The organism is Amycolatopsis sp. FDAARGOS 1241, assembly GCF_016889705.1.
Lineage (GTDB): Bacteria > Actinomycetota > Actinomycetes > Mycobacteriales > Pseudonocardiaceae > Amycolatopsis.
On record NZ_CP069526.1, the window covers coordinates 283,715 to 509,372 of the forward strand.

General features: G+C 70.3%; 219 protein-coding genes, 1 tRNA gene and 8 pseudogenes (2 of these 228 cut by a window edge). 114 read left to right on the forward strand and 114 right to left on the reverse strand.

The window, feature by feature from the left end; translation table 11 throughout:
• Positions 1-141: the 5' end (the start) of a sigma-70 family RNA polymerase sigma factor gene (locus tag I6J71_RS01330; RefSeq protein WP_204093043.1), read on the reverse strand. It extends 450 nt beyond the left edge of the window; the window shows 141 of its 591 coding nt (coding positions 1-141); it begins with the start codon at positions 139-141; the stop codon falls past the left edge of the window.
• Positions 142-508: 367 nt separating this feature from the next.
• Between I6J71_RS01330 and I6J71_RS01335 the strand changes: the two genes are divergently transcribed.
• Complete coding sequence (locus I6J71_RS01335; RefSeq protein WP_204093044.1) at positions 509-2,149, forward strand: protease pro-enzyme activation domain-containing protein; 1,641 nt, start codon at positions 509-511, stop codon at positions 2,147-2,149.
• A gap of 123 nt (positions 2,150-2,272) precedes the next feature.
• The gene (locus I6J71_RS01340) at positions 2,273-2,710 is read left to right on the forward strand and encodes a helix-turn-helix transcriptional regulator (RefSeq protein ID WP_204093045.1); all 438 of its coding nucleotides are present in this window, start codon (positions 2,273-2,275) and stop codon (positions 2,708-2,710) included.
• On the opposite strand, the gene I6J71_RS01345 is transcribed toward I6J71_RS01340, so the two are convergent.
• Positions 2,682-3,478, reverse strand: a protein-coding gene (locus tag I6J71_RS01345) for an IS5 family transposase (protein WP_204096803.1) whose coding sequence is annotated in 2 segments (ribosomal slippage) — positions 2,682-3,148 and positions 3,148-3,478 — 798 coding nt in all. Because the reading frame shifts where the segments join, the coding sequence is not laid out codon by codon here. The two genes, I6J71_RS01340 and I6J71_RS01345, sit on opposite strands and share 29 nt — an antisense overlap.
• Here I6J71_RS01345 and I6J71_RS49625 point away from each other — a divergent pair.
• The 6 genes and pseudogenes from I6J71_RS49625 (at position 3,360) to I6J71_RS47455 (ending at position 7,665) form a co-directional block, all read left to right on the forward strand.
• Complete coding sequence (locus tag I6J71_RS49625; protein ID WP_255570725.1) at positions 3,360-3,986, forward strand: DUF5753 domain-containing protein; 627 nt, start codon at positions 3,360-3,362, stop codon at positions 3,984-3,986. The genes I6J71_RS01345 and I6J71_RS49625 overlap by 119 nt on opposite strands.
• Positions 3,987-3,988: 2 nt before the next feature.
• Positions 3,989-4,153, forward strand: a complete 165-nt coding sequence (locus tag I6J71_RS01355; protein WP_204096804.1) for a DUF397 domain-containing protein — start codon at positions 3,989-3,991, stop codon at positions 4,151-4,153.
• 659 nt (positions 4,154-4,812) lie between these two features.
• Complete coding sequence (gene mdlC, locus I6J71_RS01360) at positions 4,813-6,396, forward strand: benzoylformate decarboxylase (protein ID WP_204093047.1); 1,584 nt, start codon at positions 4,813-4,815, stop codon at positions 6,394-6,396.
• 36 nt (positions 6,397-6,432) lie between these two features.
• Positions 6,433-6,660: pseudogene (locus I6J71_RS47445) on the forward strand (hypothetical protein); the annotation flags it as partial.
• Between the two features lie 227 nt (positions 6,661-6,887).
• Positions 6,888-7,277: an acyl-CoA dehydrogenase family protein gene (locus I6J71_RS47450; RefSeq protein WP_239154356.1), complete on the forward strand. Its 390-nt coding sequence runs from the start codon at positions 6,888-6,890 to the stop codon at positions 7,275-7,277.
• Complete coding sequence (locus I6J71_RS47455; protein ID WP_239154357.1) at positions 7,186-7,665, forward strand: acyl-CoA dehydrogenase family protein; 480 nt, start codon at positions 7,186-7,188, stop codon at positions 7,663-7,665. The genes I6J71_RS47450 and I6J71_RS47455 overlap by 92 nt, the downstream gene beginning before the upstream one ends.
• Before the next feature lie 51 nt (positions 7,666-7,716).
• On the opposite strand, the gene I6J71_RS01370 is transcribed toward I6J71_RS47455, so the two are convergent.
• Genes I6J71_RS01370 through I6J71_RS01385 form a run of 4 tightly spaced genes read right to left on the reverse strand, consistent with a single transcriptional unit; the run spans position 7,717 to position 11,158 of the window.
• Complete coding sequence (locus I6J71_RS01370; protein WP_204093048.1) at positions 7,717-8,580, reverse strand: ABC transporter ATP-binding protein; 864 nt, start codon at positions 8,578-8,580, stop codon at positions 7,717-7,719.
• A 22-nt stretch (positions 8,581-8,602) separates the two neighbouring features.
• Positions 8,603-9,430 carry an ABC transporter permease gene (locus I6J71_RS01375; RefSeq protein WP_204093049.1) on the reverse strand — a complete coding sequence of 276 codons (828 nt, stop codon included), beginning with the start codon at positions 9,428-9,430 and terminating at the stop codon, positions 8,603-8,605.
• Complete coding sequence (locus I6J71_RS01380) at positions 9,427-10,194, reverse strand: ABC transporter permease (RefSeq protein WP_204093050.1); 768 nt, start codon at positions 10,192-10,194, stop codon at positions 9,427-9,429. Before I6J71_RS01380 ends, I6J71_RS01375 begins: the two co-directional genes overlap by 4 nt.
• 1 nt (position 10,195) lies before the next feature.
• Entirely contained in the window at positions 10,196-11,158 is a 963-nt protein-coding gene (locus I6J71_RS01385; RefSeq protein WP_204096805.1) for an ABC transporter substrate-binding protein, read from the reverse strand.
• Between the two features lie 707 nt (positions 11,159-11,865).
• Here I6J71_RS01385 and I6J71_RS01390 point away from each other — a divergent pair.
• From I6J71_RS01390 to I6J71_RS47460, 6 genes are all read left to right on the forward strand, one after another.
• Positions 11,866-14,916 carry a nitrate- and nitrite sensing domain-containing protein gene (locus tag I6J71_RS01390; protein WP_204093051.1) on the forward strand — a complete coding sequence of 1,017 codons (3,051 nt, stop codon included), beginning with the start codon at positions 11,866-11,868 and terminating at the stop codon, positions 14,914-14,916.
• Positions 14,913-15,386, forward strand: coding sequence for a roadblock/LC7 domain-containing protein (locus I6J71_RS01395; RefSeq protein WP_204093052.1), 474 nt, complete (start codon positions 14,913-14,915; stop codon positions 15,384-15,386). Before I6J71_RS01390 ends, I6J71_RS01395 begins: the two co-directional genes overlap by 4 nt.
• 27 nt (positions 15,387-15,413) lie before the next feature.
• Positions 15,414-16,178 carry a DUF742 domain-containing protein gene (locus tag I6J71_RS01400; protein ID WP_204093053.1) on the forward strand — a complete coding sequence of 255 codons (765 nt, stop codon included), beginning with the start codon at positions 15,414-15,416 and terminating at the stop codon, positions 16,176-16,178.
• Entirely contained in the window at positions 16,159-16,767 is a 609-nt protein-coding gene (locus I6J71_RS01405) for an ATP/GTP-binding protein (RefSeq protein WP_204093054.1), read from the forward strand. Before I6J71_RS01400 ends, I6J71_RS01405 begins: the two co-directional genes overlap by 20 nt.
• 392 nt (positions 16,768-17,159) lie before the next feature.
• Complete coding sequence (locus I6J71_RS01410; RefSeq protein ID WP_204093055.1) at positions 17,160-17,579, forward strand: roadblock/LC7 domain-containing protein; 420 nt, start codon at positions 17,160-17,162, stop codon at positions 17,577-17,579.
• A gap of 3 nt (positions 17,580-17,582) precedes the next feature.
• Entirely contained in the window at positions 17,583-19,379 is a 1,797-nt protein-coding gene (locus tag I6J71_RS47460; RefSeq protein ID WP_239154358.1) for a DUF742 domain-containing protein, read from the forward strand.
• Positions 19,380-20,286: 907 nt separating this feature from the next.
• On the opposite strand, the gene I6J71_RS01420 is transcribed toward I6J71_RS47460, so the two are convergent.
• Positions 20,287-22,527 (reverse strand): helicase-associated domain-containing protein, encoded by a 2,241-nt coding sequence (locus tag I6J71_RS01420; protein WP_204093056.1) that lies wholly within the window; start codon positions 22,525-22,527, stop codon positions 20,287-20,289.
• Between the two features lie 92 nt (positions 22,528-22,619).
• Between I6J71_RS01420 and I6J71_RS01425 the strand changes: the two genes are divergently transcribed.
• From I6J71_RS01425 to I6J71_RS01440, 4 genes are all read left to right on the forward strand, one after another.
• Complete coding sequence (locus tag I6J71_RS01425; RefSeq protein WP_204096806.1) at positions 22,620-22,805, forward strand: hypothetical protein; 186 nt, start codon at positions 22,620-22,622, stop codon at positions 22,803-22,805.
• Between the two features lie 111 nt (positions 22,806-22,916).
• Entirely contained in the window at positions 22,917-24,314 is a 1,398-nt protein-coding gene (locus I6J71_RS01430; RefSeq protein WP_204093057.1) for an NAD-dependent malic enzyme, read from the forward strand.
• 81 nt (positions 24,315-24,395) lie between these two features.
• On the forward strand, positions 24,396-24,869 hold the full coding sequence (gene moaC, locus I6J71_RS01435) for a cyclic pyranopterin monophosphate synthase MoaC (protein WP_204093058.1): 474 nt from the start codon (positions 24,396-24,398) through the stop codon (positions 24,867-24,869).
• On the forward strand, positions 24,866-25,852 hold the full coding sequence (locus I6J71_RS01440; protein WP_204093059.1) for a molybdenum cofactor biosynthesis protein MoaE: 987 nt from the start codon (positions 24,866-24,868) through the stop codon (positions 25,850-25,852). Before moaC ends, I6J71_RS01440 begins: the two co-directional genes overlap by 4 nt.
• 259 nt (positions 25,853-26,111) lie before the next feature.
• Here I6J71_RS01440 and I6J71_RS01445 read toward each other — a convergent pair whose 3' ends face one another.
• The 3 genes from I6J71_RS01445 to moaA all read right to left on the reverse strand — a co-directional run bounded on the left by I6J71_RS01445 (position 26,112) and on the right by moaA (position 28,766).
• The gene (locus tag I6J71_RS01445; RefSeq protein WP_204093060.1) at positions 26,112-26,747 is read right to left on the reverse strand and encodes a transglycosylase family protein; all 636 of its coding nucleotides are present in this window, start codon (positions 26,745-26,747) and stop codon (positions 26,112-26,114) included.
• A 668-nt stretch (positions 26,748-27,415) separates the two neighbouring features.
• The gene (locus I6J71_RS01450) at positions 27,416-27,667 is read right to left on the reverse strand and encodes a MoaD/ThiS family protein (RefSeq protein WP_204093061.1); all 252 of its coding nucleotides are present in this window, start codon (positions 27,665-27,667) and stop codon (positions 27,416-27,418) included.
• A 25-nt stretch (positions 27,668-27,692) separates the two neighbouring features.
• Positions 27,693-28,766, reverse strand: a complete 1,074-nt coding sequence (gene moaA / locus I6J71_RS01455) for a GTP 3',8-cyclase MoaA (RefSeq protein ID WP_204093062.1) — start codon at positions 28,764-28,766, stop codon at positions 27,693-27,695.
• Between the two features lie 428 nt (positions 28,767-29,194).
• Between moaA and I6J71_RS01460 the strand changes: the two genes are divergently transcribed.
• The 6 genes from I6J71_RS01460 to I6J71_RS01485 all read left to right on the forward strand — a co-directional run bounded on the left by I6J71_RS01460 (position 29,195) and on the right by I6J71_RS01485 (position 34,033).
• Positions 29,195-29,599: a molybdopterin-binding protein gene (locus I6J71_RS01460; RefSeq protein ID WP_204096807.1), complete on the forward strand. Its 405-nt coding sequence runs from the start codon at positions 29,195-29,197 to the stop codon at positions 29,597-29,599.
• Positions 29,596-30,402, forward strand: a complete 807-nt coding sequence (gene modA, locus I6J71_RS01465) for a molybdate ABC transporter substrate-binding protein (protein ID WP_204093063.1) — start codon at positions 29,596-29,598, stop codon at positions 30,400-30,402. Before I6J71_RS01460 ends, modA begins: the two co-directional genes overlap by 4 nt.
• A 73-nt stretch (positions 30,403-30,475) precedes the next feature.
• Positions 30,476-31,225, forward strand: coding sequence for an ABC transporter permease (locus I6J71_RS01470; RefSeq protein WP_239154359.1), 750 nt, complete (start codon positions 30,476-30,478; stop codon positions 31,223-31,225).
• Entirely contained in the window at positions 31,222-32,298 is a 1,077-nt protein-coding gene (locus tag I6J71_RS01475) for a sulfate/molybdate ABC transporter ATP-binding protein (protein WP_204093065.1), read from the forward strand. The genes I6J71_RS01470 and I6J71_RS01475 overlap by 4 nt, the downstream gene beginning before the upstream one ends.
• A gap of 108 nt (positions 32,299-32,406) precedes the next feature.
• A complete protein-coding gene (locus I6J71_RS01480) occupies positions 32,407-33,201 on the forward strand; it encodes an HAD-IIA family hydrolase (protein WP_204093066.1) in 795 nt (264 codons plus the stop codon).
• 37 nt (positions 33,202-33,238) lie between these two features.
• A complete protein-coding gene (locus I6J71_RS01485) occupies positions 33,239-34,033 on the forward strand; it encodes a metallophosphoesterase family protein (protein ID WP_204093067.1) in 795 nt (264 codons plus the stop codon).
• Here I6J71_RS01485 and I6J71_RS01490 read toward each other — a convergent pair.
• The 6 genes from I6J71_RS01490 to I6J71_RS01515 all read right to left on the reverse strand — a co-directional run bounded on the left by I6J71_RS01490 (position 34,030) and on the right by I6J71_RS01515 (position 38,971).
• Positions 34,030-34,413, reverse strand: coding sequence for a YccF domain-containing protein (locus I6J71_RS01490; protein WP_204093068.1), 384 nt, complete (start codon positions 34,411-34,413; stop codon positions 34,030-34,032). The two genes, I6J71_RS01485 and I6J71_RS01490, sit on opposite strands and share 4 nt — an antisense overlap.
• Entirely contained in the window at positions 34,413-35,165 is a 753-nt protein-coding gene (locus tag I6J71_RS01495) for a PhzF family phenazine biosynthesis protein (protein WP_204093069.1), read from the reverse strand. The genes I6J71_RS01490 and I6J71_RS01495 overlap by 1 nt, the downstream gene beginning before the upstream one ends.
• A gap of 411 nt (positions 35,166-35,576) precedes the next feature.
• Positions 35,577-37,034, reverse strand: a complete 1,458-nt coding sequence (locus I6J71_RS01500) for a hypothetical protein (RefSeq protein ID WP_204093070.1) — start codon at positions 37,032-37,034, stop codon at positions 35,577-35,579.
• On the reverse strand, positions 37,031-37,525 hold the full coding sequence (locus tag I6J71_RS01505) for a hypothetical protein (RefSeq protein WP_204093071.1): 495 nt from the start codon (positions 37,523-37,525) through the stop codon (positions 37,031-37,033). The genes I6J71_RS01500 and I6J71_RS01505 overlap by 4 nt, the downstream gene beginning before the upstream one ends.
• 86 nt (positions 37,526-37,611) lie before the next feature.
• Positions 37,612-38,166, reverse strand: a complete 555-nt coding sequence (locus tag I6J71_RS01510; protein ID WP_204093072.1) for a DUF3558 family protein — start codon at positions 38,164-38,166, stop codon at positions 37,612-37,614.
• A 55-nt stretch (positions 38,167-38,221) separates the two neighbouring features.
• The gene (locus I6J71_RS01515) at positions 38,222-38,971 is read right to left on the reverse strand and encodes an ESX secretion-associated protein EspG (protein WP_239154360.1); all 750 of its coding nucleotides are present in this window, start codon (positions 38,969-38,971) and stop codon (positions 38,222-38,224) included.
• A gap of 122 nt (positions 38,972-39,093) precedes the next feature.
• Between I6J71_RS01515 and I6J71_RS01520 the strand changes: the two genes are divergently transcribed.
• Positions 39,094-40,752 carry an AMP-binding protein gene (locus tag I6J71_RS01520; RefSeq protein ID WP_204093074.1) on the forward strand — a complete coding sequence of 553 codons (1,659 nt, stop codon included), beginning with the start codon at positions 39,094-39,096 and terminating at the stop codon, positions 40,750-40,752.
• 341 nt (positions 40,753-41,093) lie between these two features.
• Here I6J71_RS01520 and I6J71_RS01525 read toward each other — a convergent pair whose 3' ends face one another.
• Entirely contained in the window at positions 41,094-42,062 is a 969-nt protein-coding gene (locus I6J71_RS01525; RefSeq protein ID WP_204093075.1) for a R2-like ligand-binding oxidase, read from the reverse strand.
• A 16-nt stretch (positions 42,063-42,078) separates the two neighbouring features.
• On the reverse strand, positions 42,079-42,705 hold the full coding sequence (locus tag I6J71_RS01530; RefSeq protein ID WP_204093076.1) for a TetR family transcriptional regulator: 627 nt from the start codon (positions 42,703-42,705) through the stop codon (positions 42,079-42,081).
• Between the two features lie 105 nt (positions 42,706-42,810).
• Between I6J71_RS01530 and I6J71_RS01535 the strand changes: the two genes are divergently transcribed.
• A complete protein-coding gene (locus I6J71_RS01535) occupies positions 42,811-43,419 on the forward strand; it encodes an HAD family hydrolase (RefSeq protein ID WP_204093077.1) in 609 nt (202 codons plus the stop codon).
• 3 nt (positions 43,420-43,422) lie between these two features.
• Here I6J71_RS01535 and I6J71_RS01540 read toward each other — a convergent pair whose 3' ends face one another.
• A complete protein-coding gene (locus I6J71_RS01540) occupies positions 43,423-43,665 on the reverse strand; it encodes a hypothetical protein (RefSeq protein WP_204093078.1) in 243 nt (80 codons plus the stop codon).
• A gap of 131 nt (positions 43,666-43,796) precedes the next feature.
• Between I6J71_RS01540 and I6J71_RS01545 the strand changes: the two genes are divergently transcribed.
• Positions 43,797-44,183, forward strand: coding sequence for a cold-shock protein (locus tag I6J71_RS01545; RefSeq protein ID WP_204096808.1), 387 nt, complete (start codon positions 43,797-43,799; stop codon positions 44,181-44,183).
• Between the two features lie 89 nt (positions 44,184-44,272).
• On the opposite strand, the gene I6J71_RS01550 is transcribed toward I6J71_RS01545, so the two are convergent.
• From I6J71_RS01550 to I6J71_RS01560, 3 genes are read right to left on the reverse strand one after another with little or no spacing between them, the layout of a single operon-like run.
• Complete coding sequence (locus tag I6J71_RS01550; protein ID WP_204093079.1) at positions 44,273-44,749, reverse strand: DUF2771 family protein; 477 nt, start codon at positions 44,747-44,749, stop codon at positions 44,273-44,275.
• Positions 44,750-44,758: 9 nt separating this feature from the next.
• Positions 44,759-46,711, reverse strand: a complete 1,953-nt coding sequence (locus I6J71_RS01555) for an MFS transporter (RefSeq protein WP_204093080.1) — start codon at positions 46,709-46,711, stop codon at positions 44,759-44,761.
• Between the two features lie 38 nt (positions 46,712-46,749).
• Positions 46,750-47,541, reverse strand: coding sequence for a glutaminyl-peptide cyclotransferase (locus tag I6J71_RS01560; protein WP_239154361.1), 792 nt, complete (start codon positions 47,539-47,541; stop codon positions 46,750-46,752).
• Between the two features lie 63 nt (positions 47,542-47,604).
• Here I6J71_RS01560 and I6J71_RS50115 point away from each other — a divergent pair, with 63 nt between their 5' ends.
• Together I6J71_RS50115 and I6J71_RS01570 are read left to right on the forward strand one after the other, a co-directional pair.
• On the forward strand, positions 47,605-50,409 hold the full coding sequence (locus tag I6J71_RS50115; RefSeq protein ID WP_304503263.1) for a DUF3027 domain-containing protein: 2,805 nt from the start codon (positions 47,605-47,607) through the stop codon (positions 50,407-50,409).
• An 8-nt stretch (positions 50,410-50,417) separates the two neighbouring features.
• A complete protein-coding gene (locus I6J71_RS01570) occupies positions 50,418-53,228 on the forward strand; it encodes a sacsin N-terminal ATP-binding-like domain-containing protein (RefSeq protein ID WP_204096810.1) in 2,811 nt (936 codons plus the stop codon).
• 23 nt (positions 53,229-53,251) lie between these two features.
• Here the strand turns inward: I6J71_RS01570 and I6J71_RS01575 are convergent, their stop codons facing one another.
• Positions 53,252-53,479, reverse strand: coding sequence for a DUF2530 domain-containing protein (locus tag I6J71_RS01575; RefSeq protein WP_204096811.1), 228 nt, complete (start codon positions 53,477-53,479; stop codon positions 53,252-53,254).
• An 84-nt stretch (positions 53,480-53,563) separates the two neighbouring features.
• Here I6J71_RS01575 and I6J71_RS01580 point away from each other — a divergent pair, with 84 nt between their 5' ends.
• From I6J71_RS01580 to I6J71_RS01590, 3 genes are all read left to right on the forward strand, one after another.
• Positions 53,564-55,033, forward strand: a complete 1,470-nt coding sequence (locus I6J71_RS01580; RefSeq protein WP_204093081.1) for an NCS2 family permease — start codon at positions 53,564-53,566, stop codon at positions 55,031-55,033.
• 164 nt (positions 55,034-55,197) lie between these two features.
• Positions 55,198-55,629 (forward strand): MarR family winged helix-turn-helix transcriptional regulator, encoded by a 432-nt coding sequence (locus tag I6J71_RS01585; RefSeq protein WP_204093082.1) that lies wholly within the window; start codon positions 55,198-55,200, stop codon positions 55,627-55,629.
• Positions 55,630-55,868: 239 nt separating this feature from the next.
• Positions 55,869-57,128, forward strand: coding sequence for an MFS transporter (locus I6J71_RS01590; protein WP_204096812.1), 1,260 nt, complete (start codon positions 55,869-55,871; stop codon positions 57,126-57,128).
• A 251-nt stretch (positions 57,129-57,379) separates the two neighbouring features.
• Here I6J71_RS01590 and I6J71_RS01595 read toward each other — a convergent pair whose 3' ends face one another.
• The 5 genes from I6J71_RS01595 to I6J71_RS01615 all read right to left on the reverse strand — a co-directional run bounded on the left by I6J71_RS01595 (position 57,380) and on the right by I6J71_RS01615 (position 62,029).
• Positions 57,380-58,192, reverse strand: a complete 813-nt coding sequence (locus I6J71_RS01595; RefSeq protein ID WP_204093083.1) for an arylamine N-acetyltransferase — start codon at positions 58,190-58,192, stop codon at positions 57,380-57,382.
• Between the two features lie 99 nt (positions 58,193-58,291).
• Positions 58,292-58,915, reverse strand: a complete 624-nt coding sequence (locus I6J71_RS01600) for a superoxide dismutase (protein WP_204093084.1) — start codon at positions 58,913-58,915, stop codon at positions 58,292-58,294.
• 208 nt (positions 58,916-59,123) lie between these two features.
• Positions 59,124-59,792, reverse strand: a complete 669-nt coding sequence (locus tag I6J71_RS01605; RefSeq protein ID WP_204093085.1) for a heme oxygenase (biliverdin-producing) — start codon at positions 59,790-59,792, stop codon at positions 59,124-59,126.
• Between the two features lie 65 nt (positions 59,793-59,857).
• A complete protein-coding gene (locus I6J71_RS01610) occupies positions 59,858-60,466 on the reverse strand; it encodes a TetR/AcrR family transcriptional regulator (protein ID WP_204093086.1) in 609 nt (202 codons plus the stop codon).
• Positions 60,467-60,529: 63 nt separating this feature from the next.
• Positions 60,530-62,029 (reverse strand): glutamate-cysteine ligase family protein, encoded by a 1,500-nt coding sequence (locus tag I6J71_RS01615; protein WP_204093087.1) that lies wholly within the window; start codon positions 62,027-62,029, stop codon positions 60,530-60,532.
• A 226-nt stretch (positions 62,030-62,255) separates the two neighbouring features.
• On the opposite strand from I6J71_RS01615, the gene I6J71_RS01620 reads away from it, so the two are divergent.
• The 3 genes from I6J71_RS01620 (at position 62,256) to I6J71_RS01630 (ending at position 64,207) form a co-directional block, all read left to right on the forward strand.
• Positions 62,256-63,074, forward strand: a complete 819-nt coding sequence (locus tag I6J71_RS01620) for an RNA methyltransferase (RefSeq protein WP_204093088.1) — start codon at positions 62,256-62,258, stop codon at positions 63,072-63,074.
• A 158-nt stretch (positions 63,075-63,232) separates the two neighbouring features.
• Positions 63,233-63,823, forward strand: a complete 591-nt coding sequence (locus I6J71_RS01625; protein ID WP_204093089.1) for a DUF2537 domain-containing protein — start codon at positions 63,233-63,235, stop codon at positions 63,821-63,823.
• Between the two features lie 18 nt (positions 63,824-63,841).
• Positions 63,842-64,207, forward strand: coding sequence for an MmcQ/YjbR family DNA-binding protein (locus I6J71_RS01630; protein ID WP_204093090.1), 366 nt, complete (start codon positions 63,842-63,844; stop codon positions 64,205-64,207).
• On the opposite strand, the gene sepH is transcribed toward I6J71_RS01630, so the two are convergent.
• From sepH to I6J71_RS01665, 6 genes and pseudogenes are all read right to left on the reverse strand, one after another.
• A complete protein-coding gene (gene sepH / locus I6J71_RS01635; protein WP_204093091.1) occupies positions 64,204-65,058 on the reverse strand; it encodes a septation protein SepH in 855 nt (284 codons plus the stop codon). The genes I6J71_RS01630 and sepH overlap by 4 nt on opposite strands.
• A gap of 256 nt (positions 65,059-65,314) precedes the next feature.
• Positions 65,315-66,442, reverse strand: a complete 1,128-nt coding sequence (gene serC, locus I6J71_RS01640; protein WP_204093092.1) for a phosphoserine transaminase — start codon at positions 66,440-66,442, stop codon at positions 65,315-65,317.
• Positions 66,443-66,556: 114 nt separating this feature from the next.
• On the reverse strand, positions 66,557-67,903 hold the full coding sequence (locus tag I6J71_RS01645) for a serine hydrolase (RefSeq protein WP_204093093.1): 1,347 nt from the start codon (positions 67,901-67,903) through the stop codon (positions 66,557-66,559).
• A 23-nt stretch (positions 67,904-67,926) separates the two neighbouring features.
• Positions 67,927-68,540: pseudogene (locus I6J71_RS01650) on the reverse strand (response regulator).
• A 52-nt stretch (positions 68,541-68,592) separates the two neighbouring features.
• The gene (locus I6J71_RS01655; RefSeq protein WP_204093094.1) at positions 68,593-68,952 is read right to left on the reverse strand and encodes a sensor histidine kinase; all 360 of its coding nucleotides are present in this window, start codon (positions 68,950-68,952) and stop codon (positions 68,593-68,595) included.
• 644 nt (positions 68,953-69,596) lie between these two features.
• Positions 69,597-70,328, reverse strand: coding sequence for an ABC transporter ATP-binding protein (locus tag I6J71_RS01665; RefSeq protein WP_239154362.1), 732 nt, complete (start codon positions 70,326-70,328; stop codon positions 69,597-69,599).
• 215 nt (positions 70,329-70,543) lie between these two features.
• Here I6J71_RS01665 and I6J71_RS01670 point away from each other — a divergent pair, with 215 nt between their 5' ends.
• Together I6J71_RS01670 and I6J71_RS47475 are read left to right on the forward strand one after the other, a co-directional pair.
• Positions 70,544-72,259, forward strand: a complete 1,716-nt coding sequence (locus tag I6J71_RS01670) for an SDR family oxidoreductase (RefSeq protein WP_239154363.1) — start codon at positions 70,544-70,546, stop codon at positions 72,257-72,259.
• Between the two features lie 14 nt (positions 72,260-72,273).
• Positions 72,274-72,715: pseudogene (locus I6J71_RS47475) on the forward strand (TetR/AcrR family transcriptional regulator); the annotation flags it as partial.
• Positions 72,716-72,783: 68 nt separating this feature from the next.
• Here the strand turns inward: I6J71_RS47475 and I6J71_RS01680 are convergent.
• Complete coding sequence (locus I6J71_RS01680) at positions 72,784-73,929, reverse strand: citrate synthase 2 (protein WP_204093096.1); 1,146 nt, start codon at positions 73,927-73,929, stop codon at positions 72,784-72,786.
• 312 nt (positions 73,930-74,241) lie between these two features.
• Here I6J71_RS01680 and I6J71_RS01685 point away from each other — a divergent pair, with 312 nt between their 5' ends.
• From I6J71_RS01685 to I6J71_RS01735, 11 genes are all read left to right on the forward strand, one after another.
• Entirely contained in the window at positions 74,242-74,544 is a 303-nt protein-coding gene (locus tag I6J71_RS01685; protein WP_204093097.1) for an urease subunit gamma, read from the forward strand.
• A 10-nt stretch (positions 74,545-74,554) separates the two neighbouring features.
• Positions 74,555-74,860, forward strand: coding sequence for an urease subunit beta (locus I6J71_RS01690; protein ID WP_204093098.1), 306 nt, complete (start codon positions 74,555-74,557; stop codon positions 74,858-74,860).
• Positions 74,861-74,863: 3 nt separating this feature from the next.
• Positions 74,864-76,585 (forward strand): urease subunit alpha, encoded by a 1,722-nt coding sequence (locus I6J71_RS01695; protein WP_204093099.1) that lies wholly within the window; start codon positions 74,864-74,866, stop codon positions 76,583-76,585.
• 10 nt (positions 76,586-76,595) lie between these two features.
• Complete coding sequence (locus I6J71_RS01700) at positions 76,596-77,282, forward strand: urease accessory protein UreF (RefSeq protein ID WP_204093100.1); 687 nt, start codon at positions 76,596-76,598, stop codon at positions 77,280-77,282.
• A complete protein-coding gene (gene ureG / locus I6J71_RS01705) occupies positions 77,272-77,979 on the forward strand; it encodes an urease accessory protein UreG (protein WP_204093101.1) in 708 nt (235 codons plus the stop codon). The genes I6J71_RS01700 and ureG overlap by 11 nt, the downstream gene beginning before the upstream one ends.
• Positions 77,976-78,677: an urease accessory protein UreD gene (locus I6J71_RS01710; RefSeq protein ID WP_204093102.1), complete on the forward strand. Its 702-nt coding sequence runs from the start codon at positions 77,976-77,978 to the stop codon at positions 78,675-78,677. The genes ureG and I6J71_RS01710 overlap by 4 nt, the downstream gene beginning before the upstream one ends.
• Before the next feature lie 324 nt (positions 78,678-79,001).
• A complete protein-coding gene (locus I6J71_RS01715; RefSeq protein ID WP_204093103.1) occupies positions 79,002-79,619 on the forward strand; it encodes a TetR/AcrR family transcriptional regulator in 618 nt (205 codons plus the stop codon).
• 203 nt (positions 79,620-79,822) lie between these two features.
• Positions 79,823-80,497 (forward strand): pyridoxamine 5'-phosphate oxidase, encoded by a 675-nt coding sequence (pdxH, locus tag I6J71_RS01720; RefSeq protein WP_204093104.1) that lies wholly within the window; start codon positions 79,823-79,825, stop codon positions 80,495-80,497.
• Between the two features lie 459 nt (positions 80,498-80,956).
• A complete protein-coding gene (locus tag I6J71_RS01725; RefSeq protein ID WP_370542189.1) occupies positions 80,957-82,222 on the forward strand; it encodes an MFS transporter in 1,266 nt (421 codons plus the stop codon).
• A 66-nt stretch (positions 82,223-82,288) separates the two neighbouring features.
• Positions 82,289-82,825: a hypothetical protein gene (locus tag I6J71_RS01730; protein WP_204093106.1), complete on the forward strand. Its 537-nt coding sequence runs from the start codon at positions 82,289-82,291 to the stop codon at positions 82,823-82,825.
• Positions 82,826-82,863: 38 nt separating this feature from the next.
• Positions 82,864-84,234, forward strand: coding sequence for an APC family permease (locus I6J71_RS01735; RefSeq protein WP_204093107.1), 1,371 nt, complete (start codon positions 82,864-82,866; stop codon positions 84,232-84,234).
• Here the strand turns inward: I6J71_RS01735 and I6J71_RS01740 are convergent.
• Positions 84,212-85,019 (reverse strand): annotated as a pseudogene (locus I6J71_RS01740) (MBL fold metallo-hydrolase). The gene I6J71_RS01735 and the pseudogene I6J71_RS01740 sit on opposite strands and share 23 nt — an antisense overlap.
• Positions 85,019-85,597, reverse strand: coding sequence for a TetR/AcrR family transcriptional regulator (locus I6J71_RS01745; protein ID WP_204093108.1), 579 nt, complete (start codon positions 85,595-85,597; stop codon positions 85,019-85,021). The pseudogene I6J71_RS01740 and the gene I6J71_RS01745 overlap by 1 nt, the downstream one beginning before the upstream one ends.
• An 88-nt stretch (positions 85,598-85,685) precedes the next feature.
• On the opposite strand from I6J71_RS01745, the gene I6J71_RS01750 reads away from it, so the two are divergent.
• Genes I6J71_RS01750 through I6J71_RS01760 form a run of 3 tightly spaced genes read left to right on the forward strand, consistent with a single transcriptional unit; the run spans position 85,686 to position 88,302 of the window.
• Positions 85,686-86,591: an aldose 1-epimerase family protein gene (locus tag I6J71_RS01750; protein WP_204093109.1), complete on the forward strand. Its 906-nt coding sequence runs from the start codon at positions 85,686-85,688 to the stop codon at positions 86,589-86,591.
• Positions 86,588-87,070, forward strand: coding sequence for a GNAT family N-acetyltransferase (locus I6J71_RS01755; protein WP_204093110.1), 483 nt, complete (start codon positions 86,588-86,590; stop codon positions 87,068-87,070). Before I6J71_RS01750 ends, I6J71_RS01755 begins: the two co-directional genes overlap by 4 nt.
• An 11-nt stretch (positions 87,071-87,081) precedes the next feature.
• A complete protein-coding gene (locus I6J71_RS01760) occupies positions 87,082-88,302 on the forward strand; it encodes an amidohydrolase (RefSeq protein WP_204093111.1) in 1,221 nt (406 codons plus the stop codon).
• Here I6J71_RS01760 and I6J71_RS50250 read toward each other — a convergent pair.
• The 3 genes from I6J71_RS50250 to I6J71_RS01770 form a co-directional block, all read right to left on the reverse strand.
• On the reverse strand, positions 88,193-88,603 hold the full coding sequence (locus tag I6J71_RS50250) for a Uma2 family endonuclease (RefSeq protein WP_370542190.1): 411 nt from the start codon (positions 88,601-88,603) through the stop codon (positions 88,193-88,195). The genes I6J71_RS01760 and I6J71_RS50250 overlap by 110 nt on opposite strands.
• Positions 88,604-88,638: 35 nt before the next feature.
• Positions 88,639-88,887: a hypothetical protein gene (locus tag I6J71_RS50255; RefSeq protein WP_370542069.1), complete on the reverse strand. Its 249-nt coding sequence runs from the start codon at positions 88,885-88,887 to the stop codon at positions 88,639-88,641.
• Between the two features lie 64 nt (positions 88,888-88,951).
• Positions 88,952-90,097, reverse strand: a complete 1,146-nt coding sequence (locus I6J71_RS01770; protein WP_204093112.1) for an acyl-CoA dehydrogenase family protein — start codon at positions 90,095-90,097, stop codon at positions 88,952-88,954.
• A gap of 135 nt (positions 90,098-90,232) precedes the next feature.
• On the opposite strand from I6J71_RS01770, the gene I6J71_RS01775 reads away from it, so the two are divergent.
• From I6J71_RS01775 to I6J71_RS01790, 4 genes are all read left to right on the forward strand, one after another.
• Positions 90,233-90,820 (forward strand): TetR/AcrR family transcriptional regulator, encoded by a 588-nt coding sequence (locus tag I6J71_RS01775; protein WP_204093113.1) that lies wholly within the window; start codon positions 90,233-90,235, stop codon positions 90,818-90,820.
• 41 nt (positions 90,821-90,861) lie between these two features.
• Complete coding sequence (locus tag I6J71_RS01780) at positions 90,862-91,803, forward strand: carbohydrate kinase (RefSeq protein ID WP_204093114.1); 942 nt, start codon at positions 90,862-90,864, stop codon at positions 91,801-91,803.
• Between the two features lie 193 nt (positions 91,804-91,996).
• Positions 91,997-93,313, forward strand: coding sequence for a citrate synthase (locus I6J71_RS01785; protein ID WP_204093115.1), 1,317 nt, complete (start codon positions 91,997-91,999; stop codon positions 93,311-93,313).
• 61 nt (positions 93,314-93,374) lie between these two features.
• Positions 93,375-94,715, forward strand: coding sequence for a deoxyribodipyrimidine photo-lyase (locus tag I6J71_RS01790; RefSeq protein ID WP_204093116.1), 1,341 nt, complete (start codon positions 93,375-93,377; stop codon positions 94,713-94,715).
• Positions 94,716-94,762: 47 nt separating this feature from the next.
• On the opposite strand, the gene I6J71_RS01795 is transcribed toward I6J71_RS01790, so the two are convergent.
• From I6J71_RS01795 to I6J71_RS01815, 5 genes are all read right to left on the reverse strand, one after another.
• Positions 94,763-95,914: a serine hydrolase gene (locus I6J71_RS01795; RefSeq protein ID WP_239154364.1), complete on the reverse strand. Its 1,152-nt coding sequence runs from the start codon at positions 95,912-95,914 to the stop codon at positions 94,763-94,765.
• 67 nt (positions 95,915-95,981) lie between these two features.
• Entirely contained in the window at positions 95,982-97,175 is a 1,194-nt protein-coding gene (locus tag I6J71_RS01800; RefSeq protein WP_204093117.1) for an ABC transporter permease, read from the reverse strand.
• Complete coding sequence (locus tag I6J71_RS01805) at positions 97,172-98,083, reverse strand: ABC transporter ATP-binding protein (protein ID WP_204093118.1); 912 nt, start codon at positions 98,081-98,083, stop codon at positions 97,172-97,174. The genes I6J71_RS01800 and I6J71_RS01805 overlap by 4 nt, the downstream gene beginning before the upstream one ends.
• A gap of 67 nt (positions 98,084-98,150) precedes the next feature.
• Positions 98,151-99,686, reverse strand: a complete 1,536-nt coding sequence (locus tag I6J71_RS01810) for a glycerol-3-phosphate dehydrogenase/oxidase (protein ID WP_204093119.1) — start codon at positions 99,684-99,686, stop codon at positions 98,151-98,153.
• A 19-nt stretch (positions 99,687-99,705) separates the two neighbouring features.
• Entirely contained in the window at positions 99,706-100,350 is a 645-nt protein-coding gene (locus tag I6J71_RS01815; RefSeq protein ID WP_204093120.1) for a TetR/AcrR family transcriptional regulator, read from the reverse strand.
• 16 nt (positions 100,351-100,366) lie between these two features.
• Between I6J71_RS01815 and I6J71_RS01820 the strand changes: the two genes are divergently transcribed.
• From I6J71_RS01820 to I6J71_RS47485, 3 genes and pseudogenes are all read left to right on the forward strand, one after another.
• Positions 100,367-101,974 carry an FAD-binding oxidoreductase gene (locus I6J71_RS01820; RefSeq protein ID WP_204093121.1) on the forward strand — a complete coding sequence of 536 codons (1,608 nt, stop codon included), beginning with the start codon at positions 100,367-100,369 and terminating at the stop codon, positions 101,972-101,974.
• A gap of 17 nt (positions 101,975-101,991) precedes the next feature.
• A pseudogene (locus I6J71_RS49630) lies at positions 101,992-102,216 on the forward strand (methyltransferase domain-containing protein); the annotation flags it as partial.
• Between the two features lie 140 nt (positions 102,217-102,356).
• Positions 102,357-102,695 (forward strand): hypothetical protein, encoded by a 339-nt coding sequence (locus I6J71_RS47485; RefSeq protein ID WP_239155643.1) that lies wholly within the window; start codon positions 102,357-102,359, stop codon positions 102,693-102,695.
• Here the strand turns inward: I6J71_RS47485 and I6J71_RS01830 are convergent.
• The 10 genes and pseudogenes from I6J71_RS01830 to I6J71_RS01890 form a co-directional block, all read right to left on the reverse strand.
• On the reverse strand, positions 102,688-103,242 hold the full coding sequence (locus I6J71_RS01830; protein ID WP_204093122.1) for a gamma-glutamylcyclotransferase: 555 nt from the start codon (positions 103,240-103,242) through the stop codon (positions 102,688-102,690). The genes I6J71_RS47485 and I6J71_RS01830 overlap by 8 nt on opposite strands.
• A gap of 65 nt (positions 103,243-103,307) precedes the next feature.
• A complete protein-coding gene (locus I6J71_RS01835) occupies positions 103,308-104,405 on the reverse strand; it encodes an S-(hydroxymethyl)mycothiol dehydrogenase (RefSeq protein WP_204093123.1) in 1,098 nt (365 codons plus the stop codon).
• A 119-nt stretch (positions 104,406-104,524) separates the two neighbouring features.
• Positions 104,525-105,787, reverse strand: coding sequence for a peptidase C39 family protein (locus I6J71_RS01840; RefSeq protein ID WP_204093124.1), 1,263 nt, complete (start codon positions 105,785-105,787; stop codon positions 104,525-104,527).
• A gap of 176 nt (positions 105,788-105,963) precedes the next feature.
• Complete coding sequence (locus I6J71_RS01845) at positions 105,964-106,365, reverse strand: PaaI family thioesterase (RefSeq protein ID WP_204093125.1); 402 nt, start codon at positions 106,363-106,365, stop codon at positions 105,964-105,966.
• Positions 106,366-106,416: 51 nt separating this feature from the next.
• Positions 106,417-107,907: pseudogene (locus tag I6J71_RS47490) on the reverse strand (TIGR03767 family metallophosphoesterase).
• Between the two features lie 147 nt (positions 107,908-108,054).
• Positions 108,055-108,492 (reverse strand): DUF4190 domain-containing protein, encoded by a 438-nt coding sequence (locus I6J71_RS01870; RefSeq protein WP_204093129.1) that lies wholly within the window; start codon positions 108,490-108,492, stop codon positions 108,055-108,057.
• Positions 108,493-108,584: 92 nt separating this feature from the next.
• Complete coding sequence (locus I6J71_RS01875) at positions 108,585-109,367, reverse strand: carbohydrate ABC transporter permease (RefSeq protein WP_204096815.1); 783 nt, start codon at positions 109,365-109,367, stop codon at positions 108,585-108,587.
• A gap of 29 nt (positions 109,368-109,396) precedes the next feature.
• Positions 109,397-110,308 carry a carbohydrate ABC transporter permease gene (locus I6J71_RS01880; RefSeq protein ID WP_204093130.1) on the reverse strand — a complete coding sequence of 304 codons (912 nt, stop codon included), beginning with the start codon at positions 110,306-110,308 and terminating at the stop codon, positions 109,397-109,399.
• A complete protein-coding gene (locus I6J71_RS01885) occupies positions 110,305-111,609 on the reverse strand; it encodes an ABC transporter substrate-binding protein (protein ID WP_204093131.1) in 1,305 nt (434 codons plus the stop codon). Before I6J71_RS01885 ends, I6J71_RS01880 begins: the two co-directional genes overlap by 4 nt.
• A gap of 101 nt (positions 111,610-111,710) precedes the next feature.
• The gene (locus I6J71_RS01890; RefSeq protein WP_204093132.1) at positions 111,711-113,339 is read right to left on the reverse strand and encodes a long-chain fatty acid--CoA ligase; all 1,629 of its coding nucleotides are present in this window, start codon (positions 113,337-113,339) and stop codon (positions 111,711-111,713) included.
• Positions 113,340-113,802: 463 nt separating this feature from the next.
• Between I6J71_RS01890 and mihF the strand changes: the two genes are divergently transcribed.
• Both mihF and I6J71_RS01900 read left to right on the forward strand, forming a co-directional pair.
• The gene (gene mihF, locus I6J71_RS01895) at positions 113,803-114,114 is read left to right on the forward strand and encodes an integration host factor, actinobacterial type (protein WP_204093133.1); all 312 of its coding nucleotides are present in this window, start codon (positions 113,803-113,805) and stop codon (positions 114,112-114,114) included.
• A gap of 94 nt (positions 114,115-114,208) precedes the next feature.
• Positions 114,209-115,363 (forward strand): isochorismate synthase MenF, encoded by a 1,155-nt coding sequence (locus I6J71_RS01900; RefSeq protein ID WP_204093134.1) that lies wholly within the window; start codon positions 114,209-114,211, stop codon positions 115,361-115,363.
• 10 nt (positions 115,364-115,373) lie between these two features.
• Here I6J71_RS01900 and I6J71_RS01905 read toward each other — a convergent pair whose 3' ends face one another.
• On the reverse strand, positions 115,374-116,063 hold the full coding sequence (locus tag I6J71_RS01905) for a 4'-phosphopantetheinyl transferase superfamily protein (protein ID WP_204093135.1): 690 nt from the start codon (positions 116,061-116,063) through the stop codon (positions 115,374-115,376).
• 137 nt (positions 116,064-116,200) lie between these two features.
• Here I6J71_RS01905 and I6J71_RS01910 point away from each other — a divergent pair, with 137 nt between their 5' ends.
• Positions 116,201-117,370, forward strand: a complete 1,170-nt coding sequence (locus tag I6J71_RS01910) for an acyl-CoA dehydrogenase family protein (RefSeq protein WP_204093136.1) — start codon at positions 116,201-116,203, stop codon at positions 117,368-117,370.
• 87 nt (positions 117,371-117,457) lie between these two features.
• On the opposite strand, the gene I6J71_RS01915 is transcribed toward I6J71_RS01910, so the two are convergent.
• Genes I6J71_RS01915 through I6J71_RS01930 form a run of 4 tightly spaced genes read right to left on the reverse strand, consistent with a single transcriptional unit; the run spans position 117,458 to position 120,753 of the window.
• Entirely contained in the window at positions 117,458-117,778 is a 321-nt protein-coding gene (locus tag I6J71_RS01915; RefSeq protein WP_204093137.1) for a hypothetical protein, read from the reverse strand.
• 46 nt (positions 117,779-117,824) lie between these two features.
• Positions 117,825-118,472: a TetR/AcrR family transcriptional regulator gene (locus tag I6J71_RS01920; RefSeq protein ID WP_370542191.1), complete on the reverse strand. Its 648-nt coding sequence runs from the start codon at positions 118,470-118,472 to the stop codon at positions 117,825-117,827.
• Positions 118,469-120,013, reverse strand: coding sequence for an ATP-dependent acyl-CoA ligase (locus I6J71_RS01925; RefSeq protein WP_204093139.1), 1,545 nt, complete (start codon positions 120,011-120,013; stop codon positions 118,469-118,471). Before I6J71_RS01925 ends, I6J71_RS01920 begins: the two co-directional genes overlap by 4 nt.
• Complete coding sequence (locus I6J71_RS01930; RefSeq protein WP_204093140.1) at positions 120,010-120,753, reverse strand: enoyl-CoA hydratase/isomerase family protein; 744 nt, start codon at positions 120,751-120,753, stop codon at positions 120,010-120,012. Before I6J71_RS01930 ends, I6J71_RS01925 begins: the two co-directional genes overlap by 4 nt.
• A 46-nt stretch (positions 120,754-120,799) precedes the next feature.
• Here I6J71_RS01930 and I6J71_RS01935 point away from each other — a divergent pair, with 46 nt between their 5' ends.
• Entirely contained in the window at positions 120,800-122,392 is a 1,593-nt protein-coding gene (locus I6J71_RS01935; RefSeq protein ID WP_204093141.1) for an amidohydrolase, read from the forward strand.
• Position 122,393: 1 nt separating this feature from the next.
• On the opposite strand, the gene I6J71_RS47495 is transcribed toward I6J71_RS01935, so the two are convergent.
• Positions 122,394-122,723, reverse strand: coding sequence for a TfoX/Sxy family protein (locus I6J71_RS47495; protein ID WP_239154365.1), 330 nt, complete (start codon positions 122,721-122,723; stop codon positions 122,394-122,396).
• A gap of 52 nt (positions 122,724-122,775) precedes the next feature.
• Between I6J71_RS47495 and I6J71_RS01945 the strand changes: the two genes are divergently transcribed.
• The 6 genes from I6J71_RS01945 (at position 122,776) to I6J71_RS01965 (ending at position 127,405) form a co-directional block, all read left to right on the forward strand.
• Positions 122,776-123,216: a GNAT family N-acetyltransferase gene (locus I6J71_RS01945; RefSeq protein WP_204093142.1), complete on the forward strand. Its 441-nt coding sequence runs from the start codon at positions 122,776-122,778 to the stop codon at positions 123,214-123,216.
• A gap of 134 nt (positions 123,217-123,350) precedes the next feature.
• Positions 123,351-124,034: a metal-dependent transcriptional regulator gene (locus I6J71_RS01950; protein ID WP_204093143.1), complete on the forward strand. Its 684-nt coding sequence runs from the start codon at positions 123,351-123,353 to the stop codon at positions 124,032-124,034.
• Between the two features lie 173 nt (positions 124,035-124,207).
• A complete protein-coding gene (locus tag I6J71_RS01955) occupies positions 124,208-125,029 on the forward strand; it encodes an LLM class flavin-dependent oxidoreductase (protein WP_204093144.1) in 822 nt (273 codons plus the stop codon).
• Between the two features lie 73 nt (positions 125,030-125,102).
• Positions 125,103-125,453, forward strand: coding sequence for a transcriptional regulator (locus I6J71_RS47500; RefSeq protein WP_239154366.1), 351 nt, complete (start codon positions 125,103-125,105; stop codon positions 125,451-125,453).
• Between the two features lie 91 nt (positions 125,454-125,544).
• Positions 125,545-126,600 (forward strand): zinc-dependent alcohol dehydrogenase family protein, encoded by a 1,056-nt coding sequence (locus tag I6J71_RS01960; RefSeq protein ID WP_204093145.1) that lies wholly within the window; start codon positions 125,545-125,547, stop codon positions 126,598-126,600.
• 181 nt (positions 126,601-126,781) lie between these two features.
• Positions 126,782-127,405: an alpha-ketoglutarate-dependent dioxygenase AlkB gene (locus tag I6J71_RS01965; RefSeq protein WP_239154367.1), complete on the forward strand. Its 624-nt coding sequence runs from the start codon at positions 126,782-126,784 to the stop codon at positions 127,403-127,405.
• Between the two features lie 117 nt (positions 127,406-127,522).
• On the opposite strand, the gene I6J71_RS01970 is transcribed toward I6J71_RS01965, so the two are convergent.
• From I6J71_RS01970 to I6J71_RS01990, 5 genes are read right to left on the reverse strand one after another with little or no spacing between them, the layout of a single operon-like run.
• Positions 127,523-128,380 carry a biotin-dependent carboxyltransferase family protein gene (locus tag I6J71_RS01970; RefSeq protein ID WP_204093147.1) on the reverse strand — a complete coding sequence of 286 codons (858 nt, stop codon included), beginning with the start codon at positions 128,378-128,380 and terminating at the stop codon, positions 127,523-127,525.
• A complete protein-coding gene (locus I6J71_RS01975; RefSeq protein WP_204093148.1) occupies positions 128,380-128,991 on the reverse strand; it encodes an allophanate hydrolase subunit 1 in 612 nt (203 codons plus the stop codon). Before I6J71_RS01975 ends, I6J71_RS01970 begins: the two co-directional genes overlap by 1 nt.
• Positions 128,988-129,737 (reverse strand): LamB/YcsF family protein, encoded by a 750-nt coding sequence (locus I6J71_RS01980; protein ID WP_204093149.1) that lies wholly within the window; start codon positions 129,735-129,737, stop codon positions 128,988-128,990. The genes I6J71_RS01975 and I6J71_RS01980 overlap by 4 nt, the downstream gene beginning before the upstream one ends.
• A gap of 1 nt (position 129,738) precedes the next feature.
• Entirely contained in the window at positions 129,739-130,533 is a 795-nt protein-coding gene (locus I6J71_RS01985; RefSeq protein WP_204093150.1) for a putative hydro-lyase, read from the reverse strand.
• Positions 130,530-131,807, reverse strand: a complete 1,278-nt coding sequence (locus I6J71_RS01990; RefSeq protein ID WP_204093151.1) for an MFS transporter — start codon at positions 131,805-131,807, stop codon at positions 130,530-130,532. Before I6J71_RS01990 ends, I6J71_RS01985 begins: the two co-directional genes overlap by 4 nt.
• Positions 131,808-131,933: 126 nt before the next feature.
• On the opposite strand from I6J71_RS01990, the gene I6J71_RS01995 reads away from it, so the two are divergent.
• Positions 131,934-132,641 (forward strand): GntR family transcriptional regulator, encoded by a 708-nt coding sequence (locus tag I6J71_RS01995; RefSeq protein ID WP_239154368.1) that lies wholly within the window; start codon positions 131,934-131,936, stop codon positions 132,639-132,641.
• 476 nt (positions 132,642-133,117) lie between these two features.
• Here I6J71_RS01995 and I6J71_RS02000 read toward each other — a convergent pair whose 3' ends face one another.
• The 5 genes from I6J71_RS02000 to I6J71_RS02020 form a co-directional block, all read right to left on the reverse strand.
• Complete coding sequence (locus I6J71_RS02000; protein ID WP_204093152.1) at positions 133,118-134,482, reverse strand: chitinase; 1,365 nt, start codon at positions 134,480-134,482, stop codon at positions 133,118-133,120.
• Positions 134,483-134,497: 15 nt separating this feature from the next.
• Entirely contained in the window at positions 134,498-136,378 is a 1,881-nt protein-coding gene (locus tag I6J71_RS02005; protein ID WP_204093153.1) for a ricin-type beta-trefoil lectin domain protein, read from the reverse strand.
• A complete protein-coding gene (locus I6J71_RS02010) occupies positions 136,375-137,478 on the reverse strand; it encodes a glycoside hydrolase family 75 protein (protein ID WP_239154369.1) in 1,104 nt (367 codons plus the stop codon). Before I6J71_RS02010 ends, I6J71_RS02005 begins: the two co-directional genes overlap by 4 nt.
• 271 nt (positions 137,479-137,749) lie before the next feature.
• Positions 137,750-139,003, reverse strand: a complete 1,254-nt coding sequence (locus I6J71_RS02015; protein ID WP_204093154.1) for a glycoside hydrolase family 16 protein — start codon at positions 139,001-139,003, stop codon at positions 137,750-137,752.
• Positions 139,004-139,723: 720 nt separating this feature from the next.
• Complete coding sequence (locus I6J71_RS02020) at positions 139,724-140,971, reverse strand: ROK family transcriptional regulator (protein WP_204093155.1); 1,248 nt, start codon at positions 140,969-140,971, stop codon at positions 139,724-139,726.
• Between the two features lie 121 nt (positions 140,972-141,092).
• Between I6J71_RS02020 and I6J71_RS02025 the strand changes: the two genes are divergently transcribed.
• The 10 genes from I6J71_RS02025 to I6J71_RS02070 all read left to right on the forward strand — a co-directional run bounded on the left by I6J71_RS02025 (position 141,093) and on the right by I6J71_RS02070 (position 151,952).
• The gene (locus tag I6J71_RS02025) at positions 141,093-142,466 is read left to right on the forward strand and encodes an ROK family protein (protein ID WP_204093156.1); all 1,374 of its coding nucleotides are present in this window, start codon (positions 141,093-141,095) and stop codon (positions 142,464-142,466) included.
• Positions 142,467-142,676: 210 nt separating this feature from the next.
• Positions 142,677-144,344, forward strand: a complete 1,668-nt coding sequence (locus I6J71_RS02030) for an ABC transporter substrate-binding protein (protein ID WP_239154370.1) — start codon at positions 142,677-142,679, stop codon at positions 144,342-144,344.
• Positions 144,345-144,473: 129 nt separating this feature from the next.
• Positions 144,474-145,496 (forward strand): ABC transporter ATP-binding protein, encoded by a 1,023-nt coding sequence (locus I6J71_RS02035; RefSeq protein WP_239154371.1) that lies wholly within the window; start codon positions 144,474-144,476, stop codon positions 145,494-145,496.
• Complete coding sequence (locus I6J71_RS02040) at positions 145,493-146,473, forward strand: ABC transporter permease (RefSeq protein ID WP_204093158.1); 981 nt, start codon at positions 145,493-145,495, stop codon at positions 146,471-146,473. Before I6J71_RS02035 ends, I6J71_RS02040 begins: the two co-directional genes overlap by 4 nt.
• 3 nt (positions 146,474-146,476) lie before the next feature.
• The gene (locus I6J71_RS02045) at positions 146,477-147,475 is read left to right on the forward strand and encodes an ABC transporter permease (protein ID WP_204093159.1); all 999 of its coding nucleotides are present in this window, start codon (positions 146,477-146,479) and stop codon (positions 147,473-147,475) included.
• Positions 147,472-148,488 (forward strand): ABC transporter ATP-binding protein, encoded by a 1,017-nt coding sequence (locus tag I6J71_RS02050; RefSeq protein ID WP_204093160.1) that lies wholly within the window; start codon positions 147,472-147,474, stop codon positions 148,486-148,488. The genes I6J71_RS02045 and I6J71_RS02050 overlap by 4 nt, the downstream gene beginning before the upstream one ends.
• Before the next feature lie 13 nt (positions 148,489-148,501).
• Entirely contained in the window at positions 148,502-149,905 is a 1,404-nt protein-coding gene (locus I6J71_RS02055; protein ID WP_204093161.1) for a GH1 family beta-glucosidase, read from the forward strand.
• Positions 149,906-150,014: 109 nt separating this feature from the next.
• Positions 150,015-150,371, forward strand: coding sequence for a nuclear transport factor 2 family protein (locus I6J71_RS02060; protein ID WP_204093162.1), 357 nt, complete (start codon positions 150,015-150,017; stop codon positions 150,369-150,371).
• A gap of 133 nt (positions 150,372-150,504) precedes the next feature.
• Positions 150,505-151,215 (forward strand): DUF2306 domain-containing protein, encoded by a 711-nt coding sequence (locus I6J71_RS02065; RefSeq protein WP_204093163.1) that lies wholly within the window; start codon positions 150,505-150,507, stop codon positions 151,213-151,215.
• Positions 151,216-151,226: 11 nt separating this feature from the next.
• A complete protein-coding gene (locus I6J71_RS02070; RefSeq protein ID WP_204093164.1) occupies positions 151,227-151,952 on the forward strand; it encodes a decarboxylase in 726 nt (241 codons plus the stop codon).
• Here the strand turns inward: I6J71_RS02070 and I6J71_RS02075 are convergent.
• The 3 genes from I6J71_RS02075 to I6J71_RS02085 form a co-directional block, all read right to left on the reverse strand.
• The gene (locus I6J71_RS02075; protein WP_204093165.1) at positions 151,942-152,676 is read right to left on the reverse strand and encodes a dienelactone hydrolase family protein; all 735 of its coding nucleotides are present in this window, start codon (positions 152,674-152,676) and stop codon (positions 151,942-151,944) included. The genes I6J71_RS02070 and I6J71_RS02075 overlap by 11 nt on opposite strands.
• A gap of 61 nt (positions 152,677-152,737) precedes the next feature.
• A complete protein-coding gene (locus I6J71_RS02080) occupies positions 152,738-153,877 on the reverse strand; it encodes an acyl-CoA dehydrogenase family protein (protein WP_204093166.1) in 1,140 nt (379 codons plus the stop codon).
• On the reverse strand, positions 153,874-156,225 hold the full coding sequence (locus I6J71_RS02085) for a bifunctional salicylyl-CoA 5-hydroxylase/oxidoreductase (protein WP_204093167.1): 2,352 nt from the start codon (positions 156,223-156,225) through the stop codon (positions 153,874-153,876). Before I6J71_RS02085 ends, I6J71_RS02080 begins: the two co-directional genes overlap by 4 nt.
• 68 nt (positions 156,226-156,293) lie before the next feature.
• Here I6J71_RS02085 and I6J71_RS02090 point away from each other — a divergent pair, with 68 nt between their 5' ends.
• Positions 156,294-156,686 carry a RidA family protein gene (locus tag I6J71_RS02090; RefSeq protein ID WP_204093168.1) on the forward strand — a complete coding sequence of 131 codons (393 nt, stop codon included), beginning with the start codon at positions 156,294-156,296 and terminating at the stop codon, positions 156,684-156,686.
• On the opposite strand, the gene I6J71_RS02095 is transcribed toward I6J71_RS02090, so the two are convergent.
• Entirely contained in the window at positions 156,676-157,524 is an 849-nt protein-coding gene (locus I6J71_RS02095) for a PaaX family transcriptional regulator C-terminal domain-containing protein (protein ID WP_204093169.1), read from the reverse strand. The two genes, I6J71_RS02090 and I6J71_RS02095, sit on opposite strands and share 11 nt — an antisense overlap.
• A 164-nt stretch (positions 157,525-157,688) precedes the next feature.
• On the opposite strand from I6J71_RS02095, the gene I6J71_RS02100 reads away from it, so the two are divergent.
• A complete protein-coding gene (locus I6J71_RS02100; RefSeq protein WP_239154372.1) occupies positions 157,689-158,300 on the forward strand; it encodes a GNAT family N-acetyltransferase in 612 nt (203 codons plus the stop codon).
• Positions 158,301-158,394: 94 nt separating this feature from the next.
• Complete coding sequence (locus I6J71_RS02105) at positions 158,395-158,997, forward strand: hypothetical protein (RefSeq protein WP_204093171.1); 603 nt, start codon at positions 158,395-158,397, stop codon at positions 158,995-158,997.
• Here I6J71_RS02105 and I6J71_RS02110 read toward each other — a convergent pair.
• The gene (locus I6J71_RS02110) at positions 158,966-159,439 is read right to left on the reverse strand and encodes a MarR family winged helix-turn-helix transcriptional regulator (RefSeq protein ID WP_204093172.1); all 474 of its coding nucleotides are present in this window, start codon (positions 159,437-159,439) and stop codon (positions 158,966-158,968) included. The genes I6J71_RS02105 and I6J71_RS02110 overlap by 32 nt on opposite strands.
• A 107-nt stretch (positions 159,440-159,546) precedes the next feature.
• On the opposite strand from I6J71_RS02110, the gene I6J71_RS02115 reads away from it, so the two are divergent.
• The gene (locus I6J71_RS02115) at positions 159,547-159,951 is read left to right on the forward strand and encodes a nitroreductase family deazaflavin-dependent oxidoreductase (RefSeq protein ID WP_204093173.1); all 405 of its coding nucleotides are present in this window, start codon (positions 159,547-159,549) and stop codon (positions 159,949-159,951) included.
• On the opposite strand, the gene I6J71_RS02120 is transcribed toward I6J71_RS02115, so the two are convergent.
• On the reverse strand, positions 159,948-161,096 hold the full coding sequence (locus I6J71_RS02120; protein ID WP_204093174.1) for an acyltransferase: 1,149 nt from the start codon (positions 161,094-161,096) through the stop codon (positions 159,948-159,950). The genes I6J71_RS02115 and I6J71_RS02120 overlap by 4 nt on opposite strands.
• Positions 161,097-161,215: 119 nt before the next feature.
• Here I6J71_RS02120 and I6J71_RS02125 point away from each other — a divergent pair, with 119 nt between their 5' ends.
• The gene (locus I6J71_RS02125; protein WP_204093175.1) at positions 161,216-161,434 is read left to right on the forward strand and encodes a hypothetical protein; all 219 of its coding nucleotides are present in this window, start codon (positions 161,216-161,218) and stop codon (positions 161,432-161,434) included.
• Between the two features lie 46 nt (positions 161,435-161,480).
• On the opposite strand, the gene I6J71_RS02130 is transcribed toward I6J71_RS02125, so the two are convergent.
• Positions 161,481-163,502: an alkaline phosphatase family protein gene (locus tag I6J71_RS02130; RefSeq protein WP_204093176.1), complete on the reverse strand. Its 2,022-nt coding sequence runs from the start codon at positions 163,500-163,502 to the stop codon at positions 161,481-161,483.
• 124 nt (positions 163,503-163,626) lie between these two features.
• On the reverse strand, positions 163,627-164,778 hold the full coding sequence (locus I6J71_RS02135; RefSeq protein ID WP_204093177.1) for an FAD-binding oxidoreductase: 1,152 nt from the start codon (positions 164,776-164,778) through the stop codon (positions 163,627-163,629).
• A gap of 70 nt (positions 164,779-164,848) precedes the next feature.
• On the opposite strand from I6J71_RS02135, the gene I6J71_RS02140 reads away from it, so the two are divergent.
• Positions 164,849-165,724 carry a LysR family transcriptional regulator gene (locus tag I6J71_RS02140; protein ID WP_204093178.1) on the forward strand — a complete coding sequence of 292 codons (876 nt, stop codon included), beginning with the start codon at positions 164,849-164,851 and terminating at the stop codon, positions 165,722-165,724.
• Between the two features lie 4 nt (positions 165,725-165,728).
• Here the strand turns inward: I6J71_RS02140 and I6J71_RS02145 are convergent, their stop codons facing one another.
• The 3 genes from I6J71_RS02145 to I6J71_RS02155 all read right to left on the reverse strand — a co-directional run bounded on the left by I6J71_RS02145 (position 165,729) and on the right by I6J71_RS02155 (position 172,039).
• Positions 165,729-170,648, reverse strand: a complete 4,920-nt coding sequence (locus I6J71_RS02145) for an AAA family ATPase (RefSeq protein ID WP_204093179.1) — start codon at positions 170,646-170,648, stop codon at positions 165,729-165,731.
• 127 nt (positions 170,649-170,775) lie between these two features.
• Positions 170,776-171,216 carry a GbsR/MarR family transcriptional regulator gene (locus I6J71_RS02150; RefSeq protein ID WP_204093180.1) on the reverse strand — a complete coding sequence of 147 codons (441 nt, stop codon included), beginning with the start codon at positions 171,214-171,216 and terminating at the stop codon, positions 170,776-170,778.
• Between the two features lie 4 nt (positions 171,217-171,220).
• Entirely contained in the window at positions 171,221-172,039 is an 819-nt protein-coding gene (locus I6J71_RS02155) for a class I SAM-dependent methyltransferase (protein WP_204093181.1), read from the reverse strand.
• Between the two features lie 565 nt (positions 172,040-172,604).
• On the opposite strand from I6J71_RS02155, the gene I6J71_RS02160 reads away from it, so the two are divergent.
• Genes I6J71_RS02160 through I6J71_RS02170 form a run of 3 tightly spaced genes read left to right on the forward strand, consistent with a single transcriptional unit; the run spans position 172,605 to position 175,445 of the window.
• Complete coding sequence (locus tag I6J71_RS02160) at positions 172,605-173,402, forward strand: oxygenase MpaB family protein (RefSeq protein WP_204093182.1); 798 nt, start codon at positions 172,605-172,607, stop codon at positions 173,400-173,402.
• A 40-nt stretch (positions 173,403-173,442) separates the two neighbouring features.
• Entirely contained in the window at positions 173,443-174,402 is a 960-nt protein-coding gene (locus I6J71_RS02165; RefSeq protein ID WP_204093183.1) for a DNA polymerase domain-containing protein, read from the forward strand.
• A complete protein-coding gene (locus I6J71_RS02170) occupies positions 174,402-175,445 on the forward strand; it encodes a DUF2332 domain-containing protein (RefSeq protein ID WP_204093184.1) in 1,044 nt (347 codons plus the stop codon). Before I6J71_RS02165 ends, I6J71_RS02170 begins: the two co-directional genes overlap by 1 nt.
• A 48-nt stretch (positions 175,446-175,493) precedes the next feature.
• On the opposite strand, the gene I6J71_RS02175 is transcribed toward I6J71_RS02170, so the two are convergent.
• The 4 genes from I6J71_RS02175 to I6J71_RS02190 form a co-directional block, all read right to left on the reverse strand.
• On the reverse strand, positions 175,494-175,631 hold the full coding sequence (locus I6J71_RS02175) for a hypothetical protein (protein WP_204093185.1): 138 nt from the start codon (positions 175,629-175,631) through the stop codon (positions 175,494-175,496).
• A gap of 389 nt (positions 175,632-176,020) precedes the next feature.
• Positions 176,021-176,767, reverse strand: a complete 747-nt coding sequence (locus tag I6J71_RS02180) for a class I SAM-dependent methyltransferase (protein ID WP_204093186.1) — start codon at positions 176,765-176,767, stop codon at positions 176,021-176,023.
• Positions 176,768-176,774: 7 nt separating this feature from the next.
• Entirely contained in the window at positions 176,775-177,173 is a 399-nt protein-coding gene (locus I6J71_RS02185) for a 6-carboxytetrahydropterin synthase (RefSeq protein ID WP_204096820.1), read from the reverse strand.
• 25 nt (positions 177,174-177,198) lie between these two features.
• Positions 177,199-178,173 carry a zinc-binding alcohol dehydrogenase gene (locus I6J71_RS02190; RefSeq protein ID WP_204093187.1) on the reverse strand — a complete coding sequence of 325 codons (975 nt, stop codon included), beginning with the start codon at positions 178,171-178,173 and terminating at the stop codon, positions 177,199-177,201.
• A gap of 33 nt (positions 178,174-178,206) precedes the next feature.
• Here I6J71_RS02190 and I6J71_RS02195 point away from each other — a divergent pair, with 33 nt between their 5' ends.
• Together I6J71_RS02195 and I6J71_RS49635 are read left to right on the forward strand one after the other, a co-directional pair.
• The gene (locus tag I6J71_RS02195; RefSeq protein WP_204093188.1) at positions 178,207-179,028 is read left to right on the forward strand and encodes a CDP-alcohol phosphatidyltransferase family protein; all 822 of its coding nucleotides are present in this window, start codon (positions 178,207-178,209) and stop codon (positions 179,026-179,028) included.
• Between the two features lie 98 nt (positions 179,029-179,126).
• The gene (locus I6J71_RS49635; RefSeq protein ID WP_255570730.1) at positions 179,127-179,249 is read left to right on the forward strand and encodes a hypothetical protein; all 123 of its coding nucleotides are present in this window, start codon (positions 179,127-179,129) and stop codon (positions 179,247-179,249) included.
• A 318-nt stretch (positions 179,250-179,567) separates the two neighbouring features.
• Here I6J71_RS49635 and I6J71_RS02200 read toward each other — a convergent pair whose 3' ends face one another.
• Positions 179,568-182,291: a BTAD domain-containing putative transcriptional regulator gene (locus I6J71_RS02200; RefSeq protein ID WP_204093189.1), complete on the reverse strand. Its 2,724-nt coding sequence runs from the start codon at positions 182,289-182,291 to the stop codon at positions 179,568-179,570.
• A 205-nt stretch (positions 182,292-182,496) separates the two neighbouring features.
• On the opposite strand from I6J71_RS02200, the gene I6J71_RS02205 reads away from it, so the two are divergent.
• The 6 genes and pseudogenes from I6J71_RS02205 to I6J71_RS02230 all read left to right on the forward strand — a co-directional run bounded on the left by I6J71_RS02205 (position 182,497) and on the right by I6J71_RS02230 (position 191,254).
• A complete protein-coding gene (locus I6J71_RS02205) occupies positions 182,497-183,420 on the forward strand; it encodes a hypothetical protein (RefSeq protein WP_204093190.1) in 924 nt (307 codons plus the stop codon).
• A gap of 58 nt (positions 183,421-183,478) precedes the next feature.
• Positions 183,479-184,900 carry a neutral zinc metallopeptidase gene (locus I6J71_RS02210; RefSeq protein WP_204093191.1) on the forward strand — a complete coding sequence of 474 codons (1,422 nt, stop codon included), beginning with the start codon at positions 183,479-183,481 and terminating at the stop codon, positions 184,898-184,900.
• Positions 184,897-185,594 (forward strand): annotated as a pseudogene (locus I6J71_RS02215) (SAM-dependent methyltransferase). Before I6J71_RS02210 ends, I6J71_RS02215 begins: the two are co-directional and overlap by 4 nt.
• A gap of 1,039 nt (positions 185,595-186,633) precedes the next feature.
• The gene (locus I6J71_RS02220; protein WP_204093192.1) at positions 186,634-189,180 is read left to right on the forward strand and encodes a DUF262 domain-containing protein; all 2,547 of its coding nucleotides are present in this window, start codon (positions 186,634-186,636) and stop codon (positions 189,178-189,180) included.
• Positions 189,181-189,465: 285 nt separating this feature from the next.
• Positions 189,466-190,197, forward strand: coding sequence for a hypothetical protein (locus tag I6J71_RS02225; RefSeq protein ID WP_239154375.1), 732 nt, complete (start codon positions 189,466-189,468; stop codon positions 190,195-190,197).
• A 984-nt stretch (positions 190,198-191,181) separates the two neighbouring features.
• Positions 191,182-191,254: transfer RNA gene (locus tag I6J71_RS02230), tRNA-Arg, on the forward strand.
• Between the two features lie 139 nt (positions 191,255-191,393).
• Here I6J71_RS02230 and I6J71_RS02235 read toward each other — a convergent pair.
• The 13 genes from I6J71_RS02235 to I6J71_RS02295 all read right to left on the reverse strand — a co-directional run bounded on the left by I6J71_RS02235 (position 191,394) and on the right by I6J71_RS02295 (position 201,325).
• The gene (locus I6J71_RS02235; RefSeq protein ID WP_239154376.1) at positions 191,394-192,803 is read right to left on the reverse strand and encodes a tyrosine-type recombinase/integrase; all 1,410 of its coding nucleotides are present in this window, start codon (positions 192,801-192,803) and stop codon (positions 191,394-191,396) included.
• Positions 192,800-192,988 carry an AlpA family transcriptional regulator gene (locus tag I6J71_RS02240; RefSeq protein WP_204093193.1) on the reverse strand — a complete coding sequence of 63 codons (189 nt, stop codon included), beginning with the start codon at positions 192,986-192,988 and terminating at the stop codon, positions 192,800-192,802. The genes I6J71_RS02235 and I6J71_RS02240 overlap by 4 nt, the downstream gene beginning before the upstream one ends.
• A 184-nt stretch (positions 192,989-193,172) precedes the next feature.
• Positions 193,173-194,564: a DUF3631 domain-containing protein gene (locus I6J71_RS02245; RefSeq protein WP_204093194.1), complete on the reverse strand. Its 1,392-nt coding sequence runs from the start codon at positions 194,562-194,564 to the stop codon at positions 193,173-193,175.
• Positions 194,564-195,430 carry a bifunctional DNA primase/polymerase gene (locus I6J71_RS02250; protein WP_204093195.1) on the reverse strand — a complete coding sequence of 289 codons (867 nt, stop codon included), beginning with the start codon at positions 195,428-195,430 and terminating at the stop codon, positions 194,564-194,566. The genes I6J71_RS02245 and I6J71_RS02250 overlap by 1 nt, the downstream gene beginning before the upstream one ends.
• A 235-nt stretch (positions 195,431-195,665) precedes the next feature.
• The gene (locus I6J71_RS02255; RefSeq protein WP_204093196.1) at positions 195,666-197,939 is read right to left on the reverse strand and encodes a hypothetical protein; all 2,274 of its coding nucleotides are present in this window, start codon (positions 197,937-197,939) and stop codon (positions 195,666-195,668) included.
• Positions 197,939-199,027 (reverse strand): hypothetical protein, encoded by a 1,089-nt coding sequence (locus tag I6J71_RS02260; RefSeq protein ID WP_204093197.1) that lies wholly within the window; start codon positions 199,025-199,027, stop codon positions 197,939-197,941. Before I6J71_RS02260 ends, I6J71_RS02255 begins: the two co-directional genes overlap by 1 nt.
• A complete protein-coding gene (locus I6J71_RS02265; protein WP_204093198.1) occupies positions 199,024-199,335 on the reverse strand; it encodes a hypothetical protein in 312 nt (103 codons plus the stop codon). The genes I6J71_RS02260 and I6J71_RS02265 overlap by 4 nt, the downstream gene beginning before the upstream one ends.
• Complete coding sequence (locus I6J71_RS02270) at positions 199,322-199,570, reverse strand: hypothetical protein (RefSeq protein WP_204093199.1); 249 nt, start codon at positions 199,568-199,570, stop codon at positions 199,322-199,324. Before I6J71_RS02270 ends, I6J71_RS02265 begins: the two co-directional genes overlap by 14 nt.
• Before the next feature lie 91 nt (positions 199,571-199,661).
• Positions 199,662-200,090 (reverse strand): RRQRL motif-containing zinc-binding protein, encoded by a 429-nt coding sequence (locus I6J71_RS02275; protein ID WP_204093200.1) that lies wholly within the window; start codon positions 200,088-200,090, stop codon positions 199,662-199,664.
• Complete coding sequence (locus I6J71_RS02280) at positions 200,087-200,377, reverse strand: hypothetical protein (protein ID WP_239154377.1); 291 nt, start codon at positions 200,375-200,377, stop codon at positions 200,087-200,089. Before I6J71_RS02280 ends, I6J71_RS02275 begins: the two co-directional genes overlap by 4 nt.
• A gap of 107 nt (positions 200,378-200,484) precedes the next feature.
• Positions 200,485-200,670: a hypothetical protein gene (locus I6J71_RS02285; RefSeq protein WP_204093202.1), complete on the reverse strand. Its 186-nt coding sequence runs from the start codon at positions 200,668-200,670 to the stop codon at positions 200,485-200,487.
• The gene (locus I6J71_RS02290; RefSeq protein ID WP_204093203.1) at positions 200,670-201,026 is read right to left on the reverse strand and encodes a hypothetical protein; all 357 of its coding nucleotides are present in this window, start codon (positions 201,024-201,026) and stop codon (positions 200,670-200,672) included. Before I6J71_RS02290 ends, I6J71_RS02285 begins: the two co-directional genes overlap by 1 nt.
• Positions 201,026-201,325 (reverse strand): hypothetical protein, encoded by a 300-nt coding sequence (locus tag I6J71_RS02295; protein ID WP_204093204.1) that lies wholly within the window; start codon positions 201,323-201,325, stop codon positions 201,026-201,028. Before I6J71_RS02295 ends, I6J71_RS02290 begins: the two co-directional genes overlap by 1 nt.
• Positions 201,326-201,747: 422 nt before the next feature.
• Between I6J71_RS02295 and I6J71_RS02300 the strand changes: the two genes are divergently transcribed.
• The gene (locus I6J71_RS02300) at positions 201,748-202,092 is read left to right on the forward strand and encodes a GntR family transcriptional regulator (protein ID WP_204093205.1); all 345 of its coding nucleotides are present in this window, start codon (positions 201,748-201,750) and stop codon (positions 202,090-202,092) included.
• Here I6J71_RS02300 and I6J71_RS02305 read toward each other — a convergent pair.
• Positions 202,073-202,276 (reverse strand): hypothetical protein, encoded by a 204-nt coding sequence (locus tag I6J71_RS02305; RefSeq protein WP_204093206.1) that lies wholly within the window; start codon positions 202,274-202,276, stop codon positions 202,073-202,075. The two genes, I6J71_RS02300 and I6J71_RS02305, sit on opposite strands and share 20 nt — an antisense overlap.
• A gap of 158 nt (positions 202,277-202,434) precedes the next feature.
• Here I6J71_RS02305 and I6J71_RS02310 point away from each other — a divergent pair, with 158 nt between their 5' ends.
• Both I6J71_RS02310 and I6J71_RS02315 read left to right on the forward strand, forming a co-directional pair.
• A complete protein-coding gene (locus I6J71_RS02310) occupies positions 202,435-203,655 on the forward strand; it encodes an XRE family transcriptional regulator (RefSeq protein ID WP_204093207.1) in 1,221 nt (406 codons plus the stop codon).
• A complete protein-coding gene (locus I6J71_RS02315; RefSeq protein WP_204093208.1) occupies positions 203,652-204,209 on the forward strand; it encodes an rRNA adenine N-6-methyltransferase family protein in 558 nt (185 codons plus the stop codon). Before I6J71_RS02310 ends, I6J71_RS02315 begins: the two co-directional genes overlap by 4 nt.
• Before the next feature lie 317 nt (positions 204,210-204,526).
• Here the strand turns inward: I6J71_RS02315 and I6J71_RS02320 are convergent, their stop codons facing one another.
• The 3 genes from I6J71_RS02320 to I6J71_RS02330 form a co-directional block, all read right to left on the reverse strand.
• Positions 204,527-204,742 carry a tyrosine-type recombinase/integrase gene (locus I6J71_RS02320; RefSeq protein WP_204093209.1) on the reverse strand — a complete coding sequence of 72 codons (216 nt, stop codon included), beginning with the start codon at positions 204,740-204,742 and terminating at the stop codon, positions 204,527-204,529.
• Between the two features lie 882 nt (positions 204,743-205,624).
• Positions 205,625-206,335, reverse strand: coding sequence for an ABC transporter ATP-binding protein (locus tag I6J71_RS02325; RefSeq protein WP_204093210.1), 711 nt, complete (start codon positions 206,333-206,335; stop codon positions 205,625-205,627).
• A gap of 3 nt (positions 206,336-206,338) precedes the next feature.
• Positions 206,339-207,142 (reverse strand): ABC transporter permease, encoded by an 804-nt coding sequence (locus tag I6J71_RS02330; RefSeq protein WP_204093211.1) that lies wholly within the window; start codon positions 207,140-207,142, stop codon positions 206,339-206,341.
• 112 nt (positions 207,143-207,254) lie between these two features.
• On the opposite strand from I6J71_RS02330, the gene I6J71_RS02335 reads away from it, so the two are divergent.
• Positions 207,255-207,965 carry a hypothetical protein gene (locus tag I6J71_RS02335; RefSeq protein WP_204093212.1) on the forward strand — a complete coding sequence of 237 codons (711 nt, stop codon included), beginning with the start codon at positions 207,255-207,257 and terminating at the stop codon, positions 207,963-207,965.
• A gap of 29 nt (positions 207,966-207,994) precedes the next feature.
• Here I6J71_RS02335 and I6J71_RS02340 read toward each other — a convergent pair whose 3' ends face one another.
• The 10 genes from I6J71_RS02340 to I6J71_RS47510 form a co-directional block, all read right to left on the reverse strand.
• Positions 207,995-208,429 (reverse strand): hypothetical protein, encoded by a 435-nt coding sequence (locus I6J71_RS02340; RefSeq protein WP_204093213.1) that lies wholly within the window; start codon positions 208,427-208,429, stop codon positions 207,995-207,997.
• Between the two features lie 123 nt (positions 208,430-208,552).
• On the reverse strand, positions 208,553-208,987 hold the full coding sequence (locus I6J71_RS02345) for a response regulator transcription factor (protein WP_204093214.1): 435 nt from the start codon (positions 208,985-208,987) through the stop codon (positions 208,553-208,555).
• A 175-nt stretch (positions 208,988-209,162) separates the two neighbouring features.
• Positions 209,163-210,236: an IS630 family transposase gene (locus I6J71_RS02350; RefSeq protein WP_204089022.1), complete on the reverse strand. Its 1,074-nt coding sequence runs from the start codon at positions 210,234-210,236 to the stop codon at positions 209,163-209,165.
• Positions 210,237-210,452: 216 nt separating this feature from the next.
• On the reverse strand, positions 210,453-210,827 hold the full coding sequence (locus tag I6J71_RS02355) for a DUF2511 domain-containing protein (RefSeq protein ID WP_204093215.1): 375 nt from the start codon (positions 210,825-210,827) through the stop codon (positions 210,453-210,455).
• 7 nt (positions 210,828-210,834) lie between these two features.
• Positions 210,835-211,704 carry an ABC transporter ATP-binding protein gene (locus I6J71_RS02360; protein WP_204093216.1) on the reverse strand — a complete coding sequence of 290 codons (870 nt, stop codon included), beginning with the start codon at positions 211,702-211,704 and terminating at the stop codon, positions 210,835-210,837.
• The gene (locus tag I6J71_RS02365) at positions 211,701-212,525 is read right to left on the reverse strand and encodes a hypothetical protein (protein WP_204093217.1); all 825 of its coding nucleotides are present in this window, start codon (positions 212,523-212,525) and stop codon (positions 211,701-211,703) included. Before I6J71_RS02365 ends, I6J71_RS02360 begins: the two co-directional genes overlap by 4 nt.
• Positions 212,522-213,118 (reverse strand): hypothetical protein, encoded by a 597-nt coding sequence (locus I6J71_RS02370; protein WP_204093218.1) that lies wholly within the window; start codon positions 213,116-213,118, stop codon positions 212,522-212,524. Before I6J71_RS02370 ends, I6J71_RS02365 begins: the two co-directional genes overlap by 4 nt.
• A 32-nt stretch (positions 213,119-213,150) precedes the next feature.
• A complete protein-coding gene (locus I6J71_RS02375) occupies positions 213,151-213,384 on the reverse strand; it encodes a hypothetical protein (protein WP_204093219.1) in 234 nt (77 codons plus the stop codon).
• 21 nt (positions 213,385-213,405) lie between these two features.
• On the reverse strand, positions 213,406-214,491 hold the full coding sequence (locus tag I6J71_RS02380) for a hypothetical protein (RefSeq protein ID WP_204093220.1): 1,086 nt from the start codon (positions 214,489-214,491) through the stop codon (positions 213,406-213,408).
• The gene (locus I6J71_RS47510; RefSeq protein ID WP_239154378.1) at positions 214,488-214,682 is read right to left on the reverse strand and encodes an RNA polymerase sigma factor; all 195 of its coding nucleotides are present in this window, start codon (positions 214,680-214,682) and stop codon (positions 214,488-214,490) included. Before I6J71_RS47510 ends, I6J71_RS02380 begins: the two co-directional genes overlap by 4 nt.
• Here I6J71_RS47510 and I6J71_RS47515 point away from each other — a divergent pair.
• The 14 genes and pseudogenes from I6J71_RS47515 to galT all read left to right on the forward strand — a co-directional run.
• A complete protein-coding gene (locus tag I6J71_RS47515; protein ID WP_239154379.1) occupies positions 214,653-215,096 on the forward strand; it encodes a lantibiotic dehydratase C-terminal domain-containing protein in 444 nt (147 codons plus the stop codon). The genes I6J71_RS47510 and I6J71_RS47515 overlap by 30 nt on opposite strands.
• Positions 215,093-216,391, forward strand: a complete 1,299-nt coding sequence (locus I6J71_RS02390) for a lanthionine synthetase C family protein (protein ID WP_204093222.1) — start codon at positions 215,093-215,095, stop codon at positions 216,389-216,391. Before I6J71_RS47515 ends, I6J71_RS02390 begins: the two co-directional genes overlap by 4 nt.
• 10 nt (positions 216,392-216,401) lie before the next feature.
• A complete protein-coding gene (locus tag I6J71_RS02395) occupies positions 216,402-216,641 on the forward strand; it encodes a hypothetical protein (RefSeq protein WP_204093223.1) in 240 nt (79 codons plus the stop codon).
• Positions 216,569-216,949 (forward strand): flavoprotein, encoded by a 381-nt coding sequence (locus I6J71_RS02400; RefSeq protein WP_204093224.1) that lies wholly within the window; start codon positions 216,569-216,571, stop codon positions 216,947-216,949. The genes I6J71_RS02395 and I6J71_RS02400 overlap by 73 nt, the downstream gene beginning before the upstream one ends.
• Positions 216,946-217,843 (forward strand): annotated as a pseudogene (locus I6J71_RS02410) (ABC transporter ATP-binding protein). Before I6J71_RS02400 ends, I6J71_RS02410 begins: the two are co-directional and overlap by 4 nt.
• Before the next feature lie 11 nt (positions 217,844-217,854).
• A complete protein-coding gene (locus tag I6J71_RS02415; protein ID WP_204093226.1) occupies positions 217,855-218,664 on the forward strand; it encodes an ABC transporter permease in 810 nt (269 codons plus the stop codon).
• Positions 218,661-219,827 (forward strand): hypothetical protein, encoded by a 1,167-nt coding sequence (locus I6J71_RS02420; protein WP_204093227.1) that lies wholly within the window; start codon positions 218,661-218,663, stop codon positions 219,825-219,827. Before I6J71_RS02415 ends, I6J71_RS02420 begins: the two co-directional genes overlap by 4 nt.
• Positions 219,828-219,927: 100 nt before the next feature.
• Positions 219,928-220,392 carry a DUF4190 domain-containing protein gene (locus I6J71_RS02425; RefSeq protein WP_204093228.1) on the forward strand — a complete coding sequence of 155 codons (465 nt, stop codon included), beginning with the start codon at positions 219,928-219,930 and terminating at the stop codon, positions 220,390-220,392.
• A gap of 359 nt (positions 220,393-220,751) precedes the next feature.
• Complete coding sequence (locus I6J71_RS02430) at positions 220,752-221,405, forward strand: response regulator transcription factor (protein WP_204093229.1); 654 nt, start codon at positions 220,752-220,754, stop codon at positions 221,403-221,405.
• 16 nt (positions 221,406-221,421) lie between these two features.
• Positions 221,422-222,039 carry a trimeric intracellular cation channel family protein gene (locus I6J71_RS02435; RefSeq protein ID WP_204093230.1) on the forward strand — a complete coding sequence of 206 codons (618 nt, stop codon included), beginning with the start codon at positions 221,422-221,424 and terminating at the stop codon, positions 222,037-222,039.
• 52 nt (positions 222,040-222,091) lie between these two features.
• Positions 222,092-222,784 carry a response regulator transcription factor gene (locus I6J71_RS02440; protein WP_204093231.1) on the forward strand — a complete coding sequence of 231 codons (693 nt, stop codon included), beginning with the start codon at positions 222,092-222,094 and terminating at the stop codon, positions 222,782-222,784.
• Positions 222,781-224,208 carry a sensor histidine kinase gene (locus I6J71_RS02445; protein WP_204093232.1) on the forward strand — a complete coding sequence of 476 codons (1,428 nt, stop codon included), beginning with the start codon at positions 222,781-222,783 and terminating at the stop codon, positions 224,206-224,208. Before I6J71_RS02440 ends, I6J71_RS02445 begins: the two co-directional genes overlap by 4 nt.
• A gap of 80 nt (positions 224,209-224,288) precedes the next feature.
• Entirely contained in the window at positions 224,289-225,092 is an 804-nt protein-coding gene (locus tag I6J71_RS02450; protein ID WP_204093233.1) for a DeoR/GlpR family DNA-binding transcription regulator, read from the forward strand.
• A protein-coding gene (gene galT, locus I6J71_RS02455; protein ID WP_204093234.1) for a galactose-1-phosphate uridylyltransferase crosses the window boundary here: on the forward strand, positions 225,089-225,658 show its 5' portion. 513 nt of this gene lie beyond the right edge of the window; 570 of the gene's 1,083 nt are visible here — the first part of the coding sequence; it begins with the start codon at positions 225,089-225,091; its stop codon lies beyond the right edge, outside the window. Before I6J71_RS02450 ends, galT begins: the two co-directional genes overlap by 4 nt.

The window sequence follows — 225,658 nt, forward strand, 5'->3', positions numbered from 1 at the left end:
GAGCCGGCCACGGCAGTAGCGCAGCACCAGCGGGCGCAGGAACTCCAGCAGCTCGGCGACAGCGGCTCGGTCGCCGTCGACGGCCGCCTCGACTACCCGCCTCTCCGGGCGAGGTGCGGGCGCGCGGTCGTCGGTCGTCATGTGCTTCTTCCCCCTCGTGCGGGCCACCGCGCCTGAGCGCCTCGGTGGCGGGGCCGCTCGACCGCCGGGGTCTGGGGGAAGCGTCGCGGGCCAAGCGAAAGCCTGCTACGAAGATACCGGATTGTCCATGGCGAATCGGCAGCAAGCAGGGCGAACCCGGCAAATCCCGCATTTACGAAGCGGTGCCGCAATTCGGGTCAGCTCTCCCGAAAACACGAGGAATAGTTCTGGTGAAAGACAAACGAACCCCAGCCAAAAGTAGGTTCCTCGGTGTCGGGGTGGTTCTTATGCTCATCCGCAGGCCGGGACAACACCTGTCAGTGATGGGTGTTTCGGTCAGGTCCCCCACCGTTTGAGAGGAATTGCCATGCGCTTGCGCAAGCTCGTCGCCGCAGCGGTCCCGCTGCCGGCGTTGCTGTGCCTTTCCCTGGCCGGCGTGGCCCACGCCGATCCCTTGATCACCTTGAGCGCCAACGCCGCCCCCCTGACCTCGAGCGCTCGTACCGGCGACGTCGAGGCAGGTAAGCAGATCACCGCCGCCTTCTCGCTCAAGCTTCACAACCAGCAGGCCCTCCAGCAGTTCCTCGCCGACGTCCAGAACCCGGCCTCGCCGCAGTACCACCGGTTCCTCACTCCGGCGCAATTCAATAGTGCATTCGGCCCAACGCAGGCTGATGTGGCCAAGGCCGTTTCATTCCTGAAACAAAACGGCGCCCGTGGAATCGAGGTTTCCGGTAACCGGCAGGCCATCACGTTCACCGGTTCGGCGGGTCAGCTGGAATCGACATTCCACACGCGCCTCGGCAATTACACCGACACGAGCACCGGACGGAAGTTCTTCGCGAACGACGCGGCGCCCGCGCTGCCCGCTTCGGTTTCCTCGGTGGTGCAGTCGGTGGTCGGTCTCGACAACCACGCAGTGAAGGAGCATTCGGCCACCAAGGCCGCTCCGCGCGTGGTGAAGGCCGTGACGCCGAGCATTCTGCGCACCGCGTACTCGACCAGCGGCCTCTCGGCCACCGGCTCGGGCGTGAACGTCGGCTTCGTCGAGTTCGACGGGTACCGCAAGTCCGACATCACCAGCTACGACACCAAGTACGGTCTTGCCGGCGGCAGCGTCACGACGGTTCCGGTGAGCGGTGCCAACTACGACTCGAATCCGGGTGACGGCGAGGTCGAGGTCGACCTGGACATCGAGGTCGTGCACGCCCTCGCCCCGGCGGTGAGCTCGTACGTGTACGAGGCCCCGAACTCCAACGCCGGCGAGCTGGCGATGTACCAGAAGATCGCGTCGGACGACCGTGTCGACGTGGTTTCGATCTCGTGGGGCTCGTGCGAGGCGGCCGAGGGTTCGTCGGCGGCCAACAGCGTGAACAACGCGATCGCCACCGGCACCGCGGAGGGCATCTCCTATTTCGCGGCCGCGGGCGACGACGGCACCACTGACTGCGCCCGCCAGACCGGCAGCCTGTCGAAGGCCGTCGACTTCCCGGCGTCGAGCCCGAACGTCAGCGGTGTCGGCGGCACCCAGCTGACGGTCACCTCGTCCAACACCTACAGCAGTGAGAAGGCCTGGAACGACGGCGCCTCGGCCGGTGCCGGCGGTGGCGGCATCTCGACGCTGTTCAACGCGCCTTCCTGGCAGTCGCACCAGAGCACGACGAAGCGCAAGGTCCCGGACGTCGCGGGTGACGCCGCCTCGGGCTCCGCGTACACCATCGTCTCCGGCGGCCAGACCGGCAACGTCTGGGGCACGTCCGGCGCGGCCCCGCTGTGGGCCTCCTTCACCGCCCTGCAGAACCAGCTCCACGGCGGCTCGCTCGGCAACCTGAACCCGACCTTCTACGGCATCGGCAACGGATCGTCGTACTCCACGGGCTTCCACGACGTCACCACGGGCAACAACACGTTCAACGGCACCACCGGCTTCTCCGCCGGCACGGGCTACGACCAGGTCACCGGCTGGGGCTCCTTCAAGGGCACCGGGCTGTCGGGTCTGATCGGCTGAGCCTTTTCGTTGCAGTGGGGCCCTTTCCTGCGGGAGAGGGCCCCACTGCCGTGTTTGCGCGCGGCGACGCCTGGGCCGAACCTGATGCTCCGAGTGCCGCGTGATCGGTGACACAATGCGCTCATGCCGACACTGATCGCGACGCCCCGGGCTCGCGCATTGGGCTTCTCGCTCAGAGCCGCCCGCGAGGAGCGCCGGATGGCGCTGCGCGAACTGGCTCGCATGGCCCGCATCTCGCCGGGCCACCTGCACAACTGGGAAACCGGCCTGCGAGTGCCGAAGGAGTCCGAAGTGGGCCTCCTCGCGGGGTGCCTGCGGATGACCGTCGAGGAGCGAGACCGGCTGGGGGAGCTGGCTCGGAACGCTCGCGAGCCGAACTGGCTGGAAAGCGTGGTTCCCGGCGCACCTAACGAAGCGGCGGTGTACGCGGAGTGCGAGCGAACCGCGAGCGCGATGTTCAACTGGCAACCGCTGCTGATTCCGGGATTGCTCCAGACCGGCGATTACGTGCGCGCGAGCCTTAGAGCTTGTCTCATTTGGCGAGTTTCTTGTGGCAGGTGATGGTGGCGGCGAGGGTGAGGAAGGCGAGGTAGTGGCCGGCTTTGCGTTCGTAGCGGATGGTCAGTCGCCGGTAGCCGGTCAGCCAGGCGATGGACCGTTCGATCACCCACCGGTGTTTGCCGAGTTTCTCGGCGGATTCGATGCCCTTGCGGGCGATGCGCGGGACGATCCCGCGCTGGCGCAGCCAGGCGCGCAGGGCGGGGATGTCGTAGGCCTTGTCGGAGTGGAGTTTGGCCGGTTTCCGGCGCCGCGGTCCGCGGCGCGATCGGATCGGCGGCAGCGCGTTGACCAGAGGTCTGAGCGCGTGGCTGTCGTGAGTGTTGGCCGCGGAGATCGCGACGGTCAGGGGCAGCCCGGCCCCGTCGGACAGTACGTGGATCTTCGAGCCCGGTTTGCCGCGGTCGACCGGGCTCGGACCGGTCAGACCGCCCCCCTTTTGGCCCTGACGGATGCTCCGTCGAGGACCGCGCGAGACCAGTCGATCAAACCCCGGCCGCCCAGTTCGTCCAGCACTGCCTGATGCAACTGCCGCCACAGCCCGGCCTCGGTCCATTCGGTGAACGTCCGGTGCGCCGTGGGCACCGATACCCCGAACGAGGGCGGCAGGTGCCGCCACGCACAACCACTGGTCAACACGAACACGATCGCCGTGAACACCGCCCGCGGATCAGTCCGCGCACGACCACCACCCTGCGGACGCTCCTTTGCCGGCGGGACCAGCGGTTCCACCAACGCCCACAAGTCATCGGGCACCAGCCGTTGCGACAGCGAGTCGATCACGGTACAAGATCATTGCAGCCCAGCGGGAAAGATCCAAACGAGACACGCTCTTAGCGGGCGAAGCGGGTGGTCGAAGGACGATGTCGAGGTCGCGGTGCTGATCCGGATGGCCCGCCGCGACGTTCTTTCCCGACTGGCGGAGTTCACCGCGATGATCGGCGAGGAAGCACTGCGACAGAACATCGGTGGTGCGGCGACCATGGGTGCCCAGCTGCACCACCTGCTCACGGTCGCGAGACGCCGAAACATCGCGATTCAGGTTGTGCCGCGTGGGGTCGGATTCCACCCCGGCTTGTACGGGTGCTTCGTTGTCCTCGACTACGAGAATCTCCCTTCGATCGTGCACGTGGAGGAATTTCGAGGCGGCGCCTACTTGTACGATGAGCCTGATGTGGCCGCGTACCGTGAGGCCGCGAAGGAGCTGGCGGAACTGGCCCTGGACGAGCAGGAGAGCATCGAGTTCATCCAGGGGGTGCTCGCCGAACTGGAGGCTTGAAGATGCTTGGCAGCGCTTGGCGCAAGTCCAGCTATTCCGATACGGGCAATTGCCTTGAGGCTGCGCTGCGCAAGACGGTGCGAGTCCGCGACACCAAGAATCGCCGCGGCGGCGAACTGACCGTCGCGCCTGCCGCCTGGTCCGCTCTCCTCCGAAAACTCGGCTGAGCGCCGCCCATCCCCGGCAGACAAGCCCCCGCCCTCCCGAGGGGGGCGTCCCCACGTCCATTCTATCGGCCACCACCGACAAAACCGGGTCGGAAGCCGGGTGAGGGCTGAGCTGTCCACAACTCGCCTGCTCTGTGGACAAACCCGCTCGGTGCCCGAAAAGCGGTGCAGGGAGCGAAGACGCTCCGGTTGTGGCCGGACGGCGAGGCAGCGCGGGCGGTGGCAGAAAATCTGCCGAGGCGTTGCGAGCGGTCCCCCGGCCGACCCCCACTCGGGCCAGACTCGTGCCGGTCAGAGCGATTCCGGCCGGTCGCGCCTCGCCGAAGACTGACCACGGCCAGACCCGTTCCGGCCAGGCCGATTCCCCGGTCGACGCACCTTGGCGAAGATGCCGCCTTGGCGAAGATGCCGTCTCGGCGAACACACCGCCTCGGCGAACACACCGCCTCCGCGAAGACCCCGCCTCAGCGAACACACCGCCTCAGCGAAGACCTACCTCCGCGAACACCCCGGCCGGGCGAAGACCCCACCTCGGCGAACACCCACCGGCCCAGCCCACCCCAAACCAACCACCCGACCGTTCCCACCTGCGAACACGCACCCAACGTTCACTCGGGTGGGTGACACGAGGAGCCCCACCGCGAGATAGCCTCCGGATCATGCGCACGATTCGCGACGCCACCCGGGAGCTGCTCCGCAACCTGGGTCTGACCACGGTGTTCGGCAACCCCGGCACCACGGAGATCGCCTTCCTGACCGAGTGGCCGGACGACTTCACGTACGTCCTGGGGCTGCAGGAGTCGGCCGTGGTGGCGATGGCGGACGGGTACGCGCAGGCGACACGCAAGCCCGTGCTGGTGAACCTGCACTCGGCCGGCGGGGTGGGCCATTCGCTGGGCCACGTGTTCACCGCGTTCCGCGACCGGGCGCCGTTGATCGTGCTGGCGGGGCAGCAGACGCGGTCGCTGCTGCCGGACGAGCCGTTCCTCGGGGCCGTGGAGGCGGCGAACTTCCCGAAGCCGTACGTGAAGTGGAGCATCGAGCCGGCCCGGGCGCAGGATGTGCCGGCCGCCATCGCGCACGCGTACTACGTCGCGACGCAGGCGCCGCAAGGGCCGGTGTTCGTGTCGGTGCCCGTGGACGACTGGGACGCCGAAGCGACCATGCCGTTGCCCACCGGCACCAGGACGCCGGGCTTCGCGCCCGATCCCGAGGCGCTGCGAGAGCTCGCCGACGCCCTGGACAGCGCCGGCAACCCCGCGCTCGTCGTCGGGGCCAGCGTGGACGCCGACGGCGCGGTGCCGGACGTCGTGGACCTCGCCGAGAAACTCGGCGCCGGGGTGTGGGCCGCGCCGATGTCGTCGCGCTGCTCGTTCCCCGAGGACCACGAGCTGTTCCTCGGTTTCCTGCAGCCCGAACGCAAAGCGGTGGCCGAGGCCCTGCGCGAGCACGACGTCGTGGTGGTGCTGGGCGCACCCGCGTTCACCTACCACGTCTACCGCGGCGAGCCGGGAGAACCGTTGCCGCCGCTGTACCTCGTGAGCGACGACGAGCAGATCCTCGCCCGCGCGGGCACCGGCACCGGCATCCGGTCCACACCGAAGCTCGCGATCCGCGCCCTCATTGAACGCGTCACCGCGAAGACGCGCGAAACCAAGCCCAGGCCCGAAAAGCCCGCCAGGCCCGCGGAAACCACGCCGATCTCGCCCGACTTCGCCTATGCGACCGTCGCGGAACTGTTGCCGGACAACGCGATCGTCGTCGAGGAGACACCGAGCCACCGCAACTGCCTCCACGACCACCTGCCGATCACCTCGACCGACACCGGGTTCCTCACCGTCGCGAGCGGCACGCTCGGTTACGGCCTTCCCGCGGCCGTCGGCGCGGCGCTGGGCCGGCCCGACCGCAAGGTCGTCGCCGTGCTGGGCGACGGCTCCAGCATGTACTGCGTGCAGGCGCTGTGGACGGCCGCGCGCGAGAACGCGCCCGTCACGTTCGTGGTACTGGACAACGCGCAGTACGCCGCGGTCCGCATCCTCGGTGAGACGGCCGGCGGCACGAAGGTCCCCGGCACCGATCTCGGCGGCATCGACTTCGCGCAGCTGGCGCAGAGCATGGGCGTGCCGGCGCGGACCGTAGAACAGGGCGCCGACCTCCGTGACGCACTGGCGAACGCGCTCGCGGAGAACGGACCCCGGCTCGTGCACGTGAAGGTCGACCCGAACCCGCAAACACTGTACTGATCTTCGCGATTGACCCGACCGGGTGACGCTGTTTTGATGGCCGGGTGCGGCCTGTGCTCACTCCCCGTCAGCAGGAACTCGTCGACCGGGCCCGGAAGCTCGCCGACGTGTTCGCCGAGCGCGCCGCCGGGGTACGACCGCGAGAACACGTTCCCCCATGAGAACTACGACGACCTGCGGGCAGCCGGGTTCCTGCGGCTGTCGGTGCCGGAGGAGCTGAACGGGTTCGGCGTCGGGTTGCCGGAAATCCTGCCCGTGCTGGAGCGGCTGGCGATGGGCGACGGCGCCACCGCGCTAGCGTTCACGACGCACCTCTCGCCGCTGGGGCAGTGGGCGAGTGTCTGGCGCCGCGCGCAGTCACCCCGCCTGGCCGAACTGCTCACGAAAGCGGCCGAGGGCAAGCTGATCTGGGCGTCGGTGACCAGCGAAACCGGTCTGCGCAACGACATGACGGACGCCAACGCCCAAGCGGTCCGTGTCGGCGGCGGTTCGTGCTCACCGGGCGCAAGAACTTCGCCACCAACACGTCCGTCGCCACACACTGTTCCACCACCGCGCGCTACGAAGACGCCGACGGCGGCCCGCGGCTCCTGCTGTGCCAGATCGCGCTCGACCAGCCGGGTGTCCGGATCCACCAGACCTGGGACACCATGGGCATGCGCGGCACGCAGAGCAACGACGTCGAGCTCACCGAGGTGTTCGTCGAAGACTCGGCCGTGATGCACTCGCTGCCGGTGAAGCACCTCGACGCGCGCGTGCTGGAAACCGTGTGGGCGTGGGCGTGGGGCGATGCCGGCGTTCTCGGCCGTCCACACGGGAGTCGCGGCCGGTGCGCTGGACTGGACCGTTCGGTCGCTGCGGAAGCGGGGCAAGACGGGTGACCCGGTGCTGCAGGACGTGATCGGCGAGTGTCGGATCCTCCTCGAGAGCTCACGCGCGCTCATCCACCGCCAGGCCGAGGATGTCATGTCGCGGCGCCTCTTCACCGGTGACGTGCAGGACGAGGTGGCCCGCTGCTCCGTCGTGAAGTACGTGGCGGCCAACAACGCCGTGCAGGTGATGCAGCGCCTCGTCGACGTGCTGGGCGGCATGTCGTACACGAAGAAGCTGCCGTTCGAGCGCATGTGGCGCGACGTGCAGGCGAGCACGTTCATGCCGATGGGCAACCTGGCCACGCGCAGGCTGGTCGGCGCCCACGTCCTGGGTGTGCGGACGCTGCCGGAGATCGGCCCCGGCGAAACCGGCCCGGATTCCCGCGCCAAGGCCTGACCCGGGAAACGGGGCGCTCGCGGCCGGGCGCCCCGTTGTCGTTGCAGAGTCTCAGTGCTGCGCCTTGGCTTCTTCCTTCTCGGCCGCGACAGCCGCGGCAGCTTCATCAGCAGCCGCCACCTCGGCTTCATCGGCCACCGCCGCCGACGCCGGCCCGTGCAGCAGCCGCGCCACCTCGGCGCGCATCGTCACGAACTCCGAAGACTCGCGCGTGGTGATCTGGTCGCGCTCCTTCGGCAGGCCCACCGGCAGGTCCGCGACGATCGACGCCGGTGACTTCGACAGCACGAGCACCCGGTCGCCCAGGTACACGCTCTCGTCGATGTCGTGCGTCACCAGCAGGACGGTGGTGCCCTGTTCTGTCTGCACGCGCCGCAGCAGGTCCTCCAGCTCGAAACGCGTCTGCGCGTCGACGGAGGCGAACGGCTCGTCCATCAGCAGCAGCGCCGGCCGCGAAGCCAGCGCCCGCGCGATGGACACGCGCTGCTGCATGCCGCCCGAGAGCTGCCACGGGAACTTCGAGCCGACGCCCGCCAGGCCCACGGCCTCCAGCGCCTCGGCAGCTCGCCGTCGCCGCGCCGCCTTGTCGAGTTTGGTCCAGCGCAAGGGGAACTCGACGTTCTTCGCCACCGTCAGCCACGGAAACAGCGAACGGCTGTAGTCCTGGAACACCACGGCGAGGTCGTCCGGCACACCGGTGACCAGGTCGCCGTGGAGGCTCACGGTGCCGGCCGTCGGCGGCACGAGGCCGGCGATCGCCCGCAGCAGCGTCGACTTGCCGCACCCGGACGGGCCGACGATGCACGCCAGCTGGCCGGCCTCGACCGTGAACGACAGGTCGTTCACGGCGATGTGCGCGCCGTCGCCGCTGCCGTAGCGGTGGCTCAGGTCCGAGACCTCGAGCATGGTCGACATTCTGACAACCTTCCGGAGAGATCTAGTGACGGCCGGGCTGCCACGTGAGCACCCGGCGCTCCACGGCGAGCAGGGCCGCGTTGAACCCGTAACCCAGGATGCCCAGCAGCACGATCCACGCCCACATCTGGTCGAAGTCGTACTGGCGCTGGGCGTTGATCAGCGCGTAGCCGATGCCGTTGAGCGCGCCCACGAGCTCCGAGATCGCCATGAGGATCAGGGAGATCGACAGCGACAGCCGCAGGCCGGCGAAGATCTTCGGCAGCGCCGCCGGGAGCACGACGAGCCCGATCCAGTAGCGCCGCGGCGTGCGGAACGCTCGCGCGGTGTCCACCTTGACCTTGTCCACCGAGCGCACACCGTCCACCGTGTTCAGCACGATCGGCCAGATCGAGCCGAAGATGATGGTGGCGACCTGCATGCCCGGTCCGATGTGGAACAGCACGATGAACACCGGCACCAGCGCGGGCGGCGGGATCGCCCGGAAGAACGCGAACAGCGGGCCCACGTAGTCCATCCCGGTCTTCGAGCGGCCCAGCGCCGTCCCGAGCGCGACACCCAGCACGACCGAGAGGAGCCAGCCGCCGAGCACGCGCTCGAGGCTCGGGAAGACGTGCTGGAACACGGCGTCGCCGAGGAAGACGTGCGAGGCCGGTCCGGAGAACCACAACTTCGCCGCGGCCGCGACGATCTTCGTGGGCGGCGGGAAGAAAACGCTCTCCGTGAACTGCGTGACGACCTGCCAGATCACCACGAGCACCACGAACAGCAGCCACTTGCGCGCGAACCCGCTCAGGCCGCTGCGCACGCGGCCGCGGGTGGCCGCGGCGGGTTTGCCGACGACGGTCACGCGAGGTCCCCTTCGTCGTTGCTGCTCCAGCGGAAGAGCCGGCGCCCCAGCCGTTCGAGCCCTTCGTTGGCGAGGTACCCGAGGATCCCGGCGACGACCGTGCCCGCGAGCACCAGGTCCATCCGGCCGGAGCCCGAGGACGCTTCGAGCACGAACTGGCCGATGCCGAGCTTCGCGCCGGCGAGGAACTCCGTGCTGATCACGAGGATCAGCGAGATCGCCGCGGACATGCGGATGCCGGTGAACACGAACGGCGCCGCGTGCGGCAGCGCCACCGAGGTGAGCAACCGTGACTTCGGCGTGCCGTACGACCGCGCGGTCTCGATGAGCACGGGGTCGATCTCGGCCATCGCGTAGATGGTGTTGAACAGGATCGGCCACACCGCCGCGTAAACGGCGAGCAGGATCTTCGACTCGGGCCCTCCGCCGACCACGAGGAGGATCAGCGGAATCCAGGCCACCGACGGGATCGGCCGCAGGAACTCGACGATCGCCTTGGTGGCATCGCGCAGCCAGCGGACACTGCCGAGCAGCAGGCCCGCCGGCACCGCGATCGCGATCGAGATGCCCATGGCGATGAACCACGCCAGCACCGACGCGATCACGTCCCGCACGAACTCCGTGTCGCCGAGCAGTTCGCCGATCCGAGCGAACACCACCGTCGGCGGCGGCACGTCGTTCTGGTCGATCAGACCGGCCCGCACGACGACCTCCCAGATCAGGAGGAAGCCGAGCAGGCCGGCCAGGTTGCGAACGATCCGCACGTCAGGAGGCGCTCGGCTGGGACACGATCATCTGGGCGACGTCGATCTTGGCCGGGATCGACCCGAACTGCTGCAGCAGGTCCGGCACGCGCTGGATGCGGCGCGCGTCCAGAGTGGACTGGAAGGTGAGCAGCGCGGTGAGCGAGGCGGTGGCCTCGTCGACCTTCGAGAACTTCACCATCAGCGGTTCGATCTTGGAGCGGTCCGCCGACTCCTTGGTGGCGCGCAGCATGGCGCGCTGGAAGGCGGCGACGGTCTTCGGGCTCGACGACGTGAACTTGCCGAGCGCGCCGTACCCCGCGGTCGGGAAGTCCTGCGTGGCGCCGGTTGCCGTGTCGATGATCGGGACGGTCCCGTTGGTCTTCGCCGAGCTCGTGATGAACGGTTCGGTGAGGAAGCCCGCGTCGACGTCGCCGCGCTTCACGGCCGCGCCGATGCTCGGGAAGGGCAGGGACACCCACTGCACCTTGGAGTAGTCCACACCGTTGTCGCGCATCACGGACTTGGTCAGGGTGTCGGACACGGTGTTGGGAGCGGAGATGGCGATCTTCTTGCCCGCCAGGTCGCGCACGGTCTTGACCGGTCCGTTGGGCATGGCCACGATCTCGGTGCTCTTCGGGCCGGCCGAGGAGGCGTCGGACACGAACTTGATGTCCGCGTTGCCCTTGCTCTTCGCGATGAAGAACGGTGTGTAGCTCGAGTAGGCGATGTCGACCTCGCCGGACAGCAGCTTCGTGACCGACGCGTCGCCGCTCGCGGCGTCGACGGACTCGACTTCCAGGCCCTCGTCCTTGAAGTAGCCGTTCTGCACGGCGAGGTGGAACGGCGCGACGTCGATCGTCGGCATGACCGAGACCTTGATCTTGGACTTCTCCAGCCCTGAACCGCCGCTCGTGCTGCCCGAATCGTCCGAACCGCCCAGCAGGCCGCAGCTGCTCGCGGTCAGTGCGACGCCGCTCGCCATGGCGAGGGAGAGGAAGCCACGGCGCCCGAGTCTGGCCTGGCTGCTCCCGGCTGATTCAAACAAGTCCACTCCTTGGAAAATGAGGTCACGTGGGTGTTGACCGTGCGGGGATGGTGGGTGTGGCTCATTGTCCGGAGTCACGCGGCCACTGTAGAGAAGCGACGCATCCATCACAATGGGTGGTCATCAACGGTTCAGCAGTGTCTTGAATCACTCGATCAGGTGATCCAGTTCCTCTGGACAGCGGTCATCCAGCACGTCGAGACCGTGTCCGGTTGGTCTTGATCCGCTAGCCGGGTGCTCTGGTAGGGCCGTCGGGAGGGTTACAAATCGGCGTGTCGTTCGCTACCCTCTGCTCCGGCAGTGTGAGGTGTGGACCACCGATGTAGTGAGAGTCAGCCTCGTCGAGAGGCACTCTGCGCAGGCCGGCTCCCGTCGGCGGACTGGTGGCTTCGGCCTATTGGACCAGCTGATCGACCAGTGCGGGGATCGAACGCCATGCAAGTACTGAACCGATTCCGCGTCAACCGCGGCGCGAAACCGCACCTGGAAGTGGATCTTTTCACCCGAAAGGGTGTAATGGGCCGGGTCAACCGGACCGTTGGGGTGCCGGGTGGGCTGCCGGGAGCGTGCGGCTAGTGGTCGCGGGCACGGCAGGCTTCAATTCACAGGGTCCCACGGGGCCGGAAGACGATGGTGGTGCGGCGGTGCCGAACGAAGACACCGCGGGGGTGGGAGGGGCCCCTGCGCGCGGAGGCGGGGTGAACCCGTCACGAAGGGGTTCGGTCTTCGCGCTGAACAACTGGCGGCTTCGGTCGAAGCTCGCCCTCGTTCTGATCATCCCGACGCTGACCGCGCTCGTGCTCGGTGCGCTGCGCGTGGTGGACGACGCCCGCGAGGCCGTGCAGTTCGGCCACACCGCGGACCAGGTCGCCTTCGCGGTAAAGGTGACCACGGTCATCCACGACCTGCAGGGCGAGCGGACGCTCGCGGTCGCGCGGCTCTCCTCCGGCGACTCCTCGCGCCAGACCGGGCTCGACGCCCAGATCGCGAAAGTCGACCGCGACGTCGACGACCTGCGCAACGCGCTCGTGAACCTCAACCCCGACGACCAGGCGACCAGCGACCGGTACGCCCGCGGCATCCAGCGCCTCGACGCGCTGCGCCCGCTGCGCGCGGCCACCAGCTCCTCGTCCTACTCCGACGTCGCGGTGCTCGACACGTACTCGTCGATCCTGGACTCGCTCATCCAGCTCGGCCGCGAAGTGACCACCGCGGTCACCGACCGCGACTTGCTGAGGCTGGGCAACAGCACGCAATCCATCAGTGAGGCCAAGGAGTTCACGCTCCGCGGCGACACCGCGCTCGAGATCGCGGCGTTCCGCAACGGCTTCCCGGGCGACCTGCTGGACCAGACCCGCTCCGCCGAGGCGAGCGGTGACGCGTCGATCGCCTCGTTCCTCGCGAACGCCACCGACGACCAGGTGCAGCTTTACTCCGACACCGTGTCGGGCCCGGAGGTTGACGACCGGCGCCGGATCCAGAAGCAGGCCTTCTCGTTCGCGCAGCAGGGCGAATCGCTGAACCTCGATCCGACTCGGCTCGCGCAGGACAGCACCGTCGCGTCGGACAAGATGCGCGCGGTGGAGTCGAACCTGCTCACGCAGCTGCGCACGCAGGCCGACGACCTGGCCAGCTCGGCCGTCCGCTCCGCGTGGGTCGGCGGGGTGATCGTCCTCGCGGCCCTGATCGCGGCGCTGGTCCTGATGCTCGTGGTCGCCCGCCTCATGCTACGCCCGCTGCGCGTGCTGCGGACAACGGCGCTCGACGTGGCCTACACGCGGCTGCCGGAAACGGTTCAGTCCATTCTGGACGATCCGGATCCGGTCAACGCCTCGAAGAAGGCCGTGGACCCGGTTCCGGTCGTCTCGCGTGACGAGATCGGTGAAGTGGCGCGCTCGTTCGACGTGGTCCACGAACAGGCCGTCAAGATGGCCGCCGAACAGGCTCTCCTGCGCGAGAACGTCAACGGCATCTTCGTGAACCTCTCCCGGCGCTCGCAGCGGCTGGTGGAACGCCAGCTCGGCGTGATCGACCGCCTCGAGGCCGACGAGCAGGACCCGGACCACTTGGCGAGCCTGTTCGAGCTCGACCACCTCGCGACGCGGCTGCGGCGCAACGGCGAGTCGCTGCTGGTGCTCTCGGGTGCCGGCCTCGCGAAGTCCGTGCCCAAGCCCGTGCCCGCGGCCGACGTGATCGGCGCCGCGGTGTCCGAGATCGAGCAGTACGCCCGCATCGAGGTCGGCATCGTGCCGGAGGTCGCCGTGCAGGGCCTCGCGATCCACGACCTCGTGCACGTGCTCGCCGAGCTGCTCGACAACGCGACCTACTTCTCCGAGCCGGAGACGAAGGTCACAGTGCGGGCCGTGGTGACTCGCAAGAAGGCGCTCGCCATCCAGATCACCGACCACGGTGTGGGCATGGCCGAGGACCGGCTCGCCGAGATCAACCAGCGCCTGGCCGACCCACCGGACCTCGACGTCTCGGTGACGCGGCGGATGGGTCTGTACGTGGTCGCGCGACTGGCCCAGCGCCACGGCATCGAGGTGCGGCTGCGCGAGAACGAGGACATCGAAGGTGGCGTGATCGCCCGCGTGGTCGTGCCGGCCGAGCTGCTCACGCAGCTGCGCCCGAACACCGTCGCGCCGCGGCAGACGCCGCCGCTGAACCGCAACGAGATCTCGCACCCGAGCCTGCCGCCCCTCAACCGGCAGATCGAGTCGACGCCACCGCCTCCCGCGCAGTCGGCGCCGCCGGCGCCCCCGCCCGTGCCGGCGCAGTCGAACGGCGGCCTCGTACCGCTCGACCAGCCGATCAGCCTTGACGACCTCGTGGCCGGGAACCGCGCGGCCGGGCCGTTCCTCAGCCCCGAAGCGGCGCTGCCGGAAGCCCCGGCGTGGCCGACGGCCGAAGACCTGGCCCCGCTCACCCAGCAGTCCAACGGGGACGGTGCGAGCCTGGCGGAGACCGAGTTCCCGCCGCTGGTGCTCCCGAAGCGCGAACCGAAGTACGTCGCGCCGGAGGAGCCGAAGCGGGAGGAACCGGCCGTGGACGACGGCGCGTCGGCCCTCGAGGACGACGTGCCCACCCGGCGCCTGCCGATCTACCAGTCGGTGCTGTCGCGGTGGTTCAGCGAAGGCAGTGAAGACGGCGAGTCCGGACCGAGCGCAGCGCTCGACGAGTTCGCCGTCCCGGCGCCCTCCGAGAGTGCCGCCGAGCCGAACGCAGCGACCGAACCGGCGGCACCGGAGGCCGGCAGCCCGGACGAGAGCCGTGAGGAGGAGCCGAGCGAAGCCACGCCGCTCTACCCCGGTTCCGAGGACGGCTGGAGCAGCGCCTCCGACGAGGGCTGGCAGGCCGCGCAGTCGCTGCTCGAGAACAGGGCCGAGGAGATGACGCCGGCGGGCCTGCCCAAGCGGGTGCCCAACGCCTACCTCGTGCCGGGCTCGATCGGCAGCCGGCCGGCAGCGGGGGAGCAGCAGAATTCGTTCACGGACGCGACTGCCGGTCTGCCCGGAACGGGTGCTATCACCCGCTCGGCTGCCGCGGCCCGCAACCGGATGGCAAGCTTCCAGCGTGGGTACACCTCCGGACGGCACGCTCTGCAGGAGCGGCCGGCCGATGCCCGGCTCGACGAGGATGGCGTCCGGGTCACCGGAGCCGGGTATGTGAGCGACAGCAGTGAGGAGCGACAGTGACACGGGCGGGTGCAGTGCAGCCGGGGGGCGGCTCGGCGCCGAACGGCAGGGCTTCGGCCGGCGCGGCGGGCAGCTTCGCGTGGCTGATCACGGACTTCGTCCACCGCGTGCCCGGGGCGGCGCACGCGGTGGTCGTTTCGGCCGACGGGCTGCTGCTCGCGGCTTCGCGGGGGCTGCCGAAGGACCGAGCCGACCAGCTGGCGGCCGTCGCGTCCGGGCTGACCAGCCTGGCGCGCGGTGCGGCGAAGGTGTTCGAAGGCGGCCCGGTCGCGCAGACCGTGGTCGAGATGGCCAACGGCTTCCTCTTCCTGATGTCGGTCTCCGACGGCTCGTGCCTCGCGGTGCTGGGCGCGCCGGACAGCGACATCGGGCTCGTGGTGTATGAGATGACGCTGCTGGTCGAACGCGTCGGCCAGCAGCTGACACCGGAGATGCGTGCGCAACTGCAGGGCGCTGCGATCCGCCGCTAGGCGGATCGGGAACTTCAGGAGCAAACCGTGGACGACGGGCGCTTGAGGGGCGATGGCCGCCTCGGTGACGACAACACCGGTGGCTGGGCCGAGCGGGACGAGGGCCGGGAGGACTGGAAGTCCTTCCGGGACCGGGTGGACCGCGAGTGGCGTGCCCGGCGCGCCACGGGATCCGACGCGGACCCGGTGCGGGAGCCTCCGAACTGGCTGACGGACTCCAACGCCGGGCAGCAGCCGATCACCGGCGAGTACCGCGACCGCCTCCTGGGCGGTCCGGGCGCCGAGCTGTTCGGCGGGTCGAGCGGCCCGCTGTACGACTCCGCCGAGTTCGCGGCGTTCTCCGCCGCGCGCGACGGCTCGCCGGGCCCGTCGTCGAACGAGCTCTCGGCCGCGCTGCCGCTGCAGGCCGCGGGCGAGTTCGTGGACGAACCGCCGGTCGCCGAGGTCGAGACGTCCGGGCTCGTGCGGCCTTACTTCCGCACGCGCGGGCGGACGAAGCCGACCTACGACCTCGCGATCGAGGCATTGGTCTCGACCAGCGAACAAGGGCGCGTGCTCGACCGCGTGCGCGTGCCCGAGCACCGGTCCATCTGCGATCTGTGCATCGACACCCGGTCGGTGGCCGAGGTGGCGGCGCTGCTGCGCCTGCCGCTCGGCGTCGTGCGGGTGCTCATTGGTGACGTGGCGGGTCTCGGACTGGTGCTGGTGCACACGACCACCAGCACGACCTCGGGCGACCGCCCCAGTATCGAGTTCATGGAAAGGGTGCTCAGTGGGCTTCGGAGAATTTGACTCCGACGCGAACACACCGCAGGTGACGGGTCCGACCTCGTCGGCCAAGATCGTGGTCGCGGGTGGGTTCGGTTCGGGCAAGACGACACTGGTCGGAGCGATCTCGGAGATCGACCCGCTGACCACCGAGGCCATGATGACCGAGGCGAGTGTCGGCACCGACGACACTTCCGCCACGCCGAACAAGATGACCACCACGGTGGCCATGGACTTCGGCCGCATCTCGCTGGACTCGGACCTCGTGCTGTACGTGTTCGGCACGCCGGGTCAGCACCGGTTCTGGTTCATGTGGGACGACTTGGCCGTCGGCGCGATCGGCGCCGTGGTGCTGGTGGACACGCGGCGGCTCGCCGACGCGTTCCCCTCCATCGACTTCTTCGAGAACCGGAAGCTGCCGTACGTGGTCGCGATCAACTGTTTCGACCGCTTGCTGCATCACCAGATCGAGGACGTGCGGCACGCGTTGACGATCTCCCCGTCGGTGCCGATCATGGCGTGCGACGCTCGCGAACGGGACTCGGCCAAGCAGGTGCTGATCTCGGTCGTGCAGCACGCGATCGCCCACGACACGGCACTGCGGGCAGGCTAGAACCCGAGTACCCGGGGCCGGGTGCGGCCGTTGGAGTGAACTCCACGTGCTTCACCCGCTTCGGGGAGTGGTGCCTTCGACCGGAGTAGGGCTGCGGTGGTGCTCTTCGGTACGGTCGGGGCCGGCAACGCCCGAACGGGCAGCCGGAACGCCGGTGACCTGCGCGGACATCCCACTGCGTACCGTTGCCGACGCCACCACCGAGTGATCCACGCATGCGTGGTCCTCGGTGGGTCCGCGCGGTGTGCGTTCGCGTGCGCACGCACAGTGCGCGGTGCTCGACGGACGCGGGCTCGACAGTGTCGGGCGGGTGAATACGCTGGAACGGCGTCTTCACGGCCGCCCGGTGATCATGGCGGAGCTCGGCGGTGTTCGACCGGTTTGGAGGAGCAGTGACCGTTTCCGGCCAGGAGAGCCAGTTCGGCTGGCTGATCACGGACTTCGTGCGCCGGGTGCCCGGTGCCGCCCACGCCGTGCTGGTGTCGGCCGACGGCCTGCTGCTCGCACCGTCCGAGGGGCTGCCGGGGGACCGCGCGGAGCAGCTGTCGGCCGTCGCGTCGGGCCTCGTGAGCCTCACGCAGGGCGCGGCCCGCTGCTTCGAGGCCGGTGGTGTGAACCAGACCGTGGTCGAGATGGAGCTCGGGTACCTGTTCCTGATGTCGGTGTCGGACGGGTCTTCGCTGGCCGTGCTGGCCGCGCCCACGTGTGACATCGGGACCGTCGCGTATGAGATGACGCTGCTCGTGGAGCGCGTCGGCCAGCAGCTCACGCCCGAGCTGCGCGCCCGGCTCCAGGGCGGGGTGCGTGGGTAGTAGATGAAGATCTCCGGTTTCGGCGAGCAGGACACGAGTGCCTGGGACGCGCTGCACAAGGGCACCGATCGCGAGAACTTCGATTCGCCCAGCCACTACGAGCTGAGCACGCTGAAGACGATGCTGCCGCACCGGCGGCCGTCGCCGCCGCCTCCGCCGGCACCTGAGCCGGACATGCGGGAATGGTCTGGTTCTGCTGCCGCTGCTCCCGGGGCTGCTCCCGCCGAGTACGACGAAGACGACGGCTACGAGTGGGTCGAGGACGGCGAGTCCGGCTACTGGGAGGAAACGGGCTCCTCGTCGGGCTATTACGACACGGAGTCCTACCTCACGCACGACGACCGCCAGGTCCCGGAGGACTCCGCGTACGGCCGCCGCCACCTCACCGCGGTGGACGATTCGCAACCCGAGTACTACCGCGATCCGGCGACGGAGCCTTCGGGTTACCCGGCGGCCACGGGGTACCGGCACGCTGCTGACTCGGGTGAGGTATACGGGTCGGGCTATTACGCGACGCCGCCGGCCGAGGCGGCTGATGCGTCGGGTTATTACGGTGCGAGGTCGACCGGTGCGTCGGCTCATCACGAGGCGCGATCTGCTGAATCTGTTGACGCGTCCGGGTATTACGCGATGCCGGCTGCTAAATCGGTGGATGCGTCGGGCTACTACGCTGCGCGGCCAGGTGAATCGGCTGATGAGTCTGGTTATTACGCGACGCGGTCGGCGGGATCGGGCCAAGCGTCTGGTTATGACGTAGCACCGTCTGCCGAATCGGCTGGTGTATCTGGGTATTACGCGACGTCGTCTGCGGAGCCGGGGTATTACTCGGCGCGGTCTGCGGACACGGCTATTGCGTCTGGTTTCCACGCGGTCTCTTCTGGGGAATCGGCTGGTGCGTCGGGTTTTGGTGCTGCGCGGTCCGCCGAGCCGGTTGGTGGGTTTGGTTCGCATGTTGCGTCGGCTGATGAGCCGGGGTATTACTCGGCACGGTCTGCAGAACCGGCGGCTGCGTCCGGATACGCCGCCGCCTCCGATGCCGACCCAGGTGACGAATACGCCTCGAGCTACCGCGCCGCGCCGCCGGCGGCCTCGGGTGAGGCGTACGCGTCCGGCTACTACGCCACGCCGTCCGCCGAGTCCTACAAACCCGCCGAGCCGACCGGCCGGCACGCCGTTGTGGAGCGGACCACCGAACCGAACCGCCGGAGCGAACCGAGCCGTCGCCACGCGGCCGTCGACACCGCCGACCGTGAATCCGGCTACCACCCCACGCCCGCGGACGTCGGTTACCTGCCCCCGGCCGACGGCCAGCACCGGCTCGCCGAGCCGCGCGAGCGCACCACGCCGCGTCCGTCGGGTCGACGCCGCGCGCCGGAAACCGTTGCGGCGCAAGAGGAAACGTACGCCGAGCCGACGTCGTGGCCCGAGCCGCCGCGCGCGGCGCCGCCGCCTGCGAAACCGGCGAAGTCGCGGGTGCGCCCGTACGCCCGTACCCGCGGCCGCACGCGCTCGGACCACAACCTCGCCCTCGAAGCCCTGGTCTCCACCAGCGACGACGGCCGCCGCTACCGGGGCGTGCGCTCCATCGAGCACCGGCGGATCTGCGACCTCTGCCTGGACACCCGGTCGGTCGCCGAGATCGCCGCGCACCTGCACCTGCCGCTGGGCGTGGTGAAGGTCCTGGTCGGCGACATGGCCGATATCGGCCTCGTCCTGATCCACCAGACCGACCTCGTCCTGGGCGACCGCTCGTCGCGCGAGTTCATGGAACGGGTGCTGCAGGGTCTGCGCAACCTCTGAGCCGGCAGCGGGTGCTGTCGGAGCCCGGCGTGCGCTGTGGGCTGTCGACCACGAGTGTCGCGAGTGCGGCGGTGCTTCTTCTCGTCCGTGTCCAGCGGGGTTTCGTCGATGAGGGTGTCTTGGACGAGGCGGGCCAGTCGAGGTCCGCGCGCAGCACGCCGGCTTCCTGCGCGCGCCGGAACAGCCGCACGCACGCCTCGCGTACCTTCTCGTGGACCCGCACGACCTCGCGGCTTGCCGACGGCGCCCGGCTCATCATGAACACCGTCCGCACCGGCCTCGCCCGGCTCCTGGACCACGACGGCGTAACGGTTTCCCACATCGCCCACCCACCTCGACGTCGCCTGCGCACCTGGACATCAAGGTGGACACGGAGACTCTCGCGGCTCCGGACCGCCTCTTCCCGGCCTCGGGCCGACCACCACGAACCCCGCTCCGGATACCTCCGGCTGACTGGTGCTCTCAGCTTTCCCATGCCGCCACGCTGCCACACCCGGTCGGCAACCCGCGGCCACTTCGGCCGGTAGTCCACAGGCTGCCCGAGTTGTGGACAACTGCCGCCTGATCTGCTGTATTTGCCGGGACCGTCGGCGGCGGCCGGTAGAATGGGCATGGGACGCCCCCCTCGGGAGGGTGGGGGTTGTCTGCCCGGCCCGGGGCTGCCGGCAGCACTCAGCCCGCCCGATTAGGTCGCAGATGTGTTGTGGTGCAACGGAAATCGCCAGTGATCGGCCGTCGTCTGGGCTGGTCGGTGAGGTGCCGGTTCCGCTCGACCGCCTGGCGCTCCATTTCCGGTGCGACGCGTAATGATCTGCCACAGAAGCTGCGAAAAATCCCGACTCTCAAGCGCGGCCCAACCACGTCGGCGGACGGCGACCAGTCTCAACCGCTGTCCCCCCGGGAAACCTCAGTCCTCGACCAAAGCCGCCGACGTGATGCGGTGCAGTGGGTACCGCTCGTGGTCCGTGCCGACCAGGACGCCGCCGCCGACGCGGATGGGGCGGACGACGCGCTGGCTGGCCGTGCCGCGGGAGTCGACGAAGCCGATCCAGACCTCGCGGTGCTCGAGGGTCGCGCGGGAGAGCAGTTCGAGCGTCGCAGTGGTGTCGGCGCCGCCGCCGGAGGGGGCGCGGACGGCGGCGCCGCGGCGGCGCGCGGAGGCCGAGTCGCCGGCGCGGAGGTTGGAGACGATGCGGGCCGCTTGCTCGTCGGTCAGCACGGCCTGCTCGCCGGGGCGCGCGCGAGCGGCGCGGACCCGCGCGGGCAACCGGCGGCCGGACGGGCGGAGGTCGACGACGCGGCCGTCGGGGCCCTCCGCCGCGGGCGCGAAACCCGCGCCGCGCAAGGCTTCCAGGACTTCGCCCAGGGAATACGAGCTGATGAGGACCGTCGGCGCGATCAGGCGCAGGTCGAACTCCGCGGCGATCGGCGAGGCCAGCACCTCGGCCAGCAAAGCTTCGTCGTCGCACCGCAGGAAGGAGCCGGCCGCGCCGCCGCGGAGGCGGCCGTGGCGGCGGGCGACGTCGTCGATCAGGTAGGTCAGGCCCTGCGGCACGGGCGTCGCCGACTTGTCGCGGAACAGGGCGTGCAGCTCGTCCGCCGTGCGGCCCGTGTCGAGGGCGCGGCGCACGGTCTCCTCGGTGATGCGGTATACGGTCGCGTGCCCGGCCGACTCGATGCCGGCCACCGCGGCCATCTCCGCCGCCAGCTCAGGCGTGAGCGGTCCCGGCGCGACCACCGTCAGGTCGGCCTGCACCAGCACGTGGTCGACGGGCGCCGGCAGCGCGTCGTGCATCGCCTCGACCGCGGCCGGCCGGTCGTCGTCCAGCAGTGCCCGCGTCGCGGACGTCAGCGCACCCAGCCCGACGAGCCCCAGCGCCGACGCTTCGGCCATCGCCCAGCGCACGGTCTCGTCGCGCAGCCGCCCGCCCCGCCGCGGCGCGCGCCACGCGAGCACGGCCACCAGCTCGTCCACGCTCTTCACGCCCGACCCGGGCGGCAGCTCCGCCAGAGCCGCGAGCACCCGCCGCCGGCCAACCGGCGCCAGCGGCCGCCGCAGGTCCTCCGACAGCGGTGCGATCGGCTTGTCCTTCGCGTCGCGCCCGCCCGCCAGCCCGGGCAGCCGCGGCAGCTCCAGCCAGGCCTGCGCGAGCGTCATCCACCGCTGCACGGTCGGCGACGCGAGCCAGGTGTCCGTGAGCGTCGTCGGCACCCACTCCGGCGTCGTCGACTCGCTGTCGGCCACCAGTCCCGCGCCCACGGCCAGCTCCGCGACCAGCGTGGCGCGCGCTTCGTCGACCTCCAGGTCCTTCGCCAGCTTCCGCAGCTCCCGCACGCCCAGGCCGCCGGCCTTGAGCACGGGCGGCGGGGAGGCCGACCACGACCGCAGCAGCGCTTCGGTCTGCCGCAACAGCTCCATGGCCTCGCCGGCCGCCGTGGTGTCCACAGTGTCCGTCTCATGTGGATGGACGGGCAGGGCGGGTTCGTCGAGCGTCGCGGGGTCGAACGCGCGGCCGCCGCGCAGCAGCAGGCCCAGCTCGAGCGGCAACTCCACCGTCTGGTCGTCGCGCCGCAGCAGCAGGCCGCGCGCGAGCAGCTTCTGCACGGGGGTGGCGGCGTCGGACAGCGCGACGTCGAAGCTCGCGTCTCGCGTGCGCCCGATCGGCGGCCCCGCGGCCAGCGCCGTGAGCACCTTCCGCTCGTCTTCGGTCACCTCGGCCACTCGCTCGGCCACGTCGATGGCGGCCAGCGCGGGCGACGGCGCCCCCAACCCCGCCGGGTACGGTCCGAGCGCGTCGCGCGCCGCCGGCGGCACGCGCAGCTCGTCGTCGGCGCCCCAGACGAGGGCCCGCGCGCGCAGCCGGGCCAGCTGGTCCGTGATCTCCGTGCCGACGAGCTCCGTCACGGTCGCCAGTGGCGCCGGCGCGGTGTCGGCTCCGGCGACGAGCAGCGCGTCGAGCACGGCCAGGGTGAACGTGTCCAGGTCCTCGCAGGCGCGCGCGACGGAACCGGGGGTGCCGGCGCGGGTGGCCAGCACGGTGGTGTCGGAGGGCGGTGGGGTCGACAGGTCGCGACGCGTGCGCAGCAGCTCGGTGAGTGCGTCGTCGGACTCCGCACGCAGCCAGTCCGCCAGAGAGGTCGCGGGCATAGAAGCCCAGGATACCGGGCGGGTGCGCGGGCTCGGGGGGTGTTGGGGCAGACTGTGTGCGAAGCCGGTGCGATTTGCCGATGGAGGACGTTGTGGCCAAGGGTGAGAACGGCAGGAAGAAGGGCGTCGACCCGACCTGGCCGGGCGAGGACGGCGAGCACCCCGTGACGGAGCTCTCGTCCGACCGCCAGGGCGCGCTGTCGCCGTTCGGCGAGCTGACTTTCCCGCTCGACACGGTGCCGTACGTGCATCCGGAGACGGAAATCAACTGGAAGTAGGGGGCCGCCGGAGTTACCGGCGAGTCACCCGGTTGGGGTCGGGTGTCCGGCGTCACGGGGCTAGTGTCGTGAGTGTCCTAGCCACAGGTTTCCCAGCGGGGAGTTAGTGCCATGCCGGTTCCCGGTCCCGGGTATTCGATCACCGTCCGGGTCGAGGCCCCGGCTTCGTCCACCGCCGCCGGTGACCTCACCACCGCCGTCGGCCGCGTCGGCGGGGTGCTGACGGCGTTCGACGTCGTCGAGTCGCACGCCGAGATGATCGTGGTCGACATCAGCGCCAACGCGCTGTCGGAGAACCACGCCCAGGACATCACCCAGGCCCTCGACTCCCTGCCCGGGGTGAAGGTCCGGAAGGTTTCGGACCGGACGTTCCTGATCCACCTCGGCGGCAAGATCGAGGTCAGCCCCAAGGTTGCGCTCCGCAACCGTGACGACTTGTCCCGCGCGTACACGCCGGGTGTCGCCCGCGTGTGCCAGGCGATCGCGGCCAACCCCGAGGACGCCCGCCGCCTGACCATCAAGCGCAACACCGTGGCCGTGGTCACGGACGGGTCGGCCGTGCTGGGCCTGGGCAACATCGGCCCGGCGGCCGCGCTTCCCGTCATGGAGGGAAAGGCGGCGCTGTTCAAGAAGTTCGCGGGCGTCGACGCGTGGCCGGTGTGCCTGGACACCCAGGACACGGAAGAGATCATCAAGATCGTCAAGGCGATCGCGCCGGTGTACGCGGGCATCAACCTCGAGGACATCGCGGCGCCGCGCTGCTTCGAGATCGAGGCGCGCCTGCGAGAGCAGCTCGACATCCCGGTGTTCCACGACGACCAGCACGGCACGGCGATCGTGGTCGTCGGCGCCCTGCGCAACGCTTTGCGCGTGGTCGGCAAGAACATCGAGGACTGCAAGATCGTGGTCAGCGGGGTCGGCGCGGCCGGCTCGGCCATCATCCGGCTCCTGCTGCGCAAACAGCCGCGCGACATCGTGGCGGCCGACATCGACGGCATCGTCCACCCGGACCGCGGCAACCTCGACGAGAACCTGAGCTGGATCGCCGCGCACACCAACCAGGACAAGCAGTCGGGCACGCTGCACGAGGCGCTCGTGGGCGCGGACGTGTTCATCGGGGTGTCCGCCCCGAATCTGTTCGGCGCCGACCAGGTCGCGACGATGGCGAAGGACGCCGTGGTGTTCGCGCTGGCCAACCCGGACCCGGAGATCGACCCGCTCGAGGCGCAGAAGCACGCCGCCGTGGTCGCCACGGGCCGCAGCGACTTCCCGAACCAGATCAACAACGTGCTGGCGTTCCCGGGCGTCTTCCGCGGTCTGCTCGACGCCGCCGCGCACGACATCGACGACACGATGCTGCTGGCCGCCGCCGACGCGATCGCCGACGTGGTGGACCACAGCCGGCTCAACGCGTCGTTCATCGTGCCGAGCGTGTTCGACAGCGCGGTCGCGCCGGCCGTCGCGGACGCCGTCCGCGCCGCGGTGCGCAAGGAAGCCGCGATCGGCTGAGATTTCTTCGCGACGGGGCCCCGCTGCTGTTCGCGGGGCCCTTTGCGTGCTCTCCGGTGGCGGCGTGGGTAGCCTCCAGGGGTGAGTGAACTCAGCCACGTCGATGCCACCGGTGCCGCGCGGATGGTCGACGTCTCCGGCAAGACGGCGACCGCGCGCACGGCTCTCGCGGGCGGCACCGTGCACACCACCGCCGAGGTGGTGGGTTTGTTGTCCGCCAACGGGTTGCCGAAGGGCGACGCGCTGGCGACAGCCCGGATCGCCGGGATCATGGGCGCGAAGAAGGTGCCGGACCTGATCCCGCTGTGCCACCAGATCGCGCTGTCCGGCGTGAAGGTGGAGTTCGAACTCGACGACGCGGCCGTGCACATCACCGCGACGGCGAAGACCACCGACGTCACCGGCGTCGAGATGGAGGCCCTCACGGCCGTCGCCATCGCCGGCTTGACCGTGCACGACATGATCAAGGCCGTCGATCCGGCCGCGACGCTCGACAACGTCCGCCTGATCCGCAAGGACGGCGGCAAGACCGGCACGTGGGAGCGGCAGTCATGAACAAAGCACGGGTGATCGTGGCGTCCAACCGCGCCGCGAAGGGCGTGTACGAGGACAAAACCGGGCCAGTGCTGGTTTCCTGGCTGTCCTCGCACGGGTATGACGTGCCGGCGCCGGTGGTCGTCGAGGACGGTGCGCCGGTCGGCATGGCGCTGCGCGCGGCGGTTTCCGACGGCGTCGCAGTGGTCTTGACCACTGGCGGGACCGGGATTTCCCCCACGGACCGGACCCCCGACGTCACTCGCGAAGTCCTGGACTACGAGCTGCCGGGCGTGGCGGACGCCATCCGGGCGGCCGGGCTGCCGCACGTGCCGACGGCGGTGCTGTCGCGCGGGGTAGCCGGTGTGGCGGGGCGCACGTTGATCGTGAACCTGCCCGGGTCCACGGGCGGGGTGAAGGACGGGCTGCGCGTGCTGGAGGACATCCTGGCGCACGCGGTGGACCAGCTCGCCGGTGGTGACCACCCGCGGCCTCCGACCACAGAGGACGCTGCCTCGGTGGCGGACGCGCTCGCCGCTGCCCAGCCCGCGGAGTCCGTCGCCGTGGCCGCGGCCCCGGCGGTGCGGATCCTGCGCGCCGACGTCAGCGACCAGCCGCTGTCGGTCGACGACCACGCCCGCCTGGTCGAAGACGACGCCGCCGGCGCCGTGGTGACCTTCGGCGGGGTCGTGCGCGACCACGACGGCGGCAAAGGCGTCCGCGACCTCACGTACGAGGGCCACCCCACGGCCGGGGACATGCTCGCCCAGGTGGTCGACGACCTGGCCGGCCGGTGGACGGGGGTGCGCGCCGTGGCGGTCAGCCACCGCGTCGGCCCGCTCGCCATCGGTGACGTGGCCCTGGCCTGCGCCGTGGCGGCCGAGCACCGCGGGCAGGCTTTCGCCGCGTGCGCAGAGCTGGTCGACGAGGTGAAGGCCCGGCTGCCGATCTGGAAGCACCAGCACTTCACGGACGGCTCGGACGAGTGGGTCAACTCGCCCTGAAGACGAACCACGGCTCTGAAACGGGCTGAGCGCGCCCGGACCGGCCGAACCGGCATGGAATCGGGCGAAGCGGACGAACGGTGCGCTCAGTGCGCCTGAGTCGCGAGAATCGCCGTCGGCGTCCGCACCACCGGCTCAGCGCCGGGTTCCGAACCCCGACCTCGAAGGGCCCCACCGCCGGGGGAATGTCGCGGTGGGGCCCTTCGTCGGGGTTTACCAGCCCGATGGAGCGGTCAGAGCCTCCCGGAGGAGGCCCGGATCACTTGGTGGCGATCTTCTGGCCGACCAGGATCAGGTTCGCGTTCGGGATGTAGCCCTTGTTCAGGTCCTGCAGCTTCTGGTAGCCGCCCTGGACGTTGAACTTGCCGGCGATCTTGGACAGCGTGTCGCCGGCCACGACGGTGTAGTCACCGTTCGGGTTGGACTTCGAGACGCCGGTCGCCGGGGTCGAAGCGACCTTCTTCGCGGCGCTCGTGCTCTTCTTCGGGGTGACCTTCTTGGTCGACTTCGAGGTCGACTTGGTCGACTTGTGCGAAGCGGTCGAGCCGCCCGCGCCCTTGGCGTAGCAGTTCGGCCACGCGCCGCCGCCCTGGCCGGCCAGGACGCGCTCGGCGACGGCGATCTGCTGCTCGCGCGAAGCGTTCGCCGCGCTGCCAGTGCCGCCGTAGGCCTTCCAGGTGCTCTGCGTGAACTGCAGGCCGCCGTAGTAGCCGTTGCCGGTGTTGGTGCTCCAGTTACCGCTGCTCTCGCACTGCGCGACAGCGTCCCAGTTCGTCGCCGACGCGGGGGTCGCGGCGATCGCAATGGGTGCGCCGACCGCGATACCCGCAACTGCGACGCGGGCGATGGTTCGGGTGGCAGCGGACATCTTGCGGTGCTTGCCTCGGTAAGACATCTGAATACATCTCGGTTTCCTGCGCCTACGAGCCCGAAGGCTGAGGGCCGGGTTGGGGGGCCCGTCCGCCCGTTGCCGGGCGGCAGACGCGGACAGCGCACGATGCGCGGTCTTCGTCCCCTCGTCCCTGTCCGGAAATGCTTTCGCTCGGGGTATGGGTCCGGGGATCCGCTGGACAGGGCTAGGCGCTACGGATTCCCGGTCTTGCTCGGTCGGTCGGGGCCAACCGAAAAGCGACGGTACGTAACGAGAGCCGTGATCGGAAATTATTCGGCATGTGACCTACATCACAGTAACAGCAGGCAACCTCCCACGATCGGCATGTTTCCGCAGGTCAGAGGACCGTTATCTGCGCGTTTTCTGGCCGAGATATTTCACGGATCGTGAGGCTTGGGTCACGTCGATAAGGTGTCAACGGTCCATTCGTGCGTCGAATGAGTGGCGCACCTTAAACCACTCAGTGCGAAGTCCGCCAGTGCAGGGGGAGTGGTTCCGGGAAAGCCTGGAATACGCCGTGAGCGAACTACTTCGGAGAGTAGGGATTAGCGAAAATGGCCGCTCACGGCGTCTGGAGCGCTGTTTGCTATGGTCCGGACCAAATGGCGCGGGACGCCCGTTGCGGCGCCCAGTGAGGCGCTGAGCGCCGTCGGACGCGGTTCAGGCGCAGGTCACCCGCCGGCGAACGGCGGAAGAACGTCGAGTTGTGCACCGTCACTGAGCGTACGATTCTGATCACGGACGGCGATCTCGTTCAGCAGGAAGCTCGCCGCGTCGAGGATGCGCGACAGCTGACCCGGATGCAGTTCGCGCACCACGCGGACGGCGTCCGCCACCGTGGCGCCCTCGGACAGCTTCAGCTTCTCCTCCTCGACGCCCGCCGCAGCGCGCGCCGAGGCGAAGTAGCGGACCAGCACGGTCATCGGTTCGAGGGACTGGGGTGCCATGTCATCCGCCGATCGCACTCATGGGCCGGATCGGCTGCGCGAACCCGGCTTCGTTGATCTCGTGGCCCGCGAGCTTGCCCCACATCGTGGCCCGCCACGCGTCCGCCACCTCTTCATCGCGCGCGCCGCCGCGCACGAGGGCACGCAGGTCCGTCTCGTCCTGGGAGAACAGACAGGAGCGCACAGCGCCGTCGGCCGTGAGCCGGGTGCGCTCGCACGCGGCGCAGAACGGCCTGGTCACCGACGCGATCACCCCGACGTCGCCGGGGCCGCCGTCCACCAGCCACCGTTCGGCCGGCGCGCCGCCGCGGGCGGCCGGGAACGGGGACAGGGTGAACTCCTCGCCCAGCATCGCGAGGATCTCTTCCGCGGTGATCATGTCGCGGCGGCTCCAGCCGTGCTGCGCGTCGAGTGGCATCTGCTCGATGAACCGCAGGTGGTAGCCCTCGGCGAGGCAGAACCGCAGCAGCGGGACGGCCTCGTGGTCGTTGAGCCCCCGCATCAGCACGGAGTTGACCTTCACCGGCGCCAGGCCGGCGTCGCGCGCGGCCGCCAGCCCCGCGAGCACGTGGGACAGCCGGTCGCGCCGGGCGATCTTCTCGAACAGCTCGCGGTCGACGGTGTCGAGCGAGACGTTGATCCGGTCCAGCCCGGCCGCCGCGAGGGCGGGTGCGCGCTTGGCGAGCCCGATCCCGTTGGTGGTCATGGAAACCCGCGGTCGCGGCTCGAGTGCCGTGATGCGCGCCACGATGCCCTCGAGGCCCGGGCGCAGCAGCGGCTCGCCGCCGGTCAGGCGGATGTCCGTGACACCGAGTTGCTCGACGGCAATGCGCATCAGCCGCACCAGCTCGTCGTCGGTGAGCACCTGCTCGCCCGGCATCCAGTCGAGGCCCTCGGCGGGCATGCAGTACGTGCAGCGCAGGTTGCACCGGTCCGTGAGGGAAACCCGCAGGTCGGTGGCCACGCGGCCGAAGCTGTCGAGGAGTCCGGGGTGGTCTGGCCGGGGGCTTGCGGGTGCGCCTGAAGAACCTCGTGCACCGGCGACACGAGGAAACCCGAGATGTACTGCCGTCATTACGCACAGCTTAACTCGCGAACGCCCGAATGCCGACTCCTGGGAATCCACGGACGAGCCGTTGAGACCGGCTTCGAAGCGCGGACCGTGACCGCATCGTCACCGCCCGCCGAGGCGTGCGGCGGGACCGTTCGCGCACTGGCGCGCCCGCGACTGCCCAGAAGCGACGCCGGCCGCGCCCGACCTCGCCCGATGTGCGGCGGAATACCAGGTTGCACGGGGTTTTGCGGCTGTCGCCGGACTGTCCACTCCGGCTGTGACGCGGGTCATCACCTCGGGCGATGACCGGTGTCCGGAGGTCTCCGCCCGGACGGTTCTCACGAACGCGGGACAAACCCGGGCGTTATCAGAACGCAATACCCGAAGCGTTACGCAACAATTCGCGGTTCGCATGGCTTTTCCTCAACTGCGGCGATAATGTTCCGGCCATGCCGCAATTTCGGTTGTCCGAGGCCGCCCGGCTCCTCGGCGTCAGCGACGACACCGTCCGGCGCTGGGTCCGGGCCGGTCAATTGACCGCGACCGACGACGCCGCCGGCCGGAAGGTCGTCGACGGTGCACAGCTCGCGGGGTTCGCCCGCGCACAGGCCGCCGGCCCCGACGACCCGTCGGCAGTCGGCCGCTCCGCCCGCAACCGCTTCGTGGGGCTCGTCACCGAAGTCACCGCCGATAAGGTGATGGCCCAGGTCGAGCTGCAGTGCGGGGCGCACCGAGTGGTGTCACTGATGAGTTCGGAAGCCGTCCGCGAGCTCGGGTTACGCCCGGGTGTGCTGGCGGTGGCCGTTGTCAAGGCGACCACCGTAGTGGTGGAGACCCCGGAAGGAACCAGATGAAGAAACTCGCCATCGCCAGCGCCGTCGCGGCGGTAGCGGTTTTCGCCGGTGCGTGCGGCTCCGGCGACCAAGCCAGCACCAACTCGGGCTCCGGCAGCGCGTCGGCCCCGGCGCCCGCCAGTGCCACGGGCACGCTCACCGTGTTCGCGGCCGCTTCCCTGACCGAGTCGTTCAACGAGCTCGGCAAGCAGTTCGAGGCCGCGCACCCGGGTGTCACCGTGAAGTTCGACTACGAGGGCTCCTCAGCGCTCGTGCAGAAGCTCGACAACGGCGCCAAGGCCGACGTGTTCGCCTCGGCGGACCAGGCCAACATGGACAAGGCCGTGCAGGGCGGGGTGATCGACGGGCAGCCGACGGTCTTCGCCACCAACAAGCTGACGATCGCGGTCGCCAAGGGCAACCCGAAGGGCATCAAGGCGTTCTCCGACCTCACGAAGAGCGGCTTGTCCGTGGTCGTCTGCGCCCAGCAGGTGCCGTGCGGCTTGGCGACGAAGAATGTCGAGCAGAACACGGGCGTCACGCTGAAGCCCGCGAGCGAAGAGACCGACGTCAAGCAGGTGCTGGCGAAGGTGCAGTCGGGTGACGCCGACGCCGGGCTGGTGTACGTCACCGACGCGACGTCGGCGGCGGACAAGGTCGACAAGGTCGACTTCCCGGAGTCGAGCGGCGCGATCAACAGCTACCCGATCGCCGTGGTGAAGGACGCCCCGCAGCCGGCGCTGGCGAAGGAGTTCACCGACTTCGTCAACGGCCCGCAGGGCAAGACCGAGCTGACCAAGATCGGGTTTGGCCCGGCTCAGTAGGGGACAGCGGAGTGCGGCGGTAACCGACCAGCCGCCGCACTCGCGCGTCCCTGGTGTTCTCTGGTTCCCCGCCGTGGTGGCGCTCGCGCTCGTGGTGCTGCCCGTCGTCGGGCTGCTCGTGCGCTCGGACATCACCCGGTTCCCCTCGCTGCTCGTCTCGGCCTCGTCGCTGGCCGCGCTGAAGCTGTCGCTGATCACGGCACTGCTCTCGACGGCCGCGTGCGTGGTCCTCGGCGTGCCGCTGGCCATCGTCCTGGCCCGCTCCCGGCTGCCCGGCGTGCGGCTGCTGCGCTCGATCGTGCTGCTGCCGCTCGTGCTCCCGCCCGTGGTCGGTGGCCTCGCGCTGCTGTACCTGCTGGGCCGCAAGGGTTTTCTCGGCATCCTGATCAGCGCGCTGACCGGCCAGCAGATCCCGTTCACCACCACGGCGGTCGTGATCGCGCAGACCTTCGTCGCCATGCCGTTCCTGGTGGTGAGCCTCGAAGGCGCGCTGCGCGGCTCGGGGGACCGCTACGAGCAGGTCGCTTCGACGCTCGGCGCGCGCCCGTGGACGGTGTTCCGCCGCGTGACCGTGCCGCTGCTGCTGCCTGCGCTCGGGTCGGGGGTCGTCCTGAGCTTCGCCCGGGCACTGGGCGAGTTCGGCGCGACGATCACGTTCGCCGGTAGCCTCGAAGACGTCACGCGCACGCTGCCGCTGGAGGTCTACACGCAGGCCGAGGTGGACGTCGACAGCGCAGTGGCGCTCGCCTTGCTGCTCATCGTGGTGGCGATCGTGGTCATCGCGGTGGCGCGGCCCCGGTCGTTCGAAGGTGGTCTGCGGTGACGCTCTCGGCCCGGATCGCGCTCACGCGCGGCACGTTCTCCCTCGACGTCGAGTTCACCGTGCCCGAGGGCACCGTCCTCGCGCTGCTCGGGCCGAACGGCTCCGGCAAGTCCACCGTGCTCGGCAGCCTCGCCGGCCTCGTCCCGGTGACCTCGGCCGACATCACGCTCGCCGGCCGGACGCTGGCGGGCGAGCGGGTGGACCTCGCGCCGCACGAGCGCGGCATCGGGCTGCTCTCGCAGGATGCGCTGCTGTTCCCGCACCTGTCCGCTTTGGACAACGTCGGCTTCGCGCCGCGCGCGGCCGGGGCGAGCCGGGCGAAATCGCGTGAAGTGGCCCAGACGTGGCTGGCCGAAGTGGACGCTTCGGCGTTCGCGCGCCGACGGCCCGGTCAGCTCTCGGGTGGCCAGCAGCAGCGCGTGGCGATCGCGCGGGCACTCGCGTCCGCGCCGTCGTTATTGCTGCTCGACGAGCCGTTCGCCGCGCTGGACGTGGACGCGGCGCCCGCGATCCGTGGCCTGCTGCGGCGCGTGCTGCGCGGCGGCCCGACGACCGTGCTGGTCACCCACGACCCGCTCGACGCGCTGGCGCTGGCCGACCACGTGGCCGTGATGTCCGGCGGGCGCATCGTCGAACGCGGGCCGACGCGCGACGTGCTGGCGGCGCCGCGCACGGCGTTCACGGCTCGGATCGCCGGCCTCAACCTGGTGGCCGGCGTCGCCGAGGCGGACGGGCTGCGCACGAAGTCCGGCGACCTCGTGTCGGGGCTGCTGTCGGAGGACGCCGTGGTGGGCGAAGCCGCGGTCGCGGTGTTCGAGCCCAGCGCGGTGGCCGTGTACCCGCACGACGGCGAGCACCGCGGCAGCCCGCGCAACACCGTCGAGGCGACGGTGGCGGCGCTCGAGCCGCACGGGCCCGTGATCCGGCTGCGCGTGACCGACGGCGGCTGGGGCGATGGTCTCAGCGCTGACCTGACGCCGGCGGCGGTCGCCGATCTGGAACTCGAACCGGGGTCGCCGGTGACGCTGTCGGTGAAGGCCGCGACCGTGGCCGTGCATCCGGCGCAGTCGTGACGGAGGCGTTGCGCCGCAAGGAGAATCCCAGGATTCGGGCAGTTTTGCCGGCTCCCCGTGATACCGTTCGGACTCGATCAAGAACCTGCGTGGAAGAGGACGGCGACGGTGACCGAAGGCCGCTGGAACTACCTGAGCGACATGGACGGTGTCCTTGTTCGCGAGGAGCACCTCGTACCGCGCGCGGACGAGTTCCTCGCCGAACTACGCGACAACGGCATCGGTTTCCTGGTGCTCACGAACAACTCGATCTACACCCCGCGTGACCTGCGGGCCCGGCTGCTGCGCACCGGGCTCGACATCCCCGAGGAGTCGATCTGGACCTCGGCGCTGGCGACCGCGCAGTTCCTCGACTCGCAGCGCCCGGGCGGCACGGCGTTCGTGATCGGCGAGGCGGGCCTGACCACCGCGTTGCACGAGGTCGGTTACGTGCTGACCGAACGCGACCCGGATTACGTGGTACTGGGCGAGACGCGCACATACAGCTTCAGCTCCATCACCAACGCGATCCGGCTGATCGAGCGCGGCGCGAAGTTCATCGCCACCAACCCGGACGCGACCGGGCCGAGCAACGAGGGCTCGCTGCCGGCGACCGGGTCGGTCGCGGCGCTGATCGAACGCGCGACCGGGCGTTCGCCGTACTACGTGGGCAAGCCAAACCCGCTGATGATGCGCTCGGCGCTGCGCCGGCTGGGGGCGCACTCGGAGTCGACGCTGATGATCGGCGACCGCATGGACACCGACGTGCACGCGGGCCTCGAAGCGGGGCTGCAGTCGGTCCTCGTCCTGTCGGGGATTTCCACTCCGGAGTCGGCCGAACGCTATCCGTACCGGCCGACGATGGTGATCGACTCCGTCGCGGACCTGATCGGGCGAACCCTGGACCCGTTCGGAGAAGGCTGACCGGTACGGGCGGCGGAGCAGGGCCTATCGTCGAACGATGAGCGTGTATGTGGTGGGCGACGTCCACGGGCACCGAGACGCCCTGGCCGACGCCCTGCGCGCCGAGGGGCTGGTCGACGGCGACGACAAGTGGAGCGGCGCCGAAGACCAGGTGTGGTTCCTCGGCGACTTCGTGGACCGCGGCCCCGACGGGGTGGGCGTGATCGACTTCGTGCGTTCGCTGCAGGAGCAGGCGCCGGAGGCCGGCGGATCCGTGCAGATGCTGCTGGGGAACCACGAGATCCTGCTCCTGGGGATGTACCACTTCGGCGACCGCCAGGTGCCGTCGGACTTCGGGCCACGCAGCTTCGCGCGCAGCTGGGAGATCAACGGCGGCCTGCTGTCCGACCAGGACCGGCTCACGCCGGAGCACATCGAGTGGCTCTCGGCGCGTCCGGTGGTTTCGCTCGTCGACGACCACCTGCTGATGCACTCCGACACGCTCGAGTACCTGGATTGGGGCGCCGACCTCGACTCGATCAACTCGGCCGTGCAGGAGATCCTGACGGGCAACGACATCGAGGCCTTCTGGGAGGTCTGGCGGCGGATGACCACGCGGTACGCCTTCCGCGGCCCCGCGGGGGAGGACAACGCGCGGCAGCTGATGGACGCCCTCGGTGGTTCGCGGATCGTCCACGGGCACAGCGTGATCGCCGACCAGCTGGGGATCCACCCGGCTCAGATCGAGGGGCCGTACCTGTACGCCGGCGGCAAGGCGCTGGGGATCGACGGCGGGTTGTTCGTCGGCGGGCCGTGCTTGGTGGTGGAGCTGCCGTTCGTGCCGGAGCCCTAACGCATTTCCGGCGCCGGCACGATCTCCTTGCCCAGCGGCATGAGGGAGATCGGGATCAGCTTGAAGTTCGCCAGGCCCAGCGGGATGCCGATGATGGTGATGCACAGCAGCACGCCCGTGATCACGTGCCCGATCGCCAGCCACAACCCGGCGAAGATGAACCAGATGATGTTCCCGAGGACGGAGCCGACCCCCGCGTCGCGCCGGTCGACGATCGTCCGGCCGAACGGCCACAACGCGTAGTTCGCGATCCGGAAGCTCGCCAGACCGAACGGGATCGTGATGATCAGGATGCAGCAGATGATGCCCGCGACGAGGTAGCCGACGGCCATCCAGAAGCCGCAGAGCACGAGCCAGATGATGTTCAGCAGCAGGCGCATCAGACGTGCAGCTCCCCACTCACCACCGTGACCGCGCGGCCACTGATGTGCACGCGGTCGTTGTCCAGTTCCGTGGTGACGACCCCGCCCCGCTGCGACACCTGAGCCGCGGTCAGGTTCGTCTTCCCGAGCTTGCGGCCCCAGTACGGCGCCAGGGCGCAGTGCGCCGACCCCGTCACCGGATCCTCGTCCACCCCGACCCCGGGCCCGAAGAACCGGCTGACGAAGTCGTATTCGGTGGCTCGCGCCGTGATGATCAGGCGGCCGGTCCAGGTGTTCCTGAGCTGCTCGAGGTCCGGCTCCGCCTTGCGGACGTCCTCTTCGCCCGGCAGCTCCACGAACAGGTTCTCCTTGGCGCGGCCGACATACGAGGTGTCGCCGGCGAAGAGGTGGCCGACGTCCTCCCCGGTCTCGTGCGGCTCGTCCGCAGGGAAATCCATGCGGATCCAGCCGTCCTCGTTCTTGCTGCAGGTGAGGATGCCGCTGCGGGTCTCGTACGTCTGCGTCCCGCCGAGCACCTGCGTCGCCGCGATGGTCGCGTGGCCGCACAGGTCCACCTCGGTGGTGGGGGTGAACCAGCGGAGTTCGGTGGTGTCGTGCCCGGGCTTCACGAACGCCGTCTCGGAGTGCTTCATCTCCGCCGCCACCTGCTGCATCCAGCCGTCCTCGACCGGCCGCTCGAGGACGACCACCCCGGCCGGATTCCCGGCGAACGCCTGGTCGGTGAACGCATCGACCACGTAGAACCGCATGTACGTAACGTTACCGGTGGTGGTCGGGGGAGAGGGTCAGGGATTTCCCCTGGAGTTTTGTGGCGGGTTTGTCGACTTTTCTGCGGGCCCGTGCTCGCCGGGATCCTTCAGGGCTGCCTGGGTTGTTCGGCGTGCGAGCAAGCCCGGTTCCTTTGGCGTCGCCTGACCTGGTGCTGGCGCGACTTGTGTGAACACGCCGTCACCGCGGCCCGTCTTCGGTGCCTGAACAACCCCGAACACGGTGCGGCGCTGCCCACGTCGTGCATCCGCATTCGGTGGGTGAACGGCACTACCCGGCACCGCGCTCACCGGTGTTCGGCGTGCGAGCAAGCCTGGTTCCGCTTCGGTGGCCTCGCCCTCAGAGCCGGTGGGCAACGCGGCGTCACCCCGCAGGTGACGCCGCGCCCTCGCTCACCCTCCGATGACCGGTGGCGTGATCTTCTCGCCGTCCGGGCCACGCTCGGGCCGCACCTCGAACACCTCGTCCGGGTCGACCTGAGTGGGGAGCTTGTTCTTGTGCTCCTTGTCGTCTTCCTTCTTCTTGCCCGCGCCTGCGGCTCCCGCCGCCCCAGGTGCGCCGGCCTTGCCGCCTTTGCCGGCGTTGGCCGCTGCGGTCGCGCCGCGCTCGAGGCGTTCGCTCGCGCCCTTGGCGCCGCTGCTCTCGCCTTCGCCGGGCTTCGCGGTCGCTCCGCCGCCGGAGACGCGGCTCCCGGCGGACCCACCGCCGGCCCGTCCGCCACCGAACCCGGACCGGCCGCGCACGGTGTCCTCACCACTGCCTCCCACACCACCCGGGCCGCCGCCGAGCGCCACCGCATCGGGGGACAGCCGCCCGAACCCGCCGCCGGCAGTCGGCGAGCGGAAGCCGCCTCCACCGCCAGGCCCGGTCCCCGGGAACGCTCCGGCGCCGGTGCTGGCTCCGGGCGGGGTGTAGGCGTTGCCGCCGAAGTTGGCCGGCCCCCCTCCGCCAGGTCCGCCGCCAGGGCCAGTGCTGCCGGTGCCGGCGAAGTTGGCTCCGGCCGGGCCGTTGAAGCCACCCCCGTACCCACCCGTGCTGCCCACCGGCGAGGCACTGCTGATGTGGGTGCTGTTGTCGGTGCCCCCGAGCTTTGGCGGCGCAGAGTAGACCGGTTGAGTGGTGGCAGTCTCGTGGTACGTGCTGTCCAGCCCCTGCATCACCTGCACAGCCTGCTGGTGTGCGGCGTCCGCTTGCTGCTGTTTGGCGGCGATGGCGTTCATCGTCTGCACGGCGCCCGCCGGGTCGCCGCTGGTGATCTGTTGCGTGGCCTTGTCCATCTCGGCCTGCTGGTCGAACCCGGTGGGTTCCGGCATGTTGTGCTGCGCGTAGCTGGCCGCGGCCGCCTGCTGGGAGTACCGATTGGAGCTCAGCTGAGCGGCATTTGCGGTTTGTGCCGTGTACGACGCTGTGGCTTGGAAGAAGTTGTGCGCTTGTGACGCGCCTGCTCCCTGCCACACCGCGCCGCTGGTTTTGGTCGCACTGTCCACCGAGTCGGAAATCGTCGCCAGCCAGTTTCCTAAGTCGTTGGAGACACGTCCTCGTGCATCAATGCCCCCGACGTCCAGATTGGTGTGGACCATGTTGTACAGATCTTCGTGATCATGGGCGGCGTAGTTGGCGTTGGGGGCAGGAGCATCGCCTCGTGTCGCCTGGTCCTGCAGCAGTTGCGCGCCTTGGCTGACAGAGTAGTTCGACGCCGCCTGCCCTGTGCGATTGTCGACCGAGTCGCGGATGTTCCGCTGGTCCTCGGCACCGAAGCGGCCCGGCGTGGCCTTCCTGGACAGGTCGGCGTGGGTCTGGCTGTAGTAGTCAGCCTCGTACTCGCGTTGCTCGACGTGCCTCTCCGTCATGAGTCCGCCTTGTTCACGTTTGAGAGGTTTTGCGTTTGTTCGCCGTCGGTTTTTCGGTAGTTGTTCCGAGCGACGACGAGAGCTTCTTTGACCTGCTCGAAGCTATTCTTGAGCAGCTCCAGGTTGGGTATTAGTGACTGCGGGTCGCCGTTGGCGACCTTGCTATTGAAATCCGCGACCTCTTTTGCGTAGTCACTGTTTCCCATTTGAGCTCGAGTTGTCAGAAGGAAAAGGTTTCTTTGAATTGGGCCATATCCGTTGAGGAATTCGTCGCAAACCTTCTCGTAGGCTTTGAATGCCTCATCGTTGATGGTGAAACCGCCGCTCTCGGCGAGGGCTTTGAATTGGGCAGCGCCTTCGCTGATCCGCTGAACCCCTGCGTCGTCCAGTGGATTTGCAACCAGGTTGGAAGGGAGGCTTTGCCCAGGATTTCCAGATGGTGCTGCCGGCGCTCCTCCGCCGAAGTCAGCGTTCGCGTCACCCGTGGTCATCAAGCCCCTCCTGGATACCCTGTGTACTCCCTCGTTCACTGTAACTGGCTTGGTCTGCGAAGTCAGCGAGTTCGGGCGATCGCTGATCAGCCAGTTTTCGGCAGCAGGACTTCTACGGCTTTGGCGATGCCGTCGGCGTAGTCGCATGCTTCGTCAGTGCTGCCGGTCGCCAGCGTGCCGACCACGATCGCTCGCGAGTGCGGCTTGACCTCCATCCGGACGGCGCATCCTCCGGTGGCGTGCAGGAGGCCGCGTTCGAGGATCGCTTTCCGGCCGTTGATCGATCCGGTCTTCGCTACGGAGGGGTCAGTCAGGTCTTGGTCTATGGTCATGCCGTCTTGGAGCTCGAGGCTGACTCCGTGGCCGTCAGGCCGGTCGGTACCGCAGGCGTGCTCTAGGTCGGCGGATTCGGGCTTCGCCGGGGGGAACCCCTGTCCAGTGAGTGCTTGGTCCAGCGTCTTGCAGGGATTCATCCCTGCCAGCGGAGTGTTCGAGTCTGCAGCTGAACTGCTCGGCGCGGACGCAGACGAGGTCGCCGGAGTGGGTGTGCCGCCGACGGAGGAGCCGTCGCAGGCGGTCAGGGCGCAGGCGAGTGCGGCGAGGCCGACGAAGGTCATGAAGCCACGGATCGGTCCAGTCACCCGGTGAACACTACGGGTAGGTGATCGCCGGAGGCGAGCCTGTGGCCGGATGCGTTCAGCGAACGCCTTCCTCGATCGCATCCAACAGCCACCTTCGCAGGTGCGACCCGTCCGACGGGACGAAGCGCAACCGGAACCCGCCATCGCGAAGTGGGTCCGAGAAAGTCACGTACCGTCCTCCGTCCGTATCCACGAACGTCACCGTGCCGACAGGTCGCAACGCGCCGTGGCGGGGGCGCAGGGACAGTTCCACGGTGCCGTGCCGGTGGAGGGGCCACTGCGAGTACGCGGCCAACGCGTCCCGATCACGTCGGGAAGGTGCGGCCGAGGTGAAGTCGCGGTCGGAGAAGTCCGAGAAGTCCGAAGAAGAGTGCCGCGCGGGGGACTGCGTGAACGAGACCGGCGAAACCGGCAGGGGAGGGTAGGCGGGGAACATGCTCAGCACCGTCTCGGCCAGCCGCTCGGGGCGGACCTGCTGGAAGCGGATGCCGTCGTCGGAGGACGAGGAGAACACGCCCAGGCCGAAGCCCGCGGAGGCGCGGTACAGGACCGTGCCGGACGGCAGTTCGGCGGCGCGGACGATGATCAGGACCTCCGGGCGGGTCCAGGCTTGCAGTGTCGCCAGGACGTCCGGGTCGAGTTTGTCCGCTTCGGCCAGCCCGCGAGTCCGCATGGAGTCCCAGGCGGCGTCGGACAAGCGCTGGTGCTCGTCGAGCGTGTAGCCCGGGCTGCGGATCTCGAAGGGGTGCCACGAGGCCGGCAGGCCGCTGCGGCGCACGGCGACGTCGACCTCATGCCAGCTCAAGGAGAATTCCTCCGGCACAGCCCCAACCCCTCGTGAAAGGATCCCCAACCGCCACTGAGCGTAGCGGACGCCGCACGGCACTAGACTCCCGTTGTCGACGACGACCGCCACGGGAGGCACCCATGCCTGACGCGCCCGCACTGCCCAGTTACGCCTCCGGGACGTCCGATGTCCCCCTGTTGGGCGACACCATCGGGGACAACCTGGACCGCACGGTGGCCGCCTTCCCGGATCGCGACGCGCTGGTGGACCGCGCGGCGAACACCAGGTGGACGTACGCGGAGTTCAAGGCCGACGTCGACACGCTCGCCCACGGCCTGGTCGCCAAGGGCATCCGCAAGGGCGACCGCGTGGGCATCTGGTCGCCGAACCGCGCGGAGTGGACGGTGCTGCAGTACGCGACGGCCAAGATCGGCGCCATCCTCGTCAACATCAACCCCGCGTACCGCTCGCACGAACTCGAGTACGTCCTCAAGCAGGCCGGCGTGCGGATGCTCGTCGCGGCGGACAAGTTCAAGACGTCGGACTACGCGGCGATGATCGAGGAAGTCCGGCCGAAGTGCGCGGACCTCGAGTTCGTGGTGCTGCTCGGCACCGACGCGTGGACCGACCTCATGGCCGCAGGAATTGGCGGCGACCCGGCGGAGCTCGCGAAGCTGCAGGCGAACCTGTCGGCCGACGACCCGATCAACATCCAGTACACGTCCGGCACCACGGGTTTCCCGAAGGGCGCCACGCTTTCCCACCACAACATCCTCAACAACGGCTTCTTCGTCGGCGAGCTGTGCAACTACACCGAGGAAGACCGCGTCTGCATCCCCGTGCCCTTCTACCACTGCTTCGGCATGGTCATGGGCAACCTCGCGTGCACCAGCCACGGCGCGGCCATGGTGATCCCGGCCCCGGCTTTCGACCCGAAGGCGACGCTGGAAGCCGTTGCGGCGGAAGGGTGCACCTCGCTCTACGGCGTGCCGACGATGTTCATCGCCGAGCTCAACCACCCCGAGTTCGAGTCGTTCGACCTGTCGTCGCTGCGCACCGGGATCATGGCGGGTTCGCCGTGCCCGGTCGAGGTGATGAAGCAGGTCATCGACCGCATGGGGATGACCGAGGTGTCCATCTGCTACGGCATGACGGAAACCTCCCCCGTTTCCACGCAGACCCGCGCCGACGACTCGGTGGAGCGCCGGGTGTCCACAGTGGGCCGGGTCGGGCCGCACCTCGAGTCCAAAGTGGTCGATCCCGACACCGGCCTGACGGTGCCGCGCGGCGTGCCCGGTGAGCTCTGCACACGCGGCTACTCCGTGATGCTCGGCTACTGGGACCAGCCCGACAAGACGGCCGAAGCCATCGATGCCGCGCGCTGGATGCACACCGGCGATCTCGCGATCATGGACGACGAGGGCTACCTCAACATCACCGGCCGCATCAAGGACATGGTGATCCGCGGCGGCGAGAACGTGTACCCGCGCGAGATCGAGGAGTTCCTCTACACGCACCCGGACGTGCTCGACGCACAGGTGATCGGCGTCCCCGACGTCAAGTACGGCGAAGAGCTCATGGCCTGGATCCGCATGCGCGAGGGCGCCGAGCCGCTCACGGCCGAAGCGGTGCGCGAGTTCTGCACGGGCAAGCTCGCGCACTACAAGATCCCGCGCTACGTCCACATCGTCGAGGAGTTCCCGATGACCGTCACGGGCAAGGTGCGCAAAGTCGAGATGCGGGAGCAGTCCGTGACGCTGCTCGGCCTCGAAGCCGCCGCTGCCACGCCGCACGCGTAGGGAGGCACCGGGCAACTCGGTCGCGGGTCGCAGACGGCCCAGCTCACCGCGCTGCCGGCGCTCGGTGGCGAGCTGGGCCGAGCCGCGGCGACCAACCAGGCCGTCGTCGCCGGTCGGGTGGGCCGAGGATGCCGTGTGCGCTGGGCCCGACGAGTCCCGAAGGCGGCCGGATCCGTTGCCGGGCCACAGTTTCGCAACGGCAACGGTGGCCGGCTCCCGTGCCGTCGCACCCGCCGGCGGTGGCGTGGGTGCTCCGGCGATGACGCGACGGCCGTCCCCGGACGAACCGGGGACGGCCGCGACATTCTCTTGGCGCGCCGGTGAAATCCCGCAACGGCCGCTCAGGAAGCCGCGGCAGCCGCTTCCGCCAGTGCCTTCTCGTCCTCCTCGCCGAACGTTTCTTCCAGCTGCTCCGGCGAGTAGTCCAGGTCGATCTGCTCCACCGGCGTCCCACGGGCCGACTCGATGGCGCCGAGGCGGCGCTGCGCGCGGTCGGCGGCGTACTGGAGGAGCTCTTCCGGGTCGTTGTCGAACGGGACTTCCTCGAACTGGTCCTGCACCCACTGGATCATGCCGAGCGCGTGGGGCAGCAGTTCACCCATGCGCTGCTGCACGGCGTCCCACAGCGAGTCGTCCGCGGCGACGTGGCGGCGGCAGGTGAAGGTGCCCCACGCCATGTGGCGGCGTTCGTCGTCGCCGATGCGGCGGACGAGCTCCTGCATGCCGGGCAGGATCTGGTTCTGGGTGCAGATCAGCTGCCACGAGTAGTAGCCCGTGAGCGCCAGGCTGCCTTCGATCACGTGGTTGTAGGTCACGCTCGCGCGGATCTGGTTGAGGGGGCTGGGATCGTCCTCCAGCGCGCGTAGCGACTGCGGCAGCTCTTCGTAGAACAGCTTGCGGTAGTGCGGGTTCTCCGCCACGTACTGGTGGAGGTCGTGGTCGAGGCCGACGGCGTCCATCCAGCGCCGGAACACCTCGACGTGCTTGGCCTCCTCGAAGCAGAACTGCGTGAGGTACATCTCGTCGCCGAAGCGGCCGGTCGCCGACATCGCGCGCATGAATGGCTGGATGTCCTCCGTCACGGCCTCTTCGCCGGCGATGAACTGCGCTACGAGGTAGGTGGTGGAGCGCTGCTGTTCCGGGGTGAGGCTCAGCCAGCCGTCGCGCTCCCGGCTGAAGTCGAGGTCGGCCGGGTTCCAGAACTTCTTGTTGCCCTTCACGAACAGGCGCAAGGGGAATGAGTCCCAGTTGAGCCCGCCCTCGCGCAGTGACGAGAACCCGCTGCGCAGTTCGGGGAGCGTGTCGGTCATGGCTGGCCCTTTCGTGTCACTCCGTTGTGGGCGAATCTGTGGATGAATCTGCGGACGGCTCGCGGACGAACTGCTCGATGGCGGGAACCAGGACCGCGACGACGGCGTCGGCGGCCACGGTCGCGGAATGCGTCGGCAGCACCAAGTGGCTCAGCGACAGCCGCACGACGGTTTCCGCCAGCAGAGCGGCGGATTCCTGCGAAAGCCGCGGTTCGAGCTCGCGGTAGTGCTCGGTCGCCAGGTCGGCGGCGGCCGTGAGGATGGGCTCGCCCTTGGTGGTGAGCAGGGGGAGCAGGTCTTCGCCCTCGCCGGTGCCGAGCGCGGCGGCGACGAGGCGGTTCTCGCGGGCGTGGTCGATGGTGTAGACGACGCCGCCGTGGATCGCGGCGGCCAGCCCGTCGGCGTTTTCGAAGCGGCAGCGCAGCGCGTCGAGGAACGCCGACGCCGTGCGCAGCGCCACGGCCTGTACGAGCGCCGCTTTGCTGCCGAATTCGTTGTAGACCGTCTGGCGGCTCACGCCGGCGCGCGCCGCGACGTCGGCCATGCGCAGCCCCGCGTGGCCGCGGTCCGGGAGCAGGTCCGCAGCCGCGTCGAGGAGGGCCTCGCGCAGCGAAGCCTTGGTGCGCTCGGTGAAGCTCGTCACACCGCCAGCTTGACACATCTCAAAAATGTGTCAAGAACGTTTACCGAACTCGATCGGATGTACAGCATCGCGGTTCTGTCGGTGCCGCCCGCTACCGTGGCGGCCGTGGGCATCACGGTGGGCTTCGACCTGGACATGACGCTGATCGACCCGCGGCCCGGCATGGTCGCGGTGATGAACGCACTCGGTGCGGAGGCGGGCCTGCCGCTGGACGGCGAGCACTTCGCCGCCAACCTCGGCCCGCCGCTGGAGGACAGCCTGCGCGGCTTCGAGGCACCGGAGGAGCGCATCCCCGAGCTTGTCGGCCGGTTCCGCGAGCTGTACCCGGAGGTGGTCGTGCCGAGCACGATCGCGCTGCCGGGCGCGGCGGAGGCACTGAAGGCCGTGCGCGCGGCCGGCGGGCGCACGCTCGTCGTCACGGGCAAGTTCGGGCCGAACGCGCGGCGGCACGTCGAGGCGCTCGGGCTGGAGGTCGACGAGCTCGTCGGTGAGCTGTGGTCCACGCAGAAAGCGGTGGCGCTGAAGGAGCACGACGCCCGTGCGTATGTCGGAGATCACCTCGGCGACGTGCGGGGCGCCCGGGCGGCGGGCGCGCTCGCGGCGGCGGTCACCACGGGGCCGTGCACGCGGGAGGAACTCGTCGCCGAAGGAGCGGACGTGGTGTTCGCCTCGCTGGTGGAGTTCCCGGACTGGTTCGCGCGGACGTTCGGCTGAGGCTCAGCCGTGCTTGCCCGCGCGCGCCTCGCGGACCAGCGCGATCAGGCCCAGCAGCAGCCCCAGCGGCGTCACCACACCGGCGACGGCGCTGAGCCACACGGGCAGGTTCTCCAGGCCGGCGGCGAACATCACGAAGACCGCCAGCACGGCCACCATGCCGATGCCGAACAGGCCGATGCCGATCCGCATCAGGATCGGTTTGCCGGTCCGGGTCCGGCCGGTCTGCTTCGCGGTTTTTTCCATGGCGCTGAGGGTATCGGCCGTATCCGCTTCTCCCCAGGGCATGTGGCGAGATACGCTAAGCAGACGCGCGCCCTGGGTACGCCCGGGGCGCGTTCGTCGTGAGCAGCACAGCAGAAGGACTGGTGAGGGAAGTGCCGACCGGCAAGGTCAAGTGGTACGACGCGGAGAAGGGGTTCGGGTTCGTCACGCAGGACGGCGGAGCCGACGTCTACATCCGCAAGGCCGCGCTGCCGCAGGGCGTCGAAGGCCTGAAGGCCGGGCAGCGGCTGGAGTTCGGCGTCGCCGACGGCCGTCGCGGGCCGCAGGCGCTTTCCGTCCGGTTGCTCGACCCGATGCCGTCGGTCGCCGAAGCGCGCCGGCGCCCGGCCGAGGAACTGCACGGCCTCATCGAGGACATGATCAAGCTCCTCGAACTCAAGGTCCAACCCGACCTGCGGCGCAACCGGTACCCGGATCGCAAGCACACCAAGCAGATCGCGGAGATCATGCGCGCGGTCGCCCGGGACCTCGACCCGTAAACCGAAGGCGGGAACAACTGACGATTCCGGCGGGGCGAACCGAAAATCGATCGCGCCGCCGGGATCCGCGCCCGCTGCGACCGCCGGAATCAGGCGGGCTGCACCTGGAGCGACCACAACGCCGAGGTGATCGGCTCCGCGTCGTTCGGGTCGCCGGTGCGGCTGATGACCGTGGCCTGGGCGATCTCGACCACCACGATCTGGTCGTCCTTGGACGGCGGCGTCGCGGTGTAGGCGTACTGGTCGCCGCTGGTGATGATGTCCTCCTTCAACGGCTGGGGCTGGCCCTTGCCGTCGATGGACTGCACGGTGACCTTCCACGGGCCTTCGGCGATCTCCTTCGGCACGGAGACCTGCACCGACCGGCCCGGGCGCACCTTCAGCGTGCCCGCGGCGCCCGGATTGGCGGAGCAGACGCCGGTGCTCAGATCGCAGTTGCCGATGGGGCCGACGCGGATCGTGTGCCCGTCGCCGTAGAACGTCACCTCGGCCGGGCCCGGCGCGGAACAGCCGGCCACAGCGAGACTACCGGCCGCGAGCACGGCCACCAAACGGGAACGTCGCATGGCCGAAGATTACCGACGCTCGCGCGGCACACCCTGCGCGGGGAAGCTGCCGGTCGGTTCGGGCCGCAGTGGGCGGTTTCCACCGAGCCCCGGCACGAGCGAACCGCCCCGGCGCACGAGGTAGGTCTGCGCGAGGCCCACGCCGAGCAGCAGCGTCACCACGAGGAAGCCGAGCCAGTACGTCGGCGGCAGCAGCAGGCCGACGGCGCCGCCGAAGCACCAAGCCAGCTGCAGCACGGTTTCCGACCGTCCGAACGCCGACGCGCGCGACTGCTCCGGCAGGTCCTCCTGGATCACGGCGTCGAGGCTGATCTTCGCCAGCGCGCTCGCCGTCGCGCCGATGAGGCCGACGATCGCGGCCGTCGCGAGTCCCGGTAGGAGGGTGGCGATCAGCGTCGTGCCGGCGCACGCGGCGATGCACCCGAGGATCACCTGGTCCGGCGAGCCGAACTGCAGGCGCGAGCCCAGCGCGTTGCCGACGAACCCGCCCGCCCCGGCCGCGGCGCCGATGATGCCGAGCAGCAGCAGCTGCATGAACGGGCTGTGGCCCTGGCCCTCGGTCTGCGCTTTCACCGCGAACGCGGCGAACATCATGAGGAAACCGGTGAGCACGCGCACGGAACCGTTGCCCCACAAGGCGACCACGATGTGGCGGCCCATCGGCTGGCGCTGCTTCTTCTGCTTGGGCTCCGGCCGCGCGGACAGCGATGTCGGCACCTCGCCCTCGGTCACCTCGACCCACGACGGGATCCGCATCGACTGCACGGCCGCGGCCACGCAGATCAGCGCCGTGAACCACAGCGCGCCCGCAGAGCCGCTGAACGAGCTGACGCCGCTGGCCAGCGCGCCGAACACACCGCCGGCGATGAGGCCGAAGATCGTGAGCCGCGCGTTGGTCTTCGACAGCGTGATCTCCGGCGGCACCACGCGCGGCGTGATGGCTGCCTTGAGCACGGTGAACGACTTCGACAGCACCATCATCCCGAGCGCGGCCGGGTACAGCAGCCAGTCGTCGAAGTGCAGCGCCATCACCACGGCCATCAGGCCCTGGCCGAGCGAGGCCGCGCACATCGCGAGGCGCCGGCCGCGCTGGATGCGGTCGAGCGCCGGCCCGATCACGGGCGCGACGAGCGCGAACGGTGCGATGGTGATCAGCAGGTACAACGCGACTTTGCCCTTGCTCTCGCCGCTGGTGGCGGCGAAGAAGAGCGTGTTGGCGAGCGCGATGGCCATGGCGGCGTCGCTCGCGTAGTTGAGCATCACCGCGTACATCAGCGACGTGAGGCCCGACTTGTCCGCGCCGTCGGCCTTCGTGGCGCGCTGGAACATGCCGATGGCCTGCCCGCTCAGCTGCCGGCTGCGCAGCGCCGCGACGCGCGTGACGGTGAGCTTCTTCGGCAGCTTCGGGATCGAGCCCGCGCCGGGCGCCGCGGTGGTGTGCAGCTCCTCGTCGCGATCGGGGCCCACCCGCGGCTCGCCCGCGTACCCACCGGTGTCGTAGTGCTCGTACTCATCGCTGCCGGGCCGGTTGTCCGGCCGCGGCCGCACGGGCTCCGTGCGCTGGTCCTGCGGTGGGTACGGGCGGGCCCCGCGGTTCGGCGGCGGCCGGTGACCTCGCGGGACGGCGCCGGTGGGGGCTTCGTCGGCGGTGGGCGGCTGGTCGTAGAAGGGGCTGCGGCCGCGGCCGGCCGGGGGCGCGTGCTGGGGCCGGGCGCGCGGCTGGTCGGCCGCGACGTGTTCGGGCGGGACGCGGCGCGTCTGCTGGTCGGCGTACTCGGGCGGCGCGGGCCGCTGCTGCTGGTCGACGCGCGTCGGCGGGGGCGGCGGCGCGTCGCGCCAGGAGCGGGCCTGGGCGGCGCCGGGCTCCGGCGTCCACTTGCGCTTGGACTTCCGGCCGCGCCCCTTGCCCGACCGCGCGGAGAAGGTGCGGTCGGGTTCGGAGCGCGAACCGAAGAGTGCCACGTGTCAATCCTGCCTCATCGGGGCGCCGTTCCGCCCGCTCACGTGCCGTTCTGTGCGTGCCCGGTCTTCGCGGGGACGAACTTCACCCGGAACATCGAGGGCCAGAGCTTGCCCGTGACGAGGAATTCGTCGGTGCCCGGGATCGCGGCTATGCCGTTGAGCACGTCCTCGCCGGGGTCGACGGGCGTACGCAGTCCGGACGCGTCGATGCGACCGGTGATCTGTCCGCTTCGAGCGTCGATGCGCAGGATCGTCCCGGTCTTCCACACGTTCGCGTACACCGTGTCACCAACGCACTCCAGCTCGTTGAGCTGGTCCACGCCGACGTCGACACTGCCGGTGACCGCAAACGTCTGCGGGTCACGGAACGTGAGCTTCGAGCTGCCGTTGCTCATCACCAGCCGTCCGCTGGCCTGGTGGCACAGGCCCCAGCCCTCGCCGCCGAACGGGACGCGGCGCAGCTCGGCGAGCGTCTTCGCGTCGCGTTCGATGGCGAAGCCGTCCTGCCAGGTCAGCTGCCACAACTTGGGCCCGAGGATCGTGATGCCCTCCGCGAACAGCGGCGACGGCAGCGCGACGCGGGTGGCCGGCGCCCGCCCGGCCGGCCCCGCGGTGAGCGCCGACTCGCCGGACAGGCCGCGGCTTTCGTACAGCGTGGTGCCGGAGAACTCGAGCCCCTCGGTGAACGCCGACGTGTCGTGGGGCAGCGTCTGGAGCACCTGGACGGTCAGCGCTTCGGGCGCCGGCGGTGCCGCCGGGGTGCCGGCGCAGCCGCCGAGCAGGGCGACGGCGAGCAGCGGCCAGACGATCAGTGCCTTGGAGGTACGCACGGGGAACAGCCTGGCACGGCCGTCGCGGATGCGTGCGGCACAATTGGGCCCATGACGTTGCTGTTGACCCTCGACGACGGCTCTATCCAGCGGAAGCTCGCCGACGCAGTGGACGTCGCGCGCGATGCCCTGCTGGCGGATGCGCCGGCCGAGCAGGTCGGCGAGCACGTCGGCGTGAACCGCGAGGACGCCGTCTCGGCGACCCACCTGTTCGAAGCGTCGGTGCCCGGCTACCGCGGCTGGCGCTGGGCGGTGACCGTGGCCGTCGCCGGCCTCGACGAGCAGGTGACGGTGAGCGAGCTGGAACTCCTGCCCGGCCCGGACTCCCTCGTCGCGCCGGCCTGGGTCCCCTGGGAGCAGCGCGTGCGCGCCGGCGACCTCGGCGTCGGCGACATCTTCCCCGCGGACAAGGACGACCCGCGCCTCGCGCCCGCGTACCTGCAGTCCGACGACCCGGCCGTCGAGGAGGTCGCGCACGAGGTCGGCCTGGGCCGCGTGCACGTCCTGTCCCGCTACGGCCGTCAGGACGCCGCCGCCCGCTGGCACGGCGGCGAATTCGGGCCGCGGTCGGACATGGCCCGCAGCGCCCCCGCGACCTGCGGCACGTGCGGTTTCTTCGTCACGCTCGCCGGTTCACTGCGCGGCTCCTTCGGAGTCTGCACCAACGACATCTCCCCGGCCGACGGCCACGCCGTGGACGTGGAGTACGGCTGCGGCGCGCACTCCGAGGTCGAGGTCGAGGTGACCTCCTCGGTGCCCGTCGCGGAACTCGTCTACGACGACTCGCTGATCGACTTCTCCCCGGCGCCGGACGCGGAGCCGGTTGCCGATGAGCCTGCGGAGCTTGCCGAGTCCGACGCCGGCGTGGTCTCGGAGGCTGCTTCGGCCGCCGCGGTCGAGACGGTCGCGGCTGGTTCGGTCGAGCCGGAAGCCGCGGCTGAGGTGGCTGTCGAGGAGGCGGCTGCTGGTGGTGCCGCTGATGTCGCCCAGCCCGCTGCGGCCGCGGGCGAGGCGATCGCCGAGCCGGTTTCGGCTGCGGGAGAGGGCGCTGTCGAGGCGGCTGGGGTTGCGGAAGTAGCCAACGCTGAGCCGGCTGCCGCCGAGGTTCCAGCCTCGAACGAGGCCACTGGACCGGAATCGGTGGTTGCCGCCGAGCCGGTCGCCGGAGTCCCGGACACCGAGGCAGCGGCTGCCGCTCCTGAAGCGACTGTCGCCCCCGCCGAACCACAGGCCGCGACGGATGCGATTCCCACCACCGCGACTGCAGCTCAGACGGCTGACACTGCCGAGGAAGCCACCGCTCCGCAGGCCGCCCCCGACGCCGCCACACCCGAATCGACTGCCACCGCCGAGCCGGTGACCGACGCGGCTACGCCTGAAGCTAGTGCGACCGCCGAGCCCGTGACCGACACTTCTGCGGACGCTGCCGCTGACCCGGATGCGGTTCCCGACGCCGGTCCTGCGACCGTGGCTTCGGCCGACCAGACTGTGTCCGACTCCCCGGCCGAATCGGCCGATACGGTCGCGCCGGAGCCGACGAGTGCCGACGCGCCGGTCGCCGAGGCGCCGGTTGCCGAGGCACCGGCCCAGACCATCGGGGCGGCGACGGATGTGTCTGACGATGCCCCCGCCGACCCGTCCGCGGCCGAAGCCTCGGCGGATCCGGCGGTGGCGACCGATGCCGCTGCATCGGAAGACGCCGCGACTGCCGAACTGGCGACCGATGCTTCTGCTGAAGCCGCCGGTGCGTCGGCCGCGGCCGACGCACCAGCCGAGCCGAGGGTTGCCACCGAGGCGGCCACTGTCGCCGGGCCGGAAGCGGCTGCCACTGCCGGTTCGGCGGCGGATCTCGCGGCTCCGACCGTCGAGTCAGCGGCCGATGCAACCGATGTTTCCGGCGAAGCTGCCGCCGAGCCGGATGCGGGCGACGCGCCAGCCGGGTCGCAGGTTGCTACCGACGTGACTGGTGCGGCCACGCCGGAGGTGGCTGCCACTGTCGAGTCGGTGGACGACGCTGCGGCAGCGGAGTCGGTGAGTGATGCTTCTGACGAAGCCGCCGCCGAACCGGTTGTGGCCGATGTGGCCGGGTCGACGGTTGCCGCTGAGGTGGTTGATGCGAGCGCGCCGGAGGTGGCCGACGCTGCCGAGCCGGTGGGTGACGCTGAGACTGAGGCTTCCGGATCGGCGGCCGAGGTGTCTGGCGAGTCCGCCTCCGAACAGGCTGTGGCTGATGCTCCGGTCGAAGACACTGGGGTGACCGCGCCGGAGGAGACTGCCGCTGGTGCCAGGCCGGTTGGTGAGGCTGCTGCCTCGGGTACCGAGGCTGTGGCTCGTGGCACTGAGTCCGCGACGGGTGGCGGAGCTCCCGCTGAACCGGCCGTGGCTGCCGAGGCGACCGGTGCCGCCGCGCCGGAAGTGGCTGCGACTGCCGGGCCGGCGGGTGACTTCGCGGCGCCGGCCGCCGAGTTGGTGAGCGAGGTTTCCGGCGCAGATACGGCAGACGTTGCTGCGGAGGAAGCTGCGGCCAGCGCGACCGGTGTGGACACGCCGAGTGTCGCAGCCGGGCCTGGGCCGGATGCCGAGCCTGCGGCTGGAGCTGTGGTCGCGGGTGAAGGTGCCGGGATGGTTGGCGAGGCCGAAGAGGCCACGGGCGAGACGGTCGGTGAGGTCGCGGCTGAAGCCGGCTCCGAAGCCAAGGCCGAGCCGGAAGCCGACACCAACACCAAGGTCGACCCGGAAGCCAAGGCCGACACCAAGACCGAAGCCGGCATCGACACGCACGCCGACTCCGAAGCCAAGCCCGCAGCCGGCGATGGCACCGACACCGGCAACGGCACCGACGCGGAAAGTGGTGACAGCCTCCGGTGACCACTGTGGTGGGGGCGGATCCGTTCGGGACCGAGCGGTTGCGGGCGGCGGTCCTGCGGGCGTGGCAGGACTCCCCGACGAGGTTCACCGAAGACACGAACGCGGAACGCGACCTGAGGGTCGGCGCGTACCGCGACCGGCTGTTCGTCGAGCTGGCGCAGAACGCGGCGGACGCGGCGCAGGCGGGCGGGAAGCCCGGGCGGGTGCGTGTGTCCGTTGTGGATGGCGAGCTGCGGTTCGCCAACACGGGCGCGCCGCTGGACGGGCGGGGCGTCGAGTCGCTCGCGTCGTTGCGGGCGTCGGGCAAGGAGCGCGGCTCGGTGGGGCGCTTCGGGGTCGGCTTCGCGGCCGTGGTGACCGTTTCGGACGAGCCTCGGGTGGTGTCGTCGACGGGGAGCGTGGCGTTTTCGGCCGGGCGGACGCGGGAGGCCTCCGGACGGGACGGCGACGTGCCGGTGCTGCGGCTGCCGTGGCCGACTGACGAGGTGCCGCCGGAGGGGTTCGACACCGAGGTGCGGTTGCCGCTTCGCGACGCGGCTGCGGGAGAGACCCTCCTCGCCGCCCTCGACCGGGAAATCCCCGATCTCCTGCTCGCCCTGCCGTGGCTGGGCGAGATCGAAGTGGACGGTCGCACCTGGACCCGGACCGGGGACGAAGCCGTCGAGATCAGCGGGCCCGAAACCACGCAACGGTGGCTGACGCACGACGGCTGGGCCGTTCCGCTGGCCGAGGACGGCACGCCGCTGCCACTCACCGAAGACGTCCTGCACGCGCCCACCCCCACCGACGAAGCGCTGAGCCTGCCGGCGCGCCTGATCGCGCCCGTGCCGTTGGAGCCGTCGCGGCGGCGGGTGCTGCCGGGTGCCGCGCTGACCCAAGCGCTGGACACCGCCGCCGGGAGTTACGTCGGGCTTGTCAGGGAACTCCCGGCCGAGCACCGGTTCGCGCTCGTGCCCAGCGTCGGTTTTCCAAGGTCCACACTGGACGAACAGTTGCGCGAGCACGTTTTCGCCGAGCTGGCGACCCGGCCGTGGCTGTCCACTCAGGACGGTGGGGAAGTCGCCGGACGTGAGGCGAAGGTCCTCGACGTCGACGTCCCGGGGCTGGCGCCGTTGCTCGAGGACCTCGTGCCCGGTCTGGTGCCCGCCCCGAAGGACGCGGCGCGCACGCTCAAGCCGGTTTCCGCGCAGCCGCTCACCGTCCAGGACGTGCTCGGCGTCCTCACCGGCGTCGACCGCGAACCGGCGTGGTGGCACCGGCTCTACGCGGCGCTCGCCATCGGGGTCGACACGCACGAAGTCCAGCCGGCGCAGCTCGACGGCCTGCCCGTGCCGCTGTCCGACGGCCGCACGCTGCCGGGTGCCCGTGGTGCGCTGCTCGTCGACGGTTCCCGCGAGTTGCTCGAGCTGCTGTCCGATGTAGACGTTCCGGGACTCAGGCTTGTCCACCCCGCCGCCGCGCACCCCTTGCTGGAACGCCTGGGCGCCAAACACGCCGGCGCTCGCCAGCTGCTCGAAGCCGAACAGGTGCAGTTCGCCGTCGAGCGCAGTGTGGAGGACGTCCGATCCGGGCTGGACGGGATGAACCTCGCGGGCGCCGTCCTGCGGCTCATCGCCGAGTGCGGCGACGACGCGCCGGAGTGGGCGCGCGCGCTCGCCCTGCCTTCGGAGGACGGCTGGCGGCGCGCCGACGAGCTCGTGCTGCCGAATTCGCCGTTGCTGGAAGTCTTCGACCCCGAAGTGTTCGAAGAGGACGGTGCGCTGTCCGTTCTGGACGACGAGTTCGCCGAGGACTGGGCGCCGGCGACGCTCGAAGCGGTGGGCGTGCTCGACTCGTTCGCCGTCGTGCGCGACGAGGAGCCCCACGAGCCCGGCCACGGCCTGCCGGACGAAGAAGCGTGGTGGGACTCGTTCGAACGCGAGCCCGCGACCGTCCTCGCGATCCGCGACCTCGACCTCGTCGCCGACGACGCGTGGCCCGACGCGCTGCGGCTCATCGCGGCGCGGCCCGAGACGTGGCAGGCGCTGCACGTCCCCGACGGCCACGCCCGCTGGTGGCTCTCCCGCTACGCCCTCCTCGCCGGCGAAGCCCCCGGTTCGTGGCGCCTGCGGAAGGCGGCCGACCTCGCCGGCCTCTACGAAGAGGTCCCCGACCTCGGCCTCACCGACGAGCTCCTCGAAGCCGCCGGCGTCCGGACCACGCTCGACCTCGCCACGGCCGAAGACGTCACCGACCTCCTCGACCGCCTCGGTGACCCCGAGCGCACGCCCAGCCCCGGCCTCGCCGCCCGCGCTCACCGCGCGCTGGTCCACTCACCCGTGGAGGTGGACGAGCTCGACGCCCCCACCCGCGTGCGCGCGGCCGACGCGTCCGTCGCCGACGCCGACACCGCCGTGGTCCTCGACGTCCCGTGGCCCGCGTCCGCGCTGCCCGCGGCGCGGCTCGTCGCGGCGCCCGAGGAGCCCGAACGCCTCGCGGAACTCCTGGACCTCCCGCTCGCGAGCAGCCTCGCCGGCGAGGTCACCAGCACCGGCGAGTACGTCGCCTGGGCCGATCTGGCCGCGCTGCGGCTCGTCGCCGACCAGCTCGGCCTCGAGCTCCCGGACGGTGGCCCGCTCCTGCACGACGTGCTCACGGTCACCGTCGACGGAGCCACCTCGGAGGTCCCGTGGTGGGCCGACCAGGAAAACCGGTTGCACGCAGCGGACACGTCCGAAGGGCTGGCCCGTGCGTTCGCCTGGGCGAGCGGCCGGTGGGCCGAGCGCTACCGGATCACGGCGCTCCTCGACGACCCCGCGCCGCACACGCTGCTGAACTAGCGGCCCGAAATCAGCGACCTGAACTAGAAGCGCTGCGCCGACTTCGAGCCCCGCCGGGCGGCGGCGCGCTGCCAGAACATGATCCCGAACCCGATGAACCCCAGCACGATCCCCGCGAACGCCGTCCACACCCACACGCCGCTGGTCAGCACGAAGAGCACCACCAGTGCGACGGCCCACAGCGAGGTACCTACGATCACCACCGGGGTCAGGTCGGTCAGGCGCTTGGGCAGGTCCGGCGTGTGCCGCAACGTGCCCGTTACCTCCGTGGGATTGATCGGTTCGTCCACGTGGTGAAGGGTACCCCCGAGCAGCGACCACGGAGGGCCAGGCGGATGACGGATCAGCGTGAACGGCGACAGACGGTGTCCACTCTGGACCGTTTCTTCAAGATAACCGAACGCGGTTCGACGACCGGACGCGAGGTGCGGGGCGGCATCGTCACGTTCGTGACGATGGCCTACATCGTCGTGCTCAACCCGCTCATCATCGGCAGCTTCGCGGCCGACACCCCGTCGGCGCACAAGGACGTGCTCGGCCACATCCTGCCCGTGCCCGCAGTGGCCGCGGTGACGGCGCTGGTCGCCGGCGTGCTGACGATCCTGATGGGGCTCGTCGCGAACTACCCGTTCGCCATCGCGACGGGGCTCGGGCTCAACAGCCTGCTGGCCGTCACGCTCGCGCCGCAGATGACGTGGCCCGAGGCGATGGGCCTGGTCGTGATCGAGGGCCTCATCATCGTGCTGCTGGTGCTCACCGGGTTCCGCACGGCCGTGTTCCGCGCGGTCCCGCCGGCGTTGAAGTCGGCGATCGCCGTGGGCATCGGGTTGTTCATCTGCTTCATCGGCCTGGTCGACGCCGGGTTCGTGCGCCGCCTGCCCGACGACGCGCACACCACGGTGCCGGTCGGCCTCGGCATCAACGGCTCGGTCGCCTCCTGGCCGACGGCCGTGTTCGTGGCGGGCCTGCTGCTCACCGGTGTCCTCGTCGCGAAGAAGGTCAAGGGCGCGATCCTCATCGGCGTGCTCGGCTCAACCGTGCTGGCGATCCTCGTCGAGACGCTCGTGAAGGCCGGCCCGTCGAACGGCACGAATCCCAAGGGCTGGAACCTCGGCTACCCGGCACTGCCGGACAACGTCGTCGGCGTGCCGGACCTGTCGCTGGTCGGCGACGTGTCGTTCGGCGCCTGGACGCGCTTGCCGATCATCACCGTCGTCCTGCTCGTGTTCACGCTCGTGCTTGCCGATTTCTTCGACGCCATGGGCACCATGACCGGCCTCGGCAAGGAAGCCGGCCTGATCCGCAAGGACGGCCAGCTGCCCAACGTCGGCCGCGCACTGTTCGTCGAGGGCCTCGCGGGCGCCGCCGGCGGCTTCGGCTCGGCCAGCTCGAACACGGTGTTCGTCGAATCGGCGTCCGGCATCGCCGAGGGCGCGCGCACCGGCCTGGCCAACATCGTCACGGGCGTGCTGTTCCTCGCCGCGATGTTCCTGACCCCGCTCTACCAGGTCGTGCCCGTGGAGGCCGCCGCGCCGGCGCTGGTCGTCGTCGGAGCGCTGATGATGGGCCAGGTCCGGGAGATCGACTTCACGGACTTCTCGATCGCCCTGCCGGCCTTCCTGACGATCGTCGTCATGCCCTTCACTTACTCCATCGCCAACGGCATCGGCGCGGGCTTCGTGAGCTACGTCGTCATCCGCGCGGTGACCGGCCGGGCGCGGCAGGTGCACCCGTTGATGTGGGTAATCGCGGTAGCGTTCGTGGCGTACTTCGCGGTCGGCCCGATCCAGGCGGCCCTGAGCTGAGCTCCACCGCCTGACCCCACCGCCTAACCCCCAAGCGCCTGACTCCTGCACCACGCCTGGCCTCACACCGAAGCTGAGCGTGACCCCGTCCGTGCGCTGAGCGTGACAAAAGAGGGTGTCCGGGTTCACCCGCCGGCGAATTTTTCGTAAGGTATGCTAACTATATGTCCGGCGACACGCATGAGCGCTCCCTCGCGAGCCGCTTGCGTCTCGCGGTGGTCCGGCTCAACCGCCGGCTCCGGGCGCAGCGCGTGGCTGATGACGTCACTTTGACGCAGACCGCGGCGCTGTCCACGTTGTTCAAGTGCGGTCCGCTGACCCCGGGTCAGCTGGCCGCGAAGGAAGGCGTCCAGCCGCCCTCGATGACGAGGGTCATCGCCGCGCTCGAGGAGATGGGGTTCGTCGAGCGACGTCCGCACCCGACCGATGGCAGGCAGGCCATCGTCGAGCTGTCCGACGACGGGTTGGCCTACGTGAAGAAGGCCATCTCGGTCCGGGAGGCGTGGCTGGACCGGCAATTGGCGGAACTCGGCGAGGAAGAGCTGGATGTGCTCTCCCGCGCCGCTGAGATCATCGACAGGATGGCGGGGAACTAACACCGGTGGCGACCACGGGTAGCGACACAGACCGTAAGACCGAAACCACTGCTACCCGGGAAACGGCACCTCAGCCGTCGGGCCCGCCCCCGTCCGGACCTCCCGGCAAGGTCGCCGCCGACCAGGCGCTGGCCCGCGCGAAGACCGGTGAGAAGAAGCTCGTCCCGCAGGTGCCGGTCGGCGCCGATCGGGTCCCGGAAGAGCCCGAAAGACCCGCGGAACCCAAGAAGGGCAAGGGGATGTTCGCGTCCCTACGGGTCCGCAACTACCGGCTGTTCTTCAGCGGCCAGGTCATCTCCAACGTCGGCACCTGGATGCAGCGCATCGCCCAGGACTGGCTGGTCTTCCAGCTCTCGGGCAACAACCCGGTGGCGCTCGGCATCGCCGTCGCGTTCCAGTTCACGCCCACGCTGTTGCTGTCGCTGTGGGCCGGCGTGCTCGCCGACCGCGTCGACAAGCGGCGCCTGCTGATCCTCATCCAGAGCATCAACTGCGTCCAGGCGACGCTGCTGGGCGTGCTGGACCTGACCGGCGTGGTGCAGATGTGGCACGTGTACCTGCTGTGCATGATGCTCGGCATCACCTCCGCGGTGGAGGTGCCGACGCGGCAGTCGTTCGTCGCCGAGATGGTGGGCCGCGACCAGATCGCCAACGCCGTCGCGCTCAACTCCTCGATCTTCAACCTGGCCCGCATCGTCGGCCCGGCCATCGCCGGGTTCGCGATCACCTGGGTCGGCACCGGCTGGCTGTTCGTCGCCAACGCGGTGAGCACCGTCGCGGTGGTCACCGGGCTCGCGTTGATGAACCCGGCCAAGCTCTTCCGCGGGCCGGCGATCCCCCGCGCGAAGGGGCAGCTCGTCGAAGGCCTGCGCTACGTGCTGCACCGCTCCGACCTCGTCACGGTCATGGTGCTGGTGCTCTTCGTCAGCACGTTCGGCATCACCTACTTCACGTCGTTGCCGATCGTCGCCGCCAACGTCTTCCACACCCAGGCCGACGGGTACGGCCTGCTCTCCACCCTCGTCGCCGTGGGGACCTTCGTGGGCGCGCTGCTGTCCGCGCGCCGCGGCATCAAGAGCCGCCCGCGGGTGCGGACGATGCTGCTCGCGGCGGCCGCGCTCGGCCTGTTCGAGTTCCTCACCGCCTTCATGCCCACTTACCTGGCCTTCGGCATCGGCCTGATCCCGCTCGGCTTCGCCACCATCACGTTCCTCAACACGGCCAACGCGCTGGTGCAGACGTCGGTCTCACCCGAGATGCGCGGCCGTGTGATGGGCATCTACGTGCTGGTGCTGATCGGCGGCAACCCCATTGGCGGCCCGATGACGGGCTGGATGGCCGACGCGTTCGGCGGACGCTCGCCGTTCTACATCGGCGGCGCGATCTCGCTGGTCGCCGCGGTGGTGTGCGCACTGGTCCTCGTGCGGCGGGGCGGGGTGAGCCTGCCGGTCCGCCGGTTCGGCAGCGGGTTGCGCGTGCTCAAGCGCGAACGCGTCTGACGCCTGGCTCGAAGAGGGCGCCTCGGGAGCTTCCCGGGGCGCCCTTGCTCTTTTTTCACGGGTCACCCGAGCGAGGGAGAGATGAGGCTTCGCCATCCAAGGGTTGCCGCTCGTATGAGGTTAGGCTAACCTCATACATGTCCGCTTCGTGGTGGGAGCGGCAGTCAGTTCGGGAACGGACGGAGCCCCGCCCCCGGGAACCCCCGGGGCGGGGCTCCGTTCATGCCGGGCGATCCGCCGCATTCGGCCCCTCACGACGGGTTCATGGTCGGGTCGGGCGCACGCTGCGTCAAGGGGCGCTCATCAGGCGGGGCGGGAAGTCGCGTGAGCGTCAGGCCGAAGTAGACGCGGTAGGCCGTGCGGATCGCGGTGTCGTTGGGGAGCAGCACTTCGTGGCGCACGCCGTCGACGGTCTCGATCAGCCGATGGCCCGAGAGCGTCACACGGCCCTGCGACGTCGTCCGCGAGCAGGTGAGGCGCCCGGTGAAACTCGAAGCGGGCGACGTCGACTGCCACCAGGCCATGGGGCTGAACTCCGAGAGCTGCCGCGGGCGCCGTTCGAGGCGGTAGGCGGGTTTCCCCTCCAGTACGACGTCGAGATCACCGTGGGGCGCGTCCAGGAACAGGAACTCGCCCTCCGGGTCGGTCTGCACGTCCACGGCCGACATTCGCAGCGGATACCGGCTGAACCGGCCGAAACCGACGTCGACGAGCCACTGCTCGCCGTCCAAGCGCACGACGACGGCCGCGTGGTCCAGCGGCGGCCCGGGCACCCCCTCACCGTCGAACACGTACGCCCCGCGCAGCTCCGCGTCGAAGCCGAGCTCGCGCAGCAGCGCCGTGAAAAGGCCGTTGAGCTCGTAGCAGAACCCACCGCGGCGGCGGCGCACGATCTTGTCGAACAGGGCGTCCTCGGCCAGTTCGATCGGTTCGCCGAGGTGAATGCTGAGGTTCTCGAACGGCACGCGTTCGAGGTGGCGTTCCTGCAGCTGCCGCAGCGCGGCGAGGTCGGCCGTGGCGGGGAGCGCGAGGTCGAGTCGGGCGAGGTAGGCGTCGACGTCCATGACCACAGCCTCACACCTCGAGCGTGCTCGAAGTCAACCGAGATACGGAAAAACGGGGCCCTCCCGGTAGGAGAACCCCGTCTTCCGCGAAGGTGAACTTCAGCTGAGCAGTAGGCCGTTGCCGCCGGCGACGGCGTTGTCGAACCGCTTGCTGATCTCGCCCCAGTTGAAGATGTTCCACAGGGCCTTGACGTAGTCCGGCTTCACGTTCTTGTAGTCCAGGTAGAACGCGTGCTCCCACACGTCGACCAGCAGGATCGGCGTGGTCGGCAGGACCAGGTTGTTGTGGTGGTCGCGCAGCTGCTGGGTGATCAGCGTCTTGCCGATCGGGTCCCAGGAGAGCGCGCCCCAGCCGTTGCCCTGGATCGTGGTGGACACGGCGGTGAACTGGGCCTTGAACTTGTCGAACGACCCGAACGCTTCGTCGATCGCCGCGGCCAGCTCGCCGGTCGGCTTGTCGCCGCCTTCCGGCGAAAGGATCTTCCACCACACGACGTGGTTGGCGTGGCCGGCCAGGTTGAAGGCCAGCGTGGTCTCGAGACCGACGATGTTGCCGAAGTCGCCCGCGTCGCGCGCCTCGGCGATCTTGTCGAGCGTGTCGTTCGCGCCCTTGACGTAGGTCGCGTGGTGCTTGCTGTGGTGCAGCTCGTTGATCTGACCCGAGATGTGGGGCGCGAGAGCGCCGTAGTCGTAGTCGAGATCGGGCAGCTCGTACCGGGCCATTGGCCCTCCTTCTGTCTTCGACACAAGTTCCTACTACCGAACCTAGTAGCACACCCGGGTTCCCGGCGACCGGGGGCGGCGTCCGTACCGCGGGTGGGCACACTCGTCCGTCTGCCGCATACCCGGGTGGGCACCGGGCGAAACCGAGCCTTGTACCTCGACCAAGCTGGAGGTCAACTCCGTGTGATCAGCTCCATCCGGGTGCCGGTCAGGTGATCCGGTAGCGCGCCAGGTCGAGGGCGAGCTCGTCGAAGACGGCGACGTTGTGCTCGAAGGCCACGAGTGTCTCGTCGATCACCCGGGCCCGCGCGGTGTCGTCCCACGGCGCCGCGTCGAGTTTCGCGCGGTAGCGGTCGCGGAACGCGGGCGCGCTGCCGAGGTCGTCGAAGTGGTAGAACAGCGAACCCGCTTCGGCGAGGTCGAACTTCTTCTCCACCAGCCGCCGGATGATCTGGCCACCCGCGATGTCGCCGAGGTAGCGCGTGTAGTGGTGCGCCACGTAGCCGCCGGCCCACTGCGCGGCTTCGGCCACGCGCGCCGTGTACGCCTCGGTGCTGGCGAGCGGCCGGACGGTCGAGCGCCAGTCCGGGCCGACGAGGTGCGCGAGGTCGCGTTCGAGCGCGGGCAGCCGGCGCAGTTCGTCGAACACGAACTCGCCGCCCACCGGGTCGCCGGTCATCGCGTCGGTGGCGCGCTCGATGGCCTGGTAGATGAAGAAGTACTGGATCGCCAGCTGCGTGTAGCCCGCAAGCGAGAGCTCACCGCCGAGCAGCGCGTTCATGTACGTGGAGTGGTTGGCCCGCTCGTGCACCACCCTGGTCGACGCCCGCAGCTCGGCTGAGAACGGGCGGGCTTCCAGTTCCGTGGCCACCGACATGGGACCTCCCTCGATCTGACAGGTTGTCAGAAAGAGCGTAGGTCACCACCGCGGGTCAGGTCACCCTAATTCGGCGGAAGTTCACTCGAACCGATGGCTTGCAGCACGAACCGCACGGCCGCGTCGACCACCGCTCCCAGGCGCTCCGGCGGCACGTCGACAACCTGCCTCGTGCCGAGCGCCGCGGTGATCATGGGGACCACCACGTCGACGTCCTGCGCGGGCCAGCTGCCCGCGTTGACGCCCGCGAGCAGCACCGCCCGCAGCTGTTCGGTGATCGGGTCCGCGTGCGCGCTGATGCGCCGGTACGCCGCGGGCGCCAGGGCGGACTCCAGCGCCCCGCCCGGCGGCAGGTGGTGTTCGGCGAGCACCCGCAGCTGCAGGCGGACGAACGTCGCCAGCTGCGCCACCGGATCCGTCTCGGCTTCCACGGCCTCGCGCAGCCGCGTCACGTACTGCGCGGCCTCGTCCTCGACGAAGGCGACGAGCAGGCTCTCCTTGTCGGGGAAGTGGTTGTACAGCGCGGTGCGCCCCACGCCTGCGTCGGCCGCGATGCCCGCGAGCGTGATCGCGTCGAAGCCGCGCTCGTAGAGCTGCGCGCGCAACACCTCGAACACCCGGGTACGGACCTCGCGCCGGTGCGCTTCGATCGAGCCGCCGAGAACTTTCGGCACCTTGGGTTCCCCTGCCTCGTGAGACCTTGTCCGGCCACCATAAGGGCGACGGGCGCGATCGACTCAGTCGATGAGCGGCCAGGTGTGCACGGGATCCCCCTCTGCCGACAGGTCGAGGTAGCGCCGGAGCATGCGCAGCAGCGCCTCTTCGCGGTCGGCGCCGCGTTCCTGGGCGCGCTGGACGTAGTCGCGCTGCCAGGTGGCGCCGCTGCGGCGTGCGAGACAACGGCGTTCGACGACGCCGAGGTACTTGACGCGCGCTTCGTCGGAGACGCCGCAGCGGCGCAGGCCCTCGTGCGCCAGCGGCAGCAACACGCGCAGCGCCAGCTCGTCCGGCGGGATCCAGCCGATGCCGGGCCAGTACAGCTGCGCGTCGAACCCCTTGCGGGCGCCTGCGTAGAGGTTTTCCTCGGCGGCCTGGAACGACATCTGCGTCCAGATCGGGCGTTCCTGTTCGGCGAGCGCGCGCTGGGCACCGTAGAAGAACGCGGCGTTGGCGACGATGTCGACCACCGTGGGTCCGGCCGGCAGAACGCGGTTCTCCACCCGCAGGTGCGGCAGGCCGTCGACGACGTCGTACACCGGACGGTTCCAGCGCCAGATCGTGCCGTTGTGCATGCGCAGCTCGGTGAGCTTCGGCGCTTGGCCGGACTCGAGCGTCTCGATGGGATCCTCGCTGTCGGTCTGCGGCAGCAGGCCGGGGAAATAACGCACGTTCTCTTCGAACAGGTCGAAGATCGACGTGATCCACCTCTCGCCGAACCACACTCTCGGCCGAACGCCTTGGTTCTTCAGCTCTTCCGGGCGCGTGTCGGTGGCCTGCTGGAACAGCGGGATGCGCGTCTCGTGCCACAACGCCTTGCCCAGCAAGAAGGGTGAGTTCGCCGCGAGCGCCGTCTGCACGCCGGCGAGGCACTGCGCGGCGTTCCAGTGCGCGGCGAATTCCTCGGGCGCCACCTGCAGGTGCAGTTGAACCGACGTGCACGCTGCTTCCGGGAGGATGGATTCCGCGTGACTGCGGAGCCTTTCGGGTTGTTCGCCCGGAAGGGGAGCGCCGTCCATGGAAAGGGCGATCCGTTCCCCGCGCGCGGCGAAGATCTGGTCGTTCAACGACGAATACCGCGTCTGGTTGGTCAGCCATTTCTGGTCGAAGTGCTCTTGGCGCAGCGTGGGCAGGATGCCGATCATCGCGAGCGTCGAACCCGTGTCGGTGGCGGTGCTCGCGGCCCGGCCCAGGTACGCGCGCAGATCGTCTTCCAATTGCAGCGCCGAATCGCCGGCGAGCGGGCGCGGCGGCACGTTCAGCTCGAGGTTGTGCTGCCCCAGTTCGGTGGTGAACGACGGATCGTCGAGCGCTTCCAGCACCGCCGTGTTGGTCATCGACGGGCGCAGCTGGGGGTCGACGAGGTTGAGCTCCACTTCGAGGCCGATGTTCTTGCGGGGAAAGGAAAAGCTCCCGTCGGTGAGCATCCGGGCGAGGGTGTCGAGGCAGCGCTGGACCTTACGGCGGTACCGTCCGCGGTCGAGCTGGTCGAACGGTTTCGCCGAGAGATCGGTACCCATGAGTGACGCACTCCAAGGCTTCGGTCCGCAGGTGTCCGGGCGGGGACTGCCAGGCCGCCCACCGTCGCACAGCGCGGCGCATCCGGGCTAGCGGCCAAACTGGTGCTCTCCGTCACGGGGGGTTGACGGTGCGCGAAAATGGCCCATTCGTACCACAGTTCTCCCGACGTTCGGCCCAGCTTTGTACCGGGCCGGCGTCCACCGCTCGGATGCCACACTGTGCGGTGTGGCTGAACTGATCTTCACCGAGGACCCGCGCGATTCCCGGCTCGACGACTTCCGCGACCTGTCCACAGCGGACCGCCGGCCGGACCGCCCCGGCGGGCGCGGGCTGGTGATCGCCGAGGGCACGGTGGTGGTCGAGCGGATGCTCGCGTCGCGCTACCCCGTGCGCGCGCTCCTCGGCGTCGAACGACGCGTGCGCGACCTGGACCTGTCGGGGGTCGACGTGCCCGCGTACGTGACTTCCGCGGAAACCATGGCGGAAGTCGTGGGGTTCCACCTCAACCGCGGTGTGCTGGCGGTCGCGGACAAACCGGCGCCCCTTGCGGTTTCCGAGGTCGTGGCGCGTGCGGACGTGCTCGCCGTGCTCGAAGGCGTCGGAGACCACGAAAACCTCGGTTCGATCTTCCGCAACGCGTCCGCGCTCGGTGTCGGCGGTGTGCTGTTGGGGCCGGGCTGCTCGGACCCGCTGTACCGGCGCAGTGTGCGCGTGTCGATGGGTCACGTGCTGCGCGTGCCGTTCGCGCCGCTCGAGGACTGGCCTGGCGGTCTGGACCTCTTGCGGGAGAGCGGTTTCACCGTGGCGGCCCTGACGCCGCGGCCGGGTTCCGTTCCGCTGCGCGGGCTGCGCGCGAAGGTGACGGGGCGCGTCGCGCTCGTGCTCGGCGCCGAAGGACCCGGTTTGACGGACGAGGCGATCGCGGCCGCGGATCTCGCCGTGCGCATCGAGATGGTGCCGGGCGTCGACTCGCTGAACGTCGCCACGGCGGCCGCGGTCGCGTTCCACGAGTTCTTCGGCGTGGACGCGGCCGCCACGCGCTGACGTCATCATGGTTGAGGGGTACCCAATTTTCGTTGCGTTGCTCAGGAAGCCGGTGTCATCCGGGCACTGTTCCCCGCCTGCTGGGCTCTGCTCGACCTGCGGGTTCAGCCGGGTACGCTCCGGGTGGCGGGAGGACGGCCACGCGGGGAAGGACACTTGTGGAGCTGCGGATCCGGGGCGAGCGCGCGGTGCTCGCCGGCCCGGGTGGCGAGCACGCGCGCGAGGTCGACCCGCGTCGGCTGGCGATCGGGCCGGACTTGGCGCAGGCGCTCCACGAGTGGGCGCGCGTCGCGTCCGCGGTGTCGCGTACCGGGGGCGAAGCGGAGGTCGCGGCGTCAGTCGTGTCGCAGCGGGGCCGGCAGCTCGCCGGGCGGCTGGCGACGGTGATGGGCACGACGGTGCGGTTCGTCGACCCGGTGTCCGGCGTCGAGACGGTGGTGGAGCCCCCGGCGCGCGTCGTGGCGCGGCGGCGGCCGGCGCCGCGGCCCGAGCCGACGCCGTGGCTCACCGGGCTCCTCGTATCCGGCTTCGCCGCGGTGCTCGTGGTCGTCGCGATGCTCGCGCTGGCGACCACGCTTGCCAGCGCGACGAGCGGGTGGCTCGCCCTCGTCGCGACGGTCGTGGTGACCGGTGGCATCGGACCGTCGTTGTGGCTCGGGCGGAAGCTGCCGATCGTGCGCTGGGCCGTGTACGGCGCGGGTGCCGGCATCGTCGCCGCGTGGATCGGCGTGCTGGCGATCGTGCTCTGACCGGCCGATACTGGCCCGATGGCGCCTCGACGCGAACTCGATCGGCTCCGTGCGCTGTGCCTCGCGCTGCCCGAGACCAGCGAACGTCTCAGCCACGGCGAGCCGACGTGGTTCATCCGCGGGAAGAAGACGTTCGTGATGTTCGCCGACCACCACCACGACGACGACAGGCTCGCGTTCTGGTGCCCCGCCCCGCCCGGTGCGCAGGAGGGCCTCGTGCGCACCGAGCCGGACCGCTTCTTCCGGCCGCCCTACGTCGGCCACCGCGGCTGGCTCGGCGTGCGCCTCGACGTGGACGTCGACTGGACCGAGATCGACCGCATCGTGCGCGATGCCTACCGGCTGGTGGCGCCGAAGTCGCTGGCGGTGTTGCTGGGGAGCTAACCGCGCTGGGACCGGACGCCCAGCAGGACGTCCTCCCACGACGGCACGATCGGGTGGTTCTTCTTGGCCTTCGCCCGCGGCTGCTCGTCGTCGGAGGCGGACGCGGCGTCGTCGTCCGAGGGGACGCGCGGGATCTCGCGCGTGTCGTCCTCTTCCGGCGGCTCCGTCGGGGCCTCGAGCGCGCGGACCTCGTCGTCGCTCGCGTCGAGTGTCGGCTGGACGACGGCGTCGCGGGCCGGGTCGAGAGCGCGCACCGTGCGCGGCGGGCGGTAGGCGTTGGGGTTGAGCAGCACCTCGGCGTTCTCGTCGAGGGCGTGCACCGTGCCGCCGTGGGCGCCGGGCGAGAAGGACCAGTGGGCGCGGTTGTCGGAGCGACCGGCCTTCCACTGCAGCACGACGACCCACTTGCCGTCGTCACCGCGCCAGGAGTCCCAGCGGGCCTGGGAGTAGTCGTGGCCGCGGACGCCGAACGCGTACGCGATCACTTCGCCCAGCGTCTGGACGTCGGGGCCGTCCTCGCGCACGGGGTGCGCGCTCTGTGCCAGCTCCGCCGTGCGCGAGCGCTCCAGCAGGACCGGGTAGGCGAATCGCTCCACGCGCTGCGCCGACACCCCGGCACTGCTCGCGACCTGTTCGACGGACTCGCCGGCGCGGATTCGCGCCTGGATCTCGCGTGGCCGCATCTGGCTCTCCAACTCGATTTCGATCTGGCCCAGCCGGGCGATGTCCCCCCTAGCCGCTGCTCGCAGTCGTTCGTCGGCCGGCAGCAGGAAGCGCGTGCGGCTCGCCGGCTCCTCGAGCACGATGGACTTGCCGTCCTCGTGCAGCCCGATCACCCGTAGCGCCCGCATTTCTCGCCTCCCCGATCTTCACCTTTGTGGGTGTTCACGTTAGAACGGCGCGTCGGCTTGACGCGCGAGGCGCGCCGACGCAACACCGATCCGTCACCCGATTGCCGACGATCTCCGTCATCCTCCACTGCCCGCTCACCGGGACCGTTCAGGACACGCCGGCCACGTTCCGTCACGAATGAGTGGTGTTCCGTGTTCGTCGCGGAAACGACGAAGGGCCCCTCCACGTGGGAGAGGCCCTTCGGGTCGCGCGAACTCAGCCGAGCCGCTCGACGACGTATTCGATGCTCTGCGTGAGCTTCGTGATGTCGTCCGGGTCGATGGCCGGGAAGAGGCCGACGCGCAGCTGGTTACGGCCGAGCTTGCGGTACGGCTCGGTGTCGACGATGCCGTTCGCGCGCAGCACCTTGGCCACGGCGGCGGCGTCGACCTCGTCGGCGAAGTCGACGGTGCCGACGACCTGCGAACGCAGGTCCGGGTCCTTCACGAACGGCGTGGTGTAAGAGGTCTTCTCCGCCCACTCGTACAGCCGCGTCGACGACTCCTTGGTGCGCGAGGTCGTCCAGGCGAGGCCGCCCTGGGAGTTCATCCACTCGATCTGGTCGGCGAGCAGGAACAGCGTGGCCACGGCCGGCGTGTTGTACGTCTGGTCCTTGCGCGAGTTGTCGAGCGCCGTGGTGAGCGACAGGAACTCGGGGATCCAGCGGTCGCCGCCGCCGAGTTCGCCGATGCGCTCGACCGCGGCGGGCGAGGCCAGCGCGATCCACAGGCCGCCGTCGGACGCGAAGGACTTCTGTGGCGCGAAGTAGTAGACGTCGAAGTCTTCGGCCTTCACCGGCAGGCCGCCGGCGCCGGAAGTCGCGTCGATCGCGACGAGCGCGCCGTCGCTGCCCGCGGGGCGGCGGACCGGCACCGCGACACCGGTGGAGGTCTCGTTGTGCGCCCAGCCGACGAGGTCGGCACCGGTTTCGTACGCGATGTCGGGCGCGCTGCCCGGCTCGGCCTTCACGATGATCGAGTCGCCGAGGAACGGCGCCTTGTTCGTGACGGTCGCGAACTTCGAGGAGAACTCGCCGTAGGCGAAGTGCTGCGCGCGCTCGCGGACGAGGCCGAACGCGGCGGCGTCCCAGAACGCCGTGGTGCCGCCGTTGCCGAGGATGACCTCGTAGCCCTCCGGCAGGGAGAACAGTTCGGACAGCCCCGTGCGCACGCGCCCGACCAGTGACTTCACCGGCTTCTGGCGGTGCGACGTGCCCAGGTACGTGTGCCCGGACTGGGCCAGCTTGGCGAGCTGCTCGTCACGGACCTTGGACGGTCCGCAACCGAAGCGCCCATCGGCCGGCTTGAGGTCTTCGGGGATGCTCAACTCCGCTGCGTCGGTCATGTGGCCAGTCTCTCAGGTCGGGATGAGCCTGCTCAATGCGGTGGGGAGGTGTCCGGCATGTGGAACCGGACACCTCCCTCCGGTCCCGGCGAAACAAGCTGCGCGAACCCGGTTTCAGCGCCAACCGGCCTCGTCCACGCCGCCCGGGATGGGCGCGGCCGGGTCGTACGGGGTGCGACTGAAGATGAACGTCGCGAGGTCCAGGTGGGTCGCCACCCCGTTCGCGTCGCGGCCGACGGTCAGCGTCTCGCCCGTGTAGTAGCCGTCCAGGCCCACCCACGTGTCCGGGCCGACCGGGCGGAAGCGGGACGCGCGGCCGGCCCCGCTGACCGGGTCGAGCGAGATCGTGTCGGAGCCGAGCACGCGCAAGTGGTACGGCGTCGGGCCCCAGTGCCACAGCCCGGTGAGCGCGAGCAGCGCTGGGTCCACAGTGGACGGCCGCCACTCGTCCGGCAGCGCCGGTTCGAGTTCTTCCACGGTGCCGATGAGGTCCAGCACGAGCTGCGTGATGCCGACCCCCGCGGTGGCGTTGGCGAAGCACAGCGCGCCGGTGCCGGTGACCGGATCGACGAGCGACGCGGCGAGGAAACCGGGCATCGAACCGGTGTGGCCGGACAGCCTCCTGCCGTCGACGCGGACCTGCATGATGCCGAGCCCGAAGCCGGTGTTCCAGACTTCGCCGTCGTCCACGGTGTTCACGGCGCGCATCTCCGCCATCGTGTCTTCGCTCAGCACACCGCCGGTGTGCCCGCCGACGAACGCGGTCCAGCGCGCGAGGTCGGTGATCGTCGACCACAGCTGGCCGGCCGGGGCCATGGCGCCGGCGTCCGGCGACGGTTCGGGCAGCAGGACATCGGCGAACGGGTGCACCGCGAACCCGTCGGCGTGCGCGCCCCGGGGGTGCGGCATCGTGCGCGTCATGCCCAGCGGCGTGAGGATCTCCTCGCGCACGACGTCGAACCACGCGCGGCCGCGGTGGCGCGAAACGAGTTCGCCGAGCACGCCGTAGCCGACGTTGGAGTAGTGGAACTTGAACCCGGGGCGCAGCTTCGTCGCGTCCTTGTCGAGGCTCTCCTCCAGCGCGGCCCAGTCGCCGCCCTTCGTGCGCTCCCACCAGCCGCCCGGCGACTCCGACGTGAGGCCGGAGGTGTGCGAGAGCAGCTGTGCCACGGTCACCGAGCCGAACGCCGTGCCGGGCACGTGCTTCTCCAGCGGGTCGGTGAGCTCGAGGCGGCCTTCGTCGCGCAGGCGCAGCACGGCGGTGGCGATCATCGTCTTGGTGATCGAGCCGAGGCGGTACTGCGTGTCGGCGTCCGGCCGCGCGGAACCGACGCGGCCGCGGGCGCCGGACCAGACGAGGCTCCCGTCGCGCACCACGCCGGCGACCAGCGACGGCACGCGGCTGGTGGCTTGCTCGCGCGCGAGCCGGCGGTACAGAGCGAGTTCGGTGGAGTCGAGCATGCGGGCCATTCTGCCCCGGCTTCTCAGCCCCGCAGCCGGCGGTCCAGTGCGGTGGTGACGGCCGCGGTGCGGTCGGACACCCCGAGTTTCCCGAACACCCGCAGCAGGTGCGTTTTCACCGTCGCCTCACCGATGTGCAGGCTGCGGCCGATCTCGGCGTTGGTGAGTCCCTTCGCGACGAGCCGCAGCACCTCGACCTCGCGCGCGGAAAGCGGTGACGCGGGCCCGGGGTTGCGCACGCGGTTCACGAGCTTGCCGGCCACCGACGGCGCCGGCACGGTCTCGCCGCGCGGATCACGTTCGCCAGCTCGACGCGTGATGCGTCCTTGAGCAGGTACCCCGCCGCGCCGGCCTCGACGGCCCGCAGGATGTCGGCGTCCGTCTCGTACGTGGTGAGCACGACGATCCGCCGCGCCGGCGTCTCCTTGAGGATGCCGCGGATCGCGCCGACGCCGTCGAGGCCCGGCATGCGCAGATCCATCAGCACGACGTCGGGCTGTTTCACGCGATCGAGCGCGATGGCCTCCTCGCCCGAGCCGGCTTCACCGACCACGGTGAGGTCGTCCTCGGCCTCGAGCATCTCGCGCAACCCCTCGCGCACCACGGGGTGGTCGTCCACCAGCATGATCGTGATCACGCGGGCACCTCCAGCTCCAGTTCGGTCCCGCCGCCCGCGCCGTTGCGGACGTTCAGCCGCCCGCCCACCGCTCGACGCGCGATCGCACCACGCGCAGCCCGAAACCGTCGGTGGGGGCGGTCGGGGAGAATCCGCAGCCGTCGTCGCGCACGCGCAACCGTACCGTTTCGTCCGCAGCGGACAACCGCACCAGCACCGCGCCCGCACCGGCATGTTCGCGGACGTTGACCAGCGCCTCCTGCACACCTCGCAGCAGCACGACCTCCGTGGCCGTCGCCAGGCGGGGCAGCGGACTGTCCACTGCGCACTCGACGTGCAGCCCGGCCTCGTCCGCGAGCCGGCCCGCGGCGCGGCGCACGGCGTCGGGCAACGAGCCGGCCGCGATGTCCGACGGAGCGAGCGCCGCCACCATCGCCCGCGCCTCGGGAGGTTTTCCCGCGCGGTGAGGCGAGGTCGGCGCGAGGTGCTTGCGCGCCGCGGCGACGTCGGTGTCCCGTTTCCGGTCGGACCGTCCAGGATGGACCCGAGCAGGATCATCACCACCGCGGGCAGAGAGAAGGTGAAGACCACCTGCTCCTTGTTGCGGAAGAACTGCCGGAGCTCGAAGCTGCCGCGCGCGGCGCCGAGCGTGGAGGTGCCCGGCAAGGCGAGGGGCAGGCCGTTGTCTCGTCGGGACAACTGCTCGCCGCGAGCATGATCGGCGCCGGCATCGTGTCGACGTCGTTCAACAGCGTCGGCACCGGGATCGCGGCCGACCGCGAGGTGGAGCGCACAGCGTTGCGACCAAGCTCGTGAACCAGCTTTCCGGCGGGGGCGGCGAGCTCGCCGGCCTGACCGTGACCCGGCCCAGGCTGGAAGACGTCTACCTCGGGCTGATCGGGGAGAAGCCGTGATCCCGTCCCTGCTCGGCGACTTCACCTTCGACGGCTTCACGCCGCCGCGGCTGCAGTGCGACACGACCTTCCACAGCCGGCGGCCGACCGGTGAGGCCCGGGGGGCTCACCGGCGCAGCCGCCACCCAGACCACCGGCTGGGGCCACCGCCAGCTCGACCGAATCAGGGAGAAACCGTGACGACCTGGCCGACCGGCTCGTGGTGGTCGCCAAGGGCAGCGTGGTCGCCGAGGGGATTCCCGAAACGCTCGGGGGCCGCGGCCAGGCCGAGGCGCTCGTGCGGTGGAGCGACGACACCGGCGACCACGAGCGCCTCCACCTCGTCGAGGTAGCGCGAGGTGAACATGATCGTGGTGCCCTCGTGGGCGAGGCTCTCGATCAGGCCCCAGAACTGGCGCCGCGCCTCGGGGTCGAACCCCGTGGTGGGCTCGTCGAGGAACAGCAGTTGGGGACGACCGATGATGCCGAGCGCCACGTCGACGCGGCGGCGCTGCCCGCCGGAGAGCGACTTCACACGCGTGCCGGCCTTCTCGCTGAGCCCGACCCGGTCGATCACCTCTTCCGCTTCTCGCGGGTTGGGGTAGTACTTCGCGAAGTGCCGCACGGCTTCCGTGACGGTCAGCTGAGCCGCGTCCGTCGCCGTCTGCAACACGATGCCGAGCCGCGAACGCCATTCGCGGCCGGCTTTTCCCGGGTCCTCGCCGAGCACGGCGGCCTCGCCCGCCGTGCGCTGCCGGTGTCCCTCGAGGATTTCGACGGTGGTGGTCTTGTCCGCGCCGTGGGGCCCCAGGAGCGCGAACACCTCACCTTCGTGGATGTCGAGGTCGAGACCGGCCACGGCGATGTGGCCCGGGTACACCTTGCGCAGTCCGCGCACCCTCACTGCAGTGGTCATGGCTTCACCCTGCGATCACGGACCGCGTCCGCGGGACGTCCGGCCAGTGGAATCGAGTTGTCCACCGAATGGTGGACACGGGTGGTGTGTTTCCCGTGGAACCAGCGAAAACGCCGTCACGAAGGCCGAAACCGGCCCACCGCACGATCGGCCGGTGCCCGGCAACCGCCGCGGAGGTGAAACCACCTTGTTGACACGTTGTCTAACCTGACGGGATGTCTCACCAGCAGGTGACCGCCAGTGACGGTGTCCGCCTCTCGGTTCGCGTCAGCGGCGCCGAAGACGGGCCCACGGTCGTGCTCGTGCACGGCTACCCGGACAGCGGTTCGATGTGGGACGGCGTGGCCGCCGAACTCGGCCGCCGCCACCGCGTCGTGGTCTACGACGTGCGCGGCGCCGGCGACTCGGACAAACCGCGCGAGCGCGCCGCGTACCGGCTCGACCAGCTCGCCGCGGACCTCAAGGCCGTGGTCGACGAGGTGCAGCCGAACGGGAAGGTGCACCTGCTGGCCCACGACTGGGGTTCGATCCAGACCTGGCACGCCGTGACCGGCGACGGGCTGCGTGGCCGGATCGCTTCGTACACCTCGATCTCCGGCCCGAGCCTCGACCACGCCGGCGCGTGGTTCCGCGAGCAGTTCAAACGCCCGGCAGGGGTGCCGCGCGCGCTGCGCCAGCTGCTGCACTCGTACTACATCCTGCTGTTCCAGCTGCCGCTCGTGCCGGAGCTCGGCTGGCGCTCCGGGCTCGTGCCCGCGCTGATCCGCCGGCTCGACCCCGCGGCGGGGCGCGTGAAGATCGCCGACGCCGTGCACGGCCTGAAGCTGTACCGCGCCAACATGTTCACGCGTCGGTCGCGGCCCGCGCCGCGCCCAGCCGAGGTGCCGGTGCAGGTGCTCGCACCGGTGGGCGACGCGTTCGTGACCGCGCCGCTGCAGACGGAGATCGCGCGCTGGGTGGCGGACCTGCGCGTGCGGCGGCTGGTCGGTTCGCACTGGATCGCCCGCAGCAAGCCGGCAGTCATCGCCGCGGCGACGGCGGAGCTCGTCGAGTACGCCGAGGGCGGTCAGGAGAGCCGTGCGCTCAAACGCGCCCGCGTCGGTGGTGAGCCAGGACGGTTCGCCGACCGGCTCGTGGTCGTCACCGGCGGCGGCAGCGGCATCGGGCGCGCGACCGCGCTCGCGTTCGCCGCCGAAGGCGCCGATGTGGTGGTCACCGACATCGACTCGGCCGCGGCGGCGGAAACCGCGAAGCTGGTGCGAGACAAGGGTGTGGACGCTGGTGAGTACACAGTGGACTCGTCCGACGCCGGGGCCGTCGAGGAGTTCGCGGCGCGGGTGCGGGCAGAGTTCGGGGTGCCCGACGTGGTGGTGAACAACGCCGGGATCGGCATGTCCGGGCCATTCCTCGACACCACGCCGGCCGACTGGGAGAAGGTCGTGGATGTGAACCTGTGGGGCGTGATCCACGGGTGCCGCGCGTTCGCGCCCATGATGAAGGACCGGGCTCAGGGCGGGCAGCTCGTGAACCTCGCGTCGGCCGCCGCCTACCTGCCGTCGAAGATCCTCACCGCGTACAGCACGACGAAAGCCGCCGTGCTGGCACTGAGCATCGGCCTGCGCGCCGAGCTCGCGGCCGACGGCATCGGCGTGACGGCCGTGTGCCCGGGCCTGGTGAACACGAACATCACCAGCACCACGCGGTTCGTCGGCGTCGCGGCCGGCGAACAGGCCCGGCGGCAGCAGGCGGCGGCGAAGCTCTACGCGCGCCGCGGCTTCGGGCCGGAGAAAGTGGCGCGCGACATCCTGCGCGCGGTGGAGCGCGACCGCGCGATCCAGCCGTCGACCCCGGAAGCCAAGGTGGCGCTGGTGCTTTCGCGCCTGACGCCCGGCCTGCTGCGCGCGGCGGCGAAGCTGGACGTCACGCCGTGAGCCGCCCGCTCCGGATGACCCCGCATGCCCGGCGCGCCGACCTGATCGCCGCGGCGCTCGGTCCGTTCGGCAGCCGCGCGCCCGAACTGGTGACGGCTGGAGCAGGGGCCGCCGGAAGGCCGGTTGCGCGCCGCCGTGCGCGGGCTCGTCGACGTGGCCGCTCCCTACCGCCCCGGGTACGTCGCCTTGCTGCGCACCGGTTCCGTGATCGCGACGTCGGAGACCGACGCGGCGATCGACGAGGTCCGGCACCGGTCGGTGGAGCTGATCCTCGACGCGCTCGGGATCGCCGAACCGTCGGCGCTGCAGCTGCTGACGCTGCGGTGCCGGACCGACGTGGTCGAGGGCGCGCTGCTTTCGTGGCTGCAGGAGCGCGACGTGCCGCGCGAGGTTCTCGACGGGTGGCTCGTCGACCAGCGCACGGCGATGCTGGAGACCACCGGAGGGCACGAACCCCCAGTGCCGAACCCCCAGTGCGCTGAAGGCCGCCCTGGGCGAACGGCGCGGCCTTCAGCGCGACGGGTTCAGTGCTTGGTGACGCTGTCCCAGCCCTCGACGTCTTCCGGCTTGCGCGGGCCCGGGCCCACGTACTTCGCCGACGGGCGCACGAGGCGGCCGGTCTGCTTCTGCTCCAGGATGTGCGCCGCCCAGCCGGCGGTGCGGGCGGAGGAGAACATCGACGGCATCATGGCCGGCGGCACCTTCGCGAAGTCCAGGATCACGGCGGCCCAGAACTCCACATTGGTCTCGATCGGGTGATCCGGGCGGCGCTCGCGCAGCTCGGTCAGCGCGGCCTGCTCCAGCGCCGCGGCGACCTCGTAGCGCTCGGCGCCGAGCTCCTTGCACGTGCGGCGCAGCACGCGGGCCCGCGGGTCCTCCGCGCGGTACACGCGGTGGCCGAAGCCCATCAGGCGCTCCTTGCGGTCGAGGATGCCCTTGACCAGACCGGCGGCGTCACCGGACCGCTCGACCTCCTCGATCATCGGCAGCACGCGCGCCGGCGCGCCACCATGCAGCGGGCCCGACATCGCGCCGACCGCGCCCGAGAGCGAAGCGGCCACGTCGGCACCGGTCGAGGCGATCACGCGCGCGGTGAACGTGGATGCGTTCATGCCGTGCTCGGCCGCCGACACCCAGTACGCGTCGAGCGCCTTGACGTGGGCGGGGTCCGGCTCGCCGCGCCAGCGGATCATGAAGCGCTCGGTGATGGACGTCGCCTTGTCGACCTCGGATTCCGGCACGGCCGGCGTCGAGGTCCCGCGCGCCGATTGCGCGACGTAGGACAGCGCCATCACCGAAGCGCGAGCCAGCTGGTCGCGGGCCTGCTCGTCGGTGATGTCCAGCAGCGGCTGGAAGCCCCAGATCGGCGCGAGCATCGCCAGCGCCGCCTGCACGTCGACGCGTACGTCGCCGGTGTGCACCGGCAGCGGGAACGGCTCGGCCGGCGGGAGCCCGTTGCCGAAGCGGCCGTCCACGAGGAGTCCCCACACGTCACCGAAGGTCACCTTGCCGGCGAGGTCCTCGATGTCGATGCCGCGGTAGCGCAGCGCGCCGCCGTCGCGGTCGGGTTCGGCGATCTCGGTGCGGAACGCCACCACACCTTCGAGGCCCGGTTTGAAGCCGTCGTCGGCGTGGTCGGAGTTCTTCTGGCTGATGGTGGAGGTAGTCACTTCGCGAACCTTTCGATGCGCCCCGGCTTTGGCCACTTCACGCTGTCTCACTCGCGCGGACGGGATACACGCGCACCCTGGGCGCGCCTCATCGCACGGTTGGACAAACCTTGCTCCTTCGCGGCGACCTGGGCAATGAAAGATGTGGTGGTTTCGGTCACGATTCCGAGAACGATTCAGTGGGGAAAGGCCTCTCGCGGCAAGTTCTTCGTCAACCTGTGGTGACCGAGCCCGCAGACGGGCGGTGTAGCGAAGGTAAATCCTGTGTTTCCGAATCCGGCGGAGCCGCGGACCCGGTGATACACCTTTCGCATGCACCTGAGCCCGCAGGAACGCGACAAGCTGCTGGTCCACGTCGCCGCCGACGTTGCGCGCCGCCGGCTGGACCGCGGTGTGCTGCTCAACTACCCCGAAGCCGTCGCGCTCATCACCGACCACGTGCTCGAAGGCGCGCGCGACGGGCGCACGGTGAGCGAGCTCGCAGCCAGCGGCCGGGCGGTGCTCAGCCGCGCCCAAGTGCTCGGCGGAGTGGCCGAAATGGTCGACTCCGTGCAGGTGGAGGCCACTTTTCCGGACGGGACGAAGCTCGTCACCGTGCACGACCCCATCAGCTGAAGGAGCGCGAGTGCGGCCAGGCGAGATCATCCCCGGCGACCAACCGGTGGAGCTGAACCCCGGGCGCGAGCGCGTGCGGCTGCTCGTGCGCAACCTCGGCGACCGGCCCGTGCAGGTCGGCTCGCACTACCACTTCGCGGCCGTGAACCCGGGGCTGGAGTTCGACCGCGAGGCCGCGCGGGGGCACCGGCTCGACGTGCCGGCCGGCACGTCCGTGCGGTTCGAACCCGGCATCGAGCGTGAGGTGGACCTGGTGCCGTTGCGCGGGCACCGGCGAGTGCCGGGGCTGCGGGCCGAGCCCGGCCGGGAGCGCTGAGGCGTGCCGCAGATCGATCGTGAGCGCTACGCCGAGCTGTTCGGCCCGACCACCGGCGACCGGATCCGGCTCGCCGACACCGACTTGCTCATCGAGGTGACCGAAGACCGCTCGAGGGGCGCGAACGGCAGCGGCGATGAGGTGCTCTTCGGCGGTGGCAAGGTCATCCGCGAATCGATGGGCCAGGCGATGGCCACGCGCGCCGAGGGCGCCCCCGACCTCGTGATCACCGGCGCCGTCATCCTCGACCACTGGGGTGTGGTGAAGGCCGACGTCGGCGTGCGTGACGGGCGCATCGCCGGCATCGGCAAGGCCGGCAACCCGGACACGATGGACGGCGTCGACCCGGCGCTCGTGATCGGTCCGTCGACCGAAGTGCTGTCCGGCAACGGAAAAATCCTCACAGCGGGCGGCATCGACTGCCACGTGCACTTCATCTGCCCCCAGCTCGTCGACACCGCGCTCGCCGCCGGCCTGACGACGTTGGTGGGCGGCGGCACGGGGCCGAACGAGGGCACGAAGGCCACCACCGTGACACCCGGGGCCTGGCACCTCGGCCGCATGCTGTCCGCCATGGACGGTTACCCGGTCAACGTCCTGTTGCTGGGCAAGGGGAACACCGTGCGGGCCGAGGCGCTGCGTGAGCAGCTGGCCGCCGGTGCCGGCGGGTTCAAGCTGCACGAGGACTGGGGCACGACGCCCGCCGCGATCGACGCGTGCCTCAGCGTCGCCGACGAATCGGGTGTGCAGGTGGCGATCCACACCGACACGCTCAACGAAGCCGGGTTCCTGGAGTCCACTGTGGAGGCGATCGGTGGCCGGTCGATCAACGCGTACCACACCGAAGGCGCCGGCGGTGGCCACGCGCCGGACATCATCCGAGTCGTGGGACTGCCGAACATCCTGCCGTCGTCGACGAACCCGACGCGTCCGCACACGGTCAACACGCTCGACGAGCACCTCGACATGCTCGTGGTGTGCCACCACCTCAACCCGTCGGTACCGGAGGACCTCGCGTTCGCCGAGAGCCGCATCCGGCCGAGCACGATCGCCGCCGAGGACGTGCTGCACGACCTGGGCGCGATCTCGATGATGAGTTCCGATTCACAAGCCATGGGCCGCATCGGCGAGGTGGTCATCCGCACCTGGCAGACCGCGCACGTGATGAAACGCCGCCGTGGGGCGCTGCCCGGCGACGGCGCGGCCGACAACCTGCGCGCCCGCCGGTACGTCGCGAAGTACACGATCAACCCGGCGATCGCGCACGGGATGGAGGCCGAGATCGGCTCGGTCGAGGCCGGCAAGCTCGCGGACCTCGTGCTGTGGGAGCCGAAGTTCTTCGGCGTGCGCCCGCACGTGGTGCTCAAGGGCGGCTTCCCGGCGTGGGCGGCGATGGGTGACGCGAACGCGTCGATCCCGACGCCGCAGCCCGTCCTCGCCCGGCCGATGTTCGGCGCGGCCCCGCGCGTCGCGGCGGCGTCGAGCCTGCACTTCGTGGCTCCCGAAGCGCTGTCGTCGGGGCTCGCGGACACGTTCGGCATCCACCGCCCGCTCGTCGCCGTCGCGAACACGCGGGCGCGGACCAAGGCCGACATGGTGCTCAACGACGCGACCCCCGACGTGCGCGTCGAACCGGACAGCTTCGCGGTGCGCGTGGACGGTGAACTCGTGGAGCCGATGCCGGTGACGCGACTGCCGATGGCCCAGCGGTACTTCCTCTTCTGATGGCCCACTGATGGACGTCTGCGCGCTGATCCTCGCCGATTCCCGGTTCCCGGGCGGCGGCCACGTGCACTCCGGCGGACTGGAAGAAGCCGTGAGCCGTGGGCTCGTGACGAGTGAGACCGACCTGCCGGGGTTCCTGCTCAGCCGGCTGCGCACCGCCGGCGCGCTCGCCGCCGCGTTCGCCGCGGCCGCCGCGCACGCCGCCGCGCGCGGGGTCCGGAGTGGACACTGGCTGCGGCTCGACCGCGAGCTGGACGCCCGCACGCCGTCACCCGCGCAGCGCGTGGCGTCGCGGGCCCAGGGGCGCGGGACCGCGCGGGCCGGTGCGGTGGCGTGGCCTTCGCCGGTGCTGACGGCGCTGCTCGCCGAAACCCCGCGGCCGCACCACCCGATCGTCTGCGGCGCGCTGGTCGGGATCGCCGGCGGCGTGCCCGCGGACGCCGCGACGGCAGTGGGGTACCTGTCGGTGAGCGGGCCCGCGAGTGCGGCGGTGCGGCTGCTGGGGCTCGACCCGTTCGCCGTCAACGCGGTGGTCGCCCGCCTCGGCGCCGAGGTGCGCCGCGTGGCCGGCGAAGCCGCCGCCGTCGCCGGGGCCGACCCGGTGGAGCTGCCCGCGCCGGGTTCGCCGGCGCTGGACCTGTTCGCCGAGGCGCACGCCCGGCACCACGAGGAGGAGGTGCGGCTCTTTGCGAGCTGAACACGGTCACGGTCACCCGCACACGCACCCGATCAGCTTCGACCCGACGGCGACCGAACCGGACCGCCACCCGGCCGCGCCGGCTGCGGGCCGCGCGTACCGCATCGGCATCGGCGGACCCGTCGGCAGCGGCAAGACGGCGCTGACCGCCGCGCTGTGCCGCGCGCTCGGCGGCGAGCTGAACCTCGCCGTGGTCACCAACGACATCTACACCACCGAGGACGCCGACTTCCTCCGCAAGGCGGGGGTGCTCGCGCCCGAGCGCATCGAGGCCGTGCAGACCGGCGCCTGCCCGCACACCGCGATCCGCGACGACATCACCGCGAACCTCGACGCCGTCGAGACGCTCGAGGAGCGCTTCCCCGGCCTCGACCTGGTGCTCATCGAGAGCGGCGGGGACAACCTCACCGCCGTGTTCAGCCGCGGGCTCGCCGACAGCCAGGTCTTCGTCGTCGACGTCGCGGGCGGCGACAAGGTGCCGCGCAAGGGTGGCCCCGGCGTGACGACGGCCGACCTCCTGGTGATCAACAAGATCGACCTCGCGCAGTTCGTCGGCGCGGACCTGGGCGTGATGACGGCCGACGCGCACCGCATGCGCGGCGACCTGCCGGTGCTCGCGCAGTCGCTGGTGCGGACGCCGGACGCACCCGACGTCGCGCGCTGGGTGCGGTCGGTGCTGCCGGTGCGCGCGGGGTGAAAGCCCACGCGCGGGTGGTCGCGTGTTTCGAGGACGGCCGGACGGTGCTGCGCGAGCTGCGATCGATGGCACCCCTGACGTTGTTCCCGCGCCGCGGCCGGGGGCCGGACGCGGTCGTCCACCTCGTCTCGTCGGCCACGACGCCGTTGGGCGGGGACGAGCTGCTGCTCGACCTCCGGGTCGGGCCCGCAGCCGTGCTGCGGTTGTCCGGAGTCGCGGCGACGCTCGCGTTGCCCGGACCCGGCGGCGCCGCGAGTTCGTCCACTGTGGACATCGAAGTGGCGGACGGTGGGTCGCTGACCTATCTGCCGGAGCCGACCGTGGTCACCACCCGCGCGGACCACACGGCGGTGCTGCGGGCCTCGGTAGGCGAAAATTCCCGTTTCCACACCCGGGAAGTGCTCGTGCTCGGCCGGGCGGGCGAACCGCCGGGCCGGCTCACCACGACCGTCCACGTGACGCGCGGGGGCCTGCCGGTGCTGCGGCAGACGCAGGAGATCGGTGACCCGGTGCTCGACACCGGACTCGCCGCGCTGGCTGGAAAGCGCGTGCTCGCGACGGAGCTGGTGATCGGTGGTCCAGCGCGTCCCGCGGCTTCGGGGGAGTGGTGGGCGCGCACGTCTCCCGCACCTGGCGTCACGGTCACGACGTCTCTCGCGGCGGACGCGGTTGTTGCCTTGAAAGGTCTGGACTGCTAGAACTTCGTGCCTTGTCAGCACGTGGTGTTCTCGCAGCGAGGGGTGGCTCTGAACGGCGTTCAAGCGTCCGGTGCAGGGACGATTCCCAGGCGTGGCAACGGCTTAGCGTTCGGTGATCGCCTGTGGTGGGGCCTGCGCGAGACGGGTGACCTGCTGCTCGATACCGTGATCGCCGCACGTTCGACGGCGCGCTCCGCCGGGCCGTGCGCGCGGTTACCTGAATCCGGACGCGCGCTTTCGCCTCCGCATCAGCGGTAATTGCGATTTTCGCAAGGTTGACGCCGGCGCTGCCCCCTGGGCGGAGCGCGGCGGGAAGGAGGGCCGGTGGCCCGGACCTACGGTGGCGTCCCGCCGGAGCAGAGACGCGCCGAGCGTCGGGAACGGCTGCTGACAGCCGCCCTGGAGCTGTTCACCACGACGGGCTTCCGGCAGGCCAAGATCACCCAGTTGTGTACTCGTGCCGGGGTGTCCACGCGGAACTTCTACGAGGAGTTCGGCAGCAAGGAAGAAGTGCTGCGGACGCTGCACGACCGGATCAACTCGCTCGCGCTCACGCACGTGTCGGCCGCGCTCGAGGAGGTCAAGGACGCCGACGCGATGACGCGCATCGCGAAACTGCTCGACGTCTTCGTCGCCACGGTGACCCTCGATCCGCGGATGCCGCGGCTCAACTACGTCGAGGCCGTGGGTGTGAGCCCGGAGCTCGAAGCACAGCACCAGGTGTGGGTGGACCGGTGGGCCACGTTCATCGAGACGGAGGCGCGCCGAGCCGCCAAGGCCGGCGTCGCCCCCGACCGCGACTACCGGCTGACTGCGATCGCCCTCGTCGGCGCGGCCACCGGGCTGCTGCGCGAGTGGCAGGCGCACGAGCCGCCGCTGCCCGTCCACGAGGTCGGTGCGGAGCTGCGGGCGCTGATGCTGGCGGCGATCACGCGGGCCTGACTGCGCTGGTCGGGGGCTCGCGCCGGGCCCGATCGCGGCTTGATCGATCAGGGACGGGACGGTTGACCACGGGTTGGCGGACGCGGTCCGGCGAGGGTGGCAGGAGTCACCGTTCGGTGGGTTCCGCCGCAGCTGGCGAGCCAATACCGTCGCTGGATACCGATGAGTCGACACCCTCACCAGGGGTACGGAGGTTGGGGCCCATGATGCCGGAGATCGACGAGGTACCGGACGCGGTTGTCCGGCTGCCCGGGATGCGGGTGGCCTACGACGGGGCTCCCTTCGACGAGGCGGCCCTCGCGTCCACCTGGACCGAGCAACTGCAGAACTGGCTGAGCCAGGCGATCTCCGAAGGCGTCGCCGAGCCGAACGCGATGGTTCTGGCCACTGCCGACCCGCAGGGGCACCCGTCCTCCCGGACGGTGCTGTGCAAGGGGCTCGACGAGCGCGGGGTCGTGTTCTACACGAACTACACCTCGGCGAAGAGCCACGACCTCACGGCCACGCGCTACGCGTCGGCGACGTTCCCCTGGTACGCGCTGCAGCGCCAGGTGACCGTGCGGGGTGAGGTCGAGAAGGTCGCCGCCGCGGAGACGGCGGCGTACTGGGAGCAGCGGCCCCGGGGTTCGCAGCTGGGTGCGTGGGCGTCGCCGCAGTCGCGGATCGTGGACGGGCGGCGGGCGTTGGACAACGCTCTGCGCGGGATCGAGCGGCGGTTCGCGGACGTGGAGAGCATTCCGGCGCCGCCCCATTGGGGTGGGTGGCGGATCCGGCCGGATGTCGTGGAGTTCTGGCAGGGGCGGGAAGACCGGATGCACGACCGGTTGAGGTTCCGGCGGACTGATGATGGGTGGGTTGTGGAGCGGTTGGCTCCGTGACTCGCTGAATCTGCTGGGTGTTTCGCGGATTCCGTCGCCATTCTCGCACTGGTCGCCACACTCTGCTGCGGTCGCCAGTCTGTCGTGGTCGCCACTCTGTTGCGTGGGGGCACCCCGATCTTTGATTGTGAAGGGCGCGGGGATCGAGGTGCGGGGCGGGGGGCTGGGTGCTTGCTTGGGGTGCGTTGTCGGCCGGCGGAGTCGTAGAGGTGTTCGGCTGGCGGCGAAGGGTAGGGGTCCTTTGGCGTTCGGTTTCGGCTGGCGGCCGGGTCGCGCTGGAGTCTCGCGGGTGCGCGTGAGCTTGGGTCGCGGGGCCTTCGTCCCTTGTCTGGGGTGGTCGTCGCAGGTCAGTTCGGTAATCCGGCAATTCGGACGACGGTCGCCTCGCGAGCAAAATCACGCGCGGCCGGTTAGTTAGCACAGCTAAGATGGTGTGTCGTGAGTTCTGATCCGGGGACGTTGCCGCCCCGTACTGGGGTTCGGAAGCTCCTCGGCCGCATCGTGGTGGACACCCGTCCGCTCAGGATTCCGGCGTTCAGGCGGCTGTGGGTGTCCACGGCGGTGACCGCGGTGGGGTCGCAGCTGACGGCCGTGGCGGTGCCCAAGCAGGTGTTCGACCTGACCGGGTCGTCCGGGTACGTGGGGCTGACCGGGGCCGTCGCGCTGGTGCCGCTCCTGGTGTTCGGGCTGTGGGGCGGGGCGATCGCCGACGCGGTGGACCGGCGGAAGCTGCTCCTGGTCACGAACGTCGGGGTGGCCGTCTCGTCGGCGCTGCTCTGGTTGCAGGCGTTCGCGGACTTCGGGTCCGTGACCCTGGTGCTCGTCCTGCTGGCGGCGAACCAGGCGTTCTTCGCGATCAACATGCCGACCCGCGGCGCCGTCGTGGCGCGGCTGGTGTCGCCGGAACTGCTGCCCTCGGCGAACGCGCTGAACACGACCATGTCGACGTTCGGCGCGGTGTTCGGGCCGCTGTTCGGCGGGGCGCTGATCCCGGTCATCGGGTTGTCGACGCTGTACCTCATCGACGTGTGCGCGCTGATGATCACGCTCGTCGCCGTGTGGCGGTTGCCGTCGATCCCGCCGCTGAACGGGCCGTCGCGCCGGGCCGGGGTCGGGGACGTCGTCGACGGATTCCGGTACCTGGCCACGAAGAAGGTGCTGCTGGCGTCGTTCGTCGCCGACATCATCGCGATGGTCGCCGGCATGCCGCGCGCCCTGATCCCCGAGATGGCCGAACGCACGTTCGGTGACCCGCCCGGCGGTGGCCCCGCCCTCGGGTTCCTGTACGCGGCGCTGCCCGCGGGTGCCATGATCATCGGCCTGTTCTCCGGCTGGCTGCACCGCGTCGGGCGCCAGGGTGTCGCCGTGGTCGTGTCGATCTGCCTGTGGGGCGCGGCGATCGCGGCCTTCGGCCTGGCCCACTCGCTCTGGCTCGCCGTGCTCTTCATGGCACTGGCCGGCGGCGCCGACATGGTCAGCTCCGTCTACCGCCAGGCCATCCTCCAGACCGCGACCACCGACGAGATGCGCGGCCGCCTCCAGGGTGTCTTCACCGTGGTCGTCGCGGGCGGGCCGCGGCTGGCCGACCTCACCCACGGCTGGGCGGGTGCGCTCTTCGGCACCGAAGCCGCCGCCACGGGCGGCGGGCTGCTGGTGATCGTGCTCGTGCTCCTGGCGATGCTGGTCCTTCCGGCGTTCTGGCGCTACCGCGCACCCACGGGCTGATCCGGGAACCCCGGTGGCGCCGCCCGGGCTAACCGGCGTTGCACCGAACGGCCTACGATGCCGGGCATGCGTGCTCACCCGATCGCCGCTGTCCTGCTAGCCGCCGCCGCGCTCGCCGCCTGCTCTACGGGGCAGCAGCAGGCCGCACCGTCGAAGTCCAGTACGTCAGTGCCGCCGCCGAAACCCGGCTCGACGTGCTCGCTGCTGTCCGCGGACGAGGTCGGCAAGGCGATCAACATCCCCGGCATCGTCGCCAAAACCGGCCCGAACCAGGAGAGCCCGAACAACGGCGGCAAGTCGACCAGTTGCGAATACCTCCTCGGCAACAAGCAGGCCGGCGCGCTGGCCGTCACGCGCTACGAGGGACGCAAGGCCAACCCCCAGGACATGGTCGCCGCGATCAAGAAGGCCAAACCCGGCGCGGTCGACGTGCCCGGGTTCCCCAGCGGGGCCGTCTACTACGTCGACGAGGCGAAGACGGCGACTCTCGCCGCGGCCAAGATCGTCAAGGGCGTGCCCGTACTGGTGAACTACACCGGTCCGGTGAAGATGACGCAGCAGATGATGGCTCCGCTGGTCAAGACTGCAGTCACGGCCGTCTGACTTTCGCCCGGCTGCCGGACAAGGCAGACTATTCGCCCATGACGGACGTGAGGGCGGAGGGTCCGGAAGTTCGGCAACCGGCGCTCCGGCGCGTGATGGGGCCGAAGCTGCTGCTGTTCTTCGTGGTCGGCGACATCATCGGCACAGGCGTGTACGCGCTGACCGGCCAGGTCGCCGGCCGCGTCGGCGGGGCGCTGTGGCTGCCGTTCCTGCTGGCGTTCGTGGTCGCGTTCATGACCGCGTTCAGCTACCTGGAACTGGTCGGCAAGTACCCGCGGGCCGCGGGCGCCGCGCTGTACACGAACAGAGCGTTCGGCGTGCCGTTCCTGACGTTCATGGTCGCGTTCGCCGTGATGTGCTCCGGGATCACGTCCGCGTCGTCGGCCGCGGTGGCGTTCGGCGCGACCTACCTGGCCGCGTTCGTGAAGCTGCCGATGGTGCTCGTCGGCATCGGGTTCGTCCTCGCGCTGGCGCTGATCAACTTCCGTGGCGTCGGCGAATCGGTGAAGGCCAACGTGGCCCTCACCTGCATCGAGCTGTCCGGGCTGCTGATCATCATCGGCGTCGGCGTGTGGGCCGTGATCAACGGCGACGGCGAACCGGCGCGCCTGGTCGAGATCAACACGGCCGACAAGACGTGGCTCGTCGCCATCACGTCCGCGACCTCGCTCGCCTTCTTCGCCATGGTCGGGTTCGAGGACTCGGTGAACATGGCGGAGGAGTGCCACGACCCGGTGCGCATCTTCCCCAAGGCCATGTTGTGGGGCATGGTCGTCGCCGCGACGATCTACGTGCTGGTGTCCATCACGTCTTCGCTGCTCTTGCCGGCCGGCGACCTCGCCGCCGCCAAGAGCGACGCACTGCTCAAGGTGCTCGACGTCGGCGCGCCAGGCTTCCCGCGGGAGATCTTCTCCGCCATCGGCCTGTTCGCGGTCATCAACTCGGCGCTGATCAACATGCTCATGGCCAGCCGCCTGCTCTACGGGCTGGCCAACGAGCGCGTACTGCCCGCCGTCTTCGGCCGGGTGCACAAGACGCGCAGCACGCCGTGGGTGTCGATCATCTTCACCAGCGCCATCGCGATCCTCCTGGTGTCCTTTGTGGACATCAGTGCGCTCGGTGGCACGACGGCGCTCCTGCTGCTCGTGGTGTTCGCGATCGTCAACGTCGCCCTGCTCGTGCTGCGCAGGGACAAGGTGGTGCACAAGCACTTCCGCGCGCCCACCGCGATCCCCGTGCTCGCCGCGATCTTCTGCGTTTACCTCGTGAGCCCGCTGTCGGGCCGGCCGGCGAGTGACTACGCCGTGGGCGCGATCCTGCTCGGCGTCGGTGTGGTGCTGTGGTTCGTCAACTGGCTGGTGAAGCGCGGCCTCGACCGCCGCGAGGTCAAACGCGGTTCGGCCGGCTGAGGCGCTCGAAGTCGGTGAGGTCGTGGGCGGCGAAGATCGTCACCTCGCCGGACTGGCGCAGTTCCCGTAGGCGCCGCTGGTTCGCGATGCGCTGCGCGGGCGCCGTCTGCACGAGCCGTTCGAACATCGCCAGACCCGGCGGGATGGCCGGCGGCTCGTCGATCTCCGCGTGGAAGAAGTACGCGTCGCCGGCGTTGGGCAGCCAGCCGGTGTCCGTGTGGACGGCGATGCCGGCGTGGCCGGGTGTGTGGCCCGCGAGCGGGACGAGCGCGATGTCCGGCACGCCGTCGAGCTCGCGCACGGCGAGAAGCCGAACCAGTTGTCGCCCGCGTCCGCGTAGGACGTCCACTGTGGACCGTGGGCGAACTGCACGCGGCGGTACCGCTTGTTCCCCGCGTGGTACGCGGCCAGCTCCGCCGCGTATACGTGCACCCGCGCGTGCGGGAAGTCGACGAGTCCGCCCGCGTGGTCGAGGCGAGGTGCGTCAGCACGATGTCGCGCACATCCGCCGGGTCGAAGCCGAGCGCGCGGATCTGGCTGACGGCCGTCTCGTGCGCGCGGGCCACGGGCTGTGACAACGCGAGGAACCACCGGCCCAGCCAGCGCACCGGCTCGCTGACGGCGGGTGTCCCCATGCCCGTCTCGATCAGCACGAGGCCGGTGGCGGTTTCGAGCAGCAGGCAGTGGCACACGAGCTTGGCGCGCCGCAGCAAACCGGGGCGGCCGTCGACGAGCTTGCCACCGAACGGGGCCATGGTGCCGGTGTTCAGGTGGTGCACGCGCATCACGCGAACTCCCTCTCTGCGGTCGTGTGCAGGTGGGCCGCGATCGCGCGCAGCGGCGCGACGTCGCGGCGGGTCTTGGCGAACAGCAGCGCGCCCTCGATCGAGGCGAGCACCACCGTCGCCAGCGAAGTAGCACGCTCGGCCGGCAAGCCCTGGCGCGTGAAGTACTCGGCGAGCGAGTGCTCCCACGAGCGGTAGCCTTCGTCGCACGCCTGGCGGATCAGGCGACTTTCGGCGGCGGCCTCCAGTGCGACTGTCGCAAGTGGACACCCGCGCTGGAAATCGGACTCCGTGAGCGCGGTCGTGAGGGTGTCCACCACCGCGGCGATCGCAGCCGCGGGATCCGGCGCCGCGGCGACCACGGCGCTGAGCATTTCGGCGATCCGCTCGCTCGACAGCCGCACGGCCTCGGCCGCCAGTTGCTCCTTACCACCGGGGAAGTGGAAGTACAGCGAACCCCTCGGCGCCCCGCCCGCTGCGACGAGCTGGGTGAGGCCAGTGGCGTGGTAGCCCTGCGCCTGGAACAGCTCGGCGGCGGAGTCGAGCATGCGGCGGCGGGAGTCGGTGCGGCGGACCATGACGTCACCGTAGCTCAAACTATGACGACCGGTCTAGTTAGTTTCGGCCGGGCACGACGGACGGCTGTGCGCCGGTAATGTCTGCGGCATGGCCAATCCCACCGGAGAGCAGTTCGAGATCACCCGCGGCAACGCCCGCGCCGTCGTCACCGAGATCGGTGCCGGCCTGCGCGTGTTCGAGGTCGGCGGCGTGCCCTACGTCGAGGAGTTCGAGGCGGACGAGAAGCCGCCGAAGGGCCTCGGTCAGGTGCTGCTCCCGTGGCCGAACCGCACCAAGGGCGGCGAGTGGGAGTTCCAGGGCGAGAAGCAGCAGCTCGAGATCACCGAAGAAGCGCGCGGCAACGCGATCCACGGTCTCACGCGGCACAAGGAGTGGGAGCTGCTGGAGCACGCCGAGTCGTCGATCACGCTCGCGGTCGACGTCGAGGTGCAGCCCGGCTGGCCGGTCCCGCTGCGCGCCACGATCACCTACGACCTGCACCCGCGCGAGCTCACGATCACCCACGAGATCCGCAACGAGGGTGAGCAGCCGATCGGCGTCGGCGTCGGCACGCACCCGTACTTCCGCATCGGCGACGTGCCCACCGACGAGCTGACCCTCACGCTGCCCGCTTCGCGCGTGCGCCCGTACGTCGCCGACCAGCAGATGCCGTACGCGGACGAACAAGACGTCGAGGGCACCGAGTACGACTTCCGCGGCGGCAAGGTGCTCGCGGGCGTCGACCTCGACACCGCCTTCGGTTCGCTGGCGACGGCTGACGACGGCACGCACCACCACGTGCTCACCCACCAGGACAAGCAGTTGCTGGTCTGGACCGGTCCCGACTTCCGCTGGGTGCAGGTGTTCACGCCCGATGACCTGACCGGCCGCGGCCGCGCCGTCGCGATCGAGCCGATGACCTGCCCGGCCGACGCGCTCAACACGGGCACCGACCTCATCGAGCTGGAGCCCGCGACGTCGTGGTCGGGTAGCTGGGGGATCCGCGTCCTGTGACGCCGGAGCTGCTGACCGAGGCCGACGCCGGGGAGCTGCTCACGGTGCAGCGCGCCGCGTACCTGTCGGAAGCTCGCGCGCACCGGAACTTCGACCTCCCTCCGCTGGTGGAGACGGTGGAGCAGGTGCGCGCGGCGCTCGCAGATCCGGCGTGGCGGGTGTGGGGCGTGCGTGACGGTGGCCGGCTGATCGCGACCGTGCGGCTTCGCGTGGCCGGTGCCGTCGGCGAGGTCGCGCGGCTGGCCGTCGCGCCCGACCGGCAGGGCGAAGGCCTCGGCAGCGCGTTGCTGCTGGCGGCGGAAGAGCTTGCGCCCGCTGAGGTCACGCGCTTCCGGCTCTTCACCGGTGAGCGTTCGGCCGGCCCACTGCACGTGTACGCGAAGCTCGGCTACCGCGAGACGCACCGCAGCCCGGAAGCGGACTACCAGCTCATCCACCTCGAAAAGCCCCGCGGTCGCGCGCCGGCGGCAATTCGTTAGCGTGTCAAACTATGGCATCCAAGGCGATTGTGGGGGGCTACGTCGTCCCCGTTGGTGCGGCACCCATCGAGGACGGCACCGTGCTCATCGAAGACGGCAAGATCGTCCAGGTCGGGGCGGCCGCTGACGTCGACGTCCCGGAGGACGCCGAGCTGGTCGACGCGTCCGGCAGCTGGGTCCTGCCGGGCTTCATCGACGCGCACGCGCACCTGGGCGTCCACGAAGACGGCGAAGGCTGGGCCGGCAACGACACCAACGAGATGACCGACCCGATCGGCGCCCGCTTCCGCGCGGTCGACGGCATCGACCCGTACGAGCCGGGCTTCGACGACGCGCTGTCCGGCGGCGTGACGAGCGTCGTCATCAAGCCGGGGTCCGGCAACCCGATCGGCGGCCAGACCATCGGTGTGAAGACGTGGGGCCGCAGCGTCCTCGACATGATCTTCGCCGAGCAGGTGAGCGTGAAGAGCGCGCTGGGCGAGAACCCGAAGCGCGTGTATGGCGACAAGAAGCAGACGCCCTCGACCCGGCTCGGCGTCGCGGCGATCCTGCGTGAGGCGTTCACCAAGGCCCGCAACTACCAGGCCAAGCGCACGCACGCGGAGTCCGAGGGCAAGCCGCACGAGGTCGACCTGACCAACGAGACCCTCGCGAAGGTCCTCGACGGCGAGCTGTACTGGGACCAGCACGTGCACCGCGCCGACGACATCGTCACGGCGCTGCGCCTGGCCGACGAGTTCGGCTACAAGCTCGTGATCAACCACGGCACCGAGGGCCACCTCATCGCCGACCTCCTGGCCGAGCGCGGCGTTCCCGTGATCCTCGGCCCCCTGTTCACCACGAAGTCCAAGGTCGAGCTGCGCAACCGCACGCTGCGCTCCGCGGGCATCCTCGCGCGGGCGGGCGTGAAGATCGCGATCACCACCGATCACCCCGTGGTGCCGATCAACTTCCTCGTCTACCAGGCCGCCCTCGCCGTGAAGGAAGGCCTGGACCCCGAGACGGCCCTGCGGGCCCTGACGGCGCACCCCGCCGAGATGCTCGGCCTGGCCGACCGCATCGGCACCCTGGCGCCCGGCCTGGACGCCGACGTGGTCCTCTGGTCGGGCGACCCGCTGGACGTCATGAACCGCGCCCTGCGCGTCTTCGTCCGCGGCCGCGAGGTTTACCACTACGACGAGGCCACCGGCGAGGGCGTCGCCGAGGATCGGCGTTACCGCGAGACCCGTTGACGCACAACCGCTTGCGGCGCCGGGGTTTCCTGGCGCCGCAAGCGGTGAGCGTGGTGAGGTCGATGTTCGCGGGAAACGGCTCGCTGGTGGCGAAAACCCCGGTGACGGCCGGTGCGTCCGGGTAGTCGAGCTCGCCGGCCTGGTGGCAGGCGACGACGGAAACCGGGTCGCCGAGGTCGACGATCCAGTAGCACGGGAGGCCGGCGTCGGCGTACTCCTCGTGCTTGGTGACGTGGTCGGTGCGCTTCGATCCCGGCGACACGATCTCCACCGCTACCAGGACCTCGTCGGCGCGCAGCATGCCACCGTCGCGTGTGACTGCCGCTTCGGTGGTCACTACCAGGTGGTGGCCACTACCAGGCCGACGCGAGAACCCGGGTTGGCCGGCGGTTCAAGCTGCCCGGCCGGGTCGACGGTGGCCGCGTTGTGTCGCGGCCTCGAGCCGGGTGCCGGCACGAGGCGGCCTTCGACGAGTTCGGTGATGCAGGATTCGGTTTTTCCGAGAGCCGCATATTCCTCGCTCGACACCAGACGGCCCGGTGCAGGCCAGCGGAGCTCGCACCCGGGCGGGTTGTCGGAGGTCATGTCGGCACCACTCTCCTACTTCGGGCGAGCACAGGGGTGCCGAGTGCTGCGGTGAGTGAGGGCGTCAGGAAGCCTTCAAGGCCCGTGCGATGACCATCCGCTGGATCTGGTTCGTCCCCTCGAAGATCTGGGGCACCTTCGCCTCCCGCAGGTAGCGCTCGACCGGGAAGTCGCGCGTGTAGCCGGCGCCGCCGAGGACCTGGACGGCGTCGGTGGTGACTTTCATGGCGCCGTCGGTCGCGACGAGTTTCGCGATGGAGGACTGGCGCTGGAAGTCGAGGCCGCGGTCGCGGCGGCGGGCGGCTTCCAGGTAGGTCGCGCGGGCCGATTCGACGGTCGCGGCCATGTCGGCCAGCAGGAACTCCAGGCCCTGGAACTCGATGATCGGCTTGCCGAACTGGGTGCGGCCCTTGGCGTAGGCGACGGCTTCGTCGAGGGCAGCCTGGGCGAGGCCCACCGCGCACGCCGCGATGCCGAGGCGGCCGGAGCTCAGGGACGACAGGGCGATCTTCAGGCCCGCGCCCTCGTCGCCGACCAAGCGCGAAACAGGGACCTGCGCGTGGTCGAAGATCATCTGGGCCGTCGGTGAGCCGGTGAGGCCCATCTTGCGTTCGCGCGGGGCCGCCGACAGGCCCGGAGTAGCGCCGTCCACCAGCAGGCACGAGATGCCGTGGCCGCCGTCGTCGCTCGTGCGGACCATGGTCGTGTAGAAGTCCGCGACGCCGGCGTGGGTGATCCACGCCTTGGTGCCGTTCACCACGTACTGGTCGCCCTCGCGGCGGGCGCGGGTCGACAGCGCGGCCGCGTCGGAGCCCGCGTGCGTTTCGGACAGGGCGTACGCCCCCAGCAACGAGCCGCCCAGCATGTCCGGTAGCCACTGCGCCCGCTGCTCGTCCGTGCCGTAGTGGGCCAGCGCGTAGCACGACATCGTGTGCACCGACAGCCCCACACCCACCGTCATCCACGCGGCGGCGATCTCCTCGAGCGCCTGCAGGTAGACCTCGTACGGCAGCTCCGCGCCGCCCCAGCGCTCGGGGTAGGGCAGGCCCAGCAGCCCGGACTTGCCGAGCAGCGTGAACTGCTCGCGCGGGAACTGCTCCGCCTCTTCGGCCGCGGCGGCGCGGGGCTTCAGCTCGTCGCGCGCGATCTCCGTGACCAGGTTCAGCAGGTCTTCGGCCTCGGTGGTGGGCAGCAGTCGTTCTGCCGGCATGTCTCCTCCAGCGGCGATCGAGCGGAGCAGCGGTACTGAAAACAGTACTGGGGGCCGTTTGAGAGTACCGTATGGAGGACGCGGCCGTCCTGGATTCATGAGGGATAGTGGCTCGATCACGAAAGCTGGTGGCCGATGACCGCACCCGAAGCCCGCCGCCGCCCGACGGCGCGGCAGCAGGCGCTGCTCGCCGAACTGGAGAGCCTCTTCCTCGCCGAGGGCTTCGCCGGCTTCACGCTCGACGACCTGGCCGCCCGCCTGCGCTGCTCCAAGTCGACGCTGTACGCGCTCGCGCCCAGCAAGGAGCAGCTCGCCGTGAAGGTCGTCGCCCACTTCTTCCGCGGCGCCGCCCACCGGATCGAGACGCGCATCGAGGGCATCGACGACGCGCGCAAGCTCATCGGGGAATACCTCGCCGGAGTCTCGGAGCACCTCAACCGCGCGTCGCCCGCGTTCATGACCGACATCGCGCGGTTCGCGCCGGCCCGTGACACCTACCAGCTCAACAGTCGCGCCGCCGCGCGCCGCATCCGCGAGTTCATCGACAAGGGGGTGGCCGACGGGGTGTTCCGCGACGTGCACGCCCGCCTCGTCGCCGAGATGACAGGCCTGATCGTCGAGGGCATCCAGACCGGCGTGCTCGGCCGCCGCACCGACGTGTCCGACGGCGAAGCGTTCACCGCCCTGGGCGAGCTCCTGCTGGGTGGGCTCACGAAGGACTGAAGACACGAATTGTCACGAACGGGTCCTCTACACTCGCGTTCGTGATCGTGGTGGGTGGAGAGGCGCTCGTCGACCTCGTGCCGGGTGAACCGTTGGACTCCAATGTGGACAGTGGGCTGCGCGCGCTGCTGCCACGGCTGGGCGGTGGGCCGTACAACGTCGCACTCGCCGCCGCGCGGCTCGGTGTCCCGTCGGCGTTCCTGTCGCGCGTCTCCACCGACCGCTTCGGCGCCGCGCTCGTCGACCGGCTCGTGGGCTCCGGCGTCGACACATCGCTCGTGCAGCGCGGCGACGAGCCGACGACGCTCGCCGTGGTGGCGTTGGACCGTTCGGGGGCCGCCCGGTACACCTTCTACGTCGACGGCACGGCCGACCGGCTCGTGACGGACCCCAGTGTGCTGCCCGCTGAGGCCACCGCGCTCTCGCTCGGCACCCTCGGGATGGTGCTCGAGCCGGGCGCCAGTGCGTACGAGGCGGTGCTGCGCCGCGAATCGGCGCGCGGCACGCTCACCGCGCTCGACCCGAACATCCGCGAAGCGCTCATCGCCGACCCGGCCGCCTACCGTGCACGGTTCGAGTCGTGGCTGCCCGATGTCCGGTTGCTGAAGATCTCCGACGACGACGCCGCGTGGCTCGCCGAAGGCGCCGACCCCGTGGCCGCCGCGAAGACGTGGGTCGAGTCCGGTGTGGACGCGGTCGTGCTGACGCGGGGCGCCGCGGGCCTGTCCGTGATCACCGCCGCAGGTGAGCTGGCCCACGTGCCTTCGCGCCGGGTCGAGGTGGTGGACACGATCGGAGCCGGCGACACCGTCCAGGGGGCGCTGCTGGCGTGGCTGCACACCCACGAGGTCCGTGACCTGGCCGCACTCGGCGCGGACGCGTGGCGCGAGGCGCTCTCCTACGCCGCGAAAGCGGCCTCCATCACGGTCTCGCGCAGCGGCGCGGAGCCGCCGACGGCCGCGGACATGGCTTCCACCGTGTGAACCTGGTCCCAAAGGGGCCACTGAGAGCAACGCAGCGGCTGCGCGGACACCCTTATTTCGACTAGCGTAAGGGGTGAATTCATACCCCAGCGGGGCGGTGTGCAGCGAGGCGACGTGTTTCCTCGCGTGAACACGTGGCTACCTGTGAAACGTACAGGCGCCGCCGGCCCGTGCCAACGTGAGAGGGACCTGCATGTCCGACGCGACGAATGCGGGGCAGTCCGGCGGCGAAACCGCGACGCTGCGCCTGCCGAGTGGCGAGCACGAATTCAAGGTCGTCCAACCGGTGGAAGGCGCACCGGGGATCGAGCTGGGGAAGCTGCTGGCGTCGACGGGGTACATCACCTACGACCCCGGTTTCGTGAACACCGGTGCCGCTTCGTCGGCCATCACCTACATCGACGGTGATGCGGGCATCCTGCGCTACCGCGGGTACCCGATCGAGCAGCTCGCCGAGAAGTCCACCTTCATCGAGGTGTCCTACCTGCTCATCTACGGCGAGCTGCCCACCGAGGCCCAGCTCGCCGATTTCACCGAGAAGATCCAGCGCCACACGCTGCTGCACGAAGACCTGAAGGCGTTCTTCTCGGGCTTCCCGCGCGACGCGCACCCGATGCCCGTGCTCTCGAGCGCGGTCTCGGCGCTGTCGACCTTCTACCAGGACTCGCTGAACCCGTTCGACGAGCCCAACGTGGAGCTGTCCACCATCCGCCTGCTGGCGAAGGTCCCGACGCTGGCGGCTTACGCGTACAAGAAGTCTGTGGGCCAGCCGCTGCTGTACCCGGACAACTCGCTGGGCCTGGTGGAGAACTTCTTGCGGATGACCTTCGGTTTCCCGGCGGAGCCGTACGAGGTCGACCCGGCCGTGGCGAAGGCGCTCGACCTGCTGTTCATCCTGCACGCCGACCACGAGCAGAACTGCTCCACGTCGACCGTGCGCCTGGTCGGCTCGTCGGAGGCCAACCTGTTCGCCAGCATCTCGGCGGGCATCAACGCGCTGTTCGGCCCGCTGCACGGCGGTGCGAACGCGGCCGTGCTCGACATGCTCGAGTCGATCCGCGACGAGGGCGGCGACGTCGCTTCGTTCGTGAACCGCGTGAAGAACAAGGAAAAGGGTGTCAAGCTCATGGGCTTCGGGCACCGGGTCTACAAGAACTACGACCCGCGCGCGAAGATCATCAAGAACACCGCCGACGAGATCCTCGGCAAGATCGCGGGTGGCGACCAGCTGCTCGACATCGCGAAGAAGCTCGAGGAGACCGCGCTTTCCGACGACTACTTCGTCGAGCGCAAGCTGTACCCGAACGTGGACTTCTACACCGGCCTGATCTACCGGGCGCTCGGGTTCCCCACGAAGTTCTTCACCGTCCTGTTCGCGCTCGGCCGGCTCCCCGGCTGGATCGCGCACTGGCGCGAGATGATCAACGACCCGCAGACCAAGATCGGCCGTCCGCGGCAGATCTACACCGGTCACGCTTCGCGGGACTACACCCCGATCAACGACCGCTGAGCACGCTTTCCGAAACGCCCCGCTGTGCATTCGCACGGCGGGGCGTTTAGCGTTGGCGGGTATGACCAGGGTGTTGTGGTTCCGCCGGGACCTCCGGCTGGGCGACCACGCGGCCCTGCTGGCCGCGGCCGAAGCCGGCGGGCCCGTGCTGGCCTTGTACGTGCTCGACGACCGGCTGCTGAAACCGTCCGGTGCGCCGCGCCGGGCGTTCCTCCTCGACAGCCTCCGCACTCTCGACGAAGCGCTCGACGGCCGGTTGATGGTGGTGCACGGCGATCCGGTGCGGGAAGTCGGGCGCGTCGCGCGGTCGGTCGGCGCGTCGGCGGTGCACGTGAGCGCCGACGCCGGACCCTACGGCCGCCGCCGTGACGAGGAAGTCGCGAAAGCCCTGGCGGAGCACGACGTCGAGTTCGTGGCCACGGGCTCGCCCTACGCGGTGACGCCGGGGCGGGTGACCAAACCGGACGGTAAGCCCTATCAGGTGTTCACGCCGTTCCGGCGCGCGTGGACCGAGCACGGCTGGCGCCGTCCGGCCGACACCGGAGCGTCCCTTGTGGACTGGGTGAAGCCGGGGAACTCCGCGAAGATCCCGAAAGCACCCGATCTCGGTGACGTGGAGCTGCCCGCACCGGGCGAAGCCGCGGCGCTGGCCGCATGGCACGAGTTCCTCGAGTCGGGGCTGCGGCACTACGCGACCGACCGGGAGCGGCCCGACCGGCCGGGGACCACCCGCATGTCGGCGTACCTGCACTGGGGTGCCATCCACCCGCGTACGATGCTGGCCGGGCTCGCCGGGAAATCCGGTGAAGGCGCCCAGTCGCTGCGTTCGGAGCTGTGCTGGCGCGAGTTCTACGCCGACGTCCTGTGGCACCGCCCGGAAACCGCGCGCGAGAACTACGACCACCGGTTCGACGAGATGGAGCACAACGCGGACCGGGACGCCTTCGAAGCGTGGTGCGCGGGCCACACCGGCTACCCGATCGTCGACGCGGGGATGCGCCAGCTGCTGGCGGAAGGCTGGATGCACAACCGGATCCGCATGGTCGTCGCGAGCTTCCTCGTGAAGGACCTGCATCTGCCGTGGTGGTGGGGCGCGCGGCACTTCATGCGCCACCTCGTGGACGGTGACCTCGCGTCCAACCAGCTCAACTGGCAGTGGGTCGCCGGCAGCGGCACGGACGCGGCGCCGTACTTCCGCATCTTCAACCCCACGACGCAGGGCGAAAAGTTCGACCCCGACGGCGACTACGTGCGCAAGTACGTGCCCGAACTCCGTGGTGTGGAGGGAAAAGCGGTGCACAAGGTGACGGACCGGCCCGCGGAGTACGTCGCGCCGCTGGTGGACCACGCGGAGGAACGCCAGGTGGCCTTGCGGCGCTTCGGCAAGATCAAGCAGTCCTGAGCCGACGGCCCGGCGATGCGGGCCGTCCGTCCCTCGGTTCCGCCGCGTCAGAGGCCGCCGATGGCGAGCGCGATCTTCTGCACGATCTCGGGCTGGCCCTCGAAGCCCTTGTCGGTGGTGTTGATCGAGTAGACCACGCGGCGCTGCAGGTCGCGCGTGGCCCAGATGCCGTTGGTGTAGCCGTAGCGGCTGCCGGTCTTGCCCCAGACGGTGACGCCGTTGACGGTCGAGGTCATCAGGCCCTGGCTGTAGATGGCGGGGTCGGCCGAACCGTGGATCTTGACGTCGGGCACGGTGAACATGCGCTGCAGCACCGGATCCGGCACGAGCCGGCCGCGGAACAACGCGATCAGGAACTTGTCGAGGTCGTCGGCGGTCGAGATCATCTCACCCGCGGCCCACGGGATCGACTGGTTCATCCGCGTCAGGTCCACGAGCTGCCCGTTCACGACCTGGTACCCGTGGGAGTAGGGCGCGGGCAGGTTCGGGTTGTTGCCGGGCACGGAGGTGTCGCGCAGGCCGAGCGGGCGCAGGATGCGGTCGCGCACCTCCTCGCCGTACGAGCGGTGCGTGATCTTCTCGATCAGCAGCCCGGCGACGAGGTAGTTGGTGTTGGTGTACTGCTGCTGCGCGCCGGGTGCGAACACCGGTTCGTGCCGGAACGCGGTGGCCAGCACCTGCTGCGGCGTGAAGACCGTGTAGCGGTGGTCGACGATCCATTGTGGATCCCCCGGCAGGTCGACGCCGGGCAGTCCGCTGGTGTGGTTGAGCAGCTGCGCGATGGTGATCTCCGGATAGCTCGCCGGCAACAGGCCGGGCAGGTAGCGCTGCACGGGCGCGTCGAGGTCGATCCGGCGCTCGGCCGCGAGCTGGAGCACCACGACGGCGGTGAACGTCTTGGTGATGCTGCCGATGCGGAAGTGCGCGTTCGCCGGGACGGGCGCCCCGGTGCTGAGGTCACTCGTCCCGGACACCCCGCTCCACGCACCCGCCGACCCGCGCACCTGCACGAGTGCTCCGGTGGCCTGGTCGTCGGGCAGCCCAGCGATGGCGCCCGCCAGCGAGTCCGGGTTCATCGGCGGTAGCGTCGAGCGAACGGTTGCGGCGGGCTCGGCCAGCGCGGCCGGCGGCACGGCGGCGGTGAGCAGGAGCGCGGCACTCGCGGCCGCGGCGATCCGGAGCAGTGGGTTTCTCGTCATGCCGACGAGTCTTTCGACTCGCGACCAGCCCGCCATCGGGGAGAAACCCGGATCGGGACCCTAGGGGTCAGCCGCGCAACGCCTCGGACAGCTTGACGCGGCTGCCCACGCGCAGCACGCCGTTGCGGTAGATCCGCGCGCCGAGCCACGTGACGAGGGCGATCGACGCGGTGGTCAAGACCACCGACGTGACGATCTCCCACGGCGAAGCCGAACCCGTCGCGATGCGCGCGGGCATGAGGATCGGCGACAGCAGCGGGATGAGCGAGACGACCTTCGTCACCGCGCTGTCGGCCGACTGGGTGATGAGGTTGAGGCCGGCCACGAACCCGATCACGAGCGCGATGTTCACCGGTGCGACGACCGACTGCGTGTCCTCCTGCCGGGACACAAGGGAACCGGCCGCGCCGTAGATCATGGCGTACAGCAGGAACCCCAGCAGGTACCAGACGGCGCCCCACACCACGGCCGACACGGCGATGCCCGCGATCGACCCGAGTACGCCGGTCGCGAAAGCCGCGACGAGCCCGGCCACAGCGAGGATCGCGAGCTGCGCCAGCCCGACGATCCCGAGCCCGAGCACCTTGCCGAGCAACAGGTGCCACGGCCGCACCGTCGAGAGCAGGATCTCGACGACGCGGCTCGCCTTCTCCTCGACCACCCCCTGGGCGACGAGCGTGCCGTAGGTGATGATGCTGAGGTAGAGCAGCACCGCCACCACGAGGCCGACCACGAGCTTCTGCCCGGCGTGCGGATCTCGCGACCCCAGCGGCTGCACCTCGACGTGAGCTGCCGACACGGCCTGGTGCACGGAGACCGGATCGAGGTCCGCGGCCGAGAGCTTCGCGTCGAGCACCTGCTGCTGCACGATGCCGTCGAGCGCCCGCTGAAGCTGCGGATCTACAGTGGACTTCACGGCGACGCGCAGGCGCGACGCGCTCCCGGAGACGAGCGCGTCGACGGCGCCGGAGCGCACCTCGGCGAGCCCGTCCTGTTCGGTCGGGACGGTCACCACCTCGATCGTCCGGCCCTCGGCCTTCTCGGCGAGGTGAAGCTGCTGCGCGATGCCCTGCGCCTGCCCGGTGAGCGCGACCTTCGACGTGGCCGCGGAGCCCGCCAGGAACGCTTCCAGCGCCACGTATCCGATGAGCAGCAACAAGAGCACGGCGGTGCTGACGACGAACGAACGCGTGCGCAGCCGCGTGGTGATCTCCCGCTTCGCCACGAGCCGGACGGCTCGGCTGGCGCTGATCCGGCTCACGCGTCTTCTCCTTGCCGCACGGCGTCGCGGAAGAGCTCGGTGAGCGAACGGCGCTGCCGGCTGAACTCGATGACCGGACCGGTCGCGAGCGCGGCGGCCAGCACAGCCTGGTCGTCGGCGCTGGGGGACAGCTCCAGCACGGTCGTGGCGTCGTTCGCCTCGAGCACGCGCACACCGGGCACCGTCGAGGCCCAGCCCGGCCGGGCGTCGGGCGCGGTGATGACGAGCCGGCAGCCCGCGCCGCGGGTCAGCTCGTCGACCGTGCCGACGGCGACCATGCGGCCGGCTCGGATGATTCCCACGCGGTCGCACAGGCGCTCGACGAGGTCGAGCTGGTGACTGGAGAACACGACCGGCACGCCGGTGGCCGCTTTTTCGCGCAGCACCACGCTCATCACGTCGACGGCGATCGGGTCGAGCCCGGAGAACGGCTCGTCGAGCACGAGCACGTCGGGGTCGTGCACGAGCGCGGCGGCCAGTTGCACGCGCTGCTGGTTGCCGAGGCTGAGCTTCTGCACCTCGTCCTTGCGGCGCTCGCCGAGCCCGAGCCGCGCGAGCAGGAGCTCGGTGGCGCGGTGGGCGTCGTTGGTGCTCAGGCCGTGCAGCTCCGCCAGGTACACGAGCTGGTCGAGCACCTTCATCTTCGGGTACAAGCCGCGCTCTTCGGGCATGTACCCGATGCGCGTGCGGGTCTCGTGCGTGATCGGTTCGCCGGCGAACCGCACCTCACCGGAGTCCGCGGCCTGCACACCCAGCGCGATCCGCATGGTGGTGGTCTTGCCGGCGCCGTTGCTGCCCACGAACCCGAACAGCTCACCCGGGCGCACGTCGAAGGTGACCTCGTCGAGCGCTTGCGTGCGGCCGTAGCGCTTGGAGATGCGATCGATCTCGAGCGTTCCCGCGGTCACGTCCCCTCCTCCCGGTGCGCGGCGCGGACTTCCCCGAGCTCCGCGCCGTCACTCTAGCTCCCGGTGCTCAGGACAGCCCGGCCAGCGCTTTTTCCACCAGATCGGCCACGCGCGCCCGCGCGGCTTCGGCGTCGGCCTGGACGAGGGACAGGCGGGTGCGGCGTTCGAGGACGTCGTCGGCACTGAGGGCGCCCTCGTGGCGCACGGCCCACACGACCTCGGCGGCGGTGATCTCGGTGCCCGCGAACAGCGGTGCGGCGAATGCGGGCTCGACCTCTCCGAGGGCCGCGACGCGCGGGGCTTCTGTGCCGTACTTGGCGACCAGCCGCGCCGGAGCGTCCACAAGCGACAGGCGGGAGCGCGGGGCGGCGCCGAGCAGCGGCAGGCGTGCAGTGCGCGACGGACCGGCGTGCAGGCCCGAGTGCGCGAGCGCCGCGTCGACGGCGTCCTCGGCCATCCGCCGGTACGTGGTGAGCTTGCCGCCGACGACCGTGAGCACGCCGTCGGAACCGGTGACGACTGCGTGTTTGCGGGACAGGTCCGCGCTGCGGCCACCGCCGCCCGCGACGAGGGGGCGCAGCCCGGCGTACGAGCCGATCACGTCGGCGCGTGTCAGCGGGCGTTCGAGCACCGAAGAAGCGACCGACAGCAGGAAGTCCACATCGGACTCCGGCACGTCCGGGACGGCGGGGAGCTCACCGGAGATCGGCTCGTCGGTGAGTCCCAAATAGACGCGCCCGTCGAGCTGCGGCAGGAAGAACACGAACCGGTTGCCCTCGCCCGGCACGGCGACGTTGACCGACGTCGAACCCACCGAAGCCGAACCGGGCGCGAGCACGAGGTGCGACCCGCGCGACGGGCGCAGCTGCACGGCGTCGGTGAGGGTGCCCGCCCACACCCCGGTGGCGTTGATGACCTGGCGCGCGTGCAGGTCGTACTCGGCGGACCCTTCGCGCACCCGCACGCCGGTGGCCGACAGCGACACGGCCTCCAGGCGCGGGATGATCCGGGCGCCGAGCAGCGCGGCGGTGCGGGCCAGGTTCACGACCAGGCGCGCGTCGTCGACGAGGGCGCCGTCGTAGGCGAGCAGCGCGCCGCGCAGGCCGGCGGACGCCAGGCCAGGGGCCAGCGCCGACGCGAGCGCCGGTGGGATCTGCCGCGGGCCGGGCAGCACCGACGACGGCGTGCGCGCGGCCCGGCGCAGGGCGTCGCCCGCGCGCAGGCCGGTGGCGATCACGGCCTGCTGCGCTCGGGAAGTACTGGGGTACAAAGGAAACAGCTGCGGCATCGCGCGCGTGAGGTGCGGCGCGGTGCGGGTCATCAGGATGCCGCGCTCGACGGCGCTCTCGTGCGCGAGCCCGAACTCGCCCTTCGCGAGGTAGCGCAGGCCACCGTGCACGAGCTTGCTCGACCAGCGCGACGTGCCGAAGGCCAGGTCCTGCGCCTCGACCAAGGCCACGGACAAGCCGCGGGCCGCCGCGTCGAGTGCGATGCCGGCCCCGGTGACGCCGCCGCCGACCACGATCACGTCGACCCGCTCGCCGGTCGTGAGCCGGTCGAGCTCCCGTTCGCGGCGCCGCGCGTTGAGCGAACCGGTGCTCATGCCGTCTCCACGGGGGTGCTCATGGTTTGAGCGCCGCGTCGACGAGGTGGCGGAATTCGGTGAGCAGCGCCTGCTCGTCGACGTCGGCGGTGGCCGGGCGCAGCGAGAAGGCGAACGACTGCACGACCAGCAGGATCGACCGCGCCTGTGCGGTGACCTCGGCCTCGCGCACCGAGCCGTCGCGGTGTCCCGCCTCGAGCAGTTGGCGCAGCACCTGCTCGGCGAAGATCTGCGTGGCGCCGAGCCGCTCCACGACGTAGGGCAGCACGAGTTCCGGGTCGACGTCGAGCAGGGTGCGAAACAGCGGATCGGCCGCCAGCGCGCTGACCCCGGCGCACGTGATCAGCACGAGGCGCTCCCGTGTGTGAGCCGCGTCGTCGCCCGCGTGGCTGGCGTGTTTGAGCAGGCCGCTGAACTCGCGCGTCATGAGCGCGGCGAGCACACTGCGTACGTCGGGGAACCGCCGGTACACGGTCATGCGGCTGACCCGCGCGGTGCGCGCGATCTCGGCCAGCGTCGTGCGCCGGACACCGACGGCGAGCACGCACTCCCGGGCGGCGTCGAGCAGCACGTCGTCGGAGACGCGCGCCGAGGTCTGCCGGCTGCGGGCCCCCGCGAGGGCCGAGGGAGTCTCTCCCGGTCGGGAGTGACGTTTGACGTCCATATGTCACACTGTAGTCGTGGGTGATCTCATAAACCACCGCCTCCGGCAGTCGTGGACCGGCGACGGTGCTGACGCCGCCTCGCTGCCCGATCGGGCGGTCCGGTGGCTCGGCCAGCGTATCGGCCCGATCGGTGCTGATCGAGGGCGTCGGGTCGATTCCGTGCCGAACCTCGCCGATTCTGCCCTTCCCAGCCAGGCTCGGGAGGACCTTTCGGCCGTCGTCGGGTCCGAACACGTCCTCGTCGGCGCCGCGGAGCGGCTCGCCCGGGCCGGTGGTCTGTCCTATCTGGACCTCCTGCACCGCAGGCTGGGCGACGCCGTGCCCGCCCCGGACGCGGTGGTGCTGCCCGCGTCGCCGGAGCAGGTCCAGGCCGTGCTCGAGGTCTGCGTCCGCCACGACGTGGGGGTCGTCCCGTTCGGCGGCGGCACCTCGGTGGTCGGCGGCGTCGCGGCGCTGCGCGGCGACAAGCCGGCGGTGATCGCGCTGGACCTGGTCCGGCTCGACGCGCTGGTGTCGGTGGACGCCGAATCGCACGTCGCCGTGCTGCAGGCCGGCGTGCGCGGGCCGGCCGCGGAGCAGTTGCTCGGCGAACACGGGTTCACCCTCGGTCACGTGCCGCAGTCGTTCGAGCGCGCCACCATCGGCGGCTTCGCGGCGACGCGCTCGGCCGGGCAGGCGTCGTCGGGCTACGGCCGCTTCGAGGACATGGTCACGGGCGTTCGCGTGGCCACGCCGCGGGGGGAGTGGCGGCTCGGCGTGGCGCCTGCGTCGGCCGCCGGACCGGACCTGCGGCAGCTCGCGGTGGGCAGCGAGGGGACGCTCGGCGTGATCACGGAGGTCGCGCTGCGCGTGCGGCCGGTGCCGGCGTCGCGGTGCTACGAGGGCTACGTGATCGACGGCTGGGCCGCGGGCTCGTCGGCGATGCGCCTGCTCGCCCAGAACCACGCGACGGCCGACGTCACGAGGTTGTCCGATGTGGACGAAACGGCCGTGTCGTTCGCCTTGAACGCGGGCTGGAAGACGGCTGCGCTGCGGGCGTTCTTGCGGTTGCGGGGCGTGCGGCACCCGTGCCTGCTGATCGTCGGCTGGGAGGGCTCCCTCGCCCGGCGCCGCCACACGGCCCGGCTGCTGCGCCAAGCCGGTGCCGTGCGCATCGGCACTGCGCTCGGCGAGTCGTGGCGCCACGGCCGGTTCTCGGGTCCCCGGCAGCGGGACGCGCTGATGGACCTGGGTGTCTGCGTCGAAACCCTGGAGACCGCGGCGTACTGGTCTCGGCTGGATGATCTGCACGACGCTGTCCGCGCCGCCCTGACCGCGTCGCTGGGCCAGGCCATCGTGATGTGCCACGTGTCGCACGTCTACGAGACGGGCGCCTCGCTGTACTTCACCGTGCTGACCTCGCGCGACGATCGTGATCCGGTGGGGCAGTGGCAACGCGCGAAACACGCGGCGTCGGAAGCCATCGCCGGCCTCGGCACGATCACGCACCACCACGCGGTCGGGGTGGACCACGCGCCCTACCTGGCGCCGGAGATCGGTTCGCTCGGGCTGTCCGTCCTGCGCGCCGCGAAATCCGCGGTGGACCCGACGGGCATCCTGAACCCCGGAAAACTGCTGGCCTGAGCTGGGAGACTGACCGGATGATCGGTTCGTTCCCCCAATCCGAGCAGTTCGCCGACGAGTTCCTCGAGCACGCCCGCGACGGGTTCTACAACGCTCACCTCGACCGCCCTGCCTGCCTGGAGCTGCTGGGCGACGTCTCGGACCGTGACGTCCTCGACGCCGCGTGCGGCCCCGGCCTGTACGCCCGGCAACTCGCGGCCCGGGGCGCGCGCGTGACAGGTTTCGACCTGAGCCCGCGGATGGTCTCGCTCGCCCGCTCGCGGGTGCCGTCGGCGTCGTTCCGCGTCCACGACCTGGCCGCGCCCCTCGACTGGCCCCGGACGCCTCGATCGATCTCGTCCTGCTCGCGTTGGTCTACGAATACGTGGACGACCGTGTTGCCATGCTCTGCGAGCTCCGCCGCGTCCTCCGCCCCGCCGGGGCGCTGGTCCTCTCCCGTCTCCACCCCACCGGCGACTGGCTCCGCCACCGCGGCAACTACTTCGAGCCCCGGGTGGTCGCCGAAACCTGGAAGAACGGCTGGGACGTCCGCTACTGGCTCTCGCCCCTGCAGGACACCTGCGCGGAACTCCGCGAGGCGGGCTTCCTGATCGAACAGCTTCTGGAACCCCGCCCGGTCCCATCGGCGGAGCCGGTGGACCCGGAGCGCTACGTCCGCCTGTCGCGGGAACCGACGGGGTTCCTGGCGATCCGGGCGATCCCGGATCCACGGCTCACCTGAAGATCTGCTCCGGCTCCACGACCGTGCAGCGCAAGCCGTGGGTCGAGGCGGGTGTGCCCAGCAGGAGGGCGGCTTCGGCCTGGGCGACGTCGGCCACGCGGACCGCCTGGCCGTCCACCAGGAGGGGGTAGCGGATCGGGGAGGCGCCGACGTAGGCGTGGACGCCGGGCACCGCGGTGCCGTCTTCGAGGTGGACGGCGGCGTCCAGGCGGGCCAGGTGGTAGCGCGTGCCGCGGCCTTCGCAGACGTCGAGCACCGCGCGTTGCTCGGGCGTCACGAACCACACGAAGTGGTCCTCGGCGCCGGGCAGCGCGGTGAGGGTGGCCGGGCGCTGGTCGTCGACCTTGCGCAGGCCCGAGGCCCACACGGCGGCCAGGCCGGTGCACCGCGCGCGGACCGCGACGACGGGTCCGGCCAGCCCCAGTGCACCGCGGAGCCAGGTGATCTTCGACGGGCACGCGTTGGATCCGTAGGCGAGCACGGGCAACCGCTCGCGCCAGCCGGGAGGAGCCGTGTCCAGTGAGTGGCCCGCGCCGTCGACGTGCACGAACGAAGTACCCGGCCGCGCGCCGGGGTAGGGCGCGGCCGGGTACTCGCCGTCGGCGAAGAGCTTCAGAACTCGACCACGCTGCGGAGGACGTCGCCGTGGTGCATGCGCTCGAAGGCCTGCTCCACGTCGCCGACGCCGATGCGCTCGGTCACGAACTTGTCCAGCGGCAGCCGGCCCTGCAGGTACAGGTCGACGAGCATGGGGAAATCACGCGAGGGCAGGCAGTCGCCGTACCAGGACGACTTGAGCGAGCCGCCGCGGGCGAAGAAGTCGATGAGCGGCAGGTCGTTGAGCTTCATGTCGGGCGTCGGTACGCCGACGAGCACGACGGTGCCCGCGAGGTCGCGGCCGTAGAAGGCCTGGCGCCACGTCTCGGGCCGCCCGACGGCGTCGATGACCACGTCGGGGCCGAACGAGCGCGTCGCGTCCTGCATCGCTTCGACCACGGCTTCTTCGCTGAGGCCCTTGCTGTTCACGGTGTGCGTCGCGCCGAAGCCCTTGGCCCACTCGAGCTTCCGGTCGTCGGTGTCGATCGCGATGATCGTGGTCGCACCGGCCAGCTGCGCGCCCGCGATCGCCGCGTCGCCCACGCCGCCGCAGCCGATCACGGCCACGGAGTCGCCGCGCGTCACGGCGCCGGTGTTGATGGCCGCGCCGAGGCCCGCCATCACACCGCAGCCGAGCAGGCCCGCCACGGCGGGCTCGGCCTCGGGGTTCACCTTCGTACACTGTCCACTGTGGACCAGTGTCTTCTCGAGGAAGGCTCCGATGCCCAGCGCCGGCGAGAGCTTGGTGCCGTCGGTGAGCGTCATGGGCTGCTGGGCGTTGAACGTGGAGAAGCAGTACCACGGCTTGCCGCGCTTGCACGCCCGGCACGTGCCGCAGACGGCGCGCCAGTTCAAGATCACGTAGTCACCGGGCGCGATGTCCGTGACCCCTTCGCCGACCTTGTCGACCCGGCCCGCAGCCTCGTGGCCGAGGAGGAACGGGAACTCGTCGTTGATCCCGCCCTCGCGGTAGTGCAGGTCGGTGTGGCACACGCCGCACGCCTGCACCGACACGACCGCCTCGCCGGGCCCCGGATCGGGCACCACCACGGTCTCCAGCGTGACCGGCTGGCCCTTCGCCCGCGACACGACTCCCTGGACCTCGTACGGCATGCGCTCACCCTTTCCGGCACCGTTGCTTGCCTGGGCAGCTAATCATGGAACATGCACGCGTGGCCATACCACGATGCGTGGGTCCGGGCTGGTGTTGTTCAGCTGTGCCGGCCGGCCCGTCACGCCGGGGTGACGAGGTACACCACCCCGCCGGGCCCGCCGGCCACGCTGCCGTCCGCCCTCAGGCGCTTCGTGCGCTGCCAGATCTTCTCGAACTGGTCGCGCTTGTACACGTTGCGCACGCGGTCGTCGCTGCTGGAGGCCGGGTCGTTGGCGATCACGTCACCGGCGGGGGTGAAGCCGACGACCACCATGATGTGGCCCGACGTCCCGTAGCCGGCGCCGTCGAGTTCCTCGGGGAGGAAGGACTGCGACGTGATGACCGGGATGCCGCGAGCGATGTAGTCCTCGAGCTCATTGAGGTCGTGGAGGCGGGTGATGTGGCCACGCAGGCCGAGCGACGCGGCGTAGGCGGTGTTGAAGGGCCAGTTGCCGGTGCCGTCGTACGCGTAGTCGTAGGTGTTGCGCGCGGCGTACACGACGGACCGGTCGGCGTAGTCGGACGGGATCCAGCTCAGCTGCGCGTCCGAGGGCTTCTTGCCCCAGTACTCGGCCACCATCTCCGTCGACGTGGGGCTGCACCAGGCCTCCCCGCCACCGCCGTACTGCGGAAATTGTCCTTTGTGGATGTTCTGGGCGTACGCCGGCACCTTGAGCTCGATGCCGCGGGCCCGGCCGGGCCGGGTGGTGCGGACGTCGAAGCGGTCGGGAACGTGCGAGGTCATGGCGCCGAGCGTCGAGAGGGTCGGGGTCACGGAGGTGCCGGCTTCGCGGTAGAGGTTCACGCGCAGCTGGTACGACCGCAGAGTCACGCCGGTCTTGGTGGCCAGCGTGTCGACGTCCACAGCCGCGTTGTCGTCGCTCTGGCCGTCGACGCTGGTGCGCTGGATGTCGCCGTCGCCGCTGGCCCAGCGGCCCATCACGTACCAGGTGGTCTCCACCCCGGCCGACGTGCGGCCCTTCGCCTCGACCTCCAGCCACGTCTTCGCGGGCGTCAGTGCGTTCCACGACGCGATGAGCTGCGTCGCGTCGAAGCCCTGGCGGTACTGCGGCGAGGTCCACGTGCCGTACTCGTACGTCTTCGTCGTCCCCAGGCCCGGCTCGCTGTGCTCGACGGTGCCCGCCGGGTGCGTGATGCGCAGCCCGTCGCGCCCCAGCGACAACCCGTCGAGGCGGCCGGCGTGGAACGAACCGCCGGACCACTCGTGGTAGTTGATCGCCTCGTCGTCGGCCGGGTGCGCCGGCGCTGCCACGGCGACCTGCGTCGCCCCTGCGGACACCATGGCGATGGACAATAGCGTGATCAAACCCCGCACTCGCATGCCGTGCTCTCCGTCCCTGGACCCCAGTGATAGCCAGAGATTTTCTCCTGCCGGAGCGAGCCCGTAAAGGGCCGACCAGAGCACGGCTTTTTGCCGACGGGTTTGCCGGTGCGCGAAACGCCGGCTTCGAAGACCGCGGACGGCGAGCTCGCAGCGGCCTGGCTGCCGTGGGGCGGCTAGAGGACGGCTTGCGTTTGGGTCACCTTCGCGACCAGCTTCTCGTCGTCATCCCGGATCTCCGTCTCCACCACGACCACCCGGCGGCCCGTGTGCAGTGGTCTGGACGATGCAACGGCGTAGCCCGAACGGACGGCGCGCAGGAAGTTCGTCTTCGACTCGAGCGTGGTCGTGCCCTGGGCGCCCTCGGGCAGGTTGAGGAAGGCGCAGACGGCGCCCGTCGCGTCGGCCAGGGACATGAGCACGCCGCCGTGGAGGACGCCACCGAGGGTGCAGAGGGATTCGTCCCACTTCAGGCGGCTGCGGACGAGGTCCTTGGTGTGCGCGAGCACCTCGACGCCGAGCCGTTCGCTGAACGGCATGGTGCGGTGGAACAGCTGCGTGCCCTCGGGATCGGTCATGGCACGCAGTCAACCGCAGCGGGTGCGGCTCGTCGATTACCTCCGGCGTAATCAACCGAGCGGGTTGGTGAGCAGCAGCTCGGTGTTGTGGTCGCCGGCGGCACCGACGCGGCCGAGGTCCACGTGGAGGTCTTTGTAGGGCAGCTCCCGGTACAGCGACGCCGGCGCCGCGGGAGTCCGAGCCGAGTAGTCGACGGCGTAGGGCGCTTCGGCCTCGATCGGGGTGGTGAAGATCGACAGCGTGCCGTCGCCGTTGTCGGCGAGTTCGAGCACGCGCGCGTGCTGCGGGAAGTCGATGTGGGAGGCGGTGTTGATCTCCCGGAAGCTCTGCGCCGGCGTCTTGCCGACGTGCGGGGTGACCTTGTTCAGGTGGTGTGGTCGTCACCCACGCCACCACGTTCGGGAACCGGTTCAGCAGCCCGACGAACGCGTCGCCGTTCAGCCGCGGTTCCAGCAGGTGGCGCGAGTCGGGCAGGAGGTTGCCCGCGGTGTCGCTCGTGTGGTGGCTGAAGAGCGCGAACAGCTCGTCGGTCACGTGCTGCGTCACCTTGCGGCCGAAGAAGTCGTCGTACGTCGAGGAGTTGCGCTTCAGCGTCGTCTCGACCCAGGTGAACTGGCCGAGGCCGATCGAGCCGTCGGCGAACCCGCCGAGCGTGGTGGTGTCGAGGCTGAGACCCGTGACGTCGGGCGCGATGCGGAACGCGTAGTACCCGTAGTACCCGTCGCGCCCGTCGGCGTTGTCCGCGGTGAGCCCGTGGCCGGCGGGGCCGGGGCCGGTGTTGCCCAAGCTGGGCACGGCCATCAACAACGGCCAGAGCGTGCTGGTGGCCGAGCTGTTCGGCGGCTCCGGCACGATCCGCGAGGTCACGCCCGACGCGCGGCGCCGTCCGGTCACCACGGCGGAGTTCGTGGCGCCACTTCGCGGTGGTGTCGTCGTGCCGATCACCTTGCACTGGTCGAGGTACCAGTTCTCGATGCCCGGGATGCCCTCCGGGTGAGGGCGCCGCCGTTGAGGCTGGTCAGGAACCAGTCGAGCTCGATCAGCTCGTCGTTGTCGGTGTTGTCGCCGGTGGTCACGAGGAAGTCGAACGGCCGCCCGGTGAACGGTCCCTTCGCGATGCTGTTGACCCACTGCACCAGCGCGCTGGTGGCCACCGTGTCGAGCGCTTCCTGCGGCCGGTGCGCCGAGCTGACGTACCGGTGCGGGTACTCGAAGCGCGCGGGCGACTCCGTGTCGGTGAGATGCAGGTCCGTGAACTGTCCGAACGCGCCCAGGGCCTGTCGCCGGTCGTCGCGGCCGTCCTTCGGCTCCGCGAGGTCGGCGAGGACCACGAGCGGCCGGCCGGGGCCGCCGGTGAGCCGGCTGTAGGTCGCCGTCCCCGGTGTCACGGCCGTGGCGACCTGTTCGAGCGTGGTGCCGACGGTGCGGGCGGCCGTGCGCTTCAGCGCCCGGTCGAGCGCGTTGGCCGTCGGCGGGCACAGCAGCAACCGCGCGCCGGCGGCGCGCGCCGCGGTCAACGTCCGCCTGGTCAGCTGTGCCATCTTCGCTCCCCGGTGTCGGCTGCCCGGCACGCTGCCGGAGGGCGGCGGACCTCGCGAACCAAACGCGAATAAGGCTCACATTCATCGTGACAGTGCGGCTGAATTTGTCACTGTGAGGGTGGCTGGGCTAACCGACCAGGGGCGGGTTCAGCAGTAGAGCGCGCACTCCGTGCTCGTCGCGGCGATCGCCACGAAGAACAGCACCAGGAAGATCACCGCCGGGATCGCGGCGATGATCCCGCACACGAGCCCCGCGACGCCCATGCCCTGACCGGTGTAGCCGGGCCGCGCGCCCTGCGCCATCCCGGCCCACGACAGCCCGATCGCGGTGACCGCCACGACGACGTCGAAGAACGGCACCCAGAACGTGAGCAGCGCGATGATCCCGACGACCATCCCCGCGACCGCGAGCCCGCTCGTGCGCAGCGGCATCCCGTACCCCGACGGGTACGGCATCGGCTGCGGGCCCGTGTACGGGTTGTACGGCACCGGCAGCGGCGCCGACTGGGGCTGCTGCGGCACGGGATAACCGTCGGCCCCGTAGTACTGGCCCTCGCCGTGGGGCTGGTGGTAGGGATCGGTCATCGATGCTCCTGCTCCGGACGTCGGGGTACGAAAGAGCTTATGGGGCACGCACCGGTCGTGGGGGCCGGAATCGGCGAATCGACCCCGCCGGTTCAGCCCTTCAGGCCCGACTCGGTGACGCCGCGCACGAGGTAGCGCTGCAGGAACGCGAACAGCAGCACGATCGGCAGGATCGACAGGGCGGCGGCGAGGAAGAGCAGGTTCAGCTGCGGGTTCTGCGACGTCAGCAGGCCCGACAGCGCCACCTGCACCGTCCACGAGTCCGGCGACTGGGCGATGATCAGCGGCCACAGGAACGCGTTCCAGCTGCCGATCACGGAGATCACCGCGATCGCGGCGAAGAAGCCGCGCGAGTTGGGCACGACGATCCGGCGGAACACCCCCCACCGGGAGAGCCCGTCGACGCGGCCGGCTTCCTCCAGTTCGCGCGGGAAGTCCAGGAAGTACTGGCGGAACAGGAACACGCTGAACGCGCTGAACAGCCCCGGGATCACCAGGCCGCGGAAGTCCGAGAGCCAACCGAGCGTGGACACCACGACGAAGCTCGGCACGAACGTCACCGACGTCGGGATCATCAGCGTGGCGAGCACCGCGTAGAACACGGCTTTCGAGTGGCGGTACGGGATCCGCGCGAGGCCGTAGCCCGCGAGCGAGCACACCACGAGCAGGCCGGCGGTCTGCAGCGTCGCGACGATCGCGGAGTTCAGCAGGCTGCGCGCGAACGGCACGTCCTCCAGGGAGAACAGGCGCGTGAAATTCTCCCAGTGCACAATCTTGGGCCACAGCGTCCAGTCCGGCGCCGTGATCTCCGCGCGGGAGGCGAGCCCGTTGCGCAGCAACAGGTAGAACGGCAGGAGGAACAGCACCGCGGCCACGATCAGCGCGACCCAGCGCAGCGCGGCCCTCACAACGCACTCCGGTCGAAGCGCAACAGCCGGCCCTGCAGCAGGGTCATCAGCGCGATCAGCAACGCGAGCAGCACGGCCCCCGCGCTGCCGCGGCCCAGGTCCTGGCCGCCGGACCCCAGCGACGTGTAGTAGAGGTACACCAGCGGCGGCCGGGCGAAGGGCGGGTAGCCGCGCGAATCGCCCATGATGTTGTAGAACTCGTCGAAGGCCTGGTAGGCGTTGATCAGGTTGAGCAGCAGCACCGCCACCGACGTCGCGCGCAGCTGCGGCAGCGTGATGTACCGGAACACCTGCCAGCCCGGTTTCGCACCGTCGAGCCACGCGGCTTCGTAGAGCCGGCCCGGAATCCGTTGCAGGGCAGCGAAGAAGAGGATCAGGTAGAAGCCGAGCTGCAGCCACAGCCGCGCCGTCACCAGCACGATCCAGTACAGCGGCGGGTCGACCGTGCCCGTCCAGGCCACCGGGTCGACGCCGAACACGCCCAGCACGGTGTTGGCGAGGCCGTAGCGCACGCCGGAGAACAGCGACGTCTTCCAGATCAGCGAAGCCACCACGTAGGAGCACGCGAACGGCAGGAAGAACACCGACCGGAAGAACGCCTGGGCGAACCGCAGCTGGTTGACCGCGACCGCGAGCGCGAGCGACAGCACGTACGTCAGCGGCACGATCGCCAGTGCGAACGCGCTGAACGTGCCGAGGCTCGCCAGGAACGGCCCGTCGGTGAGCATGTGCGCGTAGTTGCCCAGCCCGACGAAGACGCTCGGGGTCACCGTGTTGCGCGCGTCGAAGAACGACAGGTACACGCTCCAGCCGATCGGCAGGTACGCGAACACGGCCAGCCCGACGAGGAACGGCCCGACGAACCCCCAGAACGCCAGCGTGTCCCGGGTCTTCCGGGACACGCTCATCCGAACAGGCGCTTCAGCTCGGACTTGGCGACGTCGACCGCGGTTTTCGTCTGCGCCACCGGGTCGGCGCCCTCCTTCGCGATCTTCGCGACGGCGTCCGACAGCGCGGTGTTCGATTGTTGCGTCCACACCGGACCGCCGACGAGGTGGCTGTTCTCCTTCACGAACCGGGCGACGTCGGCCGCCGGACCCGAGCGCAGCGTGTCGGCCTTGTCGATGAGGCTCTGGCGCGCCGGCACGTGGAAGCCGAAGCGCGTGGCGAACTCCAACTGGTCGGCCGTCTGGTCGATCCACAGCCACTTCACGAAGGCCTTGGCCTGGTCGACGTGCTTGCTCTTCGCGTTGACCATCGAGCCGTACGCGCCGACGGGCACCGACGGCGCGCCGCTGTTGTCCAGCTTCGGGAACGGGAGCACGGCGAAGTCGTCGTTGAGCGCGTCGCGGATCTTCGGCATGTTCCACAGGCCGGTCCACTGCATCGCGCACAGGCCGTCGACGAACGCGCCGGGGTCGGACCAATCCGTGGGCGCGCCCAGCAGCAGCGACCCGTTGGCGTTCAGGGCACGCAGCTTGCCGAATGCCGTCGCCGCGCGCGGGTCGTCGAAGCCGACCTCGCGGTTGCCCGGCTTGAGGTAGTCGAGCCCGGCCGACCACAGCAGCGGGCCGGTCAGCGTGGCGACACCGCCGTCGTTGCCGGCGAACAGGCCCTTCACGCCGTCCTTCGACAGCTTGCCCGCGGCGTCGATCAGCTCGTCGACGGTCTGTGGCGGCTGCACGCCGGCGGCCTGCAGCAGGCTCGGGCGGTAGAAGAGCACTTGCGTGTCGGTGGCCTGCGGGATGCCGTAGACCTTGCCCTCCACGGTCTGCGCGGCGAGCACGGCGGGGCTGAAGTCGTTCTTGACCGGCGCGATGAGGTCGTCGAGCGCGACCACCTGGTTCTGGCGCACCCAGTCGATCTTCACCTGGGCTTCGAAGACGTCCGGGACGGCGCTGTTCTGCAGCGCCGTGACGATCTTCGAGTCGTAGTCACCCGGGTTCCAGCCGACCTTGACGATCGCGCGCGGGTAAGAGGCCGCGTAGCCGCGGACGGCGTCCTGCACGCCGTCTTCGCCGTACGCGTGGTACCACTGCTGCAACGTGACCTTCTGCGCCGCCTGCGTGGGCGGCGGGCCGGCCGACATCGCCGTGGACGGGGGTGGGTCGCCGGGACGCCCGGTGTCCGAACCGCACGCGACCGCGACCGCGCCCACCGCCGCCGTCCCCGTCAGGGACAGGAACGACCTCCTGCTGCGCTGCTGCACCGGAAACTCCTTGCGAACGTGCTCCGACGGCTGTCCTGAGGGCGTCCAGACTCCCGCAAGACAGCCGCCGCATGATCCACGACGCGCCGGAGAACCGCCGGTTAGAGCTGGGAAATGTCGAGCTTTCCCGCTGAGTAGGACGCGCGGATGCGCTTCTTGTCGAACTTCCCGACGCTGGTCTTGGGCACTTCGTCGACGAACGTCCAGTTCTCCGGCAGCTGCCACTTCGCGACCTTGTCGGCCAGGTAGTCACGCAGTTCCTCGGCCGTGACGCTCTGGCCCTCCTTGACGACGACGGCCACCAGCGGGCGCTCGTCCCACTTCTCGTCGGGGATGCCGACCACCGCCGCCTCGGCGACGGCCGGGTGGCCCATGACCTGGTTCTCCAGGTCGACCGAGGAGATCCACTCGCCGCCGGACTTGATCACGTCCTTGGCGCGGTCGGTGAGGGTGAGGAAGCCGTCGGGGCTGATCTTGCCGACGTCACCCGTGCGCAGCCACCCGTCGTGGAACTTCTCCGGGTCGATCTCGTCGCCGCCGTAGTAGGCGCCGGCGATCCAGGGCCCCTGCACTTCGAGCTCGCCCACGGCCTCGTTGTCCCACGGCAGCTCCTCGCCGCTGTCCCCGATGAGCCGCGCGGCCACCGAAGCGGGGAACCGGCCCTGCGTGTAGCGGTAGGCCCAGCGCTCCTCGCCGGTCGACGAACCCGGCGGCCGGGCGACACTGCCCAGCGGCGACGTCTCGGTCATGCCCCACGCGTGTAGGATCGGCACGCCGTAGCGCTCCTCGAACGCGTGCATCAGCGACGGCGGCGCGGCCGACCCGCCGACGACCACTTCCCGCACGTGGGAGATGTCCTGCGGGCTCGCGTCGAGGTGGGCGAGCAGGCCCTGCCAGATCGTCGGCACGGCGGCGGCGAAGGTCGGCTTCTCGGCCGCCAGGATCGCGGCGATCGGCTGGGGCTGCAGGAACCGGTCGGGCATGACCAGCGACGCGCCCACCATCAGCGCCGCGTAGGGCAGGCCCCACGACATCGCGTGGAACATCGGCACGATCGCCAGCGCCTTGTCCTCCTGGGCCAGGCGCATGCTGTCGGACATGCAGACCTGCATCGAGTGCAGCCAGATCGAGCGGTGCGAGTAGGCGACGCCCTTCGGGTCGCCCGTGGTGCCCGACGTGTAGCACATCGCGGCGGCCGAGCGCTCGTCGATCTCGGGCCAGGCGAACTCGCTCGGCTGGCCCGCCAGCAGCTCGTCGTAGGCGTGCACGGTGATGCCCTCGGGGGCTTCCAGCGCCTTTGCGTCGCCGTTGGCCACGATCACGTGCTTGACGGTCTTGAAGTTCGGCAGCTGCTTGGCCAGCAGCGGCACAAGCGTGCCGTCGACGATCACCACGTGGTCCTCGGCGTGGTTCGCGACGAAGGTGAGCTGTTCGGGGAAGAGCCGGATGTTCAACGTGTGCAGCACCGCGCCCATGGCCGGCACCGCGAGGTAGGCGGCCAGGTGCTCCGCGTTGTTCCACATGAACGTGCCGACGCGCTGGTCGCCGGTCACGCCCAGGCTCCGCAGGGCGTTGGCCAGTCGCGCAGCGTGTTCACCGAGCTCAGCGTAGCTCTCCCGGCGTCCTTCTGAACCGGTCCAGGTGATCACTTCGCTCTTCGCATGCACCTTCGTGCCGTGCCGCAGCAGCTTCGCCAGCGACAGTTGCCCGTCCTGCATCGTGCTCAACATGGGTGACTCCCGTGGTGCTCGTTCGCCGGTGAACTGGGGTGCCGCAGACTCTAACGGCGGAGAGGGTCCGCGGGCATGGTCAACTCGGGCAACCGTTCGGTCACGGGCGTCCCCGTAACGGGTGGCCGCCGAGCTGGGCCTTGATCAACTTCTTACCTCGCTTTTCCTTGCAGGGCAACAAAATATGTCGTCGTAACCGGTTCGAAATAGAGCCTCTTTCGGGTGAGGTAATGGCGCGGAAAACACCGGACGTCCGACGTTTCCGCAGGCTGTGAGGGGTCCCTTCGCGACTTGCCCACCGGGTGGTCGGAGGGTGATAAGTGCGTGTCGGTTGCGCAGGCTTGCGGGTCGTGGCGTTTACTGGGGCCGTGGTAAGAGACGGCTGGCCAGCGCTTGCGCTTGCAAGCATCGGGAAAAAGCCGTCGGCCGCGAAAGCGGAGACCTGAGAGGAAAGGACACTACGTTGGCTCTGCCCACGTTGACTCCGGAGCAGCGCGCCGAGGCCCTCGCCAAGGCGGCAGAGGCTCGTAAGGCGCGCTCGGAGCTGCTCGCGTCGATCAAGTCCGGCACCACGAGCATCGAGAAGGTGCTCAAGCAGGCCAAGGAGAACAAGACCATCGGGAAGACGAAGGTCACCCAGCTGCTCAAGGCCGTCCCCGGCCTTGGCGCGGTCAAGGTCGCTGCGCTGCTCGAGCAGGCCGGGATCGACCCCGACCGCCGGGCCGCGGGCCTCGGCGAGCGCCAGCGCGAAGCGCTGATCGACGCGCTGAAGTAAGGACCCCGGTCTCCCGCGGGGAAGGTGTGCGCCGAAGGTGTTCTTCTGGCAACACTTTCCCCGCGGAGCTCCCGGATCCTGGGACGCTGGTCCGGTGACGACCAGTACCGCACCGGCGACCCCGGTCGAGACCACCGTCCGCTACCAGCGCGGCGACTTCCTGTTCGCGACGGCCCGGCGAGCACTCCTCGCCCAGGGTTCCATCCGCGCCGTGACCGACACCGACGCACGGCGCCTGGCCAGAACCGTGGCCGAGGAGCTCGATCGCTCCGGCGTGCCGCTCGCGGTGGGAGCGCTGCCCTTCGACACCGGTCCGGACACCACGACCCCGGGCCACCTCGTCCTGCCGCGCACCGTCCACCGGGCGCAGGCCGAGGCCGACGGCGCCGCGCCCGGCGCGCCCGAGGAGCTGCCCGCGCCGGGGGTGACCCGCGAGGTGCCGTCGGCCGACGGCCACAAGGCCAACGTGCGGGCGGCCGTCGCCGCCCTGCGCGAGCGCGGCCTGCGCAAGGCCGTGCTCGCCCGAGCGCTCGAGCTCGAGTTCGACGCGCCGATCCCGGTCGAGTCGATCGTGCGCAACCTCGCGCGTGGGAACCCGCGCCACTTCACCTACGCCGCCGAGCTGCCCGGCGGGCGCACGCTCGTGGGCGCCACGCCCGAGCTGTTGCTCTCCCGCGCCGGCGACTCCGTGTACACGACCCCGCACGCCGGGTCCATGCCGCGCTCGGCGGATCCGGTGGCCGACCGCGCGAACGGCGAGGCGCTGCTGGCGTCGGCCAAGGACCAGGAAGAGCACGCCGTGGTCATCGACTACGTCGTGGAGGCGCTGCGGCCGTTCTGCCGCAAGCTGGACGTCCCGGCCGGCCCGGAGCTCGTCTCGACGCCCGCCATCTGGCACCTGCGCACCGCCATCACCGGCGAACTGGTCGACCGCTCCGTGACGGCCCTGGATCTCGCCGCCGCCCTCCACCCGACGCCCGCCATCTGCGGCACCCCCACCGCCGCCGCGCGCGACCTGGTCCAAGAGCTCGAGCCGTTCGACCGCGGCTATTACGCCGGAACGGTCGGCTGGGTGGATGCGTCGGGTGATGGTGAGTGGGCGGTGGCGATCCGGTGTGCGGAGGTGGCCGGGGCGTCGATGCGTCTGTATGCGGGTGGTGGGATCGTGCCGGCGTCGGATGCGGAGGCGGAGTTCGAGGAGACGATCGCGAAGTTCCGCACACTGCTGGGCGCGATGGGGCTGGACTAGCTGCTCCGGCTCACGGGAGCCAGTGCTCCTCCGTCACTTCCAGCTCCGACGTGGTCAGCGCCGCGACGGCGGCGCGGTGGCCTTCGGCGGCCTTGAGGTCGGCCAGGCGCGTCCGGGCCGGGTCCAGCGCCGGGTCGGTGGAGGACACGAGCGCGGCGGGCGCGTCGTGGGCCGAGAACGTGATGCTCTGCAGCGGGATCTTCAAGCCCTTGCCGGTGGCCTTCATGACGGCCTCCTTGCGGGTCCAGTAGACGAAGAAGGCGGCGGGCCGGTCGGCCTCGGGCAGCTCGGCCACGGCGGCCTGCTCGGCCGGGCTCAGCGCGTACTCGATCAGCGACCGGTCGGCCTTGCGTGACGACGTCTCGACGTCCAGGCCGACCGGCACACCGTCCGTGGCCGCCACGCCGACGAGGTTGCCGGAGTGCGAGATGGACAGCGTGAGGTCCGAGCCGGGCACCGTGGGGCGGCCGTGGGGCTTGCCGCAGTCGGCGCAGGTGGCGTCGAAGACGACGGACTCCGGGGAGCCGCCGAGGCGGGCGGCGGTGAGCGTCTTGGCCAGCACGCGGCCGGTCAGGAAGCGACGCCTGTCCAGCTCCTGCCGGTAGCTCCCGTAGCGGACGCGCTCGAGCTCGTCGAGCAGCCGCAGGAAGCGCTCCTGCGCGGGCAGCGGCTCGGACCACCGAACCAAGATCTGCGTCACCTGGCATCCTCCTCGTCCACCCCCGATCTTCCCGGCGCGGACGCGCGTTGTCACGGTAACCGGCCGGGTGCTGGGGGGCCCCGAGCCGACGCGGTACCCTCGACTAAGCAAGCGCTTAGCCGCATGAGGGAGACTCCATGGATTTCACCCTGAGCACCGAAGAACGCGAAGTGCGCGATTGGGTCCGCACGTTCGTCCAGCGCGAGCTCGTGCCGCGCGAGCAGGAGGTGCTCCGCCGCGAGCGCGCCGGTCAGCCGGGCGTCACCGCCGACGAGCTGCGGGAGCTGCAGCTCAAGGCGAAGGAGTCGGGCTTCTGGGGTGTGCTGACGCCCGAGGAGTACGGCGGCATGGGGCTCTCGGCCGTGATGGCCGCGCTGCTGGAGGCCGAGCTCGGCCGCACCTTCGTGCCGTTCCGCTTCGGCGGCGCCGCGGACAACATCCTGTTCCACGCCAACGAGGAGCAGAAGCAGACCTACCTGCTGCCGACCATCGCCGGCGACCGCAAGTCCTGCTTCGCCATCACCGAGCCGGGCGCCGGCTCCGACGCGAAGGCGATCCGCACCACCGCGCGCAAGGACGGGTCCGACTGGATCATCAACGGCGAGAAGACCTTCATCACCGGCGGCAACGAGGCCGATTTCGTGATGGTCTTCGCCATCACCGACCCGGAGAAGGGCGCGAACGGCGGCGTCACGTGTTTCCTCGTCGACCGCGAGCTGGGCTGGAAGTCCGAGTACATCGACACCATGGGCGAGTGGGGTCCGGCTTCGCTGGTGTTCCAGGACGTCCGCGTGCCCGAGTCGCAGATCCTCGGTGAGGAGGGCCGCGGCTTCGAGCTGGCGATGCAGTGGATCGGGCAGGGCCGTTACCTGCTGCCCGCCCGCGCGATCGGTTCGTGCGAACGGTTGCTGAGCATGGCCATCGAGCACGCCAACACGCGCGAGACCTTCGGCCAGAAGATCGCCGAGCGCCAGGCGATCCAGTGGATGATCGCGGACTCCGGCGTCGAGCTCGAAGCGCTGCGCTGGCTCGTGCTGCACGCCGCGTGGCAGGTGGATCAGAAGATGGATTCGCGCCACGCGCAGTCGATGGCGAAGCTCTACGGCGGCCAGAAGGCCAACGAGATCGTCGACCGTGTGCTGCAGATCCACGGTGGTATGGGCTACACGCGGGAGCTGCCGGTCGAGCGCTGGTACCGCGAGCTGCGGCTGCTGCGCATCTACGAGGGCACCGACGAGATCCAGCGCCGCACGATCGCGCGCAACCTCCTCAAGGGCCACGTGAAGGTCGGCGGCGCGTTGGGCTGAACCAGTCCCGGAACGCCGCGAAGGCCTCGTGGCAGGACGCGGAGTCCGGCCACGAGGCCTTCACGAGGGTTACGGTGTTCTCAGGAACTACTTGCTGTTGCGGAGGGCGATCGGGACGCCGGCCAGGTCCTCTTCGTTGCAGAGCACCTTCACGTCGTAGTAGGGCGAACCCTGGCGGTCGTCGTAGTCGAGGTGGATCGCCAGCACGTCGAGCGGTTCACCGAGCCACTCCTGAGCCTGTCGTAGCCACACCGCGCAGCGCTCCAGTGCAGTCGGCAGATCGTCGTCGCGGAACTCGACCGGGCGATAGGGCACATCTTGTACCTGATCGCGGGGGTGGGAAGGAGCGGGCAGGCTAGGTGCGAGACCCGAGTCGTCCAGTTCCAGTTGGATCGTTTGCTCAGTCACCCTTCGAGCGTCCCCCACGCGAGGCCAATCAGCAAGGCGTACGCCGCTAAAACCCCGGCTGAACAGGCACGTCCCACACCTGGGCGACCACTTCGAGGCACTGTGCCAAGTCGGTGACGCGCACCGCGGCGGGGTGGCCGAGCGCGCCCAGCGCGAGCTCCGCGTAGTGCGTGGCCAGGCCTTCCAGCGACAGCGGCCCGGCCGGTGAGTACCAGTGCGCGACGCCGCTGCACATCTCCAGCAGGGCGAGCCGCGTCACAGCCGGGTGTGGGGTGTGGAACACGCCGGCCCCGACGCCGTCGGCGATGGCGTGGGACCACAGCGCTTCGTACTCGTCCCGCAGAGCGACGACCCGCGTACGCGCGGCATCCGAAAGCGCGTCGACTTCGTTGTCCACCACGCGGGTTTCGGCGGGCCGCGCGGCGTGCGCGAGCACGTGCAGCGCCACCAGCGATCGCAACCGCGCGACCGGATCCGCCGCGCCCGCGGTCGCCTTCGCCGCCGCGTCGAGCAGCCGCCGCAGCGCGGTGGTCATGATCTCGACGAGCAGATCCTCCTTCGTGCCCATGTAGTGGTACAGGCTCGCCGAAGACAGGTCGGCCTCCTGCGCGAGATCGCGGATCCCCGTGCCGTGGAAACCCTTGGCGGCGAACAGTTTCACCGCTGCCGCGCGCACGCGCTCGCCGCTGCTCACAGCCATGTTCCCGTCGTCCGGTCCCACGCGCCCGCACGCAGGTCCACGACCTTCCGCAACTCAGCCTTCGCGACGCGTTCGGACGGGGTCAACGGCAGCTCGTCAGCGAACGCCCAGAACCGCGGCACCTTGAAGTAGGCCAGTTTCTCCGCGCAGAACTGCGCCAGTTCCTCGGGCTTCGGCCGGTCGCCGTCGCAGACGACGTATGCCTTCACCTCTTCGCCGCGCAGCTCGTCGGGCACCGCGAGCACTGCGGCGAGGCGCACCGCCGGGTGCAGCACCAGCACGCGTTCCACCTCGTCGGCGGACACGTTCTCGCCGCTGCGCCGGATCATGTCCTTGGTCCGGCCCACGAAGAACACGCGCCCGTCGGCGTCCATGCTCGCGAGGTCGCCTGTGTGGAACCAGCCGCCGGCGAACGCGCGTGCGGTCGCTTCGGGATCGTCGTGGTAGCCGTGCATCAGGCCGATCCCGCGGATGAGCAGCTCGCCGGTTTTTCCGCGGGGAACGGGTTTTCCGTCTTCGCCGGAGATCATCACCTCACGGTCGCGGGTCGGGCGGCCGATGCAGCCGGTGCCGACGGCGAGGTCGTGATCTGCTTCGGACACGCGGATGTCGCCACCGGTCTCGGTCATCCCGAACGCCTCGTACCACGGCGCACCCCAGCGCTGCTCCAGCTCCGCGTGAAGTTCCCGTGGGATGGCCGACGCGCAGATCGCGCGGACGCGGTGGTCGCGGTCGGCGGGGTGCGGCGGCTGGCGCAGCAGCAGTGTGGGCATCAGGCCGAGGCAGTAGAACCACGTGACGCCGTGTTCCCGGACCTTCGCCCAGAACGTGCTCGGGTGGAAGCGGTCGAGCACCACCAGCGTCGCGCCGCCCGCGAGTCCCACCGCGACGTTCCACTGTGGATCGATGTAGTGGAACGGCTGCGCGGTCAGCAGCACGTCGTCCTCGCCCACGGCGGGGAAGTCCGTCGCGAGGCTCACCGCGAGCGTGGTCCAGTACCGGTGCGGCAGCACGCAGCCCTTGGGTGCGCCCGTGGTGCCCGACGTGTACTGGATGTTCACGGGTTGCTCGGCCACCACGGACACGACCGGCGCGGCCGCGCGCGGCGCCGGCGCGGTCAGTTCCGCAGGCGTCAGCACCCGCTCCACCGCCGTGTCGGGTGCGATCTTCGCCAGCAGCGCCACGAACTCGTCGGCTGCCACGGCGAAGCGCGCGCCGGAGTGGCGCAGCACGTGGGCGCCGTCGAATTCGCGGTAGTTCGTGTTCACCGGCACCAGTACCGCGCCGAGCTTCGCCAGCGCGAGCCACAGCAGCGGGAATTCCGGCTGGTTGCGCAGCATCACGGCAACGCGGTCGCCGGACCGCACGCCCAGCTCGTGCAGCGCGGCGGCGAACCGGCCGCTGCGCTCGTCGACGTCGGCGAACGTGAAGCGCTCGCCGGTCGAGTCGAACACCCACGCCGCGCGCTCCGGCCACAGCTGCGCGGCCCGGCTGACGAGCGCGACGAGGGTGTCCGCTTGCGCCAAGGGCTTCACACCCGGCTCCGGAACGCCTCGGTGGACTCGCGCACGGCGGCCGAGTGCTCCGTGATCAGCGCGTGGCTGACCTCCAGTTCGAGCGCCGACTCGAGGGCGTGATCGATCCCGGCGTCGAGCGCGCGCTTGGCCATCGTCGCGGCCTCGGCGGGGTGGTGCGCGATCTTCTCGGCCCAGCCCAGTGCCAGCGGCATGAGCTCGCCGGCGGGTACGGCGGCGTTGGCCAGCCCGAGCTCGTGGGCGCGCCGGCCGTCGAAGCGCTCGCCGAGCAGCAGCAGTTGCTTGGCCTTGAGCGGTCCGACGAGCAGCGGCAGCAGGCGCGAGGCCGCGCCGGTCACGCTCAGCCCGAGCGAGACTTCGGGGAACGCGAACACGGCGTCCTCGGCGGCCAGCACGAGGTCGCAGCCGAGCGCGAACTCCGCGCCGGCGCCGATCGCGTAACCGTGCACCGCGGCGAGCACCGGCTGCGGCAGCGCGCGCAGCCTTCGCGTCACGTCCTGGAGCCGGTCCAGCCGCGCCCGCGAGTCGCCGTCGGGGGTCGGCTCCTTGAGGTCGTGGCCGGCGCAGAACGCGCGCCCGTTGCCCGACAGCACGACCACGCGGGCAGCGCTGCGCGCGACGCCGTCCAGTGCCGTCAGGAAGTCGTCCACCAGCACGGGCGCCACGGCGTTGAGCCGTTCGGGCCGGTTCAGCCGGATGTGCGCGATGCCGCCCTCGACGGCGAGGTCCACGGTGCTCATGCGGCGAGCCTAGACGTTCGATCGATCGATCGATAGGGTCGGCTTCATGCGAGTCGACGCGGTGTACGAGAACGCCCGGCTGCTCACCGGGGACGGTGCCACCGGGAACGGTGCGCTTGCGGTGCTCCACGGCCGGGTCGTGGCGCTGGGGGCGGACGCGGAGGAGCTGTCCGCGCGAACGCGCATCGACCTCGGCGGCGCGCACGTGGTGCCCGGTTTCCACGACGCCCACAACCACATGGCGTGGTTCGGCATGGGCCTCGACGACGTGCCGCTGAGCGACTGCCGCACCGTCGAAGAGGTCTACGACGCCGTCGCGCACCGCGCCGCCGAGCTGCCTGCGGGCAGCTGGGTCGTCGGGAGCGGTTACGACCAGAACAAGCTCGCCGGCGGCGCGCACCCCGACCGCCACGGCCTCGACCGCGCGGCGCCCGGCATGCTGGTGCGGCTCAAGCACACGTCCGGGCACATGACCGTGGTCAACTCGGCCGTGCTGCACCAGCTGGACCTCGCGCACGTGCCGGTCGGCGGCGACGTCGTGCTCGATGCCGAAGGCTCGGCGACCGGGCTGCTGCGCGAGCAGGCCCAGCTGCTGCTGCGGCCGCTGACGTACCCGGCACCGATCGACGCCGTGGTCCGCGGTCTCGACCGCGCGAGCGAGCGGTTCCTCGCCGAGGGCATCACGAGTGTGCAGGAGGCCGGCATCGGCGGCGGGCTGGTCGGGGAGACGCCCGCCGAGCTGGCCGCCTACCAGCTGGCGCGCGAACGAGGGGTGCTGCGTGTGCGCAGCACCGTGATGGTCGCCGCGAGTGTGCTGCACGACCTGCCTGACGGCGCGGGGTTCGGCCTCGACCTCGGCCTGCGCACCGGTTTCGGCGACGAGTGGCTGCGCGTCGGGCCGATGAAGCTCTTCGCCGACGGTTCTCTCGTCGGGCGCACCTGCGCGATGCACGAACCGTTCGCCGGTGAGCCGGGCAACCGCGGCTACTTCCAGGTGCCCGAGGAGGAGCTCACCCGCACGATCCGCCTCGCGCACGACGCCGGCTGGCAGATCGCGACGCACGCCATCGGCGACCGCGCGATCACGGTGGTGCTCGACGCCTACGAAGCCGCGCTCGTCGCTTCGCCGCGCAAGGACCACCGGCACCGCGTCGAGCACTGCGCCGTGCTGCCGCCCGCGGAGCTGGCGCGCCTGGCGTCGCTGGGGCTGATCGCGTCGCCGCAGGGCCGGTTCGTGAACGAGCTCGGCGACGGCATGCGCGCGGCGCTCGGCGAGGAGCGCGTGCCGTGGTGCTACCGCCTGCGCAGCGTCCTCGACGCCGGCGTCGAGCTGCCCGCGAGCTCCGACCGGCCGGTCGTGGACGGCGCCCCGCTGCTCGGGCTGGCCGACATGGTCAACCGGCGGACGGCGTCGGGCGCGCCGTTCTCACCCGGAGAAGCGCTCACCCCGGCGGAGGCGTTGCGTGCGTACACGTACGGCTCGGCGTACGCAACCTTCGCCGAAGGTGACCTCGGCACGCTCGAGCCCGGCAAACTGGCCGACTTCGTCGCGCTTTCGGGTGATCCACTGTCTGATCTGGACGGTGTCCGCGTGCTCGCCACGGCCGTGGGCGGCGAACTGCGGTACGAGGCGCCGTGAGCTACCGGCGGCCGACGAACGCGAGGGCTTCGCGCGCGAGCGCGAGCCACGCCAGTGGTGCGTCTTCGGCGAGGGTGAACCACTCCTTCATCGGCGTGCCCTTGTTCGCGTCGAATCGCACGCCGTGCCCGCCGGCCACCAGCTCGTCGACGCGCGGCTTCGGCAGCTTCACCACGAGGTGCCCGCGCACGAACATGGCGAAGATCCGCTTGTCCACGCGCAGGGCACTCGACCCGAACCCGCTGCCGGGACGCGGCGGCTCGACGCCGTGGGCACCGTCGCTGTCCAGCAGCTCGTCGACGAGGTCCTCGAACCGCTCCTCCGGAGTCATGCCCGCACCGTAACCGCAAGCACCGACAAGACCGACCAGATTGGGGCTCCCGATGCCCGTCCGCGACGCCGTCTTCGAAGACGCCGAGGAGATCTGCGCGCTCATCGAAGAGCACGCCGTGTACGAGGACAAGCACGACCTCAAGCTCGACCGCGCCGAGATGAGCGCGCACCTGTTCGGGCCCGAGCCCAAGGCGTGGGTGCTCATCGCGACCCCGCCGGGCCACCCCGGCGTCGTCGCCGGTTTCGCGTTCTGCAGCTGGAACTTCTCCACGTGGCAGGCACGGCCCGGCATCTGGCTCGACGACCTGTTCATCCGCCCCGAGCACCGCAGGCACGGCCTGGGCCGGGAGCTGCTCGACGAGCTGCGCTCACGCACCACCGGCCGCGTCGAGTGGGACATGCAGGCGGGCAACGAGAAGGCCGCAGCGTTCTACGCGCAGCTGGGCGCCGAACCGGTGCCGGGCTGGATCCGGTACCGCTGGCGGCCGTGAGGTCCGCCGGCCTGACCACACAACGGATCGCGCGGCAGACCACCCGGCGGCGCCGGTCCGCACCGAGGTCGTTGAGCGTCGAACCACGTTCGGTGCGTCCGGATGGTGAGAGGTGAACCCGTATCGTATGCAGCATGGAAGATGGTTCCGTCCGAAGGTCGTCGTCGGTCGAGGACTACGTGCGCGTGATCTACGGGCTCGTCGAGCGCGGCGAGGCCGTGACCAACGCGACGCTGGCGGGACGCCTCGAGGTGAGCCCGTCCTCGGCGTCGGGCATGGTCACGAAGCTCTCGCAGCTCGGACTGGTGGCGCACGTGCCGTACCGGGGGATCGAGCTGACCCCGGAGGGCCGGCTGCTCGCGCGTTCGGTGCTGCGCCGGCACCGGCTGATCGAGACGTACCTGGTCTCCGAGCTGGGCTACACCTGGGACGAGGTCCACGCCGAGGCCGACGCGCTGGAGCACGCCGTGTCCGACCGGTTGGTGGAGCGGGTCGCCGCGAAGCTGGGCAACCCGCTGCGCGACCCGCACGGCGACCCCATCCCCGCGCCCGACGGCAGCGTCGAGGAGCTGCCGATGCGCATCCTCGACGACCTGCCGCCCGGCGCCGTCGGCGAGATCGTGCGCGTGTGGGACACGGACCCGGACCTGCTGCGCTACCTCACCGAGCACGCCATCGGCCTCGGCGAGCGCATCGAGGTGGTCGAGCGCCAGCCGTTCGGCGGGCCGATGGTCGTGAAGGTCGGGCAACCGCCGGACGCCGCGACGCACGCCATCGGCAAGGAGATCGCGCAGGCGCTGTCGGTCGCCGTCCGCTGAGCGGTTCGGTGGGGGCTTCGGTGAGCGGTTCGGTGAGCGGTTCGGTGAGCACTGTGTACTGACAGCCTGTCCGCCTGCGCTGAGCACAGGAGCGCCGTCCGCCGCGGCGCGTACGCCCGGGTGTCGCTCCTGGACGGATGTGCGCTACCCCGGTGAGCCCCGACGATGGCGCCATGACCACGAAACCGTTCCGCTTCGGGATCGTCGCCGGGTACGCCCCGGACCTCAAGGCCTGGACCGACCAGGCCCGCCGGTACGAGGACCTCGGCCTCGACACCCTGCTCGCCACCGACCCCGTCGGCGACGCCGACCCGCTCACGCTCGTGCCCGCAGCCGCCGCCGTCACGAGCCGGCTCACGCTCGGCACGTTCGTGCTCGCCGACCCGTTCCGCGACGCCCGCCAGCTCGGCTGGCAGGTCAGCACCCTGCACCGCGTGACCGGCGGCCGCTTCGAGCTCGGCCTCGGCGTCGGCAGGCCCGGTGCCGGCGACTTCGCTCGCCGCCTCGGCCGCAGCTTCGCCAAGCCGGGCGAGCGCATCGCGCGGCTGGCCGACACGATCGCGTTCCTCAAGCGGACGCCGGAGCGGCCGCGGCTGCTGCTCGCCGGAGGCGGGCCGAAGATGCTCGCGCTCGCCGCACGCGAGGCCGACGTCGTCACCCTGTCGTGGGCGCCGGGCACGACCGAGACCCAAGCCGAATCCATTGTGGACGAATTCCGGGAACTGGCCGGCTCGCGATTCGACGACATCGAAATCTCGGTGAACCTCATCGCCGTGGGAAATGCGCCCGCGCCCCACATCGCGAAGTACACCGGAGTGGACGTCCCCGAACTCGTGGCGGGCGGCGCAGTCACGGTTCTGCCGGAAAACCCCGCTGCGGCAACGGAAACTCTTCTCCGCTGGCGGGAACGGTGGGGGATTTCCTACGTCACCGTCAATTCCGCCTACGCGGAACGCTTCGCGGAGATCGCGCGTTCTCTCTCCGCAGGCGGGTGATGGCCCTTCCGATCATGTGGAGTCCGGCCTACGCTCCGAAGTTTCCACAGCGACATGGTTCGGAGCGTGTGCGATGACCGGTCAGCGAACGTCGATGATGGACAGGGCGGAAACAGCGGAACGGGATCTTGGGCGGTTGCTCGAGTCCGGACCGTTCGCGGACGCCCTGCGCGCGGCAATCAGAGCGAGGGGGCTGGGTTTGGACCGCATCAGGTATCGGTTGAGGGGTCGGGGGACTTCCTTGAGCCTTGCGACGCTGAGCCACTGGCAATCGGGCCGGTGCCGCCCGGAGCGTCCGGAATCCTTGCAGGCACTGAGGAATCTCGAAGACATCCTCGGCGTCCCGCCGAATTCACTGCGAAGACTGCTCGGCCCGCCAAGATCTCGCGGCCAGTACCACCCGCCGGCACCGCCGCTCACCTGAGCGCGACCGGCCGCGGCGAACGGCGCGCGCCGCCTGACGCAGGCCCGCGCCGTTCGCCGCGCTCGACCACCCGCTCTCTACGATCGGGCCCATGCGTGGCGTGGTGATCGAAGAGTTCGGGGTGCTGCCCCGGGTGGTCGAGGTGCCGGATCCGGTGGTGTCACCCGATGGGGTGGTCATCGCGGTCGAGGGGACCGGGGTGTGCCGCAGTGACTGGCACACCTGGCGGGGCCACGATCCGGCGGTGAAGCTGCCGCACGTGGCCGGCCACGAGCTGGCGGGGCGGATCGCGGCGGTCGGGGAGGATGTGCACGGGTGGCAGGTCGGGGCCCGCGTGACGGTTCCGTTCGTGTGCGCGTGTGGCACTTGTGCCCAATGTGCCCGCGGTGACCAGCAGATCTGCGACGACGAGTTCCAGCCCGGCACGACCCATTGGGGGTCGTTCGCCGAGTTCGTCGCGATCCGGCACGCCCAGGCCAACCTCGTGGCGCTGCCCGACGCGATGTCGGCGGCGGAGGCCGCGGCGCTCGGCTGCCGGTTCGGCACCGCGTTCCGCGCGGTGCTGCGCCAGGGCGGGGTGCGTGCGGGCCAGTGGGTGTCCGTGTACGGCTGCGGTGGCGTCGGGATCTCGGCTGTGCTGCTGGCCACCGCCGCGGGGGCGAAGGTCGTGGCGGTGGACGTGTCACCGGCCGCGCGGGCGCTGGCCGAGAAGTCGGGCGCGGTGCTGAGCGTGGACGCGGGCGCGTTCGACGGGCCCGAAGCGCTCGCCGAGCACGTCCGGCTGCTCACGGACGGCGGCACCCACGTGTCGCTCGACTGCCTGGGCTCACCTCAGACGTGCGCCGCGTCCGTCGGCAGCCTGCGCAAGCGCGGCCGGCACGTGCAGGCCGGGCTGATGCCGCCCGCGCAGGGCGTCGCGCCGATCCCGATGCACCGCGTGATCGGGGGCGAGCTGGAGATCGTGGGCGTCCACGGCCTGCCGGCCCACGAGTACCCCGAGCTGCTGAGCGTGGTGCAGCGATCCGGCATCGACCTCGCCGGCCTGATCGGCACGCGGATCGGCCTCGACGACGTGCCGGCCGCACTGGCCGCGATGAGCGATCCGGTGCCGGCGCGCGCGGGGGTCACGGTTGTCGAGCCGCGGTGACGCACTGTGACCGTGCGCGGGTGGTGGAGTCATGTGTCCAGTTTGTTGCCGCGCGAAACCTGGTCTGTGACACATGGGTGTGGCAGCGTCAACAGCGGCGGTTCTGGCGAGGGGTTATGACCGCAGGAGCGCTCCGGCCGGACCCTTCGGGGTCGCTCCTGCGGAGGGGCACAATCGTGGTGTGGAGCTGTTGCCTCGTCCCCGTGCGGAATTCACGCCCGGTGCCGTCCACGTCCCCGGCTGGCTGAGCCTCGACGAACAACGCTCGCTCGTCGCCGCCTGCCGCGGCTGGCGCGGGTACCGCCAGACCAGACTCCCCAGCGGTGGCCTGATGTCCGTGCGCATGGTGTGCCTCGGCTGGCAGTGGATCCCGTACCGCTACTCGCGCACCCGCGAGGACGGTTCGCCCGTGGAACCGTTTCCGCGCTGGCTCGGTGACCTTGGCCGGCGTGCGGTGGCGGAGGCCTACGGCGTCGGGGAAAGCACTTACGGACCCGACGTCGCTCTCGTGAACTTCTACGACGCCGCCGCCAAGATGGGCATGCACCAGGACAAGGACGAGCGCGCACTCGATCCCGTCGTCTCCCTGAGCCTCGGCGACACGTGCGTGTTCCGCTTCGGCAACACCGAAACGCGCAACCGCCCGTACACCGACCTCGAACTGAGGTCGGGCGACCTGTTCGTCTTCGGCGGCCCGTCGCGGCTCGCCTACCACGGCGTGCTGCGGACGCTGCCCGGCACGGCCGATCCGGAGCTGGGCCTGACGGGGCGGCTCAACCTGACGTTGCGCGTGTCGGGTCTGTGAGGTGCTGCCTCCGGCTGCAGCGCGGGTGGGTGGGCATTGCTCTCGTGGGGTGGTTGCCCGTCCGGCACACCGCGGGCGCTCAGGGAGCCGGCGGCGTTCTCGCTGGTCGAGGCGGCGTCAGCGCAGCGCGAACCGCACGTGCTGGCCGGGCCGCAGCTGGGCCGCGACGTCGAGGTCCGGTTCGTCGACGACGGCCGGCACGGGGTAACCACCGGTCACGGGGTGGTCGGCCAGGAACAGGATCGGCACGCCCGACGGGGGCACCTGCAGCGCGCCGGGTACGGCCGCTTCCGGGAGCAGCTCCCCGGTGCGGGCGCGCGTCAGTGGGGGGCCGTCGAGGCGGACTCCGACGCGATCGAGGTCGGCGGTCACGGTGTAGCGGTCGGTGACCAAAGTGGACAGTGCGGTGCCGGTGAACCAGCCGAGCCGCGGGCCGGGCGTGATGCGCAGGACGGGTTCCTCGGCGAGCCGGGGCAGCGGGGCGAGGTCGGCGACCGGGTAGCCGGCCACGACGTGGCCCACCGGCAGCGTCATCCCGGCGGTCAGGGGCGGCGGACCGAGCCCGCCCATGGTGTCGGTGGCCCGGGCGCCGAGCACGGGCCGGACGTCGAAGCCGCCGCGGATGGCGACGTAGCACCGCAGGCCGCGGGTGGCGGTGCCGAGCACCAGTTCGTCGCCGGCTCGCAGCGCGATCGGTCCGTTGGTGGCCGCCGCGCGCCGGCCCGCGCGTACCGCGACCTCGGCGCCGGTCACGGCGACGGTCGCCGCTTCGGAGACCCGCAGGCGCAGCCCGCCGAGGGTCACCTCCAGCGCGGCGTGCGTCTCGGGATTGCCGACAAGCCGGTTGGCCAGGCGCAGCGAACCGCGGTCGGCGGCCCCGGACCGCCCGACGCCGGCGGCCGCGAGCCCGGGCCGCCCGAGGTCCTGCACGGTCGCGAAGGGACCGGTGGCGAGCACTTCGGCCTTGGCCGTCATCACCGCTGCTCGAACTGGACGCGAGTGCCGGGCGGCAGCAGGCTGGGCTCCGCGCGGTCGGCCTCCCACACGAGCGCGCCGGTGCGGCCCAGCAGGTGCCAGCCGCCGGGCGACGATCGCGGGTAGACCGCCGAGTACTCGCCCGCGATCGCGACGGACCCGGCGGGCACCCGCGTGCGCGGCGTCGAGCGGCGCGGCAGGTGCAGCGCGGGGTCCAAGCCGGTCAGGTACGCGAAACCCGGCGCGAAGCCGCAGAACGCCACCTCATACGCACCCGCCGCGTGCCGTTCCACAACCTCGCGTACCGACAGCCCTGACGCTTCCGCGACGGCGGCCAGGTCTTCGCCGTCGTAGCGCACCGGGACCTTCACCGGGCCCGGAGCAGCGCGGTGGAAGTCCACAGTGGACCTTTCGCGGAGCTCGCGGGTCAACGCGGCGGCATCGGCGACCGCGGGGTCGAAGCGCACCAGCAGCGTGCGGGCCGCGGGCACGACCTCCACGACCCCGGCCGGCGGGGCGAGTTCGAGCGCGGCCTGGTAACCGAGCACGTCGTCGACCTCCACCAGCAGGGCCGAACCGCCGTAGGGCAGGACAGCGCTCGCCTCACTCACACGAACGACTCCAGCTTCACACCCGCGTCCGTCAGCGCGGTGCGGATCCGCCGCGCGAGGCCGACCGCACCCGGGGTGTCGCCGTGCACGCACAGGGAGACCGCGCGCAGGTCGAGCTTCCCGCCCTCGATGTCCACGACCTCGCCGGTCGTCGCCATCGCCGTCGCCCGGGTGGCGACCTCGTCCGGGTCGTGCAGCACGGCGCCCGGCTTCTTGCGCGAGACCAGCCTGCCTTCCGGCGTGTACGCGCGGTCGGCGAACGCCTCCGCGTAGCCGGTCACACCGGCCGCCGTCGCGGCGCGCAGCATCTCGGAGTCCGGCGGGCACAGCAGCGCCAGGTCCGAGCCGTACCGCTGAACCCCGGCCACGAGCGCCGCCGCCTGCTCCGCGTCGACGGCCGCCGTGTTGTACAGCGCCCCGTGCGCCTTCACGTACTTCACGCGGCTGCCGGCGGCGCGCGCGAACGCGTCGAGCGCACCGATTTGGTAGAGCACGTCGTCGGTGAGGTCCTGCGCGTCGATGTCGAGCGCGCGCCTCCCGAAGCCGGCGAGGTCGCGGTAGCCCACGTGCGCGCCGATCGTCACGCCGCGTTCGGCCGCGCGTTCACACACCCGACGCATCACGCCCGGGTCGCCCGCATGGAAACCGCACGCGATGTTCGCGCTGGTGACGATGTCGAGCATCGCCTCGTCGTCACCCATCTTCCAGGCGCCGAACGCTTCGCCCAGGTCACTGTTCAGATCCATGTCACTCCACCCGGTGGTCACTGTCGAGTTGGTCCGTCAAGAACATGTACCCCGGCGCGTGCGTGATGGCGAACGGCGGCCGGGACGCCATCAGCGCGGCCTGCGGGGTGACGCCGCACGCCCAGAACACCGGAACGTCGCCGGGTTCGGGGTCCACGGCGTCGCCGAAGTCGGGCCGCGCGAGGTCGGTGATGCCGAGCACCGCCGGGTCGCCGGCGTGCACGGGCGCGCCGTGCACCGCGAGCATCGCCGACGTGATCCGCACGGCTTCGTCGACCAGCCCCGCCGGCAGGTAACGCATCGAGACGACCATCGGCCCGTGCAGCCGGCCCGCCGGCTCGCACTGCCGCGTGGTCACGTACATCGACACGTTGCGGCCCTGTGCCACGTGCCGCAGCGGCAGGCCGCCCGCGGCCAGCGCCGTCTCGAACGTGAAGCTGCAGCCGATCGAGAACGCCACCATGTCGCTGCGCCACAGGCCCGTCGCGTCGGTCACCTCGCCGGTCAGCACCCCGTTGTGCCACACCCGGTAGCGCGGCAGATCCGTGCGCAGGTCCGCGCCGGGCGCGAGCCGCGTGGCCGGGTCACCGGGTTTGCTGATGTCCAGCACCGGGCAGGCCTGCGGGTTGCGCGCGCAGAACAGCAGCACGTCGTCGGCCCAGTCCTGCGGCACCGCGATGAGGTTGGTCTGCGTGTACCCGAGGGCCCAGCCGGTCGTCGGACGGTCCGTGCCCGCGCGGAACAGGGCGCGGGCTTCGGCCGGGCTCAGGGCCGCCGGGTCGCGGAACGTGGTCATGATCGGATCCCGGCGAGTTCCCGGCCGCGTGTCTCGGGCAGCCACAGCAGGGCCAGCGCGGCGATCGCGTAGCCGACGGCGCCGAGCGCGATCGCGCCGCCCGCGCCCATGAACCCGACCACCGCGGGGAACGCGGCGCCCACCGCGCGGCCGAAGTTGTAGGTGAAGCCCTGGCCCGTCGCGCGCAGTTCGGTCGGGAACAGCTCCGCGAGGTAGGCGCCGAAGCCGCTGAAGATCGCCGACGTCGAGAAGCCGAGCGGGAAGCTGATCAGCAGCATGAGCCCGTTGGCGCCGTAGGGCAGTTGCACGAACAGCACGATCAGCGCCGCCGACAGCACGGAGAAGAGCAGGAACGTCTTCTTGCGTCCCATCAGGTCGGCGAGGTAACCGCCGCAGACGTAGCCGATGAACGCGCCGGGGATCAGCAGCGCGAAGTACCCGCCGGTGCCGACCACGGAGAGGCCGCGGCTGGTCTTGAGGTAGTTCGGCAGCCACGTGAACAGGGTGTAGTAACCACCCTGCACGCCGGTCGCGAGCAGCGCCGCGAAGATCGTGGTCTTCAGCAGGTCGAGGCGGAAGATGCCGCCGAGCGAGGACCACGGGTTGGCCTTCGTGCGAGCCCTGAGGCGGCTTTCCGTCGCGTGCTCCGCGTCGGACACGCTGCGCCGGACCCACAGCACGAGCAGCGCCGGCAGCACACCGACCCAGAACAGCACCCGCCACGCGACGGCGTCGTCGAGCACGCTGAACAGGATCGTGTAGACGATCACCAGCAGGCCCCAGCCGACGGCCCACGCGCTCTGCACGAACGCCACTGTCCGCCCGCGGTAGCGAGCCGAGCAGTACTCCGCGACCAGCGCGGCGCCCACTGCCCACTCGCCGCCGAAGCCGAGGCCCTGCAGGCCGCGGAACACCAGCAGCGTCCCGAAGTTCGGCGCGAACCCGCAGAGCACCGTGAACAGCGCGTACATCGCGATGGTCAGCTGCAACGTGCGGACGCGGCCGATGCGGTCGGCCAGCACCCCGGCGCCGATGCCGCCGATCGCGGAGACCACCAGCGTCGTCGTGCTCAGCAGGCCGGCTTCACCCGAGGAGATGCCGAAGTACGCCGTGATGGCGGCCAGCCCGAAGGGCAGCGTCTGGTAGTCGAAGGAATCGAGGCCGTAGCCGCCGAAAGCGCCGAAGAAGGCGCGGCGGCCCTTCGGCCCGAGGGAACGGAACCACTCGAACGGGCGGGCTGCCCTCGTGGTGCCTGCTGTCACGTTCGTGTTCATCGGGTACCTCGCAGTGGGGAGTACTCATCGTGGCACGAGTCACATGCCAGGCACCGTACGGATTGTTCAACGATTCCACAAGTCTCTCATTTTATTGTTCTCATCCCTGCGGCTACGCTGGGCGACGTGGACACCGACGAGAGCCGGCTGGGGCTCGAAGCCGACCGTGGCCTGCTGAGCCGCACGAGCACCGCGGAGCGGGTCGCGGGTGTGCTGCGCACGCGCATCGCCGAGGGCTTCTTCTTGCCCGGCGGGCGCCTGTCGGAGCAGGACATCGGCACCGCGCTCGGCGTCTCGCGCAACACGCTGCGCGAGTCGTTCCGCCTGCTCACGCACGAGCGGCTGCTCACTCACGAGCTCAACCGCGGCGTGTTCGTGCGCGTGCCGACCGTCGCCGACGTGCGCGACATCTACCGCGTGCGCAAGCTCGTCGAGTGCGCCGCGGTCCGCGGGATCACCGAGCGGCCGGCGTCCTTCGCGCGGATCGCCGCCACGGTCGCGGACGGTGATGCCGCCGCGGCCGGCGGGCGCTGGCAGGACCTCGGCACCGCCAACATCAGGTTCCACAGCGAACTCGTCGGGCTCACCGGCAGCGAGCGGATCGTCGAGCTGATGCAGGGACTCACGGCCGAGCTGCGCCTGGTGTTCCACGTGATGGCCGACCCGCGCCGGTTCCACGAGCGCTACCTGCCGCGCAACCACGAGATCCTCCGGCCGCTGGCCGAGGGCGACGGCGCGGCGACGGAAAAGCTCCTCGCTGGTTACCTCGACGACGCCGAGGCTCAGCTCGTCGAGGCGTACTCGGAGCGGTCGGCCGAAGCCGCCGGCGTCTGACGCGTCCGCGCTCCACACGGGACACACGGCGGCGGCGAGATCCTTGGCGTGGCCACGAAAATCGCCGTGACCGCACGCGGGCTGTGTGCTGCGCCACGGAAAACGTTTGTCGTTACTTGCGCGGGTACGGCGCAGTTTCGCGCCTACTTCCGTCGTAAACCGGATGAAGCGCCTGCTTACATCACGGCTGTTCGCGCGGACGGGCAGCCGCCGGTGCACGTTCGGGCCGTCCGCCGCCCGCGCCGGGTGAAGATCGCCGCAGACTGGTTAACGTTTTCGTCAGGCCGCGTGACGCGAAGGCAGCCCAGGTCCCGGAACCCCCAGACGGGACGTCGGCCCGTTCGCCCTTCCGGATCGGGATGGTCGCCCCCAGGACCGATCCGGGTACGCGGCCGGGAGATGGTGGAGATGGTGGAACGGCGGCGAACCGTGATCCCCGGGGGGAGATCACGGTTCGCCGTTGTCTATCCCCGCGGTCAGCCGGCGTAGCGGGCGAACACCTTCGTGTAGTCCCACGGCTGCTGCGAGACCTTCGAGCAGCTGTCGGCCGGGCCGCCGGTGCACGGCCGGTCGCGGTTGGCCGACCAGAACGTGAGCCGTGCCAGGTGGTGCTGGTTGGCGTAACCCAGGATCGTCGTGAAGTCGGCCACCGTCACCGTCTCGTTCTGATCCGTGATGCCGTTCATGGACGAGATGCCCATGTGGCGGTAGGCGGTGTCGTCGCTGTAACCGTAGGCGTTCTTCACCACGTTCTTGAGTCCTTCGGCCGCCCGCAGCGTGAGCGTGCCCATGTTCTGCCCGGCACCCCCGAAGTCGAACGGCATGATGACCCAGCCGTCCGCGGTGAGCCCGGACTGCGCCGCGCGGTTGACCAGACCCGCGTCCGGCCCGCTGGTGCCGGTGCCGAACGTGACGTAGATCTTGACACCGGGGTTGTTGCTGCGCACGGTCTTCAGCGCGTCGACGGTCCGCTGCTGAACGGTCGCGTTGCTGTAGGCGTCGGCCTCGATGTCGATGTCGATCGCCTTCAGGCCGTAGGCGTTGATCACCTTCTGGTAGGCCGCCGCGAGCTCACCCGCGCTGCCGCACGACGACTCGAGCTTGTTGCCGCTGTAGCCGCCGAACGAGGGGATCACGTCGCCGCCCGCGCCGCGGACGGTGTTGATCGTCCCCTGGTCCACGCCACCGGTCAGTGGGCGCGAGCCGTCCCACTGCGGGTTGCAGTAGCCGTTGGACAGCACGAACGCCAGCGTGAACCACTTCACACCCGTCGCGTTCATGATCGTGGTCGGGCTCGGCGGGGCGCCCCAGCCGTTGTAGAGGTAAGGCGCCACGGCCATCGCGCCGGCCGACGGCGGTGGTGTCGTGTCGCCACCACCTGAGGGCGCGGTCCACTTCTGGTTGGCGGTGCCGGTGCACGTCCAGATCTGCAGGCGCGTGCCGTCGGCCGAGCTCTGGCCCGTGGCGTCGAGGCACTTGTTCGCGGCCGGGTTCACGATGTCGTGGGCCGCGGTGACGACCCACTGCTGGGCGCCGGTGCCGTTGCAGTCGTACAGCTGGACTTTGGCACCGTCCGCTGTGGACGCCGCGGTCACGTCGAGGCACTTGCCGAGGGCGCGGATCGTGCCGTCACCGGAGACGTCCCACTGCTGGGCCGTCGTGCCGTTGCAGCCGTAGAGCTGCACGGCGGTGCCGTTGGCGCTGCTCGCTCCGGCGACGTCGACGCACTTGCCGCCGATGCCGGTGATCTGCCCGGTCGCCGCTTGCGCGCTCGCCGGAATCAGGGTGACGGCGGAGGCGGCGAGCAGGCCGCCGATCGCCGCGAGAATTCGTGTTCTCATCGGGAACTCCTGGGATCAGGGAGCGGTCCACTTCTGATTGGCCGCACCGGTGCACGTCCAGATCTGCGTGCGGGTGCCGTTGGCGGAGGTGTTGCCGGTGACGTCGAGGCACTTGTTCGCGGCGGTGTTCACGATGTCGTGGGCCGAATTGGCCACCCACTGCTGCGCGCCGGTGCCGTTGCAGTCGTACAGCTGGACTTTCGCACCGTCCGCTGTGGACGCCGCGGTCACGTCGAGACACTTGCCCAGCGCGCGGATCGTGCCGTCGGTGCCCACGGTCCACTGTTGTGCGTTCGTGCCGTTGCAGTCGTAGAGGTCCACCGCGGTGCCGTTGGCGGTGTTCGCGCCCGCGACGTCGAGGCACTTTCCGGCCAGGCCGGCGATCCGGCCCGTGCGGCCGGTCGGCGGCGGGGTGCTACCGCCGCCGGACTGCGTGCCGTTCCACGTGAACGTCGCCGAGGTGTGGCCCGGCAGCGGGTAGGTGAAGGACTGGCCACCCCAGTTCACCCGCACGCTCTGGCTGCCCGTGCCTGAGTTGTACGCGATCAGCGCCTTGGACCCGTCGGGGTTCTTCCACGCGACGTTCCGCACTGCCGATCCGTCGTTCGAGTCGATCCGCACCGCGCCGGGCTTCACGAACTTGGTGAGGTGGCCCATCGTGTAGTACTCGACCGTGTAGTCGACCTGCCCGCTGCGCGAGTCTCCGTTGTGGACGGTGATGAGGCCGGTGCAGGTGCCGCAGCCGCCGGTGTGCGGGCCCATGTTCTGGTCCACGGCGAGGCTCCACTTGGTGACCGAGCGACTCCAGTTGCGGGCGTAGTCGATGATGTTGTTCATGTCCTCGGCCTGCTGGTTGGCGATCCAGGTGCCGCCGGAGTGCTCGGTCGAGTACGCGTTCACGTTCGGGTACTGGTTGTGCACGGTGGTCTGCGTCGCGACGTTGCCGCCGTAACCGTGCCAGGCCATGCCACCGAAGTTGGGGTCGTTGCGGATCGACGCGTCGTCCATCGTGGGCGCCGCGTAGGCCTGGTACTGGTCCCAGTTCCAGTCGAGCGCGAGCACCTTCGTGGGCAGGCCCGCGGTGTGCAGCGCCGGGAGCAGGTTGTTCTTCGTGAAGTAGGCCAGGCCCGAGCCGTTCCAGTTCGTGGACGGGTAGCCGGTGCAGCACGTGGGTTCGTTCGACACCGACAGGTAGTCGATCGGCACGCCCGCGCTGCGGTAGGCCTGCAGGTACTTCACGAAGTACTGGGCGTAGGCGCCGTAGTACTGCGACTCGACCCAGCCGAGGTTGTAGCTGTCGTTGTCCTTCATCCACGGCGGCGCGCTCCACGGCGACGCCATGATCTTCAGCTGCGGGTTGAGCTGCTTGGCCTGCTGGGTCAGGGGCAGCACGTCGGCCTGGTCGTGGGCGATGGAGAAGTGCGTGAGGCCGGGGTCGGTCTGCCCGGCCGGCATGTCGTCGAAGGTGTAGCTGAACCGGGCGAGGTCCGACGCGCCGATCGGGTTGCGCAGGAAGCTCAGCCCGATCCCGGTGTTCGGGTCGAAGAGCTTCTGCATCACGGAGTTGCGCGTGCTCGCCGACAGCGCGCCGGAGGAGTTCATCAGCCACGCCGCGGTGTCGGTGAACGACGCGCCGCCGCCTTCGAACTGCTGGTAGGTGGTGTTCTCGTTGACGTTGACCGTCTGCTGGCCGCTGCCCGTGCCGGCGGAGAACGCGATCGACGGCTGCTGTTGCAAGCCGCGGGTCACGTTCACGCCGCGCGAGTCGTCGGTCGTGGTGAGCCAGACGTTCACCGTCTCGTTGGCGGCTTGGGCAACCGGAGCGGCCACTGTGGACAGTGTGGACGCCGCGAGGGCCGTGGCACCGAGGAGCGGGAGCAGGTGGCGTCTCCTCATGCGCTCGGCACCGTCCACTTCTGGTTCGCGCCGGTGGTGCACGTCCAGATCTGCAGCCGCGTGCCGTTGGCGGAGCTGTTGTCCGTGGCGTCGAGGCACTTGCCCGACCCCGCGTTCACGAGCTGGCTCGAGGAGTTCGCCGTCCAGCGCTGCGCGGCGGTGCCGTTGCAGTCGTAGATCTGCACCTTCGTGCCGTTGGTGGTGCCGGCGCCCGCCACGTCCAGGCACTTGCCCAGCGCGCGGATCGTGCCATCGCCGGAGACGGTCCACTGCTGTGCGGCGGTGCCGTTGCAGTCGTAGAGCTGCACGGCGGTGCCGTTGGCGCTGTTGGCCGCCGCGACGTCGACGCACTTGCCGCCGAGGCCGGTGATCGGGCCCGTGCCGCCGCCGGTGGGCGGGTCGGTCTGGCCGGCGCCGACCCACTGGCTCGCCGCGGACTCACCGACGCTCACCGCGGTGGTGTGGTTCTCGATGGGGCTCACGCGGTTCGGGAAAACGACGTAGGTGACCGGGCCCTCGGTACCTCCCGTGCTCGGGTCGGGGTCGATGCCGAGGCTCACGGCCGTGGCGTAGGAGGCTTCACCGATGATGCTCGTCGGGCCGGTGTCACCGACCACCGCGTAGGCGACTTTGTTGTTGTAGATGACGGCGACCACGGAACCGCCGTCGATGCCGTACTTGCGGTAGTCCCAAGTGGACGTCGGTTGCGGGAGCACGACGTACGGGAGCTGGGCCGCGTTCAGGGGCTGGTCACCCGAGGTGTGGAACGCCGTGTCGGGGTAGAAGCAGCAGTCGGTGTTCTCGTTGCACTGGCTCGTGCGCTGGCCGTCGCAGTCGATGTCCAAGTCGGCCTTGAAGAACACGGCGCTGCCCGACTGGCACACGGGCACCGTGGCCGCGCCGCCCTCGTCGTAGCTGTACTTGCCGTTCGAGATCTGCTGGCACGAGCCGGTTTTCGCGAGCAGCTGCGCCGCGGTGGGGGCGGCTGCGGGTGCCGCGAGTGCCGCGGGTGCGGCCGGAGCCGCCGTTGCCGTGGTACCGGAGATGAGGGAGAGCGCTAGCAGGGCACACCCTGCCAGCGCGACGAAGAATCGCCGCACTTGGAGTCTCCTTGGGGGATGGGCAGAGGCCGGTGGGGAAGGGGATCCGGTGGGGACCGAACCCGCGCGCGGGCCCCGGCGGTGCCTCGCGGGTGGAGGCGGGCCGGTGGGGATCCGGGGCTCCGGGTGCGTGTTCCGATCGGGATCGCACACCCGGACGCTGTGAGGTGTTCGAAGGGGTGTTCTCAGGGGGGAGGTGGAACACCGCGCGGGACCACCGGAGGAGGAAGAGGAGGCGAGTGGCCCCGCGCGGCAGCTTTCGATTAGGGGATCAGGGCGCGGTCCACTTCTGGTTCGCGCCGCCGGTGCAGGTCCAGATCTGCAGGCGGGTGCCGTTGGCCGAGCTGTTCCCCGTGGCGTCGAGGCACTTGTTCGCGGCTGGGTTCACGATGTCGTGGGCCGCGGTGACGACCCACTGCTGGGCGCCGGTGCCGTTGCAGTCGTACAGCTGCACGGGTGTGCCGTCCGCCGTGCCCGCCGCCGTCACGTCCATGCACTTGCCCAGCGCGCGCAGGGTTCCGTCGCTGCCGACGGTCCAGTTCTGCGCGGCGTTGCCGTTGCAGTCGGTGATCTGGATCGGCGTGCCGTTGGCCGTGTTGGCGCCCGCGACGTCGACGCACTTGCCGCCGATGCCGGTGATCGTGCCGGTGCGCCCGCTCGGCGGGGTGGTGCCGCCGGTGCTGGTGGTCACGTGCACGTAGTCGACCACGAGCTGCTGCGGGAACTGCGTGCTGCTGTTGGGGTCGCCGGGCCAGTAACCGCCGACGGCGAGGTTCATGATGATGAAGAAGTTGTGGTCGTAGACCCAGCGGTTGCCGTTCAGGTCGGTCGGCGTCCGGGTCTGGTAGACGTTGCCGTCGACCGACCACACGATCTTGTTGGGCGACCAGTCCACGGCGTAGGTGTGGAAGTCGTCGGAGAAGTTCGGCCCGCTGTACGCGGCGCCGATGCCGCCGGAGCCGGAGTAACCGGGACCGTGGATGGTGCCGTGCACGGTGTTGGGCTCGAAGCCGACGTTCTCCATCACGTCGATCTCGCCGTCGGTGGGCCAGTCGCCGCCGCCGAGCATCCAGAACGCCGGCCACATGCCCTGGCCGCGCGGGAGCTTCATGCGGGTCTCGAAGTGGCCGTAGGCCTGGCTGAACTTGCCGGAGGTGTTGAGCCGCGCGGACGTGTACTCGCAGCGGCCGTACCAGCAGTTGTAGTTGCCCGGGTTCTCGCGCTTCGCGGTGATCACCAGGTGGCCCTGGCCGTCGAGCGCCGCGTTGTTCGTGCCGGACGTGTAGTACTGTCGCTCGTGGTTGTTGACGTTGTCGCCGGTCTCGTAATTCCACTTGGCACCGTCGGCGGGGCTGCCGGCGGTGCCGTTGAAGTCGTCGGTGAAGCTGGCTGCCGCGGCGGCTTCCGGGGGTGCGATGACGACGGGAGTGGCTTGCAGTCCGACGGTGAGCAGCGCTGCGGCCGCGAAGAGTCCGGCCCAGCGGGAGCGTCTCGGAAATCGTCTCTGGGACAGGGAGATGGACATCGTTGTCACCTCTTCTGGCGGAGGGGTCGCGATTTCATGCGCGCAGCATGAAAACCGCAGCACGAAAACGCGGGTGGGCGGAGGAAGGCACGATGAAGGGGACCGCGCGGTTCTCGGCCGGGCGCTTCGTGTCCACTCCGGAGGTGGACCGCAGGCGGGCGGCAAGGTTGGAGATCGGGATCGGTTCGGGGTCGGGCGAATCGGGCTACTTTGTTGTGCCTGGCAACAAAGTAAGAGAAGTATGCATGGTCCGGACCATTGCGGCAATGGGTGGGGGAGGGAATTTTTTCGACTGGAAGAAAGGGAGGGGAGTTGTTGGCCGGGGTGGTGCCGGTGGGTGGGATGCGGTCCTGCGCAGGGGCGTGTTGCGGGGCGTATGCACCCCGAAGCGCGAGTGTGACTACGGCCGCTGACCCCGTGTCAAGGCGGGAAAGCGTGCCTTGACACGGGGTCGGCGGCCGTGTTGAAGCTTCGGATCGAGGTGCCGGGCGGGGGCTGGGCGCATCCTTGTTGCGTAGTTATGTTGCGCGGTGTAGGTGGCTTTGCGTCGCCGTTCGAGGTGTCGGGCGGGTAGGGGCTGGGTGCATCGTCGGTGGGTGGTCGGGCGGCGGTTGGTGCGTGTGGCGGGCGCCGTTCGAGGGGCAGGGCCGGGGGCTGAGTGCGGGTTGTCTGCGTAGGTCCTTGCGTTGTGTGGTGGCTGTGCGTCGCCTTGGGTGGTGGTCAGGCTGCGCCGGAGCCGATGTGCGGTGCGGGCGTCTTCGTCTGGAGCCGTGGGTCTGAGCCCTGTTCCAGCAGGTCGGCGACGGGCAACGTAGCGGCGCCCGTCGCCACCGCATCAAGCCCCAGTTGCCCGAGTTCGATGGTGGTTTCGCCGAAGGGGTGGCGGAGGGCGTGGGCGGCGGCGGTGTTGCGGATGAGGGGGAGGAGGCGTTCACCTAGTGCCAAGCCGGCCCAGCCGCCCAGGACGATGCGTTCGGGGTTGAAGAGGTTGATCAGGTTCGCGATGCCGGCGCCGAGGTAGCCGGCGGTCTCCTCGAGGACCTTCTGGGCCGTTTTGGAGCGGTCGGCGGACGCCAGCAGGGCGGCGAACTGGTCCTGTTCCGTTTCGCCGGGGGCGGGCTTTCCGCGGGCGCGGCGGTAGCGCGACAACACAGCCTCGGCGCCGATGTAGGCCTCGAGGCAGCCGTGGGAGCCGCAGCGGCAGGGCTGCCCGTCGTAGACGATGGTGGTGTGGCCCCATTCGCCGGCGCTGGAGGTGGAGCCGCGGTAGGTGGCGCCGTCGGCGATGACGGCGGCGCCGACGCCGGAGCCGATGAGCACGATGACGGCGTGGCGCGCGCCGCGGCCGGCGCCGAACCACATTTCGGCCTGGCCCTGGGTCTTGGCGCCGTTGTCGATGAACACGGGCAGGTCGAGGCCCGCGTCGCGGAGTTCGTCGGCGAGCGGCACGGAGTCCCAGCCGATGGTGGGCGCGTGCACCAGCACGCGTTCGCCCTGCTCGACCATGCCGGGCACGCCGACGCCCACGCCGAGCACGGCCGAGTCCTCGGCGGCCGCGGAAGCGATCACCTCGCGCAAGCCCGACACGACAGCCGCGACGACCGTGCGTGATTCGGTGTGCGCGGGCGACAGCTCGTGCTCCACCGTGGCCAGCCGCTGCATCGCGAGGTCGAACAGCTCCACCCGCACGCCCGTCTCGCCGATGTCGACGCCGGCGACGTGCCCGTAGGCCGGGTCCACCCGCAGCAGCACCCGCGGCCGCCCGCCGTCCGATTCGACCAGACCGGCCTCGGTGATGAGCCGCTCTTCGGCGAGCTCGGCCGTCACGTTGCTGACCGTCGCGGCGGACAAGCCCGTGAGCTGGCTCAGTTCGTGCCGCGACAGCGGGCCATCGAAGTACAGTTTCGACAGCAGCAGGGAACGGTTGTGCCGCCGCAGATCGCGGACGGTGGTGCGCTTGGTCGCCATGTGACACCCATCTGGCCTCGAACTCTCCCGGCACCAGGATGCCTGATCACCGTAAGTTGTGGCCATGTATTAACTAGTGAACTAAGTCCCGAACGTCTGGTCGTCTGGCAGAATCCCCCAGGTGACGAGGGTGCTCCGGCAGACGACCCGTGACCTGAGGCGGCACAACCGCGCGGCGCTCCTGTCGTCGCTCTACCTGCGTGGGCCGGTCAGCCGGCTCGAGCTCGTCGCCGAGTCCGGGCTCAGTCCCGCGACCGTGACGAACGTGGTCGCGGAGCTCATCGGCGACGGGGTGGTCGCCGAGGCCGGGTCCGTCGAGTCCGATGGTGGCAGGCCGCGCACCCTCCTGCGCGTCAGGCCCGAGTTCGGCCAGGTGGTGGGCGTCGACGTGGGCGAGACGCACGTGCGCGCCGGGCTCTTCGACTGGGCGCTCGGCACGCTCGCCACCGTGCGCCACCCCCTCGCCGGCCTCGATCCGGCACAGGTCGTGGAGCTCGCGCGCGCCGGCGTCGCCGAGGTCCTCGCCGCCGGCGGCGACCGCGTGCTCGGCGTCGGCGTGGGCGTGCCGGGCGCGGTGCGCGACGGCGGCACCGTCCACGCCCCCACGCTCGGCTGGGCCGGCGTCCCGTTCGCGGACCTGCTGCGGGCACGCGTCCCGCTGCCGGCCGACACCCCGCTGCACCTCGACAACCGCGCCCGCACGCTCGGTCAGGCCGAGATGTGGCGCGGCGCCGGCCGCGGCGTGCAACGCACGGTGATCGCCCTCCTTGGCGTCGGCGTCGGCGCGGCCTTCGCCGCGGGCCGCGGTACCTTCCCCGGCATCACCACCACGGAGTGGGGTCACACCGTCGTGCGCGCCGCGGGCGCCCCCTGCCGCTGCGGCTCCCACGGCTGCCTCGAGGCCTACGTCGGCACCGAAGCGGTGATCCGACGCTACGTCGAAACGCCCGGCGCGGCGCCCCTCGCAGCGATCGACAGCGAAAGCCGCCTCGCCGAGATCGTCGCGCTCGCCGGCGGCAACGAACCGCTTGCTGCCGCCATCGGCGATGGGCTCGGCCCGAGAGTTGCAACCGTCGCCGGTGAGCGCGACACGAAGGTCGAAATCGCCGACGACGGGAGCGTCGGGCGACACAGCCCTGCCGCCGGCGGCAACGGCGGCACCCTCGCCGAGCCGGACCGGACCACCGTTGCCGAAAGGTCTGGTCCAGCTGCGCAAACGCTCGCCGGCGTCGGGGAGTACCTCGGCATCGGCATCGCGAACCTGATCAACCTCCTGGCGCCGGACCGGGTTGTGCTGGCAGGCTCGGCGGGGGCGATCATGGGGGAGGCGATCCTGTCGCGCGTCCGGGACGCCGCGGCCCGGCACGCGCTCGGGTACCTGGCCGAGGCGACTGAGGTGCACCTGGGGCAGCTGGGTCCGGAGGCCGTGGCGCTCGGAGCGGCCACGTTGCCGGTTGCCGCGCTGCTGGCGTCCGGTGGGCGTTCAGCCGGCTGAATCTCCTTGGCGCGCAAAGAAATCGGCGGCCGGGTACCTAGGGCGAGGCTTTCTTTCAGTACTTAAACTTAGGCACAAAATGTTACCGCCGTGTTATTGACGTGACCCGAGTCACCCGGGTTGACTCCACCTGTCGCGCGGCCGGACCGAACACTCAGCTTCTTCGCCGAGCGCGGGGCGAACCCGTAGCACCAGGACCTAGGAGGACGAATGCGAGTGAAGCGCTCCGTCGTCGCAGCGCTCGTTGCCGTGGTGGCAGCCGCGGTGCTCGCGGCCTGTGGAGGCGGCTCGAGCAGCGCGGGTGGCGGCAACGCCGCGGCCGTGCTGAACGTCGGCATGCCGAACGGCCCGCAGCCCGAGAACAACAACCCGTTCCTGGAGACTTCGGCGGCCGCGTCCCTCGGGTACCGCTACGTGATCTACGAACCCCTCGTGATGCTCAACCGTGTCAAGCCGCAGGAGCCCGGGAAGCCTTGGCTCGCCACGAAGTGGGACTGGTCGGACAACTACAAGAAGCTGGTCCTGACCATTCGCGACGGCGTCAAATTCTCCGACGGCACGCCGATGACCGGCGACGACGTGGCCTACACCTTCCAGCTCCTGCGCGACAACAAGGCGTTGAACATCGACTCGATCCCGTACAAGGACATCTCCGCGAGCGGGAACCAGGTCACCCTCGGCTTCGACACCTCGCAGTTCGTGAACCAGGTCAAGATCCTGCAGACCATCGTGGTGCCCAAGCACATCTGGTCGCAGATCAAGGACCCGTCCACCGACACCGTCAAGAAGCCGGTGGGCACGGGCCCGTACACGCTCAAGTCGTTCACGCCGCAGACGGTCACCGTGACCCAGCGCACCGGCTACTGGCAGGAAGCGCCCAAGGTCAAGGAGATCCGCTACACCTCCTACAACGACAACAACGCGCAGGTCGCCGCCCTCGCCAGTGGCGCGGCCGAGTGGAGCTTCGTCTTCATCCCGAACTACAAGACCGTCTACGTGAACAAGGACCCGCAGCACTACAAGCTGTGGTTCCCGGCCCAGCTCGCCGTGCACGGCCTGTGGTTCAACACCGAGAAGGCGCCGTGGAGCAACCCGAAGCTGCGCCAGGCGGTCAACAAGGTCGTCAACCGCGACGACATCTTCAACCAGGGTGAGGCCGGCTACTTCTACCCGAAGAACGACCAGGTCACCGGCATCCCGACGCCGGCGGGTGACTCGTTCATCGCGCCGCAGTACAAGGGTCGGACCGTGAAGGTCGACGTGCCGGGCGCCAAGTCGCTGCTTACCGGCGCGGGCTTCAAGTACAACGGCAACCAGCTCGTGGACCCGAGCGGCAAGCCGGTGAACCTCAAGCTCACCGTGCCCTCGGGCTGGTCGGACTACATCACCGACCTCGAGATCATCAAGGACAACCTCGCGCAGATCGGGATCACGGCCACGGTCGAGAAGATGAACCAGGACGCGTGGACCAAGTCCGTCGACACCGGTGACTTCGAAGGCCTGCTGCACTGGACCAACGACGGTGCCACGCCGTACGACCTGTACCGCGACGTGATGGACGGCAACCGTTACAAGCCGACCGGCCAGGGCGGCATCAACGGCAACTACGGCCGCTACAAGAACGACGAGGCCACGCAGGCACTGGCGACCTACGCCAACGCCGCCGACGACGCCAGCCGCGCCACCGCGATGGCCAAGCTGCAGCAGATCATGATCGACCAGCAGCCGATGGTGCCGCTCATGGCTGCGAACTCCGGCGGCGAGTACAGCACGAAGAACTGGACGGGCTGGCCCGACGAGGCCAACCCGTACGGCCCGGCGCAGCCGACCCTGCGCAACGCGCTGGACATCGTCCTGCACCTGAAGCCCGCGGCCTGACGGATGGCCGAGGACAACGCAGTCGCCACCCGGGAAGCCGCCTCCGCACCGGAGGTGGCCTCCCGGGCCGGCGGGATCGGTCCCGGAGCCTCGGACACGTCGGACACGTCGGACAGGTCGGATACAGTCGTGCTCGAGGCCTCCGGGCTGACCAAGCACTTCCCCGTGCGCAAGCGCGGCCGCGAGGTGCTCACGAAGGGCCGCCGCAGCGTGCGGGCGGTCGACGACGTCGACCTCGTGCTGCGGCGCGAGCGCGTGACCGCGCTCGTCGGCGAGTCCGGTTCGGGCAAGTCGACCGTCGCGCGCCTGCTCGCCCAGCTCTACCCGCGCACCGGCGGCGACATCCGCTTGCACGGAAAATCGGTGACCGTCAAGGGCGGCAAGGCTTTCCGGGCGTACTGCCGCCAGGTCCAGATGATCTTCCAGGACCCGTTCGCGTCGCTGAACCCCGTGCACACGGTGCGCTACCACCTCACGCGCGCGCTGAAGATCCACGGCCGCGCCGGGCGCACCGCCGAGGACCTCGAGCGGGCGCTGCACGAACTGCTCACGCGGGTGCAGCTGACCCCGCCGGAGCGCTATGCCGACAAGTTCCCCCACGAGCTCTCGGGTGGCCAGCGCCAGCGCGTCGCGATCGCGCGGGCGCTCGGCGCCGACCCGGAGGCACTGCTGGCCGACGAGCCGGTGTCCATGTTGGACGTCTCGATCCGCCTGGGCGTGCTGAACCTGTTGCGCGACCTGAAGGAACGTCTGCACCTGGCGATCCTCTACATCACGCACGACATCGCGTCGGCGCGCTACTTCGCCGACGAGACGCTCGTGATGTACGCCGGGCGCATGGTCGAGGGCGGCGACTCCGAGACCGTGACGCAGCGGCCGGCGCACCCGTACACGCAGCTGCTCATCGAGTCCGCGCCCGACCCCGACCGGCTCGACCCCGGCACGGCGGCCGAACCCGGTGAGGCGCCGAAGGAGAAGGGCTCCGGTGAGCCGCCGAGCCTGATCGCGCCGCCGCCGGGCTGCCGGTTCCACCCGCGCTGCCCCGTCGCGATGCAGCGGTGCCAGACCGACTTGCCGCCGCGGTTCACCGTCGGTGAGACGCCCGGCCACTGGGCCGCGTGCTGGCTCTACGACCCGGCGGTGAGCGAGTGAGGTACCTGCTCCAGCGCCTCGCGTTCTACATTTTCACCGCGTGGGCCGCCATTACGATCAACTTCTTCATCCCGCGCCTGATCCCGGGTGACCCGGTGCAGTCGCTCATCACGAAGAACCAGGGCACGCTGTCGGCCGACGCGATCCAGTCCCTGTACGTCCTGTTCGGGCTCGACAAGAACGAAAGCCTGCTCACCCAGTACTTCCACTACTGGGCCCAGCTCTTCCGCGGCGACCTCGGGTTGTCGTTCACGTTCTTCCCCTCGCCCGTGAGCGAGGTGATCGCCGACAGTCTGCCGTGGACGATCATCCTCGTCGGGTTCACCACGGTGGTGGGCTTCCTGATCGGCACCGGGCTCGGGGTCGTCGCCGGGTGGAAGCGCGGGTCCTGGGTGGACGGCCTGCTGCCGGTGACGACGTTCCTCTCGTCCATCCCGTACTTCTGGCTCGGCCTCATCGCGATCACGCTGCTGGCCGGCCCGGACAGCTTCTTCCCCGCCTCGGGCGGCTACGACCCGGGCCTGGTGCCCGGCTGGGACGGCGACTTCATCGGCAGCGCGATCCAGCACAGCCTGCTGCCCGCGATCACGATCCTGATCAGCTCGATGGGCAGCTGGATCCTCGGCATGCGCAACATGATGGTCACCGTCGCGTCGGAGGACTACATCACCGTCGCGCACGCCAAGGGGCTCAAGGAACGCCGCGTGATGGTGAGCTACGCGGCCCGCAACGCGCTGCTGCCGAGCGTGTCCGGTTTCGCGCTGGCGCTGGGCTTCATCGTCGGCGGCACGCTGCTGGTGGAGATCGTGTTCTCCTACCCCGGTGTGGGCTACGAGCTGTTCCAGGCCGTCGGTTCGCAGGACTATCTGCTGATGCAGGGCATCTTCCTCATCATCACGCTCTCGGTGCTGGTGGCGAACCTGCTCGCCGACGTCGCGTACCTCGTGCTCGACCCGCGCACCCGGAAGGAGGGCTGAGCCGTGGCTGTCCCCGCAGCCGACCTCAAGCAGGTCGCCCCGGAGCCGCTGCCGGCCGACGCCGTCGCCGGCCCCGCGGCCAAGCGCCGCCGCTTCCGGTTCCTCACCGGCGGCAAAACGCTGACCGGGCTCGTGGTGCTGGGCTTCTTCGTGGTGATCGCGATCATCGGGCCGTGGATCGCGCCGTTCGACCCGTCGGCGCGCAGCAACGACCTGCTCGAAGCGCCTTCGGGTAAGCACTGGTTCGGCACCACGCACCTCGGACAGGACATCTTCAGTCAGGTGGTCGTGGGCACGCGCAGTGTGATGCTCGTGGGCCTCACCGCGGGCATCGTCGCGACGATCCTGGCTGTGATCGTCGGCGTCACGTCCGGCTACCTCGGCGGCACGCCGGGTGAAGGCCTGTCCGCACTGTCCAATGTGTTCCTCGTGATCCCGGCGCTGCCGCTGATCATCATCATCGGCTCGGCGCTGCCCAGCGGCGGCGACTACCTGGTGGCCGTGATCATCGGCCTCACGTCGTGGGCGTGGGGTGCCCGCGTGCTGCGAGCGCAGACGCTTTCGCTGCGGCGGCGGGAGTACGTCGAGGCGGCGCGGGCGAGTGGTGAGTCGACGGGCCGGATCATCTTCTTCGAGATCCTGCCGAACCTCACCGCGGTGATCGCGTCGAGCTTCGTCGGCACGGTGGTGTTCGCCGTGATGTCGGAGATCACGCTGGCGTTCGTCGGCGTCTCGAGCTTCTCGGAGTGGAACTGGGGCACGATCTTGTTCTGGGCGCAGAGCCAGCAGGCGCTGGCGCAGGGCGCGTGGTGGTGGTTCGTGCCGGCGGGGCTCGCGATCGCGATCCTCGGCACCGCGCTCTCGCTGCTCAACTTCGGCATCGACGAGTTCGTGAGCCCGCGGTTGCGCTCGAGCGGCAAGACCAAGGCGAAGAACGCCGAGGGCAAGACGGTGCGCCTGCGCGTCGGCTTCACACCCGTGCTCGGCCGGGAGAAGGAATGAGCGAACCCGTACTCGAGATCAAGGGCCTCGACGTCGACTACGGTCTCGGCGCCGAAGGCGTGCACGCGGTACAGGACGTGCACCTCACGCTGCACCGCGGCGAAGTGCTCGGCCTGGCCGGGGAGAGCGGCAGCGGCAAGTCCACTTTGGCCTACGGGCTGACCCGGCTGCTGCCGCCGCCCGGCGTGATCCGCGGCGGCAGCGTGGTTTACCACCCGGTCACCGGCGAGCCGTACGACGTCTTGCAGCTGACGCCCAAGCAGCTGCGCGACTTCCGCTGGGCCGAGACGTCGATCGTGTTCCAGGGCGCGATGAACTCGCTCAACCCGGTGCACAAGGTGTCCACGCAACTGATGGACGTGATCAAGGCTCACGAACCACGCAGCACCAAGGCTTCGCGGCTGGCCCGGGCGCGCGAGCTGCTGCACCTGGTGGGCATCGCGGGTGACCGGCTCGACGCGTACCCCCACCAGCTCTCGGGCGGCATGCGGCAGCGCGTGATGATCGCGATGGCACTCGCCCTGGAACCACGGATCGTGATCATGGACGAGCCGACGACGGCGCTCGACGTCGTGATGCAGCGGCAGATCCTGGCCCAGCTCGTGGAACTGCGCGAGCGGCTGGGCTTCTCCGTCCTGTTCATCACGCACGACCTGTCGCTGCTGGTCGAGTTCTCCGACCGCATCGCCATCATGTACGGCGGCCGGATCGTGGAGCAGGCCCGCGGCGTCGACCTGTACCGCGACGCGCTGCACCCCTACAGCGACGGCCTGCTGCACTCGTTCCCCGCGCTGCGCGGCCCGCGCCGCGAGCTCAGCGGCATCCCCGGCTCGCCGCCCGACCCGCGGGCGCTGCCGGCCGGGTGCACGTTCGCGCCCCGTTGCCCGCACGCGTTCGGCCCTTGCACCTCGGAGGTTCCGGTGCTGGGCGTGCCCGCCGATCGTGACGATCCCACGCGCACCGTCGCGTGCTGGCTGCACCCGGCCGCCCCAGCCGCCGCCGTCACGTCGTAGAGAAGGAGATCCGTTGACCGAGACCAACGCTGCGACCCGCGAGCAGCAGGCGCTGATCGACTCGCTGCCGCCGGACTTCCGGTGGGGCGTGGCGACCGCCGCGTACCAGATCGAAGGCGCGGTGGAGGAAGATGGCCGGACTCCGTCCATCTGGGACACGTTCTGCCGCGTGCCGTGGGCGATCGACAACAACGACAACGGCGACGTCGCGTGCGACCACTACCACCGGATGCCCTCCGACGTCGCGCTCGTCAAGGAGCTCGGCGCCGACACGTACCGGTTCTCCGTGGCGTGGCCGCGGGTCCAGCCGCGCGGCAAGGGCGGCGTGAACGAAGCGGGCCTGGGGTTCTACGACCGGCTCGTGGACGAGCTGCTGGCCAAGGACCTCACGCCGTGGCTCACGCTGTACCACTGGGATCTGCCGCAGGAACTCGAGGACGCGGGCGGCTGGCCGGCGCGCGACACGGCGTACCGCTTTGCGGACTACGCGATGCTGGTGTTCGACCGGCTGTCCGACCGCGTCCGCCACTGGACGACGCTGAACGAACCGTGGTGCTCCGCGATGCACGGTTACGTGCACGGCGTGATGGCCCCGGGCCGGCGTGACTTCGCGGCCGGCATGAAGGCCATCCACCACCTGCTGCTCGGCCACGGTCTGGCGACGCAGCGCATGCGCGCGGCCGCGCCCGAGGGCACGCAGTTCGGCATCACGCTCAACATGGGCACCTCCGACCCCGCCACCGACAGCGAGCTGGACCGGGAGGCCGCGCGCAACGCCGACGGCATGGGGGTGCGCATCTACCTCGACCCGCTGGTGCGCGGCCAGTACCCGGTCGACGTCGTTGCAGACCTGGTGGTGCGGGGCGCGACACTGCCCATTGAGGACGGTGACCTCGAGATCATCTCGGCGCCGCTGGACTTCCTGGGCGTGAACTACTACTTCGGCCAGCGGTACTCCGGTGTCGACGAACAGGGCCGCACCACGGGCGAAGACGGCTTCCCCGTGCAGCGGGCCGTCCCGTTCGGCGAACCGACGACCGCCATGGGCTGGGAAATCCTGCCGGGCAAGTTCACCGAACTGCTCACTCGCCTCGGTCGCGACTACCCCGGTTTGCCCATCTACATCACCGAAAACGGCTCCGCCTTCGACGACGAGCCCGACGCCGACGGCTTCGTCGCGGACGAGGGCCGCACGGCCTACTTCGCTTCGCACCTGGCCGCGGTCGCCGCCGCCCGCCTGGCGGGCGTGGACATCCGCGGCTACTTCGCGTGGTCGCTGATGGACAACTTCGAATGGGCCTACGGGTACGCCAAGCGCTTCGGGCTGATCCGCGTCGACTACGAAACGCAGGCGCGCACGATCAAGCAGAGCGGCCTGTTCTACCGCGACACGGTCCGCCGAGTCCGCGGTTCCTGACCACCCCGGGGAGGTTGGATCCGAAGGGCGCCCGCTTTGCCCGCGGGCGCCCTTCGGCTTTCGGCGAACATCCGTGTTTCCGGGCGGTGCGCCGGTCCACCATGGTTCCGTGGACCAGACCCTGATCGATGCCGAACACCGCCTCCAGACGGCCCAGCTCACCGGCGACGTGGGTGCGCTGGATCGGCTCCTGGACGACCGCCTGCGCTTCACGTTCGGCGAATCCGTCGCCACGAAGGCCGACGACCTCGCCGCCCACCGCTCCGGTAGTCAGACGCTGACTTCCCTCGTCGAGGAGGAACTGGCCGTGTTCGCCGACGGCCCCACCGGCGTCACCTGGTTCCTCGGCCGGCTCGAGGGGTCGGTGAACGGCGCGCCCTTCGCCGCTCGCCTCCGCTACACCCGCACGTGGCACCGCTCGCCGTCGGGCTGGCGGGTGGTCGCGGCGCACGCGAGCTACGCCTGACCTGCGAAGATCACCGAGCCACCCGGTCGCGGGTAAGGCTGTCCCCACCTTCGGGACGCCGGTCCGCACCATGTCGGTTCCACCGCCGTCGGACCTACGTTCGTAAGCACCAGACGAGCGAGGGAGAGTGGCGATGACGGCGACGGACCTGCAACCACCGCGAGTGGAGCACCCACCGGCGGGGCGGCCGCGGCGCAAGCGCCGGCCCTGGATCGGCGTGCTGGGACTGGTCGTGGTGGCGTTCCTGGCGTACTCATTGCCGCCGTACCTTTCGCTGGACCCCGCGCAGTCGCGGGTGCCGGCGCCCGCCGGGTTCGGGGCGCACTACTGGTTCCTCGTGGGCCACGTGGTGTTCGGCTCGATCGCGATGCTCTGCGCGGTCGTCCAGATCTGGCCGTGGGTCCGCCGGCGGTTCTCGGTGCTCCACCGCTACGCCGGCCGCGGCTACGTCTTCGGCGGTGTGCTGCCCTCGGGCGTCATGGCCCTCACGATCGGCGCCGCGAGCCCCTTCGGGCCGGCCACGCGAGCCAGCGACGTGCTGCTGGCCGTCGTCTGGATCGGCACGACCTGGGCCGGCTTCCGCGCCGCCCGTGAGCGCCGCTTCGCCGACCACCGGCGGTGGATGGTCCGCAGCTTCGCGCTGACGATGTCCATCATCCTCAACCGCCTCATCTCACCGCTGGCGATCATCCTCCTGGAGCCGCAGGTCCCCACCACCTTCGGCGGTAGCCAGGTCGCCTTCATGCAATCCGTCGCCGCCATCGCTGCGTGGGCCAGCTGGACGCTCGCCCTGATCGGCGCCCAGCTCTGGCTCGACCGCAAGCCGCGGCGCGTGACGGCCTAGCCTCGAGACGCATGGCCCGCATCGGATTGCTCTACCCGACCAGGAACGCCGGCGAGGACGACTTCGCCGACCTCGCCGGCCGGTTCCGTCCCACCCTCGACCTCGCCGTCCGCTACTTCCCCTGGCCCGCCGACGTGAACGACCTCGCGGGCCAGAACCTCGCGACCGTCGCCGACGCCGTGCGCCGGCTGGGCTCCGAAGAACACCTCGACGCGGTGCTGCCGGAGGTCGCCACCGGGTTCGACTCGGTGGCTTTCGCCGTCACCAGCTCCAGTTTCCTGGTCGACCCCGACCACCAACTGGCGACCCTGCGCCGGCTCTGCGGTGCTCCCGCCACCAGCACGACTTCCGCCTTCCAAGACGCCATCCGGGTGCTGGGCTTGCACACGGTCTCCCTCGCGTCGGTCTACCACCCGAGCTTTTCCGACCACTTCGTCAACCGCCTCGACGCGCACGTCGTCCACCGCGTCGACGCCTCCGCCGGGTCCGACCGCGAGCTGGCCGCGTGGCCACCGGAGCGCATCGTGGACCTCGTCGCCCGGGCTGCGCACCCGAAGGCTCAAGCGGTGCTGCTCCCGGAAACCGCCCTGCACACCAGCCGCCTCACCGCCGAACTCGAACGCGCCGCCGGTTGCCCGGTCCTCACCGCCACCCAGGTCACGCTGTGGTCCGCGGCCCGCCTCGCCGGCGTGGACCCCGCCGTCGCCGAAGGCGCCGGTCCGTTGTTCAGGCCCTAGGCAGGTTCTCGGCGAACAGCTGCTTCAACGCCGTCCAGTGCCGCTCTTCCGCGGACTGGTCGTACGTCGCGTTGTCGGGGACGGCGAACCCGTGTTCGGCGGGGTACGTCTCCAGCGTGTGCCGCACTCCGGCGGCCACCAGCGCGTTCCGCAGGCGCTCGTGCTGCTCGGCCGGGAAGGCCTTGTCGTTGCGGGCGGCGGCGACGTGGAGAGCACCGCGGATCCGCCCGGCGACGAGATGCGGACTGTCCGGGTCGTCCGCAGCCGCGAGGTTGCCGCCGTGGAAGGACGCGGCGGCCGCGACGCGCGGAAAATGCGCTGCGGCCCACAACGAAAACCGGCCGCCCAGGCAGTACCCCACCGCACCGACCGCAGAGCCCGCGACTTCCGCCCGGCCGGCCAGGAAATCGAGGTACGCGCCCGTATCCCGCACCGCGAGTTCCGCCGGCACGCTCCGGCCCAGTGCCGTCAGCCGTTCCCGTTCGGCGGGCACGGTGAACACCGTGGCGACGTCGAACGGCGCGTACGGCGTGCGGTAGTAGCCGTCCGGCAGCAGCACGACGTAGCCGAGCGCGCTGAGCCGGTCCGCCATCGCGGCGAACGTCTCGCGGACCCCCGCCGCATCGGTGTACAGGATCACCGCCGGCCCCGCGCTCAGCGGCGTGTGCAGCGTGGCCGAGCAGAGGCCGTCCGGCGTGGTGATGGTGACCGCGATCCGCGACATGGCACCGAAGCTACCCGCGGTGGCCGCCGCCCGCAGCGAAAATCGCCGACGGCGAAACCCGCTACGACTGCAACGACCGTGCGATGATCGTCCGCTGGATCTCCGACGCGCCTTCGTAGATCCGCGGCGCGCGCACTTCGCGGTACAGGTGCTCCAGCAGGTGCCCCCGCCGCAACGCTCGCGCGCCGTGCAGCTGCACCGCCGAATCCACGACGTACTGCGCGGCCTCCGTCGCGAACAGCTTCGCCATCGCGGCCCGGCCGGCCAGCCCGGTGGAACCCGCGTCGTACGCCGACGCCGCCGCGTAGACCAGCAAGCGCGCGGCTTCGGTCCGGGTGGCCATCTCCGCCAGCGTGTGCGCCACCGTCTGCTGCTTGATCAACGGGCCGCCGAAGGCCGTCCGCGACGACGTGTACGCCACCGCGGCGTCCAGCGCCGCCTGAGCCATCCCGACCGCGAACGCCCCGACGCTCGGCCGGAACAGGTCCAGCGTCCGCATCGCCACGGCGAACCCGCGGTTCTCCTCACCCAGCAGCTCGTCGCGGTGCACGCGCACCCCGTCGAACTCCAGCGTGCCGATCGGGTGCGGGCTCACCAGGTCCAGGTGCTCACCGGACAGGCCCGCCCGATCACCCGGCACCACAAAAGCGCTCACCCCGCGCGAACCCGCGTCGGGCACCGTCCGCGCGAACACGGTGTAGAAGTCCGCCTCCGGGGCGTTCGAGATCCACATCTTCGACCCGGTGAGCCGCCATCCGTCGCCGTCCGGTTCGGCGGCCAGCTGCAACGCGGCGGCGTCGGAACCGGCGTCCGGCTCGGTCAGGGCGAAGGCCGCCACGGCGTCCCCCGCCGCCACGGCCGGCAGCCAGCGTGCGACCTGTTCGTCCTTTCCGGACTGCAGCACCGGGTAACTCCCCAGCCCCTGCAGCGCCAGCGCGGTCTCGGCCTCCGTGTTCTCCGTCGCCAGCGCCTCCCGCAGCAGGCACAGGTCGAGCGCCGCCGCTTGCCGCGTGGGCTGTCCACTTTCGACGCCGGGGAACAGCCGAGCCAGGAGACCGTGCGAGCCCATCGCCTTGAGCAGCGGCCGGTTGACGGCACCTTCGGCGCCCGCCTCGGCGAGCGGTCGCAGCTGCTCGGCAGCGAGCCGCTTCACCGACGCGACGAAGGCCTGCTGGTCGGGTGTCAGGGCAAAGGCGTTCATCGCTCCCTCTCCGGTCGCCAGCGGGCGTGCGCGGTCTGGTGCCCACCGGTGCGTACGAGTTCCAGCCGCGGCTCCGGCCCGTCGGTGCGACCGGTGACCGGCCGCCGCTTCCCGGCCGCCCACGGCTTCGGCCACGGCACCGGGTACTCCTGCTCCGCGGCCGCGTGCAAAGTCCACTGTGGATTGTAGAGGTGGGTCCGGCCCAGCGCGCACAGGTCCGCGCGCCCGGCGAGGATCAGCGAGTTCACGTCGTCGTACGAGGAGATCGCGCCGACGGCGATCACGGCCGTGCCGAACTCGCGCCCGAGCTCGTTGCGGATCCGGTCCGCGTACGGCGTCTGGTAGCTGCGCCCGAACTTCGGCCGCTCCTCGCTCACGACCTGCCCGGTCGACACGTCGACCGCCGCCGCGCCGTGCGAGGCGAACGCCCGTGCGATCTCGACGGCGTCGTCCGCCTCGATCCCGCCGTCGTACCAGTCCGTGGCGGAGATGCGCACCGTCATCGGCCGGCCGGTGGGCCACACCTCGCGGACGGCGTCGAACACCTCCAGCGGGAACCGCAGCCGGTTCTCCAACGATCCCCCGTACGCGTCCGTCCGCTGGTTCGTCAGCGGCGACAGGAACGACGACAGCAGGTACCCGTGCGCGCAGTGCAGCTCCAGCAGGTCGAACCCGGCCTCCGCCGCCCGGCGCGCCGAAGCCACGAACTGCTCCCGGATCTCCGCCAGCTCCTCGACGCTCAGCTCCCGCGGCGTCTGGCTGTCCGGCCGGTACGGCAGCGGCGACGGGCCGCAGACCTCCCAGTTGCCCTCCGGCAGCGGATCGTCCATGCCCTCCCACATGAGTTTCGTCGAACCCTTGCGCCCGGAGTGGCCCAGCTGCAACCCGATCTTCGCCGGCGTGCTGTCGTGCACGAAGTCGACGATGCGCTGCCACGCCCGCGTCTGCTCGTCGGTGTACAGGCCGGGGCAGCCCGGCGTGATCCGGGCTTCGGGTGAAACGCAGATCATCTCCGTCATCACCAGGCCGGCGCCGCCGAGCGCCTTGCTGCCCAGGTGCACCAGGTGGAACTCACCGGGCACGCCGTCGACGGCCGAATACATGTCCATCGGCGACACGATCACGCGGTTCGGCAGCTCCAGCTCTCCGATGCGCACGGGCTGGAACATCGGCGGCGCGACCGGCGTGCCGAGCGAGCGCGCGAACCACTCGTCCAGCTCCGTGGCGAACTCCGGATCCCGCAGCTTCAAGTTGTCGTAGGTGACGCGGCGGCTGCGCGTGAGCAGGTTGAACGCGAACTGCTCCGGCTCCTGGTGCGTGTACTGCGCCAGGCTCTCGAACCACTCCAGGCTCGCCTGCGCCGCGCGCTGCGTCGACTCGACCACGGGCTTGCGCTCGGCTTCGTACGCCGCCAGCGCCGAGGCGACGGAGTCCTGCTCGTGCAGGCACGCGGCCAGCGCCAGCGCGTCCTCCATCGCCAGCTTGGTGCCGGAGCCGATCGAGAAGTGGGCGGTGTGCGCGGCGTCGCCGAGCAGCACCACGTTGTCGTGCACCCAGCTCTCGCAGCGGACCGTGCCGAAGGTGTTCCACTTCGAGTTGTTGGCCAGCATGTGGTGCTCGCCCAGCACGTCGGCGCACAGTTCGCGGATGAGCTCGATGGACTTCTCGTCGCTCTCGCCCGGTGCGAGGTCGGTGGCGGCGATCGGCGCGAACGCCTGCTGCCACACGTCCTCGTGCAGTTCGAGGATGAACGTGCTGCCGTCGCGCCCGTACGGGTAGCCGTGGATCTGCATGATCCCGTGGGGCGTTTCGAGCACGTGGAACTTGAAGGCGTCGAAGACCAGGTCGGTGCCCAGCCAGATGTAGCGGCACCGGCGTGTCTCGACGGTCGGGCGGAACGAGTCCGCGAACCGCCGGCGCACGCCCGAGTTCACGCCGTCGGACGCGATGACCAGGTCGTAGTCGCGCGAGAGCTGCTCGGCGTCGGGCGCCTCGGTGCGGAACCGCAGGTCCACGCCGAGCTCGCGGCAGCGCTCCTGCAGGATCGCCAGCAGCCGCTTGCGGCTCATCGCCGCGAACCCGTGCCCGCCGGACGTGTGCACCTCGCCGCGGTAGTGCACGTCGATGTCGTCCCACCGGGCGAACTCGCGGCTCATCGCCTCGTGCACCGCCGAGTCGGCGTGCTCGATGCCGCCGAGCGTTTCGTCCGAGAACACCACGCCGAACCCGAACGTGTCATCCGGCGCGTTGCGTTCCCACACCGTGATCTCGTGCTCAGGGCCGAGCTGCTTCGCTAGGGCGGCGAAGTAGAGGCCCGCCGGGCCGCCGCCGAGAACCGAAATCCGCACGAGAGCCAGGGTATGTCGTCTGACATACGATCGTCAAGAACGCGATAGATGAGCTAGGCTGCCGCAGCATGGAGCGCATCAACCCACCCGAGCTGGGCCGCCCGTCCGGCTTCTCCCACGCCGTGGCCGCCGAAGGCCGGCTCGTCTTCCTCGCCGGTCAGACGGCACTCGACGAGCACGGCAGGATCGTCGGTGACGGCGTGGTCGAGCAATTCGAGCGGGCGCTCGGCAACCTGCTCACGGCCCTGCGCGCGGCCGGCGGTGAGCCCGCCGACCTGTGCAGCGTCACCATCTACCTCGTCGACATGGACGACTACAAGGCCCACGCGCGGGAGATCGGCAAGGTGTGGAAGCGCCTCGCCGGGACCGAGTACCCGGCGATGGCGGGCATCGGCGTGAGCCGGCTGTGGGACGTCGAGGCCCTGGTGGAGGTGCAGGGCTTCGCGGTGGTCAGCCGCTGAGCACCTGCAGCAGGTAGTCGCGGGCCGGGGCTTCGAGGCGTTCGTGGAGCGCGAAGAAGACCTCGGCCGCGCGGATGCCGGACCAGTCCTGCGGCAGCAGCTCGGAGGGCAGGCCCGGGTCGAGGTAGGGCATGCGCCGCCAGCCGGTGAGCACGCGCACGTAGTCGGCGAACGCCTCGTCACCCGGCGCCGTGCGGCGCCGCTTCCAGCGGTCGAGCACGGGGCCGTGCTCTTCGAGGAACGCCGTGTACAGCGCGTCGAGCTGGTCGAGGTCCCACCACTCGCGGACCTTGTCACGCGCGTCGCCGAAGGCCAGGTGCTCGGCGCGGAACAGGTCGGCGTAGCTCGCCAGACCCAGGCGGGTCAGCGCGTCGGCGGTGACGGCGTGCAGGTGGGCGGGCGCGATCCACACGCCGGACGACGCGGTGCCGAAGCCGAGACGGGCCAGCTGCGTGCGCAGCACGTGGCGCTTGTGCCGCTCTGTTTCGGGCACGGAGAAGACGGCGAGCAGCCAGCCGTCGGCGAGCGTCGCGCGGTCGCGGCGGAAGATGCGTTCGTCGCCTTCGCGCAGGATCGCGAGCGCGGTCTCCGACAGCTCGTAACCCGCGGTGCTGTCGCGGCGCACTGCGTCGAGGATGCCGCGCCGCTTCAACCGCGAAATCGAGGAGCGCACCGCCGGCTCGTCCACGCCGAGCGCCGCGAGCAGGTCGATGAGCGACGCGACGGACAGCCAGCCACCCTCGATCCGGTGGTAGAAGCCGTATACGGACACGATCAGCTGTCGAGGCTGGGCGGCACGCCCGGCGTCGAGCTCGGTTGACTCCGGTACGGCCGTCACCCGCTCACCATACTGTGCGGTTCGTGACCGATCCAACCACAGTCACGGCGGAAAGCCCGGGCACCCGCAGTGCCTGCGGGCCCTTCGCGGGTACCATTTGCCGGGCGATGGCGAACGTGGGCGAAGCACCCCTTTTCGGCAGGTTGACGCGTCGAGGCCGGCTCATGGCGAAGCGCACCTGCGACCGCCGCGGACACGCGTTCGCGCTCGGCCGGTTCCTCTTCCGCACGCCCACGGCCTGGGAATACGCCGCCGCCGTGGCCTGCGGCAGCGACCCGGCGGCGCAGCGCTGGCTCGGCTGGCTGCCCGATTCCGTCGTGGCCGAACCCATGCGCTCCGAAGCGCTGCGCATCCTGCCCGGCACCGGCCCGGCCTGGGCCACCCCCGATCCGCACTCCGTCGACGTGGTGGCCATCGACCTGCTGGAAGGCCGGTGCGCCGGCCTGGTCAGCGTGCACAGCGGCGAGGACGGCGGCCCCGAGACCGGCGGTTACCTGGCCCCGGCCTACCGCGGCCGGGGCCTGGGCCGCGACCTGTTCGCCGCCGGGTTGCTGCTGGCTCATTCGCACCTCGGCCTGCCGCGCGTGCGTGCGGGGGCCGAGGTCGGCAACGTCGCCAGCGGCCGCTCCCTGGAGGCGGCCGGCATGCGGCGCGCCTCCGGCCCGCCCCACTACACGCTGCCGAACGGCCGCGTCAGCGAAGCGTGGTGGTACCAGCACGACGTCCCTCGCCCGCACCGTTGCCCGGGTCCGCGAGCCGAGTGGCTGGCCCGCTGACTCGCCGGTCCAGCTGACTGGGCTGCGCTGCCGGGCTTCCGGCGCCCGGACACTTCGGCCCCCACCGACGCTTCCCGCCCTTACCGTCTTCGCCGTGGACTCGCTCAGCCTCCTCACCGACGCGCCGGTGCCTCCGGTGCCGGCGAACCTGACCTGGCTGCGGGCTGTGGTCGCCCGCTTCAGCACTGGTGAAGACCACGAGCGGCGCCGCGCCCTGGTCGTCGAGCAGCTGCGGCGGGTGGACCCCGCGGAGCTGCGGGAAGCGGCTCGGGCGCGGCCGCAGGACGCTCCGGTCGCCGTGCTCGCCGATGCGCTCGGGCTGGGCGTGGATCCGGCCGACGTCGCCGCCGTCGCCGGGGCGTACCAGCCGCACTTCCCGCAGTCCGCGGCAGCCGACGCGGCGTGCGCGCGGCTCGTGGCGGCGCTGGGCGGCGTGCCGGACGAGCGCACGGCGGCGGTGATCGGCCTGCTCGTGCAGGCGTGCGACGCCACGGTGAGCTTGATCCGGAACGCGGCCGCCGGCTCGGCCGAGCCGCCGGTGCCCTCGACCCGGCGCCTGGTCGACGGGGCCGAGGTGAGCGTGGACCTGCGCGGTGCTCCGTTCGGCGCCGGGCCGCACGCGTGTCCGGGGGAGGCGTACGCGCGGGCGCTCGCCGAGGGCTTCCTCAGTGCCGCGCGGGGCAGCAGCCGGCGGTGAGGTCCCGCTCGTAGGACTTCAGCGCGCTGATCACCAGCGCCCGTTCCGCCGGTGTCAGCGGTGCCAGCGTCCGGTGCCACGCCTGCGCGCCGGGCGCCAGCCACGCGTCGACGGCGCCGCGTTTGGCCTCGCTGATGCTCACGATGGTGCGGCGGCGGTCGGCCGGGTCCTCGGCGCGCGTGAGCAGACCCTGGCGCGACAGATCGCTGACCATGAGACTCACCGTGGTGGGCGCGACTTCGAGCCGGCCGGCGAGTTCGGTGACGGTCATCGGGCCGTCGAAGAGCAGGAAGGACAGCAGGCACAGGTGCCGTGGCGCGAGGGACAGGTCCGCCAGCTCCGCCGGCACCGGTGTCCGCTTCGTGCGGCCGACCAGGCGCGGCATCAACAGGAGCAGCTCGCGGACCCCGTCCTCGACGCTCGGCCCGGTCTTCGTGGCCATCCCGCTCCCTCTGCCCGCACCACCATCGCGGCCCTGAGCTTACCTCGTTTGACAGCTATTTTGCTGACAAAGTAGATTTGCTTGCAAAACCAACTGGAGGGCGACAGATGTCGGATTGGAACCAGGGCATCATCGACGAGTTCCGCGCGAACGAAGGCAAGGTCGGGGGCATGTTCGAGGGGGCCAACATGCTGCTGCTGACCCACACCGGCGCCAAGAGCGGCACGAAGCGGGTCTCCCCGCTGGTCTACACGACCGACGGTGACCGCATGGTCATCGCGGCGTCCAAGGGCGGCGCCGACACGAACCCGGACTGGTACCACAACCTCGTCGCCAACCCGAAGGTCACGGTCGAGATCGGCACGGAGACCTTCGAGGCCACCGCGAAGCTCGTCGACGACCGCGCCGAGCGCGACCGCCTGTACGCCGGGATGGTCGCGCACATGCCGGGCTTCGGGGACTACGAGAAGAAGACGCAGCGCCTGATCCCGGTCTTCGTGCTCGAGCGCTAGACGGCCGCCGTCACGCGAGGCTCGCCGGGCACCGGCACGACCGCTGCCCGGCGAGCCCGCCGCCGGCCGATCAGCCGCTTCCCGTACGCGATCATCGGCTGCTCCACCCACCGGTGGATCAGATCCGCCACCGCCAGGTCCACCACGAACACCGTCACCGCGGTGATCAGCCGGTTGTGGCCCAGCGCCGGCACCGCCTGCACCACCGCGAAGTGCACCGGTCCCTGCAGCAGGTACAGCGAGTAGGACCGCTCACCCACGAACCGCATCGGCGCCGTCGACAGCAGCCACCGCGCCGGACCGGGTGAGAGCAGCACGATCAGCAGCAGCATGGTCAGCACCGCGTACGCGATCAGCACCACCAGGTTCTGGCGGGCGGCGCGCCACAGCGGGTCGAGGTTCGCGTGCAGCACGAGGAACGCCGCCACGATCGGTACGGCGGCCAGCGGGTGCGTGAGCGGCCGCAGCAACGCGTAGCTGCGGCGGTGGTGCAGCAGGATCGCCAGCAGGCAGCCGCAGAGCAGGATGGCGTAGTGGATGCTCGAGCGGTAGACCGCGGTCGGCGAGAAGTCGAGCAGCCAGCCGCCGGTGGTCAGCGGCACGAGTGCCAGCAGGACGGCCATCGCGGCGAACACCAGCGCCAGCTTGCGCCGTGCGGCGCCGACGCCGATCGCGACCAGCAGGAACGGCCACACGAGGTAGAACTTCTCCTCGATGCCCAGCGTCCACGAGCCGGAGAAGAAGTTGTCCGAACCGTTGCCGCCGGAGGCGGGGAGGAACTCGTTGAGGAACGTCAGGTAGTACTTCAGCGCGTGCGGGAAGTCGCGCGCGAGGAATTCGCCGCGCAGCAGCACGAACGCGATGATGCCGCCCAGGATCACCAGGTAGGGCGGCAGGATCCGGAAGACGCGGCGCAGGTAGAAGCCGCTCAGCGAGATGCGCCCGGTGCGGTCCTGCTCCCGCAGCAGCAGCGTCGTGATCAGGAACCCGGACAGCACGAAGAAGATGTAGACGCCCACCCACCCCGACGGCCACACGAACGTCGGCCCGGCGAAGTGGAAGAACACGACGATCGTGGCGGCGATGGCGCGCAAGCCGTCGAGACCGGGGAACCTGCGCATGCCGAGGTACTCGTCATGGCTCATCGTCCGCAAGAAATCTTCCCCAATCGCCCGGCTGCGGTGGGAGTATATGAGGATGATCTCGGGCGCCTGCTCGCCGGGTTCGGGCCCGTGACCTGCGGCTGGTCTGGGTGGTGGGGGATATGACGCTGCTGGTGGTCCTCGTCGGAGCCGTCTTGGTGGTGCTCGGCCTCGCGGCCGTTTTGGACTTCCGCGCGCGGCGCCGGAGCCGGCGCGCGGCCGCGGCCGACGGGTGGGAGACGCTGCAGGAATCCCGCCGCGACTTCCACGCCGCCGGGCTCGCGCGTTACCAGAGCAACGACCTGTCCTGGCTCGACCGCCGCCGCCGCTACCGGAAGTGAGCACGGCCGGCGGACCCGGTGCGGATCCGCCGGCCGTTCGGGTGCGCTAGCGGTCCATGGCGATCCGGCCGGCGTAGCGCTGCGTCCAGCTGCTGTCGGAGTCGACCGTGACGACCACGTCGTAGTAGCCGTTCTCGGTCGGCCACGCGACGACCTCGTGCTTGCCGCCGCGCACCGTCACGCGCCGGGTGCCGCCGCGGTAGTCGTGGGCGGTCAGGGTGTACGTCACCGGCTTGGGGCCGTCGTTGTGCAGCGTGAGCTTCACCTGCTGTTCGCGCTGCAGCAGGTCGGTCTCCACGCGCGGGTCGGTTCCGTTCGGCGAGACGCGGCCGGCGAACGAACGCACGAAGCCGTCGTTCGAGTAGATCGAGAAGGCGTACTCGCCGCCTGTCGCCGTCGTGTCCCAGGTGTACTGGCGCGGGTTGCGCGCGGTGACGGTGAACGGCGTGCTGGAGAAGGCCTTCAGCTTGTCCGGGAACACCTGGAAGCTCACGGCCTTGTCCTGCGGGCCGCCGGTCAGCGTCATCGTGGCGGTGACCTTGCCCGAGCGGTCCTGCGTGAGGGTCGCGTGCGGGTGGAAGCTCAGCGGGCGCGGCTTCATGTGCCCGGCCGCGATCGACACGGGCTGCTCGGCGACCGGATCGGCGAACGTCGCCGGGCCGGGCTGCGGGTGCGCGAAGTCGAGCGCGCTCGTCAGGTCACCCGCGATGGAGCGGCGCCATTGGCTGATGTTGGGGCACCTGAACGGTTTGCCGAGGTGCGCCGCCCACTTCTCCAGGAACTTGATCGTCGACGTGTGGTCGAAGACCTCCGACGCGACGTACCCGCCGCGCGTCCACGGCGAGACCAGCACCATCGGCACGCGCGGGCCGAAGCCGAGCGGGTACGAGCCGGTGTACTCGCCCGCGGTGCCGGCCTCGGGCCACGGCGGCAGCACGTGGTCGAACTTCCCGTCGTTCTCGTCGTAGTTGAGGATGAAGAGGGTGTGGTTCCAGATATCGGGGTTGCTCTGCAGGATGTCGAGCACCTTCTTGACGTAGCGCTCGCCGTGCAGTGTGTCCGCGTCCGGGTGCTCGGACCAGCCGTAGGGTGCCACGAGCCACGAGACCGCTGGCAGCGGGTGCTCCGCCCCCGGCCGGCAGGCGTCGTGGAAGTCCTTCAGGACCGCGTCGAGGTTCGCGTCGGAGTCGTCGTTCGGCGTGGTGGCCCCGGCGTAGTACGTGGCGTTGCCGCGCCAGATCAGGCCGGTGCCGGGGCGCAGCTTCGGGTCGCCGGCGGCCAGCCCGTTGGGCTCGAAGCCCTTGAAGTACTTGAGCTCGTTGTCGCCGTAGTCGCCGATCCACGAGCTGAGATAGCCCTGGCGCCCGTTGCCGCTGTTGTCGGAGTACAGCCGCCAGTCGATGCCGGCCTGCTGGAGCTGTTCGGGCACCGTGAGCCACGGCCGGCTGTAGTTGGACTCGTCCGTGTTGCCGGTCTCGGTGTTGGACGTGCCGCTCCACAGGTACTTCCGGTTCGGGTCGGTCGGCCCGAACTCGGAGCAGAAGTTCTGGTCGGCGATCGTGTACTGCGCCGCGACCGAGTGGTAGAAGCTCATGTAGGCGTCGCTGTGGTAGTTCATGCAGCTGGCGCCGTTGTGCTGCACCCACAGGTCCCACTTGCGGTGGTTGACGTCGCCCCAGGCGCCGTGGTCGTTGCCCCACATGCCGTCGTCGACCTTCGGCGTGACGATGGCGCCGGTGCTGTCGCGCTGCTGGAAGACGCTGGTGCCGTCCTGGAACCGCAGTGCCTGCTTGTCGTTGAAGCCGCGCACGCCGGGGAACGTGCCGAAGTAGTGGTCGGTGGAGCGGTTCTCCTGCATCAGGATCACGACGTGTCTCAAGTCGGACAGGTCGCCTCTGAACCCCTTGGGCAAGCGGTACTTCGCCGCCGGCGCGGCGTTCGCGGCGCCCGTGTCGGCGATCCCACCGAGCATCAGCGCACCGGCGGCGGCACCCGCGCCCTGCAGGAACCGGCGGCGCGTGGTGCCGGACTCGGGCTCGGGTGCCGCGGGGATCGGATCGGGGGCCATGGGAGCTCCTCACGTGGTGGGGACAGGTGCTGCGGCCGTCCATCCAAATCAGCCGACACCAACGCCACGTGAACATCCGCCGAGCGTCCCCTGGCCCCCCGCCGACGGTTGGGCGCAGACGCCCTCACGAGCCGGGGCGAAACGGCTGACCGTAGACGAAACTGCGCAAACGCCCCGTCGTCGCCAGCGGGTCGAACAGCTTCGCGTGCGCGGCCCGGATCGGGTCCGGCCCGGTGGTTTCGACCACGGACAGCGCGCGCACCGTGTACCGCGATTGCGGCGTGAAGTCCGGGGCGGTCGAATGCGCGTAGGCGCCGCCGAGGAGGTCGATGATCAGGACGGTCGGCACGGGCGCGCCGGGGCCCGCGTGCTCGAGGATCGCGGCGAGGGTGCTGTCGGGCAGGTGCGCGACGACGCGGTTGTCGCCGAGGTAGGCGTGCGGGATCGGCGGTTCGGCGGCGATCGCGCCGGACTCGGTGAACGGCATCGTCGTGAGCGTGTCCACGAGCGGTCCCTTTGCGCGCAGCGGAGCGGCGAGCTCCGGCCCGCCGGCGCCGAGGTGGGCGACGCGGACGTGCGCGATGTGCTTGCCCCGCAACGGTTGCGGGACCATCGGCAGGTCCGGGTAGGGGATCAGGGCGAGCGACGTCGTTAGCGCGTCGGGGAGGTCAGTGGTCCAGTCGCGCCACGCGCGCAGGATGTCGGGCAGCCGCAGGGTGTCGAAGTACAGGCCGCCGCCGTAGAGGCTGGTCACGGACACGAGGCCGAATTCCAGCGCGGTGACGACGCCGGCGCCGGCGTCCGTCGTGCGCTCGATCGTCCCGTCGGTGGTCACGACCTCGGCGGACCGCACCCGGTCCGCGGCGAGCCCGTAGCGGCGGCCGAGCAGGCTGAACCCGCCGCCGAGTGTGTAGCCGACCACGCCGACCCCGGGCGCCGAACCGCTGAGCGGCGCCAGCCCGTGCTCCGCGGCGGCCGCGATGACCGCGCCCCACGTCGTGCCCGCCCCGACGCGCGCGGTGGCACGCGCTGGGTCGATCGCCACGTCCGTCATGCGGCGCGTCGAGATCAGCACCCCCTCGGCCGGCGTCCGGCGGCCGTGCCCGGTCGCCTCGACGTCGACGGTCAGGCCGTAGGCGTTCGCGTGCCGCACGGCCTCGGCGACGTCTCGCGCGCCCTCCGCGGCGACGACCAGCTCCGGAGCCGATCGGACGCCGGTCTGGAAGCCGGCGGTGGCGGCCGCGTAACCGTCCTGACCCGGGATGAAGGTTTTCATGCTTCCAGCGTCGCGGGAATTCGACGAGAAGTCCAAGAGATAGTGATTCCTGGAGCTAGCATCGGCAGTTATGGAACTGCACCAGCTCGAGTACTTCGTGGCCGTCGCCGAGGAGGCCAACTTCACGCGGGCGGCGGCTCGGATGCACGTCGCGCAGCCGGGCGTCAGCGCGCAGATCCGGCGGCTCGAACGGGAGCTGGGGCAGCCGTTGTTCGACCGCTCGGGCCGGACGGTCCGGCTGACCGACGTCGGCGAAGCCGCGCTGCCCCACGCGCGGGCGGCGCTTGCCGCGGTGGCGGCGGTGCGCGAGACCGTGGCCGAACACGAGGGTCTGGTGCGCGGTCAGGTGGCGATGGGGATGGTGACGTCGGCAGGGCCCGTCGCGTTGCCGGACTTCCTGGCGGGCTTCGCGGAACGGTACCCGGGCGTGGAGATCACCTTGGGGGAAGCCAATTCCGACGTCATGATCGACGCGCTGCGCGACGGTCAGCTCGACGTCGCGGTGATCGGGCTCGCCGACGGGATCCCGGCCGGCTTGGCGACGCAGGTGGTGCTCGACGAGGCGCTGGTCGCCGTCGTCGCGCCGTCGGACGTCCTGGCCGATCGGACCGAGGTGACGCTGGCGCAGCTGTCCGAGCGGTCGCTCATCTGCCTGCCGAAGGGGACGGGGTTGCGCGGAGTGCTGGATCGCGCGTTCGCGACGGCCGGGTTGCACCTGCGGGTGACGCTTGAGGCGAGTGACCCGAACGTGCTGGCGCAGCTGGCGATGCGGGGGCTGGGGGTGGCTCTCGTGCCCGAGTCGCTGGCCCGCTACTACGCCGAGCAGCTGCACACGGCGCTGCTGCGGCCGCGGCTGAGGGGCCAGCTGGCGCTGGCGTGGCGCGCGGGCGGTCCCATCGGCCCTGCGGCCCGCGCGCTGATCGACTTCGCCCGCTCCGTGCTGTGAACCATTATTTGTCCATTATGGACGCGTGATCGGAGCCTTCGAGCGGAAGTTCAGCGTGCAGGCTGGTTCCCGCGCCGTCCGGGCTTTCGAGGCGGATGCGGCCGCCGATCGCTTCGACGCGGTCCTTGAGGCCGAGCAAGCCAGTGCCCAGTGCGAAATCGGCGCCACCGACGCCGTCGTCGCGGACCGCGATGCGCAGCAGGGCTTTCGCGGCGTCGTAGTGGACTTCCACCGCGGTGGCGGACGCGCGTGCGTGCTTGGCCGCGTTGGTCAGCGCCTCCGCGATGATGAAGTAGGCGCTGACCTCGACGTGCTCGGGTAGCGGCTGCGGCAGGTCCACGTCGAGGTCGACCGGGATCGCCGAGCGGCGCCCGAGCGCGCGCACAGCCGGCGCGAGCCCGCCCGTGTCCAGGATCCCCGGGTGGATGCCGCGCGCGATCTCACGCAGCTCGTCCAGCACGCCGGCCGCTTCGGTGGCGAGGTCGCCGAGATCGGTGGCCAGTTCACCGAACTGCGGCGGCACCTGCGCCCGCGCCGCGTGCAGGCGCAGGGCGAGCGAGACCAGCCGCTGCTGAGCGCCGTCGTGCAGGTCCCGCTCGATGCGCTGGCGCGCTTGGTCGGCCGCCGTGACGAGCCGGGCCCGCGACGCCGTGAGCTGCGCGTAGAGCTGGGCGTTGTCGAGGGAGACGGCGAGCTGGCTCGCGATGAGTTCGACCGCGTCGAGCCGGTCCGCCGTGAACGCGCCGCGGATCAGGCGGTTCTCCAGCAGCAGCGCTCCGCGCAGGGTGCCACGGCTGAGGATGGGCACCGCGAGCAGCGAGCAGCAGGTGAGGTCGGCGAAGCACGGGTCGTGGGCGAAGCGGTCGTCGCGGGTGACGTCGTCGACGACGATGGGAGCCCCGGTCCGGCGGACGTAGCGCAGCACCGACCTCGGGACCGCGCGGTCCCGGCCCGGGTCGGCGTCCGCGGGGGTGGGCAGGAGCCAGTCCTGCCGGTCGTCGCTCCACAGTGTCAGGTGCACGCCGGTCGCGCCGGTCATCGCGCTGAGCACCTCGACGACGCGCGAGTGCAGGCGGTCGATGCTGGTCTCGGAGCTCAGCGCCTGGGACGCCGACAGAATGCCGAGCAGATCGAGGGTGCCCGTCGTGACCGTCGAGCGCAGGTGAGCGGCCGGCCGGGTGTCGGCGAGGCCGGTGTCGGGCCCCGAACGCAGCGCGGGATACGCCCAGTCCAGCTGCGCCACCTTCGCGGTCGCGCCCCACGCGGCGTAGTCGTCGCGGGCGCGCGCGAGCAGGTCGAAGCCGGTGTGTTCGATCCCGTGCGCGAGGTGGAAGCGCGCCGCGCGCTCGTCGATCAGCGCCCGGTGCCACGGACGCCGGCGCTGGACGACCTCCCGCCGCGCCGCGTCGAAGGCCCGCACGGCGCCCCGGAAGTCGCCGGCCACCCAGGCGCGCTCGGCCTCGGTCAGCCGCAGCAGGTGCAGGAAGTTCTCCGGTGCGTCCCCGACCCGCGCGGCCAGCCACAGCACCTCTTCGTCCACTTGGGACAGCAGGTCGGCGCGTTCGGCGTCGCCGGCCGCGCGGGCCTGTTCGGCGAGGGCGAGCCCGTGCAGCAAGCGGGCCTCGGTGGTGGAGTAGAACCCGGCGGTGGCCGGGAGGAGCGCCATCGCTTCAGCGCTGTGCCGGGCCAGGTCGGCCGGCTCACCGAAGAGGACGGCCGCGACCGCGTGGCACAAGTGCGCGTAGAACAGCGCGAGCGGATTGTCGGCGAAGCGGTCCAGCGGGATCGGATCGCCGGTGGCGGCGGGGCTTTCGCCGCGGAGCACGTCGGCCAGCCACCGGTAGCTGTCGAGCCACTGGCCGGTCTGCTCGTTGCCGGTCCGGCGCAGGAAGGCGAAGCCCTCGTCGACCTCCGCGACGAAGTTCTCCAGCGTCGGCGCGCAGTCCGCCAGGTACGGCACGGACAGCTGGTAGGTGTAGCCGGCGTAGGCCAGGTCGCCGGCCGCGATCAACCCGCCGCGGGCCTGCCGCGCCGCGCGGACGCCGTTCTCGATCGGCTCGAACCAGCCGCTGAGCGCGGCGAACATGTGCCGGGCCTGCGACGTGCCGGGCTCCCAACCGCGGGCTTCGCCCAGCGCCACGATCCGTTGCAACGCCCGGTACCCGGCCGAGTAGGCGCCGCGCTGGGCTCCCGCGTGGTACGCGGCGTGGCTCGCCGGGCCGACCAGGGTCGGGCCCGGGCCGTGTTCGAGCCAGATCCGCAAGGTTTCCAGGCTCAACCAGGCGATCAAGGCGGGGTCGGCGACGAAGTAGGCCGCCGGCAGTGCCGCGTCGATCAAGCGGCTCGCGGCCAGCAGGGCGGGGTCGGCGAGATCCGGGCGGGTCGGCTCGTCCGCGGGATCGCTGTGGTCCAGCCAGTGGTACAGGCGGTCGAACCGCTCGTCGACTTCGGCGGGAAGCCGATCCGGCGTGGGTACGTCGAGGCCGCACTCCCGCAGCGCCGCCAGGCCCAGGCTGATCGCTTCCGCGAACCGGGTCTGGTGGCTGAGGCTGCGCACGTGGACCGCGGTCGCGCCCGCGCGGTCCACTGTGCTCCGGCGCAGCTGCTCGATGAGCCGGTACTCCGCCTCGGCTTCCGCCAGGCGGCCCGCGCTGAAGAGCGCTGCCTGACGGGCGGTGCGCAGCTCGGCCGCCAGGTCCTGGTCGGCGGGGTCGGCTGTCCGCACCGCCGCCGCGAGGAGCGCGCTCACCCGTGCGTAGTCGCCGGTCAGCGCGGCCTGGTCGGCCGCGAGCCGCAGCAGCTCCGCCACCCGCTGCCGCTCCGCGGGATCACCGACCGCGTCGAGCACCGGCAGGTACTGGTCGGCGGCGACCGCGAACAGCTCGGGAGCCGGGGCCAGCCGCCGCGCCATCGCCAGGTGCAGCGCCGGCCGCCGTGGGCCGAGCGTGGGCAGGACGGACTCGCGGATGCGGTCGTGGCGGAACCGCACCGCACCGTGCGGATCCTGCGCCGGAACGAGCAGGCCTTCGTCCAGTGCCGGGGTCAGGCGCTGCGCGACCACGCCGGCCGGCTCGCCCGTGGCGGTCTGCAGCACCGCCGTCTCCACCTGCCCACCCAGGCAGGCCAACGCCTCCACCAGCTGCCGCGACGGCGGCGGCAGGGCCTCGAGCCGAGCCGCCAGCAGGTCGCCGACCTCGGCCGGGCCGAGGTGAGCGCGCACCACGGCCGGGTCCCACCGCCAGCCCGCGGGGCTCGCGGTCAGGACGCCCTGACGGCTCAGCGCGTTGAGCAGCTGCACGGTTTCGTAGGGGTTGCCCGAGGTGCGCGGCTCGATCGCCTCGACGAGACGCGCGGCCGCGGCTGCGTCCGTGCGCAGCGTTTCCGCGACCATGGCGACCAGGCTCGGCGCGGTCAGGTTCCGCAGCCGCAGGTGTCGCACACCCGCCTGGTCACGGGCCCGCGACAGCAAGGCCGCCGGCTCGGCCACGTCCCGCTGCGCACCGACCAGCAACAGGCCGGCGATCGGCTCCTCGTCGAGCAGCAGGTCGACGAACCCGAGCGGGCCGCGCCCGGCCCACTGCAGATCGTCGAGGAACAGCACCACCGGCCGGTCTCGTGAGGCGACCGCTCGCAGGATCCGGACACTGCTGTGCTGCGCCCGCGATTGCGCGGTGAGCGGATCGCCGGGATCGGGCGGAGTGCCCAGCAGCGCGGCGAATTCCGGCACCACCGCCGTCAGCAGACCGGCGTTCGGGCCCACCGCGTCGAGAATCCCGCGCCGCACCCGAGCCAGCTCGCTCTCCGGGTCGGCCAGCAGCAGCCGGCCCAGCGCCCGGAACGCCTGGTAGACGCCGTCGAACTCCAGATCTCGCCGGTACTGGTCGAACTTGCCCGCCAGGAACCAGCCGCCCTGGCTGGTCACCGCCGGCCGCAGTTCGTCGACCAGCGCGGTTTTGCCGACCCCGGCCGCGCCGCTGACCAGCACCGCCCGGCACCGGCCCACCGTCGCGTGCTCGAACGCCTCCCGCAGCGCGGCCACCTCGGCGTCGCGCCCCACCAGCCGGGGCGGTGCCGCGAGCCCGAGCGGGAAGTCGTGTTCACCGATGCGCACCGGCCCCGTGGCCCGCCCGGCGCGGGTGTCGCGCAGCCGGGCCAGGTCGTGGACCACACCGTCGGCGGTCTGGTACCGGTTGTCCGGTTCCTTCTCGAGCAGTCGCGAGATGATCTCGGGCAATGGAGCCGGCAGCTGCGGGTTGAGCTCGTCCGGCGGCACCGGGACCTGGGCCAGGTGGTCGTGGGTGAGGCGCAGCGGGTCACCGGAACCGAACGGCGGCGCACCCGTCGCCAGTTCGTAGAGCGTCGCGCCCAGCGAGTACAGGTCGGCCCGCTGATCCACCGAACGACCGGTCCGGCCGGTCTGCTCGGGCGCCAGGTACGCCAGCGTCCCCACGATTTCGCTGTGCTCGGCCAGGTGCGCGGCCGGCATCGACCTGGCCAACGCGAAATCCACCAGGCACGGGGCACCGTCGCGGGAGATCACGACGTTCGCGGGGGTGATGTCCCCGTGCAGCACCCCGCGCCGGTGCACGGCGGCCACGGCTCTCGCCAGCCCCAGTCCGACCCCGATCAGGATGTCCGCGGGCAGCGGCTCAGGCACCTCGGCCAGGTTCGTGTCGCCGGCGTCGGCCAGCACGAGCGCGCTCGCGTACCGCGGCGACTCCACGAGCTGCGCGACTCCCCGGACCCCGCGGAGCCGCTCCAGCACCGCCCGCTCGTGCCCCAGCCGCCGCTGCGCGTCCGGACCCAGCGGCTGCTTGCAGACGACGGTCCGGCCGGCGACGGACAACCGGACGACGCGGGTGCGCGCGGTCTCGCGGAGGACGGTGACCCGAGCGGACGGATCCTGTTCCGGCAGCTCACCCATGCCCATCCGACACCTCCACGCACCGCCGGATCCGCCGCAAACTCTGCCTACACCTGTTTCGGCGCGATTTCGACCCCCTCGGCGGGAGGTAAATCGTTTTCCCGTTGGGCGCGGCCAGCAGCGAACCTCAAGCGGGCGGTGGGTGTTCCACGGCCAATTTCTGGAGCCACGACATCGAGGTTTCGGCGGCGCGGATGCGCTCCGAGCGCGGACCGTCGCCGGTGAGCGCCAGTCCTTCGTGCGCGATGGCGGTGAAAGTGGACAGTCCCGCGAGCTTGCGCAGCACCACCTTGCGCCACGCATCTTCCTCGATGCGGAAGTAGGTGGTGCGGTCGCCCGGACGGCGGACGCGGCGCACGAGCTCGATGGCGGTGAGGTAGCGCATGTTGGACGTCAGCGACGCGCGGCTGGCGCCGATCGCCTCGGCGATCGACCCGGCCGACTGCTCCGCCGGCTCGCAGACCATCAGCCAGCCCAGCACGCGCCCCGTGATCGGCGGCAGCCCCCACTCGTCCACGCAGAAGGTGGCCACGCGCTCCACCCACGCCAGCGCCGCGTCGTCGCTCATGCGATCACTGTGCCACGCCGAATTCGTAGCGCAGCACACCCTTGTCCATCCGCGCGAGCCACGGGATCCGCGCCATCAGCCGCGACCGGAAGCGGTAGCCGGGCGGCATCTTCGCGACGTCGGGCGAGTCGATCAGCCGCCGCTGCTCGACGAAGCGCAACGCGGGCGCCCATCGTTCGACGTCGTGCGGGTCGTCGAAGCCGTCGTTGAGCGTGATGCCGAGCGTGTTCACCGCCGGCAGTACCCGCGGCAGCATCCGCGACGACAACCGCGAGTACCCCAGGATCAGCAGCGCGCCGAGGTCGAAGTGCGCGCTGAGCCGGTTGAGCAGCGCCGGGAACGACCGAGGTGACCTAAACGGGTACAGCCCGTCCATCACCGCGACCATCGGCCGGTCGGCGGGCAAGTGGTCCAGCCAGCGGCCCGCGGCGAGCTCACCGGTCTCCGGGTACAGCCGGCGCCGCAGGTCGATCACGGCCGGCAGGTCGACGTCGTACCAGTCCACCCCCGTCGGACGCCGCACGCGGTACGCGCGGCTGTCGAGCCCGCAACCGAGGTCGAGCACCACGGCGTCCGGGTGCCGGTCGACGAACTCTTGCACCCAGCCGTCGAAGATGACCCCGCGGATGCCGGCGCTGAGGCGCTCCTTCAGGTCGAGCTTCGGCGTCGGACCGAGCCGCGCGAAGTCGTAGTCCACGGCCTCGACCACGCGGTTCGCGTGCGGATCGGCCAGGATCGGCTGCGGGGCGGCGGCGTCCAGGGCGCGGGCGTGGAGCGTGATGAACGCGGCTTCCCCGACCCCGCTCAGCGCGGCAGTGTTCACGGCAACTCCTTTGCCAGTGATTTCAGTCAGGGCTGAAATAGCTGGCAAAGTCAATGGTTTTGCCGGGTCCTTGACGCCGGCCACAAACGCCGCACCGTGCTGCCCACCAAGCCCGGAAACGCCTGCACCAGCGCGAACTTCGGCGACGACCCCACGACTCCCGTCGTGCCCAGCGCGTCGAGGCGGACTGCTTCGCTGGTCCACTCCGCGTAGTTCGCGACACGGGTGCCGTCGGCGCCGCGGTGGAAGTGCGCACCGAGCCCGCCGAGACGGGGTTCGGAGTCGGCGAGGGCTCGAAGACGAGGTCGACCCACGCCCGCAGTCGCGCGTCGTCCGGCCCGTCGAACCGGAGGTCAGTGCCTCCGGCGCTGCGGTGACCAGCGGTGGCGCGCCGTCGCCCTGGCGGATCCGCACGGTCGTGACGCCAGGGCGGCCCGGGTCGGGGTAGTTGATGGGTGCTCCCTTTGAGATCGGGCACCCAGCGTCGAACTTCAAGACGTCTGGAGTCACGAGCGTCTTGACGATCTGTAAACAAAGGCGTTTCCTGGATCCCCGAGGAGGCGCGATGGGTGACGCACTCGGGAAGGCGATGGTCGGCATCGGGCTCATGGCCGGCAGCGCCAACGTGATCATGCAGCTCGGCCGGCCCCCGGTCGGCTACGGCGTGCTGGAGAGCCGCGTCGAATCGGGGAACCTGTTCAAGCACCCGCTGAAACGCGCGCGCACGACCGGTACGTACCTCGCCGTCGCGGCCTTCGGCACCGACGACGAACGCGCGGCGTACCGGCGTGCCGTCAACCGCTCCCACGTCCAGGTCAGGTCCACATCGGACAGTCCGGTGGCGTACAACGCGTTCGACCCCGAGCTGCAGCTCTGGGTCGCCGCGTGCCTCTACAAGGGACTCGAGGACGTCCACACGGCGTTCTTCGGCGGCACCCCGTCGGAGGAGCTCTACGCCGAAGCCGTGGTGCTCGGCACCACGCTGGAGGTGAAACCCGAAATGTGGCCGCGCGACCGCGAGGCCTTCGCGGACTACTGGCAGCGCGGGCTCGGCGCCGTCCGCATCGACAGCCGCACCCGCGCGTACCTGCGGGACATAGTCGACCTGAAGTTCCTGCCCCAGCCGTTCCCGCTGGTCTTCGGCGCCTTCCACCGGTTCGTGACCACCGGGTTCCTGCCCGCGAGCTTCCGCGAGCAGATGCACCTGCGCTGGTCCGCCGGCGACCAGCGGCGGTTCGACCGGCTGACGCGCGCGCTCGGGTACCTCGTGCTTCGGCTGCCCGCCCGCGTGCAGTACTTCCCCTACAACGCCTACCTGCGCGACCTCCGCAAGCGCCGGCGGGCCGGCCGCCCGCTCGTCTGAACCGGTTGACCGGCGCCGTCCGCTGGGCGAGGCTGGGCCGATGAGCAGCGACGAAGTCCGCGAGGGCGTCTCCCTCACCCACCTCGACCAGCCGCTGTTCGCCGACGCGGGCGCGACCAAACGCGACCTGGTCGACTACCTCGACGCGGTGTCCGGCCGCCTGCTGCCCGTGCTGCGTGACCGTCCGCTGTCGGTCGTGCGCGTGCTGCGCGGGCAGGACGCGTTCATGCAGAAGAACCTGCCGAAGTACACGCCGGAGTGGGTGCCGCGCGTGAAGCTGTGGGCGGAGAGCTCGAAACGAGAGGTGTCGTACGCGCTGTGCAACGACCGCCCCACGCTCCTGTGGTTCGGCAACCAGCGCGCGATCGAATACCACCCCACGCTCACGCACGCCGACGTCGCCGCCGGCCCGACGCACCTCATCCTCGACCTCGACCCGCCGGAGGGCGCGCCGTTCTCCGTCGCGGTCGCCGGAGCGCGGCTGTGCCGCCAGGCCCTGGCCGACGCGGGGCTGTCGGGCGCGCTGAAGACCAGCGGTTCCAAGGGGGTGCACGTGTTCGTCCCGCTCGCGCCGGGCCAGGCGCACGAGGACGTCGCCGCCGCGACCCGCGCGGTCGCCGCCCGCGCCGAACGCCTCGACCCCGCGCTCGCCACCACGGCGTTCATCCGCGAAGACCGCCACGGCAAGGTGTTCCTGGACTCGACGCGGGCCGGCGGCGCGACCGTCGTGGCCGCCTACAGCCCTCGCGTCCGTCCCGGGCTGACCGTGTCGTTCCCCATCCCGTGGTCGGCGGCCGACGACGTCACCCCGCGCGAATTCACCGTCCACACGGCACCCGCGCTGCTCGGTGACACCGACCCGTGGACGGCGGAAATGCCCACGCCACAGGTGCTTCCGGACGACCTCGTCGCCGAAGGGCACACGATCCCGATCGCGCGCGTCGCCGCGATGCACGAAGGCAAGCGCCGGGCCCGCGCCCGGCGCCAGGCCGACGAGTAGTGGCCACGCTCGCCCAGGCGTTCCGGCGCTTCGGTGAGGCCGGCCCCGCCGGAACGCTGTACGAACGTGTCGCCCTCGCCTTGAGTGAGTCCACGGATGCGCTCAACGCCATCGAGAAGGCGCCCGCGCGCAAGCGGCGTCCGGAGCTGATCCTCGCCGCATTGCACGACCTCGCGCTCGCCGGCCACGCCCCGGCGCTGGCCGCCGCCTACGCCGCCCGGGACGGCGACGCGGCCGCCGCAGCCGCGATCGACACGCTGCTGCGAAAGCCGGACGCGGTGTCGGACCTCGTCGTACGCCGGCGCCCGCGGGCCGACGAGACCGGTCGCGGCGCCGTGCTGTACCCCTTGGTCGCCGAGGCGGCGCACCGAGCGGGCGCGACCGCGGTCGGGCTGATCGACGTGGAGTGCGGGGCCGGGTTCAACCTCACCGTCGACCGCGTCGGGATCAGTTACGGCACCGGGCGATGGCTGGGTGACCCGTCGTCGCCCGTACAGCTGACGTGTTCGATCGTGGGCAACCGGCCCGTGCCGGTGCGCGCGCTGCCCGAGGTCGTCGCCCGCGTCGGGGTCGACCGCGAACCACTCGATGTCACCGACCCGGACGACGCCCGGTGGTTGCGCGCCTGCCTGCCGCCGGACCGGCCGGAGCGGGCCGCTCGGCTTGAAGCGGAGCTGGCGCTGGCGGCGAAGACGCCTCCGCTGCTGCTGCGCGGAGACGCCGTCGAGCTGCTGCCCGAGGCCCTCGCCCGGGTGCCCGCCGACGCGCTGCCGGTTGTCACGACGACGTGGGCGCTGTCGCGTTTCCCGGCGCAGCGCCGCGTGCTCTTCGTCCAGCGCCTGCAGGAAGCGTCGGCCGCGCGGACCGTCGCGTGGGTGTCCGCGGAGGGCGTCGGAGCCGCACCGACCGTGCCGACGTACGGCGACCGCCCCGCCTCCGGCCACAGCATCCTCGCGGTGGCGGCGTCCGAGGGCCCGGTGCTGCAAGCCGAAGCCGTCGGCCGCTGCTGGTCGCGCGGCCGCCTGCTGGCGTGGCTGGGTTAGGAGATCGCAACGGAGCGACCTTGGCTTGGGCCGGCAGCGTCCTGGGCCTCAGTAGTTGTGAGCGACGGCGTCCGGTCCGATGCGCACGGTGGGTTCGCGCGCCTGCCCCGCGGGCCAGATCTGCAGCCCGCGGTGCTCCACCGGCTCGCTCAGGTCTGCGGCCTCGAACGCTCGCGCTCGGTGCACGGTGTGGACCCGGATTTGGAATCGGCCGGGGGCCGGTTTCGATCGGGTGGAACGGCTGCGGTCTCATGATCTCGATCAGCTGCACACGTGGTTTTTCGCCGACGACGTCGCGTTCCACCACCATCTCCCACGGTCGGTGGTCGATGGGGCGGTTTCGGGCGGTCGGTTGAGCAGCTGGACGCGTACGTTGACCGGCCCCATCCGGTGCCGCAGAGGCAGGCGAACCAGCTGTCTTCCCCGGCGGTCGTCGCGTCCACGGGATCGGGCCAGTCGTCTTCGTGGGCGCCACCGCCGTCGACGTGGTACTGGCCTTCCTTGCGGTGCAGGTCCAGTACCACGTCGTCCCCGTAGTGGATGGTGATGGGCAGGTCACCGGGATCGCGATCAGCTCAAGGCAGCGCCAGCAGGTCTTCGTGCTCCACGGTCACCGTTTCGAGCACCCGCTCCCGGTACGCCGCCAGGTCGAGCGCCGGGTTTTCCTCGGCCGCCGCGGAAACCCAGCCGCGGAACCACGCGTCGATCAGCGCCGACTCGGCCGGGCCGAGGTGCCACGGCGACGGCGCCCGGTGCACCGTGAACCCCCGCGCGGCGAACTCGGCGGCCGCGAACGTCACCGCGTCCGGCCCGAGCCGTCCGTCCCGTTGCTGGTGCGCGTTGAACGCCGCCTCGACGTCGGCGTCGAGCGGGTCCGGCGGCGTCAGCGTCACCCGGCCGACGACCGACAGCGTCAGCAACGCCGGCACCCGTGCTTCCGCGCACGCGTCGACGAGCCGGCGGATCTCGTCGACCGTGAACAGGTCCAGCAGCGCCGACGCGGTGACCAGCGACGTACCGGACAGGTCCGCCGCGGTGAGCCGCGTGACGTCGCGGACCTCACCCGTCGCGTCGGGCACGCCCGCCGCGGCCAGCCGCACCAGCGCCGGATCCCGGTCGTGCAGGAACCAGCGCTGCGGGCGCGGCAGCCGGCCCGTGAGCCAGCGGCTCATGGAACCGGTGCCGCAGCCCAGGTCGCGGACCACGACGGGCGCGCGCAGCGCGAGAGCGTCCACAAGGGACGCTGCCCGCGCCGCGGCGTCGGCGCTCTCGCGCAGCCGCAGCCACTCCGGTGCGTAGCCGGAAGCGTCCACAGTGTTCACCGGCTGCTCACAGCGAGCGTTCGTACCCGGCGGAGGCGACGTGCGACTCGTGCAGCGTCACGGAGATCCCGGACAGCCCGTGCGCGCCCTCGCCGAGCTCGCCCGCGTGCACGCGGTCCGCGAGCCGGTCGGCGATGACCCTCGCCAGGAACTCCGTGGAGGTGTTGACACCCTCGAACGCCGGGTCGTCGTCGAGGTTGCGGTAGTTGAGGTCGGCGAGAACGGCGCCCAGCTGTTGCGTCGCGAGGCCGATGTCGACGACGATGTTGTCGGAGTCGAGTTCGGTGCGGCGGAAGGTGGCGTCGACGACGAACGTGGCGCCGTGCAGCTTCTGCGCCGGACCGAACACCTCGCCGCGGAAGCTGTGGGCGACCATGATGTGGTCGCGGACGGTGACGCTGAACAAGTGGTTCTCCTTCATGAATCGACGATCACGGGTAGACGATCCGGTGCGCGAGCCCCGGCAGGTCCCCGCCGGCGAGGCGGGCGATCAGGTCCGGCAGATCCGCGAACGCGGTTTCGCCGGTCACGAGGACGTCGAACGCCGGGTCGGCGAGCAGCCGCAGCGCGAGCGCCATGCGGTCGCCGTAGCCGCGGCGCGCGGAACGGGCAGGGGAGACGGTGCCCACCTGGCTGCTGCGGATGGTCAGCCGCCGCGAGTGGAAGTTCTCCCCGAGGGGGACGCTCACGCGGCGGTCGCCGTACCAGCTGAGGTCGATGACGGTGGCCTCGCGCCCGAGCAGCTCCAGCGACCGCGCGAGCCCGGCCTCAGTCGCGCTGGCGTGCACCACCAAGTCGAGGTCACCCTCGGCGTTCTCGGGTCGCACGTAGCGGATGCCGAACGCGGCTGCGATCTTCTCCCGCGCGGGGACGGTGTCCACGAGCTGGACGTCCACACCCGGGAAGCGGGAGAGCAGCCCGGCGACGCTGCTGCCGACCATGCCGGCCCCGACCACGGCGATCCGGTCACCGACCAGGGGCGCGGCGTCCCACAGCGCGTTGACGGCCGTCTCGATGGTCCCCGCGAGGACGGCGCGGGCGGCCGGGACGTCGTCCGGCACGATCGTGACCGCCGAAGCGGGCACGACGAACTCGGTCTGGTGCGGGAAGAGGGAGAACACGGTGCGTCCGACCAGCGCGGCGGGCCCGGCCTCGACGCGACCGACGTTCAGGTACCCGTACTTCACCGGGAAGGGAAAATCGCCCTCCTGGAACGGCGCGCGCATCACCTCGTGCTGGCTCTCGGGCACGCCGCCGCGCAGCACCAGGCTTTCCGTGCCGCGGCTCATGCCCGAAAAGAGCGTGCGGACCAGCACTTCGTCCGGTCCCGGCTCCGGCACCTCCACCGCCCGGATCTCACCGGTTCCGGCGGATTTGAACCAGAAGGCCTGTCCCGTACGTGTCATGGTCGTCCTCCTCTGCCGCGAGATCGAGGCGATATGGCTGTCACCACCACTACACGATCACGTTCCACCGTGGGTTCACTCGTTCGGCAACAGGCCGCGGGTGTCGCAGCCCTGGTGGCCCTGCTGGGCGCGCTCGCCCTGACCGTCGGCCTCGGTGCCGCCGGCTGGACGGCGGGCCTCGCGTACACCGTCGGCCTCTGGGCCCTGCTCGCCGGCGCCGCCCGCAAGGCCGGCGCCCGGTCGCTCGGGCCGGCCGACCACGTCACCCTCGCTCGCGCCATCCTCATCGGTGGCGTCACGGCGCTGGTCGCAGACCACCCGATCGGCGGAGCGCCGCTGGCTGTGCTCGTGCCGCTCGCGTCGGTCGCACTGGCGCTGGACGCCGTCGACGGGCAGGTCGCGCGCCGCACCGGCACGTCGTCCGCACTGGGTGCCCGCTTCGACATGGAGTCCGACGCGTTCCTGATCCTCGTGCTCAGCGTCCTGGTCAGCGCGACGTTCGGCTACTGGGTGCTCGCGATCGGTCTGATGCGCTACGCGTTCGTCGCGGCCGCTTGGGTGCTGCCGTGGCTCAACGGCGCGCTGCCGCCCAGCCGGGCCCGCAAGACGGTCGCCGCGCTGCAGGGCGTGCTGCTCGTCGCCGCGGCCTCGCACCTGCTGCCTTCCGCAGCCGGCCTGGGCGTCGCGGCGCTCGCGCTTGCGCTGCTCGTCTGGTCCTTCGGCCGGGACATCCGGTGGCTCCGCCGCGCCGCTGCCGCCGCCCGCCCGCCGGCCCCCGCGACCCGCCCGACGTGCGTCGTCCGCCCCCGCTCGGCCCTGCGCCGCCCCCGCCACCTGGCGACCCGCAACCCGTAACGCGGCCCTCGACGAGACGGGGATCACGGGCGAAAGTTGCCCGGTTTACCCCGTGTTGCGGGCCTTCCGGGTATCCGTGGCAGGGGCAAGTGGGGCGGGTGCGTGTGTCCGTCTTGGCCGGGCTCGGTCACCACGATCTGGTTCTGGTGGTGACGGTGCCCCTCCACGAACTGCCCAACCACGGCGCCGCGCCGGCCGGGCGCGGCAAGGCCCTCGACTAACGCATCGACGCCGTGAACGCCTGCGGTCCTGGAAAACGCCGATTACCACGGCTCCGAGGTCGACTTCGAACCCGGGTACAGCCGGCCCAAGCCCGTGCGCGGCACCGCCGGCCGCGGCGATGGGTGACTTGCGCCGCCCCTGCACATCGAAGACCTGGCGCCTTCATCGGTGGCCCGCGCCGGCCGTGCAGTGCCCGTGACCGCCACCCGCACGCGCCGCTGGCGCGTCCTTGGCGACAACAGCCCGATGCGCGTCTACGAAGGCACCTTCGTCGTCCGGTGGCGGCCACCTTCACCGCGGCCCGGGACGACCTCGCGTCACTCCTCGGCGGCCGAGGCCAGCTTCCCGTCCATCCGCGCAACGTCGCCCGCACGCCCGTGGGCCCGGAACAACTCCCGCGCCCGGTTCCACGCGTGCCGGGCCGCCGCCGCGTCGCCGAGCGCGGCGTGCGTGTCGCCGAGGTTGGCGAGGACCACCGGCTCGTCGTACGCGTCGTCGGTTTCCCGGGCGAGCTTCACCGCCGCGCCGTAGTGCGCCAGCGCCACCTCGTACTCGCCCAGGGCCTGCGCGATGTACCCGAGACTGTCCAAAGTCACTGTTTCCGCGCGGTGGTGGTTGTGCTTGCGGCACAAGGCCAGCGCCTGTTCGCAGTACTCCCGGGCCTGCCCGAGGCGGCCGAGTTGCGCCGTGTACCAGCCGATCGTGTTCAACGCGTCGGCTTGGCGCAGGCCGTTGTCGCGAGCCCGGTAGTGCTCCAACGCGGCGGCGGTGTGGTGAAGCGCGCCCTCGAAATCGCCGCTCTGCCCCAGCGCCCAGCCGAGGGCGCGCGAAGCGTCCGCCGCCAGGTCCTCGTCCTGCGCAAGGGAAAGCGCGTCCCGCAGGTGCTCGAGTGCTTCGGCGTGGGACCCGGCGCGGGTGCGTGCCGTCCCTAGGTACATCAGCGTGATCGCCTGTGCTTCCCGCGAACCGAGTGCCCGGGCGGCCGCGAACCCGGCCTGCCACGCGGTGAGGTCCTCGACGAGCTGCCCGCGCAGCACGTGGAACCCGCTGACGCTCCACGCCAGCTGCCACACGTCGTCGTGCGCGCCGCGGCGGGCGGCGGACTCCAGGGCCGCGCGGAGGCTGTGCTGCTCCGCGTCGAACCACCGCGTCGCCGCCCGGCGGTCGGCCAACGGCACCGGCGGCCAAGCCGGCGCGGTCAGCTCGATCGACTGCCGTTCCGGGCGTAGCAACCGATTCGCGGCACCGGCCGTGTGCAGCAAGAAGTCGGTGAACCGCCGCAGCGCGTCGGTGCGTTCCGCGTCGCCGACGAGCTCGTCCGCGTACAGTCGCAACAGGTCGTGCATCCGGTACCGGCCCGGCACGTGCTCCTGCAGGAGGTGCGCGCCGACAAGCCGGCGCAACACCGCGCGCGGCCGCGATAGCCCGGCCATCGCCGCCGCACCGGCGAGGCTGACGTCCGGCCCCGGCGCCGCGCCCAGCAGCCGGAACACCCGCGCCGACTCGGGATCCAGCGCTTCGTAGGACCACGAGAACACCGCGCGCAGGTTCGTCGCCAGGTCACCGGCGTCGAGCGCGTCGAGCCGCGCCGTCGCGTCCCGCAGCTCCTGCGCCAGTACCTCCAGCCGGAACCGCGGGTTCGCGCCCGCCCGGCTCGCGACCACGCTGATCGCCAGCGGCAGCCCGCCGCACCAGCGCACGAGGTCGGCCACGGCCTCCGGTTCCGCGCCAACGCGCGCGGCTCCGAGGTGCTCGACCAGCAGCTCCTGCGCCTCCCGGTCGGCGAGCTCCCCGAGGTCCAGCAGCTGCGCCCCGCGCACGCCCAGCCCGCCGAGGCGGGTGCGGCTCGTGATCACCACCGTGCACGTGTCGCTGCCCGGCAGCAGTGGTTCGACCTGTGCCGCGTCGCGCGCGTTGTCGAGCACGACGAGCAACCGGCGTCCGGCCGCGAGGCTGCGGTACAGCGCGAAGCCGCGTTCGGGATCGGCCGGCACGGCCGCGGGCGCGACGCCGAACGCGTCGAGGAAGTGCCGCACCACCGATTCCGGCCGCAGTGGAGAGCCGGTGGGGTCGTAACCGCGGAGGTTCACGTACAGCTGGCCGTCGGGGAAGCGGGTGAGGTTCTGGTGGGCCCACCGAAGCGCGAGCGACGTCTTGCCGATCCCACCGGCGCCACCGATCGCGGAGATCGCGACCGTGCCGGACCCGCCGGCCATCACGGCGTCGAGGTCGGCCAGCTCCGCGTCGCGCCCGACGAACCACCGCGACGGAGCGGGCAACTGCCGTGGTACGGGCGCTTCGCGCGGCGGGCTCAACTCCGGGTCGGTGGTGAGGATGCGCTGGTGCAGCTCCCGCAGCGGCGGGCCGGGATCGGCTCCGAACTCGTCCGCGAGCAGGCGGCGGATCCGGTCGAACTCCTCGAGCGCACCCGCCTGCCGCCCGGCGCGGTAGCGGGCGAGCATCAGCTGGCCGGCGATGCGTTCGTCGAGCGGGTACGCGGCGGCGCGCTGGGCGGCGTCGGCGAGCACGGCGTTGTGCTCACCCAGCTGCAGCGCGAGGTCCGTGCGGTCGAGCTGCGCGGACAGCCGTTCGGCGCCGAGCGTTTCACGCATCGCTTCCGCCCACGGCGTGTCGAGGCCGGCGAACGCCTCGCCGCGCCACAGCGCGAGGGCTTCGTCGAACAGGTCCGGCCGCCGCTGCTCGCGCGCCCGCGCGAGGACCGACCGGAACCGCACCACGTCGACGGCCTCGGGCTCGACGGTGACCACGTAACCACCGGGGCCGTGCTTGATCTCGACGCTGTCGGCGGCCGCGAGCGTGCGGCGCAGGCGGGAGAGGTAGCTGGCGAGGAGCCGGTGCGCGCGGTACGGCTGTTCGCCCGCCCACACGCGCTCGACGAGCCGCTCCGTCGGCACGGGCCGGTTCGCGTCGGCGAGCAACGCCGCGAACACCCAGCGCTGCCGCGCGTGCCCGAGGTCGAGGGGCTCGCCGCCGAGGTGCGCCTCGACGGGACCGAGCAACCCGAACCGGACGGTGGTCATGGCCCATGCTTACCGCACTCGTGCGATCCCGGTCGAGAAGGGCCGCGATGTCGGGAAGTTCGGTGACCTGCGATTTCCGGACGGCCGGGAAAAAGTTTGAACTCTCGTGAACCGATCGCGCCCCCGGCCCCGTGTCACGGGCAACATCGGCTCCGGATCACCTCGGAGCCCCGGTCGAGCCCCTCAGAACCCTGGAGTTCCCACCATGTTCCGCAAGCAAGCTCTGTTCCTCGCTGCCTTCGTCACGGCCGGCGCGGCCCTCCTCTCCGCCTGCGGCGGCCAGACGGACGGCACGCCGAACGCGGCGCCCGCCTCCGCCGGTTCCGCGGTCGACGCCGGCGCCTCCGGTGGCCTCGACCTGCTGTCGGGCACCGCCCGCAGCAACAACGCCCCGACCGACACCGGTGACCTCGCCCCGGCGAGCGCGCCGGAGCAGGTCCGCACCAAGTGGGTTTCGCTGCGCGCCGGCAAGGCGGGCGACCTCAACCCGGTTGTTCTCAACGGCAAGGGCATGACGATCTACCGCTTCGACAACGACTCCGCGCACCCGTCGAAGTCCACTTGCAACGGTGACTGCGAGAAGAAGTGGCCGCCCGTCAAGGTCACGAAGGGTACGAAAGTGTTCCTCGCGGGCATCAAGAAGTCGGCGATCGGGGTCGTCAAGCGCGACGACGGTTCGCTGCAGCTGACGGTCGGCGGCTGGCCGGCGTACACGTTCTCGGGCGACAAGAACCCGGGCGACACCAACGGTGAAGGCGTCGGCGGCACCTGGTTCGGCATGAGCCCGACCGGTGGCAAGGTCCTGCCCGCTGGTTCGCCGACCACCTCGAGCCCGTCGTCCGCACCGTCGGCGCCCGGCACCAAGGCGGCCACCAGCACGATCCTGTTCGACGACGCGTTCTTCAGCGACAACGGCGCTTCGCAGGGCCTGTCCTTCGGTGCCGGTGACGACGCCTGCCAGAACCTGGCCCGCCCGGACGTCACCTCGTCGCTGACCACCGACGGCACGCTGAAGCTCTGGACCGGCAAGAATTGCACCGGCAAGTCCGTGGTCGTCAACGACGACGTGCAGGACCTCACCGCGCTCGGCTTCGACGACGCGATCGAGTCCGTCCACTTCGGCGCCTGATTCCCTTCGAGCCGGTGCGGCCCCCAGCCGCACCGGCTCGTTTTCCTTTGGAGGAGCGATGACTTCGCGGTTCACGTGGGTGGCGACGCTGATCGCCGGTGCCGTGCTGCTGGCCGGGTGCACCACCGCCGTCCAGGGCAGTGCGGGCGTCGAGAAGCTCGACCCGGAAAAGGTGGCCGGACTCGCCATCACCGACGGTCCAAGCGGCCCGAAGCAGGGCGTCGCGGACGCCGGCCTGCCCGTCGCGAACACCGACGGCGGCGCGATCGACAAGCTCGCCGCGAACGCCGTCGCCGACGTGCAGCAGTACTGGACCGAGCAGCTGCCGGAGAACTTCGGCAAGGACTACAAGCCCGTGGGGCAGCTCATCTCCTACGACTCGCGCGGCCCGGGCCTGAACATCTGCGGCTCGACCACCGCCGGTCTCGTGAACGCGTTCTACTGCCCCTCGGGTGACCTCGTCGCCTGGGACCGCGGCGAGCTCCTGCCCATGCTGAACGACTCGTTCGGCCCGATGTCCGTGGTCGCCGTGCTGGCGCACGAACTGGGCCACGCCGTGCAGACGCGGCTTGGCCTCAGCCCCAACACGCCGTCGATCGTGAAGGAACAGCAGGCCGACTGCTACGCCGGCACGTTCTTCCGCTGGGTCGCCGAAGGGAATTCCCCGCACTTCCAGGTGTCCACCGGCTCGGGTCTCAACCAGATCATGGCCACCCTCTTCTTCATCCGCGACTCCGCCGGCTCGAGTTTCGACACGGCCGGCGCGCACGGCAGCGCGTTCGACCGTGTGTCGGCGTTCCAGTTCGGGTTCACCGACGGCCCGAAGCGGTGCGCCGCCATCGACAACGCCGAGGTCGTGAGCCGCACCAGTCAGCTCCCGTTCTCCCAGAAGGACCTGTCCACAGGGGACGGCAAGGGCAACCTCGACGTCGACGACTCGTCGAACCTGCAGGATCTGGAAACCAGCCTCCGTGCGGCCTTTCCGGGCTCCTCGCCGCAGCTGACCTCCGACGCGGTGTCCTGTTCGGACGCTCGGTCGACCTCACCGGCCGCGTATTGCCCGGCGAGCAACACGGTGTCGGTGGACTTGTCCGCGTTGCGCCGCATCGGCACCCCACCCACCCGAGGCAACACCGGGGGCCTGGGGGATTTCGCCGCCTTCGCCGAAGTGGCGTCGCGGTACGCGTTGTCCGTCGAGAAGGACTCGGGCCTGCGGCTGGACGTCCCTTCCACGGGCCAGCTCACGGCCTGCCTCACGGGCATGTGGGCCGGCACCCTGACACCCGACAAGAAGGGCGCCCTGGAGCTCTCGCCCGGCGACCTCGACGAAGCCATCGCCGAGCTGCTGTCCCCGAAGAGCGTCATCGCCTCCGACGCCTCGGGCACCGCCGTGCCGTCGGGTTTCGCCCGCGTGGAAGCCTTCCGCGCCGGCTTCACGTCGCCGAACGTCGCGACCTGCACCAGCAAGTACACCGGATGATCTCCGGTACGGCACGCACCGTGCCCGCCGGGATCGACCCGGCCCTGCCCTCGACCGCGCGGGTCCACGACGCGGCGCTGAGTGGTAAGGACAACTACGCGGTCGATCGGGAGCTGCTCGACCGGACGATCCGGGACGTGCCCGCGGTGATCGAGATGGCGCGCATGAACCGCGCCTTCCTGATCCGCGCGTGCCGCTTACTCGCCGGCAACGCCGGCATCCGCCAGTTCACCGACTGCGGTTCCGGCTTGTCCACCGCGGAAAACGTGCACCAGGTGGCGCAACGCATCGACCACGACACCACCGTGATCTACACCGGCAACGACCCACGGTGCTCGCCCACGGCCGCGCCCTGCTCGTCGACAACGACCACACCCACATCAGCGACGCGAACGTCTTCAACCCGCCCGAGCTGCCGGCACGCCCCAAGGTTCTCGACGCCGTCGACTCCACCCAGCCCGTGGCCCTCCTGCACCTCTGCACTTCTGACCCCGGCGATCCGGCGGCCCTCATGGCTTCGTACCTCGACGCACTGCCGTCGGGCTCCTACGTCGTCGTGTCGCACTGCCTGGACCCGGAAAACGAGCACAGCCACATCGCCCGCAGTTCGAAGCGATCTACCAAGCCTCCTCCGGCTCACCCCTGTTCCGCACCCGCGCGGAAATCGACCCCATCGTGCCCCACCCGGACCTGATCAGCCCAAGCTGGGTCCTCCCCGGCGAATGTGGGCCGACCCCCGCCCTGAACCCGTGGACGCCGGCGAGCAGTTGCGTTCTGGCGGCAGTAGCTCGCAAATCCTGACTTCGCTCGTCGGCTGGTCGCCTTCTTCACCGGCGCAAGTGCCACGGTTGATCACCGGGCGCCCCTCCCTCGTATCTTGGATGCGAGGGAGGGCACCCGCATTGTCTGACGACTACTGCAAACACGACCTCGTGGTGAATTCCGGCGCCTACTGCAAACCCCCACCCTCGGGCGTCTCACCCTCCGGCTGGCGCACCGCCCAGGGCACGGCCTACCACAATTCCCCCGACTCCCCCCCGTTACCTTCTTCGTAGTTCCTGATCAAGGAGCTGTGGTCGCCAGGTCCGGCATGACTAATGCCCCCGGTCGAGTACATGATCCGGGGGGTCGTGTCACCGGGTCTGGTGGCATCGAGGGACCGCTGATAGGGACACGGCCACCGACTGGTAGGTCTCGTCGCAGGCGTGGGTGCCGGCCATCGATGCCCTCCCGGTGGCCACGTCGCGGCGAACGAACGGCATGGTGGATGAGCAGCAGTTTTGGGGTGTTCCTCGGCCTTGACGTCGGTAAGGACGCTCATCACGCGGTCGGCCTCGACCCGCAGGGAAAGACCACCGCGATCCTCTTCGGCACGGGATAACCCACGCCGGGGCGCGCGTACCGCAACCACCCGGCCGACAAGTCGACCCCGACGGGCGCCACTCGAGTGCTGCCGCCGCCGAGCCGCTCGCCCACCATCTGCGCCTCGCACAGTGCATCAGTCCGCTGCCAGGGAGGAACGGCGTCATACCGGCCCGCGAGCTCGTTGAGCCGAACGGGTAGAAACGTTTGCTGCTTCGTCGACGACTGGATCACCGTTACGCCAGCCCGGACAGGATCTTCGGGAGCCGCACCCACACTCGGTTGGCGTGTTTCATCTGGCGTGTTGTGCGGGGACCATAAGCAGTCCGAGACCAGACGAACCCGGTTGTGAAACCGAGAGAGGAAGTGAAGTGGTCGCGGCACGCGAGACGACCTTGCAGGAGCTCCTGGAGGGATCGAAGCAATACCAGGTTCCTCTGTACCAGCGAACGTACTCGTGGAAGAGCGGTCAGCTCGAGCGGCTGTGGGAGGACATCACGCAGCTGGCCAAGGACCGCGCTGAAGACCCGGAACTGACCCACTTCATGGGATCAGTGGTGCTCGCGCCCAGCCCGGCCAACGGCCCAACCGGGGTGCAGGAGTTCCTGGTGATCGACGGCCAGCAGCGCCTGACCACCTTGTCGATCCTCCTGTGTGCGATTCGGGACTACCGCGCCCAGCACGAGGATCCCGAGCACCAGGACCGGATCGACCAGCAGTACCTGATCAACAAGTGGAAGAAGCAGCGCCTGAAGCTCGTGCCGACCCAGGCCGATCGCGCCGCTTACCTGGCCTGCCTCAACTCCACCCCGCAAGCCGGTGGAAGCGACCGCATCGGCGCAGCCTACCGCTTCTTTTCGGCGCAACTCGCCGACACAGACGATCTTAACGATCCTGACGACATCGAGCGCATCGAGGACGCGGTGATCTCCGGGCTCGCGCTGGTGTCAGTGACCGCGCAACGCGGGGACAACGCACACCGGATCTTCGAATCGTTGAACAACACTGGTCTGAAGCTCACCCAGGCCGACTTGCTGCGGAATTACCTCTTCATGCGGTTGCCGACGCGTGGTGAAGCGGTCTACGAGTCGCTGTGGCTGCCCTTGCAGGCGGATCTGACCGTTGATCAGCTCGAACTCCTCTTCTGGCTGGACTTGGTGCAGCAAGACCCGAGGATCAAACAGACCGACACCTACGCCGGCCAGCAGCGGCGGCTGGATCGGATGCGTACCGAGGAGGAGATCGAGGGGGAGGTCGCTCGGTTCGGCAGGCTCGGTGCATTCTTGCGGGCGATCCTCGATCCCACGCGTGAGCCGGATCCGGCCGTGCGGCACCGGCTGACTCGGCTCGGCGCGTGGGGAACCACGACGGTCTACCCGGTACTGCTGCACCTGCTCGACCGGCGTGACCGCGGCACGGCGACCTCCGCCGAGATCGCCACGGCGATGCTGCACTTGGAAAGCTACTTCGTCCGTCGCCTGCTCATCGGTCGCGCCACTGCCAGCATCAACCGCGTCCTGCTTTCGGCGGTGACCGAGATGAACACCGGCATCCCTGTCGACCAGGCTATCCGCAGCTACCTGTCCAGCGGCCGGAAGTACTACGCCGGCGACCGCGAGGTTCGGGCATCGGTGCGGTCCGTGCCCTACTACCTCAATGGGCGTCCCCACCAACGAGCGCTCGTGCTGCGATGGCTGGAGGAGACCTACGGCAGCAAAGAACCGGTCGACCTGGCCACCCTCACCATCGAACACGTCTTGCCTCAACGGCCCACCCCCGAGTGGCGGCAGATGCTGACGGAGGACCTCGAGCCCGGCGAGGATTTCCGGCAGCTGCACGAGTCGATCGTGCACACGTTGGGGAACCTCACTCTCACGGGCTACAACTCCGAGCTCAGCAACAGTCCCTTCTCGGTGAAGCGGCCCCAATTGGCCGGCAGCGGCGTGCGGATGAACCAAGAAATCGCCGTGAGGGAGCGGTGGGGGCGCCCACAGATCCACGAACGCGCCGACGCTCTCGCCGATCGCGTGATCTCTGAATGGCCAGGGCCCACATCGCCCGATGGCGGCGCTCCCGAACCCGCGTGGGACGTGCTGGTCAAAGCCCTCGCCGAACTGCCGGCCGGCTCCTGGACCACTTACGGCGACCTCGCCGCTCTGATCGGCACCCACGCCGTGTCCGTGGGGCAGCGGCTCGCCACGACGGCCTCCATCCCGAATGCGCACCGCGTACTCCAGTCCGACGGCAAGGTGTCACCGAACTTCGCCTGGCTCGACCCGCAACGGACCGACAAGCCGAGGGACCTGCTCGAAGCGGAAGGCGTGACGTTCGACGGGCACGACCGAGCCAACCCCGAGCAGCGTGCGACCACGGAAGGCCTCGCCCTCCTCATCGGTGCGGAGGTACCGGAGCTGGTGCCCTACCCGGATCCGGGCCGGGCACCGGAACTGCGCGACCGCTTCCGCGAACAGCTGATCGACCGTCAAGGCCCAGAGGTGGCCGCAGCGGTGATCAAGGTGCTGCAGGCATGGGTCAAGACCGGTGGATACCTCGACTACGGCCTCGAGAACGAAACCTCGTGCTTCCTCATGTCCCGCGACAAAACCGACCCCGGCGGTAACATCTGGCCCGGGGCCGTATACCCCGGCGGCCGGTTCGAGGTCGTGTTCCAGCATCTCCGCACTCGACCACCATTCGACGACCCCACCCGCCGCGACGAGTTCCGGCGGCGCCTGAACGAGATCGACGGCATCGACCTACCCGAATCGAAGCTCGACAAGCGCCCGAGCTTCGACGTCGAGCTGCTGGCGGGCGCGTCGAAACGGGAGCAGCTCGTCGAGGTGCTGGAGTGGTTTCACGAACTGGCTCGTAACGGCCCACTGGTAGAGACCGACGACCGACGTCGTCAAGGAATTTGACAAGCGCGGCGGGATGGACGTGCTGCGGCAAGGCGCGCGTGGCCGCGGTCGTCTGATCCGGCTCGCGTGCTTCTTTGCCCACGCGCACCCTCGCCGACGACGCCCTTGCCCGCCACGCACAGAACGGGTTGTCGATCATCGGTCAGGTCGCCTACTCCGCTGCGCCGAGTGATTATTCGTCAATCGAGTGAACCCTTGCTGGGTTCGGCAACCTCTGGCGTGCGGTCGGCGTGTGGCTCTTGGGTTCGCGGGGCGGTTCCCGCCTCGCCTGAAGAGGGGTACTGGATGGCACAACCCGATGGGTACTTCAAGGGCAAGGACGGCAAGATCCACCCGCGGCACGACCCGAAAGGCGGTGGAGGTGCCAAGGTGTTCGTTGCCGGAGTCGCGTTGGTTGCGGCAGTCGGTAGCGGGGGCGCGGTGTCTCTCGGCAGTGGTGCAGTCCTGGAGGGTGCAACCGGAGCCAGCGAGACGCTGCCAGGCAACCTTGCCGGCGACGTCGCAGACAGCTTGCCTGGGCGTAGCCTGCGAGTTCGAAAGAGCGAGAGCCAAGAGTCGGCGCGCCGGGGCAAGCGAGACCAGGCGCTGTCGAAACTGAAGCTGAAGAACCTGAGGAAGACGGTCCGCCAGGAAGTCAATTGTCTGCTGGCAACCACCGGCAAGGTCCGCAACTACGTCGCTGAACATAGATGTACGTCGCTGGGTCGTGGGCTTTACGCTGTGGGAGACGGCCACGGCAACGCGGCGATCATCTCGGTAGCAAGGATGGGTTTTCCCACCAAGAGCCACGCCGCCGGCTGCGAACGGGTGGAAAAGGTGCAGGGCAGCGGCGACATCACCCCGCTGGGCGGCGAACTACTGGGACTTGCCGGCGTCCACTTCACGGGGCTGCACTTCGACTCCCGCTTGGACGGTGCCACGATGGTGGTCGCGGAAGCGGAAACGGCAACGGGACACATGGACAACGAAATGCTCGACACTCTCGCCGAGGTCTTCGTCTGGTTCCCGACCCTCTGACCAGCGTCAAGGCCGCTGCGGCCAGGCGGGCTAATCGGCCATGCGCGTTGCGCTCGGGACCCATATCGGCGAAGCTCAGCAACTCGTCCGGCGGGTCGACAACGTCGTCCGCCTCGGTGGGGCCACGCTCCGAATCCACCGGCTGTCGCTCGAGCGCGGCGAGACTTTGTGTTCGGCCGCCTGGTCGCCAATCGGCGCCCAGAATTTCTACGTCGATCTCGGTCACGCTTACCATTTCGCAGACCGGAAACGAGACCTTCCGTGGTCGTGCGCGCACGATGTTGCCCTGACGAGGGTGCGCGTGTCGTTGTCACCGCGTTCGGTAATCGCTGCGGCGCGATACGCTTGGCCGGCATCGAGACGGTCTGCCATTCAGCGAGCGTTGCTGCGCCGCTTAGGAGACGAGGTTCTGGTAGTCGGTCGTGAGGTACTTGTCCGCGCGGTGGATCGGCGTACGGACGTGCAGGTTGTACCTGCCCCACTCGAGATTTTCTGACGCTATGCGTTGGGATCCGCGGGTGTTCGTCGGCCGAGCGTTGAGGGCGGCAGCGCTGTGGTCGTCACCGTGAACATCACAGGCGGCAGCGTGGCGGTCCACGGCGTCCGCCGATCCGCGCCAATTGATCTCCGACATCCGCAATGCGTCTTCGCTGGAGGAAGGCGCCGCTGCCGAGGCTGGGCACACCTGATTGCCACGACGTCATCCGGCTACGTCGAACAACTGCCGCGGAAGGATAGGCCCCCGATCTGGGCGTGGCCGTGGTGCCGTGGACTGCGGGCCGGCTATCCCGATCGTCGCCAAGGCGACGCTACCGCACGCCGACGTGCCGCACCCCGCCCACGAGCCCCGCCGCGGTTGTCGGCACTGCTTTCACGGACCTGGCGTGGATCACCACTTCCTTCGCCGCGGACCCGGACCGGCGTGACCTGTAGCGGGCTGAGCTGGGGACTGGTACTTCGTGGGATGCTAAAGTAGGGCCGAACGCCCTCGTAGCTCAGGGGATAGAGCACCGCTCTCCTAAAGCGGGTGTCGCAGGTTCGAATCCTGCCGGGGGCACAGTGAGCGACCTGCATAAAGTCGCCCTTGACCAGCGAAGACGCCGGTCAAGGGCGACTTTGTTATGTGCGGCTGAGAGCACGTCCGAGCGGTGTCTTGCGGCTCAGCGTGCCGAGGACGTGCCGAAGCTCTGCCGTCCTCAACCGTGCCCGAGTGCACGCTGGACCTTCGCCTTGGACACGCGGTCCCGCCCGTCGAGGCACTTCGCGTAGACCTGCAGGAGGACCTCGACCGAGTGTCCGGCCCACTCGGCTACCTCAGTTGGGTCCATGCCAGCGTTCAGCCATGTAGAGACGGCTGCGTGCCGAAGGTCGTACGGGCGACCGGCCAGCGGGGTTGCAGCGACAGGCTTCGTAAACGTGGCCTCGCGCGCGGCGCGCCACACTCTGTGCCACGTGATGGCGGGAACCTCCCCGCCCGCATCGCCAACGAACAGTTCGCCCTCGGGGCCGGTCCCGAACTGGTCGAGGTGCTCGCGCAGGATCGCCGTGAGTTCCGGCGGACATGGCGCCGAGCGACCCTCGCCTTGTTCACGATGCTTGAGACCACGGCGGTCTCGCGGTCTACCGCTGTCGGTCCAGGCGCTTCCCGCGTGCGGGGTTGCTTCGTCGACATAGATTTCTCCCCAGTCGTGAACCCATTCCTGTCGTTCGTCGTTCCATTTCGGGTCGGGCAGTATGAGGTTGTCCACGTTCAGGTTCACCGCCTCTTCCGGTCGTAGCCCCGCGAAATACATCGCTGCGTAGCACGCGTACAGGCGCTTGCCGCTTCGCCTCGTCGTCCTGACCTCCCGAAGCAGGGTTCTCACCTGAATCGGGTTTGCGACGCGTCGCCGATCGATCGCACGGGATGGCTTAGGTGCAGTCCACTTGATTTCACGTACCGGGTTGGTCGTGAGCCAGCCCCGTTCGACGCAGTAGCTGAGGAAGTTGTTAAGGATCATTCGACGCTGCCGGGCGACGCTACGAGCGAGAGGCTTGCCATCCAATTTCGATACGACCGAGTCGTGAAGTTTGCGCGCGGTCTCGGGGTCCAGGACCTGGGAAAGCGGTGCGGTGTGCCGCTTGATCCACCGAATAGTGCCGTCGATGTCGTCCGGCTTCCCCTCCTGCTCTCGCCGTGGTGTGTTGAGTATCCAGTTGTTGAGCGCCGACCGGATCAGCGCAATCTTGGGCTTGCCCGGTTCGTCGTCGAGCATCACCACCGTGGCCGGGGTCAGTGATTCTACGATCGTTTTCCGGTATGTTGCTGCCGCCTTCGGCCACTTCATATCGACGTACTGACAGACTGCCTGGTACCACGACAACGAATTAGACTGGCGTGCCATCGAAACCGGAAGCCCGTCAGTTAGCCGAAACGCCTCGCCTCGACTAGCGGCCGATTGAAGATCTGAACGGAAACTGTTCGCAAGTCCGCGATGCGTGAATGGCTCTTTGAAAGGTGGAAGCTTGGCCACCTTCCAGCGTACCCAGTACGTCGTCTTACGCTTTCCATGGTAGACGTCGATGCTCCAGATTCGGACATCGAAAGTGGTTTCGGGGTAGGTCAAGCTGCGGCCTCCTCGCGTTCTTCAAGCCAGCGGTCGTACTCAGTACGCCGAATTCGGATGTCGCCGTTGGGTAGTTTTATGCAGCGTGGCGCCCTCCCCTTTGCCTTCCATTCATGGAAGGTTCGTCGCGAAATTCCAAGGTCGTCGCAGATGTCGGCAATGGTGAGGTGGCGTTGGGTAGCCATGTGTTCGTCTCCCTGGGGTAACGGGTTAGCGGTGGCGGGTAACGCGCATGGGTGCCTCCTGAGGTCGGGTAGCGAGAGACCGCTACACGGGCTGGCTGGACTTGTCCGCTACTGCCGCTACTGCCGCTACCTGCCTGGTCAGAGCGGTAGCGGATACGGAGGCGGTAGCGGCTACATCCGCTACCTACGCCGCCGGACCGGGCGGAGACTCGCTGGCGGTAGCGTTCGTATCCGCTACCGCCCCGGCGTCCGCTACCGCGGTGACCTGCGAAGTAGCGGAGGTAGCGGCAGTAGCGCTTGTGGGCAGGTAGCGGCTCCAGGCGTCGGCGAGCCCGCCTTCGCCGTGGACGTAGTAGCCCTTGGGGACCTTCGCCTTGCCGCCGCCAGGGTCCTTCCGCTTGAGGTTCTTGCTGGTGATCCCGTAGGGCTCGAGTTCCTTCGCGAGCCGGCGGGAGTCGAGCTCCTTACCGTGGCCGTCGAGGTCGCCCCACGGTGCTTCGTCGAGTTCGCACAGCGCGGTGAGGATTTCGGCGGTGGTCATGTCGGTGACGCCGCGGGCCGCGAAGAGGTCTCGCAGGTCGGCGAGCAGCCGAATGCGGAGCCCGCCGCCCTTGCGGTCGACGTTGGCCGCGGCGACGAAGTGCGAGCAGGCGGCGCGAGCGGTGGTGGGCCAGTGGTCGCCGGCGGCGTCGGCGATGGCGATGAGCGGTCGCCAGATCTCGGCCGATCGGTCCCGGACGCCTTCGGGCATGTCGGGGCGGCCGCGGCTGATCTTGTCGGTGACGGTGTCGATCCACGCGGCCAGTTGCTCGCGCAGCGGGCGGGCTTCGGCCTCTACGTCCTCCTCCCAGAACTCCTCCACTTCCTCGTCCTCGCGGCGGCGCTGCATGTGGATGGTGATGGCGCGGGTGGTGATGGTGTCGGGCATGTTCCCGGCGATGCCAGCGAGCGCGACCGGCGCGTAGACCGGGAACCGCTGGACCTTCATCGCGCGGGCGTCGCCGACGCACCGCGCCACGGTGGCGGACCGCTTGTAGCCGGCGTTGAGCAGGCCGCGCAGGTCTTCGTTGTTGCCGCCGGTCTTCGGGCTGAAGATCGTGTCCACCTCGTCGAACAGGATCGTGATCGGCCCGTCGTTGACCATGCGGAACAACGCGGCGGTGGTGGCGGACATGGTCATCTCCGGTGCCCGCACGAGGTGCTGCGCGACCTCCAGCACGCGTGTCTTGCCGCTGCCGGGCTCCACACTGGACAGGATCAGCCGCGGTGTGACGTAGAAGTGGTCTGCGGCGTGGGTGTGGGCGTACCAGAGCGCGAGCATGGGCGCGCAGTGCTCGGACGGGAACAGGTTGAACCGCAACACGAAGTCCCGCACCCGGTCCAGGACCTCGTGCCCGGGCACCGTGGTGGCGTGCGCCGCGCGCCAGACGTTCTGGCAGTTCTCCGAGCAGAAGTCGTCGGAGGGTGAGGTGTCGAGCGCGCGGCCGCACTGACAGCACGCGCCGCCACCTTCGGCGGCAACGGGAGCACCGATCGCCGCGTCGATCGCGGACACGGTGCTGTCCACACTGGTCATTAGGCTGCCTTTCCTCGTCGGGCTACGGGGTTACGGGCGCCGGCGGTCAGCCCGGCGTCGACGACACGGGAGATCTCGCGCGGGGTGCAGTCGCATCCGGCGGTGGCCATGTGGTCGGCCGCGGCGATCAGGTCGGCTCGTGCGGTGGTGTGGTCGATCAGGTCGGCCCCGACCTTGCGGCCGATGGTGTAGGCCGCGGCCGAGAGCACGGCGTTGTGCTGCTCTGGTGGCGCCGCACGGATGCGTTCACACTCGCCAGCGAGTGCCGCCGACCCATAGCGGTTCGGGTCTACAGCGCGGATCTCACGAGGCGCTGAGATCGCCGTAGACGCGCGTTCGGCGCACGCCTGGACCAACCACCCCGGCAGCTCGACCGGATCGGTCTCGTCGCACAGCTCCCATCCGCCGACGTCGGCGACCGACCCCGGTCCCACCACGTATCCGCCGTGCGCTCGCACGTCGACGCGCGGGGCGAGTTGACCGGCGCTGCTGCGCAGGTGGGTTCCGGCCGGGGCGAGGTAGTACAGGTGCCGGCCGCCGGATGGCGTGGTGACGGTGTAGGTCGCGGGCAGCGGTCCCCCCCGCTGCTCAGCAAGCTCGGCCAGTGCTGTCGCTCCGTCCGGGCCAGACTGCCCCGGCTTCGGCTGGTCGAGGTCGACGACCACCAGCCCGGCTGGCCCGGTGGCAACGGCGACGTTCCAGCGGTCCGCGTTCCAACAGCGGCGGATACGGGCGGGATCGGTCGTGGCGCGGGTTTCCCATTCCCGCACCGCGGGCTGCTTGCGCCCCGGTACGAGCGGGAACACCGGCCAGCGCATCGCGGCGAGGTAGAGCGCCCACTCCAGAAACGTGTCCGTGGTGTCCACGGTGGTCTCCTCCGAAATCAATTACTGTGAGTGACAGTCTGAGGGTGTGAGCGGGTTGTGACACTTGCCGGAGTGGTCCCCGGGGGGTGGTCTTCAGGCGGTCTGGTGCTGTCACCAGCACGGAGCCGGGGAAGTGTCACAACCGTCATCGCGGCTGTTCGGGGGATTCTGCGAAGTGTCATCGGCTCCGTGACACTTCACGGACGAGACACCGCATCCCGACTCAGCCCGATAGTTACTGTCCGTGTTCGATGGTGGTTTGCTGCTTCTCGACCGCGGCGGTGATGTCGGCGAAGCGGTAGCCGCGTTTCTGGACGTCCTCGCCGTTGTCACCGGGGACGCGGACAGGGCCGGGCTTGAGACCGACGTCGCGGAAATCCTGGGCGAGGGCCTTGCCCGAGCCGCGGCCCAGCGCCTCGGCGAGTTCGTCGGAGGACACCGCGTCGCGGGCGTCGGTGTCACCGGCCTGCCAGGCGGCGAGGTCGTCGGCGAGGTAGTCGAGCACCTCACCGAGCACGCCGAGGCGGGCGCGGCGCTGCTCGTCGTCGAACGCGGCCCGTTGGGCGACCGCGGCGACTTCCGGGCTGGTGGCGCCCGAGACCTGCGTGAGGGTGAGGCCGGCGGCGGAAAGTGTCACAGCGTCCCACTCCGGCCGCCCCGCGGCGGCGGCGCGGCGAGCGCGCTCGGCGGCGACGGTGTTGTCGATCCAGAGCACGCGGGTGGGGATCGGTTCGTCGCCTTCCATGCAGCCTTCCAGGAAAAACGTGCCAGTGTCGTTGAGCCGCGAGCCGCGCTTGGGCCGGTAGTTGCCCGGGGTGTAGCCCTCACTGATGGCGTTGTCCCCAAACAGCAGACGGGTCTGATAGTCGGCCAGGCCAGGGCCGGCGGCCTTGAACGCCACCTCCGCGGCCACGCTGTCGCCGAGTGCGTCCTTCTTCGCCGACTGGGAGGCGAAGATGATGACCACCCCGGCCTTGCGCGCCACCCGCAGCAACGCCACCGCCAGCGCCTTGCCGTCCTTGGTCAGCCGCGGGAACTCGTCCAGCACCACCACCAGGGCCGGGTGCTCGGGTGAGGGCTGCCACTCATCGCCCATGCCGAGCCGGTCCTTGATGCGGGTACGGGCGTTGGCGATGCGCAACGCCGTCTCCAGCGCCACCTCGCAGTCCTCAGGGGACAGTGCCCGCAGTCCCATCGCGTCGGCCTGCGGTGCCTGCCCGACACCGGAGGGGTCCAGATCCCACAGGATCGCGTCATTGGTATGGGCGAGACCGTCCACAATGGCGCGAATCTTGCCGGACTTCCCACCTCCTGAGGCGGCCAGGATGATCGCGTGGGTGGACTGGAACGACGCGGACATGGTGCGCCCGTCCAGGCGCAACCCCAGCTCGATCGGGTCGGCCAGGCACCGCTCGCCCGGCCGGTAGACCGGCAGCGGCGGCATCGACGCCCACGGGTCGGACTCGATGATGCGGGTGGTGAACCGGGCTCGCCGGTCGGTGTGCGGCTGCACCAGCACCCCGTTCTGGCGCACGTCGAGATCGGTCTCGACCTGCTCCAGCTTCTTGATCACGTCGGCGGGACGCTTGCCCGAACCACCGACGATCTGCATCTCCAGCTCCCACCCCCACGCGGTGCGCCGCCCGGTGATCGGGTTGACCTCCACGCCCTGCGCCAGCAGCGAACGGCGCAGCAGCTCCAGCGCGGCGCGGTCGTGGCGGGCCTCGGCGATGGGCAGCACCGGCAACGTGTCCCCGGCGTCGGCGACCGTGCCGACCCGCTTGCGGTTGCGCTTCTTCCACACCTTGCGCATGTGGGCCCACCCGTTCACGGTCAGCGCGGCCAGCAGCCCGCCCGCGACAGTCAGGTCGATCGTCGCCACGACCTGCCCGTATTCCCACACCGGCCACCCGTTGAGGGCCCAGTCCACCACCGCCGGCACCTCCGCCAGGGTGAGCAGGCCGTAAAACGCGGCGGCGGGCTTGCTGGTCAGGGCCCGGCCCAGCGTCGCCAGCTGCGCCTCGCGGCGGGCCTGCACCTGCATCTGGGCGGCAGCGCGCTCGGGGACCGGCTCGTGGCGGTGGCTGCCGCCCTCGCGGTGCTCGGCGGCCTTGCGCCAGTTGTGGAACTGCTCCCAGCTGGCCCACACCCCGACCACCGGCCCGGCCAGCACCCCCACCGTGTAGCCGGACACCCGCACCGCGGTGCGGGTCCGCTCGTGGGTGGCGACCGTCTTGGCGGTGCGCACCACGGTCACCACATCGTTGCGGTAGCCGCGGTAGCGCTCGATTGCCTTGGCCCGCTGAATCCGGGCGTACTCCTCGGCGGTGAGGAGGTCGCCGTCCATCACCTCGCCGTCGATCACCTGGGTGTCGGGCGCGGCCGGCGCGGTGTCGACGCGTCGAGTGGGCAGGTAGTGCACTTCGGCGATTTCGTTGTCGCTGTTCATGGGGGACCTCTCGCGCGTGGTCGTGGTGGTGGGGTGTTCGTCGTGGGGGTTCTGGCTCATCACGCCGCTCCATTCACCTGCCGGGGGCGAAAGCCCTGGACCAAAGGCGCCACCCGGTAGGCGCGGCCGCGGTCCCCGCGGCCGTTCATCACGTGCCGGTAGATCGCGTAGCCGGTCGGGTCGGTGCCGAGTTCACCGGCCGCGACGGCCTGCTTCGTGGCGTCCAGAAGCGTCCGGACGTCCTCGGGCAACTCGGCCTCCGCCGGGCCGTCCTCGGCGTGTTTGCGCAGGTTGATCGTGCTCTGCGGTCGGGCAGACGGGTCGGTGTAGAGCCCGGTGATCGCCTCGGCGTAGAAGCCCTGCACGATCGGCAGCACCACCGCCGCCGCGACCCCGGCCAGCGGGACCACGATGTGCAGCGCGACGTCCTGCCACCGCACGTGCGGCGCATCGAACTCCGGGGCCACGTTCATCAGCAGTGCCGCCAGCAGGGCGCCGATCTCGATGCCGAGCACCACCCACTTGGCGCGGCCGGTGCTCTGGCCCATGCCTGACCCGAACGCGGCCAGGTCGCCGCGGGCCAGCAGTAGCCCGATCACCAGCGCCGACAGCAGCGGGTCCACACCCCAGGCCACCAGCCATTGCGGCGACCACGCGGGCGCGGTGCCCGCGGCGAAGTGCTGCACGTTGACGCAGGTGAACATCATCGACAGCGCCAGCACGGCCCAGCCGATCAGCGTCCATCGGCGGCGCCGCTGCGTCAGCTGCAACGCCCGAACGTCGACGTTGGTCTCGACCTTCCGGCGGCCGGCCGCCGAGGTGGCCGCGGCCTCCAATTCGGCCTGCTCTCGGGCGCCCTTGCCCTGCAACCGGCGGGCGTGCGCGGCGGTGTCCAGGTCGGCCAGCATCTCCTCTTCGGCCAGCTCCTGGTGCCGGTCTAGCACCCGCTGCGTCGGCAGCGTCCGGACCCGCTCGGCCTCGGCCGCGGCCGCCTCCAGCTCTTGCACCCGCCCGGTGTAGCCATCCGCCGGACGCTCCTGCGCACACTCGTCAACCTCGGCAGACCCCGGCGCCGGCGTCGTCTCGGCCACGGTGGTCTCCACATCGGCGGGCACCAGCAGCCCGCCGCGACGAACGAACTCGCTCATCGACCCTCACCCCCGGTACGGTTTGTGGCGCGGCCGGCGCGAAACTCGCGGCAGGCGTGCAGCGCCCACAACAGCGCGACCAGACCGGACAGCGGGGCGAACCACTCGGACGCGGTGAACGTCAGCACCAGCGGCACCGACACCCCGGCCAGCTCGCCCAGGTGACAGCCCGCCCACACCGCCGTGCGAACGGTGCGCGTCGGCCCGCTCGCCGTCGCGCCACGCGTCGGCAGCTGTGACGTCGTGCCAACCAGCGGGCCCGTCGTCGTGTCCAGCTGTGACGTGTTCTGCGGCTCAGGCATAGACATTGCCGGCCTCCTTCCTGGTGGTGTGGGCGTAGAAGTCGTTGACCGGGCGCCGTGGTGGGGTGCTGGCCTGCCGGGACGCGTAGCCGTCGATCAGGCCCAACGCGACCTCCAGCACCAACGCCAGCAGCACCAACGGAATCCGGACCAGGTGCAGCGCCACGAACAGCAGCAGCGCGCCGGTGAACCGCAGCAGCCGCCACGTGCCGAAGCGCTGCAAGACGTCGAATGTGCTCATCGGTTGCCCTCCTTGCGGGCGGCTTCGCGGCGGGCGCGGTCGATCTCTTCCTGTTGGGTCTGCACGAGGTCGTGCCAGGCACCGGAGTCGCTCACGCGGCCACCTCCATCCGGTCGGCTTCGTCGAGGTCGAAGCAGGTCCAGCACTGCCTGGTGCTGGTGGGCACGCAGTAGTCCTGGATGACTCCGCAGTCCACGCAGGTGCGGCGGGCCTCCATCGCGTGGTCCATCTGCCCGGGCGCGGCGGTGCGCTTGGGGGCGGCCAGCTCGACGGAGAACAGCTCCGCGACGGTTTCCCGGGCGTAGGGGCGGTGGTGGCGGAACACCAACAGCCCCTTGGGGTCCTGCCCGTTCGGCCGCATCCCGATCTCCCGTAGCTGCGACTTCGTGAGCAGGGTCGAGGGAGCCTCGCCCCACCCGAACACCGGCAACCCGTCACGGAACCCGCGGCACAGGCACACGTGGTGCGTGCGCCCGTCGTATACGCGGGTTATCTGCTGACGGCGGTTGCGAGGGTTCACTGGACCTCACCCGCCCAGGCGCCGTGCAGCTCGTTCCCGGCCAGCTTGATCAGCTGCAACGCGACGTCGCGGTACACCCCGGCGCGGGGCCGCTTGATCGAGGCCGGAACGTCGTCGTTGGCGAGTAGAAAATCCGCGTTCGCGGTGAGGGTGTCCGCGATTTCGCACAGGCGGCCGGCGATCTCGCGCGAGATCAGGACGTTCAGCTCGCGGGGGGTGTATGTGTAGGTCACGGCCTCGCGCCGCTGCTCGGTGGCGGTGCGCGTCGGTTCGTGCGTGGCTACCATCTGGGATTCCTCCGTGCGGTCTTGCGGCTGGCGGTGGGAACCCGGCGCGGTGGGCGCGTTCTTGGCGGTTCGGGCCGCCGCGTCGGGGTGAAAGATCAGGCGAGTCGTCATTTCCGCGCCTGCGCGATCTGCTCGCAGACGGGGCAGGGCTGACCGGGCAGCTTGAACAGCCGCCACGTCGAGGTCTCGTAGTTGCCGGCCTCTTCGGTCGCGCCACACAACGCCGTGATCCGGCCCGACCACCAGGACTTTTTCGCAGTTCGGTGCACCAGCGGCGCGACCTTCTTGCCCATCAGGCAGCCACCTCGCCTTCAGCCACCCCGGGCACCAGCGTGTGGCTGGTCGCGGTCGCACCCGACGTGTGCAGGCAACCGACCACGAAACTCGACCGCAGCGTGAGGTTCGTACGCAGGGCCGCTCGGTCCGCGCGGCGGTGCGCCCGCCGTGCCCGGACCTGGTCGGTCAGATCCCGCGACACCCGGAACGACTCCTCCAGGTCAGCGGCGATCCACTCGCGCTCGGCGTCCTGCACCAGCGCGTCAATCTCGGCAACCTCGGCCGCCATGTCTTCCTCCCTCGCAACACCGGAAATCTGGTCATCCACCAGCGCAAACAGGGCCCTGGTGGCGGTGATCCGTGCCCTCGTCATCAGGCGGCCTTCCCGCTCGTCGCAGTCCAGTGGGCGTCCGAGCGCAGTTGCGCCCCGTGCCAGCGCTCATACGCCAGACGAGTGCGGCGCACCGCATCGCTGTGAGCGGCTTCAAGCGCCCGCAGCACCGCGCGGTAATCGGCGCGCAACGGCTGCTCCACCACCAGCTGGCGAACCGACGCCACCCGCGTGGCCAGCCGCACCATCTCCTTACGGGCCACCAAATACCGTGCAGCAGCTCGCTCCTCCGACAACCGAAAAGCCGTCAACATCGGCACACCACTCGCAGTGCGTTCCATAGAAATTCCTTACGACACAAGAAAACGGACAACGATCTCTGTCGCGACAACCCCGAAGGGCGTCGCCGCACCACCCGCCGGAATCGAACCGGGTACGGCCCCGCCAGCACGCCAGATATCGCTATCCGCGCTGGTCACAGGTCGTTGGCTGCCTAGCCGAGTGGCTTCCGCAAGGTTGCGCATGCGATGCGCTGGCCGGAGCACGCTCTTCAGCCGGTGGCCCTTGCAGCCACCCCGGCGTTTCTAGACGCCGGACCTTTATTCGGTAGGTCACCCCCTGCCGGTGGTCCGGCCCAGTTAGGAGGGATTCCCCTGATCTTGTTGATGACTCATATTAACTTAGGTCAGTATCAGTCATCACGACGATCCGCTATCCGGGTGAACTAAGTCAGTGGTGGTCATCACCGGCTATGCTCTGACGTGTGACGAGCGAAGAGCCGGGCCTTGCGCGCTACGAGCAGGTAGCCGAGTCCATCCGCCGAGCCATCCGCAACGGCACACTCGCGCCGGGTGAGCAGTTGCCATCCAATCGTGAGCTGGCGAAACAACACCGCGTCGCTCTCAATACCGCCCAGCGAGCAGTAAGCACACTTCGAGATGAGGGCTGGCTGGTTGTTCGGCCAACGGTTGGTGCGTTTGTCAGCACCTCCGTCCCGGAGAGTGCGGAGGACTTGCGTGAGACTGTTGTCCACCTGCAAGCGACTGTCATCGAGCTAGAGGCACGGCTCGCCCACGTCGAAGCTGCCATCAAAACGCCTGCCGAATGAAGCTCGCGAGCCCGGTGATGACCTCCTCGCCGAGGTCCCAAAGCTCCTTCGCCCAGTGGGCCGCGTCACTTGGGAACTTCACTACGACCACCAGGAGTGCGATGGCAATCGCGACGCCGAGCACCTTCCGCATCGTTCCGCCGCCGTTTCCGGTCAGCGCTTGCAGCGGGTCCTTCTTACCCATCGGAATCTCCTTACCTCGTCTCCCGTCGGCGTTCCTGCCGTTGAGATCAAGAGTCGTCCCAATCAGGCGGCCCAGGTAGATGAGTCGGGGGTGAGTCGGTTGCCACACCACCGGCTCACCCCCGGCTGACCAGGGAGAATGCAGGCGTTGGAGGTCTCATGGGGTACGAGGTGGAGGAGCCGACCAAGCTCAAGCGCGCCCGGACGGCGGCAGGCTGGTCGCAAAACGAGGTTTGCAGGCGGCTCAGCCATGCTCGCCGCGCTCGTGGCCAGATGCCACCAAAGCCCGAGAGCGTCCTTCGGCAATATCGCTGGTGGGAGCAGGGTAAGAAGAAGGCGACCGAGTGGCAGGACGAGCTGTGCGAGGTCTTCAAGGCATCGCCGCATGCTCTCGGTTTGGCTGAGGAGCCTGCGCCATCACCGCTCATCATCCCGACCGCCGCGCCGACCGTCGCAGACTACGGTGACGCCGCATACCTCGACAGCGCCCGGGGCGACCTCGCGCGTCTCGTGGCGCTCGACAACCGATTCGGCGCGGCTGACATCGTGCGAATGTCGTACAAGTTCTTCAAATCGCTTCAAAACCTTGTCGGTACCGGCGCCTATGACAGTTCATTAGAAAAGGATTTCAACTCACTCATTGGCGAGGTTGCCGAACTTACCGGCTGGCTAGCATATGACGCCGAGATTCACAAGCTTGTGAGGCTCATGAACAATGAGTCTCTCCTTTACACGCGTCTTGCCGGTGATCGGAGTATTGAACTCCTCACGCTCCAAAACTCAAGTATGCACGCTGGGGCCTTGGGTAGGCCCGGTGAGGCACTCCGTATTGCGCAGTCCGTATTGGAGGGAGACTATAAACTCTCACCTCGCCTTCGGGCACTCTTTCTCACCCGCAAAGCCAGGGCGCTTGCGCAGGCTGGCGATGAATCTTCCATTGCACTGTTTGGCGAGATCGAATCGCTCTACTTGGAGGGTGTTCAAGACGGAGATCCTGAGTGGGCTTGGTGGATTGACGAGCGAGAGTTGGCCTGGCATAAAGCAATGGCTACGCAAGCACTGCGACAGGACAGCCTTGCGGTCATTGAGTTTGAGCGTTCCGTGGAGGCGACCGCGCCAACTGAAACACGGAGTCAATATCTCCATCGCGCCTACCTGCTTCAAGCTCAAGTTGATGCCGGATCGTGGAATGAAGTAGAGATCACCATCAAGTCCCTACTTCCTCTGATCCCAGAGGTCGAATCGACTCGAACAAAGGTCCTCCTACGTGAGGCCATCGCCAAGATCGGAACACAAGTCAATGTTCCGGGAAAAATCCAGAGCGGAATCGCCCAGTTGGGAATAGCCTTGGATGAAGCAGACTTGACGGAGGCATGGTGAACCACGACGAACTGACCACGCTCGCGGACCCAAAGTTTGAACAGCACTTCCTGGTCTCCCCTGAAAAGCTTCGGCTGCTCTTCGACGCTGCGGGCATTCGCCCTGACGACGCGGTGCTCGAAGTTGGCGCCGGCGCCGGGACTGTTGCCAGCCACATGCCGCCTTGCAAGAGCCTCACCGTGGTCGAACTTGACACGCGCCTGATCGAGACATTGCGGCGAGAAGTCCCGCGAGCCAAGGTTGTTCAGGGCGACGCTCTTCGACTGGTCCAGCGACTTCCGCATGACGTGCTGATCGGCAATCTGCCCAACGTTGTCACGGAGGCGCTGATCGACATCCTGCCGGGGCTGTCCTTCCGTACTGCCGTACTTGCCGCCGGACGGCGCACGGACTTCTCCCGCCTAAGCTCGATGTTCGACGTTGCCGAAGTCATGACCATCAGTGGCGACGACTTCAGGCCGCCACAACCGAGCGTGTCACGGGTCGTGCGCCTTGCCCGGAAGGCGCCGCAAGCTGGCTCGAAGCCAGCCAACACCGAGGACCCAAGTGAGTAGCAGTCGCACCGTGTGAGCCTGGACAAGGTGGCCGGATCAGCGACTTTGTGCCGATGGTGTGCCGAAGATGGATGACCCTGCCTCGGTAGTGGGTGAGTTTTTGCAGGTCACGGCCATGGTCGAACCGGATGAAAACAAGCTCTCCTAAAGCGGGTGTCGCAGGTTCGAATCCTGCCGGGGGCACAAAACCCCTGGTCACAAGGGTGTGGCCGGGGGGCTTGTTTGCCGGGAGCCCACGCTTAACCCTCGTATTTGGGAAGTTCGGTCTTCGGGTGAGCCGCCAGTGCTGGGCCGACGTCTTCGCCGAAAGCCCCACGCTACATGTAGTCCTCCTGGGTCGTGCTGGTGCGCTCGTGCCCGAGGTAGTCGGCAATCTCGCGCGCCGTCAACCCGGCGTCGTCGAGGACGCCGGCGACGTAGTGCCGGAAGTCGTGCAGGTGCAACCCTGTGAAGGGCGTCTGGGCGACCACCCTGCGGATCCGCGCGCGAGTGTTGTCCGGATCCCTGAGCGTCTCCGCAGCCGAAGGGAACACCCATGCGGACGTGGCCGTCGGCGCGGCGCCTCTTCAGGATGTCCATGACCCAAGCCGGAGGCCGCACGGTGCGCATCCCGGCGCGGCTCTTCGGGTGGTGCTGGACCAACAGCCCTTGCCCGGTAACCCGGACCACGGTGCTGTGGAACCGCACCGTACCGGCGTCGAAGTTGATCGACGTGTCCCAATCGGGTGCGAGAAGCTCGCCGATGCCACAGCCGTGCCGCCACGGCACGTCGGCCATGTCGACGGGGTCCCACCGCTTCGCATTCTCGGAGGCATGGAAAACCCCCAGCACCCCGGTTAATGCTTGCGGAGTTGACCATGAGTCCTTTCTTCCGCTTCCGGGTACCGAGGCTCTCGATCTCCCTCATAGGGTTCTTGTCGAGCGCATCACGCCGAACGACGAGGCTGAAGATCCGGACAGCACGCCCTTCACGTATGACGCGCGCGCGGCCGTGGCGATCGCACGTCTCGATGATCACCCGGTTTGCTGTCGAGACACGTACGTCACGGACCCGCCGCTCACCGAGCGGACCCGCGAGGTAGCGGTTCCACGTGTCGCGATTCTCCCACTTGGTCCGAGCGGCCTTGCTCGATTCGTCCACCTCTTTGAGCCACATTGACGCTGCAACGGACACCTTCGTGTCGGGCTTGATCTCGCCGTCGCTGCTGAGCCGGGCACGATCGCGAAGCGCTTCACGCAAGTTGTCGATGGCTTGGGTCTTCGTAGCCCCTGCACGCTCCACCGGACGCGTGACGCCGTCGTAGTCCTTGTAACTCGCTACGGCGCGGTGTCCGCTGGTCAGCGCGTACGTTGCGATCTTGGCCCAGACCCGCCGCGCTCCGGGGGACGGCGCGGCGGGCCCGGTTCCGGTGTGGTCAGCGGACGCCGCCGCCGATGTTTTCGATGATGCGGAAGAAGCCTTCCTCCAGGTCGCCGTCCACGGCGAGGCCGTGGACCTCACCCTCGTACCGGGTTCGGCCTGCGACGAGAACGCCCACGCGGTCGCAGATCTGCGCGATCTCCGACAGTTGGTGGCTGGAGATCATGATCGTGACCCCCGACCCGGCCAGCGATCGGATCAGCGCGCGCATTTCCCGGATGCCGACCGGGTCGAGGCCGTTCGTCGGCTCGTCGAGCACGATGAATCGCGGGCGCGCCAGTAGGGCGATCGCGAGGCCGAGGCGCCAGCGCATGCCCAGCGAGTACTGCGAAACGCGCCGGGTGCGCACGTCGGTCAGCTGGACCTGGGCCAGCACCGGCTCGATCCAGTCCTGGGACACGCCCCGCAGCTTCGCGTGGATTCGCAGGTGCGACACGGCGTTCAGGTGCGACCACAGGCCCGGGGCCTCGACGAGCGCGCCCACGTTGCTGAGGAGCCCGCGGTCGTACGGCCGGCCGAACAGCCGGATATCGCCGCTGGTCGCGCGTTGCAGGCCGAGCACGGTTTTCATCAGCGTGGTCTTGCCCGCGCCGTTGGGCCCGAGCAGCCCGTAGACCTCACCCGACCGCACCTGCAGGTCAACGCCGTCGAGCGCGCGGTGCGCGCCGTAATGCTTGTGCAGTCCCGAAATCTCGAGAGTGAACATCGATCACACCTCCTTGCGGCTCAGGTGCCGGCACCCGGCGGCCAGCAGGACGGCCAGCAGCCCGACGGACAGGGCCACGGCCACGGGGATCACGCTCGGATCGGCGAGCGGGCTGTGCGGCGGCAGCGCGATGCCGTTGGGGCTGATGCCGGCCACGGGCAGGAGCACCCGCATCGGCCAGGCGACGGGAATCGCGAACCAGAAGGCCTTGTCCGCGGTCAGCGTGCCGGCGAGCAGCCCGACCACGCCGACGGTGATGCCGGGGCCGAGCCCCCACAGCACCGAGACGAGCAGTGCCAGCGCCGACGTCGCCAGCCCGGCGAGCCACGGCAGATAGGCCGCGGCGGTGATCGTGCCGAGAACCTCGCCGACTTGCCCGTTCAGCACCGCCCCGCCCGCGAGAACGGCCAGGAGGATGGTGCTCGAAATCAGGTTCAGCACGGCCAGCGCCCCGAATTTGCCCGCGAAGTACCGCCACCGCGGCACCGCGTACGACAGCAGCAACCGCCAGGCCTCGTTGTCCGCGCGCACGGCCAGCGCGGCCGTGAGCCCCGCGCTCATCGGCACGAGCGCGCCCCAGAACTCGAGCGTCACCCGGCTGAACACGCCCCAGGTGTCTCCGGAGGCGCCTTCGGGGGAGAACAACGAGCCGAGGTACAAAGGCACGGCGATCGCGATCGGCGCGAGAATCGTGTACCAGGGCAGAAATCCTCGCCGCATGCGGGCCAGTTCGGTACCGACGACCGTCCACAGTGCGGGGTGGTCCCGCGCCGCCGGTCCGTCGAGCACTTCCGCGCCGGAAGTCATGGCTCCTCCGTTCCGCCGAATTCGGTGTCGTCCGGTATGTAGCGGTGAGAGGAAGAGGTGGTTCACGCCTTTTTCGCGGCACTCGATCGTGGTGCTCCGGTACCCTGCGGACATGGTCGAGACGCCCCCGCTGTTCTCCGCGGTCTGCCGCGCGCTCGTCCGCGCCGGGCTCCCGCTCGGCGAGCTGTCCGATGTGGACCTGTTCGAGGTGATCGCCGCGACGGCGGAATGGGTCGGCCCCGAAGCCGGCCCGGAGGTCGACCCGCGGCCTGTGGCCGAGGAGCTCGAGGACCGCTTGTCCGGTGGCTGGTTCGCCGAGCCGACACCCAGCGAGGCGCAGGCCCATTTCTCGGTGGCGCCGGAGCCTCCGCGCGTGGCGCTGGTCCGCCCGGAGCCCGGCAGCACAAGGGTTTTCGATGACAAGCCGCTCGGCGCGTGGTGGACGTCGTCCCGTTTGCCGGACGGCACGAGTTGCTGGTCGCGGAGTGAGAGCCTGGTCGGCACCCCGGAAACGCGCGCGGCGGGCGAGGTTCCGCAGCGTCGCGAGCACTGGGTCACGGTCGACCTCGCGGCCGCGCGGATCCACCGCATCGAACGCGCGGCGGACTTCGCCGTGCTGCTGGCGGAGTACCCGCTGGGCGGCAGCGGGTTCCCGCGGGTGGACTGGCTCGCCGTCGCCGAGGATTTCGATGCCGTGCACTTGAGTGCACGCGGGCTGGTGTACACGCAGGACGTGCCGATCGCCACGGACCGTGGCACGTCGGCGTTGCGCGGCTGGAACTGCGAATCGACGGCCTGGCTCACCGAACCGCGGCTGCGGTGAGGTGCCCGGACCGGCACCTCACCGCGGGCTCAGCAGCCAACGACGTCGACGTCCTTGCCGCTGGTGTGCGCGGTGACCGGCTGGTAGGGCACCTGCGTCGCCACGCCGAACGCTTCGCCGTGCATGACCCAGCCGTCGTGGCACTGGTTCCAGGCGGCATTGGACTTGATCTGGTTCTTGCTGGAATTGCGCTGGACGCCGCTGTCGCCCACCAGTTGGTACTGCTGGTATCCGGTGCGCAGCCACAGCTTCACCTGGATCGTCATGCCGGTGACCTTGGTGTTGCAGCTGAACACGCCGTGGACGTTCGTCGCGCCGGGCACCGTGTGCGAACCGTGGGGGTAGTCCACGCTGATCGAGCACGACGGCGGCGCGAGCGGTGCGGCGCTCGCCGTCGCGACGGGCAGCACCACGGTGGTGATCGCGGTCGCCGCGGCGACGGGCAGGGCAAGGGCTTTCTGCACGGGATTCTCCTCTCCGGACGGAAGTTGCCCGTCCAGTAGAAGACGTGATCATCGCGTGCACAGCACCTTCGGCGGCTTGTGGCAGCTTCGGAAGCGATCATGGCAGTTCGGTGGGTTCCGGGCTCAGTGGCGGGCCACCGCGACCAGCATCGCGCTCCGGTCGGCCATGCGGGATTTGAGCTCGGAACGCCCGGATACCCCCAATTGCTCGTACAACCGGCGAAGCCGGCGGTACATCGAACGCTCCGAACAGTAGAACTCGCGCGCGATGGCCGAGATGCTGCTGGTGCCGCACAGCATCCGCATGAGCCGGCCGGTGTCTTCCGGGTCGCCGGGTTCGGCGTCCGCGCCGGGTTCGAGCGTGCGCACCTCCACGAGCCGCGGTCCGCGCCGGGGCTGACCCGAGCAGGTGGCGAGAACTGCGCCGAGCTGTTTTTCGGGTGGCAGCCGGACGTTCAGCACCGCGCTGGCTCCGCTGTCGATCGCGCGAAACGTCTGGTGCCCGTCGAGATCGTCGACGACGGCGATGATCTGCCGCAGGCAATCCTTGTGCCGCAACGAACGGATCAGCGCAACGTCGGGTTCGCTCGCCGCCGGGACCAGAACCGGTGTTCCGTCTGGTGGCAATTCCACCAACGAAGGTGGTTCGAGAAAGTCGAGTGTGATACCGGCTCCGGCCCAGTCTTCTCGGCTACCGAAGGGACTAAAACGTAACCCGGCGTGCGCTTTATCACTAGTGGTCTGTGTTTGAAGTGGTCTGACGGTTGGACTTCTTGAGGATCTCGTCGGCGGTTTTGGTCCAGATGAAGGGGTGGCAGCGTTCGTTCCAGCCGTCGATGAAGGCGCGGATCTTGGCGTTGAGGTCGTGGACGGAGCGGAAGCTGCCGCGGCGGATGGTTTGGCGTTCGATGATGCCGAACCAGACCTCGACCAGGTTGAGCCAGGAGCCTGAGGTTGGTGTGAAATGGACGTGGATTCGCGGGTTCGCCGCGAGCCAGTCGCGGATCTCGGGACGCTTGTGCGTGGCGTAGTTGTCCATCACCAGGTGTAGCTCGTCGTCGGGGTAGGCGCGGGCGAGCTGTTTGAGGAATACCAGGAACTCCTGGTGCCGGTGCCGCGGTTTGACTGCGCCAGTGACCTTGCCGGTGGCGATTTCCAGCGCGGCGAACAGGGTGGTGGTGCCGTGCCGGACATAGTCGTGGGTGCGCCGCTCGACCTGTCCAGGTTGCATCGGCAGCATTGGCTGGGTCCGGTCCAACGCTTGGACCTGGGACTTCTCGTCGACACAGAGCACGATCGCGTTCTCCGGCGGCGCCAGATACAACCCCACCACGTCGGTGACCTTGGCGACCAGCTCTGGGTCGGTGGAGAACTTGAACGTCTCGCTCCGCCAAGGCTGCACCCCGTAGTCCCGCCACGCGCGGGCCACCGTGCCGTTGCTGATCCGCAGCCGGGCGGCCAGCAGCCGGCTCGACCAGTGCGTCACGCCGAGCTTCTTCGGCGGCGGCTTCAGCGTGGCCGCAACGATCTCTCGATGGTCCACCAGCCGGGGCCGCCCCGAGCGCGCCTCGTCGTGCAGGCCGTCGATCCCACCACCCTCATAACGTTCCCGCCAGCCGATCACGGTCGGCCGCGACACCCCGACCCGTTCGGCGATCACACTGTTCGCCACACCCTCGGCGGCCAGCAGCACGATCCGCGCCCGCTGCGCCAGGCCCGCCCGCACCGACGAACTCCTGGTCAACGACAGCAACCGCTCACGATCACCATCACGAAGAGACAGCGCGGCAGCCGGTCGATTCGCCATACCGCATTCTGACACCCACCCAACCGTCAAACAACTAACGACACGCGACACTAGGTAGTATGACGCATCCACCACAGGTCCCCCGTCCTGTTGGGTGTTAATCAACCACTAGTGAAGATAGCACTCACGACCCTCCCCAAGTCTCATTCGAGTGAAAAGCAGAGTTGCTTTTCTCGGTTGAGCAGGCGGTGTGGCGGGCGAGGCGATGAGGCACGGTCACCGCTTCCCGCACAGCCCGATCCCGGTGCTGAGCAAGGAGCCCAGGCTGATCTTCCCGCCGGCGCTGCCCTGTTTGCGCACCGGCTCGATCGCCGGTACTCCGGCCGCTTCGGCTTTGTCGTTGAGCGCGTAGGACTTTCCGTCGGGTGCGACGAACACCACCTGGTCGGCGCTGTGGCATTCGAGTGTTCCGCGGTCGACGGTCAATGGCCACAGATATCCGAAATTGGCCTGGGTGACCGCTTGCCGGCTCGACGTCGGAGGCGGCAGGGGGACGGCGCTGGTCGTAGCCGGGTTCCGGGTGCCCGAGCCGCACGCGGTGAGCACGAACGCGGCGGCGAGAAAGCCGGCCACGGTGGCGATCCTGGACATTTACACCTCAGATTTTCGACTGCTCGTGCGATTGCAGAAGAGCGACGTAACCGTCTTCGAGCGTGGGCGAAACCAGTTGTGCGCCGGGCGGGGGCGTGCCGACCAGCCGGTACACGGTGCCGCCGGGCCCGGAGACGGCGTTGACGACGGTGCCGCCGGGCGGTGGTTTTTCGCCCTGCAACTGGAAAGTCCGGTCCGCCGCCGCGCCGGTGAGGCCCGCGGTGGTGCCGTGGTAAAGCACCCGGCCCTGGCTGAGCACGCAGACTTCCGGGCAGGTTTGGGCGACGTCGTCGAGGATGTGGGTGGACAGGATCATGATCCGGTCTCCGCCGAGCCCCGCGAGCAACGCGCGGAACCGCATGCGTTCCTGCGGGTCGAGCCCGGCGGTCGGCTCGTCGACGATCACCAGCCGCGGATCACCCAGCAGCGCCTGGGCGATGCCGAGGCGGCGTTTCATGCCGCCGGAGAAGCCGCTGATGCGCCGGCCGCGGTGCTCGTCGAGCCCGACCTGGCCGAGCAGGTCGTCGACCTGCGTGTGGCGGAGGTGTTTGTCGTCAACGCCTTTGAGGAGCGCGACGTAGTCGAGGAATTCGCGGGCGGTGAGATCCGGATAGAGCGACAGCTCCTGCGGCAGGTAGCCGAGCATGCGTTTCACGGCGGTGCGGCCGGACGACGTCGCCAGGTCGTGGTCGCCGACGCGGACCCGGCCGGCGGTCGGGCGCAGGATGCCGGTGAGGACGCGCATCAGCGTGGTCTTGCCGGCGCCGTTGGGGCCGAGCAGGCCGATCATGCCTTCGCCGAGGCGCAGGTCGACGCCGTCCAGCGCCGCTTCGCCGCGGCGGTAGACCTTCGTGAGTCCCTCGATGACGATCTTCACCTGATCGCTCCGTCCTGTCCGTCGTGGCGGTCCGCTCGCCAGGCCAGCACCAGCCGCGCCGCGCAGAAGAACACCACCGCGCACAGCAGGACGAGCGCGACGTTCAGCAGGGCCGACCCGGCGTCCGCCGGCGGGCTGAGGAAGCCGGTGCGCCCGCGCGCGGCCCAGACGTGCCGCGCGCCGAGCCAGGCGACGGCCGGGTAGCCGCAGAGCGGGGAGAGCACCGTGCCGGTCGGGGTCGGCACCGGCACGAATCCAGGGCTGAGCTGGGTGGCCCACAGCCAGAGCGCCACCACCACGACCCGGGCGAGCACGACGGGCATGAGCAGCCCGAGCAGGCCGGCGAGTGTGGTGATCGCGAGTGCCGCGGGCACCAGCATGGTCACGATGCCGAGCAGCGAGCTGACCAGCGGGCCCGCTGAGCCGGCCTGCGCGCTGACGACGATGCCGATCAGCACGACGACGGCGGCGACCGGTGCGAGCGCCACGGCCAGCGCCCCGGCGAGATTCCCGGCCATGCGCGTGGTGCGGCCGGCTGGGGTGGTGTCGAGGACTTCCGTGAGGCCGGGCCGGGTGTGCTGGCTCAGCCGCCCGGCCAGCGCGACACCGAGGCCCGCCACCGCGAAGGTGTTGACCACCACGAGCGTCATCCCGATGCGGCCCACGGGATCGGCCATGCCGGTCACCATGGGCGAGGAGAGCGCCAGCAGAACCGCGAGCGCCGTCAGCGGCAGCAGCGACAGCCACAGCACGCGTCCGCGCGCGGCCATGCGGGCCTCGTGGCGCACCGAACCCTGTACTGCGCTCCAGGTCGTGGTCATTCTTGTCCCCCGTCGAGCAGGCCCCGGCCCTCGCTGATCCGGCGCGCGGCCGGCACCGCGAACAGCGCCGCGATCACGAGCAGCGCACCGATCCGGCCGGCTGGGGCGGAGAAGAACCGGTCGAGCACGAACAGCTGCGCGAACCACGCGCACAGCACCACCGTGGACGCGGCGGCGACCGACCGCAGCACCGCGGCGGCCCACGTGCCCGCCGCACCGAGCATGAGGCCGAACGCGCACACCGTGGCGAACCGCGTGACCGCCTCGGCACTCGGCACCAACCCGGCCGCCACGATCACCGCCCCGAGCGCCACGGCTGCGCCCAGCAGGCCGAGCCGCCGCGCGAACGTCGTGCCCAGCGGCGTCGGCAGACTCAGGTGCAGCTCCACCGCCCGCTCACCACCGGCGACCGCGGCCGCCGCCACCCCGGCCACCAGCGATAGCACCGCCTGCGCGACCCACGCGCCGGCGAACCCGCCACCCCGCAGGCCGAGCCCACTGGCCAGCACCAGCGCGGCAACCAACGGCGGCGCGGCGAGGACGTGCCGCCCCGCCCGCTTCGCCTCGTAACGCCACAACTGGAGGTGGTCCATACCTGGTACGTAGCGGGGGAGGCCCGGGTGGTTCACGCGAACTCCCGGCGGCGTTCGGGCAGTCGTAGTTGGCGGGCGGCCAGGACGAGCAGAGCGGGGGCGAGTGCCGAGGGCGCGGTGGCCCAGGTTTCGGCAGCGCCGAGGCCTTCGGTGAGGGAACCGAGGAGCCACGCGGATTCCGGCTGGCGCTGCCGCCGCTGCGGCCACGAGGTCAGGTGATTCTGCCTGGCCCGCGCCGCTCCGTGGTGCCGCGGGCGGTGGTGCACCGAGGGTGTCGGCGGGGTGGTTCACGCGAGTTCCCGGTGGCGTTCGGGCAGGCGTAGCTGGCGGGCGGCCAGGACGAACAGCAGCAGGACGAGGGCGAGCGTCCAGGGAGTCGTGCCCCAGATTTGCGCGGCGGCGGCGCCGATGCGTTCGGCGAGGCCGCCGCGGGCGAGGGTGGTCAGGGAGCCCAGGCACCAAGCCGCGACGGCGGCCGCGGCGCCGACGCCGGAGGACCAGCGGACGGTGCCGGCGACGGCGATGGCCGAGGCGAGCAGCGACTGGCCCAGCCAGCCCGTGACCACGTCGAACACGCCGCTGCCGATGCCCGCCGCGTGGACGGCGACCGAACCGGCCAGCGCCAGGAGGAGATCGACGGCCAGCACCACCACCAAGCGCGCGACGAATACCGTGACGGGTGACGTCGGCAGGGCGAACAGGAGCTCGCCCCGCGGGTCGCCGCGGCGCGAGACGGTGGCCAGCGAGCCCAGCAGCGCGACGAGGACCACGCCGGCCGCGAAGTAGCGCGACGCAAGCAACGGGTCGGGGGTGATCAGCGCGATCGCGACGGCGGCGGCGAGGCCGACGAAGCTCAGCGGGAGCAGCCGGCGGGGCATCAGGCGGAGCTGCCACCAGACCAGCAGGGCACTCGTTCGCAAAGATCGGCGCAGGGCCGGCCTGGGTGCCGCGTCCGGGAGTGCGCTCGCTCGCAACGGTCGGCGCGGGGTCGCCGCTTCCGGCGGCAGCGCGTTGGCCGCAGCTGCCAGGTCGGCCGGACGCGAGTGGGATTCGGGTGCGGGGTCCTGCCCCCGTGCGTCGGATGCGGGCGCGAGGTCCGGCTGCGGTACCTCGGATGCCGGCGGCGCGAAGTCCGGCCGACGCGAGCCGCGTGCGAGGTCCGGCCCCGGTGCCTCGGAAGCGAGCATCAGGTTCGGCAGCAGCGTGTCGAACGACGGCGGCGCCAGCTCGGGCGTCAGGACCAGCGCGGCTTGGCACGTGGCCGCCGTGAGTGAGCGCCAGGACTCCCAGCGCCGGTGGCAGGCGGGGCACTCCGCGAGGTGGCCCTCGGGCCGGGCGATGCGACGCAGTTCGTCGTCGGTGGGGTGGGTCATGGTGTGCTCCTGCGGGCCGGAGACGGGCTGAGCCGCGCGCTCAGGTGGCGCCGGGCGTGCGACATCCTGCTTTTGACGGTGCCGACCGGGATGCCCAGCGCGGTCGCCACCTCCGGGTACGAGAGGTCTTCGGCGAGCACCAGCACGAGGACTTCGCGCAGGTGTTCCGGCAGCTCGGTGATCGCTTCCACCAGGGCCGCCCGTTCGACGCCGGCGAGTACGCGGTCCTCGACGCCGGCGACGCGGCCGAATCGTGGCTCGCGATCACCGGCAGCCGCCGCGAACTGCCCGCGGAGTACCGAAAAGACCCGGCGCGGTGGCAACGCCGGATCGACCCCGCAGGTGGCTGGGCCGGGCTCGGCGAAGCCGGCGTTCCCGTCCTGGCCGCGCTGAGCGCGCGCGACGCCGCGGCCCGCGACTACGGGCGGCTCATCCGCGAGCTCGGCGGCCGTTGTGCGGCACCGGAAGCACGGATCGTCGGCAGCCTGATGCACATGACCTGCAACCGGCTCCTCGGCGGCTCCTCCAGCCGGGAGGCCACCGTGCTCGGGCTCGCACGCGGTGCCGTGCAGGACAACGCGAACCGGCGGAGGCACCACCGATGACCGCGTGCCTGACCGACGCCGAAGAAGCCGTCCTGCTCGTGGCGGACCGGCTCGCCGAGCCGGATTCCGTCGCCGAGATCGCGAGCCGGCCCGACAACGTCGAGCCGATCTACGGTGCGTCGATGTGGGCCCCGGTCGCGCTCGCCGCGGGCCTTCCCGGCATCGCCCTGCTGTACGCCGAACTCGCGGCGGCCGACGAACGCTGGTTCGCCGTGGCTCACCGGCACGTCGCCCGCGCTGCGCAGCTGATGTCCGGGCAACCGGCCAACGGCCTCTACGCCGGGCCCGCGGCGCTGCTCACCGCAGTGCACCGGCTGAGCCCTAACTACGGGACGCTGCGCCGGAAGCTCGCCGCCTGGGTTGCGGCGGATCAGCAGTCGCGGCTCGACGCGTGCGCCGCGCGCACCGAACCCGGCGTCTCGTGGGCGCACTACGACGTGATCAACGGCCTGTCCGGAACCGCCCGGCTGCTGCTGGACGTCGGCGAAACCGGCGTGGTCGAGAGCACGTTGCGGTACCTGGTGCAGCTGACCGAACCGATCACCGTGGACGGACGCACCGTACCCGGCTGGTGGATCCCGTCGGAGCTGCAGCCGGTCGCCGAAGACGCCCGCCGGTACCCGCGCGGCGACTTCAACCTCGGCCTGGCTCACGGGATCCCCGGCCCGCTCGCGTTGTTCGCCGCGGCGCTCGAACGCGACGTGGAAGTGCCCGGACAGCGTGCTGCCATGCGGCGCATCGGATCTTGGCTGCTCGCCCGGCGCCGCACCGGCGAGGCGGGCGCATTCTGGCCGTGCCGGCTCGGCTGGGACGAGGAACTCTCACCCGCCGCCGACGTGTTCACCCGTGAGGCGTGGTGTTACGGCGCTCCCGGCGTGGCGGCCGCGCTCCACCGGGCCGGCGCGGTGCTGGGCGAAGCCGGGTGGTGCGCCGCCGCAGTCGGTGCGTTGCGCGCCGTCCTGGCCCGCGACGAACAGTCGTGGCGGCTCGACGGCCCGACCGTCTGCCACGGCTACGCCGGCCTGCTCCAGATCCTGCGCCGCGTCGGCACCGCGGCCGGCGACCCGGTGCTGCTCGGCGGCTGCGCCCGGCTGACTGCCCGGGTGCTGTCGTTCGCCGACCCGGCCGCCCCGTTCGTCTTCCCCCACCTCGTGCCGGATTCGCCGCGGGGCTGGCTGGACGCGACGGGTTACCGGCGGCTGAACGTCGCCGGAATGCTCGAAGGCGCGGCCGGCGTGGCCTGCGCCCTGATGCCCGCGGCGGGTGCGTGGGACACCGCCCTGATGCTGACCTGAGGAGGTCGCCATGCCCGCCTTACCGGAAAAACTCCTGCTCGGCGTGAGCGGTTCGGTCGCGGTGCTGAGCCTGCCCGGCTACCTGCACGCGTTCCGCACCGCTGGGGTGCGCCAGATCGTCGCCGTGCTCACCAGGACCGCGGCGCGTTTCCTGCCGCCGAGCAGCCTCGCCGTGCTGTGCGATCGCGTCTGCACCGACGAGGATCGGGCGGGCACGTCGCGCTCGGCTGGTGGGCCGACCGCGCGCTGATCCTGCCCGCCACGGCGAACCTGCTCGGCACCGTTGCCCACGGCCTCGCGCCCACCCTGCTCACCACGACCGTGCTGGGCGCCGACTGCCCGGTCACCTTCGCGCCGGCGATGAACCCGGTGATGTGGCAGCGGCCCGCGGTGCAGCGCAACGTCGCGCTGCTGCGCGAGGACGGCCACGACGTCGTCGACCCGATCCCGGGCACCGCCTACGAGGTGGCGAGCCGCGCGATCGTGCCGAGCATCGTCGTGCCGCCGGCCGAAGTGCTGCTGGAGCGGCTGGGCGCGGTGGCGGAGGTGCCGGCATGACGCCCGCGTTCGACGTGCGTGACCTCGTGGTCACCTACGGCGGGCGGACCGCCGTCGACGGGGTGTCGCTCGGTGCGCAGCCCGGCGAGATCGTCGCGCTGCTCGGCCCGAACGGCGCCGGGAAGTCCACTCTGCTCAAAGCGCTGTCCACCGCCGGACTCCGACCGGATCGAGGTGTTCGGGCACGACACAGCGGTGGATCCCGTCGCCGTGCGGCGGCGGATCGGCATGGTCTTCCAGGAGCAGACACTCGACCCCGATCTGCCGGTGGAACGCAACCTCTGGTTCCACGCCCGCCTCTTCGGGCTGTCGCGGGCACAAGCGCGAGCGCGCATCGACGACGTGCTGCACCAGTTCGACCTGGCCGACCGGCGCGCCGACCCCGTCGAACAGCTCTCCGGCGGGCTCGCGCGCCGGTTGGAGATCGCGCGGGCCTTGCTGCACCGCCCCGGCCTGGTCATCCTCGACGAGCCGACGACCGGCCTCGACCCCGACGTCCGCCGGGCGCTGTGGGCTGACCTTCGCCGGCTGCGTGACGAGGAGCGCGTGACCGTCCTGTACGCCACGCATTATCTGGCCGAGGCCGAGCTCGCCGACCAGGTGGCGATCATCCACAACGGACTCCTGGTGCGCGGCGGTTCGCCCGCCGTGCTCAAGGCCGAGCTGGCGGCGACCGCGTTGCGCCTGTCCACTGCGGACGACGTCGTGGCCGAAGCCGAGCTCATCCGCGCGGGCTTCGATGCGTCGTCCACAACGGACGGTTTGCTGGTGCGGTGCGCACAGCCTGAACGGCGGATCGCCGAGGTCGTGCGGGCGGTCACCGTGCCGGTCACCGAGGTGGCCCTGCGGGAGCCCTCGCTGGACGACGTCTACTTCGCCACCACCGAATCCTGAGGGCGGACACCATGACTGTGCAGGAAATCCGCGTGCCCGTCCCGGCGACGGCGGAGTCCGCTCGGGCGCCGTGGGCTGAGTTCTCCCGCGCGCTGGCCGTGGTTGCCGGGCGTGATCTGTACCGGCAGGCCCGCCATCCCGGCACGCTCGTCGCGCAAGCCGTGCAGGTGGTGTTCTTCCTGCTCGTCTACGCGGTCGGGTTCGACGGCATGATCGGCTCGGTCGACGGCGTGCCGTTCAGCGCGTATGTGTTTCCCGGCATCATCGCGATCCAGGTCGTGACGCTCGGGGTGACGTCCGGGCTGAGCTACGCGTTCGACCGCGAGTACGGCGCGCTGCGGGAGATGCTGGTGGCGCCGGTCCCGCGACTGTGCCTGCCGCTGGGCAAGGTCTTCGCGACGGCCGTGACCGCCGGTGCGCAGAGCGCGGTCATGCTGGTTTTCGCGCCGCTGCTGGGCATGCGGCTCACGCCACTGTCCTATCCGGTCGGGGTGGTGTCGTTCACGCTGGTCGGCGCGATCTTCGGTCTGTTCGGCGCGTTCCTCGCCACGGTGATCACCCGGGTGCAGACGCTGCAGAGCGCCGTGCAGCTGGCGATGTACCCGCTGCTGTTCCTGTCCGGCTCGGTGTTCCGCCCGGACGGCGGGCCGTCGTGGCTCTCGGCCGCCCTGAAGGTCAACCCGATGACGTACGCGGTCGACGGCGTGCGTCACCTGCTGGTGCCGGGCGGCGGGGCGCTGCCGTGGTGGCTCGATCTGGCCGTGACCGGGGGACTGGCCGTGGTCTTCGCGGTGCTGCTTCGGCTGCGGGTGGGACGGTGACCTCGCGCGACTGGCTCGAAGCGCACCTCGAATGGTTCGCTCCCGCGCTGTGGAACGAATTCCTGCCGGCGCGGCCGTTCGGCGGTGGGCCGCTGCTGGAGCTGCTGATCCTGTGCGACGAGGTGCCCGGGCTCGCCGTCACCGGTCCCGCGCTCGAGCTGGCCGACCGCCTGACTGCGGCGCCGGAGTTCCGCGCCGGGCTCTACCGCGGCGACGCGTACTTCACCTACCACGTCTGGCTGCTCGTGCTGATGGACCGGCTCGGCGCTCGTCGCCCTGAGCTGCTGGCCGCGGCGCAGGGGCTGCTCGACGCGGGTGTGCGGCCGAACCAGGACGGGATCGGCGCACTGGAACTGAGGTACGTCACGGACCTCGGCGGGCTCGCGAACCCGCACCTGCCGTCCGCCCGGCGCCTGTACGACCGCTGGCGCGAAGGACAGCACCTCGACCCCTTCCGCATGACCGACGCCGACTGCTACGCCCTGACCCACGCGGTCTTCTACGGCACGGCGTTCGGCCGCACCACGATCCCTCCGGACCCGGCGCTGACTGGGGCAACCCGGCTCATGCTGGCCGCCCATCTCGCCCGAGGCGACCTCGACCTGGGCGCGGAACTCTTCCACACCGCCCTGCTGACCGGCGCGTCGAGCGAGCCCGCGCGGCAGCGGCTGGCCACCGCCGCGCGGGACGGCGGCGCGGTCGCCGGCCCGCTCCACGATCCGGCCGTCGCGGCCCGGCTGACCGGTCGCAAAGCCGACGCCTACGAGTTCGGGACGTGTTACCACACCACGCTCGTCACCGAACTCGCCCTCGCGGCGCCGGTGTCCGGCGAACCGATGCCCGAGCCGGGACCGATCGAAGACCTGGTGTTGGCGTTCCGGCGCGGCGACCTGAGCCGGACCGCGACCCTGCTGTCCGGCGTCGCGTACGAAGGCCGACGCGACCCCGCCGTCGTCGCCGCGGGACGGCACTTGCGCGCCCAGCGACAACCCGACGGCAGCTTCGGCATCCCACCCGATGCCGAGCGGACGGCGTTGTGCGAGGTCGCGTTGGAGCGGTTCGACGTCGCCGGTGGTGCCGTGCGCGACGAGCCCTCGGCCGTGGTGGACGGAGTGGACGGGCTGGGTGGCCTGGGTGCGCCGACGAAGGCGGGCAGCTCGTAGCCGGCCGGATGTGCAGGAGTGGTAACGATCGGGCAATTTACCCGATAAGGCGTGCGCCGAGCCGTATGGTCTCGGTTCTCAACGTAGAAAGGTGTCACCTGTGAGCACGCCCGACAACCGTGAGCAGTACCAGCAGTACCCGGCTGGCCAGAGTGAGCCGTTCGCCGCTCCGCCGGCCGGTGGCGGTTACGGGCAGCCGGTGGTTGCGCCGCGCAACGGGTTCGGCGTCACGGCGCTCGTGCTGGGCATTCTGGCGCTCGTGCTGTGCTGGACCGTGTGGGGCGGCATCGTCCTCGGCGTCCTCGCGTTGGTCTTCGGCATTCTCGGCGTGAAGCGCGCCAACCGCCGCGAGGCCACCAACAAGGGCGTCGCCGTCTCGGGCATCGTCACCGGCAGCATCGGCCTGGTCATCGGGGTGATTCTCGTCGTGCTGGTCGGCTCGATCTTCGCGATGTTCGGGAGCCAGCTCAGCGACCTGCAGGACTGCTTGAAGCAGGCCGGCAGCGACCAGTCGCAGGTGCAGCAGTGCGAGCAGCAGTTCAGCGACGGCGTGCAGAAGCGCTGATCAACCCGCGAAGGTGGCACCCGGCGCGGGTCCGGCGGATCGGCCGGCACCGCCACCTCGCCCGGCGTGGCGGTGCCGAAGCCGAAAGCCTTCGTGATCGGCACGGTGCCCCCAGGCCCAGAACGGCAGGAGGAGTTCTCACTCTTCCTGCCGTTTCCGTTGGTCTGGACCCTCACTCCGACCGATAGCGTCGCCCGAGTGGGCAATCCGGCCACCGGAGGACCAGCACGATCACCGGCTCCGCCGGAGCAGTCCCATCACCTGGTCGTGTCTGGTTTCGAAACATTGAACAACAGTAGGTAATCTTCCTTAACGGGAAGCGGGGAGCCGCTTCGACCACCGGCTGCCGGAGGGCTTCGTTGATCAAGCTCATGTTCGCCGACGACGAGGAACTGGTTCGTTCGGGGCTGCGCGCCATGATGTCCGGGGCGTCGGACATCGAGATCGTCGGCGAGGCGAGCGACGGGAGATCCGCGGTGGAGGTGGCGCGGCGCTACCACCCGGACGTGGCGCTGCTCGACATCAAGATGCGCGCGCCCGACGACGGGATTCGGGCGCTGCGGGCCATCCTCGCGCTGCCGGACCCGCCGCGGATCGCCATGTTGACCACGTTCGACATCGACGAGTACGTGAGCCTGGCGCTGCGGCTCGGTGCCAACGGGTTCCTGCTCAAGGACATCGACCCGTCCGCACTCTTGCGTGCCATTCGCGACCTGGCCAAAGGCGGTGCCGTCCTCGACCCGGGGGTGGCGGCGCGGATGGTCCAGTCGCACCGCGACGAGCAGAGGGCCGCGCAGCCGGCGCGGAAGCTGCTGGCAAGCCTGTCCGAGCGGGAGCGTGAGGTCGTCGCGCTGATCGGCCAGGGGCTGTCGAACGCGGAGATCGGCGGGCGGCTGCACCTGTCCGAGGCGACCGTGAAGGGCTACGTCTCGGCCGTCCTGTCGAAGATCGGCGCCGCGAACCGCGTGCAGGCCGCGTTGCTGGCCTACCGCGGCGGTCTGCTCGACCAGTAGCGATGGACGGGTAGCGATGCTCACCGCGCTCGAGTTCCTCGGGCTGGTGGCCTTCGCGGCGTCCGGTGCGCTGGCCGCCGTCCGCGCGCGGCTCGACGTGTTCGGTGTGATCGTCGTCGGACTGACCACGGCGCTGGGCGGCGGCATCATCCGCGACGTGCTCCTCGGCATCCACCCGCCGACGACGCTCGCCAACTGGCCGTACCTCGCGGTCTGCGCGGCGACGGCGCTGATCGTCTTCGCGTTCCACCCCCAGGTCGCGCGGCTGCGGCGCGCGGTGCTGCTCGCCGACGCGATCGGGCTCGGCGTGTTCGCCACGGCCGGCACGACGATCGCGCTCAACGCCGGCGCCACCGCGTACGCCGCCTGCCTCATCGGCATGACCAGCGGCATCGGCGGTGGCGCCGCGCGCGATCTGCTGCTGCGCGAGATCCCCCTCGTCCTGCGCAAGGAGATCTACGCCGTCGCCGCGCTGGCCGGGGCGGTGCTCGTCGCGGTCGGTCACGCTCTGCCACTGCCACAGGGGATCGTCACCACGATCGCGGCCGCCGTGGTCGTCACGATCCGGCTGGTGGCTCTGTGGCGGCATTGGAACGCACCCGTCGCGCGGCCCGGGACGGACGAGTCTTTGTGAGTTCTGCGTGTGTTCTTAGGCGGGTCTCAGCACGCTGAGTAAGACTTACGCCATGCGCATCCTTGTAGTGGACGACGACCGAGCCGTCCGTGAATCGCTCAGGCGGTCCCTGGAGTTCAACGGGTACACCGTCGAGCTCGCCAGCGACGGTGCGCAGGCCCTGGAGTCGATCATCGCCAACCGGCCGGACGCGATGGTGCTCGACGTGATGATGCCGCGCCTCGACGGGCTCGAAGTGGCCCGCCGCCTGCGCAGCACCGGCGACGACCTGCCCATCCTCGTGCTGACCGCCCGCGACACCGTCTCCGATCGGGTCTCCGGCCTCGACGCCGGCGCCGACGACTACCTCCCCAAGCCGTTCGCCCTCGAGGAACTGCTCGCCCGCCTGCGCGCGCTGCTTCGCCGCGCCGCACCGGACAGCCAGCAGGGCGAAACGAGCGAGGTCCTGTCGTTCGCCGACCTCACTCTGGACCCCGGCACTCGCGAAGTCCGCCGCGGCGGCCGCGAGATCAGTCTCACCCGCACCGAGTTCGCGCTGCTCGAGCTGTTCCTCTCGTACCCCAAGCACGTGCTGACCCGAGGAAGGATTCTGGAGGAAGTATGGGGTTACGACTTCCCGACGTCGGGCAACGCGCTGGAGGTCTACGTCGGCTATTTGCGCCGCAAGACGGAAGCCGGCGGCGAGGCGCGGTTGATCCACACGGTGCGGGGCGTCGGGTACGTCCTGCGCGAAACGCCACCGTGACCGAACCCGACAGCGGCGCCGTCCCGACGGTCGACGTCACCGATCCCCGCGGCGACCGCTGGGGCACGCGTCGCTTCTCGCTGCGCGGGCGCGTGACGCTGCTGGCCGCCGCGTGCGTGGCCGGCGCCGTCGCGCTCGTGTCGCTGGGCGCGTACATGATCGTGTCGGGCAACCTCTACCAGCAGCTCGACGACAACCTCCTGGCCCGCGCCCAGGCCGCCGTGAACTCGCCGCAGGTGCAGACGCAGCTGAAGCAGGTGCCGGGCGCGTTCCTCGCGAGCGCCGACCTGCAGATCGGCCAGCTCAACGGCTGGACCGGCGAGCTGACCTACCCGCAGGCCGGCTCACCGCCACCGGTCGCCCAGAGCGAGCTGGACGTGGCGACGGGCGCGAAGCCGCAGTCGCTGCGCACCGACGTCGCCACGGACACCCGCGTGGTCGCGCTGCCGGCCGGGCACGGCGTGGCCATGGTGCTCGCGCAGTCGATGGAGCCGACGAAGCGCACGCTCAACGAGCTCGCCGTGGTGCTGTTCCTCGTGGGCGGTGCCGGGATCGTGGTCGCCGCGGGTGCGGGCACCGCTGTCGCGCGCGCCGGGTTGCGGCCGGTCGACCGGTTGACGTCGGCGGCCGAACGCGTCGCCGCCACCGGTGACCTGCGACCGATCCCCGTGTCCGGCGACGACGAGCTCGCCCGCCTCACCCAGAGCTTCAACACGATGCTCGGCACGGTCGCCGACTCGCAAGAACGGCAACGCCAGCTCGTCGCCGACGCCGGTCACGAGTTGCGGACCCCGCTGACCTCCTTGCGCACAAACCTGGAGCTGCTGCTCTCGGCCGGCCGGCCGGGTGCGCGCACGCTGCCGGACGAGGACCGCGCCGACATCGAGGCCGACATCCGCGGCCAGCTCGACGAGCTCACCCAGCTCATCGGCGACCTCGTGGAGCTCGCCCGCCAGGACGAGCCGCGCGAGCAGACCGAACGCGTGGAGCTGGTCGACGTCGTGGAGCGCGCGCTCGACCGGGCTCGCCGTCGCGCCGGCGACATCGAGTTCGACGTGAACCTGCAGCCGTGGGTCCTGACCGGCGACAACAGCGCGCTCGAACGGGCCGTGCTCAACTTGCTCGACAACGCCGTGAAGTTCTCGCCCACCGGCTCCCGCGTGCGGGTGACGCTGCGGCCGCTCGGCGACGGCACGGCCGTGGTCGAGGTCGCCGACTCCGGCCCCGGCATCGCCGACGAGGACCTGCCGAAGGTGTTCGACCGCTTCTACCGCTCGTCGGAGGCGCGTACGCTGCCCGGTTCCGGTCTGGGGCTCTCGATCGTGAAGCAGGCCGCCGAACGCCACGGCGGCGCCGTGTACGCGATGCACGCGCCGGAGGGGGGTGCACTGCTCACGATCCGGCTGCCGGGCGCCCCGGGCTGACGCTCGAGTGGCACGTCCACGACACCACATGTTGAATCGTGTAGGATTTTGTGTGGTTGACGGTTCGTGCTTGAGGAGTGATGGTGCTCGCGCGGCAGCGACAGGCAGTGATCCTCGAGGAGGCGCGCCGGACCGGTGCGGTCCGGGTCAGTGACCTCGTCGCGCGCCTCGGCGTGTCCGACATGACGGTGCGGCGCGACCTCGACGTGCTCGCCGGCCGCGGGCTTGTCGAGAAGGTCTACGGCGGCGCGACGTCGGTGGTCGGCAAGAGCACCGACGAGCCCGGTTTCGAAGCCAAGTCCGTGCGCCAGCGCGCCCAGAAGGAGGCCATCGCCGAAGTGGCCGCCGGCCTGGTGAAGCCCGGCACCGCGATCGGCCTGTCCGCCGGCACCACCACGTGGACGATGGCCCGCGCGCTCGACGCCATCCCGGGCCTGACCATCGTCACCAACTCGATCCAGGTCGCCGACGTGCTGCGCGCGTCCACCCAGCCCGACCGGACCGTGGTGCTCACCGGTGGCGTGCGGACGCCGTCCGACGCGCTCGTCGGGCCGGTCGCCGTGCACAGCCTGCGCTCGCTGCACCTGGACCTCGTTTTCCTCGGCGTGCACGGCATGGCCGAGGGCGCCGGGTTCACCACCCCGAACCTCACCGAGAGCGAGACCGACCGCGCGCTGGTCGAGGCGGGCCGGCGGCTGGTGGTGCTCGCCGACCACACGAAGTGGGGCACGGTCGGCATCTCGACGATCGCCGACCTCGAAGAGGCCCACGTGGTGGTGACCGACGACGGGCTGTCCGACTCGGCGCGCGAAACCCTCGCCGAGCGGGTGGGAGAACTCATGATCGCCGAAACGGCGGAGAACCTCGAGGCAGAAGACGCGTGAAACGCACTTTGCGACACCTGGCGGACGGCCGGGAGATCATCTACTTCGACCACGACGGTGAGCACGAGCGTGCCACCGAGGACACCCGGGACCTCCCACCGGTGGCCGCCGCGTCGGAGATCCGCCTCGATCCACTGACCCGCGAGTGGGTCGCGATGGCGGCGCACCGGCAGACGCGCACGTACAAGCCGCCGGCGGACCTGTGCCCGCTCGACCCGTCCGGCCCCGGGCGGCCCACCGAGATCCCGGAGCCGGACTACGACGTGGTCGTGTTCGAGAACCGGTTCCCGTCGTTCTCGCAGAACGCGCACGGCGATCCGTCCACTGTGGACGAGCTCGGCCTGGTGCCGGTCGCGCCCGGCCTCGGCCGGACCGAAGTGGTGTGCTTCACCAGCGACCACTCGGGCTCGTTCGCCCAGCTGAGCCCGGAGCGAGTGCGCCTGGTCGTCGACGTGTGGGCCGATCGCACGGCTGGCCTGGGCGAGACGCCGGGCGTCGAGCAGGTCTACCCGTTCGAGAACCGCGGTGAAGAGATCGGCGTGACGCTCTCGCACCCGCACGGCCAG

What these genes read in the sequence shown, in the direction of transcription:
- I6J71_RS01490 (WP_204093068.1), bottom strand. Translation starts at nt 34,413, where the DNA reads ATGCGCCTGCTGCTGAACATCATCTGGCTCGTGCTCTGCGGCTTCTGG.
- I6J71_RS01525 (WP_204093075.1), bottom strand. Translation starts at nt 42,062, where the DNA reads ATGACCGACACGCTCCCCGAACTGCGCAGCGGGTTCTCGTCACTGCGC.
- I6J71_RS01580 (WP_204093081.1), top strand. Translation starts at nt 53,564, where the DNA reads ATGACGGATCAGCGTGAACGGCGACAGACGGTGTCCACTCTGGACCGT.
- I6J71_RS02100 (WP_239154372.1), top strand. Translation starts at nt 157,689, where the DNA reads ATGGCGAAGCGCACCTGCGACCGCCGCGGACACGCGTTCGCGCTCGGC.
- I6J71_RS02365 (WP_204093217.1), bottom strand. Translation starts at nt 212,525, where the DNA reads ATGACCACGACCTGGAGCGCAGTACAGGGTTCGGTGCGCCACGAGGCC.
- I6J71_RS01505 (WP_204093071.1), bottom strand. Translation starts at nt 37,525, where the DNA reads ATGACCACGGGTGACGCGAACGCTGACTTCGGCGGAGGAGCGCCGGCA.
- I6J71_RS01960 (WP_204093145.1), top strand. Translation starts at nt 125,545, where the DNA reads ATGCGTGGCGTGGTGATCGAAGAGTTCGGGGTGCTGCCCCGGGTGGTC.
- I6J71_RS02125 (WP_204093175.1), top strand. Translation starts at nt 161,216, where the DNA reads ATGACGCTGCTGGTGGTCCTCGTCGGAGCCGTCTTGGTGGTGCTCGGC.
- I6J71_RS01460 (WP_204096807.1), top strand. Translation starts at nt 29,195, where the DNA reads ATGCCGCAATTTCGGTTGTCCGAGGCCGCCCGGCTCCTCGGCGTCAGC.
- I6J71_RS01785 (WP_204093115.1), top strand. Translation starts at nt 91,997, where the DNA reads ATGTCCGACGCGACGAATGCGGGGCAGTCCGGCGGCGAAACCGCGACG.
- serC (WP_204093092.1), bottom strand. Translation starts at nt 66,442, where the DNA reads ATGACCGACGCAGCGGAGTTGAGCATCCCCGAAGACCTCAAGCCGGCC.
- I6J71_RS01495 (WP_204093069.1), bottom strand. Translation starts at nt 35,165, where the DNA reads ATGCGGTTCTACGTGGTCGATGCGTTCACCGACCAGGCGTTCGCCGGG.
- I6J71_RS02255 (WP_204093196.1), bottom strand. Translation starts at nt 197,939, where the DNA reads ATGAGCCAGAACCCCCACGACGAACACCCCACCACCACGACCACGCGC.
- I6J71_RS02280 (WP_239154377.1), bottom strand. Translation starts at nt 200,377, where the DNA reads ATGGTAGCCACGCACGAACCGACGCGCACCGCCACCGAGCAGCGGCGC.
- I6J71_RS02305 (WP_204093206.1), bottom strand. Translation starts at nt 202,276, where the DNA reads ATGGGTAAGAAGGACCCGCTGCAAGCGCTGACCGGAAACGGCGGCGGA.
- I6J71_RS47500 (WP_239154366.1), top strand. Translation starts at nt 125,103, where the DNA reads ATGACCGGTCAGCGAACGTCGATGATGGACAGGGCGGAAACAGCGGAA.
- I6J71_RS01815 (WP_204093120.1), bottom strand. Translation starts at nt 100,350, where the DNA reads ATGGACGTCAAACGTCACTCCCGACCGGGAGAGACTCCCTCGGCCCTC.
- I6J71_RS01685 (WP_204093097.1), top strand. Translation starts at nt 74,242, where the DNA reads ATGCACCTGAGCCCGCAGGAACGCGACAAGCTGCTGGTCCACGTCGCC.
- I6J71_RS01985 (WP_204093150.1), bottom strand. Translation starts at nt 130,533, where the DNA reads ATGACCACGTTCCGCGACCCGGCGGCCCTGAGCCCGGCCGAAGCCCGC.
- I6J71_RS02140 (WP_204093178.1), top strand. Translation starts at nt 164,849, where the DNA reads ATGGAACTGCACCAGCTCGAGTACTTCGTGGCCGTCGCCGAGGAGGCC.
- I6J71_RS02065 (WP_204093163.1), top strand. Translation starts at nt 150,505, where the DNA reads ATGACGGCGACGGACCTGCAACCACCGCGAGTGGAGCACCCACCGGCG.
- I6J71_RS01445 (WP_204093060.1), bottom strand. Translation starts at nt 26,747, where the DNA reads ATGTCTTACCGAGGCAAGCACCGCAAGATGTCCGCTGCCACCCGAACC.
- I6J71_RS02135 (WP_204093177.1), bottom strand. Translation starts at nt 164,778, where the DNA reads ATGAAAACCTTCATCCCGGGTCAGGACGGTTACGCGGCCGCCACCGCC.
- I6J71_RS02210 (WP_204093191.1), top strand. Translation starts at nt 183,479, where the DNA reads ATGACTTCGCGGTTCACGTGGGTGGCGACGCTGATCGCCGGTGCCGTG.
- mdlC (WP_204093047.1), top strand. Translation starts at nt 4,813, where the DNA reads ATGCGCACGATTCGCGACGCCACCCGGGAGCTGCTCCGCAACCTGGGT.
- sepH (WP_204093091.1), bottom strand. Translation starts at nt 65,058, where the DNA reads ATGCGGGCGCTACGGGTGATCGGGCTGCACGAGGACGGCAAGTCCATC.
- I6J71_RS01890 (WP_204093132.1), bottom strand. Translation starts at nt 113,339, where the DNA reads ATGTTGAGCACGATGCAGGACGGGCAACTGTCGCTGGCGAAGCTGCTG.
- I6J71_RS02285 (WP_204093202.1), bottom strand. Translation starts at nt 200,670, where the DNA reads ATGGGCAAGAAGGTCGCGCCGCTGGTGCACCGAACTGCGAAAAAGTCC.
- I6J71_RS02070 (WP_204093164.1), top strand. Translation starts at nt 151,227, where the DNA reads ATGGCCCGCATCGGATTGCTCTACCCGACCAGGAACGCCGGCGAGGAC.
- I6J71_RS02395 (WP_204093223.1), top strand. Translation starts at nt 216,402, where the DNA reads ATGCCCGCCTTACCGGAAAAACTCCTGCTCGGCGTGAGCGGTTCGGTC.
- I6J71_RS01835 (WP_204093123.1), bottom strand. Translation starts at nt 104,405, where the DNA reads ATGCCGTACGAGGTCCAGGGAGTCGTGTCGCGGGCGAAGGGCCAGCCG.
- I6J71_RS02030 (WP_239154370.1), top strand. Translation starts at nt 142,677, where the DNA reads ATGCGAGTGAAGCGCTCCGTCGTCGCAGCGCTCGTTGCCGTGGTGGCA.
- I6J71_RS01420 (WP_204093056.1), bottom strand. Translation starts at nt 22,527, where the DNA reads ATGCCCGCGACCTCTCTGGCGGACTGGCTGCGTGCGGAGTCCGACGAC.
- I6J71_RS02435 (WP_204093230.1), top strand. Translation starts at nt 221,422, where the DNA reads ATGCTCACCGCGCTCGAGTTCCTCGGGCTGGTGGCCTTCGCGGCGTCC.
- I6J71_RS47460 (WP_239154358.1), top strand. Translation starts at nt 17,583, where the DNA reads ATGAAGATCTCCGGTTTCGGCGAGCAGGACACGAGTGCCTGGGACGCG.
- I6J71_RS02020 (WP_204093155.1), bottom strand. Translation starts at nt 140,971, where the DNA reads ATGGCGACCAAGCGCACCACCGTCCGCGATCTGCGGCGGCACAACCGT.
- I6J71_RS02290 (WP_204093203.1), bottom strand. Translation starts at nt 201,026, where the DNA reads ATGACGAGGGCACGGATCACCGCCACCAGGGCCCTGTTTGCGCTGGTG.
- I6J71_RS01645 (WP_204093093.1), bottom strand. Translation starts at nt 67,903, where the DNA reads ATGCTCGACTCCACCGAACTCGCTCTGTACCGCCGGCTCGCGCGCGAG.
- I6J71_RS01810 (WP_204093119.1), bottom strand. Translation starts at nt 99,686, where the DNA reads ATGAGCACCGGTTCGCTCAACGCGCGGCGCCGCGAACGGGAGCTCGAC.
- I6J71_RS01595 (WP_204093083.1), bottom strand. Translation starts at nt 58,192, where the DNA reads ATGGACGTCGACGCCTACCTCGCCCGACTCGACCTCGCGCTCCCCGCC.
- I6J71_RS01840 (WP_204093124.1), bottom strand. Translation starts at nt 105,787, where the DNA reads ATGCGAGTGCGGGGTTTGATCACGCTATTGTCCATCGCCATGGTGTCC.
- I6J71_RS47495 (WP_239154365.1), bottom strand. Translation starts at nt 122,723, where the DNA reads ATGACTCCGGAGGAGCGGTTCGAGGACCTCGTCGACGAGCTGCTGGAC.
- I6J71_RS01775 (WP_204093113.1), top strand. Translation starts at nt 90,233, where the DNA reads ATGACCGCACCCGAAGCCCGCCGCCGCCCGACGGCGCGGCAGCAGGCG.
- I6J71_RS01335 (WP_204093044.1), top strand. Translation starts at nt 509, where the DNA reads ATGCGCTTGCGCAAGCTCGTCGCCGCAGCGGTCCCGCTGCCGGCGTTG.
- I6J71_RS50250 (WP_370542190.1), bottom strand. Translation starts at nt 88,603, where the DNA reads ATGCTGCGCGCCGACGAGGTCCTGGTAGCGGTGGAGATCGTGTCGCCG.
- I6J71_RS01760 (WP_204093111.1), top strand. Translation starts at nt 87,082, where the DNA reads ATGGCATCCAAGGCGATTGTGGGGGGCTACGTCGTCCCCGTTGGTGCG.
- I6J71_RS02270 (WP_204093199.1), bottom strand. Translation starts at nt 199,570, where the DNA reads ATGAGCACATTCGACGTCTTGCAGCGCTTCGGCACGTGGCGGCTGCTG.
- I6J71_RS02355 (WP_204093215.1), bottom strand. Translation starts at nt 210,827, where the DNA reads ATGTCCAGGATCGCCACCGTGGCCGGCTTTCTCGCCGCCGCGTTCGTG.
- I6J71_RS02310 (WP_204093207.1), top strand. Translation starts at nt 202,435, where the DNA reads ATGGGGTACGAGGTGGAGGAGCCGACCAAGCTCAAGCGCGCCCGGACG.
- I6J71_RS02225 (WP_239154375.1), top strand. Translation starts at nt 189,466, where the DNA reads ATGGCACAACCCGATGGGTACTTCAAGGGCAAGGACGGCAAGATCCAC.
- I6J71_RS02120 (WP_204093174.1), bottom strand. Translation starts at nt 161,096, where the DNA reads ATGAGCCATGACGAGTACCTCGGCATGCGCAGGTTCCCCGGTCTCGAC.
- I6J71_RS02080 (WP_204093166.1), bottom strand. Translation starts at nt 153,877, where the DNA reads ATGAACGCCTTTGCCCTGACACCCGACCAGCAGGCCTTCGTCGCGTCG.
- I6J71_RS01970 (WP_204093147.1), bottom strand. Translation starts at nt 128,380, where the DNA reads ATGACGGCCAAGGCCGAAGTGCTCGCCACCGGTCCCTTCGCGACCGTG.
- I6J71_RS01615 (WP_204093087.1), bottom strand. Translation starts at nt 62,029, where the DNA reads ATGGGTACCGATCTCTCGGCGAAACCGTTCGACCAGCTCGACCGCGGA.
- I6J71_RS02265 (WP_204093198.1), bottom strand. Translation starts at nt 199,335, where the DNA reads ATGTCTATGCCTGAGCCGCAGAACACGTCACAGCTGGACACGACGACG.
- I6J71_RS02005 (WP_204093153.1), bottom strand. Translation starts at nt 136,378, where the DNA reads ATGAGGAGACGCCACCTGCTCCCGCTCCTCGGTGCCACGGCCCTCGCG.
- I6J71_RS02240 (WP_204093193.1), bottom strand. Translation starts at nt 192,988, where the DNA reads ATGGCTACCCAACGCCACCTCACCATTGCCGACATCTGCGACGACCTT.
- I6J71_RS47485 (WP_239155643.1), top strand. Translation starts at nt 102,357, where the DNA reads ATGCTCTGCGAGCTCCGCCGCGTCCTCCGCCCCGCCGGGGCGCTGGTC.
- I6J71_RS01910 (WP_204093136.1), top strand. Translation starts at nt 116,201, where the DNA reads ATGGATTTCACCCTGAGCACCGAAGAACGCGAAGTGCGCGATTGGGTC.
- I6J71_RS01950 (WP_204093143.1), top strand. Translation starts at nt 123,351, where the DNA reads ATGGAAGATGGTTCCGTCCGAAGGTCGTCGTCGGTCGAGGACTACGTG.
- I6J71_RS02090 (WP_204093168.1), top strand. Translation starts at nt 156,294, where the DNA reads ATGGAGCGCATCAACCCACCCGAGCTGGGCCGCCCGTCCGGCTTCTCC.
- I6J71_RS50255 (WP_370542069.1), bottom strand. Translation starts at nt 88,887, where the DNA reads ATGACCTCCGACAACCCGCCCGGGTGCGAGCTCCGCTGGCCTGCACCG.
- I6J71_RS01540 (WP_204093078.1), bottom strand. Translation starts at nt 43,665, where the DNA reads ATGGAAAAAACCGCGAAGCAGACCGGCCGGACCCGGACCGGCAAACCG.
- I6J71_RS01730 (WP_204093106.1), top strand. Translation starts at nt 82,289, where the DNA reads ATGCGTGCTCACCCGATCGCCGCTGTCCTGCTAGCCGCCGCCGCGCTC.
- I6J71_RS02440 (WP_204093231.1), top strand. Translation starts at nt 222,092, where the DNA reads ATGCGCATCCTTGTAGTGGACGACGACCGAGCCGTCCGTGAATCGCTC.
- I6J71_RS02130 (WP_204093176.1), bottom strand. Translation starts at nt 163,502, where the DNA reads ATGGCCCCCGATCCGATCCCCGCGGCACCCGAGCCCGAGTCCGGCACC.
- I6J71_RS01700 (WP_204093100.1), top strand. Translation starts at nt 76,596, where the DNA reads ATGGACGTCTGCGCGCTGATCCTCGCCGATTCCCGGTTCCCGGGCGGC.
- I6J71_RS02110 (WP_204093172.1), bottom strand. Translation starts at nt 159,439, where the DNA reads ATGGCCACGAAGACCGGGCCGAGCGTCGAGGACGGGGTCCGCGAGCTG.
- pdxH (WP_204093104.1), top strand. Translation starts at nt 79,823, where the DNA reads ATGATGCCGGAGATCGACGAGGTACCGGACGCGGTTGTCCGGCTGCCC.
- I6J71_RS02000 (WP_204093152.1), bottom strand. Translation starts at nt 134,482, where the DNA reads ATGAGAACACGAATTCTCGCGGCGATCGGCGGCCTGCTCGCCGCCTCC.
- I6J71_RS01630 (WP_204093090.1), top strand. Translation starts at nt 63,842, where the DNA reads ATGGCGCCTCGACGCGAACTCGATCGGCTCCGTGCGCTGTGCCTCGCG.
- I6J71_RS01670 (WP_239154363.1), top strand. Translation starts at nt 70,544, where the DNA reads ATGTCTCACCAGCAGGTGACCGCCAGTGACGGTGTCCGCCTCTCGGTT.
- I6J71_RS01550 (WP_204093079.1), bottom strand. Translation starts at nt 44,749, where the DNA reads ATGCGACGTTCCCGTTTGGTGGCCGTGCTCGCGGCCGGTAGTCTCGCT.
- I6J71_RS01355 (WP_204096804.1), top strand. Translation starts at nt 3,989, where the DNA reads ATGCTTGGCAGCGCTTGGCGCAAGTCCAGCTATTCCGATACGGGCAAT.
- I6J71_RS02050 (WP_204093160.1), top strand. Translation starts at nt 147,472, where the DNA reads ATGAGCGAACCCGTACTCGAGATCAAGGGCCTCGACGTCGACTACGGT.
- I6J71_RS02205 (WP_204093190.1), top strand. Translation starts at nt 182,497, where the DNA reads ATGTTCCGCAAGCAAGCTCTGTTCCTCGCTGCCTTCGTCACGGCCGGC.
- I6J71_RS02190 (WP_204093187.1), bottom strand. Translation starts at nt 178,173, where the DNA reads ATGACACGTACGGGACAGGCCTTCTGGTTCAAATCCGCCGGAACCGGT.
- I6J71_RS01520 (WP_204093074.1), top strand. Translation starts at nt 39,094, where the DNA reads ATGCCTGACGCGCCCGCACTGCCCAGTTACGCCTCCGGGACGTCCGAT.
- I6J71_RS02330 (WP_204093211.1), bottom strand. Translation starts at nt 207,142, where the DNA reads ATGACTTCCGGCGCGGAAGTGCTCGACGGACCGGCGGCGCGGGACCAC.
- I6J71_RS01430 (WP_204093057.1), top strand. Translation starts at nt 22,917, where the DNA reads ATGCCGGTTCCCGGTCCCGGGTATTCGATCACCGTCCGGGTCGAGGCC.
- I6J71_RS02165 (WP_204093183.1), top strand. Translation starts at nt 173,443, where the DNA reads ATGAGCAGCGACGAAGTCCGCGAGGGCGTCTCCCTCACCCACCTCGAC.
- I6J71_RS02245 (WP_204093194.1), bottom strand. Translation starts at nt 194,564, where the DNA reads ATGACCAGTGTGGACAGCACCGTGTCCGCGATCGACGCGGCGATCGGT.
- I6J71_RS01370 (WP_204093048.1), bottom strand. Translation starts at nt 8,580, where the DNA reads ATGTCGACCATGCTCGAGGTCTCGGACCTGAGCCACCGCTACGGCAGC.
- I6J71_RS01450 (WP_204093061.1), bottom strand. Translation starts at nt 27,667, where the DNA reads ATGACCGTGCTGGTCCGCTACTTCGCCTCGGCGCGCGCTGCGGCGGGC.
- I6J71_RS02260 (WP_204093197.1), bottom strand. Translation starts at nt 199,027, where the DNA reads ATGAGCGAGTTCGTTCGTCGCGGCGGGCTGCTGGTGCCCGCCGATGTG.
- I6J71_RS01790 (WP_204093116.1), top strand. Translation starts at nt 93,375, where the DNA reads ATGACCAGGGTGTTGTGGTTCCGCCGGGACCTCCGGCTGGGCGACCAC.
- I6J71_RS01590 (WP_204096812.1), top strand. Translation starts at nt 55,869, where the DNA reads ATGTTCGCGTCCCTACGGGTCCGCAACTACCGGCTGTTCTTCAGCGGC.
- I6J71_RS01980 (WP_204093149.1), bottom strand. Translation starts at nt 129,737, where the DNA reads ATGGATCTGAACAGTGACCTGGGCGAAGCGTTCGGCGCCTGGAAGATG.
- modA (WP_204093063.1), top strand. Translation starts at nt 29,596, where the DNA reads ATGAAGAAACTCGCCATCGCCAGCGCCGTCGCGGCGGTAGCGGTTTTC.
- I6J71_RS01585 (WP_204093082.1), top strand. Translation starts at nt 55,198, where the DNA reads ATGTCCGGCGACACGCATGAGCGCTCCCTCGCGAGCCGCTTGCGTCTC.
- I6J71_RS01870 (WP_204093129.1), bottom strand. Translation starts at nt 108,492, where the DNA reads ATGACCGATCCCTACCACCAGCCCCACGGCGAGGGCCAGTACTACGGG.
- I6J71_RS02370 (WP_204093218.1), bottom strand. Translation starts at nt 213,118, where the DNA reads ATGGACCACCTCCAGTTGTGGCGTTACGAGGCGAAGCGGGCGGGGCGG.
- I6J71_RS01745 (WP_204093108.1), bottom strand. Translation starts at nt 85,597, where the DNA reads ATGGTCCGCCGCACCGACTCCCGCCGCCGCATGCTCGACTCCGCCGCC.
- I6J71_RS01500 (WP_204093070.1), bottom strand. Translation starts at nt 37,034, where the DNA reads ATGACGGAGAGGCACGTCGAGCAACGCGAGTACGAGGCTGACTACTAC.
- I6J71_RS01945 (WP_204093142.1), top strand. Translation starts at nt 122,776, where the DNA reads ATGCCCGTCCGCGACGCCGTCTTCGAAGACGCCGAGGAGATCTGCGCG.
- I6J71_RS01340 (WP_204093045.1), top strand. Translation starts at nt 2,273, where the DNA reads ATGCCGACACTGATCGCGACGCCCCGGGCTCGCGCATTGGGCTTCTCG.
- I6J71_RS01665 (WP_239154362.1), bottom strand. Translation starts at nt 70,328, where the DNA reads ATGACCACTGCAGTGAGGGTGCGCGGACTGCGCAAGGTGTACCCGGGC.
- I6J71_RS02145 (WP_204093179.1), bottom strand. Translation starts at nt 170,648, where the DNA reads ATGGGTGAGCTGCCGGAACAGGATCCGTCCGCTCGGGTCACCGTCCTC.
- I6J71_RS02390 (WP_204093222.1), top strand. Translation starts at nt 215,093, where the DNA reads ATGACCGCGTGCCTGACCGACGCCGAAGAAGCCGTCCTGCTCGTGGCG.
- I6J71_RS02325 (WP_204093210.1), bottom strand. Translation starts at nt 206,335, where the DNA reads ATGTTCACTCTCGAGATTTCGGGACTGCACAAGCATTACGGCGCGCAC.
- I6J71_RS02200 (WP_204093189.1), bottom strand. Translation starts at nt 182,291, where the DNA reads ATGACCACCGTCCGGTTCGGGTTGCTCGGTCCCGTCGAGGCGCACCTC.
- I6J71_RS02350 (WP_204089022.1), bottom strand. Translation starts at nt 210,236, where the DNA reads ATGGCGAATCGACCGGCTGCCGCGCTGTCTCTTCGTGATGGTGATCGT.
- I6J71_RS02150 (WP_204093180.1), bottom strand. Translation starts at nt 171,216, where the DNA reads ATGAGCGACGACGCGGCGCTGGCGTGGGTGGAGCGCGTGGCCACCTTC.
- I6J71_RS02075 (WP_204093165.1), bottom strand. Translation starts at nt 152,676, where the DNA reads ATGTCGCGGATCGCGGTCACCATCACCACGCCGGACGGCCTCTGCTCG.
- I6J71_RS01880 (WP_204093130.1), bottom strand. Translation starts at nt 110,308, where the DNA reads ATGAGCGTGTCCCGGAAGACCCGGGACACGCTGGCGTTCTGGGGGTTC.
- I6J71_RS02335 (WP_204093212.1), top strand. Translation starts at nt 207,255, where the DNA reads ATGGTCGAGACGCCCCCGCTGTTCTCCGCGGTCTGCCGCGCGCTCGTC.
- I6J71_RS01735 (WP_204093107.1), top strand. Translation starts at nt 82,864, where the DNA reads ATGACGGACGTGAGGGCGGAGGGTCCGGAAGTTCGGCAACCGGCGCTC.
- moaA (WP_204093062.1), bottom strand. Translation starts at nt 28,766, where the DNA reads ATGACGGCAGTACATCTCGGGTTTCCTCGTGTCGCCGGTGCACGAGGT.
- I6J71_RS01600 (WP_204093084.1), bottom strand. Translation starts at nt 58,915, where the DNA reads ATGGCCCGGTACGAGCTGCCCGATCTCGACTACGACTACGGCGCTCTC.
- I6J71_RS01845 (WP_204093125.1), bottom strand. Translation starts at nt 106,365, where the DNA reads ATGACCGATCCCGAGGGCACGCAGCTGTTCCACCGCACCATGCCGTTC.
- I6J71_RS02195 (WP_204093188.1), top strand. Translation starts at nt 178,207, where the DNA reads ATGGCTGTCACCACCACTACACGATCACGTTCCACCGTGGGTTCACTC.
- I6J71_RS47455 (WP_239154357.1), top strand. Translation starts at nt 7,186, where the DNA reads ATGCCGGCGTTCTCGGCCGTCCACACGGGAGTCGCGGCCGGTGCGCTG.
- I6J71_RS01440 (WP_204093059.1), top strand. Translation starts at nt 24,866, where the DNA reads ATGAACAAAGCACGGGTGATCGTGGCGTCCAACCGCGCCGCGAAGGGC.
- I6J71_RS01485 (WP_204093067.1), top strand. Translation starts at nt 33,239, where the DNA reads ATGAGCGTGTATGTGGTGGGCGACGTCCACGGGCACCGAGACGCCCTG.
- I6J71_RS02415 (WP_204093226.1), top strand. Translation starts at nt 217,855, where the DNA reads ATGACTGTGCAGGAAATCCGCGTGCCCGTCCCGGCGACGGCGGAGTCC.
- I6J71_RS02295 (WP_204093204.1), bottom strand. Translation starts at nt 201,325, where the DNA reads ATGGAACGCACTGCGAGTGGTGTGCCGATGTTGACGGCTTTTCGGTTG.
- I6J71_RS01955 (WP_204093144.1), top strand. Translation starts at nt 124,208, where the DNA reads ATGACCACGAAACCGTTCCGCTTCGGGATCGTCGCCGGGTACGCCCCG.
- I6J71_RS02450 (WP_204093233.1), top strand. Translation starts at nt 224,289, where the DNA reads ATGGTGCTCGCGCGGCAGCGACAGGCAGTGATCCTCGAGGAGGCGCGC.
- I6J71_RS01750 (WP_204093109.1), top strand. Translation starts at nt 85,686, where the DNA reads ATGGCCAATCCCACCGGAGAGCAGTTCGAGATCACCCGCGGCAACGCC.
- I6J71_RS02015 (WP_204093154.1), bottom strand. Translation starts at nt 139,003, where the DNA reads ATGTCCATCTCCCTGTCCCAGAGACGATTTCCGAGACGCTCCCGCTGG.
- I6J71_RS01990 (WP_204093151.1), bottom strand. Translation starts at nt 131,807, where the DNA reads ATGAACACGAACGTGACAGCAGGCACCACGAGGGCAGCCCGCCCGTTC.
- I6J71_RS02115 (WP_204093173.1), top strand. Translation starts at nt 159,547, where the DNA reads ATGTCGGATTGGAACCAGGGCATCATCGACGAGTTCCGCGCGAACGAA.
- I6J71_RS01385 (WP_204096805.1), bottom strand. Translation starts at nt 11,158, where the DNA reads ATGGCGAGCGGCGTCGCACTGACCGCGAGCAGCTGCGGCCTGCTGGGC.
- I6J71_RS01605 (WP_204093085.1), bottom strand. Translation starts at nt 59,792, where the DNA reads ATGTCGGTGGCCACGGAACTGGAAGCCCGCCCGTTCTCAGCCGAGCTG.
- I6J71_RS01655 (WP_204093094.1), bottom strand. Translation starts at nt 68,952, where the DNA reads ATGGTGGCGGCGCTCGCTCCGTCGGACATCGCGGCCGGCTCGTTGCCC.
- I6J71_RS01795 (WP_239154364.1), bottom strand. Translation starts at nt 95,914, where the DNA reads ATGACGAGAAACCCACTGCTCCGGATCGCCGCGGCCGCGAGTGCCGCG.
- I6J71_RS02160 (WP_204093182.1), top strand. Translation starts at nt 172,605, where the DNA reads ATGGGTGACGCACTCGGGAAGGCGATGGTCGGCATCGGGCTCATGGCC.
- I6J71_RS01935 (WP_204093141.1), top strand. Translation starts at nt 120,800, where the DNA reads ATGCGAGTCGACGCGGTGTACGAGAACGCCCGGCTGCTCACCGGGGAC.
- I6J71_RS01930 (WP_204093140.1), bottom strand. Translation starts at nt 120,753, where the DNA reads ATGAGCACCGTGGACCTCGCCGTCGAGGGCGGCATCGCGCACATCCGG.
- I6J71_RS01770 (WP_204093112.1), bottom strand. Translation starts at nt 90,097, where the DNA reads ATGCCGGCAGAACGACTGCTGCCCACCACCGAGGCCGAAGACCTGCTG.
- I6J71_RS02380 (WP_204093220.1), bottom strand. Translation starts at nt 214,491, where the DNA reads ATGACCCACCCCACCGACGACGAACTGCGTCGCATCGCCCGGCCCGAG.